The sequence below is a fragment of the uncultured Kordia sp. genome, assembly GCF_947496985.1.
Taxonomy (GTDB): domain Bacteria; phylum Bacteroidota; class Bacteroidia; order Flavobacteriales; family Flavobacteriaceae; genus Kordia.
Genome location: NZ_CANMEZ010000001.1, coordinates 346,029 through 576,714, shown reverse-complemented (window position 1 = coordinate 576,714; position 230,686 = coordinate 346,029). Strand labels below are relative to the sequence as shown.

At 32.8% G+C, this 230,686-nt stretch carries 190 protein-coding genes (2 of these 190 only partly in view); 88 read left to right on the top strand and 102 right to left on the bottom strand.

What is annotated here, in order from left to right; genetic code table 11:
• The 6 genes from Q0828_RS02695 to Q0828_RS02670 all read left to right on the top strand — a co-directional run.
• On the top strand, window positions 1-2,350 hold the 3' portion of the coding sequence (locus Q0828_RS02695) for a TonB-dependent receptor (RefSeq protein ID WP_298417449.1). Its footprint begins 71 nt before the window's first position; only the last 2,350 of its 2,421 coding nucleotides appear in the window; its start codon lies off the left edge, out of view; its stop codon occupies window positions 2,348-2,350.
• Between the two features lie 170 nt (window positions 2,351-2,520).
• Entirely contained in the window at window positions 2,521-7,416 is a 4,896-nt protein-coding gene (locus Q0828_RS02690; protein ID WP_298417448.1) for a GEVED domain-containing protein, read from the top strand.
• A 117-nt stretch (window positions 7,417-7,533) separates the two neighbouring features.
• On the top strand, window positions 7,534-11,154 hold the full coding sequence (ileS, locus tag Q0828_RS02685) for an isoleucine--tRNA ligase (RefSeq protein ID WP_298417446.1): 3,621 nt from the start codon (window positions 7,534-7,536) through the stop codon (window positions 11,152-11,154).
• 6 nt (window positions 11,155-11,160) lie between these two features.
• Window positions 11,161-11,541 (top strand): TraR/DksA C4-type zinc finger protein, encoded by a 381-nt coding sequence (locus Q0828_RS02680; RefSeq protein WP_298417444.1) that lies wholly within the window; start codon window positions 11,161-11,163, stop codon window positions 11,539-11,541.
• Between the two features lie 138 nt (window positions 11,542-11,679).
• Window positions 11,680-12,300 (top strand): hypothetical protein, encoded by a 621-nt coding sequence (locus Q0828_RS02675; protein WP_298417442.1) that lies wholly within the window; start codon window positions 11,680-11,682, stop codon window positions 12,298-12,300.
• A gap of 54 nt (window positions 12,301-12,354) precedes the next feature.
• Window positions 12,355-13,008, top strand: coding sequence for a lipoprotein signal peptidase (locus tag Q0828_RS02670; protein ID WP_298417440.1), 654 nt, complete (start codon window positions 12,355-12,357; stop codon window positions 13,006-13,008).
• Window positions 13,009-13,296: 288 nt separating this feature from the next.
• On the opposite strand, the gene Q0828_RS02665 is transcribed toward Q0828_RS02670, so the two are convergent.
• Window positions 13,297-13,860, bottom strand: a complete 564-nt coding sequence (locus Q0828_RS02665) for a 5-formyltetrahydrofolate cyclo-ligase (RefSeq protein WP_298417438.1) — start codon at window positions 13,858-13,860, stop codon at window positions 13,297-13,299.
• A gap of 163 nt (window positions 13,861-14,023) precedes the next feature.
• On the opposite strand from Q0828_RS02665, the gene uvrC reads away from it, so the two are divergent.
• Together uvrC and Q0828_RS02655 are read left to right on the top strand one after the other, a co-directional pair.
• Window positions 14,024-15,814 (top strand): excinuclease ABC subunit UvrC, encoded by a 1,791-nt coding sequence (gene uvrC, locus Q0828_RS02660; protein WP_298417437.1) that lies wholly within the window; start codon window positions 14,024-14,026, stop codon window positions 15,812-15,814.
• A gap of 11 nt (window positions 15,815-15,825) precedes the next feature.
• Window positions 15,826-18,051, top strand: coding sequence for a patatin-like phospholipase family protein (locus Q0828_RS02655; RefSeq protein WP_298417436.1), 2,226 nt, complete (start codon window positions 15,826-15,828; stop codon window positions 18,049-18,051).
• Between the two features lie 15 nt (window positions 18,052-18,066).
• On the opposite strand, the gene Q0828_RS02650 is transcribed toward Q0828_RS02655, so the two are convergent.
• Window positions 18,067-18,465 (bottom strand): hypothetical protein, encoded by a 399-nt coding sequence (locus Q0828_RS02650; protein ID WP_298417435.1) that lies wholly within the window; start codon window positions 18,463-18,465, stop codon window positions 18,067-18,069.
• Between the two features lie 719 nt (window positions 18,466-19,184).
• Here Q0828_RS02650 and Q0828_RS02645 point away from each other — a divergent pair.
• The 3 genes from Q0828_RS02645 (at window position 19,185) to Q0828_RS02635 (ending at window position 22,654) form a co-directional block, all read left to right on the top strand.
• A complete protein-coding gene (locus Q0828_RS02645) occupies window positions 19,185-20,342 on the top strand; it encodes a homogentisate 1,2-dioxygenase (protein ID WP_298417433.1) in 1,158 nt (385 codons plus the stop codon).
• Window positions 20,343-20,467: 125 nt separating this feature from the next.
• Complete coding sequence (gene hppD / locus Q0828_RS02640; protein ID WP_298417432.1) at window positions 20,468-21,631, top strand: 4-hydroxyphenylpyruvate dioxygenase; 1,164 nt, start codon at window positions 20,468-20,470, stop codon at window positions 21,629-21,631.
• A gap of 78 nt (window positions 21,632-21,709) precedes the next feature.
• The gene (locus Q0828_RS02635) at window positions 21,710-22,654 is read left to right on the top strand and encodes a tryptophan 2,3-dioxygenase family protein (protein WP_298417430.1); all 945 of its coding nucleotides are present in this window, start codon (window positions 21,710-21,712) and stop codon (window positions 22,652-22,654) included.
• A 1,153-nt stretch (window positions 22,655-23,807) separates the two neighbouring features.
• Here the strand turns inward: Q0828_RS02635 and Q0828_RS02630 are convergent.
• The 6 genes from Q0828_RS02630 to Q0828_RS02605 all read right to left on the bottom strand — a co-directional run bounded on the left by Q0828_RS02630 (window position 23,808) and on the right by Q0828_RS02605 (window position 29,117).
• A complete protein-coding gene (locus Q0828_RS02630) occupies window positions 23,808-24,065 on the bottom strand; it encodes a class I lanthipeptide (RefSeq protein WP_298417428.1) in 258 nt (85 codons plus the stop codon).
• 168 nt (window positions 24,066-24,233) lie between these two features.
• Window positions 24,234-24,458 carry a class I lanthipeptide gene (locus Q0828_RS02625; RefSeq protein ID WP_298417426.1) on the bottom strand — a complete coding sequence of 75 codons (225 nt, stop codon included), beginning with the start codon at window positions 24,456-24,458 and terminating at the stop codon, window positions 24,234-24,236.
• 175 nt (window positions 24,459-24,633) lie between these two features.
• Window positions 24,634-25,251 carry a hypothetical protein gene (locus Q0828_RS02620; RefSeq protein ID WP_298417424.1) on the bottom strand — a complete coding sequence of 206 codons (618 nt, stop codon included), beginning with the start codon at window positions 25,249-25,251 and terminating at the stop codon, window positions 24,634-24,636.
• Window positions 25,252-25,462: 211 nt separating this feature from the next.
• Window positions 25,463-26,332, bottom strand: a complete 870-nt coding sequence (locus Q0828_RS02615; protein WP_298417422.1) for a T9SS type A sorting domain-containing protein — start codon at window positions 26,330-26,332, stop codon at window positions 25,463-25,465.
• 74 nt (window positions 26,333-26,406) lie between these two features.
• Window positions 26,407-27,243 (bottom strand): T9SS type A sorting domain-containing protein, encoded by an 837-nt coding sequence (locus Q0828_RS02610; protein WP_298417420.1) that lies wholly within the window; start codon window positions 27,241-27,243, stop codon window positions 26,407-26,409.
• Window positions 27,244-27,344: 101 nt separating this feature from the next.
• Window positions 27,345-29,117: a tetratricopeptide repeat protein gene (locus Q0828_RS02605; RefSeq protein ID WP_298417418.1), complete on the bottom strand. Its 1,773-nt coding sequence runs from the start codon at window positions 29,115-29,117 to the stop codon at window positions 27,345-27,347.
• Window positions 29,118-29,404: 287 nt separating this feature from the next.
• Here Q0828_RS02605 and Q0828_RS02600 point away from each other — a divergent pair, with 287 nt between their 5' ends.
• The 6 genes from Q0828_RS02600 to Q0828_RS02575 all read left to right on the top strand — a co-directional run bounded on the left by Q0828_RS02600 (window position 29,405) and on the right by Q0828_RS02575 (window position 37,532).
• A complete protein-coding gene (locus tag Q0828_RS02600; protein ID WP_298417417.1) occupies window positions 29,405-30,181 on the top strand; it encodes a DUF3108 domain-containing protein in 777 nt (258 codons plus the stop codon).
• Window positions 30,182-30,188: 7 nt separating this feature from the next.
• Complete coding sequence (locus tag Q0828_RS02595) at window positions 30,189-31,154, top strand: tryptophan 2,3-dioxygenase family protein (RefSeq protein ID WP_298417415.1); 966 nt, start codon at window positions 30,189-30,191, stop codon at window positions 31,152-31,154.
• On the top strand, window positions 31,103-32,443 hold the full coding sequence (locus tag Q0828_RS02590) for a peptidoglycan DD-metalloendopeptidase family protein (RefSeq protein WP_366523559.1): 1,341 nt from the start codon (window positions 31,103-31,105) through the stop codon (window positions 32,441-32,443). Before Q0828_RS02595 ends, Q0828_RS02590 begins: the two co-directional genes overlap by 52 nt.
• A 5-nt stretch (window positions 32,444-32,448) precedes the next feature.
• A complete protein-coding gene (pgi, locus tag Q0828_RS02585) occupies window positions 32,449-34,092 on the top strand; it encodes a glucose-6-phosphate isomerase (protein ID WP_298417413.1) in 1,644 nt (547 codons plus the stop codon).
• Between the two features lie 156 nt (window positions 34,093-34,248).
• Window positions 34,249-36,987, top strand: coding sequence for a carboxypeptidase-like regulatory domain-containing protein (locus Q0828_RS02580; protein ID WP_298417411.1), 2,739 nt, complete (start codon window positions 34,249-34,251; stop codon window positions 36,985-36,987).
• A 104-nt stretch (window positions 36,988-37,091) separates the two neighbouring features.
• Entirely contained in the window at window positions 37,092-37,532 is a 441-nt protein-coding gene (locus Q0828_RS02575) for a hypothetical protein (RefSeq protein WP_298417410.1), read from the top strand.
• Between the two features lie 432 nt (window positions 37,533-37,964).
• On the opposite strand, the gene Q0828_RS02570 is transcribed toward Q0828_RS02575, so the two are convergent.
• Window positions 37,965-39,011 carry an endonuclease/exonuclease/phosphatase family protein gene (locus Q0828_RS02570; protein WP_298417409.1) on the bottom strand — a complete coding sequence of 349 codons (1,047 nt, stop codon included), beginning with the start codon at window positions 39,009-39,011 and terminating at the stop codon, window positions 37,965-37,967.
• Between the two features lie 138 nt (window positions 39,012-39,149).
• Here Q0828_RS02570 and Q0828_RS02565 point away from each other — a divergent pair, with 138 nt between their 5' ends.
• The gene (locus tag Q0828_RS02565; RefSeq protein WP_298417407.1) at window positions 39,150-41,987 is read left to right on the top strand and encodes a carboxypeptidase regulatory-like domain-containing protein; all 2,838 of its coding nucleotides are present in this window, start codon (window positions 39,150-39,152) and stop codon (window positions 41,985-41,987) included.
• A gap of 63 nt (window positions 41,988-42,050) precedes the next feature.
• Window positions 42,051-43,460, top strand: a complete 1,410-nt coding sequence (locus tag Q0828_RS02560; RefSeq protein ID WP_298417405.1) for a DUF5689 domain-containing protein — start codon at window positions 42,051-42,053, stop codon at window positions 43,458-43,460.
• A gap of 157 nt (window positions 43,461-43,617) precedes the next feature.
• Here the strand turns inward: Q0828_RS02560 and Q0828_RS02555 are convergent, their stop codons facing one another.
• The 4 genes from Q0828_RS02555 to Q0828_RS02540 form a co-directional block, all read right to left on the bottom strand.
• Entirely contained in the window at window positions 43,618-45,792 is a 2,175-nt protein-coding gene (locus Q0828_RS02555) for a prolyl oligopeptidase family serine peptidase (RefSeq protein WP_298417404.1), read from the bottom strand.
• Between the two features lie 100 nt (window positions 45,793-45,892).
• Window positions 45,893-46,084, bottom strand: coding sequence for a hypothetical protein (locus tag Q0828_RS02550; RefSeq protein WP_298417403.1), 192 nt, complete (start codon window positions 46,082-46,084; stop codon window positions 45,893-45,895).
• 398 nt (window positions 46,085-46,482) lie between these two features.
• A complete protein-coding gene (locus Q0828_RS02545) occupies window positions 46,483-46,983 on the bottom strand; it encodes a hypothetical protein (RefSeq protein ID WP_298417402.1) in 501 nt (166 codons plus the stop codon).
• Window positions 46,984-47,148: 165 nt separating this feature from the next.
• Entirely contained in the window at window positions 47,149-48,927 is a 1,779-nt protein-coding gene (locus Q0828_RS02540; protein ID WP_298417401.1) for a helix-turn-helix domain-containing protein, read from the bottom strand.
• Window positions 48,928-49,325: 398 nt separating this feature from the next.
• On the opposite strand from Q0828_RS02540, the gene Q0828_RS02535 reads away from it, so the two are divergent.
• From Q0828_RS02535 to Q0828_RS02480, 12 genes are all read left to right on the top strand, one after another.
• Window positions 49,326-49,526 (top strand): hypothetical protein, encoded by a 201-nt coding sequence (locus Q0828_RS02535; protein WP_298417400.1) that lies wholly within the window; start codon window positions 49,326-49,328, stop codon window positions 49,524-49,526.
• Between the two features lie 58 nt (window positions 49,527-49,584).
• Window positions 49,585-49,785, top strand: coding sequence for a hypothetical protein (locus tag Q0828_RS02530; RefSeq protein ID WP_298417399.1), 201 nt, complete (start codon window positions 49,585-49,587; stop codon window positions 49,783-49,785).
• Window positions 49,786-49,843: 58 nt separating this feature from the next.
• Entirely contained in the window at window positions 49,844-50,044 is a 201-nt protein-coding gene (locus Q0828_RS02525; RefSeq protein WP_298417398.1) for a hypothetical protein, read from the top strand.
• A gap of 93 nt (window positions 50,045-50,137) precedes the next feature.
• Window positions 50,138-50,731, top strand: coding sequence for a hypothetical protein (locus Q0828_RS02520; RefSeq protein ID WP_298417397.1), 594 nt, complete (start codon window positions 50,138-50,140; stop codon window positions 50,729-50,731).
• Window positions 50,732-50,736: 5 nt separating this feature from the next.
• The gene (locus tag Q0828_RS02515) at window positions 50,737-51,648 is read left to right on the top strand and encodes an HTTM domain-containing protein (protein ID WP_298417395.1); all 912 of its coding nucleotides are present in this window, start codon (window positions 50,737-50,739) and stop codon (window positions 51,646-51,648) included.
• A 53-nt stretch (window positions 51,649-51,701) separates the two neighbouring features.
• The gene (locus tag Q0828_RS02510) at window positions 51,702-52,037 is read left to right on the top strand and encodes a PadR family transcriptional regulator (protein ID WP_298417394.1); all 336 of its coding nucleotides are present in this window, start codon (window positions 51,702-51,704) and stop codon (window positions 52,035-52,037) included.
• 4 nt (window positions 52,038-52,041) lie between these two features.
• Window positions 52,042-52,629, top strand: a complete 588-nt coding sequence (locus Q0828_RS02505; RefSeq protein WP_298417392.1) for a DUF1700 domain-containing protein — start codon at window positions 52,042-52,044, stop codon at window positions 52,627-52,629.
• Between the two features lie 85 nt (window positions 52,630-52,714).
• Window positions 52,715-55,333 carry a carboxypeptidase-like regulatory domain-containing protein gene (locus tag Q0828_RS02500; RefSeq protein ID WP_298417390.1) on the top strand — a complete coding sequence of 873 codons (2,619 nt, stop codon included), beginning with the start codon at window positions 52,715-52,717 and terminating at the stop codon, window positions 55,331-55,333.
• Between the two features lie 26 nt (window positions 55,334-55,359).
• The gene (locus Q0828_RS02495) at window positions 55,360-56,088 is read left to right on the top strand and encodes a GLPGLI family protein (RefSeq protein WP_298417389.1); all 729 of its coding nucleotides are present in this window, start codon (window positions 55,360-55,362) and stop codon (window positions 56,086-56,088) included.
• Window positions 56,089-56,130: 42 nt separating this feature from the next.
• A complete protein-coding gene (locus Q0828_RS02490; RefSeq protein ID WP_298417388.1) occupies window positions 56,131-56,991 on the top strand; it encodes an ABC transporter ATP-binding protein in 861 nt (286 codons plus the stop codon).
• A 13-nt stretch (window positions 56,992-57,004) separates the two neighbouring features.
• Window positions 57,005-58,546, top strand: coding sequence for a hypothetical protein (locus Q0828_RS02485; RefSeq protein ID WP_298417387.1), 1,542 nt, complete (start codon window positions 57,005-57,007; stop codon window positions 58,544-58,546).
• Complete coding sequence (locus Q0828_RS02480; RefSeq protein WP_298417385.1) at window positions 58,536-58,961, top strand: thiol-disulfide oxidoreductase DCC family protein; 426 nt, start codon at window positions 58,536-58,538, stop codon at window positions 58,959-58,961. The genes Q0828_RS02485 and Q0828_RS02480 overlap by 11 nt, the downstream gene beginning before the upstream one ends.
• 123 nt (window positions 58,962-59,084) lie before the next feature.
• On the opposite strand, the gene msrA is transcribed toward Q0828_RS02480, so the two are convergent.
• The 9 genes from msrA to Q0828_RS02435 all read right to left on the bottom strand — a co-directional run bounded on the left by msrA (window position 59,085) and on the right by Q0828_RS02435 (window position 74,396).
• Window positions 59,085-59,624 carry a peptide-methionine (S)-S-oxide reductase MsrA gene (msrA, locus tag Q0828_RS02475; protein WP_298417384.1) on the bottom strand — a complete coding sequence of 180 codons (540 nt, stop codon included), beginning with the start codon at window positions 59,622-59,624 and terminating at the stop codon, window positions 59,085-59,087.
• Between the two features lie 892 nt (window positions 59,625-60,516).
• Entirely contained in the window at window positions 60,517-61,953 is a 1,437-nt protein-coding gene (locus Q0828_RS02470) for an alpha-amylase family glycosyl hydrolase (RefSeq protein ID WP_298417382.1), read from the bottom strand.
• A 39-nt stretch (window positions 61,954-61,992) separates the two neighbouring features.
• A complete protein-coding gene (locus Q0828_RS02465; protein WP_298417381.1) occupies window positions 61,993-64,383 on the bottom strand; it encodes a TIM-barrel domain-containing protein in 2,391 nt (796 codons plus the stop codon).
• 40 nt (window positions 64,384-64,423) lie between these two features.
• Window positions 64,424-66,496 (bottom strand): alpha/beta hydrolase-fold protein, encoded by a 2,073-nt coding sequence (locus Q0828_RS02460; protein WP_298417379.1) that lies wholly within the window; start codon window positions 66,494-66,496, stop codon window positions 64,424-64,426.
• Between the two features lie 27 nt (window positions 66,497-66,523).
• Window positions 66,524-68,479, bottom strand: coding sequence for a glycoside hydrolase family 13 protein (locus Q0828_RS02455; RefSeq protein ID WP_298417378.1), 1,956 nt, complete (start codon window positions 68,477-68,479; stop codon window positions 66,524-66,526).
• Between the two features lie 241 nt (window positions 68,480-68,720).
• On the bottom strand, window positions 68,721-71,030 hold the full coding sequence (locus Q0828_RS02450) for a glycoside hydrolase family 65 protein (protein ID WP_298417377.1): 2,310 nt from the start codon (window positions 71,028-71,030) through the stop codon (window positions 68,721-68,723).
• Between the two features lie 81 nt (window positions 71,031-71,111).
• A complete protein-coding gene (gene pgmB / locus Q0828_RS02445; RefSeq protein ID WP_298417375.1) occupies window positions 71,112-71,768 on the bottom strand; it encodes a beta-phosphoglucomutase in 657 nt (218 codons plus the stop codon).
• A gap of 8 nt (window positions 71,769-71,776) precedes the next feature.
• Window positions 71,777-73,153 (bottom strand): MFS transporter, encoded by a 1,377-nt coding sequence (locus Q0828_RS02440; protein WP_298417374.1) that lies wholly within the window; start codon window positions 73,151-73,153, stop codon window positions 71,777-71,779.
• Window positions 73,154-73,355: 202 nt separating this feature from the next.
• Window positions 73,356-74,396 carry a LacI family DNA-binding transcriptional regulator gene (locus Q0828_RS02435; RefSeq protein ID WP_298417373.1) on the bottom strand — a complete coding sequence of 347 codons (1,041 nt, stop codon included), beginning with the start codon at window positions 74,394-74,396 and terminating at the stop codon, window positions 73,356-73,358.
• Between the two features lie 305 nt (window positions 74,397-74,701).
• Between Q0828_RS02435 and Q0828_RS02430 the strand changes: the two genes are divergently transcribed.
• The 4 genes from Q0828_RS02430 to Q0828_RS02415 all read left to right on the top strand — a co-directional run bounded on the left by Q0828_RS02430 (window position 74,702) and on the right by Q0828_RS02415 (window position 83,478).
• Window positions 74,702-77,629, top strand: coding sequence for a SusC/RagA family TonB-linked outer membrane protein (locus Q0828_RS02430; protein ID WP_298417372.1), 2,928 nt, complete (start codon window positions 74,702-74,704; stop codon window positions 77,627-77,629).
• A 26-nt stretch (window positions 77,630-77,655) separates the two neighbouring features.
• Window positions 77,656-79,236 carry a RagB/SusD family nutrient uptake outer membrane protein gene (locus tag Q0828_RS02425; protein ID WP_298417370.1) on the top strand — a complete coding sequence of 527 codons (1,581 nt, stop codon included), beginning with the start codon at window positions 77,656-77,658 and terminating at the stop codon, window positions 79,234-79,236.
• Between the two features lie 11 nt (window positions 79,237-79,247).
• Window positions 79,248-80,309, top strand: a complete 1,062-nt coding sequence (locus Q0828_RS02420; RefSeq protein WP_298417369.1) for a SusE domain-containing protein — start codon at window positions 79,248-79,250, stop codon at window positions 80,307-80,309.
• Window positions 80,310-80,601: 292 nt separating this feature from the next.
• A complete protein-coding gene (locus Q0828_RS02415) occupies window positions 80,602-83,478 on the top strand; it encodes an alpha-amylase family glycosyl hydrolase (protein ID WP_298417368.1) in 2,877 nt (958 codons plus the stop codon).
• A 186-nt stretch (window positions 83,479-83,664) separates the two neighbouring features.
• Here the strand turns inward: Q0828_RS02415 and Q0828_RS02410 are convergent, their stop codons facing one another.
• The 6 genes from Q0828_RS02410 to Q0828_RS02385 all read right to left on the bottom strand — a co-directional run bounded on the left by Q0828_RS02410 (window position 83,665) and on the right by Q0828_RS02385 (window position 91,280).
• Window positions 83,665-85,059, bottom strand: a complete 1,395-nt coding sequence (locus Q0828_RS02410; RefSeq protein WP_298417367.1) for a hypothetical protein — start codon at window positions 85,057-85,059, stop codon at window positions 83,665-83,667.
• Window positions 85,060-85,134: 75 nt separating this feature from the next.
• Window positions 85,135-86,955 (bottom strand): hypothetical protein, encoded by a 1,821-nt coding sequence (locus Q0828_RS02405; RefSeq protein ID WP_298417366.1) that lies wholly within the window; start codon window positions 86,953-86,955, stop codon window positions 85,135-85,137.
• Between the two features lie 29 nt (window positions 86,956-86,984).
• Window positions 86,985-88,247, bottom strand: coding sequence for a phosphatidylserine decarboxylase family protein (locus Q0828_RS02400; RefSeq protein WP_298417365.1), 1,263 nt, complete (start codon window positions 88,245-88,247; stop codon window positions 86,985-86,987).
• 267 nt (window positions 88,248-88,514) lie between these two features.
• Window positions 88,515-88,814, bottom strand: coding sequence for a DUF1905 domain-containing protein (locus Q0828_RS02395; RefSeq protein ID WP_298417364.1), 300 nt, complete (start codon window positions 88,812-88,814; stop codon window positions 88,515-88,517).
• Window positions 88,815-88,844: 30 nt separating this feature from the next.
• Window positions 88,845-89,978, bottom strand: coding sequence for an FAD-dependent monooxygenase (locus Q0828_RS02390; protein WP_298417363.1), 1,134 nt, complete (start codon window positions 89,976-89,978; stop codon window positions 88,845-88,847).
• A 15-nt stretch (window positions 89,979-89,993) separates the two neighbouring features.
• Window positions 89,994-91,280 (bottom strand): ATP-binding protein, encoded by a 1,287-nt coding sequence (locus Q0828_RS02385; protein WP_298417362.1) that lies wholly within the window; start codon window positions 91,278-91,280, stop codon window positions 89,994-89,996.
• A 338-nt stretch (window positions 91,281-91,618) separates the two neighbouring features.
• Between Q0828_RS02385 and Q0828_RS02380 the strand changes: the two genes are divergently transcribed.
• Window positions 91,619-93,826 carry a peptidase domain-containing ABC transporter gene (locus Q0828_RS02380; protein ID WP_298417361.1) on the top strand — a complete coding sequence of 736 codons (2,208 nt, stop codon included), beginning with the start codon at window positions 91,619-91,621 and terminating at the stop codon, window positions 93,824-93,826.
• A gap of 1 nt (window position 93,827) precedes the next feature.
• Window positions 93,828-95,186: an HlyD family efflux transporter periplasmic adaptor subunit gene (locus tag Q0828_RS02375; protein ID WP_298417359.1), complete on the top strand. Its 1,359-nt coding sequence runs from the start codon at window positions 93,828-93,830 to the stop codon at window positions 95,184-95,186.
• 89 nt (window positions 95,187-95,275) lie between these two features.
• Here the strand turns inward: Q0828_RS02375 and Q0828_RS02370 are convergent, their stop codons facing one another.
• The 9 genes from Q0828_RS02370 to Q0828_RS02330 all read right to left on the bottom strand — a co-directional run bounded on the left by Q0828_RS02370 (window position 95,276) and on the right by Q0828_RS02330 (window position 104,152).
• Entirely contained in the window at window positions 95,276-95,533 is a 258-nt protein-coding gene (locus tag Q0828_RS02370) for a hypothetical protein (RefSeq protein ID WP_298417357.1), read from the bottom strand.
• Window positions 95,534-95,600: 67 nt separating this feature from the next.
• Complete coding sequence (locus Q0828_RS02365; RefSeq protein ID WP_298417356.1) at window positions 95,601-95,876, bottom strand: hypothetical protein; 276 nt, start codon at window positions 95,874-95,876, stop codon at window positions 95,601-95,603.
• A gap of 166 nt (window positions 95,877-96,042) precedes the next feature.
• The gene (locus Q0828_RS02360) at window positions 96,043-96,288 is read right to left on the bottom strand and encodes a hypothetical protein (RefSeq protein ID WP_298417354.1); all 246 of its coding nucleotides are present in this window, start codon (window positions 96,286-96,288) and stop codon (window positions 96,043-96,045) included.
• An 89-nt stretch (window positions 96,289-96,377) separates the two neighbouring features.
• Window positions 96,378-98,093 (bottom strand): helix-turn-helix domain-containing protein, encoded by a 1,716-nt coding sequence (locus Q0828_RS02355; RefSeq protein ID WP_298417352.1) that lies wholly within the window; start codon window positions 98,091-98,093, stop codon window positions 96,378-96,380.
• 161 nt (window positions 98,094-98,254) lie between these two features.
• Complete coding sequence (locus tag Q0828_RS02350) at window positions 98,255-99,181, bottom strand: thiopeptide-type bacteriocin biosynthesis protein (RefSeq protein WP_298417350.1); 927 nt, start codon at window positions 99,179-99,181, stop codon at window positions 98,255-98,257.
• Window positions 99,174-101,429 carry a lantibiotic dehydratase family protein gene (locus tag Q0828_RS02345; protein ID WP_298417349.1) on the bottom strand — a complete coding sequence of 752 codons (2,256 nt, stop codon included), beginning with the start codon at window positions 101,427-101,429 and terminating at the stop codon, window positions 99,174-99,176. Before Q0828_RS02345 ends, Q0828_RS02350 begins: the two co-directional genes overlap by 8 nt.
• A 6-nt stretch (window positions 101,430-101,435) precedes the next feature.
• Window positions 101,436-102,653: a lanthionine synthetase C family protein gene (locus tag Q0828_RS02340; RefSeq protein WP_298417347.1), complete on the bottom strand. Its 1,218-nt coding sequence runs from the start codon at window positions 102,651-102,653 to the stop codon at window positions 101,436-101,438.
• Window positions 102,654-102,791: 138 nt separating this feature from the next.
• The gene (locus Q0828_RS02335) at window positions 102,792-103,598 is read right to left on the bottom strand and encodes a tetratricopeptide repeat protein (RefSeq protein ID WP_298417346.1); all 807 of its coding nucleotides are present in this window, start codon (window positions 103,596-103,598) and stop codon (window positions 102,792-102,794) included.
• Window positions 103,595-104,152, bottom strand: a complete 558-nt coding sequence (locus tag Q0828_RS02330; protein ID WP_298417345.1) for an RNA polymerase sigma factor — start codon at window positions 104,150-104,152, stop codon at window positions 103,595-103,597. Before Q0828_RS02330 ends, Q0828_RS02335 begins: the two co-directional genes overlap by 4 nt.
• A gap of 166 nt (window positions 104,153-104,318) precedes the next feature.
• On the opposite strand from Q0828_RS02330, the gene Q0828_RS02325 reads away from it, so the two are divergent.
• The 3 genes from Q0828_RS02325 to Q0828_RS02315 all read left to right on the top strand — a co-directional run bounded on the left by Q0828_RS02325 (window position 104,319) and on the right by Q0828_RS02315 (window position 111,693).
• Window positions 104,319-107,201, top strand: a complete 2,883-nt coding sequence (locus Q0828_RS02325; RefSeq protein WP_298417343.1) for a T9SS type A sorting domain-containing protein — start codon at window positions 104,319-104,321, stop codon at window positions 107,199-107,201.
• Window positions 107,202-107,307: 106 nt separating this feature from the next.
• Complete coding sequence (locus Q0828_RS02320; RefSeq protein WP_298417341.1) at window positions 107,308-108,645, top strand: S8 family serine peptidase; 1,338 nt, start codon at window positions 107,308-107,310, stop codon at window positions 108,643-108,645.
• A gap of 285 nt (window positions 108,646-108,930) precedes the next feature.
• Window positions 108,931-111,693 (top strand): CHAT domain-containing protein, encoded by a 2,763-nt coding sequence (locus Q0828_RS02315; RefSeq protein WP_298417339.1) that lies wholly within the window; start codon window positions 108,931-108,933, stop codon window positions 111,691-111,693.
• Between the two features lie 16 nt (window positions 111,694-111,709).
• Here the strand turns inward: Q0828_RS02315 and Q0828_RS02310 are convergent, their stop codons facing one another.
• Window positions 111,710-112,660, bottom strand: a complete 951-nt coding sequence (locus Q0828_RS02310) for an NAD-dependent epimerase/dehydratase family protein (protein ID WP_298417337.1) — start codon at window positions 112,658-112,660, stop codon at window positions 111,710-111,712.
• A 201-nt stretch (window positions 112,661-112,861) separates the two neighbouring features.
• Between Q0828_RS02310 and Q0828_RS02305 the strand changes: the two genes are divergently transcribed.
• The 3 genes from Q0828_RS02305 to Q0828_RS02295 all read left to right on the top strand — a co-directional run bounded on the left by Q0828_RS02305 (window position 112,862) and on the right by Q0828_RS02295 (window position 116,280).
• The gene (locus Q0828_RS02305) at window positions 112,862-113,503 is read left to right on the top strand and encodes a hypothetical protein (RefSeq protein WP_298417335.1); all 642 of its coding nucleotides are present in this window, start codon (window positions 112,862-112,864) and stop codon (window positions 113,501-113,503) included.
• Between the two features lie 92 nt (window positions 113,504-113,595).
• Window positions 113,596-114,117 (top strand): nuclear transport factor 2 family protein, encoded by a 522-nt coding sequence (locus tag Q0828_RS02300; RefSeq protein ID WP_298417333.1) that lies wholly within the window; start codon window positions 113,596-113,598, stop codon window positions 114,115-114,117.
• 96 nt (window positions 114,118-114,213) lie between these two features.
• Window positions 114,214-116,280 (top strand): M13 family metallopeptidase, encoded by a 2,067-nt coding sequence (locus Q0828_RS02295; RefSeq protein ID WP_298417332.1) that lies wholly within the window; start codon window positions 114,214-114,216, stop codon window positions 116,278-116,280.
• A 104-nt stretch (window positions 116,281-116,384) separates the two neighbouring features.
• Here the strand turns inward: Q0828_RS02295 and Q0828_RS02290 are convergent, their stop codons facing one another.
• Window positions 116,385-118,667 carry a M28 family peptidase gene (locus Q0828_RS02290; RefSeq protein WP_298417331.1) on the bottom strand — a complete coding sequence of 761 codons (2,283 nt, stop codon included), beginning with the start codon at window positions 118,665-118,667 and terminating at the stop codon, window positions 116,385-116,387.
• 147 nt (window positions 118,668-118,814) lie between these two features.
• On the opposite strand from Q0828_RS02290, the gene Q0828_RS02285 reads away from it, so the two are divergent.
• Window positions 118,815-119,285: a CBS domain-containing protein gene (locus Q0828_RS02285; RefSeq protein ID WP_298417329.1), complete on the top strand. Its 471-nt coding sequence runs from the start codon at window positions 118,815-118,817 to the stop codon at window positions 119,283-119,285.
• Between the two features lies 1 nt (window position 119,286).
• Here the strand turns inward: Q0828_RS02285 and Q0828_RS02280 are convergent, their stop codons facing one another.
• From Q0828_RS02280 to Q0828_RS02265, 4 genes are read right to left on the bottom strand one after another with little or no spacing between them, the layout of a single operon-like run.
• Window positions 119,287-119,976 (bottom strand): hypothetical protein, encoded by a 690-nt coding sequence (locus Q0828_RS02280; protein WP_298417327.1) that lies wholly within the window; start codon window positions 119,974-119,976, stop codon window positions 119,287-119,289.
• Between the two features lie 5 nt (window positions 119,977-119,981).
• Window positions 119,982-120,287, bottom strand: a complete 306-nt coding sequence (locus Q0828_RS02275) for a hypothetical protein (protein WP_298417325.1) — start codon at window positions 120,285-120,287, stop codon at window positions 119,982-119,984.
• A gap of 1 nt (window position 120,288) precedes the next feature.
• Window positions 120,289-120,639: a hypothetical protein gene (locus Q0828_RS02270; RefSeq protein ID WP_298417323.1), complete on the bottom strand. Its 351-nt coding sequence runs from the start codon at window positions 120,637-120,639 to the stop codon at window positions 120,289-120,291.
• Between the two features lie 2 nt (window positions 120,640-120,641).
• Entirely contained in the window at window positions 120,642-121,175 is a 534-nt protein-coding gene (locus Q0828_RS02265) for a GNAT family N-acetyltransferase (RefSeq protein ID WP_298417321.1), read from the bottom strand.
• Between the two features lie 253 nt (window positions 121,176-121,428).
• Here Q0828_RS02265 and ssb point away from each other — a divergent pair, with 253 nt between their 5' ends.
• Window positions 121,429-121,761: a single-stranded DNA-binding protein gene (ssb, locus tag Q0828_RS02260; RefSeq protein ID WP_298417319.1), complete on the top strand. Its 333-nt coding sequence runs from the start codon at window positions 121,429-121,431 to the stop codon at window positions 121,759-121,761.
• 72 nt (window positions 121,762-121,833) lie between these two features.
• On the opposite strand, the gene Q0828_RS02255 is transcribed toward ssb, so the two are convergent.
• From Q0828_RS02255 to Q0828_RS02230, 6 genes are all read right to left on the bottom strand, one after another.
• Entirely contained in the window at window positions 121,834-122,961 is a 1,128-nt protein-coding gene (locus Q0828_RS02255) for a hypothetical protein (protein ID WP_298417318.1), read from the bottom strand.
• A gap of 1 nt (window position 122,962) precedes the next feature.
• Entirely contained in the window at window positions 122,963-124,591 is a 1,629-nt protein-coding gene (locus Q0828_RS02250) for a patatin-like phospholipase family protein (RefSeq protein ID WP_298417316.1), read from the bottom strand.
• Between the two features lie 10 nt (window positions 124,592-124,601).
• Window positions 124,602-128,168, bottom strand: coding sequence for a hypothetical protein (locus Q0828_RS02245; RefSeq protein ID WP_298417315.1), 3,567 nt, complete (start codon window positions 128,166-128,168; stop codon window positions 124,602-124,604).
• Window positions 128,169-128,620: 452 nt separating this feature from the next.
• Window positions 128,621-128,836, bottom strand: a complete 216-nt coding sequence (locus tag Q0828_RS02240) for a hypothetical protein (protein ID WP_298417314.1) — start codon at window positions 128,834-128,836, stop codon at window positions 128,621-128,623.
• 135 nt (window positions 128,837-128,971) lie between these two features.
• Entirely contained in the window at window positions 128,972-129,712 is a 741-nt protein-coding gene (locus tag Q0828_RS02235; RefSeq protein ID WP_298417313.1) for a hypothetical protein, read from the bottom strand.
• Window positions 129,713-130,247: 535 nt separating this feature from the next.
• The gene (locus Q0828_RS02230; RefSeq protein ID WP_298417312.1) at window positions 130,248-130,925 is read right to left on the bottom strand and encodes a Crp/Fnr family transcriptional regulator; all 678 of its coding nucleotides are present in this window, start codon (window positions 130,923-130,925) and stop codon (window positions 130,248-130,250) included.
• A gap of 103 nt (window positions 130,926-131,028) precedes the next feature.
• On the opposite strand from Q0828_RS02230, the gene Q0828_RS02225 reads away from it, so the two are divergent.
• The 8 genes from Q0828_RS02225 to Q0828_RS02190 all read left to right on the top strand — a co-directional run bounded on the left by Q0828_RS02225 (window position 131,029) and on the right by Q0828_RS02190 (window position 140,021).
• Window positions 131,029-133,404 (top strand): heavy metal translocating P-type ATPase metal-binding domain-containing protein, encoded by a 2,376-nt coding sequence (locus Q0828_RS02225; RefSeq protein WP_298417311.1) that lies wholly within the window; start codon window positions 131,029-131,031, stop codon window positions 133,402-133,404.
• Between the two features lie 306 nt (window positions 133,405-133,710).
• Window positions 133,711-133,884 (top strand): cbb3-type cytochrome oxidase assembly protein CcoS, encoded by a 174-nt coding sequence (gene ccoS / locus Q0828_RS02220; protein WP_298417310.1) that lies wholly within the window; start codon window positions 133,711-133,713, stop codon window positions 133,882-133,884.
• Window positions 133,885-133,908: 24 nt separating this feature from the next.
• Window positions 133,909-136,107 (top strand): cytochrome-c oxidase, cbb3-type subunit I, encoded by a 2,199-nt coding sequence (gene ccoN, locus Q0828_RS02215; RefSeq protein ID WP_298417308.1) that lies wholly within the window; start codon window positions 133,909-133,911, stop codon window positions 136,105-136,107.
• A gap of 5 nt (window positions 136,108-136,112) precedes the next feature.
• On the top strand, window positions 136,113-136,301 hold the full coding sequence (locus Q0828_RS02210) for a CcoQ/FixQ family Cbb3-type cytochrome c oxidase assembly chaperone (RefSeq protein ID WP_298417307.1): 189 nt from the start codon (window positions 136,113-136,115) through the stop codon (window positions 136,299-136,301).
• Window positions 136,298-137,242, top strand: a complete 945-nt coding sequence (locus tag Q0828_RS02205; protein ID WP_298417306.1) for a cbb3-type cytochrome c oxidase N-terminal domain-containing protein — start codon at window positions 136,298-136,300, stop codon at window positions 137,240-137,242. The genes Q0828_RS02210 and Q0828_RS02205 overlap by 4 nt, the downstream gene beginning before the upstream one ends.
• Before the next feature lie 12 nt (window positions 137,243-137,254).
• Entirely contained in the window at window positions 137,255-138,682 is a 1,428-nt protein-coding gene (gene ccoG, locus Q0828_RS02200; RefSeq protein WP_298417305.1) for a cytochrome c oxidase accessory protein CcoG, read from the top strand.
• 90 nt (window positions 138,683-138,772) lie between these two features.
• Complete coding sequence (locus Q0828_RS02195) at window positions 138,773-139,219, top strand: FixH family protein (protein ID WP_298417303.1); 447 nt, start codon at window positions 138,773-138,775, stop codon at window positions 139,217-139,219.
• Between the two features lie 100 nt (window positions 139,220-139,319).
• A complete protein-coding gene (locus tag Q0828_RS02190; RefSeq protein ID WP_298418204.1) occupies window positions 139,320-140,021 on the top strand; it encodes a sulfite exporter TauE/SafE family protein in 702 nt (233 codons plus the stop codon).
• A gap of 6 nt (window positions 140,022-140,027) precedes the next feature.
• On the opposite strand, the gene Q0828_RS02185 is transcribed toward Q0828_RS02190, so the two are convergent.
• The 5 genes from Q0828_RS02185 to Q0828_RS02165 all read right to left on the bottom strand — a co-directional run bounded on the left by Q0828_RS02185 (window position 140,028) and on the right by Q0828_RS02165 (window position 143,126).
• Window positions 140,028-140,633 (bottom strand): hypothetical protein, encoded by a 606-nt coding sequence (locus Q0828_RS02185; protein ID WP_298417301.1) that lies wholly within the window; start codon window positions 140,631-140,633, stop codon window positions 140,028-140,030.
• A 140-nt stretch (window positions 140,634-140,773) separates the two neighbouring features.
• On the bottom strand, window positions 140,774-141,310 hold the full coding sequence (locus Q0828_RS02180) for a hypothetical protein (protein WP_298417300.1): 537 nt from the start codon (window positions 141,308-141,310) through the stop codon (window positions 140,774-140,776).
• Between the two features lie 41 nt (window positions 141,311-141,351).
• Window positions 141,352-141,873: a hypothetical protein gene (locus Q0828_RS02175; RefSeq protein ID WP_298417299.1), complete on the bottom strand. Its 522-nt coding sequence runs from the start codon at window positions 141,871-141,873 to the stop codon at window positions 141,352-141,354.
• Complete coding sequence (locus Q0828_RS02170; protein ID WP_298417298.1) at window positions 141,860-142,597, bottom strand: hypothetical protein; 738 nt, start codon at window positions 142,595-142,597, stop codon at window positions 141,860-141,862. Before Q0828_RS02170 ends, Q0828_RS02175 begins: the two co-directional genes overlap by 14 nt.
• A 100-nt stretch (window positions 142,598-142,697) precedes the next feature.
• Window positions 142,698-143,126, bottom strand: a complete 429-nt coding sequence (locus Q0828_RS02165) for a lipoprotein (protein WP_298417297.1) — start codon at window positions 143,124-143,126, stop codon at window positions 142,698-142,700.
• A gap of 144 nt (window positions 143,127-143,270) precedes the next feature.
• Between Q0828_RS02165 and Q0828_RS02160 the strand changes: the two genes are divergently transcribed.
• Together Q0828_RS02160 and Q0828_RS02155 are read left to right on the top strand one after the other, a co-directional pair.
• Entirely contained in the window at window positions 143,271-143,690 is a 420-nt protein-coding gene (locus Q0828_RS02160; protein WP_298417295.1) for a CBS domain-containing protein, read from the top strand.
• A gap of 43 nt (window positions 143,691-143,733) precedes the next feature.
• The gene (locus Q0828_RS02155) at window positions 143,734-144,561 is read left to right on the top strand and encodes a universal stress protein (RefSeq protein ID WP_298417294.1); all 828 of its coding nucleotides are present in this window, start codon (window positions 143,734-143,736) and stop codon (window positions 144,559-144,561) included.
• Between the two features lie 31 nt (window positions 144,562-144,592).
• Here the strand turns inward: Q0828_RS02155 and Q0828_RS02150 are convergent, their stop codons facing one another.
• The 3 genes from Q0828_RS02150 to hemN form a co-directional block, all read right to left on the bottom strand.
• Window positions 144,593-145,270: a DUF6624 domain-containing protein gene (locus Q0828_RS02150; RefSeq protein WP_298417292.1), complete on the bottom strand. Its 678-nt coding sequence runs from the start codon at window positions 145,268-145,270 to the stop codon at window positions 144,593-144,595.
• Between the two features lie 151 nt (window positions 145,271-145,421).
• Window positions 145,422-146,255: a universal stress protein gene (locus Q0828_RS02145; RefSeq protein WP_298417291.1), complete on the bottom strand. Its 834-nt coding sequence runs from the start codon at window positions 146,253-146,255 to the stop codon at window positions 145,422-145,424.
• A 10-nt stretch (window positions 146,256-146,265) separates the two neighbouring features.
• Complete coding sequence (gene hemN, locus Q0828_RS02140; RefSeq protein ID WP_298417290.1) at window positions 146,266-147,627, bottom strand: oxygen-independent coproporphyrinogen III oxidase; 1,362 nt, start codon at window positions 147,625-147,627, stop codon at window positions 146,266-146,268.
• A 277-nt stretch (window positions 147,628-147,904) separates the two neighbouring features.
• On the opposite strand from hemN, the gene Q0828_RS02135 reads away from it, so the two are divergent.
• Together Q0828_RS02135 and ppk1 are read left to right on the top strand one after the other, a co-directional pair.
• Window positions 147,905-148,465 (top strand): ASCH domain-containing protein, encoded by a 561-nt coding sequence (locus Q0828_RS02135; RefSeq protein ID WP_298417289.1) that lies wholly within the window; start codon window positions 147,905-147,907, stop codon window positions 148,463-148,465.
• 267 nt (window positions 148,466-148,732) lie between these two features.
• Complete coding sequence (ppk1, locus tag Q0828_RS02130; protein WP_298417288.1) at window positions 148,733-150,754, top strand: polyphosphate kinase 1; 2,022 nt, start codon at window positions 148,733-148,735, stop codon at window positions 150,752-150,754.
• A gap of 28 nt (window positions 150,755-150,782) precedes the next feature.
• Here the strand turns inward: ppk1 and Q0828_RS02125 are convergent, their stop codons facing one another.
• Window positions 150,783-151,952, bottom strand: a complete 1,170-nt coding sequence (locus Q0828_RS02125; protein WP_298417287.1) for an alpha/beta hydrolase-fold protein — start codon at window positions 151,950-151,952, stop codon at window positions 150,783-150,785.
• A gap of 435 nt (window positions 151,953-152,387) precedes the next feature.
• Window positions 152,388-152,753 carry a hypothetical protein gene (locus tag Q0828_RS02120; protein ID WP_298417285.1) on the bottom strand — a complete coding sequence of 122 codons (366 nt, stop codon included), beginning with the start codon at window positions 152,751-152,753 and terminating at the stop codon, window positions 152,388-152,390.
• Between the two features lie 123 nt (window positions 152,754-152,876).
• On the opposite strand from Q0828_RS02120, the gene Q0828_RS02115 reads away from it, so the two are divergent.
• Together Q0828_RS02115 and Q0828_RS02110 are read left to right on the top strand one after the other, a co-directional pair.
• Window positions 152,877-153,887, top strand: a complete 1,011-nt coding sequence (locus Q0828_RS02115; protein ID WP_298417284.1) for an AraC family transcriptional regulator — start codon at window positions 152,877-152,879, stop codon at window positions 153,885-153,887.
• A gap of 53 nt (window positions 153,888-153,940) precedes the next feature.
• Entirely contained in the window at window positions 153,941-154,630 is a 690-nt protein-coding gene (locus Q0828_RS02110) for a peptidoglycan DD-metalloendopeptidase family protein (RefSeq protein WP_298417282.1), read from the top strand.
• Here the strand turns inward: Q0828_RS02110 and Q0828_RS02105 are convergent, their stop codons facing one another.
• From Q0828_RS02105 to Q0828_RS02095, 3 genes are all read right to left on the bottom strand, one after another.
• A complete protein-coding gene (locus Q0828_RS02105; RefSeq protein WP_298417280.1) occupies window positions 154,631-155,683 on the bottom strand; it encodes a DUF4241 domain-containing protein in 1,053 nt (350 codons plus the stop codon). It abuts the gene before it with no gap.
• 11 nt (window positions 155,684-155,694) lie between these two features.
• Entirely contained in the window at window positions 155,695-156,123 is a 429-nt protein-coding gene (locus Q0828_RS02100; protein WP_298417279.1) for a VOC family protein, read from the bottom strand.
• Between the two features lie 120 nt (window positions 156,124-156,243).
• The gene (locus Q0828_RS02095; protein ID WP_298417278.1) at window positions 156,244-157,296 is read right to left on the bottom strand and encodes a linear amide C-N hydrolase; all 1,053 of its coding nucleotides are present in this window, start codon (window positions 157,294-157,296) and stop codon (window positions 156,244-156,246) included.
• A 212-nt stretch (window positions 157,297-157,508) separates the two neighbouring features.
• On the opposite strand from Q0828_RS02095, the gene Q0828_RS02090 reads away from it, so the two are divergent.
• Complete coding sequence (locus tag Q0828_RS02090) at window positions 157,509-157,823, top strand: hypothetical protein (protein WP_298417277.1); 315 nt, start codon at window positions 157,509-157,511, stop codon at window positions 157,821-157,823.
• A gap of 124 nt (window positions 157,824-157,947) precedes the next feature.
• On the opposite strand, the gene Q0828_RS02085 is transcribed toward Q0828_RS02090, so the two are convergent.
• The 12 genes from Q0828_RS02085 to Q0828_RS02030 form a co-directional block, all read right to left on the bottom strand.
• Window positions 157,948-158,790, bottom strand: a complete 843-nt coding sequence (locus Q0828_RS02085) for an NAD(P)H-binding protein (protein ID WP_298417274.1) — start codon at window positions 158,788-158,790, stop codon at window positions 157,948-157,950.
• A 12-nt stretch (window positions 158,791-158,802) separates the two neighbouring features.
• Window positions 158,803-159,288 (bottom strand): anthrone oxygenase family protein, encoded by a 486-nt coding sequence (locus Q0828_RS02080; protein ID WP_298417273.1) that lies wholly within the window; start codon window positions 159,286-159,288, stop codon window positions 158,803-158,805.
• Complete coding sequence (locus Q0828_RS02075; protein ID WP_298417271.1) at window positions 159,285-159,677, bottom strand: DUF5367 family protein; 393 nt, start codon at window positions 159,675-159,677, stop codon at window positions 159,285-159,287. The genes Q0828_RS02080 and Q0828_RS02075 overlap by 4 nt, the downstream gene beginning before the upstream one ends.
• A 91-nt stretch (window positions 159,678-159,768) precedes the next feature.
• A complete protein-coding gene (locus Q0828_RS02070; RefSeq protein WP_298417269.1) occupies window positions 159,769-160,620 on the bottom strand; it encodes an AraC family transcriptional regulator in 852 nt (283 codons plus the stop codon).
• Between the two features lie 124 nt (window positions 160,621-160,744).
• Entirely contained in the window at window positions 160,745-161,128 is a 384-nt protein-coding gene (locus tag Q0828_RS02065) for a nuclear transport factor 2 family protein (protein ID WP_298417268.1), read from the bottom strand.
• Complete coding sequence (locus tag Q0828_RS02060; protein ID WP_298417266.1) at window positions 161,125-161,841, bottom strand: tetratricopeptide repeat protein; 717 nt, start codon at window positions 161,839-161,841, stop codon at window positions 161,125-161,127. The genes Q0828_RS02065 and Q0828_RS02060 overlap by 4 nt, the downstream gene beginning before the upstream one ends.
• Before the next feature lie 25 nt (window positions 161,842-161,866).
• Window positions 161,867-162,529, bottom strand: coding sequence for a hemolysin III family protein (locus Q0828_RS02055; RefSeq protein WP_298417265.1), 663 nt, complete (start codon window positions 162,527-162,529; stop codon window positions 161,867-161,869).
• Between the two features lie 98 nt (window positions 162,530-162,627).
• Window positions 162,628-164,520, bottom strand: coding sequence for a phosphoglycerate dehydrogenase (gene serA, locus Q0828_RS02050; RefSeq protein ID WP_298417264.1), 1,893 nt, complete (start codon window positions 164,518-164,520; stop codon window positions 162,628-162,630).
• A 277-nt stretch (window positions 164,521-164,797) separates the two neighbouring features.
• Window positions 164,798-165,913, bottom strand: coding sequence for a 3-isopropylmalate dehydrogenase (leuB, locus tag Q0828_RS02045; protein ID WP_298417263.1), 1,116 nt, complete (start codon window positions 165,911-165,913; stop codon window positions 164,798-164,800).
• A gap of 2 nt (window positions 165,914-165,915) precedes the next feature.
• Window positions 165,916-166,503: a 3-isopropylmalate dehydratase small subunit gene (gene leuD, locus Q0828_RS02040; RefSeq protein WP_298417262.1), complete on the bottom strand. Its 588-nt coding sequence runs from the start codon at window positions 166,501-166,503 to the stop codon at window positions 165,916-165,918.
• Window positions 166,504-166,513: 10 nt separating this feature from the next.
• Window positions 166,514-167,905, bottom strand: a complete 1,392-nt coding sequence (gene leuC / locus Q0828_RS02035; RefSeq protein ID WP_298417260.1) for a 3-isopropylmalate dehydratase large subunit — start codon at window positions 167,903-167,905, stop codon at window positions 166,514-166,516.
• 10 nt (window positions 167,906-167,915) lie between these two features.
• Entirely contained in the window at window positions 167,916-169,088 is a 1,173-nt protein-coding gene (locus Q0828_RS02030) for a 2-isopropylmalate synthase (RefSeq protein WP_298417258.1), read from the bottom strand.
• Window positions 169,089-169,247: 159 nt separating this feature from the next.
• Between Q0828_RS02030 and Q0828_RS02025 the strand changes: the two genes are divergently transcribed.
• Window positions 169,248-170,792 (top strand): hypothetical protein, encoded by a 1,545-nt coding sequence (locus Q0828_RS02025; protein WP_298417257.1) that lies wholly within the window; start codon window positions 169,248-169,250, stop codon window positions 170,790-170,792.
• A gap of 59 nt (window positions 170,793-170,851) precedes the next feature.
• Here Q0828_RS02025 and Q0828_RS02020 read toward each other — a convergent pair whose 3' ends face one another.
• The 5 genes from Q0828_RS02020 to metG all read right to left on the bottom strand — a co-directional run bounded on the left by Q0828_RS02020 (window position 170,852) and on the right by metG (window position 175,528).
• A complete protein-coding gene (locus Q0828_RS02020; protein WP_298417255.1) occupies window positions 170,852-171,529 on the bottom strand; it encodes a type 1 glutamine amidotransferase domain-containing protein in 678 nt (225 codons plus the stop codon).
• Between the two features lie 71 nt (window positions 171,530-171,600).
• Entirely contained in the window at window positions 171,601-172,017 is a 417-nt protein-coding gene (locus Q0828_RS02015) for a hypothetical protein (RefSeq protein ID WP_298417253.1), read from the bottom strand.
• A 98-nt stretch (window positions 172,018-172,115) separates the two neighbouring features.
• Complete coding sequence (locus tag Q0828_RS02010) at window positions 172,116-172,685, bottom strand: cyclic nucleotide-binding domain-containing protein (protein WP_298417251.1); 570 nt, start codon at window positions 172,683-172,685, stop codon at window positions 172,116-172,118.
• Window positions 172,686-172,871: 186 nt separating this feature from the next.
• Complete coding sequence (locus Q0828_RS02005; protein ID WP_298417250.1) at window positions 172,872-173,387, bottom strand: ferritin; 516 nt, start codon at window positions 173,385-173,387, stop codon at window positions 172,872-172,874.
• Window positions 173,388-173,479: 92 nt separating this feature from the next.
• Window positions 173,480-175,528, bottom strand: a complete 2,049-nt coding sequence (metG, locus tag Q0828_RS02000; protein ID WP_298417248.1) for a methionine--tRNA ligase — start codon at window positions 175,526-175,528, stop codon at window positions 173,480-173,482.
• A gap of 236 nt (window positions 175,529-175,764) precedes the next feature.
• On the opposite strand from metG, the gene Q0828_RS01995 reads away from it, so the two are divergent.
• The gene (locus Q0828_RS01995; RefSeq protein WP_298417246.1) at window positions 175,765-176,655 is read left to right on the top strand and encodes an LD-carboxypeptidase; all 891 of its coding nucleotides are present in this window, start codon (window positions 175,765-175,767) and stop codon (window positions 176,653-176,655) included.
• A gap of 88 nt (window positions 176,656-176,743) precedes the next feature.
• Here the strand turns inward: Q0828_RS01995 and Q0828_RS01990 are convergent, their stop codons facing one another.
• Complete coding sequence (locus tag Q0828_RS01990) at window positions 176,744-177,532, bottom strand: class I SAM-dependent methyltransferase (RefSeq protein WP_298417244.1); 789 nt, start codon at window positions 177,530-177,532, stop codon at window positions 176,744-176,746.
• 161 nt (window positions 177,533-177,693) lie between these two features.
• On the opposite strand from Q0828_RS01990, the gene Q0828_RS01985 reads away from it, so the two are divergent.
• Entirely contained in the window at window positions 177,694-178,053 is a 360-nt protein-coding gene (locus tag Q0828_RS01985; protein ID WP_298417243.1) for a YraN family protein, read from the top strand.
• A gap of 84 nt (window positions 178,054-178,137) precedes the next feature.
• Window positions 178,138-178,797, top strand: coding sequence for an aspartate kinase (locus Q0828_RS01980; protein WP_298417241.1), 660 nt, complete (start codon window positions 178,138-178,140; stop codon window positions 178,795-178,797).
• 659 nt (window positions 178,798-179,456) lie between these two features.
• Here Q0828_RS01980 and Q0828_RS01975 read toward each other — a convergent pair.
• Genes Q0828_RS01975 through Q0828_RS01955 form a run of 5 tightly spaced genes read right to left on the bottom strand, consistent with a single transcriptional unit; the run spans window position 179,457 to window position 181,296 of the window.
• Window positions 179,457-179,672: a hypothetical protein gene (locus Q0828_RS01975; RefSeq protein ID WP_298417240.1), complete on the bottom strand. Its 216-nt coding sequence runs from the start codon at window positions 179,670-179,672 to the stop codon at window positions 179,457-179,459.
• Window positions 179,673-179,711: 39 nt separating this feature from the next.
• Window positions 179,712-180,620, bottom strand: a complete 909-nt coding sequence (locus tag Q0828_RS01970) for a hypothetical protein (protein ID WP_298417239.1) — start codon at window positions 180,618-180,620, stop codon at window positions 179,712-179,714.
• Between the two features lie 17 nt (window positions 180,621-180,637).
• A complete protein-coding gene (locus tag Q0828_RS01965) occupies window positions 180,638-180,787 on the bottom strand; it encodes a hypothetical protein (RefSeq protein ID WP_298417238.1) in 150 nt (49 codons plus the stop codon).
• 25 nt (window positions 180,788-180,812) lie between these two features.
• On the bottom strand, window positions 180,813-181,073 hold the full coding sequence (locus Q0828_RS01960; RefSeq protein WP_298417237.1) for a hypothetical protein: 261 nt from the start codon (window positions 181,071-181,073) through the stop codon (window positions 180,813-180,815).
• Window positions 181,074-181,116: 43 nt separating this feature from the next.
• Entirely contained in the window at window positions 181,117-181,296 is a 180-nt protein-coding gene (locus tag Q0828_RS01955) for a hypothetical protein (RefSeq protein WP_298417236.1), read from the bottom strand.
• Window positions 181,297-181,497: 201 nt separating this feature from the next.
• Here Q0828_RS01955 and Q0828_RS01950 point away from each other — a divergent pair, with 201 nt between their 5' ends.
• The 5 genes from Q0828_RS01950 (at window position 181,498) to Q0828_RS01930 (ending at window position 188,584) form a co-directional block, all read left to right on the top strand.
• Window positions 181,498-183,189, top strand: a complete 1,692-nt coding sequence (locus Q0828_RS01950; RefSeq protein ID WP_298417235.1) for a helix-turn-helix domain-containing protein — start codon at window positions 181,498-181,500, stop codon at window positions 183,187-183,189.
• Window positions 183,190-183,286: 97 nt separating this feature from the next.
• Window positions 183,287-183,553, top strand: coding sequence for a hypothetical protein (locus Q0828_RS01945; RefSeq protein ID WP_298417233.1), 267 nt, complete (start codon window positions 183,287-183,289; stop codon window positions 183,551-183,553).
• Window positions 183,554-183,787: 234 nt separating this feature from the next.
• Window positions 183,788-185,479: an AraC family transcriptional regulator gene (locus Q0828_RS01940; RefSeq protein ID WP_298417231.1), complete on the top strand. Its 1,692-nt coding sequence runs from the start codon at window positions 183,788-183,790 to the stop codon at window positions 185,477-185,479.
• A 94-nt stretch (window positions 185,480-185,573) separates the two neighbouring features.
• Window positions 185,574-185,849 (top strand): hypothetical protein, encoded by a 276-nt coding sequence (locus tag Q0828_RS01935; RefSeq protein WP_298417229.1) that lies wholly within the window; start codon window positions 185,574-185,576, stop codon window positions 185,847-185,849.
• Between the two features lie 248 nt (window positions 185,850-186,097).
• Window positions 186,098-188,584 carry a T9SS type A sorting domain-containing protein gene (locus tag Q0828_RS01930; protein ID WP_298417228.1) on the top strand — a complete coding sequence of 829 codons (2,487 nt, stop codon included), beginning with the start codon at window positions 186,098-186,100 and terminating at the stop codon, window positions 188,582-188,584.
• Window positions 188,585-188,650: 66 nt separating this feature from the next.
• Here the strand turns inward: Q0828_RS01930 and Q0828_RS01925 are convergent, their stop codons facing one another.
• Window positions 188,651-189,979 carry a TlpA family protein disulfide reductase gene (locus Q0828_RS01925; protein WP_298417227.1) on the bottom strand — a complete coding sequence of 443 codons (1,329 nt, stop codon included), beginning with the start codon at window positions 189,977-189,979 and terminating at the stop codon, window positions 188,651-188,653.
• An 80-nt stretch (window positions 189,980-190,059) separates the two neighbouring features.
• A complete protein-coding gene (mfd, locus tag Q0828_RS01920; RefSeq protein WP_298417226.1) occupies window positions 190,060-193,401 on the bottom strand; it encodes a transcription-repair coupling factor in 3,342 nt (1,113 codons plus the stop codon).
• Between the two features lie 370 nt (window positions 193,402-193,771).
• Between mfd and Q0828_RS01915 the strand changes: the two genes are divergently transcribed.
• A complete protein-coding gene (locus tag Q0828_RS01915) occupies window positions 193,772-194,266 on the top strand; it encodes a hypothetical protein (RefSeq protein ID WP_298417224.1) in 495 nt (164 codons plus the stop codon).
• 123 nt (window positions 194,267-194,389) lie between these two features.
• Window positions 194,390-194,821, top strand: a complete 432-nt coding sequence (locus Q0828_RS01910) for a TerB family tellurite resistance protein (protein WP_298417223.1) — start codon at window positions 194,390-194,392, stop codon at window positions 194,819-194,821.
• A 97-nt stretch (window positions 194,822-194,918) separates the two neighbouring features.
• Here the strand turns inward: Q0828_RS01910 and Q0828_RS01905 are convergent, their stop codons facing one another.
• From Q0828_RS01905 to fbp, 5 genes are read right to left on the bottom strand one after another with little or no spacing between them, the layout of a single operon-like run.
• Window positions 194,919-196,451, bottom strand: coding sequence for an ATP-binding protein (locus tag Q0828_RS01905; protein WP_298417222.1), 1,533 nt, complete (start codon window positions 196,449-196,451; stop codon window positions 194,919-194,921).
• Between the two features lie 5 nt (window positions 196,452-196,456).
• A complete protein-coding gene (locus Q0828_RS01900; protein ID WP_298417221.1) occupies window positions 196,457-196,948 on the bottom strand; it encodes a Rab family GTPase in 492 nt (163 codons plus the stop codon).
• On the bottom strand, window positions 196,935-197,768 hold the full coding sequence (locus Q0828_RS01895; protein WP_298417219.1) for a cell envelope biogenesis protein OmpA: 834 nt from the start codon (window positions 197,766-197,768) through the stop codon (window positions 196,935-196,937). The genes Q0828_RS01900 and Q0828_RS01895 overlap by 14 nt, the downstream gene beginning before the upstream one ends.
• Window positions 197,769-197,796: 28 nt before the next feature.
• The gene (locus Q0828_RS01890; RefSeq protein ID WP_298417217.1) at window positions 197,797-198,165 is read right to left on the bottom strand and encodes a fructose 1,6-bisphosphatase; all 369 of its coding nucleotides are present in this window, start codon (window positions 198,163-198,165) and stop codon (window positions 197,797-197,799) included.
• Window positions 198,166-198,223: 58 nt separating this feature from the next.
• Entirely contained in the window at window positions 198,224-199,237 is a 1,014-nt protein-coding gene (gene fbp, locus Q0828_RS01885; RefSeq protein ID WP_298417215.1) for a class 1 fructose-bisphosphatase, read from the bottom strand.
• 113 nt (window positions 199,238-199,350) lie between these two features.
• On the opposite strand from fbp, the gene Q0828_RS01880 reads away from it, so the two are divergent.
• The 5 genes from Q0828_RS01880 (at window position 199,351) to Q0828_RS01860 (ending at window position 205,388) form a co-directional block, all read left to right on the top strand.
• Window positions 199,351-199,860 carry a GNAT family N-acetyltransferase gene (locus tag Q0828_RS01880; protein WP_298417213.1) on the top strand — a complete coding sequence of 170 codons (510 nt, stop codon included), beginning with the start codon at window positions 199,351-199,353 and terminating at the stop codon, window positions 199,858-199,860.
• Window positions 199,861-199,959: 99 nt separating this feature from the next.
• On the top strand, window positions 199,960-201,210 hold the full coding sequence (locus Q0828_RS01875; RefSeq protein ID WP_298417212.1) for an aspartate kinase: 1,251 nt from the start codon (window positions 199,960-199,962) through the stop codon (window positions 201,208-201,210).
• Window positions 201,211-201,265: 55 nt separating this feature from the next.
• Window positions 201,266-203,080 (top strand): GNAT family N-acyltransferase, encoded by a 1,815-nt coding sequence (locus tag Q0828_RS01870; RefSeq protein ID WP_298417211.1) that lies wholly within the window; start codon window positions 201,266-201,268, stop codon window positions 203,078-203,080.
• Between the two features lie 251 nt (window positions 203,081-203,331).
• The gene (locus Q0828_RS01865; RefSeq protein ID WP_298417210.1) at window positions 203,332-204,093 is read left to right on the top strand and encodes an exodeoxyribonuclease III; all 762 of its coding nucleotides are present in this window, start codon (window positions 203,332-203,334) and stop codon (window positions 204,091-204,093) included.
• A 260-nt stretch (window positions 204,094-204,353) separates the two neighbouring features.
• Window positions 204,354-205,388 (top strand): aldo/keto reductase, encoded by a 1,035-nt coding sequence (locus Q0828_RS01860; protein ID WP_298417208.1) that lies wholly within the window; start codon window positions 204,354-204,356, stop codon window positions 205,386-205,388.
• A gap of 302 nt (window positions 205,389-205,690) precedes the next feature.
• On the opposite strand, the gene radA is transcribed toward Q0828_RS01860, so the two are convergent.
• Genes radA through panC form a run of 5 tightly spaced genes read right to left on the bottom strand, consistent with a single transcriptional unit; the run spans window position 205,691 to window position 210,422 of the window.
• The gene (radA, locus tag Q0828_RS01855) at window positions 205,691-207,049 is read right to left on the bottom strand and encodes a DNA repair protein RadA (RefSeq protein WP_298417206.1); all 1,359 of its coding nucleotides are present in this window, start codon (window positions 207,047-207,049) and stop codon (window positions 205,691-205,693) included.
• Window position 207,050: 1 nt separating this feature from the next.
• On the bottom strand, window positions 207,051-208,199 hold the full coding sequence (locus Q0828_RS01850) for an alpha/beta hydrolase-fold protein (RefSeq protein ID WP_298417204.1): 1,149 nt from the start codon (window positions 208,197-208,199) through the stop codon (window positions 207,051-207,053).
• A 39-nt stretch (window positions 208,200-208,238) separates the two neighbouring features.
• Window positions 208,239-209,195 carry a lysylphosphatidylglycerol synthase transmembrane domain-containing protein gene (locus Q0828_RS01845; RefSeq protein ID WP_298417203.1) on the bottom strand — a complete coding sequence of 319 codons (957 nt, stop codon included), beginning with the start codon at window positions 209,193-209,195 and terminating at the stop codon, window positions 208,239-208,241.
• Entirely contained in the window at window positions 209,196-209,546 is a 351-nt protein-coding gene (panD, locus tag Q0828_RS01840) for an aspartate 1-decarboxylase (RefSeq protein ID WP_298417202.1), read from the bottom strand. It lies immediately after the preceding gene.
• 27 nt (window positions 209,547-209,573) lie between these two features.
• Window positions 209,574-210,422: a pantoate--beta-alanine ligase gene (gene panC / locus Q0828_RS01835; RefSeq protein ID WP_298417201.1), complete on the bottom strand. Its 849-nt coding sequence runs from the start codon at window positions 210,420-210,422 to the stop codon at window positions 209,574-209,576.
• 105 nt (window positions 210,423-210,527) lie between these two features.
• On the opposite strand from panC, the gene Q0828_RS01830 reads away from it, so the two are divergent.
• From Q0828_RS01830 to Q0828_RS01815, 4 genes are all read left to right on the top strand, one after another.
• On the top strand, window positions 210,528-211,337 hold the full coding sequence (locus tag Q0828_RS01830) for a glycogen/starch synthase (protein ID WP_298417200.1): 810 nt from the start codon (window positions 210,528-210,530) through the stop codon (window positions 211,335-211,337).
• Between the two features lie 26 nt (window positions 211,338-211,363).
• Complete coding sequence (locus Q0828_RS01825; protein ID WP_298417198.1) at window positions 211,364-212,971, top strand: DUF4270 domain-containing protein; 1,608 nt, start codon at window positions 211,364-211,366, stop codon at window positions 212,969-212,971.
• Window positions 212,972-212,993: 22 nt separating this feature from the next.
• Complete coding sequence (glmS, locus tag Q0828_RS01820; RefSeq protein WP_298417196.1) at window positions 212,994-214,841, top strand: glutamine--fructose-6-phosphate transaminase (isomerizing); 1,848 nt, start codon at window positions 212,994-212,996, stop codon at window positions 214,839-214,841.
• An 80-nt stretch (window positions 214,842-214,921) separates the two neighbouring features.
• Window positions 214,922-217,762: a TonB-dependent receptor gene (locus Q0828_RS01815; protein WP_298417194.1), complete on the top strand. Its 2,841-nt coding sequence runs from the start codon at window positions 214,922-214,924 to the stop codon at window positions 217,760-217,762.
• Between the two features lie 403 nt (window positions 217,763-218,165).
• Here Q0828_RS01815 and Q0828_RS01810 read toward each other — a convergent pair whose 3' ends face one another.
• From Q0828_RS01810 to Q0828_RS01795, 4 genes are all read right to left on the bottom strand, one after another.
• On the bottom strand, window positions 218,166-218,348 hold the full coding sequence (locus Q0828_RS01810; protein WP_298417192.1) for a hypothetical protein: 183 nt from the start codon (window positions 218,346-218,348) through the stop codon (window positions 218,166-218,168).
• Between the two features lie 398 nt (window positions 218,349-218,746).
• Window positions 218,747-221,845 carry a CHAT domain-containing tetratricopeptide repeat protein gene (locus Q0828_RS01805; RefSeq protein ID WP_298417191.1) on the bottom strand — a complete coding sequence of 1,033 codons (3,099 nt, stop codon included), beginning with the start codon at window positions 221,843-221,845 and terminating at the stop codon, window positions 218,747-218,749.
• On the bottom strand, window positions 221,846-222,634 hold the full coding sequence (locus tag Q0828_RS01800; RefSeq protein WP_298417190.1) for a hypothetical protein: 789 nt from the start codon (window positions 222,632-222,634) through the stop codon (window positions 221,846-221,848).
• Between the two features lie 2 nt (window positions 222,635-222,636).
• Window positions 222,637-223,203 carry a sigma-70 family RNA polymerase sigma factor gene (locus Q0828_RS01795; RefSeq protein ID WP_298417189.1) on the bottom strand — a complete coding sequence of 189 codons (567 nt, stop codon included), beginning with the start codon at window positions 223,201-223,203 and terminating at the stop codon, window positions 222,637-222,639.
• Window positions 223,204-223,623: 420 nt separating this feature from the next.
• Between Q0828_RS01795 and atpD the strand changes: the two genes are divergently transcribed.
• From atpD to bioA, 8 genes are all read left to right on the top strand, one after another.
• On the top strand, window positions 223,624-225,132 hold the full coding sequence (gene atpD / locus Q0828_RS01790; protein WP_298417188.1) for a F0F1 ATP synthase subunit beta: 1,509 nt from the start codon (window positions 223,624-223,626) through the stop codon (window positions 225,130-225,132).
• 88 nt (window positions 225,133-225,220) lie between these two features.
• The gene (locus Q0828_RS01785) at window positions 225,221-225,514 is read left to right on the top strand and encodes a F0F1 ATP synthase subunit epsilon (RefSeq protein WP_298417187.1); all 294 of its coding nucleotides are present in this window, start codon (window positions 225,221-225,223) and stop codon (window positions 225,512-225,514) included.
• Window positions 225,515-225,738: 224 nt separating this feature from the next.
• Complete coding sequence (locus tag Q0828_RS01780; RefSeq protein ID WP_298417185.1) at window positions 225,739-226,374, top strand: ElyC/SanA/YdcF family protein; 636 nt, start codon at window positions 225,739-225,741, stop codon at window positions 226,372-226,374.
• A gap of 57 nt (window positions 226,375-226,431) precedes the next feature.
• A complete protein-coding gene (locus Q0828_RS01775; RefSeq protein WP_298417183.1) occupies window positions 226,432-226,935 on the top strand; it encodes a hypothetical protein in 504 nt (167 codons plus the stop codon).
• On the top strand, window positions 226,932-228,074 hold the full coding sequence (locus Q0828_RS01770) for a pyridoxal phosphate-dependent aminotransferase family protein (protein WP_298417181.1): 1,143 nt from the start codon (window positions 226,932-226,934) through the stop codon (window positions 228,072-228,074). Before Q0828_RS01775 ends, Q0828_RS01770 begins: the two co-directional genes overlap by 4 nt.
• Window positions 228,075-228,078: 4 nt before the next feature.
• Complete coding sequence (locus Q0828_RS01765) at window positions 228,079-228,462, top strand: DUF2007 domain-containing protein (RefSeq protein ID WP_298417180.1); 384 nt, start codon at window positions 228,079-228,081, stop codon at window positions 228,460-228,462.
• Window positions 228,463-228,470: 8 nt separating this feature from the next.
• The gene (bioD, locus tag Q0828_RS01760) at window positions 228,471-229,082 is read left to right on the top strand and encodes a dethiobiotin synthase (RefSeq protein ID WP_298417179.1); all 612 of its coding nucleotides are present in this window, start codon (window positions 228,471-228,473) and stop codon (window positions 229,080-229,082) included.
• Window positions 229,082-230,347, top strand: a complete 1,266-nt coding sequence (bioA, locus tag Q0828_RS01755) for an adenosylmethionine--8-amino-7-oxononanoate transaminase (protein ID WP_298417178.1) — start codon at window positions 229,082-229,084, stop codon at window positions 230,345-230,347. The genes bioD and bioA overlap by 1 nt, the downstream gene beginning before the upstream one ends.
• Window positions 230,348-230,372: 25 nt before the next feature.
• Here the strand turns inward: bioA and Q0828_RS01750 are convergent, their stop codons facing one another.
• Window positions 230,373-230,686: the 3' portion of a cytochrome c oxidase assembly factor Coa1 family protein gene (locus Q0828_RS01750; protein WP_298417177.1), read on the bottom strand. It continues 121 nt past the right edge of the window; the window shows 314 of its 435 coding nt (coding positions 122-435); the start codon falls outside the window, past its right edge; its stop codon occupies window positions 230,373-230,375.

Below are 230,686 nucleotides of genomic sequence, written 5' to 3'. Positions count from 1 at the left end.
TCAAGAAATTCAAGTAAAAGATATTACCAACGATAGAAATATTTCTAGTGTTGAAGTATACAATGCAGGTAAATCTAAAGGCGGAATTACGAACGCTAGAGGAAAAATAGATATATCCTCTTTTGGAACCGATGAAAAAATTACGTTTCAGCATATCTCCTACCTTCCAGTTACGCTAACCAAAGCGACAATCATTCAAAACAAAAACATAGTATATCTCGATAAAAAAACAGAAGAACTGTCAAAAATTGTCCTTTCTGTGTCTAAATGGGAACAAGACAAAGAGGAAGTGCCTAAAAAAATTGTCAGTATAACGAATCAAGATATTGCATACACAGCTCCGCAAACGGCAGCAGACTTGCTTGAAAAAAGTGGTAAAATATATGTTCAAAAAAGCCAACTTGGTGGTGGAAGTCCAATGATTAGGGGATTTTCTACAAATCGATTATTACTTTCTGTTGATGGTGTACGAATGAACAATGCTATATTTAGAGGTGGAAACATTCAAAATGTAATAGCAATTGATCCTTTTAATGTAAGTAATACGGAAGTGATTCTTGGCCCAGGCTCTGTAATCTATGGAAGTGATGCTATTGGTGGTGTGATGAATTTCTATACAAAATCACCACAATTATCGTGGAATGAAAAAACAATCTTTTCTGGAAATGCTGGTGTGCGCTATGCGTCTGCTAATGAAGAAAAAACAGGTCATGCCGATTTTAACATAGGAATAAAAAAGTGGGGATTTCATACAAGTATCAGTTATTCTGATTTTGATGATTTGCGCATGGGGCGAAATGGAAATGATCGCTACCTAAGACCTGAATTAGTTACACAAGTGAATGGAGAAGATACCGTGATTCCAAATGAAAATCCTTTAATTCAGCGATTTACAGGGTATAGTCAATTAAATCTTTCTCAGAAAATAAAATTAGTGCCAGATGATATTTGGGAATTTGATCTAGGATTACATTATTCAGAAACATCAAACTATCCACGATACGACAGGCTTATTCAGTACAGGAACGGTACGTTGCGTTATGGTGATTGGTTCTATGGGCCGCAAAAATGGTTTATGGGGAATTTGCAAACGCAGAAAAAAGGAAATAATACATTCTATGACAATGTTAAGTTTGCCAATGCTTATCAACATTTTCAAGAAAGTAGAAACAATCGTTTATTTCAGGATGTAATTCTAAATACAACAGAAGAAAAAGTAGATGCAATTTCTTCAAATCTAGATTTTGAAAAACGATTCAACCCAAAAATAAAAGTATTCTATGGTTTAGAATATGTGTACAATAAAGTGCATTCTGACGGACATGATAGAAACATAGAAACTGGCGAAATTACAGATGCACCTTCACGTTATCCTGATGGTGCTACATGGCAATCCATGGCAGCATACATGAGTGCAGAATACAAACTTCATCCAGAATTTACTATTCAATCAGGGTTGAGGTACAATCACATACTTATAGATACTGATTTTGATACAACATTCTTCCCGTTTCCATTCACGGAAGCAACAACAAATACAGGCGCTTTTACAGGAAGTATAGGCTTTAGTTGGGTTCCAAATAATTGGCAAATAACCGCAAACTTAGGAACAGCATTTAGAGCGCCAAACATTGATGATATCGGAAAAGTATTCGACTCTGAGCCTGGTTCTGTAGTAGTGCCAAACCCAGATTTAATGCCCGAATATGCATACAATGCTGAAATAGGAATTCAAAAGCGTGTTGGGGATAAATTCGATTTTAGTTTTACAGCTTTTTATACTTTATTAGACGATGCTTTAATTCGTAAAGACTACAACTTAAACGGAGAAACAGAGATTGTTTACAATGGAGAATTAAGCAATGTGCAAGCCATTCAAAATGCTTCAAAAGTATTTACATATGGGTTTGAATTTGGTGTTAAAGCAAAAATGACTAAAAATATCAAATTAACTGCCGATTTAACTATTCCAAGAGGTGAAGAAGAACAAGCAGACGGTACAAAAGTTCCATTACGACATGTTTCGCCAATATTTGGAAACTTTCACTTAATATACAAAAATGAAAAATTAAAACTTGATGTATTTACCAATTACAATGGATCAATAACATTTGAAAATTTAGCCCCTTCAGAACGTAGCAAAGCATACTTATATGCAGTAGATGAAAGTGGAAACCCATATGCACCTTCTTGGCTTACTTTAAGTGCAAGATCTAGTATCGAAATTACCAAAAAAATTAATTTTACAGCATCTTTAGAAAATATTACAGATCAGCGCTACAGGTCTTATTCTTCGGGAATTACAGCGCCAGGACGTAACTTGATTTTAGGATTAAATTGTTCCTTCTAACAAAAAAACAGAAAGAAAAAGATTGTTAAATATGATGCCTTGTGAAATTTAGCACTACATTTATCGACTATTTATATGTTTTTATCTAAATTAACTTATTCTATTTAGGTTAACATTAGTTAATTTAAGCTAAAAAAAGTAAATTTATTGCGCCTTAATTACTTTTACACATGAAAAAAACTTACTTAATAATAGCATTAATGCTATCCTTCGCTTTTGTCAAAGCACAGTGTACCTCTTCAGGAAATAATGTTGGTGACGAATATATAAGTGAAGTTCAACTCAACGCAACATCATTAAATTTAGATACAACTTCACCCGGTGTAGGATATACTGATTTAACTGGGTTGGGTCCTTTTAATTTGACAGCTGGAGTATCAAGTTCTGTCTCAGTAACAAAATTTTGGACAGGAACTGTTTATGATGAAGGAGTTGCAGTTTGGATTGATTACAATCAAGACAATGTTTTTGATAATGCTACAGAACAGATTTTTTTAGATGGAGCTAGTCAAGTAACTACTGTAACAGGAAACTTTACAGTTCCACTAACAGCGTTAGCAGGAAATACACGCATGCGTGTTCGAATGCAATATTTTAATAATCCAGGTGATCTGATAACTACTGCTTGTGGAACATTTAACTTCGGAGAAGTAGAAGATTATACGGTAAACATTGTAATACCAGTAACGCCGCCAGATATTTTTGTAAGTGGTAACGGTCTAGAAATCACAGATGGTTCAACAACTACCTCAGTAGCCGATGATACAGACTTTGGAAGTGGTACTATCAGTACTGATATGATTACTAGAACATTCACTATTGAAAACACAGGTACGTCAGCAACAGATTTAACACTATCAAATCCAGCAATAAGTTTTGCTAGTGGAAGTAATGCAGCTTTTACCATTGCATCACAACCTGCAGACTTGATACTTTCCGCAGGAGAATCAACAACTTTTCAAATAACCTTCTCTCCCACAGCAGTTGGAGTTGCTTCGGCAGAAGTAGTTATTGCAAATAATGATCCTGATGTAGCTGAACAATCTTTTACATTTGATATTACAGGAACAGGAGCATTACCTTTTGTAAGTCCTGGAAGTGTGTCTTTAGACCTAGAATTATGGTTAAAAGCTGATGTAGGAACTTCGCTTACAGGAACCGATGTTGATAGTTGGGCAGATCAATCTGCAAACTCATTTACAGCAGCTTCAGAAGGAACGTCTGATGCGCAATTAGTAACAGATGGATTAAATTTTAATCCTGTGCTAAGATTTACAGGAAGCGAATTTTTGAATTTAGGTAATCAAACAGAACTAGATATAGATCCGCTAACAGAAGAAATGACACTTATTGCAGTGTTTGAATCTGGAGGAGGAAGTACAGGAACGGTAATATCGAAAGCTAACAATAACAGAAGAAATTATCAACTATGGTTGGGGCAAACAGATCGTGTGGTGCACTATACCTTAGGTAGAGATACTGGAAATACAGCAGAGCGTTTTGGAACTATATACGCTCTAAATGAACCTAAAATTACAACGGGAATTGTTTCTACAAATGCAGATCCATTTCTAAGACTAAACACCTTTGTAAATGGAGTTACTGATCCAGAGTTTTTAGATAACGGAGCAGACAACGGTTCAGCAAATGTTGATGTGTTAGTTGGTGCCCGAAGAAATGCAAATAATACTGACTCAGGATATTTATTTAGTGGAGATATTGCTGAAATAATAATGTTTGATAGGGCAATATCAGTATTAGAAAGACAAAAAATTGAATCGTACTTAGCAATCAAATATGGAACTACGTTAGGGTCTAATGATGAAAATTGGAATAGTACAACAAACACAGCATCTCCTTTTGGATATGCTGGTACAAGTGAAGACTACTTAGATTCAAGTGGAAATACAATTTGGGATGGTAGTGTAAATGCAGGATACGGATACAATGTATTTGGTGTTGCACGTGATGATAACTCTGCATTAATGCAAACGAGATCAAGAAGTGTCAACATAGCTCCTGCGGACATTTTAACAATGGAAGTGGAAAGCGGAAGTTTTTCTTCTAATCAAAGTTACCTAATTGTAGGGAATAATGGTCTTGGAGAAACAATTCAGACATCAACATTACCAGCAAGAACATTAGGAATGTTAAACAAAGTTTGGTTAGCACGTGAAAGTGTTTCCGATGTAGGTTCTATAAAGTTAGACTTTGACATGAGCTCTAGCGGACTTACTAATCTTGACGACTTAGAACTATATATTGCTGATGATGCAACTTTTAATAACTACGAAAACTATGCAGGAACTAATGTTGGAGGTGTGTTAACATTTACAGGTGTAAACCTTGCAAATGGTCAGTTTTTTACATTGGCAGAGCCGCAACAAGTAACAGGTTCAAATGCATTATTTTTTGATGGAGTAGATGATTATGTTGAAGATAAAACACCAGCAACAGAAGGATTAACAGATTATACAGTAATGGGATGGGTGAAAAATCCTGGACAAGTTGCAACAGTTACAAATAGAAGAATATTAGGAGTAACTGATCAATTTGAATTTTTCTTAGGATCTGATTTACTTTCAATTCAAGAAGGACAAACAGTATCTGTATCTTCGCCTACAAGTGCAACCACACGTGACTGGGTTCATTTTGCAGTAATTGTAGATACAGGGTCAGGTTTTGCAAGATTTTATCTGAATGGAGTATCTATTGGTGGAGGAAGTATTGATCCAATATCGCCAAATACGAATCCTTTCCGAATGGGAGTTGAAGGAAGTTCTGATTATTTTCAAGGTTCTATAGATGAAGTAAAAATCTTTAATGTAGCACTTACGGAAGATCAGATGCGACAAATGATTTATCAAGAGGTACAAATAAATGGCTCCAATGTTAGAGGAACTATAATTCCTAAAGATATTGAAGACTTTACAACAAATGCAAATGTACCTTGGTCATCATTAATAGCATACTATAATATGTCCGACATCAAAGGAAATCGTGTAGAAGATCAGTCAACAGGCAATAATGATGCCTTTATGAAAAATATAGCTTCATTAGAAGCACAAACTGCTCCATTGCCATATATCTCCACAGCAGACGGAAACTGGGAAGATGATGCTACATGGGTAAATGGTTCTATTTGGGATACGCCATCGGCTGGTTCTAGAAATTGGGCAATTGTAAGAGTGTCTGATAATGTAGTTGCAAATGCAAGTTATACAACACTTGGTTTATTTGTAGACTCAGGAAGTACACTTACATTAACTGGTACAAACCCAGTTATTACAAACCCTTCTCCATTTGCTTTTACAGCAGGATCAGGATTAGCACATACAAATACATGGTATGCCGAATTAGATGGTATCATGGATTTAAATGGTGAAAGTCAATTTGTACAACAAGAAAATAGTGATTTAGCGACCTCAAGTGCAGGTTATCTTGAAAGAGATCAACAAGGAACGGCGAGCAGATTTACATATAACTATTGGTCATCGCCAGTAAGTAATATAAATACTTCAGCAAATAATCAAGATTTTACATTAGGAGCTGTATTGCTTGATGGAACAACACCTGCCTCACCTGCTACAATTACATGGACAGCAGATGAAAATGGAACTGTTGGTCCGCCAATAACAATCAGTACGCGATGGATTTATAAGTTTGTAAACGGAGCAGATGAAGATTACAATGCTTGGCAATTTGTTCGTAACACAGGTGCTATATCTGCAGGAGAAGGCTATACAATGAAAGGAACATCTCCAATAGCAGCTGAAAGAGATGAACAAAACTACATATTTAGAGGAAAACCAAATAACGGTGATATTTCAGTAGGGCCTCTAGGTGATACAAACCTATACTTAGTAGGAAATCCATATCCAAGCGCACTAGATGCGAATGAATTTTTAGCAGATAACCCAAATATGGAAGGAACATTATACTTTTGGGAACATTGGGGTGGAGGAACACACGTATTTGTAGAATACCAAGGAGGATATGCAACATATACATCTATGGGTGGTGGAGTGCCAGGAATGTCACATCCATCAGTTAGTGCAGCAGGCTCAGCGACAAAAACACCAACACGATATATTCCTGTAGGACAAGGATTCTTCGTGCAAGGTGATAACAATGCGGGGAATGGAGTAACGACAACAATAGAATTTAATAACTCACAAAGATTATTCTTGCCAGAATACATCGGAACATTTGAATTCTCAACCTTTATGAGAGGAACAACTGAAGATTCAGGTTTTAATATCGGAGAAATTCCAAATCCTGCAAATAACAATGTAGTTGCAACGGATAATACCGAAACAAATACTCCAGAAGATGAACCATTAACATTGGATGATATCTATGAGCAATATGGTATTAGAAAAGATAACAGAGAAAGAATTCGCCTTGGGTATACAAATTCACAAGGATATCACAGACAAATATCATTAACTTCTGATAGAAGAGCTTCTGATGCTGTAGCAAGAGGTGAAGAAGGAGAATCAATTGGAGTTACTGAGAATGATATGTATTGGTCTTTAGAAGGAGGTAAATATGTAATTCAAACAGTATATAAATTCCATGAAGATAGAGAAGTTGCTATTGGTTTAGTTTCTCAAAATGGTGGAGTTGGTACAATTAATATTGATCAATTAGAAAATATTGACGATGGTTTAGGGATTTTCATAAAAGACCTAGTTACTGGACAAACACATGACCTTAGAGAAAGTGATTTCAGTGTAACGCTTCCGGCAGGAGAAACAAACGATCGTTATGTATTAGTTTTTGAACCAGAAGATCAATTAAGTATAGATGAGGAAGTTCTTGAAAATGGAATAGTTATGTATACAGACAACGAAACAAAAGAACTTGTGATTGCAAATAATACAGGTGTTCAGTTAAAAGGAATTGATATGCATACAATTCTTGGGCAACAAATAATGTCATTAAAAGAAGGAATAAGCAACAACACCATTCGAATTCCAATCAATGACAAAGCAAGCGGTATTTACATTATAAGTATCAGTTCTGAAAAAGGAAAAATTAGTAAAAAACTAGTCATCCAATAACACAGAAACGAACGTATAAAAAAAGACCACTTGAAAACCAAGTGGTCTTTTTTTGTTTAACACATTACAATTCAATGAAATTCATTAATTTCGCAAATCCAATATACAGCAGAAAAAATGGCTAATAAATTTAGAGAATACAAAGGACTAGACTTACCAGTAGTTGCAGACGAAATATTAAACTATTGGGAAGAAAATAACATCTTTGAAAAAAGTATAAGTTCAAGAGAAGGCGCTGAATCATTCGTATTTTTCGAAGGACCACCGTCAGCAAACGGATTACCAGGAATTCACCACGTATTAGCCAGAGCGATTAAAGATATTTTCTGTCGTTATAAAACGCAAAAAGGATATCAAGTAAAACGTAAGGCAGGTTGGGATACACATGGACTTCCAATAGAACTAGGTGTTGAAAAAGAATTGCAAATCACCAAAGAAGACATTGGGAAAAAAATATCTGTTGTTGAGTACAACGAAGCTTGTAAAAAAGCGGTCATGCGTTACACAGATATCTGGAACAACATGACACGCCGAACAGGATACTGGGTTAATATGGACGATCCGTATATCACGTACAAATCAAAATACATGGAAAGTGTTTGGTGGTTGTTAAAGGAAATCTATGACAAAGGATTAATGTACAAAGGATACACAATCCAACCCTATTCACCAAAAGCAGGAACAGGATTAAGTTCACACGAATTAAACCAACCTGGAACCTATCAAGATGTAACGGATACAACAGTTGTTGCACAATTCAAAACCATTAAAGAAACATTGCCAGAAGCGTTACAAAGCGTTGAAGGAGATGTACATTTCTTAGCATGGACAACAACACCTTGGACATTACCATCAAACACGGCATTAACGGTTGGGCCAAAAATCGATTATGTTGTTGTAAAAACGTTCAATCAATACACATTTGAGCCAATCAATGTAGTGTTAGCTAAAAACTTAGTTGGAAAACAATTTGCAGGTAAAAAATATTTTAAAGTTTTAAAAGGTTCTGACTTCAGTAACTTTAATGAATCTATCAAGGAAAAAGGAGGATTAGATGCAAACGAAAGACTTTCGCTTATTTTAGGAAAAAATGTGGCTCAACCTGATTGGGAAAATCTCTGGCATGTCTTTGTGGACAAAAATAAACTCTCTGACAATGAGAAGCTAGATTTTCTAAAAGGATTAGGATATGATTTGGATTTAGATGATATAACCTCTATTAAAAACTCTGATATTAAGACTATTAATGGGAAAATTCCTTTCAGAGTAATTTCTAATCACAAAGGAAGCGACTTAGTAGGCATCAAATATGAGCAATTGTTAGACTATGCATTGCCATATGAAAATCCTGAAAATGCTTTCAGAGTGATCTCTGGAGACTTTGTGACTACGGAAGATGGAACAGGAATCGTACATACAGCGCCTACTTTTGGGCAAGATGATGCGTTGGTTGCGAAACAAGCAACTCCAGAAGTTCCACCATTACTAGTAAAAGATGAAAACGATAACTTAGTTCCGTTAGTAGATTTACAAGGTAAATTTAGACCAGAAATGGGCGAATTTGCTGGAAAATATGTCAAAAACGAATACTATACTGAAAATGCTCCTGAAAAATCAGTTGATGTCGAATTAGCCATCAAACTAAAAACTGAGAATAAAGCATTCAAAGTAGAAAAATATGTCCATAGTTACCCAAATTGCTGGCGTACGGACAAACCAATCTTATACTATCCGTTAGATTCTTGGTTTATCAAAATCACGGATGTAAAAGATAACATGTATGCATTAAACCAAACCATCAACTGGAAACCAAAATCAACAGGGGAAGGGCGTTTTGGAAACTGGATTGCAGGAGCAAACGATTGGAATTTATCTCGTTCACGCTTCTGGGGAATTCCATTGCCAATATGGCGTACTGAAGACGGAAAAGAAGAATTGATGATTGGTTCGTTAGCCGAATTAAAATCAGAAATCCAAAAAGCCATCGATGCAGGTGTTGAAACAGAAGATGTATATGCTTCGTTTGAAGTAGGAAACATGTCTGAGGAAAACTATGATAAAGTAGATTTACACAAACATATTGTTGACGGAATTACATTAGTATCACCTTCTGGGAAACCTATGAAACGCGAAAGTGATTTAATTGATGTTTGGTTCGATTCTGGTTCTATGCCATATGCACAATGGCACTATCCGTTTGAAAACAAAGAACTCATCGACAATAACGAAAGCTATCCTGCAAACTTCATTGCCGAAGGTGTCGATCAAACTCGTGGTTGGTTCTATACGCTTCACGCGATAGGAAGTATGGTTTTTGATTCGGTTGCCTATAAAAATGTTGTATCAAATGGTTTAGTACTTGATAAAGACGGACAAAAAATGTCTAAACGTCTTGGAAATGCAGTCGATCCATTTGAAACATTAGACAAATACGGACCAGATGCAACGCGTTGGTACATGATTTCAAATGCCAATCCTTGGGACAACCTAAAATTTGATTTAGAAGGAATTGCAGAAGTACGTCGTAAATTCTTCGGAACACTATACAACACATATTCATTCTTTTGTTTATATGCGAATATTGACAACTTTACATATAGTGAAGCTGACATTCCATTAGCAGAGCGTCCAGAAATAGATCGTTGGATACTTTCTGAGTTACATACACTTATCAAAAAAGTAGATCAATTTTACGAAGAATACGAACCTACAAGGGCAGCCAGAGCAATCTCTGAATTTGTTCAAGAATACCTAAGTAACTGGTTTGTACGTTTAAGTAGAAGAAGATTTTGGAAAGGCGATTATCAACACGATAAAATATCTGCATACCAAACATTATACACATGTATGTTAAATGTTGCCAAGTTAGGAGCGCCAATTGCACCTTTCTATATGGACAGACTTTACAAAGACTTAACGAAAACGACAACTACAGAAAACTTTGAAAGTGTACATTTGGCTAAGTTTCCAAAATATGATGAAGCGTACATTGACAAATCATTAGAGCGTAAAATGGAAAACGCGCAAACAATATCTTCCTTAGTATTATCGTTAAGAGCTAAAGAAAAGATAAAAGTGCGTCAACCATTACAACGAATTATGATTCCTGTATTAGATGCGCAAACGAAAGAGGAAATTTTGGCTGTAGCCGAATTAATAAAATCTGAAGTAAATGTCAAAGAAATTGAATTGCTAGATGATGCTTCAGGAATATTAGTAAAGCAAATAAAGCCAAATTTTAAAGTTCTTGGACCAAAATTTGGGAAAGATATGAAAGCGGCAGCGGCTGTAATTATGCAGTTTGGACAAGAAGAAATAGCCGAAATTGAAAAAACAGGAAAAATCCCTGTAGAAATTAACGGAAAAAATAGTATTTTAGACATTACAGAAGTTGAAATAACTTCTCAAGATATCGAAGGTTGGTTAGTCGCCAATTCGGGAGGAATAACTGTAGCGCTAGATGTAACAATTACTGAAGAATTACGAAAAGAAGGAATCGCAAGAGAACTTGTAAATAGAATTCAAAACTTACGTAAAGATTCAGGATTTGAAGTCACAGACAAAATACATGTATCACTACAAAAAGATGAACATTTAGTAGATGCCATAAAAACTAATTTAACGTACATAAAAGTAGAAACGCTTACAGAAGAATTAGTATTTGTAGATAAACTAGAAAATGGAATAGAAATTGCTTTCGATGACGTAAACACCACATTATTTATTAAAAAAATGTAACACATCATGGAAGACACTAAAATAAGATACTCAGACAAGCAGCTTGAAGAATTCAAAATAATCATTCAAGACAAAATAGATCAGGCGAACAAAGACTTGGAATTATTAAAAAGCTCGTATATGAACGACCATAACAATGGTACGGACGATACGTCGCCAACATTCAAAGCATTTGAAGAAGGATCTGTGACAATGTCAAAGGAGAAAAACATGCAATTGGCTATTCGACAAGAAAAGTTTATCCGTGACCTTAAAAATGCACTCATCCGTATTGAAAACAAAACGTACGGAATTTGTAGAGTTACTGGAAAATTGATTAATCCTGAGCGTCTTAAATTAGTACCACATGCTACATTAAGTATTGAAGCAAAAAACATGCAAAAATAAAAAGCATACCATCATACAAAAAGCGCTCATTGAGCGCTTTTTTTGCTTTATATTCAAAAAAGTTCAATAGTATTGCGTCAGATTGAGTGAATTTGCACAACAAATTTGTATCGAAATTTAGCGTAAATGATATCGTAAATGTTTAAAATAAAGTATATCCTAACATTCTTCCTGCTGACAAGCATATCTTGTTTTGCCCAAAAAGTAACACAGCAAACCTTTTCTATTCATGAAATAGACGAAATTCGAATCAATACGGATAAAATATTTCAGCTCAATATTATCAGCACAAATGATAAAGTAATTAAGATTGAAACCAAAATGGAAGGCGAATACTTTCGCGATTTAAACATAATAACCGCAACGAAAAACAAACAAATACAACTTTCGTGTGAATTAGCGGAAAATTTCGAAATCCCAAACGATAAATTAAGTGCGCACAAGGTCTTTTCGGTAGTAATAGATATCTACATTCCAAAAAAACTAAAAATACAATTAGAAGGCGATGGAACGCAAGTGCATATCAAAGGACAGTACAAAAAAGTTCAGGCAATTCTAATTTCAGGAAACTTTACATTAACCAACTTTACAAGCGAGGCGGAAATTCAAACAAAAAAAGGGAACATTCATTACATTAATCGTAGAAAACCAACTTTGGAAGTAAATACGAATCAGCATGTAATCTTCTATAAAAAAGGAAGAAAAATAGAATTAAAAGCAGACAATGGAAAGATTACATATTCTGCTGATAAAGCGTAAAATATTCTTATTTTAGCCAACTATTAGAATTTTCAAACGGAAATTGTACGACATATGTCATTAAAAAAAGCTATTGGAATCATTGTTTTGGTCTTACTCATTGATCAAATCAGCAAAATATATATCAAAACAAACTTTGTACTAGGCGAATCAGTAGATGTTTTTGGCTGGTTTAAAATTCTCTTTGTTGAAAACAGAGGAATGGCTTGGGGAGTTGAATTGCCCGGTAGCTACGGAAAATTATTATTAACGTTATTCAGACTATTTGCAATCTCTGCAATAGGATATTGGCTGCATACAGAAGTAAAGAAAAACGCTTCTCGTGTACTCATAGTTGCCATCGCACTTATTTTTGCAGGCGCATTTGGAAACATCATTGACTCTGTATTTTATGGAGTTTTATTTAGTGAAAGTTCACAAGTTAGTGGAGTTGCTACATTTTTACCTGAAGCTGGTGGATACGCACCTGTATTTCACGGACATGTAGTAGATATGCTCTATTTTCCTATGATTGATACTACGTTGCCAGAATGGTTGCCTTGGTATGGAGGACAACGTTTTACCTTCTTTGATCCTGTATTCAACATTGCAGACTCTGCTATTACAGTTGGTGTTTTACTGTTGATTATCTTTAACAAACGAGCATTTCCGAAGAAGGAGAAAGAAGTAAAAGCCACTACTGAAGAAGAATACACCGGGATTTACTAAATCTTGCGTATTTGAATATATATAATCAGTAACGACAATTAAGGTATTTATTTAATAGCTGGTATGTTTTTAATTTAGTATTATGAATGATGGTTAGTTTATCTTGTTTTTCTGAAGTATAGAAAAGATTTTACGTTAAAAATTTTTGAAGCCTTGGAGAAAATTTAGTAAAATTTGTGCGGTTTTAGTTTTTCAACGAGAAAACTAAAAATATCTGCCAGAATAAAAGAGTTAAAAAGGTTACCGACTACATTTCGACTGCGCTCAATGTGACAATAAGAAATGGTATTAAAACTCAAAAACCTCTTCAGGCGTTGCACAAAAATCCAAACCAATATCATTAACATCAACTTCAAACAAAGTTGTTTCAGGAGGAAAAAATGACAAACCAATCTTAATCACATCAGAGTTGCAATTTGCTAAAAAACGATCGTAAAACCCTTTTCCGTAGCCAATTCGGTTACCTTTAGTATCATATGCTAACAAAGGCACAAAAACGACATCAATCTTGCTGGAAGGAACTTCAATGCCATCAATAGGTTCGGGAATATGATATGCGTTTTTCTTAATTACAGTGTTGTCTGTAAGCAGAAAATGTGTCAAGGAATTGTCTTCAAAATTACTTTTAGATAAGATGATATCTTTATCTTTTCCTGCCAAAATATTCAAAATAAACTCGGTATCTACTTCTTTCTGTTCAGTAATTGTCAAAAACAAATGATAATAACGTTTCTCCCAAATAGGAAGATTTAATAAACTATTAGCAATTGACATACTAAAATCATCTAACTGTTCAGGAGTTAGCGAATTTCGTAACGTTTTGTACTTCTTTCGTAAGGTAGATTTTGACATGAATACAGTTTTAACACAAAAATAAAAAATGTAGAAATGCTATTACTTTGTTTTTGGAATAAATGCTGCTAAATTTGTGAAAAGGTATTTTTCTTTTTTCCAAACCTCAAAAGCAAAGCGCAAAAAAACTCAATACTAACATCTCAGTACAGATACTAGATACATGACCGAAGCATTAGCACTACAACTTAAAATACTTCCAACCAATCCTGGTGTATATCAATACTATGATAAAGAAGGGAAAATTCTATATGTAGGGAAAGCAAAAAATCTGAAAAAGCGTGTGTTATCATACTTTACCAAAAACCATGAATATGGTAAGACAAAAGTATTGGTTAAAAAAATTGATTCTATCAAGCATATTGTGGTGGCAACGGAAACAGATGCGTTGTTATTAGAGAACAATCTTATCAAAAAATATAAGCCACGTTACAATGTATTGTTAAAAGATGACAAGTCGTATCCGTGGATTTGTATCAAAAATGAACGCTTTCCAAGAGTATTTCAAACCCGTAGAATGATCAAAGATGGTTCTGAATACTTTGGTCCGTATACAAGTGTGAAAACGGTTCGAACCTTATTAGATTTAATCAAAGGATTATATCCATTACGAACGTGTAACTACGACTTATCGCAAGAAAAAATAAACGCAGGCAAATACAAAGTCTGTTTAGAGTATCACTTAGGAAACTGTAAAGGTCCTTGCGAAGGCTATCAAACGATTCAAAGTTATGATGAAGAAATCAGAGCGATTCGTGAAATCTTAAAAGGAAACTTCAAAGATTCCTTGTTGCAGTTCAAAACGCAAATGAAAGAACATGCAGTAGCGATGGAATTTGAAGATGCACAAAAAGTAAAAGAAAAAATAGAAATCTTAGAAAACTACCAAGCAAAATCAACCATTGTAAATCCTAAAATCAGCAATGTAGATGTGTTTTCCATAGTGTCTGATGAAAGCTTTGGTTACATCAACTATTTACAACTATCGTTAGGTTCTATTGTGCGTTCACACACGATGGAAATTAAGAAAAAGCTAGACGAAACAGACAAGGACTTATTAGAATTGGCAATCACCGAAATTCATCAGCGTTTCAAAACCAATTCCAAAGAATTATATGTGCCTTTTGAAGTAGAACTAGGTGGAAAGTTTAAAATCACAATTCCAAAGCTTGGAGATAAAAAACGAATCTTAGATCTTTCATTACGAAATGCAAAATATTACCGTCAAGAACGTTTCAAGCAAATAAAGTTAACAGATCCTGATAAGCATGTAAATCGAATTATGTCACAAATGCAAAAAGATTTACGCCTGTCAGAAGAACCACGACATATAGAATGTTTTGATAACTCTAACATTCAAGGAACACATCCTGTAGCTGCTTGCGTTGTTTTCAAAAATGGAAAACCAAGTAAAAAAGAGTACAGGCATTTCAACATAAAAACAGTTGTAGGACCAGATGATTTTGCTTCTATGGAAGAAGTTGTTTATCGCAGATACAAAAGATTAGTTGAAGAAAAGCAACCTTTACCACAATTAATTGTCATTGATGGTGGAAAAGGACAGCTATCTTCTGCGTTAAAAAGTTTAGATGCTTTAAATTTACGTGGAAAAATTGCAATCATCGGAATTGCAAAACGCTTGGAAGAAATTTACTATCCAGGCGATTCAATTCCGTTATATTTAGATAAAAAAAGTGAATCACTCAAAATAATTCAGCATTTACGAAATGAAGCGCACCGATTTGGAATTACATTTCATAGAAATAAAAGAAGCAATAGTGCGTTAAATTCAGAGTTGGAAACTATTGCCGGAATTGGTGAAAAAACAATAGTAGAATTATTAAAGAAATTTAAATCTGTCAAACGAATTGCCACAGCATCACGTGAAGAAATTGCTGCAGTAATTGGTGACAGTAGAGCGAAAAAAATATACGAGAATTTTCATAAAAAATAAGTCGTTTACTCATGAGCAAGTGGATCTATATCTGCATACTAATACTAAATATTTCTTTTGTTTCTGCACAAAATGTAGAAAAAAAGAAGCAAGACTTCACCGTTGGTTTGGTCTTAAGTGGTGGTGGTGCAAAAGGATTAGCACATATTGGAACACTTAAAATTATTGATAGTCTAGGAGTTCGTGTAGATTATATTGGCGGAACAAGCATGGGTGCAATCATTGGTTCATTATATGCTTCTGGTTATTCAGGAAAACAAATAGACTCTATCTTTCGTAAAACAGATTTAGATGTATTAATTCAGGACGAATTGCCACGTTCTGCAAAAACATTCTATGAAAAAGAAGACGCAGAACGCTATGCAATCACTTTACCGTTTGACAATTTCAAAGTAGCCTTTCCTTCCTCTATTTCAAAAGGACAAAATGTATACAATAAGTTAGCACAATTATTATTACATGTAAAAGATGTAAATGATTTCAACAACTTACCAATTCCATTTCTATGTATAGCTTCAGACATTGAAAAAGGAGAGCAAGTTGTGTTGGATAAAGGATATTTGCCAGATGCAATTACAGCAAGTGGCGCGTTTCCATCACTATTTGAACCTATTGAAATGGGCGATCGATTATTGATTGATGGTGGTGTAACGAATAACTATCCAATAGATGAAATCAAAGCAAAAAATCCAGATATAATCATTGGTGTAGATGTGCAAGATGGTTTGGCTGGACGCGAAAAACTAAAGTCTGCGATGGGAATTTTGTCTCAAATCAACAACTTCCGTACGATCAATGACATGAAGCAAAAAAGTAAACAAACAGATGTATACATTCGTCCTAACATAAAAGGATTCAGTGTGATCTCTTTTGATAAAGGAAGTGAATTAATAGAACGAGGAGAAGCAGCTGGTAGAGACAATATAAAAGCATTACAAGAAATTGCTGCAAAGCAAACACAGAAGCCAAATAGAAAACCAATCATTCCGCAAGATTCAATTCGAATAAATTATGTACACTTGCGTGGAAATGATAAGTACACACGTTCATACGTGCGTGGAAAACTACGATTCAAAACGCCAGACACTATTCCGTTCAAAAAATTTACGGAAGGAATCAGTAACCTAGCTGCTACGGGAAACTTTACAGGAATTCGTTACAAGGCGTGGAAAAATGAAGATGGTACGGAAGACATTATTCTTAATCTAAGAGAGAGACCGAGTAACACGTTTTTGCGTTTGGCAGCACATTATGATGATGTTTATAAAACTGGTGGTTTAATCAATGTGACGAAGAAAAATGTATTATTTAACAACGACGTAGCTTCGCTCGATTTTATCATTGGAGATAACATACGATACAATTTTGAATACTATATTGACAAAGGATATTATTGGAGTATTGGGCTAAAATCGCGATTCAATACTTTTGAAAGAGGCGTTGACTTCGATCTAGTAAGTGATGATGAAACAAATCCTGATTTAAATAGAATTGATGTAGAAGTGTCAGACTTTACTAATCAATTATACATACAAACAGTAGTGCGAGAAGAATTTGTATTTGGAATTGGAGCTGAACACAAGCGCTTAAAAATTGCTTCAGAAACCATTAGCGGAGAAAATGAAGAAGAAACCATTTTTGAACGAAGTGACTTCGTAAGTACGTTTGGATTCCTAAAACTAGATACATACGATAACAAATATTTCCCGTCAAAAGGAGTGTTCTTCTCAGGAGATTTTCACTGGTATCTTTTCTCCTCAGACTATAATAAAAATTTTGACTTATTTTCATTGGCAAAAGCAAAATTAGGATATGCAACGCCGTTAATTAACAATATATCTTTAAACATATCAACGGAAGGCGGATTTAAATTAGGAGCGCCAGGGACAAACTCTTTAGATTTTGTGTTAGGCGGTTTTGGGAACAATTACATTAACAATTACACTCCGTTTTTAGGATATGATTTTCTGAGTTTTGCAGGTGATAGTTTTGTAAAAGCATCCTTTGTACTTGATTACAACTTTTATCCAAAACACCATCTAAACTTTAGTGCAAACTATGCCAACGCAGGCGAAAACATATTTGATAATGGAGAATGGTTAAGCAAGCCCGATTTCAATGGATATGCATTTGGATATGGTTTTGAAACCTTCTTTGGGCCATTGCAAGTAAAATACTCTTGGTCGCCAGATGTGGAGAAAGATCAATTGTATTTTAGTGTTGGTTTTTGGTTTTAAGGTGATGATAACAAATTACCAATTCCAACAACTTCGAATTTGAAAATAATACATCTTATATGCTTCTTCACTAACGATGGAATCTCCTTTTTTTAGTTGTATGAATTGTAATTGCTCTTTTTTAAGACTAGCAACTGGAATCCTTTTTTTGCTAAATCCTTTAAAAACTATTTCCAAATAACTAGTTGAAGTAATCTTGCTTTGATCAAAACTAAGTTGTGCTAAACCATCAAAATCTGAATACGTAATATAACAAGATGTACTATCGGCAATCAATTTGGATGCCACAGATGTTAATGAATTTCCTTGTTCATCGGAAACTTTAAAATATAAATAGCTTTTATTTTTAATAGATTTTCCTTCATCTTCAATGTGTGGAATATCTTTATAAACAATTACAGGTGACGACTTCAAAAATTGTTTTGTTTTACACGAAAAAAGAAGAATAATTAAGCAAAAGAAAGAGTATTTATTTGTCATAATCAATAAAAACAGTATCATTATTTCCTTCTATAAAAGAATATACTTCTGCTTCTCCATGTTGAATCCAGAATGTATATAAAGTGTCCTAAACGAGTTCAGAATCGGATAAAATAAAATATGATTCAATATCCTTTTGTGTGTTTTCAATTCTAAAATATCCCTTATCACCTGTATAATCAAACATTTCTTTATAGAACTCAGCTTTTACTTTTATAGCTAAAATGCGTTTGCGAGTTGCTTCATCATAAACATATCCATCAGAATATTTTGGAGTATTATCACAGGATATTAAAAATATAGTACTTGTAAGAATAATTAGATATCTATTTATAACAATGATAAAAGCACATCATTTGTCTAATAACAAGTTGTAATATATAGCATTAAATCATCAAAATAAAAGCCAAAGATGACTTCAATCATAAAAAATCTCCAAATAATTACGATATTTGTGTACAGATGAAAAATAACATCTACTTAAATTTATACAAGTGAAACCTTTTTGGAACGACTTACTAGCACATTTACACTATCTTATCAAGCGAAATCCTGAATAAGAGAGCGTTGTTTTTTTGCTAAATGTGAACACAATTCTTCACATTTTTCTATATCTTATCACATCATTTTTACGATTACAAAAAAATAACAATATGCCTTTCTATCATAAATTAGGAAACATTCCACCTAAAAGACACACGATATTTAGAAAACCAAATGGTGATTTATACTATGAACAACTTTTTGGAACCATCGGTTTTGACGGAATGTCCACAAATAGTTACCACGAACACAGACCAACACAAGTAAAAGAAATACGCAAACAATACAGTGTTGCACCAAAAATTGCAAAAGCAAACAATATACAGTCCTATCGCTTGCGCGGATTCCAAGTAGCGCCCGAGCAAGATTATCTAGACAGTAGAAAAGTAGTTTTAACAAACAGTGATTGTAATATCATTTTGGCAGCGCCCAAAGAATCTACACGTGAGTATTTCTACAAAAATACAGATGCAGACGAACTTATCTTCATTCACAAAGGAACAGGGAAACTGCGCACAATGCTAGGAAACCTCGATTTCAAATATGGAGATTACTTATTAGTGCCGCGCGGAATTATTTATAAATTAGATTTTGATACAGATGATAACAGATTATTCATTGTAGAATCGTATCGACCAATATACACTCCAAAACGTTATAGAAACTGGTTTGGGCAACTCTTAGAGCATTCACCATTCTGCGAACGCGATCTCAGAAGACCTGAAGAATTAGAAACTTATAACGAAAAAGGTGATTTCTTAATCAAGGTGAAAAAACAAGGAGATATCTTTGAAATGATCTATGCAACGCATCCTTTTGATGTTGTTGGATATGATGGTTACAACTATCCATATGCGTTTTCAATTCACGATTTTGAACCAATTACAGGACGAATTCATCAACCACCACCAGTACATCAAACATTTGAAACAGATGCGTTTGTCGTTTGTTCGTTTGTGCCAAGATTGTACGACTATCACCCAGAAAGTATTCCAGCACCTTACAATCATAGTAACATAGATAGTGATGAGGTGTTGTACTATGTTGATGGAGATTTTATGAGTAGAAATGACATTGAAGCAGGACATATTTCGTTGCATCCAGCAGGAATTCCACACGGACCACACCCTGGAGCTGCAGAAAGAAGTATTGGGAAAACAGAAACAGAAGAATTAGCTGTAATGGTAGATACATTCAAACCATTACAAGTGACGGAAGAAGCAATGAAAATTGCCGATGAAGATTATTTCAAATCTTGGTTAGAATAAAAATAGACTGATGACACAACACACAACCAACATTGCAACGCAAATAAGAGCTATGTGGTAATTACGCTTGATTAATTACACAAAAAACTTAAAACAAATTGCGAATGCACTAAAAAAATAAACAGATGGCAGCAGAAATAAAAAACTTAAAAGATTTACAAAATACAGAATACGGACTCAAAAAATTATTTGATGAAGCAGAAGATTTTCTTCCATTATTAGGAACTGACTATGTAGAGTTATATGTAGGGAATGCAAAGCAATCCGCGCATTTCTACAAAACAGCCTTTGGTTTTCAGTCAGAAGCCTATGCAGGTTTAGAAACAGGTTTAACAGACAGAGTTTCATATGTATTAAAGCAAGATAAAATTCGATTGGTTTTAACAACACCTTTAGGAAAAGGTGGAGAAATCAATGAGCATATTGATCTTCACGGAGATGGAGTAAAAGTAGTAGCTCTTTGGGTAGAAGATGCAACAAAAGCTTTTGAAGAAACTACCAAAAGAGGCGCAAAACCATACATGGAGCCTACAAAAGAAGAAGATGAAAATGGGTATGTAGTACGTTCAGGAATTTACACATATGGAGAAACAGTTCATATTTTTGTAGAGCGTAAAAACTACAACGGAATCTTTTTACCAGGCTATAAAAAATGGGAGTCGCACTATAATCCTGAACCAGTTGGATTAAAATTCATTGATCACATGGTAGGAAATGTAGGCTGGGGAGAAATGAAAGAATGGTGCGAATTCTATGCAAAAGTAATGGGCTTTGCGCAAATAATCTCGTTTACGGATGATGACATTTCTACAGACTTTACGGCGTTAATGAGTAAAGTGATGAGTAATGGAAATGGTAGAATTAAATTTCCAATTAACGAACCAGCAGAAGGGAAAAAGAAATCGCAAATTGAAGAATACTTAGATTTTTACAATGGTCCAGGTGTACAGCACATTGCGGTTGCTACAGATAATATTATTGAGACAGTTTCGCAAATGCGCGAAAGAGGCGTTGAGTTCTTATATGTTCCAGAAACATATTATGACGATTTACTTGAAAGAGTCGGAGACATTGATGAAGATGTAGATGAACTTAGAAAACACGGAATCTTAATTGATCGAGATGAAGAAGGGTATTTGCTGCAAATCTTTACAAAAACAATTGTAGATAGACCAACAATGTTCTTTGAAGTAATTCAGCGTAAAGGTGCGCAATCATTTGGAGTAGGAAACTTCAAAGCATTATTTGAAGCTATTGAAAGAGAACAAGCTGCTCGCGGAACTTTATAAAATATAACTATATAAGAATGTATACTGAGTTGAATCGGAGTGTACATTCTTTTTATTTTCTCTCCAAAAATACACAACATGACTAGAGAAGAATTACTAGCTGCCATAGACAAAAAATATTTGGATATGGGACAAGATCCTGATGTACATCTTTCAGGATTATTACATGCAGAGCCTATGAAATACTGGGACTTCATACAATTAGATGCACTCTTAGGATTACAAACGCAGCGTACACAATTGCCCGATGAAATGGTTTTCATCATGTATCATCAAATCAATGAATTGGTTTTTAAGATGATTTTATGGGAAATGCAGCAAATATCACATACGGAAAACATCGAACCTGAAAAATTTGTCATGCATTTAATGCGTATCAGTCGTTATTTTGATATGCTTTCAAATTCATTTGACATTATGGGAGATGGAATGGAAGTAGAGCAATACATGAAATTCCGCGATACATTAACGCCTGCAAGTGGTTTTCAATCAGGTCAATACCGTAAAATTGAAATCGCTTCTACAGAATTAATCAATCTAATTGATTACAGATTTAGAGCTACAATTGATCGCGAAACTCCTTATTTACATGCGTATAACAATATGTATTGGCAAGTTGCTGGAAATGATCATAAAACGGGAAAACGCAGTAAATTGATGGTCAACTTTGATCAGAAATACAAAAAAGAACTCATTGGTTGGATGAAAGAATACAATACAATCAACTTATGGACAAAATTCAAGCAATTACCTAGAGCGTATCAAAGTGATAAAAGTTTAATGAATGCAATGCGTCATTACGATCATACTGTAAACATAAGTTGGGTAATGCATCATTATAATGCTGCAGCGAAATATATAAATTCTGAAAAAGGAAATGCAGAAGCTACAGGTGGAAGCGATTGGCAAAAATATATGCATCCGAAATATCAAAAAAGAATCTTTTTTCCACAACTATGGAGTGAAGAAGAGTTGAAAAATTGGGGAATTACCAATTTAGAAGGCTATAAAACGATAGAATAACCAAAAAAGCAAAACTAAAAATTGCAAAAATGTTGAGTATTTCTTAGTATAATAAAGAAATTGTTGCGTATTTTATAAAAAACATCGATGAAATACCATTTTGAATATAAAAATACTGTTAAAGTAAAATACTGTGCTTGCACAATATGATTCTCATTCTATATTTGCAGTGCAAAAGCGAGTGGTTTCCTTTTGCAACTTTAAGAAGAGAAATTTTCATAATTTAAAGTTTTGGTTGGTTAATAAATAAAAGAAGCTCGATCTCATGATCGGGCTTTTTTTATGCAATACATTCAAATAGAAGGATAATGAATTTTGGGGCTGATATTCAGGTAATTACTGTGGCTTTTGTGATGAAAAATAGTGATTAATCACATAAAATGTTCTATATATATGATATTGTTATTGAGAATTTGTCAATAAAAGTATAAAATCATTGCAGATTCACTAAGGAACATTTTCAAACAACAGCTGTGTGTGTAAAAATACTGTTAAAGTAAAATGCTATGCTTGCATAGTAAATATCTCATTCTATATTTGCAGTGCAAAAGCGAGTGGTTTCCTTTTGCAACTTTAAGAAGAAAAAGTTTTCATAATTTAAAGTTTTGGTTGGTTAATAAATAAAAAAAGTTCGATCCCATGATCGGACTTTTTTTATGGAATATATTTAAGTAAGTAAGCTAAAATAGAATTTTAGTCTGAAATTCAGTTAGTTACTATGCTTTTTATGATACGAAATGGTAATTGATAAGAGAAAACCTTGCGTTTGCACCTTATTGTCATTAAAGACTTCGCAATAAAAAGAAGTAACCATTGAGAATCTACTAAGAAATGTATCTGAACTACAGTTGTGCGTGTAAAAATACTGTTAAAGTAAAATACTATGCTTGCATAACAAGTAACTCGTTCTATATTTGCAGTGCAAAAGCGAGTGGTTTCCTTTTGCGACTTTAAGAAAATAAATTTTTCATAATTTAAAGTTTTGGTTGGTTAATAAAAAAAAGAAGCTCGATCTACGGATCGAGTTTTTTTTGTCTTTTATTTAAATAACAGGAAAGTCCAAATATTCTATATTAAAAAAGGCCACCAAATACATTGATAGCCTTCTTTTCATCATTCAAATTGTTAGTAATAAAAATTAAATCAATGCAACTTATGGAAGTTGTATCGTAGGACAAATACATCTAGTTCGTCCTCCGCCAGTACAACCAGCTGTTGGGCCACAATCGTTTGTAACACCACAACCAGCTTGACATGTATTTGCGCACGTAGCTGCACATGTTGGTGCTTCTGTAGGACAACAAGAATGTCCGTGACATGTAAATGTTCCTCCACCGTTAAGTTGATCTTGTGTTAATTGAGAAATGGTAGACTTGTTGATTCCCAATTTTTGAAATTTTTGTTTTTTCATGATTGATAAAAATTTAAAATAATTCCTACTCTATAAGCTTTTCGGATTCCGCTATGTAAAAAAGAACTGTTCGTAATTTGATGTGTTTGATTGAAATAAAAAATTGACATAGTTAAAACTATGGAATAGTCTTAATTGCTTTTTTATCTTTAATAAATTGCCCAAATATTAAGCTGGGCAATATCTAGATTCTGGACAGATATCTGTTGGGGATATTGTTCCACATAAAACATGACATGTGTTGGCACAAGTATTAGCACAGGTAGCTGCTTCTGTAGGACAACAAGAATGTCCATGACATGTAAATGTTCCTCCACCATTAAGTTGATCTTGTGTTAATTGAGAAATGGTAGACTTGTTGATTCCTAATTTTTGAAATTTTTGTTTTTTCATGATTGATAAATGTTAAAATAATTCCTACTCTATAAGCTTTTCGGATTCCGCTATGTAAAAAAGTAACTGTTCGTAATTTTGATTGATGAGAAAAAAATTATAAATGTTATCTGATATTGTATAGCTATTTTTAGCTGCTGTTTTTTGATATTTTTACTGAATTAGTAAGCTGTTTTTAAAAAGGACACTGATTTGCTGCATTAGCACATTCTGTTGGAAATCCATTTCGTCGTCTATTAAACTCAGCAGAATTTCCAATACCATTGGCAACAGTAAGAATATTAGTTGCTCTTTCAATATTTGTCCAATAAATTCCGCCATTTACATCTGGTTCTCTAAGTAGCAAACCTCTATATGCGATGTATACTTTTTTACTTATTTGGGAACTATTAATATTGTTTCTGTTTAAAAACTGATGATATCTAGTGTTCCATCGTTGATTTGCTTCTGGTGATGTAATAAATCCTTTGGCTAATCCTCCAAAGTTTTCTCTGTTCAATACACCTATCCAATAACTTACAACACTAGCATTTTCAGGGCAACGTTCTAAATATGATAAATACGCAAGTCTTACAACACAATGTTCATCTATATTAGGGTTTGGTATTCTTGGTGGGCTAAAATCTGCAATATTAGGAATGCTTCGTTGGTTTTCTTCAAGATCTTTTGAAATTGCAGTTTCTTCTTGTTCAGAAGTAATTTCATCAGTTTGACAACTTGTAATGTATAATGCACCAACAATCATAGAGAGCACAAGTGCAAAATAGCGAGCTTTAAAAATGAGTTTCTTCATAACATTTAATTTTTTTTTGAATTAGTTCCTACTCTAGTAAGGTTTTTCGGAGACGACCTATCTCGATCAAGACAATTCAAAGTTATGTAGCACTACTAGTCAAAACAAACGAAGTATTTTCAGATTTATAAATTTGTGTATATGGACTATGTTTACACAAAAAAACCACCTACAAAAACTTGCAGATGGTTATTTATTTTAAATATTGTAGTTACTTTTTTATAATAGTTTTTACAGTTTTGCTTTTTCCATGTGTAATTTCAAAGAAATAGATGTCTTTGGGTAAATTTGTGGTAGCAATAGTGTATAAAGCATTCTTATTTTTAATTCCTGAACGCGTAATAGTATGACTGCTTACTTTACCACCATTTTTATTAAAAATAGCAAGTTGTATAGGTTGCTGTTGTGTAGAAATAGGGTTTGTGGTAATATTTGCAAGTTCAATAGTTATATAATCTGTACTTGGATTAGGATATGTAAGTAAGTTAACAGTGCCTGAACCTGTAGTAGAATCAATCGGTGAAGAAGTATAATCACTTGTTTTAAAAGTGAATTCAATCTCAGGTCCAAGTGTTTTAATTCCGGTATCATTTTGTTGATCTTGTTCCGTTTCATACTGAATTAAAGTAATATATACTTTATATTCTGCACCTGTTAGCGGGAAAGTAGAAGGAATTAAATACGGGTAACCAGCAACGATGCCTTGTTCAAATGAAAGTATTTTCTTTTTTACAGGAGGAATAATCACTGGAGCTGTAGTACCATGGCTTGGTGTTCCTACAATTCCATTAGCTGTAATTCCAATATTATATGCTAATCTAAAATAACTATCTCTGAATAAGCTAGATAGATATTCTAGGTTTATTCTTAATTTGAAATCACTAAATTGGTTTATTATTTGATCAGGTGAAGCATGCAAGCGAAACCCTTTTTTAGTTCCTATAGCTCTAGAGTTGTTATCTACGACAATAACTACATCTATGGCATTTTCATTAGTAGAAGCTGGATTAAAACCTTGTGCGTTTGTATATCCTATACATAATAGGAACATCATTGAAAGTGTGAAAATTTTTGAATTCATAACAATTGAGTTTTTAAAAAAAAGCTATCATTTGAAGGTAAAATAGATAGCTTTCTATTAGAGATTAAAAAGAATTATTTTTTTATAATAGTTTTGACTTGAGTTTTCCCTTCATAGGAAAGTTGAACGTAATAGGTGCCGTTTTGTAAATGTGAAGTATCTAAATTATATGAAGCTTTAGTTGCTTCTATGTCAGAATTAGTTACTGTATGCTGACTAACTTTAACACCTTTATCATTAAATATAATTACTTCCAAAGGTGAATTATTAGTAGTGTTAGTTGTATGTTCTATAATAAGATAATCTGTGCTAGGGTTTGGAAATGCTGTTGCCGAAAGCGCTCTTTGGCTTGGCATATCATGCGTTGCATTTAAATAAATTACTTTAGAACGCTCATTAACGGTATAATTTTCATTGCCTTCTAGGTAATCATCAATATTATCATACTTTAATAATTCTATAGTGACTCTGTAATTTTTAGGGTGTATACGGTATATAATTTCTGCTGCATACGGGTATATTCCTATAGGTCTGCGATTATCTCTTTTTTTCTTTTTTACAGGAGGAATAATTACAGGAGCTGTGGTGCCTCTGAATAGAAAACTAGCTGGAAGCCCAGGACTAGCATAAAATACTTCCTCAAATGTACATTTCAGTCTAAAATAAGTAGTGGTAGCTGCTGTTGACTGATATTTAAGATTAATCTTATACGTAATCATATCTTGTGCATGAAATACATTATGATAATCATCGGCAAGTAAACTAAATGTTTGTTCTTGAAGACCATCTTCAACCAAAAGAGTTAAGTCAATTTCATTATCAATACTCGAAACAGGGTCGATATTTTGCGCGTTTATTTTTAACAAAAAAAACAAACATAGTGTAGTAAGTGTGTAAGTTTTTAAATTCATAACAATAGAGTTTTAAGTTATACTCAGTAAAGTATGAATATTTAAATGTTCACTACAAAAGGTAACTGTTCATATTTATAAATTTAAACAAAAAACACGCGTCAATCCTCAATTTTTCGAATATAGTATGATGGGTTTAAGCCAGTTTTGTTTTTAAACTCTTTAATAAAAGTTGTAGCACTTTTGTATCCTATTTCTGTAGAAATTGCATGAATTGTATATGATCTGAATACGGCATCTTCTTTTAATTTTACCAAAACATAGTCAATTCTGAGTTTATTTAAATATTGACTAAAAGATTGCTTTTCGATTGCATTAAGTGCTTTTGATAAATAGGTAGTATTTGTATTGAGTAATTTTGCTGTTTTGTGTAAAGTAGCATCTTGCGCAAGAAAAAAATGTGTGTTTTCCAATTTGTGCAAATTTTCTAAAATTGTTTTTGCCTTTTCATCTTTTATTTTAGAAACCTGAGATACTTTTTTGGTAGTTTCGACGACTTTACTTTTTGAAATATCTTCAATAATTGCCAAAAACGTTTGTTCTTTCTGTTTGGTTTTTCTGTGATATGATAAGAAAATCAATAAGATAATGGAAAGTAAAATAATGGAAACTGTTAAAATGATACTTTTATCAACTTGAGTTTTGGCTTTCTCATCTGAGAGTTTTTCATTTTCAATGGTCATATCTTTTATATCATCCTTTAGCAATAATTCTCGAGCTAATAATTTTTTCTCGCTTATAGCATTAGAAACTTCGTCTCGCTTATCCCGATAAAATAGTTGTTTTTCTTTATTTTCTTGAATATCAGAAATAGCAATAGCCAGTTCATACATTTCTAGAATCTTATCCATATTTATTCTATCTCCAATACGCTCAAAAACGGTATCTAATAATGTAATAGCTTCATCGTATCTCTCTTGCTTAAAGTAGTTTTTTGCTATAAAAAAATCAGCAATGAATTTATTATTCTCCAAATCACTAAAATCATGCAACATTTTCTTTCCTTCTCTCAAAAAACCAAGTGATTTATGATGCTCTTCTTTTTCATAATAAATGTTTCCTAGATTGATATGAAAAAAACCTTCAAACTTTTTATTTTTGATAGAAACGCTAGAGGCAATTCCTTCTTTGCATACCTTTTCAGCTTCTTCCAATCGTCCTAATTCATAAAGACTCACTCCTTTGCCTAAAGTAGCACTCAAATATGTTTCCTTATATTGAAGAAAAACAGCACTGTCTTTCTTTCTTAAAATATCTAAAACCTCATTATAACTTTTCAAAGCCTCTTCAAATTGATATAGCTTTAAACGTGCATTGGCAATATTAGTTAAACATAAAATCTCATATGGCGAATCTTTTATCTGGTTTGACAATGCTTTTGCGTGTAAATATGATTTTAGTGCATCATCATAATTCCCTATTACATATAAAGTACTTCCTAATAAGGAATTACTGGTAATGCTCTTGGTCGTATCTTGTAATTTGTTAGCTAATTTTGTAGATAAATTTCCATAGCGTACAGCTTTAGTATAATCAGATAACAAATAATAAGTGTAAGACATTTGATAGCTAGAAAAATATTGAATATCATAATCTTCCTGTTTTTTCCCTCTTTCTAAAAAAATTCTACAATATGCCAACCCTAAAATGGTATCTTCTTTTTCGTCAAAAGTATCTTGAATGAATTTCTCTATTTTATCAATAGAATCAGATTCTGAAACAAACAATCGCATCTCTTCAGAAACGATAGAGTCATTATCTACTTTTGAGTCTTGTGCAATTGCTGCACTAGATGAAAGTGAAAACACACATAATATCCATAAAAACATTGCTTTAGGTTGAGTGATTTTTGGTGTTTGAATTCTTTTTATCATAGTAGGTTAGATTGTAAGAAGTCGGCTCATTAAGTGTTTAGAAATATACAATATATTATTGAATGTAATATTTGTCATACATTATTTTTTGTAGTTAAAAATACTTTTGCACGAGAAAAACTTAAGAATACTAAAACTATATAACAAGAAATAATAGTTAAAAGACAGCAAAAGTTCAACCCAAAAGGGATTTAATAGCTTTTTTTTGGAATAGTAATTGCGTTACAACAATAAATTAACAAAAAGTAACAAGGATTTTATTATTTTTACAAACCTTTACATCAAACATGAAACGTACATTTACTATACTATTCTTACTGTCATGCATCGCATTGCAAGCACAAAAAAAAGATACCGCATTTAAATCTGGCGAATGGTTCAAATTTAGAATCCATTACGGAATTATAAATGCGAGTTATGCCACACTAGAAGTTAAAGATGAATATCTTAATGGTAAAAGTGTATATCATGTAGTTGGAAAAGGAAAAACTACAGGATTTGCAAGTTGGTTTTTTAAAGTAGATGATAACTACGAAAGCTATTTTGATAAAAAAACAGGAAAACCATACAAATTTATTCGTAAAATTGATGAAGGTGGTCATACCAAAGACATTGAAATAGATTTCAACTACAATAAATCGAAAGCTTTAGTCAATAATAAAAAGCACAATACTAAGAAGGAATACGATATAGAAAAAAATGTGCAAGACATGGTTTCTGCGTTCTATTATTTACGTAATAACTATGATATTTCTGATATAAAAGTTGGAGATGAAATTGTATTGAATATGTTTTTTGACAAGGAAAATTTCAAATTCAAACTAAAATACTTAGGCGAAGAAGTAATACGAACAAAATTTGGAAAAGTTCCCTGTTTAATATTCAGACCTTATGTGCAAGCTGGACGTGTTTTTAAAGAAAACGAAAGTTTAACACTTTGGGTATCAAATGATGAAAACAAAATTCCAATTCGCATCAAAGCAAAGCTAATGGTAGGTTCGTTAAAAGCAGATTTAGATGCTTTTAAAGGATTGAAACACCCTTTCAAAATAAAAGTAGATTAAAAAAAGTATGGAAATCCCACCAGAAATTGCAGAACGAATTGCAAAATTAGACTCGAAATACACAAATTCTGGGCAAGACTTAGGCTCGTACCTCGATGGTTTATTACACCAAAGATATCTTACTTATTGGGATTACATTCACTTAGATACCTTACTTAGTTTACAAATACCACGCACGTTTTTTCCTGATGAAGAAATCTTCATCATGTATCATCAAATCACAGAATTATACTTTAAACTTATCATTCATGAGCAAAAGCAAATCATTGATGACAAAGGGCAAACAGCAGAATTTTTTACACAACGAATTCACAGAATAAACAATTACTTCAAAGCTCTAATATCTTCTTTTGAAATCATGATCAATGGTATGGAAAGAGAACAATTTTTAAATTACAGAATGTCTCTGTTGCCTGCAAGTGGTTTTCAATCGGCACAATACCGAATGATTGAATTATATTCCACGCCACTAGAAAACTTAGTGCATCATACAGTGCGTGATCAATTTTCAGTAGAAAATACCTTAGATGATTTATACGAAAATATCTATTGGAAAAAAGGAGCAACAGACAGTAAAACAGGAGAAAAAACACTTACACTCAAGCAATTTGAATACAGATACACGCCACGTTTTATGCGAATTGCCAACGAAGTGAAGCTAAGTACAATATATCACCGCTATTTAGCGTTGCCAGAAAAAGTAAAACAAAACGAAAACTTAATTTCTGCATTAAAAAGCTTAGATCTCAATGCAAATGTCAATTGGCCATTAATGCATATGGGTTCTGCATATCGCTATTTAAGACGTGAAAAAAAGACTATTGAAGCCACTGGAGGAACAAATTGGAGAGAATATTTACCTCCAAGTTTTCAGAAAGTGATCTTTTTTCCTGAAATTTGGAGCGAAAATGAAAAAAATGAATGGGGAAAAGAATGGGTAGACCACATCTTCAATACAGAAAGGAAACAATGAGAATAGGGAAAATATTACTGCTAACATTACTATTAATAGCGTTTAACGCTTGCAAGGAAAGCAAAGAAGAACCAAAAGAAACGGTGCAAATAGAAGCGCCTGCTCCAGATCCAATGGAATTCGGTTTTCACTTAAATGACTATGTAGTTGTAAAAGATACCGTAAGAGATGGTGATACTTTTGGGAAAATTCTTGAAAAAAATCATGTTGGATACGGAACAGTCTTCAATATTGTTGAAAAAACAAAAGACACATTTGATGTTAGTAAAATAGGAAAAGGAAAGCCATATACGTTACTATGTACAAAAGGTGATTCATTACAGCGACCAGAATGTTTTATCTATCAACCCAATAGTATTGACTATGTAGTGATCAAATTCAAGGATTCTATCAATGCATATACAGAAAGTAAACCTGTGAAAATTGTTGAAAAAGAAACCTCAGGTGTTATTACAAGCTCTTTATCTGGTGCTATTGATGAAGCTGGATTAAGTCAAAGATTAGTAGGTGACATGTCAGATATCTACGCGTGGACCATTGATTTCTTTCGTCTGCAAAAAGGTGATCAATACAAGCTTATTTATACTGAAAAATATATAAATGATACCACTTTCGTGGGAATAGACAAAATAAAAGCGGCATACTTCAAACATAATGATGAGCCATTTTATGCTTTTGAATTTGAGACGGATAGCGTGAAGCAAATTATAGATTACTATGATGAAAAAGCAAAAAACTTACGTAGAGCATTCCTAAAAGCACCTTTAATCTTTAAAAATATCCGTATCACATCACGATACAACTTAAGAAGAAGAATAAAACTATACGGTAACCGTATCCGAGCACACAAAGGAACGGACTTTGCTGCGCCACAAGGAACGCCAATTATTTCAACAGCCAATGGAGTTGTGATTGAATCTGCGCGTAGAGGAGGAAACGGAAACTACGTAAAAGTAAAACACAATAGTACCTACACTACACAATACTTACACATGAAAAAGCGTAAAGTAAAAGTAGGCGAATTTGTAAAACAAGGAGACGTTATCGGTTGGGTTGGAATGACAGGAAATACTTCTGGTCCACACGTATGTTATCGTTTCTGGAAAAATGGGCGACAAGTAGATCCATTCAAACAAAAACTACCGGATGCCGATCCAATAGATGCAAAACTCAAAGAATCGTACTTAGAGTTCATCAAACCGTTAAAAACACAAATTGACGGTATAGAAATACAACTTCCACAAGAAGAAGAAATTATAGAACAAGCACCAATAACTGCTATAAACTAAAACTCATGTTAACAAACATAAACCCTACAGAAACTGAAGTTTGGAATAAACTTCAGGAGCATTTCTATGCAACGAAATCGTTTGCGCTAAAAAAATATTTTAACACAGATAAAGAAAGAGCCAATCGTTTCTCTATCAAATGGAAAGATTTCTATGTTGACTATTCTAAAAACAAGATTTCTCAAGAAACCATGGATTTATTGTTAACCTTGGCAGAAGAAGTCAATCTAAAAGAGAACATTCAAAAATATTTTGACGGCGATATCATTAATGAAACGGAAGGAAGAGCTGTGTTGCATACCGCTTTGCGCGAAAAAGAAAGTGCGGCAATTCATGTAGATGGAGAAAACATCATTCCTGAAATATATGAAGTTAAAGAAAAAATAAAGCAATTCTCAGAAGCAATCATTTCTGGAAGTAAAAAAGGGCATACAGGAAAAGCCTTTACTGATATTGTAAACATTGGGATTGGTGGTTCTGATTTAGGTCCGGCAATGGTAACGGAAGCATTAGCGTATTACAAAAATCATTTAAATGTACAATTTGTATCTAATGTTGATGGTGATCATGTGCAAGAAGTAATCAAAAAAGTAAACCCTGAAACAACACTATTTGTCATAGTTTCAAAAACATTTACGACACAAGAAACCTTAACCAATGCAATGACAATTCGTAAATGGTTTCTATCACAAGCACCAGAAGACGCTGTAGCAAAACACTTTGTTGCAGTATCTACAAATCTTGAAAAAATAAGCGAATTCGGAATTGCTTCAGAAAACGTATTTCCTATGTGGAATTGGGTTGGTGGGCGTTTTTCATTATGGAGCGCAGTAGGTTTATCTATAAGTTTGGCTACAGGCTATGATAATTTTGACAAACTATTAGCAGGTGCGTATGATATGGACAAACATTTCAAAACGGCTTCGTTCGATCAAAATATTCCAGTCGTATTAGCTTTACTAAGTATATGGTACAACAATTTCCATGGAGCAGAAAGTGAAGCAATCATTCCATACACACAATACTTACATCGTTTTTCCGCATACTTGCAACAAGGAATTATGGAAAGTAATGGTAAAAGTATAGACAGAAAAGGAAATCGTGTCAGCTACGAAACGGGAACCTTAATTTGGGGAGAACCAGGAACAAACTCACAACATGCTTTTTTTCAGCTAATTCACCAAGGAACCAAGCTAATTCCTGCTGATTTCATAGGATACGTACATTCATTACATGAAAATGAAGATCATCATGAAAAACTAATGGCAAACTTCTTTGCACAAACGGAAGCATTATTAAACGGAAAAACAGAAGAAGAAGTTATTGCTGAACTTACAGCAAAAGGAATGGACGCTTCAGAAATAGAAAAACTACTTCCATACAAAATATTTGAAGGGAACAAACCTACAAATACTATATTAATAGACAAGCTTACGCCAGAAAGCGTAGGAAAACTAATAGCATTATACGAGCATAAGATATTTGTACAAGGTGTTATTTGGAATATTTTTAGTTATGATCAGTGGGGAGTTGAGCTTGGAAAACAACTTGCAACAAAAATTTTAACAGATATTAAGAGTCATGAAATTGTGGAACATGATAGCTCTACTGCGAATCTTTTAAAATTCTTTAAAGAAAAAAGGAAATAAGTGTTAATAATTTAGTTTATATCTTAATTTGCTGCAAAACAATCAAATAAGTTAAAAGTGTAATTTTGAGAAAATGTTAAAACATTTAACATTCGCTTAATATATGCATGCACAATAAATACGATTTTTGCGGCATTAAATAAACTAATAAAACTTATGAAAACAATTTACAATTTGTTTCTAGTAGTAGCGATGTTCTTAGTAACGTCAACTGCTTTTTCTCAAGGAACAATTACAGGTACAGTAGTAGACTCTGATTTAGGTCCATTACCAGGTGCAAGTGTAATTGTAAAGGGGACAAAAAATGGAACATCAACCGACTTTGATGGGAAATTTACTTTAAATGTAAAAAATGCTACAGGTACAATAGAAGTATCTTATGTAGGATTTGGAACGAAAACTGTTACATTCAACGTAACAGGAGGAAAAAAGGATTTAGGAACTATTACGTTAGTTTCAGACAATTCATTGGACGAGGTAGTAATTGTTGGTGTAGTTGACATCGCTAAAGAGCGTGAAACTCCTGTTGCAGTATCTACTATCAAAGCTGAAGAAATTGTTGAAAGATTAGGAAACCAAGAACTTCCTGAATTATTAAACGCTACACCATCTGTGTACGCTACAAAATCTGGAGGTGGTTTTGGAGATTCAAGAATTAATGTTCGTGGATTTGATCAAGTAAACACTGCTGTATTAGTAAATGGTGTTCCAGTAAACGATATGGAAAATGGTCGTGTATTCTGGAGTAACTGGACTGGTTTAGCTGATGTTGCTTCTGCAATTCAAATGCAAAGAGGTTTAGGTTCTTCTAAATTAGCAATCTCTTCTGTTGGAGGTACGTTAAACATTGTTACTAAAACTACTGAAAGAAATGAAGGTGGATTTGTAGGGTCTACATTAGGTAACGATAACTACCTTAAAACAATTGCTTCATATTCTACAGGAAGAATGGACAACGGATTTGCTTTCTCTGCATTATTAAGTAGAACTGCTGGAGACGGATATGTTACAGGAACAGCTTTTGAAGGATACAACTATTTCTTAGGATTTGGATGGACTGACGAAAACAGAAAGCATGATCTTCAATTTACAGTAACAGGTGCACCACAGGTTCACAACCAAAGAACAACAAGTTTCTTTAATGCTGCAACAATTGATCAATACTTACAATACGGAACAAAATATAACTTCAACCATGGTACATTAAATGGTGAAGAATTTAACTGGAGAAGAAACTTCTATCACAAACCAGTAATCTCTTTAAACTGGGATTGGAACATTACAGATGACACAAAATTATCTACTGTAGGATATGCTTCTTTCGGACGTGGTGGAGGAACTGGAGACATCGGAAGATTACCAGGATTTAACTTCGCTTCTAGTGATATCTTTAGAAATCAATCAAACGGTGAAGTATTATGGGATAAAATTGTTGACTATAACAGTGGACAAGCAACAACATTCTCTGATGGAAACGTTTACCAAAGAACAGACCAAGAAAATGGTTTATTCATTAACGATAGTAGAGATAATGGTATCTCTAGAAGAGCTTCTATCAACTCACACAACTGGTTTGGTTTATTAGCAAACTTAAACACAAAAATCAACGAAAACTTAACATTAGACGTTGGATTTGATGCAAGAACTTACAAAGGATTCCACTACAGAAGATTAGATAACTTATTAGGTGCTGATGCATACAGAGATAATGATGATGTAAACAATCCTAACAGAGTATTAACAAACACTTACTCTTCTAACTTTGGATCAATCGTTAATGTATTTAAAGATATTGATGATGAAGATAAAATTGACTACTACAACATCGGGTATGTACGCTGGTTAGGAGTATTCAGTCAGTTAGAGTATAAGAAAGATGATATCTCTGCATTTGTACAAGTATCTGGATCTAACCAAGGATTTAGTAGAGAAGACTTTTTTGCTCGTACTGTAGCTGAAGGACAACGTTCTGATTGGAAAAACATCGTTGGAGGAACTATAAAAGGAGGATTAAACTATAACATTGACGAAAACCACAACGTATTCGGTAATGCAGGTTACTACTCTAAACAACCTTTATTTGATTCAGTATTCTTAAACTTTGGAAACGATATCAACGAAGATGTTGTAAATGAAAAAGTATTTGGAGTTGAATTAGGATACGGATTCAAGTCTGAAAAGTTAAATGTAAATGTTAACTTATACAGAACTTCTTGGAAAGACAGATTCTTAAGAATCTCTAGTAGATTTGATGTAAACAATACACCTGGAGATACTTCTGATGATGAGCAAGGGAACACTAACTTACAAGGAATTGAGCAAATTCACATGGGAGTTGAATTAGAAACTACATACCGTCCAATAGACATCTTAACATTAAGAGGAATGTTATCTGTTGGAGATTGGGAATATGGAGGAGACGTTTCTGGTCCTGCATTTGATGATAACCAAAATGTTATTGGGCAAAATAACTTATTCTTAGACGGAGTAAAAGTTGGAAACGCTGCACAAACTACAATGCGTTTAGCTGCTACAGTTGAGCCAGTAGAGCGTTTAAAATTTGACCTTTCTTGGTTCAGAGCTGATAATTTATATGCAGATATCAACGCAGAAGACTTTGACGAAGCTGATCACCAAGGTTCATTACAATTACCTGCTTACAGTTTATTTGATGGAGGTATTTCTTATAAAATGTTAGTTGGAAAAGAAAAAAGTAACTCAATCAACTTAAGATTGAACATCAACAACTTATTCAACGAAACATACTTAGCAGAATCTCAAACAAACATCTTTGCTGACGCAGGAGATGCTACATACCAAGGAATCGACACAAGAAACAAAGCTTTCTTCGGATTCGGAAGAACTTGGAACTTTAGTGTACGTTACAACTTCTAAGAAGCATAAAATACACGAATACATAAATTAAAAACCCTGTCAATTGACAGGGTTTTTTGTTTCATAAAAATAAGTACCTTTGTGTATCAACTAAAAATAAACATATGTACAGTACTGTAAAAATGCTGCATTCTTATTGGGCATACTTTGTGCTTTTAATACTAATTGTAGCCGTAGCCAATGCAATAATAGGTTTTGCTTCTGGTAAGAAATTTGTTTCCAAAGATTTACGCATTTCACTATTTGCGCTCATCTTTACACATCTCCAACTATTAATAGGATTAATTCTCTATTTTGCTTCACCATTTGGTATGGACATGATTTCCAATCGTGGAATGGGAGGCATGAGTTCTGCAGAACGCTTACTCGCTTTAGAACATCCATTTGTGGGAATCTTAGCAATAATTTTAATCACAATAGGCTGGTCTAAACATAAAAAACAAGAAACAGATAAAGGCGCTTTTGGAAAAATTGCGCTCTTCTACGGATTAGGATTACTACTTGTACTTTCAAGATTACCTTGGAGTCAGTGGTTAGGGCTCTAATCAATACACTTACAAAACACAAAAATCCTTGTCACTACGACAAGGATTTTTTTTATCTCAATTCTATCAGCGAAGCGGTCTAACATTTTTTGAAGTTATTTCCTGCTTTCCGCTATATCTTTTTTTGCTATATAGCAAAGCAAAAAAAGGATGTCACTACAATCAGGACTAAAAAAAGTATTGAGTAGTGATAGAGTTCGTATTAAGATATCTTATAAAATAAGACAATTTGGAATGTTTCAAGCAATAAAAAATCCTTATCAATTACGATAAGGATTTATATATATATGTGTTTTGTCATTCCTGCACAATCACTGAGTTTGTCGAAGTGAAGTCAGGAATCTATTCAAGTTGAAGTAGGCTTCACACTTTTCAAATTGATAAACAAAACAAATCTAATATCTCAATTCTAATAGTGAAGTGGTCTAAAATCTACTTCACTTCCTTAATCAAATGAACATACACCGGGAAATGGTCACTATAACCACCTGTATAGCTTCCGCTAGAAAAACTTCTGAAAGGATATCCTTTATAGCGTCCACGCTTATTTGATAAATACGTTTTGTTATAAATTCCAGCTTTATAATAGCGATACTCTGAATAGTCTTTCTTTAACAATGGTGCTGTAAACACAATCTGATCAAACAAATTCCAACCATCTCTATATGCTAACGTTCCATTTCCACTTTTTGCCATTGCTTCCATTGGATTGAACAAATCCTTTCCTTTAACATTTTCACGCTTATCTTTTGTTTTCAGTACTTCTTTCATACTTGCGTTAAAAGGATCGTCATTTAAATCACCCATTGTAAAAATCTTAGCATGCTTGTCAACATTTTGTAATGAATCAATAATACGTTTGTTTAACTCAGCAGCTTTAACACGCTTTGGCCTACTTCTAGCTTCTCCTCCGCTACGCGATGGCCAGTGATTTACAATAATATGTATTTCTTCACCATCTAATACTCCAGAAACCAATAACTGATCTCTTGTATATACTCTCTTATCTCCATTATATATATATAAAGGATGTTTTGAAAAGCTATGTGGTTGAAAAATATCTTGTTTGTAAATAAGTCCTACATCAATTCCACGTTTATCAGGAGAATCAAAATGTATAATTCCGTAATCAGAATCTTTTAATTTTGGATGATTTATCAAATCTTCTAAAACTTTCTTATTTTCAATTTCGGCAACACCCAAAATAGCAGGAGTGGTTTTAGAAACGTCGTATCCAATATCAGAAATAACTCTGGCCAATTTAGCGATCTTATCTTCATAAACCTTGGCACGATTTCCTTGCATTTCCATTATTGGACTTTTCTCGTCATCTTTCAGTGGGTCATTAATCGTATCAAACAAATTTTCCACATTGTAAAAGGCAATAGTTTGTACTTTAAACTGCTTCTTTTTCTGTGCCCAAACTTGGTTAAACGCCAGTAAAACAGTTAGTATGACTAGGGATTTTAAATTTTTCATTCAGTCAATGTTATGTTATCTTAAATTATCTATGCAAAAGATAGACCAAAAGTAGTTATTAATTATAAATAATGTACATTTGCCCGTCGTTATTAAAGATTTTTTAAACTTAAATAATAATTAATTGCAAATTACAGTATGAAAAAATTTATTTTTTTATTTGGATTGCTATCGGTTTGGTTTGTCAGTGGACAAAACACAATTACAGGTAAAGTAGTTGATGCCAACACAGATGACGCAATTCAAAATGTTTTGGTTTCAGTTGCCGGTAACAATAAAACAGAAGTTGTTACAGATGCATCTGGAGTCTTCAAGCTAACAAATGTTACTGCTGGTGAAGTGGATGTCGTATTCACAAAAGATGGATATTCTATTTTGAGAATGCCAGTAACAGTTGCTAATGGTCAAATAGTTGATCTTGGTACAATTTTGTTAAAAAGATTCGTTCAGGAAGATGTTACCCTAATATCTTTAACTGATGACGAATTAAATGATGATTCAACAGCAGCAGACAACATCTCAGGATTATTACAATCTTCCAGAGATATCTACTTAAGAACTGCAGCTTTTGAATTTGGAGCTACCTTCTTTAGAGTTAGAGGATTAGATTCAGAGAACGGAACAGTACTTATTAATGGTATTGAAATGAACAAACAGTTCAACGGAAGACCACAATGGAGTAACTGGGGAGGATTGAATGATGTAGTAAGAAATCAAGAACTTACAAACGGACTAAGTGCTTCAGATTATACATTTGGAGGAATCTTAGGAACAACAAATATCAATACAAGAGCTTCTCAATACAGAGAAGGCGGTAGAGTAACATACTCTTCATCTGATAGAAGTTATACCAACAGAATTATGGCATCATATTCTTCTGGTTTACTTGAAAGTGGATGGGCGTATACGATTTCTGCAGGAAGAAGATGGGGAGATGAAGGTTTTAACGACGGTACTTTCTACGACGCAAATTCTTTATTAATTTCGGTTGAAAAGGTATTAAATGATAAGCATAGCATTAACTTTACTGGAATTTATGCGCCAAACAGAAGAGGACAATCTTCTGCTAACACGCAAGAAGTATTCGATCTAAAAGGAATTAGATACAACGATTTCTGGGGATACCAAGATGGAGAAAAACGTAACTCACGTGTACGTAGAGTAGTGGAACCTATCTTAATGTTAAACCATAACTGGGATATTTCTGAAAAAACAAGGTTAAATACAAATATTGCCTACCAATTTGGAGAGCAAGGAAGAAGTCGTTTAGACTTTGGAGGAACTGATTTAGATGCGAGCGGATTTCCAATTGGAAGCGGTTTAAATCCAAGTCCAACGTATTACCAAAAATTACCAAGTTACTTCGCTAGAAACTTTCCAGAAGATCCAGCATTAGAATTTGGAGCACAACAAGCATTTATAGAAGACGGACAAATTGACTGGGCAGCATTATACAGAGCAAATCAAAATAACTTAGTTGCTGGTGGAAATGCAGTAAACATTTTATACGAAGATAGAAGTGATGACAAGCAGTTAACGGCAAATACAATTTTCAACACTTCTATTAATGATAATATCACATTAAATGCTGGTGCAACATTTACATCATTAAAGTCAGAAAACTTTGCAGAAGTATTAGACTTACTAGGAGGAAGAGGGTTTTTAGATGTTGATGGTTTTGCAAGTGAATTTGTTACAGATCCTAACGGAGTACAAAACGATGTGAGAAACCCTAACAGAGTAGTAACAGAAGGAGATCGTTTCCGTTACAACTTTGAAATTCAATCAAACACAATTGGTGGATTTGCACAAGCACAATTCAAATACAAAAAAGTTGACTTTTTTGTAGCTGCTAGTGTAAAAAATACAACATACCAACGTAATGGTATATACCAAAATGGTGGTTTTGCTAATAATTCTTTCGGAGAAGGTGAAAAGTTATCATTCACTGGTATAGGAGCAAAAGCTGGATTTACATACAAATTAACAGGACGTCACGTATTTGACTTCAATGGTGGATACATTACAAAAGCACCATCAATTCGTAATACATACGCCAACTCAAGAGAAAACCATAATATTGTACCAAACATTACGGAAGAAAAAATTACGTCGTTTGATGCTAGTTATATTTTCAGATCTCCAATTGTAAAAGCACGTTTAACAGGGTATTATACTAAAATACAAGATGCTAACGAAATCTCTTTCTATTATGCAGATGGAATTTTTGCGAGTGTTGACGGTGAGACAGTAAACACAAATACTAATGGACAGGCTTTTATTCAAGAAATTTTACAAGGTGTTGACAAAAGACATATTGGTGGAGAATTGGGAATTGAAGCGCAAGTAACATCTACGATCAAGTTAAAAGGTGTAGCTTCTTTAGGGCAATATACCTACGATAACAATCCTGATTTATATATATCTTCTGAAAACTTCGGAGGGGTTAATCTTGGAGCAGGTGAAGGTGTTCTTCCTTTAGGAGAAACAAATTTAGAAAATTATAGAGTTGCTGGTGGACCGCAAAGAGCATTTTCAGCAGGGTTTGAATACAGAGATCCTGATTACTGGTGGTTTGGAGCTACAACAAATTTCTTCTCTAATGCTTACATTGATGTAAGTCCATTACAAAGAAGTAGTAATTTCTATACTGATTTTTCTGATGGTCAAGTTTTTAATGATTACGATCCAGAATTGGCACGTGAATTATTAAGACAAGAACAATTTGATGATTACATGCTTGTAAATCTTGTTGGTGGAAAATCTTGGAAATTAGGAGACTACTATGTTGGTTTCTTCGCAAGTATCAACAACGTATTTGATAAAGAATACAAAACTGGAGGATTTGAGCAAGGAAGAAATGCTAACTTCAGAGAATTAAGAGACGATTCGGCATTAGAAACACGTGTATTTGGTAACAGATACTGGTACGGTAGAGGAAGAACGTATTTCTTAAACCTATATTTTAGATTTTAACAAAACATAAATTAAAGATTGCGTAACTTTAAGTTGTGCACAAAACAATATAAATTCAAACAAATGAAAGCAAATAAAATTTTTAGTTTAATAGCTATCTTAGGAACTATGGGATTAGTTATTACTTCTTGTGTTCAAGACGATGAATTTGCAATTCCAAACGGAACAACTACAGTTGACCCAGGATTAACAGCAACTGCTACGTTTAATAATATGGTATCAAGATACCTGCAAGCTGTGGCAAGTGGAGATGAAATTGCTGAAATTGCACTTGATGAGGAAGAAATTATTCTTGAAGGATATGTAGTTTCTAGTGACAAAGCTGGGAACTTCTTTGAAGAATTAGTAATCCAAAACAAAACAGATGGTTCTTCATCTGACGCAGATCCAAGATTAGGATTCCGTGTGGATATCAACCAATCAGCTTTATTTAATACCTACGAATTTGGTAGAAAAGTATACATTAAAATGAACGGTTTAGCCATCGGAATTGAAAATGGAGTATATGCTATTGGAAAACCAAATGGAAATGACATTGATCAAATTCAACCATTTGAATTAAATGATTTCGTAGTTCGTGGAACTGAAGTAGCTCAAATGACACCAAAAGTAACAACAATTGGAGAATTAGAAGAAGCTGACGAAAATACATTAATCCAGTTAGAAGAAGTACAATTCAGTAGAAATGACATAGGAAAAACATATGCTGGTGAGTCTTCTGATAGCTTTGACGGATTCAGAAGTCTTGAAGAGTGTGTTCAAGGAGGAATTATCTCTTTACAAACAAGTACGTTTGCTGATTTTAAATCGTTACCACTTGATGAAAATAAAGGAACGATTCAAGGAATTTTCACTAGAGATTTTGGAGATGATGCAAATGTATTGGTAATTAACAGCTTAGCTGATGTTAACTTTACAGACACTGTACGTTGCGATCCTGATGTATTAGATTGTATGGGAGCAGTTTCTACAGCAACAACAATTTTTGAAGAAGATTTCCAAACAATCACTAACGAAGCTCAATTAGATGCTTTAGGATGGACAAACGTAAATGTTTCAGGAGGTTCTGAGCGTTTTGAAGACAGTTCATTTAGTGGAGACAGATACATGAAGATTTCTGCTTTCGGAACAGGAGAAAGTCCATTAGAAGCTTGGTTAGTAACGCCAGCAATCAACTTAGACGGAACTACGCAAGAAGAATTATCTTTTGAAATTTCGGCTAACTTCGAAACAGGAACAGTTTTAGAAGCATTTATCACTGAGAACTATACAGGTGACCCAACAACAACTGAGTGGACATTAATGGACGCTAACATTCCAGTTGGTGGAGGTGGATTTGGTAGTTTTGTATCATCAAACCTTAATATCTCTTGTTTAAATGGAGATGTACACGTTGCATTTAAATATTTAGGTGCTGACGGTGGAGCTGAAACACGTTACCACGTTGACGATATTAAAGTAACAGGAATGTAAGATTCCGAAAACTATATCATATAAAAAAAGAGCGCTAGGAATAGTGCTCTTTTTTTATTTTAGATTATTAGTGGACGGTTTGTTTGTCACTTTGAGCAGTAATTGAAATCCACAAAAAACGAACGAATAGCATTTTTACCCAAGATTTAATACCAATCTACCTAGCCTCAAACCCATCTGCGTCCGTTTGCCATAAGGCAAAAGAAATAATATCAGCAAGTTCATTGCGCTTGCTTTTTCCTGTACGATCAAATCCATGCCCTTCTGTAAAGTTTACAGCTAATAACACTGGATTATCTGTTGTTGTAGCTGCTTGTACACGTGCTGCAAACTTTGCAGGTTGCCAAGCTGCCACTCTAGAATCTCGTAGTCCAGCAGTTAATAACATTGCAGGATATGCAGTTTCTTTTTGTACGTGTTGGTATGCGTCCATTTCTAACAAGGCCTTAAATTCAGTAGCTTTTTTTACCGTTCCAAACTCCTTTACATTATTTTGCCCATTTGGCGCAATTTCTGAACGTAACGTATTCAATAAACCAACACGTATCACTACAGCAGCATACAAATCTGGTCGTTCAGTAACAGCGCGTCCAATATTAATTCCACCAGCACTTCCGCCCCAAACAGCAAATCGTTCGGGAGATGTATATTTTTCTGCAATCAAATATTCGGTACAGGCAATAAAATCTTTCCAAGTATTGGCTTTCGTATCTTTATAACCAGCTTTGTGCCAAACGGCACCTTTTTCACCACCGCCACGCACATGTGCTACTGCGTATACGCCGCCTTCACCTAGCCAATACAACAGATACGGATATAATTTTGGGGCATTTATCCAGTTGTATGAGCCATATCCATTCAATAACATACGATTTTTTCCATCTTTTTTCATGCCTTTTTTGTAAATGATAGATAAAGGAACCTTTGTTCCATCGTGAGAAGTGATTTCAATCTCTTCTATGACAATATCTTTTAATTCTTTATAATCTATCACAGGAGTTAGATTTTCTTCCTTAAAAGTGCTTATTTGATGATTGTATCGATATCTGTTTCTGTGTGTAACCCAACTTTCCGTTTCAATCCATAAATCAGCATAATTTGGGCTAATAGACGAAAGACGAATGTTTCCAGCAGCTTGTGGTAATGAAATCTGCTTTGTGATTTTATTTTTAACTTGATATAAGCTCGAAAGTACACCGTTTTTTGTTTTGGTATAAAACAATCCTTGATTGGTAATTGTAAAATCGTTGAGTGTTTGTGTAGAATCTTCTGATACAATAGTTGTTGGATTGTCAAAATTTAGCTCTTGTAAGTTGGTTTTGCAAATACGAAAGTTGGAAGCATGTTGTGCTGTTAAAAAATATACATCATCTCCTACAGGAATAAACTTTTCTACTTTGTGTTTTTTCTTAAAGAAAGGAATCCAATGTACATTTTCTTTGTCTAAATCGTCAATATGAGCATAGTAATAGTCTTTAAACCCAATACCACCAACACGACCGAATATGTATTTTTGATCTTGACTAAAGATGTGAATCATAGGAAAATCCGCAGCTTGTAACCCTAGTTGCGGATGTGATTCTTTTGAAAATAATGTCTTTATATTTTTCGGATTACTTCCTAAACGATACAAAACAGCAGATGTATTTAAAATATAATCGGGAGATTTGGTATCAATCACAGGAATATGTGTGTATATAAACCCTGAATCATTTGGAAGCCAGTTGATTCCACCTAACTCAGACGGCCAACAATGGTCAATAATTTCGTTGTGAAGTTGTTGTGTTTCAAGATCTAAAATGGCAATTTCTGAAATTTCTTCATCATTCTTTGTAAAACTGATGGCGATTTTTTTACCATTCCAACTCGACTGAAAATAATTGATAATATAGTTATGATTTGTATTTGGTTTGTAATTTTTAGAATTGAAAATTTCTACTTCTTTTCCCGTTATTCCGGCTTTAAAGCATAAAATATTAGCTAAATGATCAGGAGATGTTTTTAAGTAATAATACGCATCTGGAGCAATGGTTTTTAAGTCATAAATCGTTTCTGAACGCAATTTGTCATTGGCTTCTATCTTTTGAAGCAACTTTGCACGACCAGAAATTTTTTGAAGTACAGTATTTGTATACTCGTTCTGTTTTGCTAACCAATTGAGTACAGTTGTGTCAGAAAGATTTTCCATATACTGATATGGATCTGTAATTTTTTTAGAGAAATAAGTATTTGTGATGGTTTGCTCAGGTGCTAATGGAGGCTTTTGTGTATTTGGGTCAACACATTGTAAACATAAAATGCTAGTAAAAAGAAGAAGAAACTTGAGTTTCATGAAATAGTATTGGTTTCGTAGTTGAAATACAAAATGCTATATCGAAATTTTACACAGTTTTCGAGATAGCATTTTATAATTGAAAAAAAAGAATTGTAATTTATATTTGTGTATCTACAGTATCATTTCCACATAAAGCTGTAAATGTATTTGTTGGTCTACTTTGTGCTTTTTGTGCACATGCTCCAGTTAAAGGAATTAATCCTCCTTTTATTGTATGTGCGTTTGTAAGGTTTGCAATTTTAGAACTGTTAAGGTTAAGTTTTTGAGTAAAGTTTTTTAAAGTTTTCATGGTGTTTTTGTTTTGCGATTATGAAGTAAATGTATAGCAAAAACACTCCCGATTTTAATGGTTTTTCGTGGTATTTATAAATATCATTCTAAAAATAAGCTTGTAACTTGCTGGCAATCAATTAATTGTTTTTGATTGTTGATTTTCATGTTGTTCGAAGGCTTGTGAGCGATAAATGGCTGTTTTTTTGTAAAAAACGACTAAAAATTGACTTTTAGGAATGAAGTATAAAGTCAATTTAAAGCATAAAAAACATCTAAAATCTAAGGAGTTTTATATTCTTTCAATCCTGAATTTTTAAGAATCGATAATGTGAAAAGTTTAGATGTAAAAAAAGAAGATATATAAATATTAGATTGAAAGAAGCGCTCGTATGTAAAACTTATATTTATATATTTCTACGGCAACTTATTTTTAATTATGGTAAGATTGCCATGTTTTACTTCGCTATATGAATTATGAATATGATTGAAGTTTTTATTTATTTTCCATTCCTTAGTAAATATCAATGAAATGAAATCGCCAATATAAGGTCTTGATTTTCTATTTATTTCAGAAAGTTTATATTCCATACGTATCGTTAGTTTATCATTTTCCTTTGGTTGGTAAAAATCAAAAACTAAATTTGAGTTGAGGTAGTTGGCTATAAAATTTGCAGATAAGCCATTGTTTAATACTTCAGAAGGAGTAAGTGGGAAAAATTCTGTATTGAAAAGATTGTCGTTTAAAGGCTGTACATATTTAAACAAACACCACTTTATTAAAGTTTCTTCGTATTCTTCTTTACTGAGCTTTATTTTATTTTTCCTAGAGTTTTTATTGTGAATTACCTTTTGTTCAATAATAGAGGTTTCGTTTGCTTTAACTTCAAAAATGATTTTTAACTCAGGATTTAGCACGCTCTGCTTTTTTAGTTTTGTTCAAAGCTACTAACTTTTAGGGTTTTCACTCAATAATCGTGATTTAAAATGCTATGAAATAGCTTACTTAAAAAGGGAATAAAAGAACACAATCTTCTTCACTAAAAAATAGATTTCTGAATGAGTCATTATATATAAGGTATACTATGCTGATTCTTTTAACTCTTGATTTTCAAGTTGTTTTAAGAAATACGAAGGATGAATTCCTGTTTTTTTGTTAAAAGCTACCGAAAATGATTGTGCATTATTAAATCCAACCTCAATAGCAATTGCTTTTATAGTGTAAGATCTAAACAATCTATTTTCTTTTAATTGTGTAATGGCGTAATCAATTCTGATTTCATTCATATACTTAGCAAAGTTCATCCCTTTTGTCATATTAATGATTTTTGAAAGGTATGTACTATTTGTATCTAACTCTTTTGCAAGTTTGGTGAGTGTATAACTCTTTTTGGTAAACTTATGATTCTTTTCAAATTTATCTAACTTAACTAAAACGGAATCAATAATTTCTTGTGGAATTCCTACGGAAGCCTTCGTGATAACAGGGATTTTTTTAACAGGTTCCTCTTCTTTCTTCTTTTCCTTATTTTCATATTCCAACATCAATGCATCAAAACGTTTCTTGTAAACCACGTTTCTACGGAAAAAGTAAAAAATAGCTCCAGAAAGTAATACGGAAAGAATAATAAGCACTAAAATAGTTTTTTGCGATAAGAAGTTAGAATCTTCTAGTTTGGTGATCAACTCTTCTTTTTTGCTCAATAATGCTTCTTTCTCAGAAATTAATAAAGGAGTTTCATACTTGGTCACAATCTTTTTTCCAAGATTTTGATAATCTTTAGAAATAATATCATCGACAGCTAATAATTTTTCAATTGCAGACAAACGTGCAGCATCATCACCAGAAGTTTTATGTGCAGTATTTAAAAGTTCATAAGCTTCTCTAGCCTGAAACACAACTTTTGGGTGTTGCTGATAAATAGAATCTACTTTATACAAATATTGTAGCGATTCTTCGTTCTTCTCTTGTTTCTCCAAGCATCTATATATATAAAGGTATGTAGAAGACAATGCTTTTTCGTTGGTTTTGAAAAATGTAGCCGCTTTTTGTAAGCTGTCTTTTCCTTTGGTATAATCTTCTTGAAAGTATGAAGTAATTCCGTATGATAATAAAAACCAAGGATATAAATATTTATCAGGATGATCTAAACTGGCAACAATTCCACGTTGATGCACAATTTCTGCAGAATCTAAAAGTCTATTCTTATTATACGAATCTGCTAGCGCGAATAACGATTTCAAATATTGTTGCTTGTCTTTCTTTTGATAGTCATTCTTTGTAATGAAATCTAAGTTTTCCTGAAAAATAGTTAATGCTTCTTCTTTTTCATCACTTACATTTTTTAACAGTCCTATATAATGTTTAATAGAAATCTGTTGCGCAATATTTTTAGAAGCAATTGCTAAGTCGTTTGCTGTAGCAAAGTTATCTAGCGCTTCATTATATTTTGAATTATAGTATAATTGTGTTCCTTTTAATAAATACCCTTTTCCTAGATATCCGTCAAGTTTTGCATTTTTAGACAATAAAATAATACTATCAGAATAGGAAATAGCTGTTTTTGTATGACTATAATGTGTAACCAATAACTCGTATCCTTCTACTATTTTAAGTAAATCATTGTCTTTTTTGGCGTTTTCAAGGTATAATTTGGCAGTATTTAGGTTTTCTTCAGCACTTTTTGTTTCAGAAACAAAGTCTGTTTTCAATTTTTCGAAACTATTTTCTTGTGAAAAGCAGTCAGTAACTCCTAAAACAGTCGAAATAATTACAAATAATACAGATGTAATTGACACATTCTTACGAAAAGAAGATGAAAAACCTATTATATGTGGTTTGTTTTGGAAAATAATAGTCACTTTTTTTCAAAAATTTTCTTTCAGAGTTCAAAAAACACTCCCTCAAATGTTTTTATGTAAAAAATTAAAACTCTTAAAAGTAGGTTAAATAATACAGTTTTGGTTAAATATGTATAAAAATCAATATTCTGCCCTTAAATACATGATAAATATATCAAATTTTGAAAGAATAATGACATATCCATGTCATTCAAGTATTTACGTGTCTTCAGAAAAAATCTAACGAGATGATATTTATAAATCTCATGCTTGGATTTATAAATATCAAAACTAACTGTTTGAAAATGTGAAAATTACGTCATTATTTAGCACTGTCGATTTGTTGCAACAATCACAAAAGGCGAAATCCGAAAAGCCATTAACAGAGTAGGAAATCAAAACTTTTAAACTTTAGTATTATGAAAAAATTAATCAAATTAACAGGAGCATTAGCAGTAGTAGCATTATTCGCAGTATCTGCAATCAACACTTCAAACGCACAAGAAGTATCTATGGATGACGTAAACGTTACAACTGTAGAGAACTTAGACAACATGTTGAAAGATTCTTGGACATTTATCTCAAGAGATTTCGTATACACTGGAACTAGCGAGCGTTAGTCAACAGTCAATTAGTATTAATCACATTATTTAATCAAAATTTTAAAACCACATTATTATGAAAAAATTAGCAAAATTAACAGGAGCATTAGCAGTAGTAGCATTATTCGCAGTATCTGCAATCAACACTTCAAACGCACAAGAAGTATCTATGGATGACGTAAACGTTACAACTGTAGAGAACTTAGACAACATGTTGAAAGACGAATGGACATTTATCTCAAGAGACTTCGTATACACTGGAACTAGCGAGCGTTAGTCAACAGTCAATTAGTATTAATCACATTATTTAATCAAAATTTTAAAACCACATTATTATGAAAAAATTAGTAAAATTAACAGGAGCATTAGCAGTAGTAGCATTATTCGCAGTATCTGCAATCAACACTTCAAACGCACAAGAAGTATCTATGGATGACGTAAACGTTACAACTGTAGAGAACTTAGACAACATGTTGAAAGATTCATGGACATTTATTTCTAGAGATTTCGTTTATACTGGAACTTCAGAAAGATAGACCTTAGAATTGAAAAAGAAAAGACCACTTTTTCGGTCTTTTCTTTTCAATCTTTACTCAAGTATTCTTAATCCAATAAAAAAATATATAATCATGAAAACAACTAAAAAAATATTACTCGGGTATCTTACCGTTCACTTATTGTTTATGTTGATTATAGGATTTGCAAGTTTTACTTCGTTTCAAGATGAAGAATCGCAAGCTAAGTTAAATCCTGTTGGAAAATTCATAGCAAACAAAGCTTCACTGTTTGAAACTCCGAAACCGGTTACTGATTTTATATTCTTTTATGCAAAATACACAGGAACCAATAGAGGATATTCATTCTTTTCTCCAAATATATCACCCATAAAAGTAAGTATGCGATTTATGGCTGACGGCGAAGAAATTCAACTTCCATTTAAGTCACCAGAATCTTTCTTAAAATTTAGATCAGCAAACTTACACTTTAACTCAAACATCTTTGATGTGGAAGAACGAGAAGTCATATTGAAATCAATTTCATCTTCATTGTTCTCAGACCATCAAGATATAGACAAAATTGACATTTACTTAGATTTATATCGATTCAACACACTAGAAAGTGCAGCAGTTGATGGACATCAAGTTATGTATAAAGAAATCTTAGGATTTTCAACCACAAAAAATAAGGAAGTTGCTATGCAAACCAATTCCTTTAAAAAATAAGCATCATGAAAACTACTATAGACAATTTTATCTTCGGAAATTTTATCAGCGTTAAAAAAGAGCTTGTCATTAAAATGATTGCCGTATTTGCTGTTGTAAATGTGTTGGTAATTCTACCAGATTTATTTTACATCTTTGGAGAACAAAGCATTCTTCAAGAAGCCGTAAACGAACGTTATGTATTTTGGTATCAACCTGTTTTAGGATGGTTTACAGGTATCTTTGCATACATTGGATTTACAAAAAACATGACATTCTTATTCTTCTTATTTCTATATGGAATTAGCTTGGTATGTTTATGGAGAAATTACAAAAGACCACTTTTTGCTATCATAGTATGGTTTCTTCACTTTATGTTTGTAAACTCTACATACTTATTCTCATACGGAGCAGACTATTTCGTTTCATTTATGTTATTCGTAAACATATTAATCTGTGCAGGATATTTATTTAATGAAGAATCTCGCAAACCACTATATAGTTACGTAATTAGATTCTTACAATTACACTTATGTTTGGTATATTTCTTTGCAGGAATAGGAAAAGCAATAGGAACAGACTGGTTAGACGGAAACGCCATTTGGATGGTTATCAATACGTACACATCAAGTACAGTAGTAGAAGGTTCTATAGGATTGGTATCGTATCCAGTTATCTTTAAAATCTTAGCTTGGGGAACTGTAGCTTTAGAATTGTTTTATCCAATTTTAATGTATATGAAGAAAACTAGAAAAGTTACACTTGTATTAGTTATCATGTTACATGCTGGTATTGGAATATTCATGCAGTTTTACACATTTGCAGTCGTAATGATTCTATTAAACTTAATTGCTTTTGGACATTATTTCAACTGGAAATCAATACTTAGCAAAGAAGAAGAAATGCCCAATTTACAATTGGAAACAGGAGTTGCCTAAAAAAGTTTTCCAAAATACATTGCATTACTATGTATTTTGTTTATATTTGAAACATGAATTCTGAATTTGTTCAAAAATGGCAGTCCCAGGTTAAAAAAGGAACCTTAGCATTTATTCTATTGAATATCTTAAAAGACAATGAGTTTTACGGATATGAATTAATGGAGCAAGTTCGAAAGTTCACAACCATAGAAATAGCAGAAGGCACATTATATCCTTTAATGAATCGATTAAAAAAAGAAGGATTAGTAACGTCTAAATGGGTAGAGCAAGAGTCGGGAATCCCAAGGAAATATTATCAGCTCACTGAAACAGGTGTAGCAACATTGATAGAAATGCGTGTATACTGGCAAAATTTGGAAACATCAATTCAAAAGCTTATAAAATAAACAGATGAAAAATATTGAATTCAACGATAAATCAGCACAAAAAATATACGATAGTTACTTCAGAAGAATTCGTAGAACGATTTCTGTATTAGCTAAAAGTGATAAAGAAGATGTGTTGATGGAATTCAATAGCCACATATACGAAGGCTTGCAAAATGAAGCAGAAGGTGGAGAAGTAGAAAAACTACTTAAATTAACACAAGGTTTAGGCGATCCAGAAGAAGTGCTAAAACCTTTAGTAGCTGAAAAAAAATTACAACAAGCTACACGTACGTTCAACCCAATGCATATATTTCAGGCAATATTCCTGAATATTAAGAGCGGAATTGTATACTCAGTTTTTGCCATCTTATATATATGTTTATTTAGTTTTGGAATCTTAATGTTTTTAAAATTTACAAATCCTGATGAAACAGGATTGTTCCTAAAAAATGGCGAATTTGTAGCCTTAGGAGCTTTAAAAACATCAGACCCAGCAATTACTGAAGTATTAGGAAACTGGTTTGTGCCAGTAATGTTTTTTAGTGCTTTGGTACTTTATATAATTATTACATTAATTTTAAAATTGACACGAAAGAAAAAAGAAGAATAACTTTTTTTTACACCTATACATAGCAATGCAAGGTAGGTAGTATACAACATCACATTGTTAGTCACAATAAAAAGCAAAACAAAAAATGTTACCAATAAAAATTAAACATATTGCCCTCTTATTTCTCATGATGCTCTCAGGATTGTGCCTAGCACAATCCAAGAGTATCCAAGGTAAAGTGACCGATACACAAAACTTACCTATTGATGGAGCTGCGGTTGTATTGTACAATGCAAAAAAGAGCATTATTACATACACGGTAACAAATGAATTTGGAGCATATGCTTTAGAAGGTGAAGTAAAAGAAAACTATATTTTAGAAATTACACATATATCATACTTAAAACAATCAAAAACAATTACAGCAAACCAATTAACACAATCACCAATTGTAATTGATGTTGTATTAGAAGAAAACACAGCTTCTTTAGATGAAGTAATTATCATCTCAACAAATGAAGTAAAAGACACGGTTCGTTTAGACTTAGACAAATTAAAATTATACGAAGATGACAATTTGAGAGACATCTTAAATAAAATTCCAAACTTCAGATTAAGTGATGACGGAACAATTATTTATAAAGGAAAAAGCATTGACAAAATACTCGTAAACAAAAAGCCTTCTTTTGAATATCAAAATAGTATTGCTTTAGAAAGTATTGAAAAAAATATTATTGAAGGAATTAGTGTCATCAATAACTACAACGATGATTTCTCTTTAGATTTTGAAGAAAACGAAGAAAGTGTACTAAACATTGATACAAAAAACCAATCGCAAAGTATCATGAATGGTTCGCTGGAAGCAAGAGCAGGTTACCAAGATAAATACGAATTTAAAGGAAAAGGATTTTTATTTTCTAAAAACTTAAATGCTTTCCTAACGAACAATACAAACAACATTGGAAAAACAACGGTAACTGCAGGTGAAGTAAAGAAGTTATTTAGCGAAGGACAACCATTTTCAAGATACCAAGGTGAAACGTTAAGCGGATTGTTTGCTACCAATGAAAACTTACAAAAAGACTTTTATACAAGTACAAACCTAACGCTTCGTAATCAATCGCAGCGCTTAAAAACATCAGGTTTGTTTTACTTCATCGCGCCAGATAGAGTAAATAGTGTAGTACAAAACGCAAGTACATTAGACAATGTGTCTTTATTAAACACACTAAACGAAACTCAAGCAAAAACACAATCGTTTTTAGGAGCCTTATCTGTAGCGTATAAAATATCAAACAAAACAATTGCAACGTATACAGTAAATGCAAACTATATCAATAACAAAAACAATAGTAACATTCAAAATGAATTGTTTGACAATGGAATGACAAACGGAATGAATACTACGTTTTCAAACAATAGAAATAACATTTTCTCATCAAACCATGTATTATCTGTAAAAAGTAAATTACAAAAGAACCTGATTTTAGAAACGAAAGCTTCTTACTATCATGAAGGTACAAAGTTGCTAAACGATTACACAATCACAGCAAACAACAACATTTTTGATACAGCAACACAGCGTTATCGATTTGACAAAAATCAAGCTTTAGGAAGTGTTGGACTAAAATACAAAGCTTCAGATAAGTTCATTTCTTTAATTACTGCTGAGTATTACAAAGAAAATGAAGAAATCAAAGACAGAAACTTAAACAATACCATGTTGATCAAAAGATCACAAGATAATTATTTAGTAAACTTAGAGGTTACAGGTGAAAATATTGTAAAAGGAGTTGATTATGAAGTTGCTGTTGGATTGAATTCTTTCACAAACAACTTAACAGTGGACCAAATTGAAAATACAGATACATTTATTCCAGTTGATCTTTGGGTAGATTATGAAAACAGATTGAATCGTTATGCAGTAAGCTACACACGCACACGTACATTTAATGACATTATTTTGGGAATCAGTAGTATACAGCCTTTCAATAGTATTTGGAATGGAACAAATGTATTTGCTTTAGGATTCAATACATCAAACAACTTTCATGCAAGTTATGACTATGACAACTTATTTGATGGAGAAATATTCTCATTGTCAGTAACTTATAAAAATCAAAAAGACGTAGTACGTAGAAATTTTGTACAACAACAAAACGGAATTTCAGAGTTCAATTTCTTTATCGCTGACAAAGCAACCGATTTAGAGTTAAGCACATTCTATTCAAAAACAGTATTTCCGTTAAAATATCCAACAAAAATAGATATCTCAGCAAGTTACAATCAAGTAGATTATCCAGCAATTATAGCACAACAAGAAGTTGACGTTGTTACAAAAACCATTGCACCAGAATTGAGAGTAGAAACCATTACAGACAACTTTGTAAACTTCAGTTTATCATCAAAAGTATCATTTAGTAGTGATGAAATTCAAAACACAACCTATGATGCTACCTATACAAGAAACAGTTTTGCAGTATTGCTAAAAAACAAACAATGGAAAGGGAACATTACATTTTTATATGACAACAACCATATCAACAATGTAACCTATTCAAGAAAGAACTTAAATCTAGGTTTATCATACACAAAAAACAATATGGTTTTCAGTATGGAAGCTAGACATGTAGGAGAGTTGCTATCATTCTTTGAAAATGATGCATATAATTCTCAATTCATTATAAGTAATGGTATTACTAATACCATCGTAAACAACCAATCATTAAACTATATCATATTAGGAATCAAATTTAAACTTTAATATAACCATTTATAAAACTCAATATCATGAAAACTATCAAAATTTTAATCGCAGTATTCTTCGTAAGTATCACATTAAATGTTAACGCTCAAGAGAAAGACAAAAACATCTTAAAAGTAAACTACACAACAGGATGTGTATCTGATTTCCTAGTAGGAATGTTAAAAAACCAAATTAAAGATCCAGCGCAGTTATCAAAAATGTTAACAATGATGGAAGGATACCAAGTACACAGTAGCTTTTACCAAAATATTAAAACAAAAGAATCAATCTTCGTAATTGACTCCATTAGTGAAGTAGAAAAATTAAGCACTGCAGGATATACATACTACACATACAGAAATGCAGACGGAAATTTACAAGGAAAAGAAATTTTCATGGGGAAAAAGATCAACTTCCAAGGAAAAGTAAGCGAATTGAAGTGGAAAATCACTGATGAGCAAAAAGAAATTAACGGATACCAGTGTAAAAAAGCACACTTAGAAGGAAACCCAAAAGTATACGTTTGGTTCTCTCCAGAGATTCCAGTAAGCGGTGGACCATATGTATTTTACGGATTACCAGGATTGGTATTAGAATCGGACAACTACTTCGAATCTGTAAACGCAACTACAATTGGATATGAAAGCAAAGAAGTTTTCGAAAAGAAATTGGCACAAGTAAAAGATAAAATCAGCGATAAAAAAGCAGTTTCATTAGCAGAAGTATTTGCTAAAAAAGAGAACTTCCAACGCATGATTTTAAAAGGAAAATAAAAAATAGAACAACACTGAATATTCACTTTAATACAAAACAACATGGAATTAGCTATCAACAATTTAACAAAAAAGTACGGCTCAAAAAAGTTAGGATTGAGTGATTATTCAATCAATATTACTTCTGGAATCTTAGGTTTATTAGGTCCAAATGGAGCAGGGAAATCAACACTTATCAAAATGATTTCATCTATTAGTAAACCAACAAAAGGAAGTATCTCATTAAATGGAAATGATATCCTAAAATCGCCAAACTACATTCGTAAGATGTTAGGATATCTTCCACAAGATTTTGGTGTATATCCAAACCTAAACGCTTTTGAATTTCTGTCGTACATGGCAGCAATGAAAGGTGTTGGTGGGAAAGGATTGCATGAAAGAATAGAAAAATTATTAATGGAAGTGAATCTGATAGAATCGGCAAACAATCAACTGGGAACGTATTCTGGAGGAATGATTCAGCGTATTGGAATTGCACAAGCATTGCTAAACGATCCGAAAGTGATCATTTTTGATGAACCAACCGTTGGTTTAGATCCTGAAGAACGTTTACGATTCAGAGATTTAATTTCAGATTTGGCAAATGACAGAATCATCATCTTATCATCACACATCGTATCAGATATTGAAACTATTGCTGATGAGGTTGCCATTATGAAACAAGGAGAATTGATTGTAAAAGATTCACAAGAAGACATCATACAACTAGCCGATGGAAAAGTATATGAAACTACAGTGAGCAAATCAAACATCAATAATTTCAAAAGCTATCATACGGTAGTAAGTTCATACAGAATGCAGGATAATTTTAGAGTGCGTTACATCTCTGAAAACCCTAATGTTGGCGCAGATAATGTGACAGCAACCTTGGAAGATGCTTATATCTATTTAACCAAAAACTAATACCATTACTGCCATGTTTCAATTCAAAAATATCATCAAAGGAAATTATTTACAGTACGTACGAAGCTATTCGTTTCTTATCACTGTAGCGCTTAGTGTATACATTGCGTTTAGCTTTGTGCCTTCGCCAGAAGCAAATTACACAACCATTAGATTGGGTTCATTTACAGGAAATTACAATACAGCTTGGATAGGTTTTGTAACGGCAATCATGTCAAGTACAATCTTATCATTAGTTGGTTTTTTCTTAATCAATGGAAGTATCCGAAAAGATATTGAAACACGAATTGGGCATATAATTGGAACCACACGCATATCGAATACGGCATACATTATCACAAAATTATTGAGTAATTTTTTAATACTATTCTCCATATTGGTTATTGTGGGAATAGTAAGCGTTATATTATCATTCCTTTATGGGAATGGACAAAGTTTTCAGCTCTTAGATTTTGTATTGCCATATGCGATTATTACGATTCCAACATTATTTGTAGTGTCTAGTTTTTCATTACTATTAGAAATTATTTTACCTAAAAAAACACTCTTACAATACGGAATATTCTTAGTAGGATTCTTTATCATTCTTTTTGCTTCTTCTTCTGAAAAGCAAGGAATAGTAGATGTATTTGGAATGCAATATCCAACAGCCGTTGTAAGTGATCAAATTCAAGCATTACATACAGGAGAAGACACGCAACTTGCTATCGGATTTATTTCTGGAGGAAGAAACTTGGACAAAGTTGTAACCGTAGAAAGTATTTCATTTACACAGTCATACATACTAGGACGTTTATTTTGGATAGGATTTGCGTTTGTATTGGCAATGATAAGTTCATTATTCTTTCACCGATTTAATATTAAAGAACGTTTAACAACACAAATAAAACCACAAGAAGTACGTAACGGAAGAAGTGCTGATTTCCAATTGGGAAACATCACCTCAGTTCCTGAATTTTCTTCACAACTATCACCACTAATTGGTGCAGAAATGCTGATGCTAGTTCGAAAAAGCCCAAAATGGTTATGGGGAATATCATTCTGTTTAATGGTGGCTATGATATTTGTTCCATTAACATTTGCGCATCACTATATGTTACCATTACTATGGTTTTTACAAGTAGGAGTTTGGTCAGATTTGGTTACGAAAGATATTGCCTTTAGAACACACTATTTTACGGCTTCATCGTACCAACCTGTACAACGTTTATTCATCTCAAGAATCATTGCAGGTGCTTGTATTGCATTATTTATTGCTACGCCGTTATTAGTAAGATATATTGTAGAATTAGACTTTCACACATTGCTAAATATTACGCTTGGCGCACTATTTATTATTCTATTATCTGTATTCTTTGGAACATTGACAAAATCAAAAAAACTATTTGAAATTGTGTTTTTCTTCCTCATTTACAGTAATATCAACTTGGTTTCTATTACAGATTACTTTGGAGCAATTCATACTTCATTCAGTTACACAGGAATCATGGCAGTGTTAACCATAGGGTTATTTACAGGATCATATTTCTTAAAAAAATTGAGTTATGACTACTAAAAAATTAGATGAATTGATCGAAGCTCACAACATTATCATTTTCGATGGTGTTTGCGGATTTTGTGATGCTTCGATTCAATTCATCCTAAATCAAAAACCTTCAAACGAAGTCCGATTTGTGTCGTTTCAGTCTGAAACAGGACAACAAATCATGGAAAAAGTAGGGCTTGAAATCAATTTGGATACTATTATTTTTGTGGAAAAAGGAATCGTATATCAAAAAGCAAAAGCATTCCTAAGCATTCTAAAACATGTAGAAAGTTCATATCGATTTGCGGGTTATCTTAGTTTCATTCCATCTTTTATCAGTAATATATTATATGATATTATCGCAAAATACAGATACAAAATTATGGGGAAAGTAGAACAATGTAGATTGCTCACACCAATGGAAAGAGCTTTCTTTTTAGAGTAATAGAATTCTAAAATGTTAAATGTTTGTCAGTGCAGCGATCTTAAAAAATCACTCGAAATGATATTAATTGAATCTGAAAATCCGTCAGATTGAGTGAAATTCTGAAAGAATTTTGTGTCGAAATCACTTCAACTTATCCCCAAATAACTTACGCAACTTCGTTAACTTAGGCGTAATTACATAACTGCAATAGCCTTGTCGTGGATTTGATCTATAATAATCTTGATGCTCGGCTTCTGCTTCGTAAAACGTTTCTAATGGCGTAATCTCAGTAACAATTGGTTCATCATAATAATCTGCCATTTGTTTCAGTACAACTTCAGCAATTGTACGTTGTGCATTAGTATGATAAAAAATAGCCGAACGATATTGTGTTCCAACATCAGCTCCTTGTCGATTTAACGTTGTAGGATCGTGTGTAGCCATAAACATCACTAGAATTTCTTCAAACGAAACCACATCAGCGTTAAATGTTAATTGAATCACTTCGGCATGACCTGTTAAACCTGAACAAATTTCTCTATAAGTAGGTTTTCCAGGAACTGTTCCACCTGTATAACCAGAAACAACAGTTTCTACTCCTTTTACTTCTTGAAAAACGGCTTCAGTACACCAAAAACATCCACCACCAATAGTTGCTGTTTGTATATTTTTATCTTCCATAAACGTATAATTCTATTCTTTTTTATAGCATAACAAAGATACTCATAAAAGGTATCATTTTATAGCGTAAAAAAATATGCTTTTACATCCTTGTTAGTAGTAGAAAATAGGATACCTTAAAAGGTGCAATTTTATAATACTTAGTACATCGCAGACATTATTTTAACATATACATAAAAAAAACACTGTCAAAATTGTCACAAAATAATGTTGTTTTTTGTAGTCTAAGCCCAGCAAAATCAAGAGTTTTGACATAAGTCTGTCAGTGTTAATGACATTCATCTATAAAAAGCATTCATTCGTCGAAGCTTTGGTAGTTATTGTCTAATATATAGGGTTTTATATGCTAGAGAATAGTATATTTGGACTTAACTTTTTTTCATGGTTAAAGTAATTTATTGGTTATAAATTATTTCCCTTATTACCCTAAGACCCCAAATAAGAATAACCAATTTTGGTAAAAAAAAAGAGCTTCCGTAAGGAGGCTCTTTTTGATTCAATGAAATTCGGTTTTAAAAACTCATAGAGTGCATTTAAAATCGTCAGTTGAGTTGATTCCCCTGTGCAGTGAGAATCTCAATATATTTTCCAGTTAGTTTTTTCCTTTAACTATCTTTTATCTTGATACAATACTGAACCAAGTTCAGCACAGGCTTCAACAAAAAATCAATTCCGCCCGCAGGAAATTGCTGCGCATCATTCAGTCGCTAAACTACATGCGCTTTACTTCTGCCTGCTTTTTCATTATTTCTTTGGACAGACGTAAGATACCATTGTAGTTTTTTCTTTTTGACTTCGGTATCTGAACCTGTAAAAGCTATAACGTTTATGTTTCTCAATTATCACAAATAATCTAACTTTTAACAACGAAGCGGTTTAAAAATTAAATACTCTAATTAACCAAAATAAAATACTGCCAAGGTTGTAATGCTATCTCTTGTTCTTTTGTAAAAGTAACTGTACCGCCTTCCATATAGTTTGAAAAGTTTCCAACAAGATCAATTTTTGTGCTAATAGCATCTTTAGAAAGGTTTCCAATATAATACACAGACTTTCCGTCTTTTTCACGTTTAAAAGCCAGTACATTATCAGCTACGCTTGTAGAAATTTTTGTATAGGAAGCGGCATTTTTTCCACCATGTAATGCAATATGTGTGTTTTTTAAAGCTCCTAGTTTTTCCAAAACTGGCCATGTAGTTCCTTTTGTTTTTGGAATTTCGTCTTTTTCAAAAAACTTCAAACGATGTTTCATATCATACTCTTGTCCAGAATAAATCAATGGCATTCCTGGCGCAGTATAAATCAAAGCTGTAAATGCTTCTCCACCTTTACCCATACGTTCTTCAATAGTTCCATTCCATGAGTTTTCATCATGATTTGTTACGAAATTCATTAAAATATCATCATTTTCATATAATGAATCTATTTGTTGCATACGTTTATCCCAATCAGCAACTGTTTCTTTTCCTTGTGCAATATGATTCATACGGTGATGCGTATCCCAACCATATGCCATATCAAACAAACCATTTTTCAATAACTCAGGTTCCCAGGCTTCGGCAAGCATGAAAATATCTTTGGTAGCACGCAATTGCGGCACAGCTTCTTCCCAAAAATCAGTAGGTACAGAACCTGCTACATCACAACGAAAACCATCAACATCTTCTTCAGTTAACCAATATTTCATGTCTTTTACCATCGCTTTACGCAACTCTTTGTTGTCATAATTCAAATCGGCAACATCTGCCCAGCCCACAGGAATTCCATCTTCATTTAACGGATCGGTAATTTCTCCTTTATCATTTTTTGTATAAAATTCAGGATTTGTTTTCAACCATGTATGATCCCAACCTGTATGATTTGGAACCCAGTCCAAAATTACATAGATATCATTGTCATGTGCAGTTTTTACCAATTCTCTAAAATCTTCAATCGTTCCAAATTCAGGATTAATTTTTGTGAAATCTGAAACTGCATAATAGCTTCCTAAGTATTTCTTACGTTCCTCAGGGTCTTCAATTTCACTTGCAAACTCACTACCTGTTGCTTTACGTTTCGTTTCTGAAATAGGAAAAATTGGCATTAACCAAATAACTTTTACACCTAATTGTTTTAACTGCGGAATATCTTTTGTGAATGCATCAAATGAACCTTCTTTTGAATATTGACGAATATTAGCTTCATAAATCACTGCATTTTCCATCATATCATTGGAAATTGTGGCAATTTCCTTTTCTTCTGGTTTGGGTGTTTTTTTAGTTTCTTTTTTTTCCGTTTTACACGAAAAAAATAAGAATGTCGTAAGTATAAATAAAGTTAGGTTTTTCATTCTATGTTAGTTTATAAATGATGTTTAAATTGAATTTGATCAGTATAATTTTACGTACAACTCACGTTCCTTTTTTGTTTTCCAATTGATAGTGATCGTAACGGTTTTTTCTAATGGATTCCAGTAATAATCAACTCTTTTCCTTGCAAACTTTACCTTTTTTGGTTTTTTGTTGATATTGTGTAATACAACTTTAATTTCTTTGGTATTTGGAGGGAGTTTTTCTCCATTTTCTGAAGAAAAGTAAAAGTGAAAATGCGAGGTTCTAAAATCACTTCTAAAGGTTAATAATTCGTAGTTTCCTTTTTCATAAGCGCTTTTAGTTTCGCCGTCATCCGTATACATTTTGCTAATATGTTCACGTACGCTTTCATCATGATAATAATGTAAGTCAAATGTATTTGGATCATAATTAGCGGTCGTTTGTATTGGTTTTGCCATCGGGATAAACGCACCAGCACGCACATATGTTGGAATAGAGTTTTCTTTAGTAGAAACTTCTTTGGTTTGTCCGCCAACAATCTTTTCACCTGAATAAAAGTCGTACCAATTAGAGCTTTCTGGAAAGTATATTTTTTTAGTATCAACACTATCTTTTACAATAGGTGTTACCAAAAAGTCATTTCCCCATAAGTAGGTTTCTGAATTCGTATACAATTCTTTATTTGTAGGTTCATCAAAAAATAATGGACGCATTAATGGAGTTCCTTTTTGATTGTTTTCAAAGGCAATAGTGTAATTGTATGGTAATAATTGATAACGCAATTCAATTGCTTCTTTAGCTAGTTTTTTCGCTCTTGGCGATCGAAATACAGGTTCACTTGGTACTTCTTCTTGCGCATGTGGTCTGTAAATTGGTTGAAAAACGCCGTATTGCAACCAGCGGATGTATAAATTGTCATTTAAATTAGCGCCAGCAAAGCCGCCTAAATCAGAGTGCATATAACCCAAACCTTGCATTGCCATTTGTAGTGCAATTTCAGTTTGTGATTGCAATCCGCCCCAAGTTCTGTTTACGTCGCCCGACCAAGGAATAAGTCCGTAACGTTGTGATCCTGAATAACCAGCACGCATCAAAATAAACGGTCGGACATTTGGAAAATCTTTGGCATAACCTTCATATACTAATCGTGCCCAATCGTGTCCGTAAATATTATGTTTTTCGTTGGCTGTTCCTGTATGATGTAGTAATTTTTCTGGATGTACTTCGGGTTCTCCTAAATCGCCCCAAACACCTGCAACGCCCATTTCTGCGAGTTCTTTGTAAATTCCCCAAAACCATTTTTCTCCTTTAGGATTGTATATATCGATCAATCCAGTATTCCCAAAATAGAAGTCAAATTTATATGGATTTCCAACAGAATCTTTTGCTAAAATCCCCAAATTTGCTGCTTCATGCCAATGTTTGGAAGTTGTCAAAATAAACGGTTCGGTAATGAATACTGTTTTTACACCTTTATCATGTAAGTTCTTAATCATTTGTTTGGCATCAGGAAACGAGTCTTTATACACTTGCAAATTTCCCATCGTTCCTTTGATTTCTTTCCCAAACCAATACAAATCTAAAATGATTGCATCCACAGGAATTTTTTCATCTTTGAATGCTTTGATCGTTGCTTCAGTTTCTGCTTGCGAATGATAGCCAAATCGACTTGAAAAGTTCCCAAACGCCCAACGTGGTGGTAATGGTTGTTTTCCTGTTAAATCAGTATAATTATCTATAATGTCAACCCAAGAATCGCCAGCAATAACTTGATAGGTTTTACGTCCAGAAATGGTTTCATACGTAAGTGTATTGTCTTTTTTGCTATCTAAATCCAAATAACCAATCGGCGCATTGTCAAAATGAATCATGTATTTATTTGAAGACATTACAATTGGTAATGTAAAATTCATTAATTCTGAGCGAGTTTCGTACCCATAGTGCGCTCTGTTGTATAGTTTTAATCGATTTCCACGACGATTCATACCTAAAGCGCGTGCGCCACCGCCCATCAGGGTTTCATCTTTCGTCAAATTGAAATCAATCGCTTCGCCTTCTGTTACTTTTTGATATCCGTTTTTCTCAGAAATGACTAGTTTTCCTTTGTAACTGTATGCTATTTGAAAAGGATCTATGTTGATTGTCGCCGAAATTCCAGTAGTTTCAAATATGACTTCTTGTTTGCCTTCCCAAAAATTAATAGTTGGAAGCGTAGTTTCCATGACAACTGCATGTGAATCTTTTTGTGCTTTTTCTCCTTTTGGAATAAAAGTAGTTTCTATAATTTCCGTGTTATACGCTTGTAACAAATATTGTCCGTCGCTTACATTTATTGTCAATACAGATTTACCATCGAAAGAAGCTTTTTCAAATTTTCGAGTATCATTTTGCGCAAGCGAAAATTGCCAACATAAAAGTGATATAAATAATATTTTAAATAGTTTCATAAACTGATATAATCATTAATTTTTAATTGCAAAATGCCCATTATGGGCTTTTTAGTAGAAATGTCAATGGAATGTGCAATCGTTTTTGCCAAGCATTTTCCGAATGATTAGCTCCATCAAATTTTAAGTTTCTATAATTTGCTTTTGTATATCCTTTTTTCTTAAAAATGCTATCGACAATTTCCGCATATTGTGGATAATATTGATCAAGCGTTTCGGTTCCGTAATCAAAATAAAAACGATGTGTTTTAGGGGATGGAATATGATCGCTCATATATGCAAAAAATGTGTCAGGAATCGGATTATTTTCAGTGGTTGGAACAATACCTTCCCAATGTGTTGAAATACAAGCTGCTGCGCTAAAAACTTCTGGGTATTCACACATGGTATACATCGAAATTAATCCGCCCATGCTAGAACCTGCAACAAATGTGTGTTGACGATTCGTTTTTACAGCATAGGTTTTATCAATGTATGGCTTTAGTTCCTCTGTAAGGAATTTTAAATAGTTATCGGCACTAAAAATCATGTCGAAATTGTTCTTTTTGGCTTCCGCCAGAAGCGACTTTTTTGTTTCTTCATTCAAATAGCTAAACGCTTTTTCAGGGAAATAATCTTGCCAACGAATTTCAGCAATATTCCAAGGAGCAACAACTATAAAATCTTTTACTTTTCCTGCTGCCATCAATTTAGAAGCAACTTCATCTACTTTCCATTCTTGTTTGTTCCAAGTGGTGGATGCGTCAAATAACATTTGTCCGTCATGCATATACAATACACTGTATTTTTTATCTTTTGAATAGTTTTCAGGCAGCCAAACATCTACATTTCGTGGACGAATATAGTTTGATGGAAAATCAGAAACACGCATGAGTTTTCCACTTGCCAACTGTACTGTTTTCACTTCGGTTGCAATTGGATTTTTATCACTTGTTTTCGTTTTTATATGTTCAGAAAATAACCAAAGGATTGCTTTTTTGAATTCGCTTCGCCAGAACGATTCACTATGTGTTCCACTTGGCGTAATTTGTACATTCATATTGGTTTTTGGAAAACCGTTTTTTTGAATTGTAGTTACAATAGTTTCTAAATCTTTTACCATGTTTCCTCCTTCTTTTCCGCCCATAAGGTAGTAGAGTTTGGAGTTTTTGGCTTCCGCCAGATTGTTCTCAGTAAATGGAATAATTTGATCTGAAAACCAAAATGAAGGCGAGAAGATACCTGCTTTTCCAAATACATTTGGATACTCAAAAGCAGCATAATGAGAAATAAGGCCACCCATAGAACTTCCCATGATTCCTGTATTTTTGGCATCTGATTTTGTTCTGTATTTATTGTCAATAGCAGGTTTGAGTGTTTTTGCAATGAAATCTACATATTGTTTTCCTTGTGGTTCACCGTATTTTTCATGTTTCCAAGGAGTGTATTCTTGCATGCGTTTTTCACTATTATCAATAGCAACGACAATAATGTCTAAGCCATTTGTTTGATGCAGTCTATTTAAGATTTCGTCTACTTCCCATTCGCCTGAATACGATGTAGCTTTGTCAAAAACATTTTGTCCATCATGAATGTATAATACAGGATACGATTCGTTTGAATTTGTATAGTTTGGCGGTAGATATACTTGAATTTTTCGTGTGGTATTGAGTTGTGGAATTTCGAATGCTTCCGCAAAAGTTTCTACATTGGATTGTTTGGTAGAAACCGTTTCGTTTTTATTTCCAAATGCCCAAGCGCCAATAGCAATGTTGATGGTTTCAGGAGTTTCTTTAAAAGTGTAGCTTCTATTTTCAATATTTTGACGTTTTGCATCAAGTTCTACTCCTTCCCAAGTTCCTAATGTGAATTTGTAGTTGATAGTTTCTCTATGATTTGGAAGCGTAATTTGATAACTTTTATCTTTTCTTTCTAGTTTTAATTCGTTCCTTCCGCCAGACCAACCTTCAAAATCACCTGAAATGTAGATATCTTTTGAATAGTCATGATCACTTGGTAAATTGTTCACAATTATTGTGACTGCTTTTCTACCATCTGTATAGTCATCTTTTTGTTTGCCTTTACACGAAAAGAAGAAGATTGAAATTATTAGTATGACTAGTTTTGTTTTCATATGTTGGAGATTGAGCGGAGTCGAAATCTAATTTGTTGTTAGTATGATACTTCCTTTTTCTTTGAGTTCAATTTCATCGTTCCAGATGAATTTCTCACCTGTGATAACATTTCTCAACGTTTTCCCTGCCAAGTTCATTTCTGCATACCGTTTAAGATCAATTATGATTGGTTTTTCATTTTTATTGATGATATGCACAACCGTTTCATCATCCAAAGTTCTGAACAAGAAATATGTTCCCAAAAACGGTGCAAAATGAACGGTTTTTCCATCATGAATTGCTTTGCTCGTTTTACGATAGTTCAATAGTTTTTTGAGAAAGTTTTGCATGTCTTTTTGTTCTACAGATAAACCTTCACCTGTAAATGCATTCACTAAGTCGCCTTGCCAACCACCGGGGAAATCGGTTCTAATTAAACCATGATCACCAGGTTTTTCAAAGTCATTCATTAAAATTTCTGTTCCGTAATAGAGTTGTGGAATACGTGGTAATACTAATTGATAACTCAATGCCATTTTAGTATTTGCAATATCTCCATTGAGTTGTGTAAAGATGCGACTCATGTCATGATTGTCTGGAAATATCATGATGTCTTTTGGTGTTGTGTAATTGAAATCGTTTGCCAAACCTTCATATATTTTCACCAATCCTTTGTTCCATGATTCTTCTTCATTTAAGGCTTCTACTGTTTTTCGTTGCATCGCAAAATCCATGCTTGAACGAAGATTACTTTCGTAACCATCTTTGTTATTCGCTCCAGTTTGCCAGTAACCAATGAGTAATGGATTGTAACTCCATTCTTCACCAACAATAGAGAAATTAGGGTATTCAGTCATAATTGCACCAGCCCAATTGCTCATGAATTCTTTATCAGGATATGGATACGTATCTTGTCGAATTCCACCCAAACCTAAAGCTTCAATCCACCAAATACTGTTTTGAATAATATATGTTGCCATGTATGGATTGCGCTGATTTAGATCGGGCATTGAGCTAACAAACCATCCATTTGCCATGCCTTCTTTATCACTTTGAGAAGCATAAGTATCTTGATTTGATGTACGTCTGTGATTTGAATAAGTTGTTTCTTCACCATTTTCAAATGCTGTTTGATAGTTTACCCAATCATTAAAAGGTAAATCTTTCATCCACCAATGCTGTAACCCGCAATGGTTTGCCACTTGGTCCATAACGAGTTTGATACCTTTTTTTCTAGCTTCATCAGCTAATTCGAGGTATTCGTCAAAGGTCCCAAAACGAGGATCTACTTGGTAATAATCTGTGATGGCATATCCGTGATAGGAACTACGCGGCATGTCGTTTGTGAGTAACGGACATGACCAAATTGCCGTGAAACCTAAGTCATCTATATAATCTAAGTGATTTGTAATTCCTGTAATGTCGCCACCATGACGTGCGTAATCATCTTTTCGGTTGATGGTAGCTTCTTTTAGAAGTGTAATTTTTTCACCAGTTTCTGTAATTCCAGATTTTTTTAATGGAATATCGTTTGATGTGTCTCCATTGGCAAATCGGTCAGGAGTGATAAGGTATAAAACATCCGAACTGTCAAAACCAATATAGTCTTCTGCGGCTTTTTTACGTTGCTTGAGTTCGTAGGTTTGTGTGAGTGTTGAACCGTTTTCAAGTTTGAATTCAATATTGAACTTTCCTACTGTTGCTTTTCCAATATTTAGATCGATGAAAAGGTAGTTTGGACTTTCGCCTTTTTGTACTTTTTCAATATTGATATTTGTGCTCGCAATTGTTGGTGTTGCGCTTGCAATGTTTGGATGTTTGATTAAGAGTTGTAGTTTGGTGTTTTTGAAACCTGTCCACCAATACGGTGGTTCTATACGTTCAAGTTCGTTTTTTGTTTCTGTTATTTCTGAAGTAAAGCTTTCTGCATCAGATGGTTTGTTTGCTGTTTCTTTACAGGAGAACAAACATGTTAATAGTAAGAGTACGATTGCTTTTTTCATCTGATTTAATGTTTTAGCTTTGAGTTGTTAGTATTGAGAATTGAGATGAGTTTGTTTGCATTTTTGGATTCAAAGTGCATCTCGACTGCGCTCGATGTGACATTTTTACATACTCATATCTCACTTCTCAATACTATTTATTGCCTAGTCCTGATTGTAGTGGCATCCTTTTTTTGCTTTGCTATATGGCAAAAAAAGATACAACGGAAAGCAGGAAATAACTCTTTATACTTTTTATTGTTTATGATATAGTGACCAAATCGTTTGGTGAAACGGCTACTTTTTTACCATCGACTAGGATGATTAAATCGTTTCCTTTTTCAAGTTCAAACGAAGTTGCATCTTGTGTAACGTTTATTTTGAGTATGTGATTTCTAAAGTTTACTTTGAATGAATAGCCTTTCCATTGCCATGGAATACGTGGTTCAAACGAGAGTGTGTCATTTTTCATTCGCATACCGCCAAATCCTTCTACGATGCTCATCCAAGTTCCTGCCATAGACGTGATGTGCAAACCTTCTTCGACTTCTTTATTATAATCGTCTAAGTCTAAGCGTGACGTTCTGAGATAGAATGTATATGCCATGTCCATTTTGTCTAATGCTGCAGCTTGAATACTGTGTACGCAAGGTGATAGTGACGATTCATGTACAGTATATGGTTCGTAGAAATCGAAATGTTTTTCGAGTTTTTCTTTTGTGAAATGATCTTCAAAGAAGTAGAAACCTTGTAAGGTATCTGCTTGTTTGATGTATGGCGAACGTAGGATGCGATCCCAACTCCATTTTTGATTGATTGGTCGTTGTGATTTGTCTAAATCAGCAACACTAACCAAGTCTTTGTCTAAGAAACCATCTTGTTGTAAGTATATGTCATATTCCTCACTGTATGGAAAGTACATGTTTTCTGCAACTTCCATCCACGAAGAGATTTCTTGCTCAGATAAACGTACTTTTTGCATGATACGATTGTAATCGTCCGCGTATTCTTGTTTTACTTTTTCAATGTGTTCTTGTGCAAATTTGATACACCATTGTGCAATGTAGTTTGTGTACCAATTGTTGTTTACGTTGTTTTCGTATTCGTTTGGACCTGTAACACCTAGAATTACATATTTGTTTTTAGCCGTTGAGAACGTTGCTCTTTGATGCCAAAAACGTGCAATTCCGATCATGACTTCTAAGCCCATTTCTGGAATGTAGCTGTAATCGCCAGTGTAACGAATGTAGTTGTATATGGCAAAAGAGATGGCCCCATTTCGGTGAATTTCTTCAAAGGTGATTTCCCACTCATTGTGACATTCTTCACCATTCATTGTTACCATAGGGTAGAGTGCTGCACCGTTGTTAAACCCAAGTTTTTGAGCGTTTTCAATGGCTTTTTCCAAATGGTTGTAACGATATTGCAATAGGTTACGTGCTACTTGCTGATCTTTTGTGGTCATGTAAAAAGGAATGCAATACGCTTCCGTATCCCAATAGGTGCTTCCTCCATATTTTTCGCCTGTAAATCCTTTTGGACCAATGTTGAGACGTGAATCTTTTCCTAAGTAGGTTTGATTGAGTTGAAAGATATTGAAACGAATTCCTTGTTGTGCTTTTACATCACCTTCGATAGTAATGTCTGCCATTTCCCAAATTTTTGCCCAAGCTTCTTTTTGATTGTCTAGCAATGCTTCAAATCCTAAAGTAGTCGCATTTTGCAATGCTTTTTTAGCGGCTTCAATGAGGTTGTATTTATCATGATTTGTGCAAACCGTATATCCTCCATATTTATATATAGTAAAGGTTTGGTTTGCTTTTACTTCTTGTGTATAGTGAAACGAAATGTCTGTTGATTTTTCAGAGACATTCGTTGGTAAGTCTAACGTTTTATTGTCAAGCTTTAGTTCCGTTTGCATGAATGTACATGCGTAGAAATCTGTTTTTAGTGTTTTGGCAACAATAAATGCTTGATTGTTTTCTTCCTTTACTTGAATGGTTTCCCAGAATTTTTCTTCCCAATTGGCATCTTCATTTTTAATACCTGCATCCAAATATGGCGTATATTTTATAGTAGCATCACTATTTAGTGGTTTGATGCTATATGCGATGGCTCCAACTTCATCAATATCTAAACTTAGAAAACGTTTTGAAGTGACTTCAATTTCGATATCGTTTTGTAGTGTAGCTGTAAACGAACGTTCGTACCAACCTTCTTTCATGTTTAACTCACGACGGAAGTTTTCTATTTTTTTACATTTGAATAAATCAAGTGATTCATCATTGATACGTACATTAATTCCAATCCAATTTGGAGCATTTAGTACTTTTGCAAAGTATTCTGGATAACCGTTTTTCCACCATCCAACTTTAGTTTTGTCAGGATAGTATACTCCTGCAATATAACTTCCCTGAAATGTAGGACCAGAGTAGTATTCTTCAAAATTAGCTCGTTGTCCCATAGCGCCGTTTCCGATGCTGAAGAGACTTTCGGAGGATTTTACACTGTCGGCGTCAAATCCTTCCTCGATTATTGACCAGTTATCTGGTTGTATATAATTCTGATTCATTTTTTTATGGGTGTTTGGTTTTGGGTCTTGGGTCTTAGGTTATAGTTGACACTAATACCTAATACCTAACACCTAATACCATCATCTATTTATTAATTGTTGTATAAAACTGGTTTGTATTTCAGTAAAATCTTTGAAGACATAATCTGCATGACCGAGTGTTTCTTTGGAGCCTATTCCAATAGAAATCATGCCTGCGGTATTTGCGGCAGTTACGCCTGCAACAGAATCTTCAAATACAATACAATCCGTTGGGACTTTGTTTAATTGTTTTGCAGCAAGTAAGAATACTTCTGGATCGGGCTTTGCTTTGCTAACATCGTTTCCGTCAACAATAGCTTGAAAGTTTTCGAATAAACCTACTTTTTGTAGAATTTTACGCGCATTCTTACTAGCCGAACCTAAGGCAATTCCTTGCTGTGTTTCTTGTAAATAGTTTAGTGTTTTTGGAACATCAGGAAGAATTTCTTCTGCATCCATTTGTGCAATATGCGATAAATAATTATCGTTTTTCTCTGCCATGTATTTCATGAATTCCTCTTCGGAAAGTGTTTTATTTCCCCATCCTAAAATTATTTCTAGAGAACGTACTCTACTTACTCCTTTGAGTTGTTCATTTTGTTCTAGTGTGATGTCAAAACCGAGTTCATTGGCAAGAGATTTCCATGCCAGGTAATGATATTTTGCAGTATCAACAATGACACCATCTAAATCAAATATAAATCCTTTTTTATTCATTGTTACGTTTATGATTCTTCTGTTTGGTAACTAATAGCATTTTTATCTGTGATCAAAAAATTACAGAGTCCAGCAATAATTAAACTAAGTCCAGCAACTATCATTGCATTAATTGCTTTTTCACCTATAAGCCCTGAGACAAAATTAATACCTCCTAATGCAGCTATAATTTGAGGAATTACAATAAACATGTTGAATATTCCCATAATTATTCCCATCTTATTAGGGTCTACAGAACTAGAAAGCATTGCATAAGGCATAGACAAAATACTTCCCCACGAGAATCCTATTAAAGTAAATGATAGTATAAGGTATTCAGGAGAAGGTATAAAGTACATAGATATAAACCCAATACCACCTAGAATTAAAGAAAACATATGTACAAACTTTCTGTTAATTCTACGCTTAGAAGTATAAAACACTAAGGCTAATGCAAAAATCATTGAAGACAATCCGTATATTCCCATATAGGAACCTACCAAATTTGACGATTTTTGGAATGCTGTATTAGCAATATCAAAAGCTTCCTTTTGCGTACTTATTGACATGTCAAAATTTGCTTCTATTGGCGCAGGTGTAAGAAAAACATGTTCTGTTAATGCTGGATTTGCTAAACCCCACATTGTAAAAAAGGCAAACCAACTAAAGAATTGAACCAAGCCTAATTTTTTCATGATTAATGGCATATTCCCTATATTTTCTATTATATCTGGAATAAAACGATTCTTTCTTGCTTTCTCTTTTTCAAACTCCTCCATATCGGTTGGAGGGTATTCTTTTGTCGTAAAAACTGTATACAGAATACTAATTAAGAATACAAAAGCACCTATACAAAAAGCTACTTTGACGGACATAGGTATAATTCCAGGATCAGCTTTATCACTGACTCCAAGTGCAGAAACCATCCAAGGTAAACTACTAGCAACCCAAGTACCAACACCAATAATTAATGTTTGAATAACAAATCCATAAGAACGTTGAGAGTTTGGTAATTTATCAGCTACCAAAGCTCTAAAAGGTTCCATTGAAATGTTAATTGAAGCATCGAGAATCCATAAAAAGCCAGCTGCAATCCACAAACTTGGAGAATGTGGCATAATAAATAAAGCTATAGAACTTAGAACTGCTCCTATTAAAAAATAAGGTCTACGTCTTCCCCATCTTGGACTCCAAGTACGGTCGCTCATATATCCAATAATAGGTTGTACAATCAAACCTGTTAATGGTGCTGCTACCCATAGTATAGGTATTTCATCTATTTCGGCACCAAGAGTTTGAAATATTCTAGACATGAAACCACCTGTTAAGGCCATTCCAAATTGTATTCCTAGAAATCCGAAACTCATGTTCCAAATTTCCCAGAAACTTAACTTACGCTTTTCCATTATCGTAATGTATTAGTTAATAGCTATGTACGATAAGCGCTAAGACTTATCAAAACTTACTTTTAATTTGAGAGATAAAAATATAAGTCTTGATATTTATGCTGTAAATATAGTTGTTTTTTTGAAACAGCCACCATTAAATTTTTAATCCTGTAAAAAAAATCTTCAAAATTTAACAATTTTATTGCTGAATATCACCTGTTTATCGCGTGGTGTCACGTTCTATTAATGTTGTGTTGATGACTTCTGTATTGTACTTTTCCTCTTCAACGATTTCTTCTAATTTATCAATTAACATTGTTGCTGATCTTTCGCCCATTTCAACTGCATGTTGACTGATTGTACTTAGGGACGGAATCGCATGTTTTGACAATACACCATCTGTAAATGCAATGATAGAAATCTCTTCAGGAATTTTATATCCTTTATTAATTGCAACTTTCATAGCTGTAATTGCATATAATTCATTTACAGCAAAAATTCCATCAATTGACTTTTCCTTATCAAGTAAAGCTGAGATTTCTTTTTCTAAAGTTTCAATCTCTATTTCTTTATCTTTATTTTCTTCTACCTTAATAATAAGTGAAGATTTTGGCTCCACTTTGTGTTCTTCCAATGCTTGTAAATATCCTTGTGTTCTGAGTTTTCCAACATTTACATAATCTTTCGTAGTGATTAAAGCAATGTTTTTACAACCACTTTCTATTAATTTGGCAACAGCCTTTTTTGAACCCGATTTATCATCCACGACAACTTTATCGCAGGCAATCTCATTCACAACTCTATCAAACATTACAATAGGCATTCCTTGATTAATAGTTTCATAAAAATGATGATAATCCTGTAGAAGCAAGGTTTCTTTAGCAACCGAAAGTATAAAACCGTCAATACTTCCGTTGGCAAGCATTTCAATATTAATTACTTCTTTATCAAACGATTCATTGGATAATCCAATAATAACATTGTACCCTCTATTATTCGCTTCTTTTTCAATGCCGCTAATTACTTTCGAGAAAAAATGATGTACAATTTCAGGAATAATAACACCAATAGTTTTGGTACGTTTATTTTTTAAGCTTAACGCGATATTATTTGGACGATAATTATATAGTTTTGCAAAGGCTTGTACTTTACTTCTAGTGTCCAAACTTATCTCTTTACTATTTCTTAATGCTTTCGAAACAGTTGATACAGAAACATCTAATTCTTTGGCTATTTGTTTGAGAGTTACTTTTCGCTTCATAAGGGTGAATTATAAGATCAGTAATTAAAGCTACGATTTTTTATTTTTTTGTTAAAAATACGCTGTTTTAATTAGATAAATCCCAATGATTACAAAAGTTGTCAACACGAAAACGTTTGCGTAGCCCCAAAAAACATACCCGCATTTTTATTTACTCAAAATTTACATAGTTTTAACATCGAGAGGTAAAAATATAAAGTATTTAAACTAAAAAAATTACGTAAAGTAAGAACAATTTGTTCAGAAATGTTTATTAAAAAAACGTGATTGTTTTACGACAATTTTGAAAACAAAAAACTTAACAAATGAAGAAAATGCAAAAATTTATTTTGTTTTTGGCTTTTTTAATTCCAATAGGAATGTTTGCTCAAACAAAAGTGACGGGTGTTGTTACTGAAAAAGCGACCGGGACTCCATTATTAGGAGTAAACGTAATCGTGAAAGGAACAACAAACGGAACAACAACTAACTTTGATGGTGATTATCAAATAACAGTTAGTAATGGACAAACGCTTGTATTCACCTATGTAGGATTTAAAAACCAAGAAGTCTTATATACAGGACAAGCCACAGTAAACGTTGCACTAGAAGAAGATGCATCTAAGCTTGATGAGGTTGTCGTGGTAGGATATGGATCTGCGGTTAAAAAAGATGTTACAGGAGCTGTAGAGTCTGTAACTTCTGATGATTTTAACGGTGGAGCTATTGTATCGCCAGAACAATTAATAGCAGGTAAAACAGCCGGTGTACAAGTAACACCACCAAGTGGAGCACCAGGATCTGGTTCTGCAATTAAAATTAGAGGTGGAGTTTCATCGCTTTCGGCAAGTACAAATCCGTTGATAGTAGTGGATGGTGTTCCTTTAGACCAAGGAAGTAGTGGATTAAATTATATTAATGCTAATGATATTGAATCATTTACAGTATTAAAAGATGCTTCTGCAGCTTCTATCTACGGATCAAGAGCAACAGGTGGTGTCATTTTAATTACGACAAAAACTGGAAAATCTGGACAACCATTAAATGTAAATATCAATCATTATTCATCTATTGGTCAAAATGTAAACGAAGTTGATGTATTATCAGCAAGTGAGTTTAGATCATTAGTAGAAGCAAATGGAAATCCAAATCAAATTGCACAATTAGGAAACTCAAGTACAAATTGGCAAGATCAAATTTACAGAGGTTCATATACAAGTGATACAAACGTAACATTGTCAGGCGGTTTTGATAACTCTAACTATAGAGCTTCTATTGGATACTTAAACCAAAACGGAACATTAGATAATTCTAACGTTAAACGTTGGACAGGTTCTGTGAAGTTTGTTCAGCGATTATTAAATGACGATCTTAAAATTGAAGCAAATGTATTAGGCGCTTTATTAGATGATACTTTTGGAAACACAGGAGCAATTGGAGCAGCCGTTTCTTTTGATCCAACACAAACTGTTTTCGATTCAACAAGTCCTTTTGGAGGATATACGGAATATGTAAATAATGACGGATCAATCAATACGATTGCTGTACGTAACCCAGTTGGATTATTAGATTTATTTAGCAACACTGCTGATACAAAAAGAAGTACAGGAAATATCAAGTTTGATTATACGCTCCCTTTCTTTAGAGATGTAAAATTAACAGCAAATTTAGGGTACGATTATTTAGAGGTAGACGGAAACTTAGTAATTCCTGAGCAAGCTGCTTCAAACTTTAACGATCAAGGTTTAGTAGGAACGTACAATACATTAAATAGAACACGTTTAATGGATGTATATGCAAACTACAAGAAAGAAGTAGAAAGTATTAAAAGTACGTTTGATGTAACACTTGGTCATTCATTCCAACACTTTTACAGATTTAACACCTTCCAAAACACAACAGGTTTAGGAGAAGTTACTGGAAATACTACAATTGGAGAAAATGCACTTGAATCATATTTTGGTAGATTTAACTATGCATATGATAACAAATACTTACTAACGTTTAACTTAAGAAACGATAGCTCATCACGTTTAAACCCTGATGATCGTTCTGATTTTTTTGGAGGAGTTTCCTTAGGATGGAATATTATTGATGAAAACTTTATGAAGGATTCTAAAGTATTCTCTCAATTAAAACTTAGAGCTGGATACGGTGAAACTGGTCAGCAAGAATTTGGACAAGACTACGGATACATTCCACGTTATACAACAGGAGACGGACAAGTTCAGTATCAATTTGGATACAACGCAGACGGAACGCCTCGTTTTGTATCAACACTACGCCCAGAAGAATATGATGAAAACTTACGTTGGGAACGTTCTAAAACAATCAACATTGGTTTAGATTTCGGATTCTTCAACGATCGTTTAACAGGTTCTGTAGAAGTATACGAAGCAAAAGTTGAAGACTTAATTAACTTTATTCCTGTACCTGCCGGAACAAACTTATCTAACGCACTATTTACAAATGTAGGTAATTTAGAAAACAGAGGTTTAGAAATCAATTTAAACGCAGCAATTGTAGAAAATGATAAATTCTCATGGAATACTAACTTCAATGTTTCTTTCTTCGAGAATAAAATCACAAAACTGTTCTTAACAGATGATCCAACGTCAATAGGATCTCTTACGGGAGGAATTGCTGGTGGAGTTGGTAACACAATTCAAATTAACTCGGTAGGATATGAGGCAAATTCATTCTTCGTATTCAAGCAAATATATGATGCACAAGGAGCACCAATTGAAGGAGCTTATGTAGATGTTAATGCAGATGGAGTTATTGATATTAATGATAGATATAGATATAAAAGTCCAAATCCAGATGCAGTAATTGGTTTTTCATCAAATATGCAATATGGAAACATTGATTTCGGATTTACAATGAGAGCTAGTATTGGAAACTTTGCCTATAACAATGTAGCGTCTAACACTGGAAATGTACAAGCATTATTTGGTGCAAACTCTATCAACAACGTAAATTCATCAATATTAGATACAGGTTTCAGAAACCAACAATTATTCTCAGATTACTATGTGCAAGATGCTTCTTTCTTAAAATTAGACAACTTAACGGTAGGATATACTCTAGAGAAAGTATTCAAAGACGCAAGCATGAGATTATATGTAACAGGACAAAACTTATTCGTAATTACTGATTACGATGGATTAGATCCTGAAATTAGTGGAGGAATTGATAACAATTTCTATCCTAGATCAAGAAACATTTTGATGGGACTTAATTTGAACTTATAATAAAGTAATACCAAATACACACAATGATGAAAACACTAAAAAAACAATCAAATCGTATAGGTATTGTGCTATTACTTCTAATGGCTAGTATAGGATTTACATCTTGTCAAAGCGAGTTAGATTTAGAACCAGTAATAGAGCAGTCAGCAACGAACGTTTTTGACGATCCTGCGGCGTACGAACAATTCCTTGCTAGAATTTATGCAGGTTTTGTGGTGAGTGGACAACAAGGTCCAGCAGGAAATCCTGATATTTCAGGAATTGACGAAGGATTCTCAAACTATTTGAGACAATACTGGCAACACCAACAATTAACTACTGATGAAGCATTAATTGCTTGGAATGATGCTACAATTCATGACTTCAATTGGCAACAATGGACAGCTGAAGATTCTTTTATAACAGCAATGTATAACAGAATTTATTTTCAAATTTCAATCTCAAACGAATTTTTAAGAGAAACAGCAGATGTTCCAGAATCAGAATTTTTACCAGCAGCATACAAAGCTGAGGTACGTTTCTTAAGAGCATTAAGTTACTGGCATGCCATAGATATGTTTGGAAATGTTCCTTTCGTTACAGATGCAGATCCTATAGGGGCATTTTTACCAACGCAAGGAAGTAGACAAGAAGTATTCGACTTTATTATTTCTGAATTGACAGCAGTTGAACCAATCATGGTTGATGCACGTCAAAATGTATACGGAAGAGCTGACAAAGCTGCCATTTGGATGCTATTGGCAAAACTATACTTAAACGCAGAAGTATATACAGGAACAGATCAAAGTGCACTAGCAATTCCTTATTTAGAAAATATTATTGGAGCTGGATATTCACTTCATAATAACTATGACGAATTATTCTTAGCTGATAATGATACAAACGGGGCACAAAATGAATTCATCTTTTCATTTAATTCTGATGGTTTAAATACACAAGGATTTGGAGCGATGACTTTCTTAGTACACGCACCAGTTGGTGGAAATATGAGCGCAGCTGACTTCGGTATCAACGGAGGTTGGGGAGGAATCAGAACCACAAGTGCGTTTGTTGGTAGATTCTCAGCATCTGAACTAGTAACAGATCAAAGAGCTAACTTCTTTACTGATGGACAAACATTGGAAATTGCAGATGTATTTAACTTCAATGATGGATACGCTGTAGAAAAATTTAAAAACGTAACGAGTACAGGAGCTTCTGGGTCAGATAGTTCAGGTGACTTTATCGATACAGATTTCCCAGTATTTAGATTGGCAGATGCTTACTTGATGTATGCGGAAGCAGTAAAAAGAAGTGGATCGGGAGATCAAGGATTGGCTGTACAATACGTAAACTTAGTAAGACAACGTTCAAATGCAACACCAATTGGAGGTTTCTCAGACATAACAGATGAATTCTTATTAGCAGAACGCTCAAAAGAATTACACTGGGAAGGACACAGAAGAACTGACTTAATCCGTTTTGGACAATTCTCTGATCAAGGTATCTGGCCTTGGAAAGGAAATGTAGCAAACGGAACAACAACGGAATCATTTAGAGACTTATTCCCAATTCCGTCTACAGATATCACGGCAAACCCTAACTTAACTCAAAACCCAGGTTACTAAAAAAAATCAAAATGAAAAAATTAAATAAAATATCAGCAGGCTTTTTAGCAGTAGTTACATTCGTTGGATTCAACGCATGTAGTGATGATGATAACTTAATTATTGCGTCTCCAGAAGGAGGACCAGAACTAGTAACGCCAGCATCGGGATCCTCTATAGTATTAAGTGCTGCTAACGAGCAAAACTTAGCAACAACACTTGTTTGGAATGATGCAGACTATAATGCACAAACTTCAATTAACTATGATGTAGAAATTGCTTTATCAGGAACTGACTTTGCTGCACCAATTGCTGGAGGATCAACATCTGAACGTTTCATTTCATGGACAAATCAACAATTAAATGATGTATCTATTGCAGCAGGATTAAGTCCATTTGTTGCAGGAGATTTAGACATTCGTGTTACATCTTCAATTGGATCGCAAGATGCGCAACAACAAGTTTCAAACATCATTACATTAAACATTACTCCATACACAACATCTTTACCTAAAATCGGAGTGCCAGGAAACCACCAAGGATGGGATCCAGCAACAGCGCCAACATTAGCGTCTTCTGAATTTGGAGCTACAGATTATGAAGGATATGTTTGGTTAGATGGAGGTTTTAAATTCATTGCACCAGGTGATACAGGAGGTTTTGCTTGGGGAAATACTGATTGGGGAGATGACGGAAGCTTCTCAGGAATCTTAGTAGCAGATGGAGAAAGTGATTGTATGGCTTCTGCCGGATATTACTATGTACAAGTTGATACAGAAAACTTAACATACAGTACTGCAGAATATACTGAATGGGGATTAATCGGATCAGGAACACCAACAGGTTGGGACAGTGATAACGATATGACTTATGATGCAGCAACGCAAACATTTTCAATTACTATTGACTTAACTGCTGATGAAATCAAATTCAGAGCAAACAATGGTTGGGATTGGAATTATGGAGATACCGGAGCTGATGGAATGCTAGACAATGGAGGAGATAATATTGCAGTGCCAGAAGCTGGAAACTATACAGTTGTGTTAGATTTTAGTAATCCTAGAGCTTACACATACACACTAACACTTAACTAATTTAGTAAGATCGATTTTGAAAAGCTTGCGCCGAACTTGATTCAGTACCTAAGACACATTCAGAATCGTAACTTGAACTAATTTCGTTGAAAAACGGAATCGTAGGTTGATATTTTGATAACAATACATTATTATCATTATATGTAACGATCAATAAAAAGGCTGTAATTACAAATCATTACAGCCTTTTTTATCTTCAAGTATTAAAGAGTATACAAAGTAATCGCTATGAAATGAGTTATATAACCTATATGTTGTATAACGAGTTCAATCTGACAAAAACATACAACAGATGAAAAAAAAATTACACATACTATTGCTACTACTTACAGGTTTTGCATATGGTCAAGTGACCATAACACCAACGCCTTTTGAAGTAAGTCAAATGATTACAATTACAGTTGATATCAATAGTACAGCAACTGATTGTGATGGAATTTCGAATCCTAATAAAGTGTATATGCACTCAGGAGTTGGACCTAATAGTAATCCCTGGACATATGTTACAGGAAACTGGGGACAAGATGATGGCGTTGGAGAAATGACAGACATGGGTGGCGGATTATGGCAAATTCAAATAGTGCCAGAAACTCATTATGGATTAACTACAGCACAAGCAGCAACTATTACAAGGATGGGAATGGTTTTCAGAAACGAAAATGGAACTCAAGAATTAAAAGATAATGGTTGTAGTGACTTCTTTTTTGATGTAGGTGCATTTCAATCAACTTTAGTAACACCAACTGATGGAAGTACAACTATTTTAGCTTCAGGATCAAACCTAGCTATCACGGCAAACAATACTGGTGGAACAGCATCCTATGTGCTAAAAGCAAATGGAGCAACCATAAATTCCAATAGTGGTTCATCGTATTCATATACAGATATGAACATCACTTCGAATAAAAATTACGAATTGGATGTAACGCTAAGCGGGACAACAATTACAAAAAACTTTAGCGTCATCATCAATCCAGGAAGTTCCACGCAAGCAATGCCAGCAGGTATGGAAGACGGAATCAATTATGATGTTGATACTTCAAAAGCAACCTTGGTGCTAGATGCGCCAAACAAAGACTTTGTATATGTTGCAGGGAGTTTCAATAACTGGCAACCAGATGGAACGTATGCCATGAAAAAAGATGGTACAACAGGTAAATTTTGGTTAGAATTAAATGGATTAACAGCTGGTCAAAACTATAGTTATCAATATTGGGTTGTGGATGAAACGCCTATTGCAAATTCACCATCATTAGTAAAAACAGCAGATCCATATTCTACATTAGTTTTATCGCCTTTTGACGATCCTTTTATTCCTGCATCTACATATCCAAACCTTCCAACGTATCCAACAGGACAAGAACGCGAAGTAACGGTTTTACAAACAGGACAAACACCGTACAATTGGCAAGTGACGAATTTTACAAAACCACAAAAAGAAGATTTAATCGTATACGAAGTACTAATTCGTGATTTTGATGCTGATAGAAACTATCAAAACTTAATTGATCGTATTGATTATTTCAAAAATTTAAACGTAAATGCAATTCAGTTAATGCCAATCATGGAATTTGAAGGCAATGAAAGTTGGGGATACAATACAGCATACCATTTAGCATTAGACAAATACTATGGAACAGCTGATAAATTCAAAGAATTTGTTGACTTATGCCATCAAAATGGAATTGCAGTCATCTTAGATGTTGCCTTAAACCATGCATTTGGAAGAAACCCAATGGTGCGTATGTGGATGAATGATCCTGACAATGATGGTTGGGGAGAACCAAGTTCTGAAAACCCATACTTTAACCAAGTGGCAACACATAGTTACAGTGTAGGTTCTGACTTTAACCACCAACAAGCAAGAACGCAGTATTACACAGAACGTGTAGTAAAACATTGGATCGAAGAATACAATATTGATGGTTTCCGTTGGGATTTAACAAAAGGATTTACGCAAGAATGTACAGCGAGTGATGAAGGTTGTACCAATGGTTTCAGAAATGACCGTGTGGCAATCTTAAAACAATATGCCGACTATTCTTGGAGTATTGACGATAGCCATTATGTAATATTTGAGCATTTAGGTCAAGACAATGAAGAAAAAGAATGGGCAGATTACCGTTTAGGCGAAGGAAAAGGAATTATGATGTGGGGAAAAATGACCAATGAATACAACCAATTAACGATGGGATTTGCCTCTAATGCAAATATCAACCGAATGGGACATGCGAGTAGAGGTTTCAATGGTCCACGTTTAATGGGTTATGCAGAAAGTCATGATGAAGAACGCTTAATGTATAGAAATTTACAATTCGGAAACTCTGCGTTATCATCTCATAATGTACAAGATTTAAATACGTCATTATCTAGAATGTCTGCACTTGGAGCTGCATCTTTAACAATCCCTGGACCAAAAATGATTTGGCACTTTGGAGCATTGGGTATGGAAAATTCAATCTTTACCTGTGGAAATGGTACGGTAAACACTCCTAGTGATCCAACGCCTGGCGATTGTAAACTAGATACGAAACCACAACCACAATGGACAGATAACTGGTTAGGAGATCCAAACAGAGCAAAAATTTATAACGATTGGGCACGTATCATCAAATTAAAAGTAGGCGAACCTGTGTTTGAAGGAAACTATTCTATCAGTCCTTATATCAATGATATTCGTCAACGTATCTATGTTTGGGATGACAACATTCCTTCAACACAATTGAAAAATGTAGTGATTCTTTGTAACTTCTCTGTGGCAGATTTAACAATTGTTCCAGATTTCCCATACACAGGAACTTGGTACGATTTAATGGATGAAACAGGAATGACAAGCATTAACGTAACAAATACGGCTGATCCTATCTCTATTCCTGCAGGACAATTTAGAATCTTTGGAAATCAGCAAACAACATTAAGTACGGAAGAATTCCAAAATATAGAAAATACAATCTCGTTATATCCAAATCCTGCTTCTGACAGTTTTAAATTAAACAAAAACGTAGAAGAAGTATTAATTTACGATATCACAGGAAAACAAATCAAAACATTTGAAGGTGGATTCACTGCAGGAAAAACATTTGATGTTTCAGAATTATCGAGAGCGTTGTATTTAGTTAAAATCATTTCAAACGAAGGAACAGCAACAAAACGATTGCTTATTGAATAATATTTTTCTCTACAAAAGAATCGGCTATATCATCATTATTTGACTAAACTTGTTCGTAGCTAGTGTTATAATTGAAAATTACGAGAAAAATATCTAAAAAAAAGTCGCTATGAAAATAGCGACTTTTTTGCGTATTACAATTACCTAATGAATTGTAAAAGTTGGTTTAGGTGTATTACTTTATATCTATTTTGAAGTAAGTAAACTATCTGCTGCTGGTTTTGCCATTCCAAATACGAAACTATAATCAGATGCATATTCTGCAAAGCCTTTTTCATGTTTAATTCCTGCATTTACATGGCAACCCAAACAAGACATTCCTTGTACGTACGTTTCCATAGATACATTGGTTAATACCATTGGTGTTTGTCCTCCAAACTTTAAAGGTGTATGAGTGTTGTTATCTGCATCTGCCACAGCGCTTGAAGGCCATTGTGTATCAACTAATTCGTAATATTGAAACACACTTTCTGGATTTTTAGTTACAATTTGTTGTTTCATATATGCGTTTAATACCTTAGCATCTTTTCCGTGTAAAGCAATTGTTTCTTTAATGGTTTGAATAGGTGTATCTAATTGATTCTTTTTAGGATTTGGACTCACATTGGCTTTTTCATCGTACTTCTCTGGATTATAAAGTAACCAATCAATATCAGATTCTTTAATATTTGTATCGGGCGCTAAATCGACATGTTCAAAAGTCGCCCAATGAAATTGTGGCATTGAAGGTGTTTTTTGAATAATATGTAATCCTACCAACCCTAAAATTTCTTCTTTCGTTTCTTTAGAAATAATAATTTTCCCATCAACTATTTCAACAGATTTAGGAACTAATGCCGTAATCAGTTTATATCGTTTTTTTACTTTTTGTAAATCTTCTCTAGGAACAATTCGCCAAGAGGCTTTAATTTCTATAGAACCATTTGGCATCCAAATTCCACCATTTTTAGCAACTTGTTCTTGTTTTTTAGGAATGTATAAACTGTCTTTTGTGATAAAATTAAATTCAGTTTCATCTAATTTTATTTCATACCAAATTAAATTTCCATTCTGATCCGTTAACCAAGCTGTTTTTCCAGAAGCTTGAAACAACTCACTTATCACATCATCATCATCCGTATCATCATCAAACTTATTAAAATCTGAGAACGATCGAGCAGATTTCCCATCTGTAGAAACAGTATCCATTATTTTCTCAAGATTACTTCCCCATGGTTTTGGAACCTGTGTAGTAAATACATCTTCGACACTTTTATAAGTACCAAAAGTCATTGGTGTTAAATCACCAGGTTTTCCCCAATATTCAATACCTTTAGAACGATCAGGCTGTCCCGCTTTTGTTGGACTTGATGGCCATGTCATCGCAATAAACGATTGCCAAGCAAATGTATTGGCGCATTGTTGATTTAAGATTTTTACATCTTTTGGGTTATTAGGTTTAAATATAATTGTGTCACATCCAGCTCCACAAGCTTCTGAAGCAGTTATTTGTGGCATTTCCACATATTCTTTTTCTTTCTTTTGGCAACTAACGATAATGATCGTCATAATTGCTATGAGACTTATTATTTTGATTTTCATTGTAAAATATTTTAAAGTACGTTTACTCGATAATCGAGATTTAAAATCCTTCGCGGGTTACCTTGAAGTAGTTGATTATTGCGCAAGTGTTCCTTGTGAAACAACTTCTATCATATGCGGAACCGCTAGTCCTTTTCCTTTATTAGTGACCAATATATTATACTGACCCACAGGCGTATCTTTAGGAACTGTAATATCTATATAGAACGTATATTCCTGATTTTTTGTTAAGCTGGCATAAGCAGGATTTGATTTTCCAACATACGTTGCATTAACTTCAATATTAGTGTCTGGAAAGCTGATTTCTATAGCGGAAGGATTAAAGTCTTTTGGCTGAATTGAGACTCCTTTATCATCCTTAACATTGCTAATAACTACGGCAAGGTTTTCAACAGTAGAATTTTGTGCTACTAGCGTAATATTAGAAGTTACATTAGCCTTTATATTCAATTTGTTATAAATACTAGCTTCTAAAATATTTCCATCTGTAAAGTAATCAACGCCCACAATACTATTATCTGCTGTACAGTTTAGTTCTTTGGCTTTTGAGCTTGCTGTTGCTGGTTTTCCTGCTGCGGCTAATTGTACTTTGATGGTTTCCATCACTTGAGAACCATATTTTATGCTATCGCCTAATACTTTAAAATCTTCCAAAGTAATACTAGAATCCCAACTATTTGGAACTTCCATAATCATATGTAAAATCATATTATTTGGATATTCTAGTTGTCCTTCTTGATAATGAACTTCTCCACGAACAAAACGGAAACAATCTTCTATTTTTGCTCCTTTTGGTGCTTTTGCTGGTAACTGAAAATAATTATATGTTGGTTCTTGTAAATACAGTCCAACAGGATCTAATAAGGTTACTTCTAAACCTTCTTCCACAGCTTGATATACATTTTGTCCAATGTGTGGATCGCTATGACGGAATCGTCTTCCAAATTTACTACAACAGATAAGCGTATTAGAAACAGCCAACGAATCTGCATCACCATTTCTGAGTACAGCGCCACCACCAGCAAGTACAATTTCTGCACTTAATTCATTTGGCGGACTCGTTAAATGCATTGCTCCTCCAGTACTTTCTGTCATAGCTGTGCCTTTATTCCACTTATTAATTGGATCATAGGCAGCTCTTCCTGTACTTCTATCAGTTACGCTATCGCCTTCACTATTTCTTAGGTATAAATCTTCTAGCTTTATGTTGGTGTTACCTAATGTAGTTTTATAAATCTCTAGTACTTTATTCGGATCAACTTTCCACATAGTCCAGTAATATTCTGGATTTTCACAGGTGAAATGCAATCGTGTTATTTTTTTATCTGAATTTCGAACAATACCCATTTCGCAATACTCATCCAGCCAACCTCTTGGTCCTGACGGATCAAATATTTTTACTTCTTTAGGATTTGGGTTGCACGGGCTTTTAGGAATATATACAATACTGTCTTTGTAAATAGCTTGATATGCTTCTGGTCCAATATCAACCATTTCATACATTTTGTTCTTACCATCAACAAATCCATATTTTTTTATAAACTTTTCTTGTAAATAATGTAAAACTCTACCTGGAAATGCTTCCCAACGTACAGGAATTTGCGCTGCGCCGTCAAAGAAATCAGGATTGTCTTTTGGATTTACATATGTTTTTCCAGGAACAGTATAGTCGTAGCCACCACTTAAATTATAATTAGAAGAAGTAACGGTATATCTATTTACATACTTATCCCAAGCATCTTCAAAAGCGGCTCTTTTGTCAGAATCTTGGAAATCTTTTTTACCTTGATAGGCTGGTGTATGAAATATAAAAGTGTCTTTTTTTGAAGTCGTCATATTTACAAATAATGCAGTGAAAACGACCAAAAGAACAAGTGGGATGATATTTTTTTTCATTTGGTTAGTGATTAAGTTAGTTAAATTGTTTAATTCGCAATTGCGATTTCAGAATTTACAGGAACAATCTTAGAGCTTACTCCTTGTTCACCTTGCGGAATTGCAGGCAAAGAGAAGTTAGCGATAGCACCTTTTTGAAATAGTACACAATGCGTAGATCCTCCAAATTGGAAATAACCAATTTGTTCTCCCTTTTTAACTTTCTGACCTTTTTTCACGGTAACTAAGCACGAAGAAACTTCTGCCATTCCAATTGGCATTACACAAACCATTCCTAGTGTTGGATCGTTACTTTCTATAAAAATTAAGGCTCTTGCAGCAACTTGTGCTAAATACGCTTGTGAATTATTTGGTCCTGCAGGATCAAAACCTTCTGACGCCGCTTCGGAATAATAGGTTCCGTTAATATTTTTTATGCCAACAATCGTTCCGTCAATTGGAGCATGCCAACGATGGTAATTTTCGGCACTCAAATACGCTTGATATACAGTTCCACCAACATAATAATCAACATGATTTCCATCTAACATAAATTCCAATGAATACGGTTGTCCTTTAATCCAAAATTGACTTTTTCGTTGTACATTACTACTAATACGTAATGGCGCGGCTTCGCAAGCACTTACAATTACCTTTTTATCTTTTGGGGATGCTATGGGTCTTTTTCCTTTTTTAAATTGACGAATAAAGAAATCATTCCACGATTTAAATCCCCAAAATGGTTTTTTAGGATCATGAATAAAATCTTGCATGCTTAACGCTTTGTAAGCACTTTTACTCATCCAACCATTTGGAGAAGTGTTTAATACGTATAAAGAATCTGGAGAGTCTAAATACTTCTGCCATTTCTTTAAAATTCTCATCAATGCTTTATTCACTTTTGCATCAGCGAACGCTGCCAAACCTGCGGGTGTAATCATGGGAAAATCAAGAATAGCATTTATGGGAAAACCAACCATTCCGGTCGTATTATATTCAGGTGCAGTTTTCAGCACATGATTCATAATCAACAACATTTCTTGGTAATTATCAATTTTTACATCACCACTTCCTGCTGGCGGCGCAAACTTTGGTTGTTGTTGAAACATTTGTGTAAAATACATGTTGATGATAGGATCGGTTTCTATCAACTTTTTAAAACTTTTTATCGTAGGATCAATTTTTAGTTTTTTCTTTTTGGCTTCTTTCTTTGTTTTTTCAAGCCAAATAGCGGCATCTTTCTTTGTTGGAAGCCAATTTCCCATTCTATGAGTTATAGGCATGTAGGTTTCCTGCGGTTTCTTTTCTTTCATTATTTGCATTGGTTTAGGTTAATTTTAGGTATAGTTAGTACCATACCAAATATGAATTATTTAACCTATGTTTTTATGCGTGATATCACGATTATTTAAAAACGAGTACAAATACTTGGAAGAAAAAGGAGTATTTGTTTAGTTTGAAATAAGAAAGAAGTACATTAAAAATCGTGCTATGATTTATGACTTTAACAGCTCTCAATAGCTATAGTTTTTACTTAGAACTGTTCAACTATTTTTGTTAGCCTTGTCTATCCGTTTTAATTATATCAAAATGCTTACGGCAATTACATCATCTAATTTTAGTTTGGCTTTTTTTCTAATTTCAGCTTTTACAGGTAGTAAATAGGTGTTCGTTTTTGTGTCGAACCAAATTGCAGTATCCCATTGTACTTCTTTAATAATAGCAGAAGCTTTCATTCGTCCCCAACCTTCTTCTTGCCATTGAAGATTTTCTCTAATTTCTTTTGACATGTTTTTTGGAAGGGTAATAAAAACCCATCCTCCTGATGATGAATCTTTCCATAATTTGGAAGAAAACTCATATTTGATTTTGGCTTGCATTCTAAATTAATTTTTATGCTGATATTTTTTTCAGATTCTGTCTAGTTCAAATATTCTTTCAGATTGCTTTGCGCTAATACTTTCTGGCGTAAGCTTTAAAACGTGGTTTCGTAAACTTCTAATTATAGGGTTTTTCCAATGTGCCATTTTTCCAATAAGCCAGCTTGCTTTAACTACTTGATGCGCTTTGGGTAATCTTAATTTTTGATATTCCATAAATGCCTGGTCAACTTCGTATTTATCCAAGCATTCTGAAAGTACAAAGGCATCTTCAATTGCTTGACAAGCGCCTTGCCCCATATTTGGAGTTGTGGCATGCGCAGAATCACCAATTAGACAGATGTTATTTTTATACCAAGAATTAGTTAATTTTAAGTCTGAAATTTCAGCGGTATATATTTGTTCTTTTTGAGTCGATTTTATGATGTCTTTGATAACAGAATTATACTCACTAAAGTATTGTTCTAAATTATTGATGGAAAATTCATTCTTATCTTTTTTGAATGATTTTAGCGCATACCAATATACTTTGTTTTTAGCAATTTGGACAAAGCCAAAACGTTCAGATTTTCCCCAAGCTTCGTTTAATTCATTTCTGTATTTCACAGGTAAGTCGTAATCAGTAATTCCTCTCCAACAAATTTGATTGGCATTTCTGATGCTGTTACTTGGAAATATATGTTGCCTAACGATTGAATTTAATCCATCAGCTCCTAAAATGATTGAAGAATTGATTTGTTCTCCATTTTCAAACTTTAAATAACAATCATTTGCATTTTGCTGTATAGAAGTAAGCTTGTGATCTAATTTAATAGAAGTAGACCTTAATTTGTCAATTAATATTTGTTGCAACGTTCCTCTATGGATTGCAATATTTTTAGCATTGTATTTTTGTTCAAAACGAGTTAAGTCAATTTTAGAAAGTGGTTTTAAGTTTGCTTTGGTAATATTCATTGAAGAAATTGGATTTCCATTTTTCTCTATTACTTTTTGTAAACCTAGCTTTGCATATACTTGCATTGCATTATTGGCTAAAATGATTCCTGCGCCAACAGGTTTTAGTACTTCGGTTTGTTCAAAAATTCTTGTTTTAATTCCTTTTTGCTCAAGAGCAATAGCTGTCGTTAATCCTCCTATTCCAGCTCCGATAATATCAATGTTCATAATCATTTTCTCTAATTACTCATCAAACAGGCGAAAGTTATTATCAATCTTAATATCAGGAATTCCATTGTATTTTCCTTCTAAATAATCTTTTTCGAAAGAAGCATCTTTACGTACTTTTTTATCGTATAAAGATTCCATATTTGTAACTCCGTACGTATCTTTTTCTGTGATCATGATTTGATCTCTTCTAAAGAGCTTTCTTTTAGGATTGATTAATGCTGGATTGTGTGAAGCAAAAATTAATTGTGCGCCATTCGGATTGTTTTCTTTCGAATTGAACAATTCAATAATTGCTTTGCTTAAATGTGGATGCAATTGTGCGTCAAATTCATCTATAATCAACGTTTTCCCGTGTAATAAGGTGTCAATAATAGGTCCTGAAAGCGCTACATATTTACAAGTTCCTAACGATTCATTTGCAAAAAGATTGAAGTAAATATTATCTACTTCTTCATTATTTTCATCGTAAATAGGGTGTTTTGTACTAACAACCACATTTTCTTCATCGGATTCAAGAATCATTTTCCTAATTTCTTTCGGAACGTTTCCTTTTTCCAGAATTTCCTCTGTGAGTTTAAAACGTTCTACTTTCGTTTCAGTAAATCCTAAACTAGCACCTTTAATAAAATTGTCAATAAATTTCTTCTTAGCAGGATCGTCCATCATATCAATTGTAAAATTAATAGTATAGCGATCTTGCATTCCAGAAATGTATTGCACATTGCTCATGGCTTTCAAAATGGCAATTCCTGTTGGAATATTAAATTGTGCACATACAGAAAGAAATAATGCATTTTTACGTGTAATAGACGTTAGGTTAGTACTTGCTGCATCAAACTTTTTTGTAACCTTTATTTCTTGAAAATCTCTTTCAAATAATAATTGCTCTTTATTTTTAGTAGTAACGTACAACCATTCTTTGTGGATTTCTTCTTCATCTACCAGAAAACCATATCTATATTTAGCGGTATCATGAATAAAAACGAGTTCAAATAAACTAGGTTTTTCAATGGATTCTGTTGACAAACAAAATGGTTGAACTTCAATAGCTTCGTCTGCTTGAGAATCTTTAGAAGAATTCAAAATGAACTTTCGTGCAAAACTAATGGCTTTAAATAAATTACTCTTTCCATTTGCATTGGCTCCATAAATTACCATACTCTTTAACAAGGTTAAGTTTTTTAACGGTGTATCAAAGAGATTGCTATTTCGCAGTTCAGTCAAAGAAGTTGCGGTCAAATCAATAGTGGATCTATTTTTGAACGACAAATAGTTTTCTACTGTGAATTTTACGAGCATTTAGGGTAATTTTTCTTGTTTAACATGACAAATATATGAATTTGTACGATATTTTCGTGTAAAAAGCCAAATTTATTTTGGTTGTACAAAATAAAAATATATATTTGTACGTGTTTTTCTCATAAAGCATTCAATTTTTAGAGAGAAACCTTAAATATTTGAAGATATTTCGTAAATATCGTGTAAAGTAGTTAAAATAGCGTGTGAATCTCATAAACCAAGATATAAATCGCTGATAAACAAGAATAGATGTAACAATAGTGCATCATTGCTTTTTCAAATATATAGATAGATTAAAAAGTTATTTAAAAGAATAAGTTACACTAGAAAAAAAGTTAATGATAAAAAGAGAATTTCCTTTTTACCGACAGTTAGATCAAATGGATTGTGGACCAACATGTTTGCGCATGGTGGCAAAGCATTTTGGTCGCGCATACACAATTGATTTTCTAAGGAAGAAAGCAAATATCACTAGGGAAGGAGTTTCTTTAGGTGGAATTGCAGAAGCTGCCGAAGAAATTGGATTACATACATTGGCAGTAAGTGTCGATTTTAAAACTTTAGTTGATGAAGTTCCATATCCTTGTATTGCGCATTGGAGACAACGCCACTTTGTTGTTGTTTACAAAATAAAAAGAAACACAGTATATGTTGCAGATCCTGCACATGGTTTGGTAAAGTATTCAAAAGAAGACTTTATTAAAGGTTGGATGGGAAGCAACGCAGATCAGGAAAACTCAGAAGGATATTTGTTGTTGTTAGAGCCAACACCTGAGTTTTATGAACTGGAAAAAGAAGAAAAGAAAGAATACGGATTCAAATTCTTATTCTGGTACTTCAAACCATACAAAAAGTATATAGCGCAGTTAATTTTAGGCCTACTGGTCGGGAGTTTACTTCAGTTAATATTTCCCTTCCTGACACAATCCGTCGTCGATTATGGTATTAATTATCAGAATAAAAACTTTGTATTTCTGATATTAATTGCACAGCTAACGCTTTTTATATCGCAAACTACGGTAGAATTGATTCGAGGTTGGATACTACTCCATATGACGAGTCGGATTAACATCAACCTGATTTCCGATTTCTTAATCAAGTTGATGCGATTGCCAATTGCTTTTTTCGATTCTAAGAATACGGGAGATATTATTCAACGTATTTATGATCATAATAGAATTCAAAGTTTTTTATCGTCAACAACATTAAACACACTGTTTTCTGCCTTTAACATGATTATTTTTGGAGCCGTATTAGCCTATTATAACATGCAAATATTTACGGTATTCTTTATCGGTTCGGCATTGTATATTGGTTGGACATTATTGTTCATGAAAAAGAGAGCTGAACTTGATTATAAACGATTTGATCAATCTTCTGACAACCAAAGTAGTTTGTATCAGTTAATTTCTGGAATGCAAGAAATTAAATTGAATGGTTCAGAACGTAGAAGGCGTTGGGAATGGGAAGCAATTCAGGTTCGATTATTCAAAATTTCGATCAAAGGATTAGCACTTTCACAAACACAAAATACAGGTGGACGATTCATTAACGAATTAAAAAATATCATCATTACATTTATCGCGGCAACGTCTGTAATTGACGATCCGTTATTTACACTAGGTATGATGCTTTCAGTTCAATATATCATTGGACAATTAAACTTACCAATTAATAACTTTATCACATTTATTCAGTCTGGACAGGATGCGAAAATCAGTTTAGAACGTTTGTCTGAAATTCATAACAAAGATGATGAGGAAGATCGTTTTGAAGAAAATATCAAGATTCTTCCTGAAGATAAAACGATTAAGTTGACAAATGCAAGTTTCCGTTACGGAGGAAAAAGCTCGCCATTAATTCTTGATAATCTAAATGTTGACATTCCAGAAGGAAAAGTAACTGCAATTGTTGGAGCGAGTGGTAGTGGTAAAACTACGTTGATTAAATTATTATTGAAATTCTATGAATTTAACGAAGGCGCTCTGAATATTGGACCACACAAAATAGGTGATATCAGTACAAAAGTGTGGCGTAAATCCTGTGGATCAGTAATGCAAGATGGTTTCTTATTTGGAGATACAATTGCTAGAAATATTACAGAATCAGATTCAGAAGGAATTATTGATAAACAACGATTGATTCATGCCGTAAAAGTGGCAAACATTGAAGAATTCATTGAAGAGTTACCATCAGGATACAATACAAAAATTGGATCGAGTGGTGTAAATGTTTCTGGAGGACAAAAGCAACGTATTTTAATTGCACGTTCTGTATACAAAGATCCAAAGTACATTTTCTTTGATGAAGCAACAAGTGCATTAGATGCCAACAACGAGAAAGTAATTATGGAAAATCTTCAGGAATTCTATAAGGGAAAAACAGTAGTGGTTGTTGCACACCGTTTGAGTACGGTAAAAAATGCAGATCAGATTATTGTATTAGATAAAGGAAAGATCATTGAACTCGGAAATCATGAAGAGTTAACCGCAAAACGCGGAGCATATTATACATTAGTAAAGAATCAATTAGAGCTAGGAAACTAATATGGCTAAGAAAACAGGAGAAAATAAAAAGGAAGAAAAGAAGGAAGAAAGACGCAAAAAAATCAATGACCTAGATGAAAGATCAGATCAGGTTAAGGAAATATTGGGTCAGGCACCAAATTGGGTTATTCAATGGGGAATATCTGTAGTGTTTATTATTGTGATTATGTTTTTAGTAGGATCAGCATTAATAAGCTATAATGATATCATTCCTGCAAGAGTGACGATTACTTCTGAAAATCCACCAGCGCATTTAACTGCAAAAGCTTCAGGGAAATTGACAAATATATTTGTTGAAGCTGGGCAAAAAGTTGAAGCAGATCAAATATTAGCAGTTATTGAAAATACGGCTGATTTTAAGGATGTACAATTTATAAAAGAGAAAATAGAGAACTTTACACCTGATTTAAGCGACTTTGATTCGTTGAAGTATACATTTCCTTCAAAATTGAAGTTAGGGCAAATACAGGTAGCGTATAATTCGTTTAGAAGAGAGTATCTGTCGTATTTAAATTATAATATTCAAACGCCAGAGAAAAGTCAGGTAATTAATTTACGTTCACAAATCATTACAGCACAAAATCGTCTGAATAATAGAAAAACAGAATTGTTTATTTATGAAACAGAATTAGAAAATGCTAGAATTGATTTTGAATCACAAAAACGATTATACGAGAAAGATGTAATTACACGACAAAGATTCCAGCAAGAAGAAAATAAATATGCTGGAGCAAAACGAAATTACGAAGGATTACAATCGTCTATTAAAAGTGAAGAAAGTTCATTATTGGCGTTGCGAAACAATTTGAAACAAGCAAGTATTGGTGATAAGACTTCATTTTTATCTACAGATCAAAACTTAGAACAAGCGAAGCAAGATTTAGAAAATTTAATATTACAATGGGAACAACAATTTGTGTTAAAGTCACCCATAAAAGGAGAAGTAACCGTTTTTGATATTTGGTCAAAATACCAAAACGTAAATATTGGACAAGATTTGTTTACAGTAATACCAGATAATATTGATGGAATTATTGGACGTGTAACAGTTCCGGTTCAAAACTCAGGAAAAGTAAAAGTTGGGCAAAGTGTAATTATTAAGCTGGATAGTTACCCATACCAAGAAAGTGGAAGTTTATCAGGTGAAATCATAAGTATTTCTGGTGTGCCACAACTAAGCCCGCAAGGTGGTCCGGCTACATATGTTGCGTATTTAAAAGTAGCTTCGTTATTGAGTTCTTTTGAAAAACCAATTGATTTTAAACAAGAAATGGAAGGAACTGCAGAAATTGTAGTGGAAGAGCTAACCGTTATGCAACGAATCTTCTATCAATTAAGAGAAGTATTTAGTAGAAAATAAATTCATGATTATAGTATATATTTTAGTTAAAAAAGAAGCCTCAAACAGTTAGTGTTCGAGGCTTTTTTTATCTTCTAAAAAAATAATTCTTAGCAAGGAAATGCACAAGATAAAATAGCTTGTGTGTTACATGTAGGATCATTAGTTTGACAGTTGTTATTACAGCTTCCATTAGTTCCTCCACCAGGGCAGTTTTCAGATACAACACACCCTGTTAGTGGTCCTGTAAAAATACAGTTTGGAGCAGTAGATGTTCTGTTACCACCATTTACGCTATTAGTATTTAATTCAGCAATTCTTGATTTTGTTAAGCTTAATTTACTTAATCCTAATTTTTGTTTTTTCATGATTTAAATATTTTTTCAGTTAATAAAAAATACAATTAGAAAGACTTTTGGGGAAGACTATAGTTGTTTAACAATCTTCAAAACAAGAAATAAGCTCTAGTCGTGTTTGACAGTTGTTAGATCCACAATTATTGGTGCCGCAATTGTTAGTGCCACCACCACAATGGTTAGCGGTATTACAATTTTCGGTTACATTACAACCATCGTCATAATAACCAGTAGCAAGGCAAAATGGATTTGTGGAGGCGGTATTCCAACCACCAGTTGCATTCAATGTGTTGAGTTCTGCAATTCTTGACTTTGTCAAGTTTAGTTTGTTCAATCCTAATTTTTGTTTTTTCATAATCTAAATTTTTTTAGTTAATAAAAAATACATGATTAGGTATTTTGGAGAATACTATCCTATAAAGATAACGAACAAACTAAATAAATCATATGAAACAAATGTTAAATAACAGAAAAGCCTTCACAATATATGTAAAGGCCTTCAATGTGATTCTATGTTAAAATTAGTTACTAGCTATTTCGAAGGGGTTTTTTATATTACCTCTGGTTCTAACTAGTGTGCCTCCATCATTCGTATGGCTTTGACAAGTATCATCAAGTTTTGTGTCTAAAGTATAAGTAACGGGAAGTGTATCAGGAAGCGTTGGGTATGCTCCAGCTGCTTGTGCAGGCAAAGCTCCAGCTAAAATTTCATGAAGGTTTCCAACTTTAGAGATTTTTATTTTTTTGAGTTTTAAAGGCTTTCTCATGATTTAAATAGTGTTTAGTTAACTTTATAAATATGCAAAAACTTTATTGAAATACCATGATATTGTAGTGATATTTTATAAAACGTCACTTATGTATCTTTTTGATTTTGAAGGCTTTTAATGTAATATGATGGATACATGCCTGTTTGCGCTTTGAATGCTCTGGAGAAGGTTTCCGAACGTTTGAATCCAAATTCTTCAGCAATGGCTTTGATCGTATACGAACGTAATTTGTCATCATTTTTGAGTTTGATCAAGGCTGCATTAATTCGCAATTCAGAAAGGTATGATTTAAACGATTTTTCTTTGTATGTATTGATTACATTTGACAAATAAGATGTATTTGTTTTTACCTTTTTAGCTACATAAGCTAGTGTGCAGTCTTGTCGTAAATACAATTCTTTTTCTTCAAAAGCTTCTAAGGCTTTTAAAATTTGAACCGCATTTTCATCGGTTACTGGATTGGTAGTTTCTTTTACGATAACCGCTGGAATTATTTTTTCTTTAGGTTGTTCAAGCTTTTCAATGGTTAATAATAATTCTTGAAAACTTGTTTTATTTTGCTGCTGTTTTCTCTTAAACCATACAAAAAAGCCAATAAGTGAAAGTAATAATATAGCTGAAGCGCCATATAGATACTTGGTGTATTTTCCCAAGGAATCTATTTCTTCTTCTAATGAAGCAATATCATAATCTTCATGAATTTTATTGATCACTTTCATATTTACACTATCTACTTTTTTATTTAGTTTTGAAAAAAGATCGAAATTAATTTCCGCGTCTTTAGGTTTTCCAATTTTAGTGTAGCACTTGTATAATAATTCATAAGCTTCTATTTGATCAGGAAAAGCAATTTTTCTTTCTGAAACTATTTGATTTGCTTTATTCATAAACTCAATTGCGTCTGCGTATTTTTGCAACTGATAATAACTTTTTCCTAAATAAAAATATGGGGTTACCAATCGGTCTTTATTATTGATACTCAAGAAATACTTTTCAGCTTCTTTTGAAATTGAAATTGCTTTTTCATAATTTTTTAACTGATATTGTATAATAGCATCATTTAGTGTCAGAGTATGGTAAAAACTTGGAAATTCAACTTTAGAACATTTTTGAAGTGCTAAATTATTATAATCTTGTGCTTCTTTGGGTTTTTTAATTCTTAAATAAGTATCAGCAATATTGAATAAAATAATTCTTTCGTACGTATTTTTTTTAGGATTACTATTTTCAATTTGTTTTAATAATTCCCAATTTTCTTGAAATATGGTAATAGCCTGCGAATGATTTTTATTATTTTTTTTGATAAAAGCAATATTTACAGCTACAGTAATTTTATCTAGAATATTATTAGTCAAAAGCGCATATTCTTTTGCAATATCATATTGATTTATAGCTTCAATATCATTATCAGTTTCAGATAAAACATTTCCTTTTAAGTTATAGTTTTTAAAGAGTAGTTCGTTATCGTTTAAATTTTTAGCAATAAGAATAGATTTCTCGGCACCATCTAAAGCTTCATCGTATACAGGTATTAAGCTATTCGCATTAGCGATATAATATGTTGACCAACCTATTTCATTTTTATTGTTTTTTTCTTTAGCTAATTTATTAGCAGCAAGTGCATATTCTTTAGCTTTTTTGGAATCTTTGAATAACACATCATTGTAGAATTGTATCAACTCCTCATACGATTTCCCTTGTAATGAATCGGTTTGTGCATGTAATTGTACGGCAAAGCAAAACAGAATGATATAGATAGAGAAACGAATTCGGGGAAAAATAGATGTATAGGTCTGATACATAAATGGTGAATTTCTGTCTGTAAATTAATACAAGTATAACAGTTTTTCAGTCAGGAAAAAAATAAGTTCGTTAAAAGCTATTTTTACTTTGATTACAATGATTATCATAAAAAAAGTCTAGCATATGGCTAGACTTTTTTTAGTACGCTATGTCAAGAAAACTATTTACTCTTGTCTTTATTTTTGTTCTTGTTTTTATTCATGTGCTTTTTACGCGCAATCATAGATTTGTAGTAACGATATAGGAAATCGTAGCAAACCATTTCATGAATACGGTTTTTAGATTTGAATAATCTATTCATTAACATGTGTAAGTAACTTCCCATAAGGTCGTTAAGTGGCATCATCAATGTTTCATCATCTCTGTGTTTTAAAATAGCAGCTGCAATATCTTTGATACCTTCTTCTTTTTCTTTTAAAACATCAAGAATTGGTTCATAGTCTGGATTTTCTTCTGCGGTAAACACCATAAATTCCTCAATCTTTTTACGTTCGGCTCGGAATTTATCATCTAATTGCTTTTTTAATGGACGTCCCATTCCAAATTCGTTTCCGAATCCAGTTTTTAAACGATCCATTATTTCTAGCTTTTCATCATCATTGTAGCCATAGCTTGTTAAGTGCGAATCCATTGCTCGGATAGAGAATAACCAACGCAATTCTTCACCTTCATCGCCTTCAATCATATCTACGAAGTCAACAATCATTTTACTATCGTGGTAAAATAATTCTTCTCCTAACACCATGGTGTTCATTCCGTAACGTTCTATTTCTCGTTGATATGTATCAATTTGAATTTTATAAATTAAATCTTGATCTATAAATTCTTTAAACTTTGGATACAATCCATTAATAATCATTCCAACATGTTCCGGTTTTGTATAGTGAAAACGAACTCTTACATGATGCTTTGGATCGGCATATCGTATAAAAAACCATTTATCAATAATTCCGTGTTCAATTAGCTGTTCTGCTATAGGCTTTATGATCTCCGTTAGCACAGCATCTGAAGTTTTTGGTCCTGTATAAATTTTATAATACAGCCAACTATCTCCTAAAATAAAATTTCTTTGTATTTCGTTATTCATTGCTCTGCTTACTTTGAGTTAATTTTTTTTCGTTATAAAATGAAATTACTACTTGGTTTGTGTAGTATTCTTTACCTTCTTTTACGACTCCGCTTTCACTGAAAAGGAATTCGGTTAGTTTGAATGAACCTCGTTTGCTAACGGTATTCAATAACATGCGTACAGAAGTAAGATTTGCAAAGTTTACAAGCAATTCATTGTCTCCATCTGCCAACATTACGTATTGAGGAATTTTAAGACTTTCTCTCAATGTTTTAATTTCGGCAGTTAATTTATCATTGTCATTTTTACTTTTTAATAAAGGTTCAATATGACTTTTCTTTAAGTTCCATGTTGCATCATGAAGGATTAAATTTTTAAATTCTACACGTGGTAAAAAGTCAAAATCTCCTGAAAATGGTCCTAATCCGAAACCAACTCCACTTCTAATTCCTTGTGTTTGCATATCTGCTAAGAAGTGATAGATAGGAAGTGAGTTTGCAGAGTAGTTGTGTGCGTTTGTTAAATGCGGAACCACTTCTTTGTTATATTTTTTAGAACGTAATAATACTTTGCTATGATTTTTTACAGAAACCATTAAGTCATCAATAGGAAGTTGATCTTCTTCTTCTTTAATTGATTTTGCTAAGTATGGAATTTCATATTTACGTAAGTCTGGACGCATTAAAATGTTTCCAACACGCGATTCAGGTAAATGCACAATTTCGGCTAAGATTTTATCTTTATTCATCTCAGCTTCCATGTCTGCCATTTCTTGTGTGTAATCAAATAACTCTTGATCACCATGACAAAAACGTCCTAGTAAGTTTGCCGCACTGGATCCACCACCACCGCTAAACTTAATTTTATGTCCACCATCTTCTCCGTCTAAAATTTCAATCATGCATGACATTGTATCTGGAAGATCGTCCCAATTTAGATCGTAATCTTTAAAATCGTCTTCGGATAATGTAATTACATAATCATTATTTTTAAACGCGTCAATAAGTTTTTTTTGCATAAAACCATTAAGAGAAGACCAACGGACTTCCATCATAGGATGTTTGGCTTGTCTTCCAGGAATCATGATATTGTCTACTAACGGATTCACATCTCCAGCACCTTGATCTTGTTTGTATCCAATTCCGATTTCAACATCTAATGCTGTCGAAAGTGGAACTTCACGTTCTTCAAATCGTTCATGAAAAGCATCTCTAAACTTTGTAAGTGTAGTTGTATTTTGTGGAAATGTCATTCTGTTTAATAATGCATATCCTTTTTGAATATCATCAACAACAGATTGGCTCAGCGTATTTTTTGTGTTTTGTAAAACCATGTCTGTTTGGAACATGAATTTTAATTCAAAATCTGTTTCTAGTTGCTGTAAAAACTCACTTAACTCTAAGTATACTTTTGGATTATTTCCTATAGATTGATCAATTTGATTGATTCGTTTGTCAGCTTCTTTTAGTGCTTTTAAGATATCTTCTACACCTTGTAAGCGTTCTAATACAGAACAAATTTGATCTAAGAATTCTGGACCGGAAACCGAAGGTTCTAATTCACTAATTAGTAACTGACTTGATACTAGCTCTTCAATGAATTCCGTAGCTTCTTCAATGGTAATTTCATCATCAACTAAAAGTCCAGCAAGTTGAGATAGAGAAGCACCGTGTGAAGCTTTTTCTAATACAACTGCTAAGTATTCCGTATCATCAACGGCTACAATGTGGTGATGTCTTCTACTATTGAAATATTTGTATTCTATGTAACGTAATTGCGGTCCGGCTTTGTAAATACTTGAATTTGGAAAGAATAAAAGTTGTTCTCTAATTTTTTTATTCGTTACCAAATCTTGCGAAAGCGCTACCAAATAGTTCATATCTAGTCGTGTATGACGCTTATTTTGTGCAGAACCTTTTAGCTGAATGTCAGTTTCTTCGCCAAATTCTCCTACCGAACATCCTGCAAATAGTCCAAAAGGCGTACATCTTGACGACATTCTGGAGATATATTTTAGAATAGAATAACGTAGTTTTTCTTCTTTCTTTTGATCTTCCTTTTCTCCTCCAAGCCATCTGTTCATTTCTTCAAACAATGATGGTGAAGCTAAGAATAATGCTTCTCTAACCACAGGGTTTTCGCAAACGGTTCTGAAATCTTCCTCTGAAATTTCAGTATTCGCGGTCAATTCTTGATAGGAAGAGAATGAGAAAAGCGGTGTTCGTAATATATATTTTGAAAAATTCTTGTATGGATTTTTACTCATCTGTTTTTAGCTTATCATTAAACATTCATCCCAATTTGTATCGTAGTCTGCTAAGTAATCTAGGATTGAAAGTCCAATTCCAGCAATTCCTTCTAATAGTGAAGTTTCTGGCTCCCAGCTTTTATCAACACCTTTCCACTGTTTGTACCCAGCGTATCCGTCTTCGTGAATTCCTCTATCAATTCCATCTTGAATCCAGAATTCAAAGGCATCTTTAAATACTTGATCACCAGTTTCTTTGTGCATTCTTAAGAACATTTGCGCATTTCCATAAGAACCGTGACAAAGTCCAGCATCTCTCACCATGCTATCTTCTTGTGCGGTACGAGCAGCCGAATGTTTTAGTACTTCTAGTGCCGTTTCTCCAAGTTCTTTATCGTTTAGTGTTTTGGAAGCGTACCAAAAACGCATAGCAACTCCTAAATCACCGTAGCACCATGCCAAACGACTTTGTCCATTTTGATCTTCTTCTTTACCAGTTATCCAACTTGGGAATATTGAGAATGGATCTTCTTTTTTTGTTTTATGACTTAAGATGTATTTAACTGCCGCTTTTAGCATTGGCTCTGCTCTTTCTTTGAAAACGTCTTGTTCGTGTAATTTTGTTAAGATTCCAACAATACTTGACATTCCGTGCGATAAACTTAGGTTGTACCCTCGTTCTTTTGTCTCTATACTTAATTCAGATTCCCACTTCAGCATGTCATCACCTTCTTTTTCAGACAATCCTTCTAATAAATCTAAGAATTCATTAATAATCCCTTTGTATTTATTTTTCAGTTCATCCGATTTTGTATTTCGGTAACGATTTAAGAAGTAGAAAGCATACCCAATGGCACCATGAAGGAAATCGTAATTTCCATTTTTCATATCGGTTACCATGAACGTGTGAATGTATTGGTCTAATTCTGGAAGCAAATCATCATTGTCAGCATCCATGAATTCTTCTTGTTCCAAATGATCTAAAACCCAACCTGCTCCCGCAATACCTGTACAGAATGTAGGATAACTGTACCCTTCATTGATTTTGTCAATACAATCTGTAAGCATTTCTACACCTACATCTGCATGATCATCAATATCTAGATATTTTGAATAGTAAAACTGAAATAAAGAGATACCAGCAAGTCCAGCAAGTACTCCTATTTGTGTTTCTTCAGCACGTTTTGATTTAATAATTTGGTCAATTTCTTTTAACTTTTTTTCTAATAGCTCTTTATTCATAATTTTATAAGTAATTCGAGTTTTGGTCTACTTCAAATTAAAGGCTTTTTTTGGTGTATTACAAGTGTATCACGGACTATAAGTGCCAAAAACGCAAATAAGTCGTCGAAATTTATAAAAATGAGGAGAATTTTAGATTTATTTTAACTTTTTGAGCAGTTTTTGCGCTTTTTCGTAATTGTAATAATTGGGGTTTTGAACCAAAATTTCTAGTGTTTGTTTCGCGTTTTCAGTATCATTTTGTTTTAAATATAACAGCGTTGTATACCAATATGCTTTATGGTGATCAATAGCATCACTATTTTTTAAAAAGTCAAATGTTTGTATGGCTTCAGAATACTGTTGAAGTTCTAATTGCGATACACCAATATACAAAGCAACTTTAGGACTATATTCATGTTTGGTAGTGTATGATTTGAATACTGTAAGTGCTTCATTATATTTCTCTTCTTTAAACAAGGCTCGTGCTAAAGGTAATGAGTTGATACTGTCACTTTTAGTTTGGAATGTAGGTAATGTACTCCAATCATGATATTGTTCAAAAGCATCAGTTGCTGATAACGATTGCATAAATGTAAAATAAAACAACGTGAACATTGCTGCAATGGCAATTACTGAAGATATATAATAAAAATATGTTTTCTTTCTTGGAGATTTTTCTTTGCGGTTTTCTTGTTGAATAGCACGAATTTTTTTGGAAATATCGACTACATCGTCCGCTCTGAATTGCTGTGCAAGTTCCTTTACTTCTTCTATGGAAGCTGTAGTTTTTACAGCCCATTTTTCTTCATTGTAAACACCTTCTAGCGTTTTGTAAGTTTCTAAAAAAGAGGCTAGTTCGGCATCATTTTGCAGCAATGCTTCAAAGGCTTTTTTTTCTGCTTCATCCATTTGATTGTTCAAATATGACGCAATTTGGACATAAGTTTGATCGTCAAAACTCATAATTTCTTTATTTGGGAAAACTTAGTGTCTTCCTTAATTAGCTTGGTTAATTTTGCTTTGCATTTAAAAACACGTTGTCTGGCAACTACTTTTGATGCGTATGAAAATGTTTTTACGATTTCATCATACGGAGTACCATTAAACAATAGTGTTAGTACCTTTCTACAATTTTCTGAAAGCAATTGAAATTTTTCAATATAGAGCTCCCATTTTTCTTGCTCAAGCAATGCATAGGCATTTTCTGTTTCTTCGTTCTTCAGTTCAGCAACTTTGGTTTTTGTTACCCGTTTTTTATTTAATTCTCTTCTCCAAAGATTTTTGCAGGTAGTAAAAAGATAAGCTTCAAACGAAGATTTGATAACTAATTCCCTGTTTTTCAGGCGTACAAATAGTTGAATCAATGCATTGTGAAAAATATCTTCTGCATCTGTACTATTCCCCTTGTTTTGGATAACAAAGGTTCTAACTTTTGAAAAAAACTGATTATAAATCTCTTTTAATATTGTTTCGTCTCCAGAACGAAGTCCTTCAATAAAATAAGTATCATTTGACATAAAAAAAGGGTTCACGAAAATGCTGTTCTAAAATTAGTGAAATAAATCGGGTAACAAAATTTCTTACGCTGAACTATGTCATAAGTTGACTTATTTATTAGGTGGAATCCGAAAAACCTAGAACCAAAACAGAGTAGGAAATAACCAAACTAATTATATTTTAACTATGAAAAAAAGTATTTTACTTATTTTAATGTTGTTTGGAGTTATTGTCAATGTACAAGCACAATTCTGTGATAACTTCAATCAAAATCAACCTGGAGCTATTCAAATGAATGGTGTTCAGCCTGGCGGCACATCTAATACTGTTCCAAATTTATTGGACAATTGGGGTTCTCGTTGTGGAGATTTACAATATGATAACGTAGGAAGTCAAAATGGCGCTAATGATGTTTTCTTACGTGCCTTTGATAGAGGTTGTAGTGATGGCAGTAGCTGGATGTTTAACAGTACCGATTATAATGGTAACTGGATTCAGTTTATAAATGGTGGCGCAAATTGTTTCTGTTATGATTTTAGAATGTTTAATGGAGGTGGAGGAACCACTTCTACATCATTAAGAATCTACAATGGAGCTGATCCTTTTACATCTACGCTAAGAGCGCGATTTCAATTAAATCAATTAATAACAGTTCAAGACGGTTGGCAAACTATTTGTGCGCCAGTTGGACTTGTGGATGCCAATGGAAATCCACCAGCAAATGCTGTAGGAACATGGATCATGGAAATCGGTACTGACTGGGATGCATTAATACAAAATATAGGCGGAATAGCGTACGTATTAGACATAACAAGTTCTCCAACAGAAGTATATGGATTTGATAATATTTGTATTGGAGCCTGTACAGGAACAGGTTGTACACTAACAAGTCAAGTGTCAAATATTGTGTGCTATGATCAAGGAACTACTGATCCAAGTGATGATACATGGACTTTTGACCTCACAGTAAATAACCCAGATGGAACAGGTACTACTTGGAATGCTACAACTCCAAATGCAGATTCTGGAGGTTATGGAAATACAACGACCATTGACATGGGGAATATTTCTAATCTCTCAGGAACATTTAATTTCCTAGTAGCTGATGATGGAGATCCGAGTTGTTCTACACAAGTAGCTGTACAAGTACCCGAACCATGTTCGCCACCTTGTGATTTAGATTATACATTTACTATTGGTGAATGTGATGATAATGGAACACCATCCGATTATTCAGATGATTTCTATTATGTAACAGTAACCGTTACCGGAACTAATGGATTGTCATGGATGGCGAAACAAAAGTTAGAAAGCAATGGTGTAGAAAACGTACTAGACAATGTTACTGGAGACGTTACAGATTACCAACTTGGCCCAATTGATGTTAGTGATGGTGATTGGACACTATGGATTGGTCTTACAGATTATTCTGACTGTTTAAAAGATGAATTTATCAATGTTCCTAATTGCTGTAATGATGAACCATATATTATTCCTCATTGGAATCATCCTGATTGCCCAGAAGTAGTATGTATAGCTGATCAGTGGCCAGTACATGTGTTAAGTAGTGATGGATCTACAATAGAAAATGGATTTGGAGTTACGGTGGTTTGGGATAATTTAGATACACCAACAAACGAAAATGATATTCAAGATTTTATCTATGTATCAGCAGAAGAAAATTGGCAAGCTACGATTACCTATCCAAATGGATGTGAATACGTAGTTACCTATTACGAAGATTGTTGTGATGAAGATATTTATATAAAAGTAATAGAATGTCCTTCAACTAGTCAATTACAAGCATACCAAGCAGTACTTAAAACGGAAATGGAAGCTGCTATGGCAAATCGATCTGCCGCTACAAAAAGTGTGTCACAAGCTCAACAAGCTCAAATTCAAGGAGAATTAGATAAATTAAGTGCCTATATGGAAGCGCTTGCTAAAAGTGATGGCGACGGTTGTGATCCTTGTGAACTAGAATATATATTTATTCAATTGGTAGATGCTAACGGAGATCCAATAGATATAAATGATTATGATTCATTTAGTTGGGATCACAATGGTTCACAAGCAACGAATGTTCTCGTTGATTTACCTATGGAAAATGGACCAATTTGTTTCACAGCAACAAACACAGAATATGGAAAAGTATGTACATATCAAGATTGTTTCTTCTACGAATGTGAAGAAGAATGTTTATGTGATGACTTAGTTCTTGGAGATTTAAATGTAAATCAAGTAAGTGATTGTCTTTACTCTATTTCGGCTAGTTCAATTGTAAATTGTTCATCTGACCAAATTGCAGATGAAGAATATTCATTTACGATTAACGGAGGAGCACCAATAACATCTAGTGGTAACGGAATTTATCATACGTTTACAGCAAATGGAACTTATGATATTACAATGAGTTGGACAGTTACTGATATTGAAGGTTGTGAAACTACAGTATCTATTTCTGATACAGTAAAAATTGATTGTGTAGAAGATCCTTGTGAACCAGCAACTGATTTAGAATTCAATTGTAGAAGAGCTGGTATGAGTTGGACAGGGAATCCTGCGTTAACATATATTGTTGAAGTAACTTGGGATGATCCAGACTGCTGCCGTTCTAAATACCCGCCAACAGCAACACGTTGGGAAGTAACAGGAACATCAACGCAATTACCTTTTATCAAAAAATCTGATTGCTTTAGTTGGAAAGTAGGGATAAAATGTGAAGGAGAAATTCTATGGTCAAGATCACAATGTATTTATTGCTATGGAGATGGAAAACCTACAAAACCACATGAGGAACCATCGGATGTGAAAACTTCTGCGAAGATATCACCAAACCCGAATGACGGTAATATGAATATCGAAATTTCAGGAGAAGACAAAACAGATTTTACAATAAAAGTATATCGTTTTGATGGAATCCTAATTAAGTCTTTCGATACTAATCGTATTGAAAATCAAAATACTACCATATCTTGGAATGGAAAATCAGTATTAACACCAGGAATGTACTTCTTTGTGATTACTACCGATTCAGAAACCATTACGAAGAAAGTTATTATAGAATAAAAGTAAAATAATGCAAGAGAATTCCAGTCAATTTCGATTGGCTGGAATTTTTATTATACCTAAACCATTATTACACACTTAGTATTAATTTAAACTTTAAAAAATTATGAAAAAAGTATTAGTATGCTGTATTGCCCTATTATGTATCATCTTATATGGTTGTCAAACAGAAACACTACAAATTGACGAAACAGCAACAACAGAAAAAACAACAAAAGATTTAGAAACAGCACAAAAAGGATTTGGATATAATACTTCGGCCTCACAAGGTAATGAACTTGTTATATTATACCCAGAAGGAACAACAGAAGCAGATAAGCAGGCATTGAGAAATGATTTTAATGTTGAACAGTATAAAAGATGTGAATGTGCCGATCCATACTTAGAGCTCTGGATTTTTAGTAAAGGAGAAGCCGCTGGTGGAGGCTTAGAACAGAAAAAAGAATCAGCCGGAGCAAGAGAAGAAATAGAAGGAGCAGAATACAATACAAATATTAAAATTCAAGAAGATATATTTATAGATTTCGCAGGTATTGTTGGTACAGATGTAGGTTTAACAAAACGTGTAACTACAAATCAAGGTGTAACTATTGCTGTGTTAGATACAGGAATCATGTATGATTATCCTGGTTTTACAACACCATTTTTATACAACAGTGATCAAGATGCCTGTGTTAATAATGGTGAAAGTGAATTATTTGGCTGGAACTTTGTAGAAGATAATAACAACCCTTACGATAATCATTATGGACGACATGGAACTATTGTAACAGAGTTAATCAAGTCTAAAATGGATCCAACAAATGTAAACTATCAAATACTCCCTGTAAAAGTAGCTAACAGGTTTGGAGATATCCGAAACTTTGATGCCTTATGTGGTTTTAAATATGCGGCAAGTAAACCAGATGTCAGTATAATTAATATGAGTTTTGGTTGGTATAGTGAAGAACGTGAGCTATTGAAACAATTTATTGATGAAGTAGAAAATGAAATTCTTGTGGTAACTTCAGCCGGGAATAGTGGTGTAAATACAGATAATACTTCTCACTATCCATCTTCATATGACTCAGAAAACATTATAGCTGTAGCTGGTTTGGGATATGGTAATTCATCTTCAGGAAATAACCCTTATTCACCTTCATCAGTAGTAAGTGCTTTTAATCCTGCAAATGGTAACAATAATTCACTATTAGCAAGTTTTTCCAATAGAGGACAAGTAACCGTAGATATTGCAGCACCAGGAGAACATATTCCATTTGCATATAATAATGAAGTAATTTATATTGATGGAACTTCTTTTTCAGCAGCGTTTGTTACAGGATTTATGGGGTCACTATTTGAACCAGATATGACTGCGTCTACAATGAAAGCAACATTATTGTCAGATTGTATTTACAATCCAAACTTATACGAGATAAAGTATGCAAAGCATATTCCTCATTAGTATATAGTTTAAATTAGGTTTAGGTAATCTTGCATTTAGACTATTCAAAAGAGGAGTGTAACAACTCCTCTTTTACTTATTTTCATCCCAAGCCATCCTTTAATTTTACAGTAGTTTTGTTATTACTACCATTAATTTTAGCTGTGACTTATTGGAGTTACTTTAAATTATTTGAGCTGAGAAATACGTTGTAAGTTTTTCACAATAAATGTTTTATATATTAGTAACATAAGAAAAATATCAAATATTTCATAGATTTATACAGAAAGCTTAATTATAATCTTTATGACTACTTTTTATTCAAGAATTTATAAACTTCTGACAATACTATTTTTTTTATTAAACGGTTCTGCACTTCAAGCACAAAGCATAGAATTATCTAAATATTATCAAGAAAAAATTGCCGAAAAAGATTTTCCTACTTCTAAAAAAGAACAATTAATAGATAGCCTATTACGTCAAAAAAATATCAAAATAGATACATTAGAATTAGTAAATATTTATAGAGATTTTGTTAAGGAAATTGGTTTTTCAGATCTTAAAAAAGCGATAGACTATACTGAAAAAATCGAAAAAATTGCTCTCATTTTAAATGACTTTAATATTGAAAGTTTCAAAAAAAATCATAGAAATAGAATTATTTTCTTAGAAGAAGATCAACAGTTTTATAAAGGTTTAGAAGTAATCAAAAGCTATTTTAAACGGTATCCTGAAGAGAATACATATCAAGGAAAAGTATATCGAATAGCAGGAAATACATATAGAGAACTTGGAGATTTTCAAAAATCTATCGCTAACTATGACAAATCTATATCTATATATCGATCATTTGAAGATAATGATGAACTTACAAAAACATATGTCGAAAAATTAAAAACGTTAGTAGATTTAGAAGAAGACAGTTATTCAAAAGATATATTGGAATTAAAAAATGATATTGATTTACTAGAAAAAACAACATATACAATTTCAAACGAGAATAAAATTGCGATTAATTTAAATCTAGGCTTCTTTTACGAATTTCAAAAAGAATATGGAAAAGCAAGAAGTATTTTTTCAAAAGCTTTAGCTCAGGCAATGGAGGAGGAAGATACCGAGAATATCTATAAAAGCTACATAAACTTGGCTGTGATAAGCAAAAGAGAAAATAATATTCAACAATCAAAAGAATTCTTAATTAAAGCTGGTGAATATATATTAGATGATAATCTAAAAAAAGCTGCAATTTCAAATAACTTGGCAGATGTATATAAAATAGAAAATACTCATGAAAAAGCGCTAATTCAATATCAAAAAGCCATTACAAAAACATTGCAAATGAGTGATGTAACCTATCAAAAATTACCAACATTTCAAGATATTGAATTTTCTGCTAACAAAATAGATATATTAGGGTATTTAATAGATAAAGCGAACGGTTGGATAGCCTATTACGATGCGGCACAACAACCTGAATATCTTGAAAATGCATTGGAAACGTTCACACTAGCCGATCAGTTAATAGACATTATTTATGTAGAAAGTAGAGAAGACTTATCTAAACTTTTTTGGCGTAAAAAAGGCGCAACTTTTTATCCAAAAGCTGTTGAGGTTTGTGATCGTTTGAAACAACCTGAAAAAGCATTCTTTTTCATGGAAAAAAACAACGCAATCTTATTACTTGAAAATATGACCAATGCTACTGCAAAACGCCTGTCAAAACTCCCTGAAAATATCTTAGAACGCGAACAAGATTTAATAGAAGAAATAAAAATATTGGAATCTGAAATTCAGTCATATACTGGTGATAAAAATACACTTGTTGATTCGTTAAAAGATAGTGTGTTTAAGTACAAAAAAGAATATACAGCCTTTATCGATTCACTAGAAACGGAATTCCCAAAATACTACAACTACAAAAAAAACATTAACATAGTTACGCTTCAACAAGTACAAAAACAACTTGCAAAAGACGAGTTGATACTACAATATATTGTTGGAAAAGAAAAAGGATTTGTTACATTGGTATCTTCTTCAACAATTCAATTAAAAGAATTGCCAAATACTGAAAAACTCAACGAAACTGCTAAAGCCTACAAAGAAGCTGTTTCTAAACCTTTTATAAATAAAGAAGATAAAGATACGTACACAACAATTGCTAAAAAATTATATCAACAACTAATGCCATTTGAGAATGTTGAAACGCGTTTGGCGCAAAAAAGAATCACAATCATTGCTGATGGAATTTTGCAATACATTCCTTTTGAAGCTTTATTAAATTCTAAAAATGAATATTTAATTGAAAGTGCCGAAATTCACTATAACTATTCACTTTCTTCGGCAGCACAGTCAAAGCAAAACAATGCACATATTGCCAAAAATTTCATAGCAATAGCACCTACAAAATTTAAAAACGATCAATTTGGTGCGTTGGAAACAAGTTTAGAAGAATTAAATCGATTAACCAATATTTTTAATGCCAATCATTTTCAATACGAAGAAGCTACCAAAAAACGTTTCAAAGAAGCCTACGGAAACTATAAAATAGTTCATTTATCCACACATGGCGGAATAAACAATACAATTCCTTGGATGGCTTTTTATGACGAAAAAATGACGCTAGATGAACTCTACTTTACTAAAAATCAATCCGAACTAGTTGTGCTAAGCGCTTGTAAAACTTCAGATGGTGCGCTAAAAAAAGGCGAAGGAGTCATGAGTTTAGCGAGAGGTTTTTTTAATGCAGGGGCAAAAAGTGTGGTTTCTTCCTTATGGGATATCAATGAAAAAGCAAGTAATGACATCATTCAAGAATTTTATAAAAACATCGTAAATGGAGACTCTAAATCAGAAGCGTTGCAAAAAGCTAAATTAGCCTACATTCAACAAAACAAAAACACAAGTGAAGCATCTCCGTATTATTGGAGTGGGCTGACCATTACAGGAGACACAAGTCCTGTAAAAAACATACAAAATCAGAATTTTATATACTATGGCATTGCAAGTATATTTTTAATTGTACTCGGAATTTCTATTCGTAAAAAACGTCAAAAAAAGAAAGCTGCTTGATTTGAAAATAATTTCGTTACACTAACGTACTTTTCAAATTTGTAATCATTTCAGAAACAATGGCTTTTATGTCAAATGTTGCAGACCAATTCCAATCGTTTGCAGCAGTAGTATCATCAATACTTTCGGGCCAGCTATCAGCAATTGCTTGTCTAAAATCTGGTTCGTAATTGATAGTGAAATTTGGTAATAATTCCTGAATTTCTACGGTCAACTCTTTTGGCGTAAAACTGGTTGCAGCAATATTATAAGACGATCGTACTTTCACTTCCGTAGATTCAGCATTCATAATATCAATAGTAGCACGAACAGCATCATCCATAAACATCATGGGAAGCATGGTGTTTTCCTTTAAAAAACATGTATATGAGTCATTTTTAATAGCTTCATGAAATATCTCTACTGCATAATCTGTAGTTCCTCCGCCAGGCTGTGCTTTCCAACTAATAATACCAGGATAACGAATACTGCGTACATCTACACCGTAATTCTCATAATAATACTCACACCAACGCTCCCCCGAAAGTTTACTAATTCCGTAAACAGTTGATGGATCCATAATAGTATGTTGCGGAGTCTGTTTCTTAGGAGAATTTTTACCAAAAACAGCAATCGAACTTGGCCAAAACACTTTTTCAATAAGCTTATCTTTTGCTAAATTGAGTACATGTAGCAATGAATTCATATTCAATTCCCATGCAAACTCAGGGTTTTTCTCAGCGGTAGCAGAAAGTAAAGCAGCCATTAAATATACATCTGTAATTTGATGCTTTTCCACACAGGTTTTAATACCTAATTTATCTGTAGCATCAAGTATTTCAAATGGACTTTCACTAAATACCTTGTCATCACTTTTTCGGATATCCGAAGCAATAACATTGGCAGCACCATACCTAGTTTGTAAAGCAGCTGTTAATTCTGTACCTATCTGTCCGCAGGCACCAATAATTAGAATTTTTGTACTCATCAAAAACGATAAAAAATGATTACAAATATATATAAATCTATTTCTCATTAATGTGAAAAATTAAATTAAATCGGCTTTTTTTTGATAAATTCATAAAATACAATGCCTTACACTGGTAAACTTTGTTAAAAACATAGTCAAACATAAAAAACTAGCTATATTTGTTTTTGGTTGATTAACAGATCAGATAGTAAAGAATTAATGAAGAAAGTTATTACATATTTATTAGTCATTTGTACTTTTTTTGCGTGTAAAGAAGGACAGCAAAAAACAAATGAAGAAGCTACACAAAACAAAGAAGAAGTTTTAGCGAAAAGTAAATTGAATATTCCCAAAAAAGGAAAACTCAGAGGACTCAATGGTGTACAGAAAAATTTAGTAAAAGATTGGATAGAATTTAATACCATTAATGAAAGTATGAAACTTGTAAACACAAGTACACGCTTTTCTATTATTGAAGATTTAGGGCAATTGGCAGAAAATATAGCAGCTATTGAAGAAAAAAATCTTCCACAAGGTTTAGACGTAATGCAAATTCGCAGTCGATTTTTAGTATTAAAAACCAAAGCACTAAAACTTCAGGATGATGCCGGAGATGAAGGCGTAACAAATGACGATATTGCAAAGGAAATTGTAGAAATGAACCGTGTTTTTCATGCGGTATGCAATCAAATCCAACAAGTCACAGAACAAAATATAGATCCAAATGAAATATTAGGTGATTTATTAAACAAAGATTCTATTAAGGTTAAAAAAACACCAGAAGTTTATAAATCTTCTATAAGTGAAAAGCCAGTTCTAAAACCCGCAGGTAAAGATCCTAAAAAGACATTACAACAATAAAATGAGTCTATGAAATTTGTTGCAATAAGTAGTTCTTACCAATCTATATGATTATGCACGAATTTCCCCTAGTTAACCTAAATAACCAAAAAATGAAAAAGATACTATTAGTACTCGCTATCTTAACTATTACAATTTCTTGTGATACTGAAAAAGCCAGAAAACAAGTAGATAGTTTTCGTGCAGAAAAAAGTAAAACAGCAATCAATGAAGTTTTAGACGCTTGGCATAAAGCTGCCGCAGATGCAAATTTTGATGAGTATTTCTCAAAAATGACAGATGATGCTATTTTCATTGGAACAGATGCTACCGAAAATTGGAAAAATGAGGCATTCAAAACATTTTCAAAACCATATTTTGACAAAGGAAAAGCATGGAGTTTTACAGCATTAGAAAGAAATGTATTCCTCTCAGAATATGGAGACATTGCTTGGTTTGATGAACTTTTAGATACACAAATGGAATTATGTAGAGGATCTGGAGTGCTCAAAAAAGTTGGAGATACTTGGAAAATTTCACATTATGTACTGTCAATTGCAATTCCAAATGATAACGTTCCTGAAGTCATAAAACTCAAAAAAGAGAACGATTCTATCTTAAAATCAGCCTATTAAAAAATCTTAAATAAATGTTAATATCCCAAAAAAGGGTAACATAACATGTATTTTTCAGTCTAAATTGCGTAGAACTAACTTAAATACAATCAAAAAATGAAGACAACTAATTTAAAATTGGCACTGTGTATCACTGCTGGTGCTTTTCTTTTTTCTTGTGAAGGAGAGAAAAAAGAGGCTAAAACAGCCGAAGTAGCCAAAGTTCCTGGAATTAATCTAGAATATATGGACACATCAGTAAGTCCAAAAGATGATTTCTATACCTATGTAAATGGAAAATGGATGGAAACTACAGAGATTCCTGAAGATAGAACATCTTGGGGAGGATTTGGAGTGTTACGTAAAAAAACAGATGATGATGTATTAGCAATTCTTGATGAAGCTGGAAAAAGTGGGAAATACGCATCAGATACAGATCAAGCGAAAGCATTAATGATCTACAATACAATGCTAGATACCGTAGCAAGAAACAAAGCTGGAATTACACCACTAAAATCAGCACTTGATGCTATCGCAGGAATTAAAAATATTACAGATATGCAAACTGTATTGGCTACAATGCCAGTTGAGGTTGCTGCACCTTTTATGGGATTTTCTGTATTTCCAAATTTATCGGATAGTAGTATGAATGCTCCATATCTTGGTGCTGGTTCATTAGGATTGCCAGAAAGAGATTACTATTTAGAAGAAGATGAAAAAGCAAAAGAAATCAGAGCAAAATATGTTGCTCATGTTTCACGTATGTTACAATTCTTAGGTGATGATGCGGTAAAAGCTCAAAAAGATGCTGAAACAATTTTAGCATTAGAAACAAAATTAGCAGCACCAAGATTAGATAAAGTACAAAGTAGAGACATGCGTAACTTGAATAATCCAAAATCAATTGCTGAATTAAGTGAAATGGTATCAGCAATCGATTGGAAGAAGCTATTCACAGACTTTGGAACAAAAAAGTTTGAAACAATCATTGTAACGCAACCAAAATACATGGAAGCTTTACAAGAAATTTTTACAAATACTAGTATTGAAGACATTAAAACGTTAATGCGTTGGTCTACACTTAACAGTGCTACAGGTCAGTTAACAACTGAAATTGATAAAGCAAACTGGGAATTTTATTCAAAAGAATTAAACGGAGCCGTAAAACAACGTGATGCAAAAGAAAGAGCATTAGCAACCGTAAATGGAACAGTAGGAGAAGCAATTGGTCAATTATATGTTGATGCAAAATTTCCACCAGAAGCAAAAGCAAAAGCTGAAAAAATGATTGCAAATGTAATCGAAGCATATAAAGGACGAATCCAAAACTTAGATTGGATGAGTGCAGATACAAAATTAAAAGCAATTGAAAAATTAGATAAGTTTACTGTAAAAATTGGATATCCTGACAAATGGGAAGATTATTCAACAATGGCTGTAAAAGAAGGAAACTCTTATTACCAAAACATGGCAGCCGTTGGAGATTGGAACTTAAAGAAGAATTTTGCTGATATCAACGAGCCAGTTGATAAATCTCAATGGGGAATGTCGCCACAAACTGTAAATGCATATTTCAACCCATTAAACAATGAAATCGTTTTCCCAGCAGCTATTTTACAACCACCTTTCTATAACTATCAAGCAGATGACGCTGTAAATTACGGAGGAATTGGAGCTGTAATTGGACATGAAATTTCACATGCATTTGATGATTCTGGAGCACGTTTTGATGCGGATGGAAACCTTAAAAACTGGTGGTCAGATGCTGACTTAGAGCAATTCACAAAAAGAGGAGATGCCCTAGCTGCACAATACAGTGCTATTGAAGTATTAGATAGCTTATATATTAATGGTAAATTTACATTAGGTGAAAACATAGGAGATTTAGGAGGCGTTTTAGGTGCATATGATGGATTACAACGTCATATCAAAGAAAACGGAAGACCTGATAAAATTGATGGATTCACAGCAGAACAACGTTTCTTCCTTTCTTGGGCAACTGTATGGAGAACAAAAATGAGAGAAGAAGCATTGCGTACACGTATCAAAACAGATACACATTCACCAGGAGAATACAGAGCATATGTTCCTTTACAAAATATTGACGCTTTTTACGAAGCATTCGATATTAAAAAAGGAGATAAAATGTACATTGCTCCTGAAGACAGAGTTCGTATTTGGTAAACACCAAAAACAGATTATAAATGAAAGCCTGAATGAAAATTCAGGCTTTTTTTATTTCTATTCTTCATTCGAACAGGAAAGTGATTTTATATTGAATAGATCTACTAAAACTTAATTGTTTTCTTCACTAAAACAGCGTCATTTAGTACAAACGGTCTTGGCATCATGTTTTTAGCACGTTCAGGAACTGAAAACAATGGATTCGTCATTAAATCAAAAGAAGCTTCATATAAAATCAATTCTGGTTTTGTGTTTGGAGTTACGGTAAACGACATTTCTAACGGTTCATTATCTGAAACATAATAACTAGCTAAACGTCTCCAGCGATTATTAAGTTTTTCAACAGTAAGCCCATTAATCGACAATGATAAAAACTTAGTTTCATTGCTAAAAACTTCCATGCGATTCACGTTTCGTTGTGGACTAATTTTTATATCAATATGTCTTAAATTATTGTAAATAGTATCTTTTGTGGTTTCTACATTGGGCATAGAAACTGGTTTTACTTGTGCTTTTTGTGTAAATGTAAATCCAGCTTTGTATTTACTATCCATGACGTCTTTTGACTCAGAAATACTTGTTTCATCTTTAATATAATTCTTTGTCCAATTGTCCAATGTTAAATCATATGTATTCCAAGTAGCTGTATTTGTATCTGCATCTAAAATATATACCAAGCTATTAGGACGTTGTTGCGTGTCTGAAAATCCAGATTGTAAATGTGCTATAAAAAACGTAACAAGTGTTGCCAAAAAGAATACATATGCGGACCATTTTTTACGTTTGTATAAACCGAAAACTGGCATTAATAAACCAATAATTAAAGTAACAAGTAAAGCGACAACAACAATAATATCTAAGCCCAATCCGACAGGAAATAATTTAATAAAAGGAACTAAAATAAATATAGCTGGAACTCCTAAAAGCGTCAGGAGTAGTATATATGGAGGTTGTTTATCTTTAAAAATTAAATATGTTAAGGATACTAACGTTAAGATGATAGGAATACTTATAAAGCTTGCGCCATCTAAATATAGTGCTGCAAGTGTGGCAATAACAATCCAAAAGAATATGGGTGCAATACTTAAGTTAGCAGCGGTATTATTTTTTCCAAGTCTATGATAACTATAAAAAGCAATTCCTACTGCTAGAAACGCAAACATATAAATATAGGTATAACCGTTATAGGTAAATCCATGTTGAATTTCTGCATAATGTGGATACAACCAATTAATAAACATCCAACTAACAATAGTTACTGTACAACTAATAACAAGTGTTGCTAAAAAAGGTAAAAATCCTAGCATTATTCCTTTTAAAGAGAGCATTTTTTTCTTTAAACCATAGGCAACTATAGCAATAAAAGAGAGTACAATTAAAAATAACATAGGAAAAATCCAAGAAAAAGGATAGGTGTGAAATCCGAGAGGTGTATTAAAATAAATCAAATCATCGGAAGTTGTCATTTGTGTCAAATCTTGCTTTGAAAAATAGTCAAGTAAAGGCATCAAATATGTTCCTTGGTGTGATAATGTATTGAAGTCTAAATTTTCAACAGTATCGTTTTCTGTATGATAATCGTAATGATCGTCAATAAAGGCAAAGTTGAATCCTTGAATATTTCCATCTTCTCTAAAAACAGTTAAATCAGTATCATTCGGAAGCATTTTGTAAATACTGTATGCTAATGAATTTCCAACAGGATATTGTGGATTTGCGTCTTTAAAGGCTTTGATAAGTTTTGCATTTCCATCATTAGTTTCCAATAGCATAATGCTAGGTCCACCACTTCCACGCGCTTCAAAATTTAGGACTAAACCAACATCTTTTGCCCACGGATGTTTATTTACAAACAATTCAGCACCATTCAAACCTAGTTCTTCACCATCAGAAAGTAGCAAGATAATATCATTTTCAGGCTGTTCATTCTTGGCTAAAAATGCTCTAATTCCTTCCAAAATAGTTGCAACTCCACTTGCAGCGTCACTTGCGCCAACTGCAGAATGTGGATCACTATCGTAGTGTGACAATACTAAAAGCGCTTTATTGCTACTCTTTCCTTTGATTCTAGCTAAAACATTTTTAGGTTTGGAAATATTTCCCCAATCATCAAGTGTAAAACCTTCTTGAACTTCTGGTTGTAAACCTAGTTTTGTAAGTTCCGTAACTATATAATTTCTGACGGTAGCATGTGCTTTTGAACCTACATAATGCGGTTCTTTAGCAAGTTCATTTACATGAGCAAATGCACGAACTGTAGAAAATTCGGTCTTTGCTACTTTTCCTTCTACGGTTGCTTGTGGCATTATCATTTTGAAACTAAAATAAATTGCCAAAGCAACTATTAAAAAGGATAAAAGTGTATAGCGAGGTTTTAAATTATTCATAAGGTTGCTAGTTAAGTTTTCTAAAAATAAGAAAAACTACAGAGTAAATGATATTAAATATTTGTAAGCTATGAATAATTTTAAAATAGATTTATGTTAACTGATTAAAAATGAGTAACTTTAGTAATCACCAAATCGTTTAAAGTTATGGGAATCAAAAGTTTTCAAGGAGCTCGAAAAGAACAAGCCAATAGTACAAACAAAATTGAAGCACTAAAAGTGAGTGATTATATGACAACAAATTTAATCACTTTTAAACCAGAACAAACTGTTGAAGAGGTGATTCAAAAATTGATTCAACATAAAATTTCTGGAGGACCAGTTGTCAATGAAAAAAATGAATTAATCGGAATTATTTCGGAAGGAGATTGCATCAAGCAAATTTCGGACAGTCGTTACTATAACATGCCTTTTGAGCATAATACTATTGAAGCGCATATGGCAAAAGATGTAGAAACAATTGATGGTAACTTGGACATTTTTGATGCCGCAAATAAGTTTATTCAATCTAAAAGAAGACGTTTCCCAATTGTTGAAAATGGAAAATTAGTTGGACAAATAAGTCAAAAAGATATTTTAAAAGCTGCAATTAATTTGAAAGGACAAAACTGGAAATAACTTATAACTGTCTTTTTACACGTTTCATTGCTTTTGGTTCATCAGTCACAAGTAGTTTTTGTTCTTTTGAACCTGTAAGTGTTAAAACTCTTGAGTCAGAATAACCGTCAATTGGTGTGTCTATTGTTTTCCATTTGCCAATTCCCATGACAGCAATTTCTTCATCAAGTTCAATGATACTTTCTTTATAACGAAGAGTTTTATTCATACCTAAAAAACCAGTGCTTTTATTCCCTTTTAGCGCTAAGTAATTTTCTATTTCGGGTGTAGCGTTTTTGAATGTACCTGAATTTAATGAGTGATCCGTAACTAAATGAATACGTTTACTATTTGTTGCTTGTGCTTGTATGTTTACAATTGCATTTTCGGTTCCCGTATTGATAAAAAAGTCATTAAAAAGAACATCATTAACCATTGTACGCCAACTTTTACCTCTTTTTTCTTCAATTTCCACTTTGTAGTATACACATTCACGTTTGCTTAGCGGAGCAATTAAAGGTGCGCCGGCATGTTTTGCTTTTCCAACAATCTTTACATATTCATTTTCACGAACACTCTGAATTCGTTTTCTGCGTACCTTTTTTAGTTGACGTAAAATACGATATTTATCACTAAAATAAATACCAACAATAATTAAAACGGCAACGCCTAGAATAAAAAGTCCTGGAATAATAAATTCAGAAATGTCCATATGTATTAGTTAGTTTGTGATTTCTTTTTTTCTTCTTCTTGAAGTTTTTTTACGTTTTCACGCATCTGCTTTATTTGTTCATCTTGCTCTTTTTTTCGTGCTTCAAAAGCAGAATCACGTTTCTTTTGAGCTAATTCTTGCTGTGCTTTATAAGCTGCTTCTCTTTGTTGTTTTTGAGCAGCTTTTATAAACTCCATGTTTTGCTCTGTAGTTGTATTTTGTTGCTGTTGCTTGTCATACTTACGATAAAATCGGAATGCAGCAATTGCCAGAATGATTACAAATATTAAAATACGTCCGCCTTTTTTCATACTAAGCCCCTTTTTTAACTAACAAATAATAATCATTTTCCAACACTAAATATCCTTGATCGTACACATAATAATAAGTAGCGCCAGCTTTTGTGGTATAGATTGAAGTAAAGTAACTAAAATCAAATCCTTTTTCCAAAAGTTTTGCTTTGATCGTTTTTGTTTTTTGATGCACATTCAGATTTTCTAAAATGCGCCAATTTTTTCGAAGACGATTATTTATATTTCTGATTAGATTTTTCCCGTCTTTATTCAATCGGTTGTTGTAGGCGTTTCTACAATAATCACTACAAAACTTCTTATCGACTCTTCCTTTAAAATCATCACTACATTCCAAGCATTTTTGTTCCATGATTATTTAGGTTTTGAGATAGCATACCAACGTAACATCATATCTTCTGGCTCATAGTAGAAGTCTTCTAAATATGTCAAGCCAATTTTCAATAACACCTTGTGCGAGGCTTCATTTCCCATTTCTGTAATTCCGTATACTTTGTCGAGTTTTAGTACATTCCAAGCATAGTTTAAACATGCTTTGGAAGCTTCTGTAGCGTATCCTTTTCCCCAAAATTTAGGTTGTAAACGATAGCCAATATCATAAAAATTTGTATGATTATTAAAAGTATAATCTGTGTACAGACGCAATCCAACCCAACCGATAAACTCACCAGTTTCCTTGATTTCAACTGCCCAACGACCAATGCCGCGTTTAGCATATTGTTTACGGATGTCTTTAATATATTTTAATGCTTCGTCTGTATGTGTAATGGGTTTATTGCCTAAATATCTATGTACTTCCGGATCGGAGTCGAGTGTAAACATACCGTCCAAATCACTTTCTTCTAGTGCGCGAATATGGAGTCGTTCAGTTTCTATATGTATATCCATGAGTTTTTTAAAATTCTGTTGATTTTGACTACAAAATATTAAATAAGAATGATTTAACGAAAAAAAATATATAAGTGTAGAGAAATAGCAATAAACGTTGATTTATTCGTTTACAAACGCTTACAAATATTTGTAAACGAAAGCAAATGCTTCAAAACCGAATAAAACTTGTGAGTCGATTCATATTTGCATTGTCGAACTACAAAAACAATTCGATCACTAAAAATACTAGTAATATTTAAAAATAGAAATTATGAATACGCTTAGAAACAAAGTACAGTTAATTGGAAACTTAGGAAACGATCCAGAAATCATGACTTTAGAAGATGGAAAGAAGCTTGCAAAATTTTCAATAGCAACGAATGAAACTTATAAAAATGCACAAGGTGAGAAAATTGAAAATGTCTTTTGGCATAATCTAATTGCGTGGAATAAAGTTGCCGAAATCGTTGAAGAATACTTAGTCAAAGGCAAAGAAATTGCTATTGAAGGAAAGTTAACCAATCGTTCGTACGAAACGAAAGAAGGTGAAAAACGATACGTAACAGAAGTTGTTGTGAATGAGTTATTAATGCTGGGGAAATAGATTCTTGGAATCTAATGCGGGTCTGTAAAGCAGTTGATTTTTTCGGAATCAACTGCTATTTATAGTTTATTCTTAAATATCAATAATCGTAAAAGCAGTATCCCTTTTGAGTTGAAGTAGATTTTTTTGTTCTTCTTCGTTTAAACGTTGTAATTTTTCTTCAAATGAAAAAGATAGCCATTCTTTATTACGCATCTCATCTCGTCCAAATTTTAGGTAAATAGCAATATCTTTTAATGTTTGCGAGTTTTGAGTTTCTTTACAATTAGCATAATCTAAAGAAATTTGTTGATGTTGGGAATATTCACCATAATGATTGAAGTTTTCAGAGGTTACCCAATGTAATCTATTTATTTCATGAAAAATCTCAGATTCTTGATAAAAATAGTTAGCCCCATCAGCTTTATAATTTTTTTTAATGTACTCTGTTTCTCTAGATTCGATTGTTGCTGTTAAAAAATTAAGTCGTTTAAAAGGTTTCTTTTTTTTATATCCATGATATTCTTCATAACGAAAAGCATGTTTTTTCATTTCTTTAGATAGATATTCCTTAGCTTCTAACTGATTGTATAGACTCATATAGGCTCCAATATATGAGTAGATAGAAAATTCTCTCTTATATTTTGAATAGTCTAAGTATGGGGTATCATTATATGGGAAATTAGTGTCTAAATGCTGATCGGTTTCATAAATTTTAAAAAAATACTTGCTAAACATTTTATACGAACCTTTACTAGATTTTTCACCGTTTTTTAACTCAATATTAATAACATTATTATATGTTGAATATATAATTATATGCTTAAAAGGCATATTTTTAGTAAGAGGTCTCTGAAAAATCACATATTGATCAGGACGTATAATTTTCTTTAAATTTAACCAATTAGAATATGAGTTTTTAGAAAAGTCTCCATAGTTAAAATTATTACTTCTCGTATACGGATAACAGGTAACGAATATATCAACAAGTTCTTTTGCTGTTAGTTTTATTTCTAATGCTCCAAGTGATTGTTCAAATTGCCGTATTTCATGCATAGAATAACAATCATTACATACTTTCAAATCAATATCTAGCTTAGGTACTTTTTTCTCTAGGAATTTTTGATAAAGTTCCTCTATTTCTTTTTTACTTGTTTCTTTATGTCTACAAGCGGTTTGTAGACATAAAGAAACAAGTATCAAGTATATAATTCTATTCATTTTATAAAAAGTCTTCTATATGATCAGAGGTTTTTTTCTCTGCTTCTTCGATTCTTTTTTTCTTTAATAAAGACATTTTTTCTTTACGATCAACAATTTTATATCGAATATTTCCAGATTCATCTCTATATTCTTCTTTTTCTCTGTATTCTGCCATATTATTTCTTACATCATTCAGATTTGCTGAAGCAAAATCTGTAAGGTGTAAACCAGTAATATTAAGTTCAATTTTTCGAGTTATCCTCTCTTCTTTATCAAACTGTCCACTCGAACCTCTAAAGAAGAATGCATTGTATAAGTTAAAAGCGTCATCTTTTATTCTAAATTTAAGCTCATTTGTGAAAATTCTTTCTTGATCAATCTCCTTAGGAGATTGATCTATAAGTATAAAACCTAGAGTCCATTTTCTTTCAGAATATTTAGTGTTAAAACGATCTTCGTAATCAAAAGCACAGACAGGAATTTCCTTTACAACTTCTCTTTTGACTCCAGCTTGTGTTTTTGAAATACTAATGTTTTTAAGTGTGTAAAAAACACGAAACGGTAAATTCGTAATAATTCCACCATCTGAATACAATCCTCTATAAGATAAATTATAATCAGGATCTTTATAGAACTTTACTGGACCGTTTATATAAACAGGCCTAAAAATGAAAGGAAGATTCATTGAAATACTTACAGCTTCTATGACAGGAAAATCAGGTGTGTGATAGATAGAAAATAGTTTAGGTTCTTGTGTGGAAAGATTTGTGCCAGTAACTACTAAATCAACACCTGTCATTAAAAAGAAGTCTTCAAAAGTTACTTTTTTCGGATCTTTATTTCTTACCCCTATTTTCTCAAAAAGAAATTTTCGCATTAAGGATGAAAAAATAACTTCTCGAGCAGCTGCACCAGAAAATATTCCTCTTCCATGGAGTAATCCATAAATATGTTTTCCAGCATTGATATCAAAAATTTTCCGTGTGATAGGATCATTTTTTTTATCAATTAAAAAGTTCTCTATAAGACCTCCAAGTTGGAGATATGAACTACCTAAATTAGCGGAGTAATCTTTATGCTTAACATAAGATAACTTTCCTTCTAATCTATCATCTTTTAAAGCTGTTTGCCACATTCGAGTAACAGGATAATCTTTATATTCCTCAAATAATTGCTCAAAAAAACTGATAGGAATAGTATCAGAAGATAAACTCGAATCAATTGTATAAGGAGGAGTTAGAATTGTGGGTATCGGTGTTGGAAGAGGAGGTATTGTAAACGGTTTTTTTATCTTCATATAAAACTGCTTATTAAATACTTTATCAGGAGTATTAAAGACTGCATACATTTCATTATAACTCATTCCCATAGCTAACATAAAAGCCGTAATGGCCCCAGCAGATGTCCCTGAGACACCTACTAGGTTTTTTTTAGTTTGATCTTCAGGAGCAATGTATGTTTCTACTCTCCTTTTGAGCTCTTTATCATTTTTTTTATATAAAGTTCTTTGTAAGAGATTAAACAAGGGTAATTTACCTCCGTTAAATTTTTTCTCTAATCCTCGGACAGCTCCTAAATATGCAACTCCTTTACCACCACCACCTTCAAATGATAGATATTTTATTTTTTTAAGGTTTTCTTCTGCCATTACTTATTTTTTAAGATATTATAAAATTCCCTACTCCGTCATTAGCATTTCCACTAAGGGTACTTCCGCCAGTTCCGTCGCCAGTGTAATCATCGCAATTACATGGTAATCCGTCACCATCAATGGCTCCTGCATCTTTTTGTAAGATATTAAGCGAAGTTGGTACACGTGTTTCCCAAGCATCTCCAACAGGTGTAGGTTCTTGATCTTCTAAACTTGTAAGTACAGATTCATATAATGGATCTCCCGGTACCGGAACTTCTCCGCCGTTCCATACTTCTCCAGTTTCTATGTAGTACATTACTGCCGCTTCGTAATTCGGTTTTACAGGAACTACAACACGTGCCATTCCTGCTTGCAAAAAGCCTCTGAATATATGGTCGTTGTCATCTAACTTGTAAATTTCTTTCCAGTTGCATTTTTGTCCCCAGAAATACGGATAGAATAAATAGGTCATAATATCCCAATCAAATGCTTGTTCAAAGAATTTTGCTTTTTGAGCATAACAAGCAAGATTTTCAGTAGTTTGCATTTGTGGCATGTCAGTTACATCTTCACATGGACTTGTAGTTCCATAATGACCATTACCAATACTAACTTCTAACCAATTTAAACAGCTCTTCTTGAGCTCTTCTTTTTCAGTCATTCTGTTATATAATGGATTGTTTCCTTGAATTTGAATTCCTAATGAAGCTTGTGCTTTTGCCTCCGCAATTGCATTTTCATACGCAGCTTTCTTTTGCTGATAAGCTTCCATGATTTTTGCGAACGTATCAATTTTCCATTGGTCTAATAGTGCTGACTTTCTGGTAAGTTTTGCCGTTACATTGAAGAAGTAAGTTGATATGAAACTTGCATGTAAAGAAATTGGTAAACTTTTTTGTTTATAACCAGTAATTGATTTAAATCCAGATGTTGTTGAGAAAAACTCATCAGCAACTGCCATAGAAATAAACTTTTTACTAGCATGATCTGTGTTCCATGCATGACTACCATCAAGTTCAATACTTTCTAAAATATAATCTTCGGGTAATTGAAGTGAATTGTATGATTTACTAAATGAACCTAAAGAATCTGGGGTTTCGGCATATCCTTCCATAACTTCTATATATTTTGCAGGAGGAGGACTCACCTTAGTATCGTATGCGGATGCCCATTGTGCATAGTTTTCTTCAGTAATTGATTCATGATTAGGAAGCCCGTGCTCTCTTGGATCTTCAGGTGCTTCAAAATCGTTGGCTACATCACCATTTGCCATTGCCCATAAGTGGAATTTTGCGGGTTCAGGAATCATAAATTCATAGGTCATACGCTTTCCGTAATTAACAACCTGATTTTTATAGATTTTATCAACCCAACGATAAATTCCTGTTACGTGCCCTTCAGAATTACTTCTATTGTCTAATCCGTGAAGATTGTTTTCTTCAAACTCTTCAATGACTTTTGTAATTCGTTCTTCACGAACTCTATTGACAACTCTGTCTAACGCTCTACTACTAACTTCTTTTGCATATGAAACTGCTTGAGAATTTGAATCTGTCGTAGAAGTTGATGTTGCAAAGCCTGAATCTACCGTAAGGTTTACAGGACCTAATTTAGAAGTAGCTGTTACTCCTACATCAAAAGCAGTATCTTCTTGTATAACAGAAGCAGATTCTTGCTCCATTTCATAACGATCAGTTGTGGTAGTATCACGAAGTTTTTCTGTCGTATTTTCAGATTCAAAAGTAGTGGTAGTTTCTTGTCTTCTTAATCTTCTTGTAGACCGTTCTTTGTATTCTCCTTGAAGAATGTTTTCAATATGTGAAACTTCTCCAGGAGTGTAACAACAAATTTCTTGTTCAACACGCATATAATCAGAAATCCCTAAGTTTTTTACTCCTGAGCATTGTGCATCAGTACTACCTGGTTCTCCATCACCGTCGCCAGAGCCGCTAGAACCTCCACAAGGATCAAAGTAGATAGAATGAAATATTTGATCTGCACTAGTAAAAGCAAAATCTAATAATAAAGGTTCTAAGTCAGTTGTTGGTGAAAGGTCATCTGCTTTGTGAATCAATGATAGTAAACCTGTAGAAGGGCGATAACGACTGAAGACAATTTTTGTTCCTTCAATTGTGTCAACTCTAGCAATTTTTAATTGGTCGCCACTTTTTACTTTAATGAAATCTCCTGTTGAAACTCCATTAATGTATGCTCTGGCAATTGTAGTTGATGCTGAAGTTGTACTATCAAATCGCGAATTAACTCGGATTGCGTATTTTATACTATTAATATTAGCATCTGTGTTTTGAGCAGATAACCCTACATAATAACCTCTGCCAGAAGGAACTTTGCTTATAGAAAAACTTAATGAACCATAATCTGCCATTACTTCTTCTGAAGCACCACCAGCATTCCCAATTCCAGAAACAGTAGAACGAATAAAATTACTCGCAAGAGTTGGGTCAACAGTACTTGAAATAGTGCCAGCAAAGATACCTACTTGATCAACAATTGTTGGAAAACAACCTTCTTGAAACGTACTTGAACTTGATGAATTTTCTTTGTATTCAATAATACTACCGCCAACTATTTTTTGCTTTTTAGTTAATGATTTATTTGAAAAAGCATTGGCACTCAAACGAATCATTTCTTCTTCAATAATACTAATTGCTTTTACGGGATCATTGAATCTTGAAAGTTGTAGCTCTTTTGCAATAGCAAATGTATCTGCTGAAACTTTACTTTGTAATTCATTTTCTGCTAAAGGATTTCCAACACTAGCAATAATGTCTTGTTTTGAAACGCTTGCGTATGCCATAACATCATCACCATCAGTATTTGGTTCAACAGTTTTTTCAAGTGAGCTAATATCAACTTTACTTAACTCGTCAATATAGAGTCTATTAACCTCTTGTAACTCTGTTATAGCAATTTCATACTTTTTTAAATTGTCATTGATTTCATCTTCATCAATTGTATTATAAGAAAGCGACTTTTCAATAGTATTAGCATTTTCTTGAACTACTTTTTGAGGTTTTGAAAGAATCAACTTAGGAATAACAATGCTTGCACTTGCCAACATTTTAGCGTCAGTGTCAGTTTTGACTAATGCAGAAAGTTTTTTTACAAAATTATCAGCGATTAGAAGCATTAATAAAGATTCTCTAATATAAGGAGATTCGTTTTTGATTACATAATAAAATAAATTATCCCATACAGTAATTCTTTGGGCTTGTGTTAAAATATCTAACGACTTTATTTTATCAGAAGCTGTTGCGTCAACAGTATTTCTGTTTCTAAATAGCCAATCAGCAAAACTGTATAGATCTTGGTTAATAGCTTTTACATTTTCAACAGAATCAATAGGTATAAAAGTAGCTGCTACTTTTGATAAACTGCTGTAGCTTCCTTTTTTTTGCGCATCGGCTCCGTCAGGAACAAAAGCACTTACACTGATGTCTGGATGATAAATTAATTGTTTACTTGCCTCCTCAGGATTTACTGATTCGGGATTTCTAAGTGTTACAAACTTAAATATGTTCGATTTTCCTTTAGCTTTTTTATCTAAAGGGACAAAACTTGTTTCTGCCATGTGATAAATTTTTAAAATTAAATAATAGTTGCCCTGATCAAATGATGATTTGATCTGTGATTTGTACCCATATGTTGGGTAGAAGATTTTAGATTAGAAGGAATAGATTATTCATGGAACCTGAAAAAACTAACCAATGAAAAATGTAGTGTCCGTAGAGTCGACTCTTTTGTGTAAACGCTTATTATATGTGTAGAAACGATTACTTTTTTACAATACATCCATTTTCAAATAGTAATATCTAACTATTAATCAGATCAAAGATGCGAAAAAATGATAGTAAATAAGGTGAATTTATCCAAGACTCCTGTCTTTGCAGCAAGTCTTAAAACAAAAAGAAATTGAAGTATATGTATAAGGAATTTTAGTAGTGTTTAACTGCTTGTAAGAATATAAAAGCATAGTTAAAAGGAAAAATGGTTGACTCTTAAGAATCAACCATTTTTAATATATCAGGTATAAACGAACTCTCCGTCTATTCTATAAATAGTCACTTTTGGTGGAGGTGGATCTGTATGCGTAGTTGCTGGTGGAATAGGATCTGATACAGGTTCTTCACTAGTACTTGAAGAAGTGGTTTCAGTTCCTCCTGAAATTGTATGCAATTTGTGTTGAGGAATTGCATGCTTTCCTGTTTGCTTAAAAGCTGCTAAGGAAGATATTTTCATTGTGAATTGAATTTGGTTGTGTCTACTCTAAAAGCTTTTCGACATCCGCTACACAAGAATAAATTAACCTACTCATTAAATTGTAAATTATTTGCTGAAATGACGTTTTAAGCTTCTGAATATTTTTCTACAGAACTATTCTTCACCAGCCTTCTCTTTTTCTTTTTTCTTCTTTTCTTTATTAGTAGAATCTAAACTGAAGGTATTAGCCATATCAACACTTTCAGTGTCAAACTCTAAATAAAAACCATGCAAACCTTTGGCTTCATTCATAATTTGAGAATGTAATTTATCAAAAGAGATTGAATCTCCTTCGATAGTCATTGAAGTTGCACAGAAGTTTCTTAATTTCTTTTGTAAATTATCATAATCAATATAAGCATTTCCATTTTGATGAATACTTACTTTTTGTTCAAAAGTACTTAACGATAAGCCAAAGAAAGACGCCATCGCTGTACATACAAGAAACAATGTTTTAATAAAGTGAGAAGTGTTTTTCCAACCTTCTTGAGTCACTAAAAATAATGCCAATGCTGATAAAATAGAAAATACTAAAAATAAGGTGGAGGAAGTAAAATGGTACTCATACAATTTCAAAAAAGTAATTTCGTGCTGTTCTTTATACTTCTGCAAAGCATTGTTCAAAATAATCAATCGTTGTGATTGTTCATCATCAATCAGAACACAGTTTTTAATGCCTTCATTAATGTGTAACTCGCTCACTTCATCCATAGGTTGCATTAATTCTCTTCCTTCATCTTCAGCATGACTTCGTAAAAAGAAAATTGCAATAGCAGTTAAAGCTACAATGACAGCAATGGTAATAATCGTTTCTTTAAGTTGTTTCTTTTTTAACGTGTGCGTATCTATTTCCATAAGATAGTGTTAGTTTTGTGCTTTTAAAGTTAGGAAAAAGATTGGAAAATATTTTAAATATACTGGGAAGTGACTTTAAATAACAAAATACAAAGCGAACTTTGGCTCGCTTTGTATTAAGATTAATTTTTAGCAATAACATACAGATCTTAATCTTGTGTCTAAGCAATCATTACGTCGAGTAAAATTAACACAAACATGGTCAAAAGTATAACCACAGGCGTTATTTGTAACTAAAACAGTAGGAACACAATCTCTAGAAATATCATTACAAGCATGATTAATTGTAAGCGGTCCTTTTCCTGTTACTGTTGTAACAGATAAATTGGAAATGGATTTTTTGTTAAGTTGTAATGAGGTTAGTTTTTTTTTCATTGTTAATGATTTAAAATGAATTCCTAAATTTTTAAATACGTATTAGGAATGTTGACGTTTTTCCATCAAGAGTCATTTTTAAATATTTGTTACGAAAAAATAGTAACTTTTTATTTTTCTAAAAAAAGTAAAACAGAAGTATTTATTGAAGATATGGGAGTTAAGAAACACGCTTCAATGCTTCCAATTTTTCAATTTTAATTTGCTTGCCTTTGGTAGAAATCAAGCCGTTTTTTTTAAACTGAGATAAAATTCGAATGGCAGATTCTGTAGCAGTTCCCACAATATTAGCATAATCTTCTCTTGAAAGCACAATAGTTAACATACCGTTTTCTGTAGTTCCGAAAACTGTGTAAATATAAAGTAAGGTTTCTGCAAGTCGTTGTTTTACAGATTTTTGCGCCATGTTTACAATCACATTGTCAGCTTCTTTTAAATCTTTTGCCATGGTTTTTAATACATCCATAGAAAAGTTAGTGTTTTCATGTAAATCGCGCATAATTTCTTTCTTCGGAATAAAACAAACTTGCATATCATTTAGCGCAGTAGCGCTCAAATTTGTAGCTTCTTCACTTATTAAAGAGCGCTGTCCAAGTAAATCGCCTTTTACTACTAATTTTACAATCTGATCTTTCCCATTGGCACTCAACTTAGTCAACTTACAAATTCCTTCACGCACACAAAATACGCCATTAATAGTGTCTCCTTCATTAAAAATCAAATGCCCTTTTTTGATGACTTTGGACGTTTTGCAATCTGAAACGCGAATCAATTCATCTTTGGTTAAAGATTTCAAAGAATTAAACTGTCTTACAATACATTGTTCACATCTGCTCATAGCCACGAAGTAAAGAATTATTAAATAATAAAAGCATGACAAATATCATATTTTAAAATCGATTCATTTGTAACCTTTGTTACAGGTATAAATGAGCAATAAAATGAATAACGAAACTACATGTTTTCATTGTGGAGATACGTGTCAGGAAAAAGTCATACAACTAGAAGAGAAATCATTTTGTTGTTATGGCTGTAAAACCGTGTATGAATTATTTTCTGAAAACGATCTGTCTAGTTACTACGATTTACAAGATGCGCCAGGCGCCATTCCCACAGAAATAAAAGGGAAATACGATTTTCTGTCTGAGCAAAATATCATTGATAAATTAATAGAATTTAATGATGAAACTACGCAAATAGTCACCTTGTACATTCCACATATTCATTGTAGTTCATGTATCTGGATTCTTGAAAATTTACACAAACTCAAACCCGAAATTACGGCTTCGCAAGTAAATTTTGGAAAAAAAACAGTCCGAATTACATACAATGCAACCACTTTTTCATTGAAAAAAGTGGTTTTACTATTAAGTCAAATTGGGTATGAACCATATATTAGTTTGGAAGATTATTCAGCCGGACAAAACAAAGTAAATCGAACACTAATTTACAAACTTGGAATTGCAGGATTTGCCTTCGGGAATGTTATGTTTTTATCATTTCCAGAGTATTTTCAAGTCAGTGGTTTTTGGATAGAACAATACAAACCTGTCTTTCGTTGGTTAATGTTTGTCTTTTCACTTCCTGTAGTTTTTTATGCTGCGCAAGATTATTTTATCTCAGCCTTTAAAGGCTTACGAGCCAAATTGCTCAATATTGATGTGCCAATTGCATTGGGTATTTTAGTCTTATTTGTGAGAAGTTCTACAGAAATTATGTTCGATTTTGGTTCAGGATTCTTTGATAGTCTTACAGGATTAGTCTTTTTTCTATTACTAGGTAAATTCTTTCAACAAAAAACATATTCATTCCTATCATTTGAACGCGATTATAAATCGTACTTTCCAATTGCAGTTACTAAGATCGAAAATGGAATTGAAACACCGATACAAGTCTATGATATTGAAAAGGGCGATCGTTTAGTAATTAGAAATGAAGAATTGATTCCTGTAGATGGAATTTTGTTGAATGGAAATGCACAAATAGATTACAGTTTTGTTACTGGCGAATCTGAAACGGTGCAAAAACAATCAGGCGACAAACTATTTGCAGGTGGAAAACAAACTTCAGGAGTCATAGAAATGGAAGCGATCAAATCGGTAGAGCAAAGTTATCTAACACAACTTTGGAGCAATGCAGTATTTGATAAAAATAAAGAAGAAGGTTTTACAACCTTAACAAATACAATCAGTAAGCACTTTACAATCACGGTGCTTTCTATTGCGTTTATTGCAACTACTTTTTGGTTATTTTACAATCCAAGCAAAGCAATGAATGTCTTTACAGCAGTATTAATCATTGCGTGTCCGTGTGCAATTGCGTTGGCGGCACCATTTACATTTGGAAACCTATTACGCATCTTTGGGAAGTTAAAATTCTATGTGAAAAATGCCAGTGTTTTAGAACAACTTTCATCTATAAACACTATCATATTTGACAAAACAGGTACCATTACATCCAATCAAAAAAGCACAGCAAGTTACGATGGAGAAGCATTATCAACTGTAGAAACTACATTGTTAAAAAATACGTTGCGAAGCTCCAATCATCCGTTAAGCAGAACATTATATAGTATTTTAGCCGAACACAATATTGTAACGCTCGATCATTTTGAAGAACACTTAGGAAAAGGAATGACGGCAAGTTATCACGATACAAACATCAAAGTTGGTGCAGCAAAATTTGTAGGTCATACCGAAGAATCAGGTGTGCTAAATACAACAGTTCACATTAGTACAAATGATAGTTATAAGGGGAAATATACTTTCTATAACTCGTATCGAAAAGGCTTATCAAAACTGTTTAATAATTTAAAGAAAACCTACGATTTAGCAATCCTTTCGGGAGATAACGAAGGTGAACGTGAAAACTTGAAAAAGCTATTACCAGCAAAAACAAAACTCATTTTCAATCAAAAACCAGGTGACAAGTTAGAATACATCAAATACCATCAAAATGAAGGTGCAAAAGTACTCATGATTGGCGATGGTTTAAATGATGCTGGAGCCTTGGCGCAAAGTGATGTCGGAATAGCCTTGTCGGAAAACGTAAATGTATTTTCTCCAGCATGTGATGCAATACTAGATGCTTCTAAGTTCAATCAATTAGATCGGTATATTAAGGCTTCAAAATCGGCAATAAAAATCATCAAATGGAGTTTTGTGCTTTCATTTATCTATAATACTATCGGACTCTACTTTGCAATTACGGGACAATTAGCCCCTGTTATTGCAGCAATACTAATGCCGTTAAGTTCTATTAGTATCGTAGTATTCACAACCATTTGCACCTCTTTTCTTGGAAGAAAACTAAGATAATATGAATGCAATATAATTTTTCATGTGTGAAATGTTGCTTTTTTCCAAAGTGCAGCAATCATGTTTCGTTAAGAATTTTTGAAGCCAGTGCTGAACTTGATTCAGTATCTTTTTGGAAAGTAAAGAAAAAGAAAATTAAAGCTCAAAAATAAGCTATTTAAAGAGTAATGAATAGGAGCTATATCACATCCTCTTATCAAGAATCATCCTAAACTAAATCAAACAAAGAATAATATCCAAAACATGATAAATGTCATTTTTTAGCAAACTGTACGCACGTACTTTTGAACCATAACTTCAATAGGTATGAGTGTTATATATGTTTTACTAACAATAAGTATTGTAGTCGCAATCTTCTTTTTCGTCGCCTTTATCATAGCGGTTCGAAGCGGACAATTTGACGACAGTTATACGCCATCAGTTCGGATGCTTTTTGAAGATGAATTGGTAAAAGAGAAAACAACAACAAAACAAAACTAACTACAATAATAAATACGTATAATTATGGAACTCCAACAGTTTTATTACGATAATAAAATCGTTAAAAAATTCATCTACGCAACCATAGTTTGGGGAATCGTTGGAATGTTGATAGGTTTACTATTGGCATTCTTATTTTTATTTCCAACTTGGTTTGAAGGTTTCTCTTGGCTGAGTTTTGGACGTTTACGTCCATTACATACAAATGCAGTAATTTTTGCCTTTGTCGGGAATGCCATTTTTGCGGGTGTCTATTACTCGCTACAACGATTATTAAAAGCCCGAATGGCAAGTGATTTACTCAGTAATATTAACTTTTGGGGATGGCAATTAATCATTGTTGGAGCCGCCATAACACTTCCTTTAGGGTATACAACTTCTAAAGAATATGCCGAACTCGAATGGCCCTTTGATATTGCCATCGCAATTATTTGGGTTGCCTTTGGTGCTAATATGATTTGGACAATCTTAAAAAGAAGACAACGTCACTTATACGTAGCGGTTTGGTTTTACCTAGCAACATTTGTAACGGTTGCAGTATTACACATATTTAACAGTTTAGAATTGCCAGTAAGTGCTATGAAAAGTTACTCTGTATACGCAGGTGTACAAGATGCCTTAGTACAATGGTGGTATGGACACAATGCAGTAGCATTCTTTCTAACTACACCATTTTTAGGATTGATGTATTATTTCATTCCAAAAGCGGCAAACCGACCAATTTATTCGTACAGATTATCTATTGTGCATTTTTGGTCGTTAATTTTCATATACATCTGGGCAGGACCGCATCACTTGTTATATACAGCGTTGCCAGAATGGGCACAAAACTTAGGAGTTGCCTTTTCAGTAATGTTACTAATGCCTTCTTGGGGAGGAATGATCAACGGATTACTAACACTTCGTGGAGCTTGGGATAAAGTACGAACAGACCCAGTATTAAAATTCATGGTAGTAGCGATTACAGGATATGGAATGGCAACCTTTGAAGGCCCAATGTTATCCTTGAAAAATGTAAATGCAATTGCTCACTTTACCGATTGGATTATTGCTCACGTACACGTTGGCGCATTGGCTTGGAACGGATTCCTAACCTTTGGTATGGTATATTGGTTAATACCACGATTGTTCAAAACGAAATTATATTCTAAAGGGTTGGCAAATGCACATTTCTGGATTGGAACTTTAGGGATCATTATGTATGCGTTACCAATGTATGTAGCAGGATTTACACAAGCATTTATGTGGAAACAATTCGGAGATGATGGACGATTAGTGTATGGAAACTTCTTAGAAACGGTTACGGAGATTATTCCAATGTATTGGATGCGTGCCATAGGAGGTTCATTATTCATCTTCGGTATGTTCATCTTAGCATATAATGTTGTGATGACAATTGTGAAATCGAAACATAAAGTAACAGACGAATTAGCAGAAGCGCCAGCATTGCAACGTGTTTCTAAAAAACGTACCAAAGGAGAAGGATGGCACACTTGGTTAGAGCGTAAGCCTATCAAACTAACAATTTATGCTACGATTGCAATTTTAATTGGAGGAATTGTACAAATTGTGCCAACCATCATGATTGATTCTAATATTCCAACAATAGCGGAAGTAAAACCATATACGCCATTAGAACTAGAAGGTAGAGATATCTACATAAGGGAAGGTTGTGTAGGTTGTCACTCGCAAATGATTAGACCATTTAGAAGTGAAGTAGAACGTTATGGTGAATACTCAAAAGCAGGAGAATTTGTATACGATCATCCATTCCTATGGGGAAGTAAACGTACTGGACCTGATTTACATCGTGAAGGTGGATTGAAATCTGACTCTTGGCATTATAAACACATGTACGATCCACGCGGAATAGAAGAAAAATCTATTATGCCTTCCTATCCATGGTTGATACGGAATGCCTTAGACAAATCAATGACGCAAGATAAAATGGAAGCGATGGTAACCTTAGGTGTTCCGTATTCGCAAGAAGAAATTGCAGAAGCAATGAAATCGATGGACGAACAAGCTTTAGGTATTGTACGAAACCTATATGAAGATCCTGATTTAAAAGCGTCGTTTGAAGAAGCTAAAAAATCAGCAGCAGAAACTGGAGAAACCTTCATTCCTATTAAAGATCGTGAAATTACGGCATTAATTGCCTACTTACAACGCTTAGGAACAGACATTAAAGTAAAAGACGAATTACAAACCACACAAAAATAAGTAGCATGCTAAAATTTGTAAAAAATCATATGGAGAGCATTACAGGAATAGAAATCTATCCGCTCATCTCCTTACTCATCTTCTTTACCTTTTTCGTAATACTATTTTGGTGGGTAATCACAGCAAAAAAAGAATACATCACAAAAGTGAGCAATATTCCATTAGATAATCAACATAACAACCAGAAACTATGAGAAATCTAATTCCATCTTGGGTTCGCGTCCTTGTCATATTCTTCCTAATATTTGGAGGTATTGAATATTTTATTGACTCTGGAGATCGACCAGCTTTTATGGCAGAGCCAATGGTGATGCTCTTCTTAGTATTAGTTATTTTAATATTAATAGCGATAGAAGGTATTGTAGCTGCGTTAGAACGAATTTTACTAAATAGCTTAACAGAAACACAGAAAGAAGCCTATTTAGCGAAGAAAAATAAAGTTCCAGAATTTAAATGGTTTAAGGAAACCTATAAAAAACTACTCGGTTCGAAACCAATTGAAGAAGAAGCCGAAATCATCTTAGATCATAATTATGATGGCATTAAAGAATTAGATAATAACTTGCCACCATGGTGGTTGTACAGTTTCTATATTTCAATATTTTTTGCAGTTATCTATATGTTCAAATATCATGTGTTCAATGGAGAGAATCAATATGATGAATTGGCTGTAGAATATGTAGAAGCAGACAAAGCATATCAAGAATATCTAAAAACAGCAAAAGATTTAGTAGACTACAAAACAGTAGTTGTACTAACAGAACCAGGAGACATTAGTGCAGGGAAAGCAATTTTCACAGAAAAATGTATAGCCTGTCATAAAATCGATGGAGGAGGAGGAATTGGTCCAAATCTAACAGATAAACATTGGATTTTAGGTGGTGGTATCAACAATGTCTTCAGAACAATTTCAGAAGGTGGACGAAGTGGAAAAGGAATGGAAGCTTGGAAAAAAGAATTGAAACCATCTCAAATTGCGCAAGTAGCAAGTTATGTATTGAACTTTCAAGGAACTACTCCAGCAGAACCTAAAGCTCCTGAAGGAGAAATTTGGACTCCAGAAATTACTGAAGGAGAAGAAAGTATCAAAGTAAACGATTCAACAAAAATAGCAACGGAAACACCAACAAACTAACAACTAGTTATTGTGGAAACGCCAGAAAACGAAACATTCAGAGATTCCATTGGAACCATTAATGAAGAAGGAAAACGCGCTTGGATATTTCCAAAGAAACCAAGTGGAAAATACTACGAATGGCGAAAAATTGTCAGCTACGTATTACTAACATTTTTACTAGCTGCACCATTTATAAAAATAAATGGAAACCAATTTTTACTGTTCAATGTATTGGAAAGACGTTTCAATATCTTTGGATTTCCGTTTTGGCCACAAGATTTTCACTTAGTGGTAATCTCCATGATTATAGGAGTCATATTTATCACATTGTTTACCGTTGCTTTTGGACGTATTTTTTGCGGTTGGATTTGTCCACAAACTATCTTTTTAGAAATGGTTTTCAGACGTATTGAATACTGGATTGAAGGTGATAGAGGAAAACAAACACGACTTGCGAAACAAGCTTGGAATGCAGAAAAAGTTAAGAAGCGACTTTTAAAATGGTTTTTATTTTTAGTGATTTCATTTGTGATTGCGAATGTGTTTTTAGCCTATCTCATAGGAAGTGATCAGTTGATACAAGATATTACAGATGGTCCTTTTAAGCATTTAGGAACCTTATTTCCACTGTTGATATTTACGGCAGTATTCTACTTTGTATTTGCATGGTTTCGTGAGCAAGTATGTATTATAGCATGTCCTTACGGAAGATTACAAGGTGTATTATTAGATGATAAATCAATATTGGTAGCGTACGATCATAAACGTGGAGAAGGAGATAACGGACGAAAGAAGTTTCGTAAAAATGAAGATAGAGTAGAACTTGGTCATGGTGATTGTATTGATTGTTTTCAATGTGTAAATGTTTGTCCAACAGGAATCGATATTAGAAATGGAACACAGTTAGAATGTGTCAATTGTACAGCCTGTATTGACGAGTGTGATACCATAATGGAAAAGGTAGATTTGCCAAAAGGGTTGATTCGATATACAAGTGAATCTGAAATTGAAAAGAAGGAAAAATTCAAATTTACACCACGATTAAAAGGATACACAGCGGTTTTAGTCATTTTAATTGGTGTGTTGATTGGAATGTTAATGATTAGAAATGATGTAGAAGCAAATATTTTACGATTATCAGGTCAATTATATGAAACAAAAGCGGACAACAGAATCAGTAATGTATTTACCTATAAATTGATAAATAAAACCACAGATTCTATTGAACAGGTACATTTTAAAATTAGAAAGTACAAAGGTGGAACTATAAAACCTGTAACAAACACGGAACATTTTGTTATTCCAAGACAGGGAATTGCAGAAGGAACACTGTTTATAGAAATTCCGAAAAGTCAACTGAAAAGCGGAAAAAATAAAATAACCGTTGAAGTATATAGTGATGACAAGTTGATAGAAACTACCACAGTAAGCTTTATAGGACCATCAACGTATAATTAATATTTCGACAAGTTCAATAACCGTTATTGTGATACTTAAAAAAGCAAAGCTTGCTGAGGCACTCGAAGCAAGCCATAAAAAATAGAAACCATGAAAATAAATTGGGGAACAGGAATCGTATTAGCATTTATAGGCTTTATCAGCTTCATCATGTACTTTGTAATTAATATGAATATAAAGCAAGAATATGACCATGATTTGGTAACGGAATCGTATTACGAAGCCGAATTGGCATATCAAAGTGATATAGATAAGTTGAAAAACGCGCAAAAACTCTCCGAAAATATTTCTTGGGAACGTATCAGTTCAGGAATTGTATTGAAGTTTCCAAAATCGTTAACTGAAGAAAGTATAAAAGGAAAAGTGTTCCTATATAGACCATCGAGTAAACAACACGATTTCGAAATGCACATTTCGTTATCGGACCACACATTGCTCATACCTGACAATCGTTTGCTAGATGGTCGCTGGGACATTAAGGTTGATTGGAGCTATGAAGATGAAACGTATATGTATAAGGAAGTATTGGTGTATTAATCGGTTTAGAGTTTTATGCTTATAGTTTTATGTTTTTTTGAATTGAAAAAAATGTCAAATCGAGCGCAGTTGAGATTTAATTAAAAAATAAGTTTTTTTGATGTTAGTATCAGGTTTTATATTAGGGTTATTAGGAAGTTTCCACTGCGTTGGTATGTGTGGGCCAATTGCTTTTATGTTGCCTGTAGATCGTACAAATAGTTATAAAAAAATAGCACAAGTGCTTTTATATCACATGGGTAGATTAATATCTTATGCAACCATAGGGCTTATTTTTGGAATGCTTGGAAAAAGTATTTACATTTTTGGGATGCAACAAAAACTATCAATTGTGATTGGTGTTTTGATGATTGTAGCCATTAGTATTCCTTATAAAATTTTCAGTAAGTATAATTTTTCAAAACCTATTTTTAATGTAATTTCAAAGTTAAAATCGAGTTTGGGCGCACAGTTCAAAAAGAAAAGTCTAGATACGTTTTTTACCATTGGTTTTCTAAATGGGTTTTTACCATGCGGATTGGTGTATATGGCAATTTTTGGAGCCATTGCAACAGGAAGTATTTATCAAGGAAGCTTGTATATGATTCTATTTGGATTGGGAACAATTCCGTTAATGACAACAGCTATTTATTTAGGTAAATTTTTAAACACTTCGGTAAAACAACGCATTCAAAAAGCAATTCCTGTATTGGTAGTTTTAATTGGTATATTATTTATTTTGCGTGGATTAGGTTTAGGAATTCCTTATATTTCCCCAGCACCAAATGCTGGCTTGGTAACCAATACAATGAATTGTCATTAAAGAAAATTAGTTTTCCAATAATGCATAAAAATTATAAGCTTTTAGAATACTAAAGAAATTGTTATAATCAATTTTTGGGATGATAATTCTATCATTTTCATCAAATTTATAATCAGGGAAACTTTCGCCAAAAGTAAATGTATACGCTAATTCTTCAATGTAAACGGAATATGAATCAAAACCATGTTCGTTAACATGTTTTTTTACCGTTGATACGGATTGGAATGCTTTTACAACTTTGTCTTTACCATGTTTAAGAAACAGTGTTTCAATTTTTAAAGAATCACGTTTGTTGCAATCTGCTCCTAAAGGGCATCCATTCATAGCCTCCAAAAGTTGTAAGGCTTCATCATGTTTCTTTTTTTTATTTAATATTTCTGCTTGTATAAGTGTAATAGCTCCTTTTGCACCTGCCCAAGAGTTTCCACAGAAACCATAATCGCTTTTACTAGCTTTGTCTAGGTATGATTCTGCTAGTGCAAGATCATTTTGTTGTATTGCTTCTTGAGCATTTTTAATAAAGGCACGTCCATCTGTAGCGTCAAATTTTTTCCCACAAGAAAAGAGCGCTAAACAAAAAACAGTTAGTAGTAAGTATTTGTATTTGAACATCGTACTTTTTTGGTAAACGATAATAATCGTTATTAATGTATGCTTAAAGATAGCAATTCTTAATAAAAAGTAGTGTTAATGTTAATGGTTTATTGTGGTTTATACTCGTTGTAAAGCTTGTTTATTTTTGGTTGAATTATTCAGATTCCAATAATATAAAACCATAACAAAAAGAACTCTTCTGAGAACTCACTAAATTTTACTTCTCTTTGTAATTTTGCAGTTTTGATGGTTTTAGCAACAAAGTATAGGGCATAAAAAACACAAAACATAGAAAATATATGTAATGCTGGTATTAATGAAAGAAGCAATTTAAAACCTTCTGATTGTCCTGTAATTATTCCATCTTGCTGAAGTATAAAAAATACAGTATATACAAAAGCAATACTTATAAAGACATTGAACCTAGTTCTTTTCATTTTTATAGCTGGAGGAATATGTTGTTGTAATCCAACAGCTATTGTCCAAAGCCAACCAAGAAATCCTATTACAAAAATGATTGATATAAACGGGAATATTTTGAAAAAAATAGCCAAACTACTATCAAAAGGAGTTGAAGTATTATTAAAGATTGTGAAAATATCAGATATTATATAAAAAAATATAAAGAGAAAAGGTAGTCCATATAGTGTCAAAAAAAGTTGCCAATGTTTTGCTTTTAAAAAAGTGTGTATCATGAATGTAATTGTTTGTGAAGCTTAATTTTTAAGGAATTACTTTAAAAATTAAGCATTTCTATATTTTGTGTTTCACCTTCTTTGAGTTGTACATATTGCATAATGCCGCCACCAGTTTTATCCCAAAGCATAAAAGCTATAATGTAATAATCTCCAGCAGGAAGATTTGTAAATTCAAATTCACCTTTTTCATTACACATGGTTTTCTTAGTATCGTGATATTCTTTAGGATCTGGTGTAAACGTCGGAATTCCGTTTTCTACATGCACATACCCAGCATTAGTATTTTTATAAATATGATGTAATCGTTCTTGCGTGTATAAACAATCTGGCATTAATTCTATTCTAAACTTTTCCCCAAAACGCGTTTCTCCATTTTTCGACTTAAATTTTGCAACGCCTTTGATTGTTCCATTTCCTGGAGTTTTGAACCATTTTACAGCTTCAACATCAAATGTGTTTTCGATTTTTATAGGTTGTTTTTCTTTTGCTTTTTGTGGTCTAGCACAATTAATACATAGAAATCCAATGAAGAGTAGGCATAATTTTTTAATGATGGCCATGTGTTTTTTGTTTTAATAAATTGTCGAAAGCATTTTTTAATATCGTTGCTAATACTGGATTTTCTTTTTCAATTAAAGGATGTATACTTTTATATATTTTATGATTTTCCTCATGATCAGGATGCGGTCCATCAAAAATAAACCTAAAAACACTGTAAATGTCTTTCTTATTCCTTTTGGAAAGTACTTTACAGATAGCTTTTGTGTCATTTTGAAATCGTTTATAAATATCAAAACCTTCTCTAATTTTATCTGCTTCCCAAATTCCATTTACACAAATATTTATGTATTTATCATAAAAATCCTTAGAAGGAATTGAATTGAGATTTGCAAAATATGAAATAATAGGATTTGATAGTAAATTATCTGAATACATATAAAGTGCTGCGCTTTTCCCTGTTTCAGAATCAAACCCAAAAATGTTTTCCATGTTTTCAAATGAATTTGGAAATGCGCAAAAGAACATTTTTTCTAATTCAATTTTTTGATTGCCAGTTGCTATTTTGGCTTTTTCAAAAAAATAAACAATCGTATCAGCTTGATTTTTATTTGTTTTGAAATAAAAATCAGGACAAGTAAACGTTTTCAAGGTTACTTTTTCATTGACAGTTACATTGTCGCGTATATAAGATTTTTTATGAGAATTTTCTGTGTGTTGTTTTTGCTGTTTTGAACAGCTAAGAAGACTCAAAGAAGTAATGAAAAGTATACAAATGTATTTCATACGTTATTAGCAATAACAATAATTGTTATTGCTAATACTACAATATCTTATTTGAAGATCAAAAATGATAATAAGATTTTATGTGTTAGCTAGAAGCACTTTAGAATTGATTCGTTTTTTTATACGTTAAACCTGCACCATCGCAGATTTCCCATGTACTATTAAATGAACTTTCAGACTGAAAAACCATGTATTCTACTAAGTAACTGCAACTTGCGATGATATCATTGTCAGTATCAAAAGTCAATGTTAAGGTACGACCATCTTGCGTTATTGATATCACAAAGGTTCCTGTAGCTTCGGTTGTAACTCCATCACGTTGTCTAACTTTTACAAAAGATCCATCCGTATTTAATAAATATGACTCTTGCCATTCCATAGCCGCTCCGGTGACTAATGAATTTGGAATGCTACCATGCATAGAAGTAAGAATCCAATTTCCAAAAACTTCGTTGCTAATTGTATCATCGTCACTATTACATGAAGATACTAGTACAATTGTCAATAAAAGTAAAATTATTTTTTTCATAATGTTGTCGGTTTAATACTTAGATACATTTTATAGCAATTGGTTGCGTGTAATGACTTAAAAATCTATTTGAGTATGATAAATGTCATAGTTATTCTAATGATTCTAGGATACTTTTAATATAGAAATTAAAACTAAATCAAGATGAAAAAAAGAACACCAGTTTCAACAATCATGACAGTAAATGTAATTACATTAAATCATACAGATAACTTAGATACAGCGGAACGTTTATTTAAATCAAAAAATATAAGACATATTCCTGTTGTAAGTGGCGATTCCATCATTGGAATGTTAAGTTATACAGATTTACTACGTATTAGCTTTGCCGATGGAGCGTATGAAGAAGAATCTAATGTAGAAACAGTTGTATATAATATGTTTACGATAGAGCAAGTAATGGCAAAAAACTTGGTAAGCGTAAGTTCGAATACAACAATTAAAGAAGCTGCTGAAATATTAGCTAAAAAAGAATTTCATGCGTTACCTGTAGTTGACGACGGAAAATTAGCTGGAATTTTAACAACGACTGATTTAATCAATTATTTACTAGATCAATTTTAATATGCCAAAAACGCAGTAGCGAAATTCATTAAATCCAACTCTTATGAAAAATGTTTTAATATTGACCGATTTCTCAACCTGTGCACAAAATGCAATACATTATGCACTACATTTTCTAAAGGACGAAGCATGTTGCTTTTATATCATGCATGTACACAAATCGGGAAGTTTTACCATGGATGATTTAATGGCTTCCGCTACTGCTAATGTTTATGAAAGTGTTTTTAAAGCCGAAAACGATCGTTTGGAAAAGCTTATAGATTCATTAGAACAAACGTCGGAAAACGATGCACACAAATTTTATTCTATCTTAGATTACGATAGTTTTTTACAAGCAATATATCGTATTATTGAAGAGAAGAAAATAGATATATTAGTTGCAGGATATAATGGTGTTTCTAATGTAGAAGAAATTGTTTTTGGAAGTCATACGTTGAGCATTGTCAGAAAAATTAACTGTAAAACATTGGTAGTGCCAGAAAATGCAACATTTCACAACCCAAAAACAATGTTATTGCTGTTAGATGCGAAAGATGATATTCAAGGCAAAGCGTTTGAAAATTTAATACATACAGCTAAAAATCATGATATGCACGTTCATGTACTTCGTGTATATGAAAAAGGTTATAAAGGCGATCGTTATGACGAATCGTACTTAATGAAGCATTGTAAAGATGTTAATTATACATATCATGTCATAGAAAATGTGCCATTAGATTATGTAAAATCGTGTTACATGCAATTATATGATATAGATATGATTGGTTTGATTGTTCAGAAAGAATCTGTTTTCGAACGTTTATTTAAGCATTCAACGACCACAACTATTAGTAAAACATTGAAGAAGCCTTTATTGGTAACGCATCCGTGATTTGAAATTTATTTGAATAAAATCTGTTAGGCTATTCTGTATCTTTTTTTGCTTTTAAAAACGCTTCTGATCGTGCAATTTGTTCTTCAAGATTCCATTCAAAATCAAACCTATTTTTTAGAAATTTAGCAATAGAATCTAGTCCTATTTCAGTTCTTCTTTTATCAATATTTGCAGGATCATATACAGGCCAAAGATTAAAACTTTTGGTTTCAGGATAATACTTCATTTGTCCTCCATAAACTTGTAAATCACCTCGTTCTGTAGCAATTCTATCTTCAGCCCTTACCAAAAATCGAGGTTCTAATTTCTTGTCTTTTACAGCTTGTTGCATCATTGGAAGGTATTTTATGCGAATTTCATTACCGGAATGTTGAATTACATTACATATAGTGAAATTTCCTTGTTCACCAATCATTTCTTTTGTTGGCCAACCATTAGCGTCTAAAATTGCTCTTACTTTCTTCTCATTAATCATATGATTTGCTTCATAGATTTTTTGATACTTTTTGTACTGTTCTGAATCTGCACCGTAAATCCGTTGTAAAGAATCTCGTTTTCGTATAGGAACTTGTTCTTTTTGCCAAATAGTATCTAAAACAGCAATGAAATTTTTAGGCTGCTTATCATTCTTTATAGGTTCTTTTGACTTGTTTTTGTCGGAGCAAGAAATGAAAAGGAAAAAAAAGAATATCAATATAAATCTCATACAATAGGTTTAATATTTGTGTAAAAAGTTAAAGCTATATGAAACTACATAAAAATCAAAAAAAGAACATAACATTAAGAGCTAAAAAAGCAGGAAAATGTTGAATTTTTCCTGCTTCTTGGACAATTAATAAGATTAATAACTAACAATCTTAAATTTTGAATGTCATTACGGGTAATGTAGAATGATTTGCAATATCTTCTGAAATACTTCCTTCAAAAAAGTGAGCTAAACCTTTGCGACCGTGTGTTGCCACGGCAATCAAATCAGCGCCTTTGGTACTAGCAAAGTTTAAAATTCCAGCTTCAATTGAATAATCACTAACGTAATGTACATTTTCCATATGATCCGTATGTCCGTCGGCAATCTTTAAAAAATCTGCCACACGCACTTCCATTTCTGTACTACTCTTAAAACCTGAGCCAGGTAAGTTTACATATACCAAATGCAACGTAGCACCAAGTTTTGAAAACAAAGCATTTGCATTGATATATGGTTTAATGGCTTCCTTTGAAAAATCGCAAGCAAGAACTACATTTTCAAAGTCCATCAAAATTGGGTTATATTTTACAACCAACACAGGAATATCTGAATGACGCACTACTTTTTCAGTGTTCGATCCTATGAATACTTCTTTTATTCCACTTGATCCGTGTGATCCCATCACAATTAAATCTGCATTGTGTTCTTTGGCAACATCATTTACTTCGCTAAATACTTTAAAATGTTTTACAATAGGAGTTACCTTAACATCCTTTAAATAGGGTTTATCTAGAAAGTCTGTAAATTTTTGTTCGGCTAATTTTAAGAAGAAAACCGCTTCCGCTTGTCTGTTCCCATCTGAATCAGAAATAAGCGCATTTGACAGTTCTAACATGTGCAACGCCAACACTTCGGAATCGTATTTTTTTGCTAAAATAGACGCTGCTTCTAATGCATATTCTGAATGTTTTGAGAAATCTACGGGTACAATAATTTTTTTCATTTTAGTTTTTTTAAATAGTCATTGAGAATAATTGTGTGGCTGGCTTTTTTCGTTGTAATAATACGTCAAAAGCCATGCAAATGTTACGTACAAAAGGTTTTCCTTTTTTAGTAATGTATAGTGTGTTGTTATTAATCTGAATTAATTCGTCAGCTTCAAACTCTTGCAGTTTCCAACGAATTTCTGTTAGCTCAGGAATTGCTGCAATTTCATCATTCAAAGAAGTTTTAAAGTGACACATTAAGTTCAAAATATGTTTTCTAATGATGAGGTCTTCTTCCGTAAGGATATGTCCTCTAAATACAGGAATAATATCTTTATTTACCAATTCATAATACGTTTCAATATCTTTAACATTCTGCGAAAAACCATACCAACTATCGCTAATGGAAGAAACGCCCAAGCCAATCATAGCTTGTGTTTTATTAGCAGTATAGCCCATAAAATTTCGATGCAAACGTTTTTCAATCATAGAAGTATACAAGGCATCAGTTGGCAATGCAAAATGATCCATGCCAATGTCTACATAACCAGCTTCTTTTAGTAGAAATTTACCCAAATTGTATTGCGCTGTTTTTTCAGTTGCTGTTGGTAAATCTTCATCTTTAAAACCACGTTGTCCGTTTCCTTTAATCCACGGCACATGTGCATAACTGTAAAAAGCAATACTATCTGGTGCCAATTCTCTAGTTTTAGCAATAGTTTCTGTAACATGTGCTGTTGTCTGAAATGGTAATCCGAAAATAATATCGTGTCCCACAGATGTATAACCAATATTTCTGGCAAGCTCCGTAACGCGTTTTACATTTTCAAAAGGTTGTATACGATGAATGGCTTTTTGAACCTTTTTATTATAATCTTGTACACCAAAACTCACACGTCTAAACCCTAGATTATATAAGGTTTTCAAATGTGTTTCAGTTGTGTTATTTGGATGTCCTTCAAAGCTAAATTCGTATGCTTCGGCAAGTGTAGCACGTGATAGAATTCCCTCGATTAATTCTTGAAGATGTTTTGGTGAAAAAAAAGTGGGCGTTCCACCGCCAAGATGAAGTTCTTTAATCGTTGGTGTATTTTCCAACAGATCACAGTACAAAGCCCACTCTTTCAAAACTGTATTCATATAAGGAATTTCTACATCGTGCCTTTTTGTTATTCGCTTGTTACAACCGCAAAACGTACATAGGCTTTCGCAAAAAGGCAGATGGATGTAGATACTTATTCCTTCTTTACTATTACTTTCTTGAAACGATTTTCGTAATGAAACTTTCCATTGTTCCAATGAAAATGTATCTAAATTCCAATAAGGAACGGTCGGATAACTTGTATATCGCGGACCTGCCACATTATATTTGTTCACTAAATTGCACATACCTGATAATTATGATTCAAAAGTAAGGAGCAGTTTGCGGCTGTCATATGATAAATATCATGTTTGGAGAATTGTGCCGTTTTTTTGGTAATGACTTCTTTGTCTGAAGAATAGAAATCTTAAAGTTTTGTGAGTAATTTTGTTTCCGAATAGGATTATTGTAGTTTAAACAAAACATACTAAAATCGTCTTATTTTGTTTAATGTTTGTCACATTGAATGTAGTCGAGATCTTATATAAAATAAAAACTTATCTATAAATTTAAAACGCTTTGTAAATGATGAAAAATATAGCAATAATCTTGTTTTTATTATTGGTAAGTTGCAAAAGTGAACCAAAAAAAGGAATGGAATCTGACAATACAATTGACAAAACAGTTGTTGAAATGTGGACTAATTATACCAAAGTAAATTCTGGATTAAAAAAAGAAACCTTACCAGATTCTTGGTATTTTCATAATAATGAACAAGATGCAAATCGGTTAGGGAAGTTAGTGTTAGAAGGTAAAAAACAAGCTTCATCAGGTTTATATGTTTGGTATGAGGAAGCAAATGCAGCATTGCCAAAAGTAGGTGTAAAGCATATTATCACAGATTTTGATGGGAAAGCTTTAGCGATTATTGAAATTACAAAGGTGGATACAATTCCATTTAATACAATTTCTAAAACTTATGCAGAAAAGGACATGGGAACAAAAAAAGAAGCACTCAAAAAATGGAAAAAAGCACATTGGGACTTTTTTGCGAGCGCTATGAATGAAAGTGATAAAAAAATGACAGAAGAAATGCTAGTTGTTTGTGAGCAGTTTAAAACAATTTGGACAAAGCAGTCAAAGTGATGTACTTCAATATGTAAAATCATATTTTACCATATTGTTAAGCCTAATTGAAAAATACGTCTAATGACTGAATATTAACTACTTTCGTTTGTAGTTTCATTAAGTAGAATCAGTTACATATGAAACTTTAAGAGTAGTTTTATCTTTTCCAAAAAAGAAAAATAAAAAACACCTCTGGAAAAGCGCCATTTCTTTTGTTTCTTTTCTTTGGGCAAACAAAGAAAAGAAAACACAAGAATTTTAGTATTTTAAAAGGAACAGTAAAAAATGTCTTTAATTACAAAAGAATATTATCACAGAGATCTATCATGGTTACGTTTCAATCATCGTGTGTTGCAGGAAGCTGCTGACCAACGAAATCCATTGTATGAACGCATTAAGTTTTTAGCAATTTTTTCTTCTAACCTAGATGAATTCTTCAAAGTACGCGTTTCTGCGATTCGTCAAATTAAAAAGTTAGACAAAAGCTTACGTAAAAAACTTATTACCAAGCCAAACAAGTTACTGCGTAAGATTAAAAAAGAAGTAAATATTCAGCAAGAAGAATTTGGACGTATTTTTCAACATCAAATTATTCCTGAGCTAGAAAAAGAAGGAATATCACTAATCAATTGGACACAATTTACAACAGCACAACAACAATTCGCGGAAGCATATTACAAAAAAGAGTTACAACAAAAACTAACCTTAGAAAGAACAATTGTAGAAGAGGAAATTTTTATTGAAAACGAACAACTATATTTAGCTTCTGTACAGGAAGGACGTTTAATTGTCTTCAAAATCCCATCAGATATTTCACGATTTGTAGTACTTCCAACCGAAAAGAATACACATTATATTACGTTTGTTGATGATGTTTTAAAATATGAGTTATCTAAAATATATCCTGACAATACATTTTATGCTGTAAAGGTTTCCCGCGATGCCGAATTGTATATTGATAATGAATATTCTGGAAACTTGTTAGAGAAAATAAAGGATTCGTTAAGTAATAGAAATACGGGTCAGGTAACACGAATGTTGATTGATCAAAAAGCACCTGAAACTTTACTAAATGAACTCAAAAAAGAGCTCAATGTTAATGAAACAGATATTGTGTTAGGTGGGACATATCATAACTTTAAAGACTTTTTTAGCTTTCCAAATCCGACAGAAAAAGTATTGTCATTACCAAAAGTTTTACCTGTTCGAAACAAAGAATTAGATCAGTATGAAAGTGTATTTACTGCAATTTCAGAAAAAGACAGATTGTTGTACTTTCCATACGAATCATTTGATCATGTTTCTGAATTATTAGAAGAAGCTGCGACAGACGAACATGTAACGCATATCAAGATTACTTTATATCGTGTTGCCAAAGAATCTCGGTTGACAACAGCGTTAATCAATGCTTGTAAAAATGGTAAAAAAGTTACGGTATTCATGGAAACCAAAGCACGATTTGATGAACAAAACAACATCAAATGGGGGAAAATATTGGAAAATTATGGAGCCAATGTCATATATAGTTATCCAGGTATCAAAGTGCATTCAAAAATTTTATGTATTGAACGCATAGAAAACGAATTGCTAAAACGATATGGTTATATCGGAACAGGAAATTTCAATGAAAAAACAGCAACTTTATATACAGATTTCTGTTTGATGACAACCAACGAAAGAATTACTTCTGAATTGAAGCAAGTATTTCAAGTATTGGAACGCGAAATCATTATTCCGAAAAGTAAAAAACTACTTATTTCTCCATTTACGACACGAAGTACGTTTTTAGAATTAATTGACAATGAAATCAAAAATGCAAGAGCTGGAAAAGAGGCTTATATTGTGCTAAAATTGAACAGTCTTCAAGACAAACGTATGATTGATGCCTTGTATGAAGCAAGTAATGCCGGTGTGAAAATTGAGCTGGTTATCCGTGGAATTTGTTGTGTTGTGCCAGGTATTGAAGGGCAAAGCGAGCATATTACAATCAAAAGTGTATTAGGACAATTTTTAGAACATGCACGTGTGTATATTTTTGGAAATGATGGAAATGAAAAAATGTACATCGGTTCGGCTGATTGGATGACACGAAACTTAGATCATCGTATTGAAGTCATTGCACCAATTTTAGATGCAGATATTCATGCACGTGTAAAATCGTATGTACAATGGCAATTGGATGACACAGTAAAAGCGAGAATCATTGATGCAAAGCAAAAAAACAAATATGTAAAGCTTGATGCGAACGCCATTCACTCACAGAAAAAGGCATATGCAGAACTTGCTTCGAGAGTCTCAGCAAACTAATTTCTAAACGTTTTTGTGAATCGAAATGTTACTCATAAGTCGCCAATCGTTCATTAATCCACTCCATGTTGTTTTTATAGTAATTATCGCTAAAGTCTGCTTTCTGTGCTTCTAACAATTCCTTTGTCTTTGTGAAAGTTACTTTTGCCAAGGCGGTTTCATTTATCTTATCATATAAATTAGAAAGACTCATGTTTACTCGTACATCATTTGGTTTTTTATCTAAAGCCATTTTGTAAATCTCAATAGCAATTTCATACTTCTTTTGACCTTTAAAATCGTTTCCAACAAAGTTTAAATATCCAACACTTGCTTCATGCACATATCCGAAAATTTCTTTTCGTTGTTTGTTAAATTGATCAATCTGTGTTTTTAAGTTTCCTTTTTTCGCAAAATCTTCCAATACTTTTTGATCTGCAAAATAGTTTCTACTCATACTAATCAAACCATCGCAAATAGAAGGACCAACAATTTGCCAATGCCCAACACCTTCAATAGGTCTTGGTTGCCAAGCAATGGTTTTATTTGGATACTTTTTAAGCAAAGAATCAATACTATTTACATAGCCAGCAAACTCCGTTTCTCGTCTTCCAACATCGCCATGACTGAAGTATAAATACTTTCCGAATGTTGTGTTATTTTTTAATAAAGAATCAGCGTGTTTTACAATCACATTGTCTTTATCTCCAAAAGAAGGACTAATACCAATATACGCATCAAACATATCACGTTTGTCACTAAATATGGTATTTCCGACAAAAGCGCCGCCCCAAGAATGACCAACAATAGTTCTAAAATCATCAGTTCTGTAAGTCTTAGCTATCAATGGAAATACCTCGTTTTGAAGATGTTCCTGTAATTTAGTGGATTTTGGGTTAAATTCAGCGCCACGACTATCAGAAACCACACCAACAACAATCATAGGGATTACTGAATAATTATGAACCATATAGCCAATGTTACCTTTGGCTGCATCCCAAAAAACCTGATGTTGTGCATCTAAAACATAGGTTACTGCATATTTAGAAATAGAATCTCTGTGGTATCTAGTGGGCAAAAAGACCTTTACTTTTCGTTCTTTTCCAAAAACTTTGGAATTAATAGTATGTTCAATTTCCGATGCAGCTTTGTTTTGTGCGAAACTGATACATAAAAACAATAAAATATAAATACTACAGAAGGTTTTAAAGAATTTCATGATGGTTGGTTTTTAATGATAAAGTTTTTAGACTCTATCATTAAAGAATACTTTATTTTCCAATTGTTACAGTTTTGAAAAAAATAGTAACATAGATTTTTAAATATGTGCTTTTGATATAAAAACTATTCATGAACTCAATTTCATTTTTGAAATTATTGACCGATTTTGGAACACAATCGTTATCTGTGCTAGATCAAAATATTTAAAAGTAAGATTATGTTGCGTTAGATTTGTATGTGACGGATGAAATGTTAAAAACTGCTTTTTAATTTTTTTAAAATGAAAGTTTTATGGGTAATAACTATAAGCAGCTATAACTCATTGTTATTTTTTAGTACACCATTACCTTTTTATAAACTCATTAATGTTTTCTCACTATTAATAAAGCCATATAAACAAAATACACAATTAAGTTATAGCCAATTCTTATAGTTACAATCTGTATTTATATTGTTGTTTTGCAAACAAGCCAACAATACAACCAATGATTCCAATCAGCCAATATCCTTTTGTAGAGAGTGTAAAAAGTTGTAAAATAATTAAGATACAACTTCCAATGACCCACAGAATATCAAGCAATGTAATTAGGAAGAGGAGTTTTTTATGTTTTAGATGATATGATGTAATAACTAAGATGCAACAAGCAAATACAATTAAATTGATTCCAATACTCGGAAGTACAATAACATTTTGAAATCCTAAATATGTTTGTAGAAATTCATTAGCGAAAAGCAAAGACAATCCACTTATCATAGAAAATATAGCGTTACAGTATAGCCAAAACTTTAAGTTTTCCATTTGCTTTATGTTTTATGCAAATAAACTATTGAAATTTATCAAAATTATAATGTTTTACGACAATCAATTGCGATAACACGACACATACTTTATTCTTGAAAATACTTTGTGTACTTTTAGAGTATGAATGAAAAAGTAATAGCAAAAACTATCTTTATTAGTTACCTAAGTTATGCTACACAATTGAAGATAGATACAACAATGTTGTTTCAGAATGAAGTTGATACTAAGGATAACGATTTTGTTTCGTTTGAACAGTTTGCTAGTTTACTTCACTTGATTGTTGAAAAAACAGAAAATCAAAATGTAGGACTTTATTTTGGTGAACAGTCCAACATTGCGGCTCTTGGTATTGTAGGTCAGTTGATACAAACAAGTAAGACTATTGGAAATGGATTAGCGCAAGCATTGTCGTCTTTTAATTTGATTAGTAATGTGATTGCATTGCGATTAAAAAAAGAAAATACACGCTTTAAACTATATTTTGAAATTGACGAATCCGTTAAAGAAAAGTATCCTGTTGTGTGTAAACAATTGATTATAAGTTCGATGGTTTTTGTATGCAAGGAGATTTATTTTTTGACTTTAAAAAAACATCATCCTACGTATGTAGCCTTTGAATTTGAAATTGACTCCATTTCATTGTATGAACGAATATTTCACGCTACAATTGTTTCAAATAAAGAGCAAAACTGTATAGAATTTCCTTCTGAGATCTTAGATGAAGAAATTGTTTATGCTGATTACGAATTGTTTGTACACTTAGAAAAACTAGTCTGTAAACGTTTATCTGCACAAGTAGGAAAATCAGAAAAAATTACGGATGTTGTTAAACAGGTCATTTGTAAATTGTTAGATCCTGATTTTCCGAAATTGAATATTGTAGCAAATCATTTACATGTATCCGAACGTGCTTTGCAACGCAAACTTAAAAAAGAAAATACAACATATAGTCAATTGTTAAATGAACTAAAACAAAGTATGGCTGTAGAGTATTTAGCATCAACAAATAGTATTAAAGAAATTAGTTATTTACTTGGTTATTCTAACCCGAGTGCTTTTGTGAATGCTTTTAAAAGTTGGTATAAAATTTCTCCATCTGCATATAGAGAAGAACAAATATTTATAAACTAAAATCTACTTTACAATATCTGGTATTTAATGTATTTTTGATGTAAAAACTATTCATGACCTCAACTTCATTTGTGAAATTATTGACCGACTTAGGAGCACAATCTTTATCTGTATTAGATCAAAATATTTCAAAATCAGATTATGTTGTATTAGATTTATCTGTGACGAATGAAATGTTGAAAACTGTTAATATGTCTTCCTCTGAAAAGTTAGGAATTTATATTGATAGTCATATTGCGATAAATAAAGCAAGAGTAGTATTTGGTGGTTATTTGGAAACGCGTGGTATTTATAATAGAAGTGATTATTTTAATGATCAAAATCCAGAAACGGAACGCAATATCCATTTGGGTTTAGATTTATGGATTGAAGCTGAAACACCAATTTATACTCCGCTAGATGCTGAAGTACATAGTTTTCAAAATAACACCAATTTTGGCGATTATGGCCCAACAATTATTCTAAAGCATATTATTGAAAGTGTTGAATTTTATACCTTATATGGACATTTAAGCCTGACTTCAATAGAAGATATACAAGTTGGGCAGCAATTTAAAAAAGGTGATCAAATTGCAACACTAGGAGATGCTACTGTTAATGGGGATTATCCACCACATTTACATTTTCAAATCATAAAAGATATGCAACATTACAAAGGTGATTATCCTGGTGTTTCTTCTCAAAAAGACTTAGAATTTTATAGACAAAATTGCCCTGATCCGAATTTGTTGTTAGGTTTGTAATTAGCTAAAATTAATTTCAATATCATCATCTAAATCAAGTAAATACACTTCTGTAAAGATTTCTGAAACCAATGAAGCTGCACGTTTGATGTCTTTTCCAAAAACCTTGTTATAGATTTGATGTTCGTAAGTGCAATTTTCTTTTGTTACAATGGGTTGTAAATATTCCTTTTCTTCATCAGAAAGACTATGTGTTGGCAAATCGAATAGTAAATCTTTATTTTGCGTTAACGCGAATTGTACAAACTTTTCCGTACGTCTACATTGAAATATAATAAAACCATCGGAAGGCATTTTCAATAGTTTTTTTAATGCAGTTTCAAATCGTTTTTCGGTAAGGATTGCTTGTTCTTGTTCACTTACCACAAAGAAATCCATTGCCAATTCTACGATTTCATTTTTGTTGTTTAATCCCCAATAAACTGGGTAATAACCATCTCCCCAACCTGAAGAATGAATAATCATGTTCCCTTTAAAGGTAGCATCTGGTGTATGATTTGCCCAATCGCCATCTTTTGAGCCGTAGATACTTCCCGCAGAAGCAGCAACCATTTCATCATATAACACATCGTCATAATAATTGAAAAGTTCTTCACCAGCATACAATTCATCCGATTTTTTTAAATAAACTTTGTGTGTTTCGTTATCGGCAAAAAATGCCAAACCAGCATCAACAGGAAAACCTAAGATTTCATCAGGTTTTAAGTTTTGTACGGTTTCAATTTTATCTCTTTCGGTCAAAGCTAAAATCCAACGTGTTGCTTTTTCTTGTTTGAATTTAATTTTAGAAAATGCAATTCGGTAATGATCTTCACCTTGTTTTTTTAAATATAAATTAACAGGATACGTGCCAGGTTTTACTGTTTTTACAAAAGGTTTTGTATGATCAGATATAAATGGATCTGCCGATACAATTTTTCCGCTAGGTAAATAAATATCACCTACAAAATGTTCTATTAATTCATCAGAATTCATTAGAAACGCAACGTCGCAATCAATTTCTATATCTTCTAATCGTGTTTGTTTCTTTTTAAAAAAATCAAATAATCCCATACTGTATTTATTTATGCTTCTTCTATTGTGTTTCCTACTTCGTCTAGTCCTAAAAATGGATTGAAAGCAATTTCCCAAAGATTTTCATCCGGATCGGCAATATAACCACTATAACCGCCCCAAAATACTTCTTCGGGTTGTTTTACGATTTTTACACCTTTACTTTCTAAATCAGTAAAAATTTCATCTACTTCTTCTTTGGTGCGTGTATTATGTGCTAAAGAGAATGCTTTAAATCCTGATCCTGTAGGATCAATCTGTGCATCTTCAGCCAGTTTGTCTTTTGGATATAAAGAAAGTAATATTCCATTTAATTGAAAAAATGAAATAGACTCGTTACTGGCTTTGGTGAGTTTCCAGCCAAATATTTCTTTGTAAAAAGCTGTTGAAACTTGTAGATTATTTACTCCTAAACCGATGATGGTAACACGTGGTTGCATAGTTTTGTTTATAATAAATAGTTCATGTCAATAAATAACTAATATATAAATAAACAAGAAAACCGCTTATAATAAGCGGTTTTTTTTAATATAGAAGCGAGCATTTATAATGTGATAAAATTATTTTGAAGCACTATATGGATCTTTTGTAGGTTCTAAATTACTATTGACACATCCTACGAAATTTAAGTTTGTAAATGCTCCATCATGTTCTGTTACAAGGTCTAGCATTGCAACTTTAGCTTCGGGCATTTTTGCATTCATATCTACCCAAACCACATTTGGAGTTCGTGCATTACAGAAATAATATTTTAATTCCTTATGATCTGAAAGTGTAGACCAAAGTGTTGGCGCAATATTAGGATGTCCTTCAAAACCTAACATTCCAATTGGTACGGAAGCATTTGCTACTACAGATTTTGCCTGTGACAATGAATCAAGTGCGCTTTTAGGTTTTTCTAAATGATTATAATAATAAGTTGCCCTCTCAAAACGATCGGATGCAAAAGGACCTCCAGGAATGGTGCGACTAGGAAAATCATTATTATCATTCCATTGCCACAACCAATACTTATTTATTTCAAGTTGGATAGTATAGTTTGGTTCGTTAGTCATTACACTATATTCTTTACCGTAATGAATATGATACTTTCCACCATATACCTCAACAATTGTTGTATACCCTTTTTTATCTGATACAGAAAGGTGTAATGCCGCAGGTGATTCACTTCCTGGAACTTTGGTTTCAACAAGCTCTATTTCGCTTTTTTCAAATGCATCATGTACTTCCTTGGAAGTTTTAAAATTGTCCAAAACATACTGTACCCATCGTAATATATTGAGTGGTTTGTATTCTTTTTTCCCTGTAAGCTCATAGTCCGTACCTTTTGCATAAAGCACATTGGCAACCAACCCTTGTGAATTTATTCCGTCTGAAGCTGCGTAACCATGTTCTTCATTTCCAACCATAGTTACAACGCTACTATATTGAGAAGTCCATTCCCAATTTTTGTCTTTAAATTTCTTTTTTTTCGCTTGCTTTTTATCTAATGCAGATTTTACCAATCCGCTTTTAAATGAAAATAGACTTGTAGGAAGTTGAGTTTTCCAGTCCATGTTTCTAGCGGTTGTTAAGAACGCTTTGTTTCTGTTGTTAAATACTCGTGTGCACATAATATATATAGGTTAAATGTTTTGTGATAAAACTTTTGGGACTATAATATTAGTAATATCAAGTTGATAAATATAGCGTATTAGTACTTGATTTTATTTTTACGAGAAGCACACCACTACTAGGCGTTGAGGTATAAAAAGTGTTGTTAGATATACAATTCCAAAGATCTAACCGATATATAAAAAAGTATAACAAATAATATAATTTTAGTATGTCAAATTTAGTTCATATTTATGGGAATATAAACGCTGATGGAACAATACATTCATCTTCAGGAGATTTTAAGGTTGTTAATGAAGGAGGAGGATTTTACAAAGTAACTTTTGATGATTCATTCAAAACAATTCCTACGGCTGTTGCAGCACAAAACTTTAGAGAATGGGATGATTTTCGATATGAGAGTGGTTCTCCTCTTGATAATACAGTTTTAGTGGCTTTAGATAAGTCTAAGTTTAAAGTGTTAACTGGAGGAAATAACAATCGTGCTTCACGAAACTTTACGTTTATTGCTATAGGAATGCGTTAGATCTAATTAAGTATAGGTTCAAAAAAGCCATCTAAAAATATTTTAGACGGCTTTTTTACTGTAATTATAACGCTGCTGAGTTTTTTGATGATGGTTACTTTATTTATAGAATTTTGATGAATTACTATAATTCTTCAACTTTTACTTGATTCCAAATTCCAGTTTTAGCTGTTTCTTCTGCGTATGCTAAAAAAGTTTTTGCAGGTCTGCCCAATACTTTTTCAATATCATTGGTGATTTTTTGATTTTCTGGATTGGTCAAAACATGACTGAATAAGTACTCAATTAACCAAATAACATCCGCAGGTATTTGCATTTGTTTCATTCCTTCTACATACTGTTCTAAAGTAATACTGTGAAAATGTAAGCTTCTGTTACTAGCTTTTGCTATGGTATTAATGACATCTTTAAATGTGACTAATTCAGGACCTGTAACCTCTATAATTGTATTGTTATAATTATCATCTAGCAAAGCAACTGTTGCAACTTCAGCGATATCATCTGCATCTACAAATGGAATTAAAACATCAGGCATTGGTAATGCAACTTCACCCGAAAGAATAGGTTCTAAAAAGAAACTTTCACTCCAATTTTGGTTAAACCAAGAAGCTCTTACAATAGTATAATTTATACCAGAATTCATTACAATTTTTTCACAGGCTTCCGCTTCAACTTCACCTTTTCCGGAAAGTAAAACAATCTTTTTTACTCCAAGTTCTTTGGCTAAATACGTTAAGCTTTCGATGGCTTTTTTTGCTCCAAGAACTGCCAAGTCTGGATAATAGGTTACGTACATTTTTTTGATGCCTTCTAAAGCTTTTACCCACGTATCTTTATTGTCCCAGTCGAAACTTGGTGTTGCACTTCTTGAACCAATTTTTGGCTCAATTCCTTTGTCTTGTAATTGTTTCACTACGCGGCGACCCGTTTTTCCGGTTCCTCCGATGACTAATATGTTTGTGTTCATAATATGTTGTTTTTAAATTGTTTTTTGAATTAATGTTGAAATGAGTACTAGGATGAATGAAATCATTCCTGAAATTGTTCTAATGGTATGATATTGATTCCAGTTGCTTTCATAATAGATTCTGAAATTTTTTAATTCGGTTAAATTCATTTGCTTGATGTTCAATACTTCCAATTCATTGTTTAAAGGAACATTTCCAAATGCTGTGAAGCCAACAGTACCAACCAGATAAATTAGTGCAGATACTAAGATGAACCAAAACACAGGTTTGTTATTGTTGTGTAAACATGCATTTAAGATCAGCATAAACAAACTTCCAAAGAATACCGTGAAAAATACAGGATTTAAGATCTCTTTGTTAATGTGTTGCATGGTTTCTAAGTATGTGAAATCTCCAACTTTTTTTGTTCCCAAAATAACCGAAACCGACCAAGCAAAGAAAAAACCAACAGAAAGTGCATTCAGTAACATTGTGATAAAAAAGACACTAGTTTTCATTTTTTAGCTTTTTGCGTTAGATGCGTTCCGAAATAGAATACAATGAAGTAAAACTCAACTACGATAATGTAAAACATAGGATCTGCAAAAAATGTTGAATGACTTCCGCCAGCAGGAATTACAAATACTGGAACGGTTATGAATGCATCCAATACGGTTGCAATAATTATAAATGTAAGTGCCAACGAAGAAGGTTTCATGTGTCCCTTTTTGTAAAACAAATATGTTCCTAAACAAGCACTAGGAATAATGCCTAATACGAGCGCAATATTGGCTTGTTGTGCTGAGTTTTCTAAAATTGGAATGTAAGATGATATAAGGTAAAAAGTAACACCTAAAATCCAGACTAAAATGCCGTATGCTATACTAAGTGATCGATTGATAATCATAATTTTTAGTTTTTTAATTATGATACAAATCTATTGCAGCTTACTCTCAGCAGCTTATTCGAAAAGAATTATGATTTATTCGAAAAGAATTTTACACTTGACTAGGTCTGTAGCCAAACTTTTTTTCAAAAGCGTTAGAAAAAGAACCCAAACTATCATAACCTACAGCCCAAGCAGCTTCTTGAATGGTTTTTTGTTCGTTCTTAATTAGGTTGTACGCTTTTTTTAATCGTTCATTGTGTAAGTATTTAAAAACGGGAACACCAAATTGTGCTTTGAATCCTTTTTTTAATTTGTTGGTATTGGTTCCTATTTGGTGCGCAAGTTCGGTAAGTGAAGGAGGATTTTCTAAATCAGACAATAAAATTTCTTGAGCTCTATTGAATTTTTCAAGTTGTGAAGTATCAATCTTGTTTGATTGTTGACGTGCCAATTGTCCAAAATAGTGAGAAAGTAATGCCGACATATGACTTTTATAGAACATCATTTTAAGTTCACCTTCATAAGCATTACTAAAAAATTGATCTACTAATAGAAACATTTCCGGATTCATATTAAATACAGGACCTTCTACATAATGATCTTTTGGATGCACGAGCTGATGTAAAAACTGTTCTAAAAATTGTCCTTCACCATTGGGCATTTTGTCTAAGTTTTTAATAGTGGTTGCAATCACTAAACATTGCAATGGTTTTTCAACTGAAACATGATGTTCAAATTCAACCTTCTCATCAGCATAAAAAGAAAGCACCATGCCTTTGGTATGATGAAACTCTTTTGTTTTTCCATCATATTTAACCTTTAGTCCAACATTTCCTGCACCGTAAAAAGCAATTGCAATAACTGGTTCGTCAAAAAGACACGAATCAACTAGCGTTTTGTCGGTAGCAGCTTCTTCCAATAAAATAGTACAATCGTTTATGTCTATTATTTCACGGTTCATTTATTTTTGATGTATAATAAGTTTGATTATTATGAATGTTAGTAGTAGGAATAAAAATACTGATTTTTTAATTGAGTAATTGTATTCAATAATTTTTAAACTATTATAATTGATTCTGTGCTTTTTATATCATGATATTACTACTTCCTGCAATTACTTTCCATGCAGTAGAACATAATTTCCAAACTCTTATGACTTTATATTTACCATCAAGTAGATGCTCAAAATAGGTGCCTTTCATTTCAATAATAACCGATACAACAGCAGTCGTATCAATAAATTGTATTTCTTGTGCTGAAGCGGAAATTTCAGTGATTTTCATATTTCCAGAACGATACGTTTCTAAATCTTGCGCTTTTGTGATGGTTTGTCCATTAGGAATTGTAAAAAGTAATTGTTCATGTACTAATTCATCCAATTTTTGAACATCACAATTTTTCATCGCTAGTAAAATTTCTTGTTCACTTTTAATGATTGCGTTTTTTGTTAATAGTGCTGTTGTGTTCATTTTATTTTTATGGCTTCGTTTTGACAGTATTTTGCTAGCTTCTCTGGAGCATCGACGTCTCCTAAATTTGCAGCAAGTGTAAAATATTCGCAGGCTTTTTGTATGTTTTCTTCCTTTACGTAAATCTCACCCAAATAATAATAACTAGTATCAGTATTATAATTTTGTGTAATAGATTTTTGAAAGTCAATGATTGCTGATTTGTAATCTTTGTTCTCGTAATAACTTAAACCACGCCAATAATAAAGTTCGCATTCTTCAATTTCATAACCAGTTTCATCTGAATCATCAAAAGGAGAAATTAGTTTCAAATTAATTCCTTCAGGTGCAGCCGAACAAGCAATTACATATTTTGATTGCAATGCTTTGGAATAGTATTTAATTCCTTCTTCGTAGTTTTCTAGTTCATTGTAGTTTCCTGCAAGATTAAAAAGCGTAAGCGTGTTATTGGGTTCTAATTTTAGTGCTTTTTTATAATCAATTGTACTTTCTTTTATCTGCCCAAGCATTGATTTACAATATCCTCTGTAAATAAGAGCATCTTTAAAATCAGGTTTTCTAGCAATAGCTTTATCTAATAATACAATAGCATTTAGATAATCTCCGCTATCGGCATAGTTGGAAGCATTAATATAATAGTCTTCTTCTGTGAGAAAACCACAAGAATTAAGTAGCATTAAAAGTAATAATACATATAGTGATGTCTGTTTCATAGGAAATATGAAGATACGTAGAAATTTAATTTCTAGGCAACACATAAAAATACACCGAAATAAAATGGCAAATACTTCCTGCTAGTACGAAAATATGAAAGATAGCATGATTAAACGGAAGTTTCCGAATGCTGTATAAAATGGCACCAACTGTATAGGCAACTCCACCAGCAAACAGCCAAAATAAACCATCACTTGATAAGTTTTCCATTAGCGGATTGATAGCAAACACAATAATCCAACCCATAAATACATACATTAAAGTAGAAAGTTTATCAAATTGTCCTGTGAAGAAAAGCTTTAATGTAATTCCAACTACAGCAAATGCCCAAACAGTTCCGAAAATGATCCAACCAGTAGTGCCTTCTAACGTAATAAGTGCAAAAGGTGTATACGTTCCGGCAATCAATAAATAGATAGCCGCATGATCAAACACACGCAATCGATTCCGTAATTTAGGAGTTGTGGTTTTATGATATAAAGTTGAAGCCAAATACAATACAATAATACTCAATCCGTAAATAGTACAACTTACCAAGTGTATTGTTTCACCGTATTGAATGGCTTGTTTTACTAAAAATAGAAGTGCAATAATTCCTAAGATAACACCCAAACCATGTGAAAGGATGTTGAGTTTTTCTTCTAACGGTGAATAGTATACAGCTTCTTTTTCTTTCTTTGGTTTCAAAAAAATAGTATTTAAAAGTTAGGATCGTCTCTTCGAGTGATTCGCCAAGGCGAATTGTATCAAGAAGTAAAAGTAGTCTATTTTTGTGTCCTTAAATTTTAATACAAAATACGAAACTTAATTGTATTTTCTACTTTCTTCAATGCTGCCGTTACTTTTTTGTTGTACTCTTTGTCAACATCCACAATTACATAACCAACTTTATTATCAGTAGATAAATATTGTCCTGTAACATTCAATTCGTATTTAGCTAAGACCTTGTTCACCTTTGCCATAATACCAGGAACGTTTTTGTGAATGTGCAAGAAACGATGTGCATTGGTTTGGCGTGGTAAACGAATATTTGGGAAATTTACAGCATCAACTGTATTTCCAGAATTTACATATGCCATAATTTTATTGGGAACAAAATCAGCAATATCACGTTGTGCTTCTTCCGTACTTCCTCCAACATGTGGTGTTAGTATAACGTTGTTCAATCCTTTTAATGGAGTTTCAAAAGCGCCATTTGCTCTAGGTTCTTGTGGATACACATCTATTGCTGCACCTGCAATTTTTTTAGTTTCAATCGCTTCTTTTAATGCTTCAATATTTACGACAAAACCTCTGGCTAAATTAATTAAGATAGCGCCATCTTTCATTTGGTCAAATTGTGCTTTGCCATAGAAATCACGGTTTGCAGCATTGTCATCTACATGTAAAGAAACCACATCCGAAATAGAAAGTAATTCTTTTAAAGAGCTGCATCTTTGTGCGTTACCAAGTGCTAATCGATCTTCAATATCATAGTAAAATACGTTCATTCCCATAGCTTCGGCTAATACCGATAGTTGCTTTCCGATGTTTCCGTAGCCAACAATTCCAAGCTTTTTTCCACGAACTTCACGCGAACCTTTTGCGGTTTTATTCCATTGCCCGTTGTGCAATTCGGTACTTCTAGGAAATACACTTCGCATCAACATAATAATTTCACCAATTGCCAATTCAACTACCGAACGTGTGTTACTATACGGTGCATTAAAAACAACGATTCCGTTTTCTTTACAAGTTTCTAAGTCAATTTGTTTAGTTCCTATACAAAAAGCACCAATGGCTAATAGTTTTTTAGCAGCTTTAATCACTTTTGGTGTAACATGTGTTTTGGAACGAATTCCTAAAACATGAATGTCTTTTATTTTTTCGATTAAATCGTCCTCAGATAAACTATGCGATAATATTTCTACACTAAAACCATCTTCTGACAATCTATTAAACGCATCCGAGTGAATGTTTTCAAGGAGTAATATTTTGATTCTATTTTTTGGGTATGATATGTTTCTTGGCAAATCATTCACAAATAAAAACTCATCTAAATTTGGCGTAACATGATCCGCTTTTTTTACGGCTTTATCACGCGCCACATTTTCAGTAAATGCAAAAAACTTATCGGCAACACCAGCTTCTCGCATAACGTAATCACTATAACCATCACCAATTACTTGAATTTCTCCTTCCAAATTCATGTCTTTCAAACATTGAATTTTTCCATTGTGATGTGATAATACATTTTCAGCATCAAAACCTATGATGTATCCTTCTGCATCAAATGTAAATGTATTGGCATACACACGATCAGAAGGAATATTGTAATCTTTTACGATCGGATCAATAAATTCTTTAAATCCGCATGAAATTACGTAAATATCACTAGAGAAATCTGTAAAAAACTCTTTGTTACTTTCAATAGAAGCGGAAAGTTGTAGGCGTAATCTAGAAATTAATTCATCCAAATTAGATTTGTGTGCATGCAACAATTTAATACGTCGCTCTAAGGATTCAGTAAAGGAAATTTCACCATCAATTCCTAAGTTCGTAATTTCTTGAATTTCTTCAATAATTTCATCTTTTTTAGGATTGTTTGCGAGTGTAATTTCTGCTAAAACATCTAGTGCTTCTACACTAGTTAATGTACTGTCGAAATCGAATACGTAATTCTTTTGAGCGATTTTCATGAGCTATTAAAATAAGCGATAAAAGTATTAAAATCATTTTATAGGAACGATGCTTAGGGCAAGATTCAATTAACAATTCTAATAGTTTTGTTGATAAGAAGGTTTTGTACTTTCAGATTGAAAGTTTTGTGTATTGTTTTGTTAAATTTTTAGTTTTGACAAGAGCTATTTTGAAAATAAAAATCGTCAAACTGAACTTGATTCAGATTGACGTTTTAGATAAAGCTAAAATATTCCCTTTCGGGCAAATCGAAAGGGAATATAAGCACTCTAATTACTAAATTATGGTAGATTGACCAACTCTTATGTTTCCTGAATTTATGTGTAATGTATCTACATTTTCGATAAACTCTTCAATAAATGTTCCGACGTTTTCTGTAGAATAACCACCATTTGCATTTAAATCTGGTGTGCAAATTTCTAAATCAATAGCGCGTTCTACAGCATCTCTAACAGTTTCTGCTTCTTCGGCTAATCCAAAATGATCCAACAACATTGCTGCGGATAGGATAGAAGCAATCGGATTGGCAATACCTTTTCCTGTAGCTTGTGGGTACGAACCATGAATAGGTTCAAATAGTGCATAGGTATTTCCAATAGAAGCTGAGGCCAATAACCCAATAGATCCGCCAATGACACTGGCTTCGTCCGAAATGATATCACCAAACATATTCTCGGTTAAGATGACATCAAACTGACTTGGATTGAGTACCATTTGCATGGCAGCATTGTCTACAAATAGAAAATCGAGTTCAACTTCTGGATATTGTGTAGCCATCGCCGTGACTACTTTTCTCCATAAGCGAGACGTTTCTAATACGTTTGCTTTGTCAACTAGCGTTAATTTTTTATTTCTAGTTTGCGCCGATTTGAATGCCAAATGTGCAACACGTTCTATTTCTTCTTTTGAGTATTCACATAAGTCGGAAGCACTGTTTCCGTCTTTGCTTAAAGTTTTCTTTCCGAAGTAAATTCCGCCCGTCAATTCGCGATAAATCATTACATCTGTATCTTTGATGATGTCTTCCTTTAAAGGAGATTTATCTAACAATGTATCATACGCTTTTACAGGACGAATATTTGCATATAAACCTAATGATTTACGCAATGCAAGTAAACCTTGTTCTGGACGTACTTTGGCTGAAGGATTGTTGTCATATTTTGGATCGCCAATGGCTCCAAATAAAACGGCATCTGCATCTAAACAGAGATTTAATGTTTTTTCGGGTAATGGATCACCAGTTTTATCAATAGCAATAGCGCCAACTAAAGCTTCTTCAAAAGTGAAAACATGCTGATACTTTTCGGCAATAGCCGATAATACTTTTATAGATTGGTGGGTAACTTCAGGACCAATTCCGTCGCCCGAAAGTACTGCAATGTGTAGGTTCATAGTTAAAATATATGTTGTTGTTCAAATGCTTCAATTTTATTGAGATTACTGACTAAAAAGTCAATGTCATCGTAGCCTTTTAGGAGACACATTTTTTTGTAGGGATCAATTTCAAATGCTGTTTTAAAATCGTTTCCAACAGAAAGTATTTGTGCTTCCAAATTTACTTTTATAGGTGTTGAAGGATTGTTTTGTACGGTTTCTAATAAGGTTTCTAAAAATGATGGAATTACCTGAATTGGCAATACGTGATTGTTTAAGGCGTTTCCTTTAAAAATGTCTGCAAAAAAACTGGAAACGATTACATTAAACCCAAAGTCTTTTAATGCCCAAGCGGCGTGTTCTCTACTAGAGCCACAGCCAAAATTATGCCCAGCAACCAAAATTGAACCTGAAAATTTCTCTTGATTCAATACAAAATCAGGAGTAGCGCTTCCATCTTTTTGGAAACGCCAATCTCTGAATAAGTTTTCTCCGAAACCAGCTCGGTTTGTTGCTTTTAAAAAACGTGCAGGAATAATTTGATCGGTATCTATATTTTCTACAGGTAATGGATACGCAGTAGATGTAAATGTGTTAAATGTACTCATAGCTTATTTTTTATACTTCTTCTAATACAGGAATAGTTACGTCTACAATTTCACCCGCAATTGCTGTTGCGGCAGCTACTAACGGACTAGCTAAGAGCGTTCGTGCACCTTGCCCTTGTCGTCCTTCAAAGTTTCTGTTGGAGGTAGAAACACAATATTCTCCCGCTGGAATTTTGTCATCGTTCATTGCCAAACAAGCGGAACATCCTGGTTGACGTAGTTTGAAACCAGCTGTTTCAAATATTTTATCTAGTCCTTCTTCTTGTATTTGTTTTACAACTAATTGTGAACCTGGTACTAACCAAGCATTTATATTAGTTGCTTTTTGTTTTCCTTTTACATAAGCAGCAGCAACTCTAAAATCTTCAATTCGTGAGTTGGTACAACTTCCAATAAATACGTAATTTACTTTTTGACCTACTAAAGAAGCGCCTTTTTTGAAATCCATATAATTCAATGATTTTTCCAAATTGCTATCATTAGCTTCTGGAATACTTTCTGTGAGTTTCATTCCCATGCCTGGATTCGTGCCAAACGTAATCATAGGCGTAATGTCGGAAGCATCAAATGTATATTCAGTGTCGAATCTCGCGGAAGCATCCGTTTTCAATGTTTTCCAATACGCAATTTTTGTATCAAAATCAGCTCCTTTAGGCGCAAACTTTTTTCCTTGTACGTATGCAAACGTTGTTTCATCTGGAGCAATCATACCACCACGTGCGCCCATTTCAATACTCATGTTACAAACCGTCATACGTCCTTCCATTGACATATTTTCAAATACATCGCCAGCAAATTCTATGAAATGCTCGGTGCCACTATCAGTTCCAAGTTTTGAAATAATATAGAGGATGACATCTTTGGGTAATACATTTTGATGTAAATCACCATTTACGGTAATTCGCATTTTTTTTGGTTTTTTTAGTAATAGTGACTGACTTGCAAATACTTGTGCAACTTGACTTGTTCCAATTCCGAATGCAATAGCTCCAAAAGCACCATGCGTTGAGGTATGACTGTCACCACAAACCATCGTCATTCCGGGTTGCGTAATACCAAGTTCAGGTGCCATTACATGCACAATTCCATTGTATTTGTGACCTAACGCATATAATTCAATGCCATGTGCATCACAATTTTGTTGTAATTGTTGCAATTGATTTCGTGATAACTCGTCTTTTACAGGTAAATGTTGATCTACCGTTGGTGTGTTATGATCGGCAGTTGCTACAATTTGTTTTGGTCTAAAAACGGAAATGTTTCTGTTTTTCAATTCATTAAACGCTTGCGGGCTTGTTACTTCGTGAATTAAATGTTTGTCTATGTATAATATTTGCGGTCCACCAGGAATGCTATTTACAACATGCGCATCCCATACTTTATCAAACAGTGTTTTTTTCATCATCATGGGTTTAGGCATACATTCTTTTTGAAACTGTACTTGTTTTTATAATGTGATGAATATCGGTATCGGTCACTTCTTTGTGCTTGTCAGCAAAATGTAGAAAGTCAGCGTATATCGTATCTAATTCTCTTTTTGTTAAATCATACCCTACGTTTTTTGCTCTGTACGCTAAGGCAGCACGTCCGCTTCGTGCAGTTAAAACAATAGCAGAAGTGGCAGCACCAACATCTTTTGGATCCATAATTTCGTAGGTTTCTCTATGTTTTATCACACCATCCTGATGAATGCCTGAACTATGTGCAAACGCATTGGTTCCTACAATTGCTTTGTTGGGTTGTACTGGCATTCCCATCGTGTCAGAAACTAATTGACTAATTTCTGTCAACATTGTTGTGTTGATATTTGTGTTTAAATCTAAATACGGATGCTGTTTTAAAATCATAGTTACTTCTTCTAAAGAAGTATTTCCTGCACGTTCACCAATTCCATTAATAGTACATTCTACTTGTCGTGCACCATTTAAAACTCCTGCAATGGAGTTTGCTGTTGCTAAGCCTAAATCGTTGTGACAATGGCAAGAAAGGATTGCTTTGTGAATTCCTGTTACGTTTTCTTTTAGGTACTTTATTTTGGCTCCATATTCTTCTGGCAAGCAATACCCTGTTGTATCTGGAATGTTTAGTACTGTTGCACCAGCTTTTACAACAGCTTCGCATACTCTAGCTAAAAATTCATTGTCGCTTCTTCCTGCATCTTCTGCGTAGAATTCTACATCTTCAACAAAGGTTTTAGCATAACTTACCGCAGCAACAGCACGTTCAATAATTTGATCAGGCGTTGCTTTAAATTTATATTTCATGTGTGATTCAGAAGTGCCAATACCTGTATGAATTCTAGGTCTCTTGGCATATGTAAGTGCTTCTGCAGCTACTTTTATATCGTTTTTTACGGCTCTAGTGAGTCCGCAAACTGTGGCATTTTTTACCAGTTTAGCAATTTCTTGCACTGATTGGAAATCTCCTGGACTGGATACAGGAAATCCAGCTTCAATAACATCAACCCCTAATGTGTCTAATTGACGAGCAATCATCAACTTTTCAGCAGTGTTTAGTTTACAACCAGGAACCTGTTCACCATCTCTTAATGTAGTATCAAAAATATGGACTCGATTTGAACTCATGTACTAAAATTTTTAGCGTTTATTTCTTTTTATCCATACGAATGTATACTTTGTGTTTTCGAAAGTGCATGATCTATTGTTCAATTTTACATTAGCTAAAACACTAGGAAGGTGATTTAAATAATTGATTATTAGTATTTTAAAAAATAATTTTTTACAATGTCAAACCAACAAAAGGAATCATTATTTATTTTGATTAAATCGTTGTCCAAATCTGAGAAACGACAGTTTAAACTGTATGTTGGGCGATTTGACGGAAATACGAATGCAAAATTTTTAGCATTGTTTACTTTTTTAGATAAGAGTACCTTATACGATGAACAAGCTATTTTGAAGAAGAATATTGTCACTAAGCAACAATTGTCAAATCTTAAGGCAAACTTGTACAAACAAATTCTACGAAGTCTTCGCTTAAATCCTGCACAGCATAATATTCGAATTACGATTCGCGAACAACTTGATTATGCAACCATTTTATATAATAAAGGTTTGTACCCACAGAGTTTAAAGTTACTCGATAAAGCCAAAGTACTTGCGTTAGAACATGAAGAAAAAAATATTGCCTATGAGATTGTTGAGCTTGAGAAAATTATTGAAACACAGTATATTACGCGAAGTATTGCAACACGAGCAGAAGAGTTAACAGCGCAAGCAGCATCACTTAGTATTCAAAATACATTAACGAGTAAGCTGTCTAATTTATCATTACAACTTTATGGAATTTTACTAAAAGTTGGCTATGTAAAGAATGAGGAAGATCATGAAGAAGTAACTAATTATTTCCATAATCGTTTGCCAAAGTTAGATTTGAAGACACTCGGATTTAGGGAACGTTTATGGCTGTATAAAGCACATTTGTGGTATAGTTTTTTGACACAAGATTTTTTGTCGTGCTATAAGTATGCAAATAAATGGGTGGATTTGTTCAAGAAGTATCCAAAGATGATTGAAATTAACCCTGTGTTTTATTTAAAAGGAAATCATTACTTATTGGAATCGTTGTTTTATATAAGACACGAAGTAAAATTTAAAGAAGTGTTGTTGCAATTAGAACACGATATTGCTCATAATGTTATTCCTCAAAATGACAATACAAGTGTGCTGAGTTTTTTGTATGTATATATGAATAAACTCAACTATCATTTTTTAACAGGTACATTTAGTGAAGGTTTGTATTTGGTAGAAGAAGTGAATGAAAAGATTGCTGCTTTTGAAAATAGAATTGATCAGCATCATGTTATGATTTTCTATTATAAGATTGCTTCTTTGTATTTTGGAACAGGCGATAATAAGAATTGTATTCTGTATTTACAGAAGATTATCACGAATAAGTCCTTGAAAGTACGAGAAGATTTATTGTGTTTTTCAAGGATTTTGAATTTGGTAGCGCATTATGAATTAGGTTTAGATTATCATTTGGAAACACAGTTAAAAAGTACGTATAAGTATTTATTGAAGATGGATGATTTGCATGAAGTCCAAAAGGAAATGATTAAATTTTTAAAAGGTTTAGGCGATATTTATCCACATCAAATTAAGAATGCTTTTAAAGAATTACATGCCAAGTTGAAACTCTTTGAAGACGATCCGTATGAACGTAGAGCCTTTTTGTATTTAGATATTTTATCGTGGTTGGAAAGTAATATTGAAAATAAACCTGTTGCAGAGATCATTCAAGCGAAAGCGAAAAAATTGATACGATGAGTTCTATAATTTCTATAAGAACAATAGCAAATAGTTTTACTATTGTTCTCATGTATTTACTAAGTATTTAGCAATAAATCGATCATTTTAAGAGCAACGCCAGAAGCAGATGCTGGATTTTGACCTGTAACTAAATTTTGATCATTTATAACATATGACTCAAATGGATTAGTGCATGAAAAGATAGCTCCTTGCTTTATAAGTTCTTCATCAAGCATAAAAGGTATGATGTCTATAAGAGTGTGTTTGTCAAGTTTTTCCTCGGCTTTTGTAAATGAGTTGATTTTTTTTCCGTCTAATAAATTACTTCCGTCTGACAAAATAACATTAAGTAAAGCGCTAGGTCCATGGCAAACAGCGCCAATAACTTTACCTTCTTCATATACATCTTTGACAATATTTTTCACTAATGGATTATTTACCATATCTGTCATTAAACCTAGACCACCTGGGAAGAAAATTGCATCATAAGAAGTTATATCAACATTACTTAATTTGTGACTAAAATTGAGTCTTTTAAAGCCATTACTTTTTATGAAATCAAGACTATTTTTTTTTGTTGAATCATAACCTACATAAGGAGGAATACCTCCAAGAATACTTGCAAAATCTATTGTAAAACCTTTTTTGATGAATTCAAAATATGGATCAGCTACTTCCGAAAATTCGTATCCGGCATCATATTTACCTGTTCCTGTTTTGTTGGTACTTGTTACTATAAATAATATATGTTTCATTTTTTTATTTTAGAGAAGCAACAACCTTAACAAATTATAGTTAAGGTTGTTGTTGGTTGATTTTGAAAAAGTTATCCTTTGGCAATTTCAGCGCCTAATTCTTCATTAGTCATTGCGATACCATCCATATTCCAAGTGCCATCTATAGTGTGTAATGCATTTGTCCAAATGTGTTTCTTTGGTAATTTGCCTCCTGAATGTTTGTGAATGCTGTTGGTTACTTCTGCAAAGAATTTTTTCTGTATTTCTCTATCTGCTAATGCAAACGATGGTGATTTTATTTCAACCCAAGCTCCTTCAATTGGTATTCCGCCAGAAAAGGTTTCATTTTTTGGTTGTATATGTAATTGTGCTGTGACATTTGGTGTCATTACGCTGTTTCCTTTTAAACCGTGATGATCTAGAAAGGCGTCTGTAATTTCTTTTACTACTTTTTCAAGTTCCTCTGAAGGAATAATTCCATTGGTAAGTGTTACTGTAATAGGCATAATTTTGTGCTGTTTTTTTAAGTTTCTAGCTTAGTTGCTAAATAACAGTGCAAAATTGGTGAGTATTAAGAAGGAAAAAGTTGTCTTATGACAACAGTTTAAAGTTTTGCTCTTAATTTGCTTAATGTAGAATTGGTCATTCCTAAATAAGAAGCAACTGCTTTACTAGAAATTCGAGAGAGTAATTTAGGCTCATGTTCCATCACCCATTTTAACTTGTCAATACCTTCCATGCCTAAAAAACTATAGATGCGCATTTGTGAATGGATAAATGCAAATTCTATAAATTGATGATATACACTTGCAAAAGAAGGAATTGTATTCACTAATTGATAAAAATCATTTCGTCCAATTGCTAGTAATTCTGAAGGTTCTAATGATACTAGGCAATCTCTAGAAGGCTTTTGAAGAATAAAACTTGTATTTGCAGAAATGATACTATTTTCTAAAGCAAAATAACCTGTTATATCATTTCCTTTATCATCTATTTCATAGAGTCTTAAACATCCTTTTTTAATAAAATAAAAGTGGTTACATACCTGACCAATATTACATAACATTTCATTTCTAGTTGTTTTTAAAGGTTTAAAAAAAGAAGTTATTTTTTCTAATTCTTTATCTTCAACTGCTACACAATTTTTTATATAATTCTCTAATTCGGTATACATTTTAGTCCATTTATAGAATAATGATCAAAGGTGCTATTCTTTGGTATGAAAATAATTGTCTTATGACATTGTTTTTATGATTAAGAGTTGTGTGTCATAGATTCTACATTCAAAATATGAAAAGATAAAATACAAAAAAAGCGATTGAAATTTCAATCGCTTTTGTTTTTTAAAAACTAGTATGTTTTATGCTGCAGGACCGGTAGAAGGTTGTACTGTAATTGCTTGAACATCTCTGTCAAATAAGTACAATCCACCTTTGTCGTCTCCAATTAAGTTGATTTTGTCTAAAATTGTACGTGCTAACGCTTCTTCTTCAATTTGCTCTGCTACATACCATTGTAAGAAGTTATGTGTTGCATAATCTTGTTCTTGTAAACTGATATGAACTAAGTCATTGATACTTTTTGAAACTTTTACTTCATGATCAAACAATTGTTGAAACATTTCTTTTAATGAACCATATTCTAATGGTGGCTTCGCTAATTCTGAAACAACTGCATGTCCTCCACGCTCGTTTACATATCGTACAAATTTCAACATGTGTTGGCGTTCTTCATCTGAATGCATGTACATGAATGAAGCAACTCCTTCGAAACCTTGCGTTTCTGCAAAACTTGCCATTGCTAAATATACTTGTGAAGATTCTGCTTCTATTTTGATTTGCGCATTTAACGCATTTTCCATTTGCTTTGATAACATAGCTTGTATTTTTGAGATATGTAAAAATACGCATAAACAGTGAGTTTTACTTACGCGTACTATAATTTTAATTTATTCTAACTAAAGGAAAACTAATTAATCGTTTCGCCATTATTTACACCATCTTCATCAGGGTTTACAAACACTAATTTGCCTTCTGGCGTTTCCGTCATTAAAATCATTCCTTGACTTTCTACTTTGGCAATTGTTCTTGGTGCTAAGTTGGCTAAAACCGTTACTTTTTTTCCAATGATTTCTTCAGGTGTAAAGCTTTCTGCAATTCCTGAAACAATCGTGCGTTGGTCTAAACCTGTATCTACAATAAGCTTTAATAATTTTTTCGTTTTACGAACTTTTTCAGCTTCAATAATAGTTCCGACACGTAAATCTAACTTTGTAAAATCGTCAAAAGTAGCTGTTTCTTTTTGTGGAACGACTTCTTTATTAGCTGCTTCATTTGCTTTTTTAGTCGCTTCAAGCTTATCTAATTGTGCTTGAATTTCCTTATCGTCAATCTTAGCAAATAATAATTCGCCTGGATTGATTTTATGTCCAGCAGGAATCAATACTTCTTTTGTTGAAATATCATTCCAGCTTAAATCTGCGTCAAGCGCTAAAATACCTTTTAATTTGTTTGATGTAAATGGTAAAAACGGTTCAGATAACACAGCAATAGCTGAAGCAATTTGAAGTGCCACGTACATGATACCTTTTACCGTTTCAGGATCTTCCTTGATTTTCTTCCAAGGTTCATTTGCTTGTAAAAATTGATTTCCTAATCTGGCTAAGTTCATTAGTTCTTGGCTTGCTTCTCTAAAACGGTAGCGCTCTATTGAACTTGAAATGATTGCTGGAAAGTGTTTTACTTGCGTTAATTCTTCATATTCGCCGGTATATTCAGGAATAATTCCATCGTAATATTTATGTGTCAATACCACAACACGATTGATGAAGTTTCCTAAAATGGCAACTAATTCATTGTTATTTCTCGCTTGAAAATCTTTCCAGGTGAAATCGTTGTCTTTACTTTCAGGGGCATTCGCGGTAAGTGTATAACGTAATACGTCTTCTTTTCCTGGGAAATCTTCTAAATATTCGTGCAACCAAACTGCCCAGTTTTTAGACGTAGATAGCTTGTTTCCTTCTAAATTTAAGAATTCATTTGCAGGAACATTATCAGGCAAAATATAATCGCCATGTGCTTTTAACATAGATGGGAAAATAATACAGTGAAATACAATATTATCTTTTCCTATAAAGTGAACTAACTTCGTATCTTCATCTTTCCAGTATGGTTCCCAATCTTTTCCTTCACGTGTTGCCCATTCTTTCGTTGCCGAAATGTAACCGATTGGTGCATCAAACCAAACATATAATACTTTTCCTTCTGCACCTTCTACCGGAACAGGAATTCCCCAATCTAAATCGCGTGTTACGGCGCGTGGTTTTAATCCATCATCTACCCACGATTTTACTTGTCCGTACACATTTGGTTTCCAGTCTTTTTTGTGTCCTTCTACAATCCATTCTGTTAAGAAATCACTATACTTGTCTAAAGGTAAAAACCAATGTTTTGTTTGTTTTAATGTTGGAACATTTCCTGTAATTGCCGATTTCGGATTAATTAGTTCTGTTCCACTTAATGAACTTCCACAATTTTCACATTGATCACCATAGGCTTCTTCATAACTACATTTTGGACAGGTTCCAACTACAAAACGATCTGCCAAAAACTGATCTGCTTCAGCATCGTATAATTGTTCTGTAACTTCTTCAATAAACTCTCCATCTTTATATAACTTCTTGAAAAAGTCAGAAGCTGTTTCATGATGAATTTCTGCAGAAGTACGTGAATAGTTATCAAATGAAATTCCAAAATCATTAAATGATTTTTTAATAATTCCGTGATACTTGTCAATGATATCTTGTGGAGATACACCTTCTTTTTTAGCACGCATAGGAATGGCAACACCATGTTCGTCACTTCCGCACATAAAAGCAACATCATTACCAGTTAGGCGTAAGTAACGCGCATAAATATCAGCAGGAACATACACACCAGCCAAGTGTCCAATATGGATAGGTCCATTGGTATAAGGCAAAGCGGCAGTTATTGTATAACGTTTTGGATTTTGAGTCATTTCGTTTTGTTTCTATTCAATAAGATTAGATTTTCTATTTGTATATATCTAGAAAATCGTATAATTAACGTGCAAAAATAAGGATTCCTACGTGATTTATGTATTTAAACCAGTATGAAATCGTATAAAATAAAGCTTAGAAAGTCAGAAAAACGATATTTTTTGCCGATCGTCTAAAAATGATTTTTGTTTGAATGGAAAAAAAGAATCTATATATTTTCTTATACTTTTAGTATATGAACCAACCGAAACCACTACACAAAGGAGCAACTGTCGGCATTTTATCGACGGCTCGAAAGATTTCCATAACGGAAATTCAAGCAGCTATTGAGCTATTGCACAGTTGGGATTTAAAAGTTGTTTTAGGAACAACAATTGATCTAGAAAAAAACCAGTTTGCTGGTGATGATATGACGAGAACGTTGAATTTTCAACAGTTTTTAGACGATGAGAATATTGATGCTATTTGGTGTGCTCGCGGCGGCTATGGAACGATTCGTATGATTGATCAACTTGATTTTTCACGATTTATAAAAAGCCCAAAATGGATTATTGGCTATTCTGATGTTACTGTGTTACACTCAAAAGGACAGCAATTAGGTTTTGAAACCTTACACGCAACGATGCCAATTAATGTGGCTAAAAACTCCTCTGAATCACTCGAAAGTTTACGAAAAGTACTATTTGGTGAAGCCTTAAACTATACCATTTCTAGTAGTTCCTACAATAGGAATGGAACAACAAAAGGAACACTCATTGGAGGAAATTTGAGTATGTTGTATAGTATGACAGGAGCCGATTTGAATTTGAATACCAAAGGGAAAATTCTGTTTTTGGAAGATTTAGATGAATATCTGTATCATATTGATCGTATGTTGATGAACTTGAAACAAAATGGGTATTTCAATGAGCTAGCAGGATTGATCATTGGAGGAATGACAGATATGCACGATAATACAATTCCGTTTGGAAAAACGGTACATGAAATTATTTTAGATATTACTTCTGAATATGATTTTCCTATCTGCTTTAATTTTCCGGCAGGACATTTAGATGACAATCGTGCATTAATTTTTGGTAAAGAAGCAACGTTAAAAGTTGAAGAAAATGTCGAGCTTACTTTTTAAGTATAGAATCTCGATAGTTTCACAAGGTATTTTCAATTAAAATATATTTTAATTTTAGTAATGCTCTATTTTGATAAATTTTTAAGGTTTAATTTTCCTTTTGACTAAGGATGAAAAGATAATCTCCATCACGGTTTTTATAGCTATTCATAATGCTATTTATTTCACCAGAATTGATATCTTTTTCAAGTAATTTGAGTCCTTTTTCAACTTCTTCTTTATTGGCTAACAATGAAAATGAAGAAATTCCATTTCGGATATTTTGATCTAGATAAAGTGTTGGATTTTCTTTTCCAACATATAAAAATTGATCTTGTAAATTAGGCTGAACGTTATATTTTTCTGTGTAAATGTTTTCAAAACCAGCAGCATGCATGGCACTCGTGATTTGTTCCAATGAAGGCATTTGTATCATAGAATCGGCTAGCATTTTTGGAAAGTAATGATTGAGCCAATAGCCTTTCATTTGTAAAGGTGTTGATGTAAAAAACACCAAATTCGCATAGGACTTCATAACGCGGTATAGTTCCGAAAACCCTTTTTCTAAACTGTCCCAATGATGCAGTGTTAGCGTTCCAATAATGCCTTCAATACTTGTGTCTTCTAGTGGTAATTGTTCAACTTTTCCTTGTTTCCATATAACATCTGAATGTGCTTTTCTGGCATTTGTTAACATTTTTTCAGAAGGATCAATGCCAATAAATTGAGTGTCTCTTTGATGGAGTTTTGTGGTGTAATTTCCTGTACCACAACCAATATCTAAATATAAACCTTCATTGATGGCGTTTAAATGATATTGAAGTCTTTCAAGTATATAAGGATCTGCTTTTCGGGTATTGTTGTATCCGTTTCCAATATGATCGTATGTTGCTTTCATATCGTGTGGTTTTTAGATTAATTTAAAGATAGTGGCTATAAAAAAAGAAATCAATTATTCTTTATCATAAAAACTAATAGTGTTATGTATATTATTTTGGATAAACTATTGATTCAGAATAATAAGATACGTATTTTATTCGAAAATAAAGAATACGGTACATGGCAACACATAATGATTTAGGAAATGAAGGTGAGCAATTGGCTGTCAATTATTTACAGAAAAATGGATATCGCATTTTAGAAAGAAATTATCGTTTCCAAAAAGCAGAAGTGGATATTATTGCACAAAAAGAAAATACGTTGGCAGTTGTTGAGGTAAAAACCAGAACTACAGCAGATTTTGGAAACCCTGAAGACTTTGTAAATCCAAAGAAGATTAAATTATTAGTCAAAGCTGTAGATGAATATGTTGTTTCTAATGATTTAGATATAGAAGTAAGATTTGATATTATCGCAATATTACATGGAAATAATAATGTCACAATAAAACACCTAGAAGATGCTTTTTATCATTTTTAAAAATCACTGTTATAATTATAACAATTTGTTTTGAAACTTCTTTTTATGTTTGTATTTTTGCAGCCTACTAAAATAATAGACTAAATGAAGACCATTTCCTCAATTGTAGAAGAGTACATAAAAACAAAGCCATTTTTATCGAGTGCATTATCACAAGGAATTATCAATTTGACCTCATTGTCACGATTGATAAAACCAGAAATTGAGCATCAATTAGGGAAAGAAGTAAAAAACGGCGCTATTGTGATGGCTTTAAAACGATTGTCATCAGAATTGGAGTTTAGAGTAACACATAGAGTGTTGAAATTTGTTCGAAATATCGGAGAAATCACGGTTCGATCCTCTTTAAACGATTACACATTTAAAGTTTCAGAAACTCTTTTGAAAAGTCAGGCAGCATTTATGTCAGAAATAGAAGGATTGAATACGGTATTTTATACATCTTCTCGTGGTGTAAACGAATCTAACATTGTGGTAAGTAATGAAGTTGCTGAATTAGTAGGAAAGATTTTTAAACATGAAATCTTATTAGAAAAACAAGAAAATTTATCTTCAATTACGGTTAAATTACCAAAAGATAATGTGAATGTTCCTGGTATATATTATTTCATTTTCCAACGCTTATCTTGGGAAGGAGTTAATATATATGAAGTAATTTCAACTACGAATGAGTTTACAATTTTAGTAAATGACGAACAAGTAGATAAAGCTTTTACCGTAATTAAAAACTTGAAATCACTTTAATATTATATATCGAAAATTCCGCGCGTATTTTTGCTATTTCTAAAAAATAGGTATTTATACGCTATTAAGGTTGCATATAAATTCGGTTATTTGTTTTGTAAATAGATAACATTTGAGTAAATTTAAAAAGAGTTGAAAATTGTTATTAGCCAAATAATTTCAAAAATTACTCAAAATATTTATTTTCAAGTATATAGCGTTACCCCTAACGACTACCTTTTTGCAGGTTTTGAAAAAAACCAATCATAGACATTAATTACATTTTTGATTTTTACACAGGTTTGTAAGAAGTAATAGACGCTACATTGTATTGTCTGTTGTTTTTATTAATAAAGAAAGTAAGAAAACAATATATCTATTGCAAAACAATATGTTTTGTATAGCATGAAGACTCGCGTGGAAGATTATGATTTCTGTTTAGTAGATACGATAAATCGAAAGGGTATTTTTCTTTTTTGAGAAATTGATTTATCAGATTCTGAAATTTAAAACTCCAAAGCGTAATTTAGTTTTACGAGAAATCTCGCTCAGCAATGAGCGGGATTTTATTTTAGTGAAACTTGCTAATGAGAAATATTTTCATAAAAAAAGCGGACTTCAAATTGAAGCCCACTTTCTAACTACAGTTATAATCTAAAAATATTCAACTGTACACTATTTTATCCTCTACAGTGGTTAATGATAGAACCGCAACCTAAGTTAAAATTCGATCCACAATTACAATCTGTATGTGGTAAAGACGGAGGACATCCATCTGTGATTCCAATTGGATCAGATGGTGAACTATTTCCTGGCGCTCTTCCTCCAAATGTAGCATTCAAATTTGAAACATTGTTTTTATTTAACTGTAAACTATTCACATTTCTTTTTTTCATAATAAAATTCTTTAAAATTGTGTTTGTATAATACTTAAATTAATTTCCAGAAAATCTAACAGAAGATACTTTTCCATCTAAATTTCCACCATAACGATAAACTTGTGAGTAATCTGATGATGAAAAATTTCTTTCAAAAGTAGATGCTTGCTCTACAGTATCTACGCCAGATAAAAAAGTAAAAACAGTATAGTCATCACTTGTTCCTCCGTCTGATCTGTCGTATACAGTAACTACTTGACCTGGTGAGAAATGCCAAAACTTAATACTACGTGCTTCATCATTATCATATGCATTATATTGAGTAAAGTCTACACGTCTATTTGCACCAGCACTAAGTGTAAATAATATATCACCAGTGTAGTTGTTGCCTTCATAAAATACGACTCTATTGGTAGTACATGCATATGTTGTTGAATAAATAGGCATAGATACTCCACGCCAGTAATTATAGTAATAACCTATAATGATTGATGTATATGAACAACTTTCTGGTTGTGAATAATTCGAAATATTTAAGTCATTAACTCTACTTTCAATAAGTTCTGCTTTTACAGAAGTTATCGTTTCCTCTATCTTAGTTGAAAAAGTTCCATCAGAGATCGCAACTTTATTTTTTCTTACCAAAGCAAAATAATCACGTAAATCTTTAGCTTTTACAAGTAAGTCATATGGTAAGTTGTTCAATAATTGAACCTTATCTTCATGATTAGATAAATCAAATCCTTCTTTAATTAAAGGTTTGAATTGGTCAAAAATGACTACGTCTATTTTATTTGCTTCTAAGGCAGAGTTATTTGCTTCTACAGCTAAGTAATTTTTTATCGATTCTAGCCCAGAATCATCTAAAGTTACTTCCTGAATATCTCCATCTTTAGAGCAATTAAACAATGATAAATTAATAAGTAACAAGAGTGTTAAATAGGTGATTGATTTTATTTTTTTCATGATTTTATTTTTTTAAATTATTGACAATAGCAATTAGAAATGTTACATCTAGTGATCCAGCTTGCACCACATTTGTATGTTCTTCCTCCTTTTATTTCTGTATCATTATTAATGATAGAAATAGACTTTTTGTTTAGCTTTAAACTTTTAAGATTTTGTTTTTTCATACTATTTGAGTTTAAGGTTTGCATATTAACAAGGACTTGCCAAATTTGAAGTTCCAACGGTATCAGGGTCTACACAACCGCAAGTATCCTGTAATCGCGTATCACAACCAACAGTACAGTTATTAAAAGTAGCACTTCCTCCACCATTTGTTGTCGTATCTCTTACAGGACAAATTCTTACAGATTCAAACCTGCAAGCGCCACTTCCTCCATGAATAGTTGAAGAATTAAAATTTGATATTGATTTCTTATTCAATCGTAAACTTTTGTTTTTTTGTTTTTTCATAATTATAAGTTTTAATGTTTATTAAGTTCTTAAGCTTACCTTATTAACAAAGAGCATCATAACTAGCTGCAGTACAACCTGCAAGACAATGTGTTAATTGAGATGGGCTACATGTACATTCTGTTTGACGAAATGATATTGGCGGTCTGCCACCAAGAGTATTTTCAAAGTTTGAAACTGATTTTTTATTCAATTTTAGAATGTTGACATTTCTTTTTTTCATTTTTTTGAGATTTAAATTAATAGTTTCTATGATGTGATCACTCTAGCAAAACAATGAATAAATTGATTGTCAGTCAATTAAAGGGAAGTACAATTCCTTGAATTGCACCTTTAATTCGCGGAATTGTCATAAAGCTTGAGAGAAAAACAACCAACTTTACATAACTTTTCAGTTATATTTGTTTTGAAATACTACCTGTTTATGAAGAACTTGATATTGTATACATGCCTTATTTTGATAGGAACTACTGTTTTTGCACAAAATGAAAATGACTTATTAAAAGAATATAATAAGCTTAAGAAGCAATTTCGAGATACGAGCGTTAGTAGTGAAGATGCCAAAATACTTGGTCGCAGTTATTTAGTTAAAGCTCAAAAAACAGGTGAGAATCGATTTATTGGTCGTGGGTATTACTTATTAGCTATAAAAAACTTCGAATTCAAAGAAAGGATACAGTATTTAGATAGTTCTATTTACTATACAAAAGACATAAAAGGAGATCAAAAATTTCCTTTATTTCCATATATAACAAAAGGACTCACATTATATTATAACAAGGATTATCCGGAAGCATTAAATAGCTATCTTTTAGCGGTGGATGCAGCCCAGTCTAGTGGAAATGCAACAGCTGAATACGACATGAAGAATAACATAGCGATTCTAAAACGTGTCTCCCAAGAGTATGATGAAGCTGAAAAACTTTTGATAGAATGTATGTTGTATGAGGAATCTAAAGATAAAATGTATGTGAATAACTATTTATATACATTGCTTCAACTATCGTCAGTGTATTATGAAACGGCACAAACTGAAAAAGCAACAGCACTCAATACTAAAGGAATCAAACTAGCACAAGCGAATAAAAATGACTTTTTTTATTACGCTTTTACAATTAATGAAGGTATAAATTCATATGTAAAAGGGAATTATGAGGTTTCTATTGATGCTATTTTAAAATCAATTCCTCATTTAAAAGCAGATGATGTACTTGTTGCGGAGTTTTATTTGGGTAAAAACTATCATGCTTTAGGAAAAAAACAAAAAGCAATTGACTATTTCAAAAAAGTAGATACATTTTATAATAAAAATAAAGACCTTTTCCCTCCATTACGAGAATCATATGTATATCTAATTAATAATGCAAAAGCTAAAAAAGATGAACGAAAGGAGTTATATTATACAAGGCAATTATTGAAAATTGATAGTACTATTCATGCAGATTATAGGTATTTATCTAAAAATATTTCTAAAAAATATGACATACCAGCATATGTAGCAAGTAAAGATCGTTTAATTGAAAAATTAGAAGGAAAAAATAGGCGTATCACAAAAGAGAAAAATTGGATTGTTATTCTTGGAAGTATTTTAGGAATATTAATTATTAGTTTGCTTGGGTATTACTATAACCTGAAAAAACGCTACGAAAAACGCTATAATGATATCATACAACAATCAAATGCAATTATTGAAGAGGAAATTGTAGTGAAAAGCACCAAATTACAAGCAGTTCCTTTAGGAATTGATCAGCATATTGTTGAAGAAGTTTTACAAACACTAGATACATTTGAAAAAGGAGAAGCGTATTTAATCAATCAAATTTCACTGAAAGATGTCGCCAAAATAGTCAACACAAACTCTAAGTATTTATCAAAGATTATCAATTCTCATAAAAACAAAAACTTTGCAACCTATATCAATGATTTACGAGTTGATTATTTAGTAAACCATATACAAATAGATACAAAATATCAAAAATATACGATTCGTGCTATTGCAGAAGAAATAGGATTCTCAAATCCAGAAGGGTTTTCTAGAGCTTTTCAAAAAAAGACAGGGCTAAAACCTTCTTATTTCATTAAAAAAGTTAGGGAAAACGAGCAAAAAAAACAATAATTCACGGAATTGTAGTTTGCAAGAGGCAAATTCTCATCTAATATTACTAAATGAATTCATAGATTTGAGCATATTCAAATTTTAAAAAATCATTGAAATGAACAAAAAAAAGAGAGTATTACAATTTAAAAAATTTAAAATTGCAAACTTAAAAATTCTTAGTGTCAGTGGAGGAACAGATAGTTTCCCTTGTCATAATACAAACCCTAATGACCAAACACAAGGAAACTCTTGTTACTGTAATCAGGCTCAATCTTATCCTTACGAATGTACAGTATTTGCAGGAAGAACAGACATTCGAAACGGTTGTACTAAAGAAGATCAAACAGACACTACACAAAATGGTTCGCAAGTTTCAGGATAAGTAGTTATTAAAATATTCTAAAACTCATAAAATAAAAACAGAAAAGCGCCTTACTTTTCTGCTTTTCTTTTTTAAATTCCAACGAAGAATATAGTGACTGTTATTGTATTAGTTATTATATAAAATTGAGATAAACCTCGTGACATTTTAAATCTTGATTATTAGGTGAATACCTATTATAAATATACGTCGACATCGTTTTCAACTATATTTGTTACAAATACAACAGTTTTTATGAAGAAACCCATACTGTTTACAATTTTGTTTTTTGTAGGAATGATCACGGTTGCACAAGATAAAAATGCAATGCTTGAGGAGTTTGCATCGTTGCGAAAGCAATTTCGAAACAAAGAAATAAAACCTGAGCAAAAAGAAATACTTGCTACTAAATATTTAGAGAAGGCAAAAAACACTAAAGATAACAGGCTTATTGGAGGAGGTTTCTATTTACTTGCAATACAAAGTTTAGATGTAGCAAAAAAACATCAATACTTGGATAGTGCAATTTCATATACGCAACACATAAAAGGAGATGAGATATTTCCTATGCAAGGTTATATGAATAAAGCGCATCAATTTTTTAAGGCTAAAAAATACCAACCAGCTTTAGATAATTACTTTCTTGCCGCTGCCGCAGAAAAATTGAATCCCAATATCAAATATAAATTTGCAATAAAGTTTAATATAGGTTTGCTAAAACGGTTTTTAGGAGAATATGAAGAAGCAGAAAAACTTTTTCTAGAATATAAGGCATATGAGGAAAATGCAGAAAAAATGTTTGTTAGTAGATATATTCAGGTCTTATTTCAATTATCATCTATTTACTATGAAACCCAACAGGTTTCAAAGAGTACTGAGATGAATAAAAAAGGAATTGAGTTGTCAAAAAGCAGCAGTAATACATTCATGTACTACTCTTTTATAACTAATGAAGGAATCAACCTAAATTTGAAAGGTGAATATAAAGCTTCCATAGACAGTTTAAAAAAAGGATATCCTTACACTAATGATGTTAACAGACCTGTGTTAGACTTTTATCTAGGGAAAAGTTATTATTCATCTAACAAAAAAGAAAAAGGGTTACTTTATTTTAAAAAAATTGACTCTGTTTTCAATGCAACCAACAATCTATTTCCTCCTTTACGCGATTCCTATGTATATTTAATAGATGATGCAAAGCAAAAAAATGATAAAGAACAACAGTTATATTATACTAACCAGCTCATAAAAATAGACAGTATTATTCATTCGGAATACAAGTATATATATAAGAATATCTCAAAAAAATATGATATTCCTTCACTTATGTCTAACAAAGAACGTTTAATTAATGAGCTTCAAGAAGAAAATGAACTGATTGGGCGAGAGAAGAAAATAATTCTTATGCTAAGTATTCTACTTATCTCGATAATAGTAGGAATATTGTTTTACTATCGAGCATTAAAAAAGAAATATGAAAAACGGTACAATGAAATTATACAAAAATCTAAGGCAATCATAGAAGAAGATAAAATTGTTATAAAAGATACAAAAGCACAAGTGGTATCATTAGAAATAGATGAAGAGATAGTCGCAGAGGTTCTCCGAAAATTAGAAATTTTTGAGCGAGAAGAAACATATCTAATACATCAAATCTCTCTTAAAGAAGTCGCAAAAAATGCGGAAACAAACTCAAAATACTTGTCAAAAATTATAAACTCTCATAAACATAAAAACTTTTCAACATATATAAACGATTTACGAATTGATTATTTCATACATCATATTCAAGAAGATACCAAATATCAAAAATATACTATTCGAGCCATTGCTGAAGAAATAGGCTTTTCGAATCCAGAAGGTTTTTCGAGAGCATTTCAAAAAAAGACAGGTTTAAAACCTTCTTATTTTATTAGAAAAATATTAGAAGATCAAAAAAATAAATGACAATTCACGGAATTACCGTTTCTCATACCCTGTTTTGCGTGTTCCTTACGTTTTTGATATGTAGTTTTGAGTAATCTAAAAATTATTTAACATAATGAAAACGAAAAAGATTAAACTCGATTTAAGAAAAGTAAGTATTGCAAACTTGAAATTAAATTCTATAAAAGGAGGAACTGTTCCTGTGGAAATGAGCGCAATAAATACTTGTCAAAATTCTAGAGGACCAGAATGCGGACCTACTTATGAAACATGTGACGATTCATGTGATGGTCATTGTAATAATAATTCAGGATTTCCCTTATGTACTATTGGTGGTGATATCAGTGATGAAGGTAATCACTTGTGTGACACAAATAAAACGAATCCTTAATAATTTAAGAGATTAATTATAACTATTAAAAAAAGGTTGGAACTAATTAGTTTCAACCTTTTTTTTGAAAATTATTAAGATCAATACTATAAAAACAAACATCTTCCCAATCCATCAAGAATTAAAAAAAACAGAAACCGACCTAAAAACAACTGACAATTCACGGAATCATAGATTATACAAGGGGTTTTGAAGCTTTTTGTTGCAAATGAATAGCTAGTTTTGAAACTCAATTTAAAACAAAGCTCATGAAAAATAGTTACTTCCTCACAATTGTATTTGCAATATTTAGTGTGCAATTTTCCTCAGCACAAGTCACTTTTGAAGATGAAGTGGTTATGGATAATACAATGAGACCCGCAAGAATGACCTCTTTTTTGCCAATGGATTTTGATAATGATGGAGACGTTGATTTACTATTTGCGTCAGAAGATAATTCGAACATTGTTTGGTTTGAAAACATTGATGGAAATATTAATCACAGTGAACAAAAAGTTTTAGTAACAACTTCAAATACACCACTAGTACTTCGTATTGCAGATATAGATAATGATGGAGATAATGACATTATCTGTAGAGTCCTTGGAGGAAATAGCAAAATAGTATGGTTTGAAAACTTAGGAGATAATGAAAGCTTTAATGCGCCACAAACAATTCTGACAGGGATTAATGGTTTATTTCAGTTTTATATTGGTGATGTAGATAATGATGGCGATTTAGACATTATTTCAAACTCCAGGCAGTATGATAATAGTATTTATTGGCTTGAAAATATTGATGGACAAGCTAACTTTGGAGCACGGCAAATCATCACAACGAATACATATGACTCTACAATACATCCAGTAGATATTGATAATGACGGAGACTTAGATGTTTTGTCAATAACAAACAGTTTTCTTTTATTATATGAAAACTTAGACGGACAAGGATCCTTTAGCAACTATGAAATAATTTCTAATGAAATAGAAGATGGAAGCTTTGTAAAAACTGCTGATCTAGATAATGACGGCGATTTAGATATCATTTCTTCTTCCAAAGACGATAAAAAAATAGGCTTGTTTGAACACCTTGACGGACAGGGAAACTTTGGGGCACAACAAACAATTGCAATTACAGAAGAAATCAATGCTGATTTGTCAATAGCTGATATGGATGGTGATGGCGATTTAGATATTTTATCTGTAGAATGGATTCAGAATAGAATAACTTGGTATGAAAATACAGATGGACAAGGGGATTTTAGTCTTGCACAATTTGTAAATACAGATAATACCAGTGGAATGGCAATAGCAGCAGTAGACTTTGATAACGATAATGATTTAGATATTTTGGCAGCTTCCTCTACAGATGATAGTGTTGCTTGGTATGAAAATACCGATGGACAAGGAGGTTTTGGATCACAAAACATATTAATAGCAGGAACTCGATCTATAGGAGCAATTCAAGTAGCAGATTTAGACAATGACAATGATTTGGAAATCCTATTTGTGTCTTCTTGGTCAGATAAAGTTGCTTGGTATGAAAATTTAGACAATCAAGGAGGTTTTGCAAATCAAAAAATTATAACAACCTATGCCGACAATGCGGAAGCTCTTAAAATTGCAGATATAGATGGTGATGGTGATATGGATGCGATATCTGCTTCAAGATTTGATAACAAAATTGCCTGGTACGAAAACTTGGATGGACAAGGAAATTTTGGGCCAGAACAAGTAATTTCAACAACCGTTAATCAAGTATTCTTTTTAGATGTAGGAGATATTGACGGCGATGGCGATATAGACATTGTTACGGTTTCAAATAGTATGGGAACAGGCACATTAATGTGGTTTAAAAACTTAGACGGACAAGGAAACTTTAGTTCAGAACAAATAATACCTACAAATTCAACTAGCTATATACTGCATGTAGGTCTTAATGATGTTGATAATGATGGTGATATCGATTTAATGGCTTCTATGTCGCAAGCTAATCGTGTTTTTTTGTTTAAAAACACAGATGGTCTAGGAACATTTGCATCTTCAGAAGTGGCTACGCATACTACTGAACTCAGACCAAATAATACACACATGGGAGATATTGATGGAGATGGAGATAAAGATTTAGTCGTTTCTGTGTCATCAGCCAATAGAATTGTCAGTTACAAAAATATAGACGGACAAGGAACATTTTCAGAACGACAAATAGTTACTACGAGTACCAACCAACCTGGGCAAGTACACACGGCAGATGTAGACAATGATGGTGATATGGATATTATATCTTCTTCTTTTTTAGATAGTAAGATAGCTTGGTATGAAAACTTAGATGGATTAGGGGATTTTGGGCCACAACAAATAATTTCACAAAATGTGCTGAATGTGAATAGTATGTGTGTGGTTGATTTTGATAGTGATGGTGATATGGATATACTTTCTACTTCGGCGGAAAGTGGAAAAATAACATGGCATAGAAATGATTTGATAAATCCATTAAGTATAGATGAATTCAATAATAGTACGAATGCAATTAAAGTATTTCCAAACCCCGTAGTAAATGAATTGTTTTTTGAAACTAATAAAAACATAGAAAAAATTACGGTATACAATCTATCAGGAAAAATGGTAAAGCAATTTACAGCAGAATCTCAATCGTTAGATAAAATACAAATGAAAGGGTTGTCTAAAGGACTCTACTTTGTGAAAATTCAAACGGCAAATGGAACGCAAACACAGAAAGTGATTAAACTGTAATTAAAAAAGAAGGTCGTTTAAAAATTAATTTTTAAACGACCTTCTTTTTTAATTTTATTGTGAAAACTATTCTTCTGTTGTAAAAAACTCTTCCAACTCTTTTACACCATACGGTTTTCCTATAATACGTTTGTCTTTATCTAACACAAAAAATGTTGGCGTAGAAGTTACGTCATACATATTTCCAATTTCATTGTCCCACTTTCCTAAACCTAATATATGTGTAAAACCTGGATAAAAAGACGTTTCATTTGCCCAACTTGCACGTTCGTCTTCCAAACCAACAGCAATAACTTGAAACTTGCCTTTTTCCTGACCTTCTACAAAAGCTTTTAATTTTGGAAACTCTTTCAAACAGTGTGAACAAGTACTACTCCAAAAAACGATGATATAGTTTTCGGCACCTTCTTGTTCGCTTAATTTATGTGTTTTAGTATCTTTTTTCCATGTAATTTCTGGAGCCACTTCACCAAAAGCCAAACGCTTATGTGTTTCTAACTTTTTAACTAACTCAGCATCGTTTAGCTGTTTTGCTAATGAAATCAAATATTTGTCAGCTACATAAATAGCAATAGCATCATTTTCCAATACAACCATTTGTTCCCACAATACAGTAAACAATGTTTTCTGATAAGCAACAGGAACAGTTGCTATCTTTTTTGAAACAACATCAATATTTGTTTTATAGGCTTCAATTAATTCCTCTCCAGTATATTCTTTCAATGGCAATGCGGTAAAAACATAATTCGAAATCTTATCAGCAATAAAATCTGAGTTTTGCAATTGTAGATTTGAAAAATCAACATGGTCGAAATAATGCTTTCTAATATTTTCAACCATTTCTGCAGGTTCTTCATATTTCATTGGAATATATGCTCTACTTGCTTTTATAAACTCGTACGCGATAGTTCCTGCAGCTTCTTTTTCAAAAATATCTTGTGTGTCCTGTAGTGTTTTAAAAATTGCTAAAAACGCTTCTTTGTTGGTTTGGCCACTTTGGTAGAACTCGTTAATTTCTCTTTTAACCAAATTCACACTTGAAAAATAAGAAGTGTTTAGTTTATTTTCTTTCGAAGTAGTAAACTCTGAACCTTTTTCATCAAAAACGAAGATTATATCTTCCGTTCCGCTATAAATAAAATCGAAATTTTCAGACTCTTGTGGCATTCCATACACTAAACGATACATACCTGTTGGTGCATCTTCTTTAAAGGTGTACTGTAGTTTTCCATCTACAATCTTCCCATTGTCAATATATTCTTGATGTGTGGTTTTTAACTTATACACAATAAACCATTTATAATCTTCAGCAGGTGAAAATGTACCCGAAATGCTTTTCTGTGCTTGTAAGCATAACGGAATCATACAGAGAATAAAAAGTAATTTTCTAATCATAATATTCTTTTTTTAGAATCTATTGAAGAACTCATTTTAATTATTAAAATTAAATGAATTCAATAATTAAGCCAAAACAATTAAATTGCTTTCTGTAATACTTGCAATGCTTTTTTTACAGACGTAATACGATCAAAAGTAAGCAATAAACGCAAGCCGTTTCGGGTTTGTTTTTCTTTCATTGTGCAAATCGATGGATTTTGCTGTACAAACTGTAATATTTGTGTGAAAATAGGACTTTGGTAGAAATCAGATTGTTGATCGGAAATAAAATAACCAACCATCTTTCCTTTTTTCATAATAATTTTTTCCAAACCTAGTTTTGAGGCAATCCATTTCATACGAACCGAATCTAACAAAGCGATAGCAGGTTTTGGTAATGGGCCAAATCTGTCAATAAGTTCATTTTCATAAACTTGCAATTCTTCTTCGGTTTTTAAAACACTTAATTTATTATATAAAACCAAACGTTCTGTTACCGTATTTATGTATGCGTCAGGAAACAACAATTCAAAATCGGTGTCAATTTGCGTTTCTTTTAAAAATACTTTTTCTTTTTTGCTTTCTTGATCTTCATACAAATCTTTAAACTCGTTTTCTTTGAGTTCTTCAATAGTTTCGTTTAATATTTTTTGATAGGTTTCGAATCCGATTTCATTAATAAATCCACTTTGTTCACCACCTAATAAATCTCCTGCACCACGAATTTCTAAATCTTTCATGGCAATATTGAAACCACTTCCTAAAGTTGAAAACTGTACCAATGCATTAATTCGTTTTCGGGCATCTTGTGTCATTACAGAATCTGGAGGCGTAATAAAATAACAAAATGCTTTTTTATTGCTTCGCCCAACACGTCCACGCATCTGATGTAAATCACTTAAGCCAAAATTATTAGCATTATTAATAAAAATTGTATTTGCATTCGGAACATCCAAACCACTTTCAATAATAGTAGTAGAAACCAATACATCAAATTCACCATTCATAAAAGCAAGCATGAGTTTTTCAAGCTTTTTTCCGTCCATTTGTCCGTGTCCGATTCCAATTTTAGCATCTGGAACCAAACGCTGAATCATACCAGCAACTTCTTTAATATTTTCAATTCTGTTATGAATAAAAAATACTTGTCCACCACGCTGAATTTCATAACTCACGGCATCACGAATGGTTTCCTCTTGAAAACGAATTACGTTGGTTTCAATTGGATAACGATTTGGTGGCGGTGTATTAATAACTGATAAATCACGCGCAGCCATCAAGCTAAATTGTAGCGTTCTCGGTATCGGTGTTGCAGTTAAGGTAAGTGTGTCTACATTTTCCTTAATAGTTTTGAGTTTATCTTTTACGGCAACACCAAACTTTTGTTCTTCATCAATAATTAATAAACCAAGGTCTTTAAATTTTACAGCCTTGTTCACCAATTGATGTGTTCCAATAACAATATCAACATTTCCTTTTTCAAGCCCAGAAATTACTTCATTGCGTTGTTTTGTGCTTCTGAAACGGTTTAAATAATCTACTGTAATTGGCATATCAACTAAACGTTCGCTAAATGTTTTAAAATGTTGAAACGCTAAAATAGTTGTCGGAACCAAAATAGCAACTTGCTTTCCATTGTCAACAGCTTTAAATGCAGCTCTGATAGCTACTTCCGTTTTTCCAAAACCAACATCTCCACAAACCAATCTGTCCATCGGACGTTCGCTTTCCATGTCTGCTTTTACATCTTCTGTAGCTTTAGATTGATCGGGTGTATCTTCATAAATAAAAGAAGCTTCTAATTCGTGTTGTAAATGTGTATCAGGGCCGTATTGGATTCCCTTTTTCATGCGTCGTTTTGCATATAATTCAATTAAGTTATATGCAATGTGTTTTACGCGCGCTTTGGTTTTTTGCTTGAGTTTTTTCCAAGCACCTGAACCTAATTTATATATTTTTGGAGCTTTTCCGTCTTTCCCGTTAAACTTTGTAATCTTGTGTAATGAATGAATGCTGAGGTATAAAATATCGCGTTCACCATAAATCAATTTGATGGCTTCTTGTTTCTTTCCTTCGACATCAATCTTTTTTAAACCACCAAATTTCCCAATTCCATGATCAATATGTGTTACATAATCGCCAATTTCTAAATTGGTCAATTCTTTCAGCGTAATGGCTTGTTTTTTAGCATACCCATTTTTTAAGTGAAACTTATGGTAACGTTCAAAAACTTGATGATCTGTGTAGCAAACTACTTTTTGATTGTGATCGATGAATCCTTGATACAACGGAAGTACAATGGTTTCATAATGTACTTTTTGTTCAACATCATCAAAAATATCATGAAAACGCTTGGCTTGTTGCTCACTTACACACGTAATATAATTGGTATATCCTTTTTCGTGATTTTCGTCTAAATTTTCAATTAATAAATCAAATTGACGATTGAATGAAGGTTGTGGCGTTGTATTAAAAGCAATAAAAGTATCTGCTTTTAACAATGGATTTGCTGTTAATTCTACAATAGTGTACTCTAAAAACTGACGTTGCAATAATGTTTTTGTACAGAATAATTCTTCAGGAGTATTGTGTTTGATATCTTCCGATAATTCAGTGAAAGCGGTAGTGGCTTTTCCAAATAATTTATCAATTCGACCTAAAAGTAATTCTGTATTTTTTGCAAAAACGATTGTTTTTCCAGGAATATATTTTAAAAAGCTTTCGCGAGATTCTTGCAAAGCTTTATTTTCAACATTAGGAATAATGCTGATCTTCTTTACCTTTTCTGTAGACAATTGTGTTTCTACATCAAACGTTCGCATGCTATCCACTTCATCGCCAAAAAACTCAATTCGGTACGGTTCATCATTTGAAAACGAATATACATCTACAATTCCACCACGAACCGAAAATTCGCCAGGTTCCGTGACAAAATCTACTCTGTTGAAATTGTATTCAAACAAGGTTTCATTAACAAAATCAATTGATAACTTATCATTCAACGAAATCTTAAGGGTATTTTTTTCTAACTCTTTTCGTGTGACTACCTTTTCAAACAACGCATCTGGATACGTAACAATTAATGAAGGTTTTTTACGTGAATTGATTCTGTTCAAAACTTCTGCACGTAGTAATACATTGGCGTTATCTGTTTCTTCAATTTGATACGGTCTGCGATAGCTTCCAGGATAAAAAAGAACATCTTTATCATTTAACAAATGTTCCAAGTCATTCAGGTAATACGCAGCTTCTTCTTTATCATTCAAAATAAACAAAAATGGCATTTCACTTTGCTTAAAAACTTCGGCAACAGCAAACGACAAACTTGATCCTGTAAGGTCTTTTACATGTACTTTTTCTTGATTTTTGGCAATAGCTTGCCCCAATTTCCTAAGTTCAGGAGATTGTAAAAAATGTTGCGAGATTTTAGCTATACTCACGGTTGAAAAAATTTAGATACAAATATACTATGCTGATATCATAAATTATAAAAAATGTTGTGCAAATTTACTTGCTTAAGTTTTATTTAAAATGGGTTTAATTTTTCACCTTAGAAGTGATTAAAATAAAGTCTTTTAAAACTTGAGAAAAACATATAGATTAAATAATACACTTCTAAAAACTGTTTTAAAGAACAACTTATTTTATAGTATTGTTTTAATTATTTTTTTCTTTATTCTTTGGACTATTAATGGTCTTGAAGAAGTTGAATATTACTTTTTTTTACTTATGATTCTTCCAGGAATCATACTTTTTTTAAACTTTCCAGTTATTTTTCTTTGGACAGATTATTATTATCACAACAAAAAAATGACTGTAGAAATAGATTCTTCATCTAATTTTATAAAAATCAAGGAAAAAAAATGTTCTAAGACATATAAATTTTCAGAAATAGAAACATCAACATATCATTTAGGCAATTATTACGAAAATTTACTTGACAATTTTGGAAAAGAACTAATGTTTCATTCTGATTTTGGATATTGGGACTTGAAATTTAAGAATGGTGATAGATATTATATTTCAAATTTGATTGTTGACTTTTTGCATGAGCATGCTTTTGTAAAAAATACAACGTATCAGTTTAGGGCCTTTCCGTATATAAAAACGTCTAATTCAAAGAAAGCTATTAAATTAAAAAGACAAATAGAAAAAAATGATATTGATAGAATTATAAAAAAGTTTGCCTCTAAAAGTGAAAAAGAGCTTTGTGTAATTTTAAATAATAAAAGTAAATATCAAGAAAATGCTGTAAAAGCAGCAGAAATTGTGTTGAAGAATAAAGGAGTTGATACTAATTGCTAATCAATGATACTAATACTACATTTTTTCAATAATTTAAGAATCTAATTTCACAATAAAAATTATAAAGCAACAGACTATAAAAGACGATAGATTATTTATATTTGCAAGACTAAAAATTAAGAAATGTCTATATCAGATTTATATTCAAGTGGATTTCGTGAAAGAAATCAAGATCATTTTGCAGCAATTGTACGTGTTGCTATGAGTGATGATGTTATTACAGATGAGGAGAAAGCGTTTTTAGATAGAATGGCGAGAAATTTAGATATCTCTGAAAGTAATTACAAAGAAATTTTAAAAGATTACAGATCACATCCAATCAATCCGCCAACAATGTACAACGAGCGTTTGGATCGTTTATATGATTTAACGCGTATGGTATATGCTGATCATGAATTAGGTCCAAAACAAACTGTTATTTTAGAACGTTTAGGAATTGGATTAGGATTTTCTCCTGAAAATGTTTCATATGTTGTGCACAAGGCATTAATGTTAGTAGGTAAAGGAGTTGATTCAGAAGATTTTAAAGACGAAATCAAGAACATGAATCGTTAATCTATAACGACCTACATAAAAACAAAAAAACCGAACTTGAATGAGTTCGGTTTTTTGTTTCTATGCTATTTATAATTCCTGCATAAGCAGGAATCTACTATTTTAAATACTTGTATATTTTCTTCAATAAAGTAGTTTCATCAAATGGTTTTTCAATGATATCATTCATCCCCATTTTCTTATAACGTTTTTTGTCGTCATCAAATAAATTAGCAGTTATTGCTAAGATTGGAATGGTTTTACAGTTTTGAACTGGAAGTGAACGAATCATTTTTGTAAGTTCGTCACCATTAGTTCCTGGCATACGAATGTCCATCAAAATTAAATCGTATTCATTGTGAATAACACTTTCAATCACATCTTCACCATTACTAATAATATCTAAAAAGAAATGTCCTTCTTGTGCTAAAATTTTCAAAACAGCCATTTGTGCTAATTCTGAATCTTCAGCCAACAATATATTGTATTTTTGTTTTGATAAGAAGTTTTTACTTTCAATATCGGACTTGTTTTCTAGCGATGTACTTTCTTGATTGATTGGATATTTAAAATTAATATTCATTTTAAAAGTAGAACCAACACCTTCTTCACTTTCTACAGTGATTTTTCCGTCCATCAAATCAACTAACCCTTTTACAATTGATAATCCGAGTCCTGTACCTGAATATTTTTGAGAATTATTAAGTTGAGTAAAGCTATTAAAAATTAACTCTAATTTTTCAGTAGGAATTCCAATCCCTGTATCTTGTACACTAATGTTTAAGTTTACTTTTCGAGCTCTTCGCTGATTTTGCTGAATAGATAATGTAACTTTTCCTGTGGATGTAAATTTAAATGCGTTTTCTAATAAGTTTTCAAAAACTTGCTTAATGCGCGTTTTATCTCCTTCAAAAAAGCGTGGAATATTTTCATCAAAATCTAACTCAAACTCAATGTTTTTTTGTTTTGCTTTTACGCTATACGTAAACTCTAACATTTCAATGAGCTCATGAAAACTGAATAATTCTTCTTCAATAGTTAGTTTTCCAACTTCAATTTTAGACATTTGTAAAATGTCTCCAATCATATTTTTTAAATGATCTGCAGAAGATTTAATCACTTCTACATAATCTTGTTGTTCTGTAGACATGTTTGTTTTTTGTAATACAGAACAAAACGCTGTAACTCCTGTTAATGGATTGCGTAATTCATGACTGAAGTTAGCGATGAATGTATTTTTAAAGTCTTCTTTTTCTTTGAGATATTTGTTTTGAAGTTCTAATACTTGCGAATTGATTACAGATTCGTTTCTGCTTTGCGCAACTTCTTGATAGTATTTATAATGATCAGAAAAGTCATGTATAATAATCAACGTTGGTTGTTCATTAGCAAACGTTTTAAATTCAATGTCACAGGTAAACTCTTGCTTGTCTCTATTTTCTAAATGAATACAAGTGAATTTAATATCATTGTCCTCGGCAACATCAAAATAGGCTGCAAGTCCTTCGAAAAAAGCACTTAATGTGCCAATGGCATCTCCTTTTTTTAATGAAAATAAAACATTATCACTTTCTAATACGTTTCCTTCTGCATCAATAGTTATAAACTGCGTTCTAGGATGAAAATAGGTTCCTCTATACGTTTCTAACATAGTAATTATTTCACAAGTTCTTTTGCCAATGTTGTAAATAAGTCATCTACTTTATCGCCTGTTTTTGCACTAGTAAAATAGTCAGGTTTTATACCAAATGTATCTTTGTTTTCTTTCAAGTACGTTTTAGTTACTAAATCTGCTTTGTTACCGACAACCTTTAAAGGCGTATTGGTATATTGATTTGTTAAATATTCAATATCGTTTTCTAAATTTTCAAAGGTTGCAGGTCGAGTGATATCAAATACATAAATAAAACCGTGCGTACCAAGTAAATAGGATGCGCGTGTTTTTTTAATATCATCATATCCTTCCAAATCCCAGATAATTAGAGAAACTGTTTCGTCAGGAGCAATTTCGACTTCTTTTTTTAGGATGTGAACTCCAATAGTCACTTTGTAATCAGAAGTAAACGTGTTTTCAACAAATTGTCGAATCAACGAAGACTTTCCTACACCAAAGTGCCCGAGTAAGATTATTTTTTTAGAGGCTTTCATTCGTACTAAAGTAGAATTCTAATTCGTTAGTAATATCTTGTTCTTTAATTTCGCTTAAATCATTGAATAAGTTCAGGAAATTATCGGTAAAATTAAAGATTATATCTTGTATTTTATTTTTAAAGATAAGATTATATTCTCCAGAAATTGCAACTGCAACGTAAAAAGATACAAAGCTCTGAATATGAATGTGATATAATTCATACTCAATAAGCTCTAAATTTTGACTTTTTTCATTAAATGCATCTTCCACAAAGCTTTTAATTGCGGTTAACATTCCAGAAATCATATCTTTGTCAATTGTCTCTGTCTTAGCATATTGACCAATTAATAGACCAGAGTTTTTTTCAATAACTAATACTTGTTCAACTTGCGAAATGGCAGATAATTGGCTTAATAATAATTCTTCTTCCTTTACACCACCAAACCACGATTTAAATTTTCGTTTCCAGCTATTTGCAGAGAAACTGTCTTCCAATTGTTTATTGATGCGCTCCGTAAGTAGACTAATTTCTTGTGAAATATACTTCTTTATCATCTTACCCATAATTGGGTACAATGCTTCTACAACTTGGTCTTTTGAATTTTTAATTTGTTCAGCAAGTGCTTCTGTAATTGTAGGTCCAAGTGTTTCAGGAATTTGCTCTGTAAATTCTTCTAACTTTTCGTCAATAATAGGATTTACCTTGCTTGAAAGCTTTTGTTGCTTGTGAATTAAATCTTCAAGTTGCTTGATTTTATTGTGTATAGATTCAGCATACGCACGATCATCCGTGAGTAATAAATCTTTCAATAACGCTAATTTATCAGCTTCCGTCATAAATACACAGTAAGATTTATGTTGGATTTTATTCTTTTCCTATCTTTTCTCCAAGGCTTACAAGTAATTGTCCTAATTGTCTTCGATCTACTTTTTTCTCGTCTAAATCGTCTAACTTATTTTCCATATTAGCTTCCAATTCTGTAATGCGAATATTTAAGTCAGTACTAAGATTATCAATATTTTGAATCAATTCTGAACGAACTTCTTCAATAAGATTTTCCAATGCTTTCTTTTTGGCAAGAATGTCATTTTTGATATTATCAAACTCAGAATTATACTCTTGAATATTTTCTCCAAAAATTAAATTCTTTATTGCTTCAATCTTAGTTGATGGATCAGAAATGCTTGGATTTTTTTGATCAGCATCGTTGGTATTTTCACCTTTTGTTGCCATTTAGAAGTATTTTATTGTACTAGGGTTTACACAAAAATAGTAATTTTTAGGAAAGTTATTACTTTTCTTGCGAGTTCTTCATAAACTCCTTGGCTTTTTCTACCATTTTACGACTTCCACAAAAGATAGGAACACGTTGATGGAGCTCTGTTGGCTTTATATCCATAATACGTTGAAATCCATCTGTAGCTAGTCCGTTTGCTTGCTCGGCTAAGTACGCCATAGGATTGCATTCATACAATAGACGCAGTTTTCCATTAGGAGCTTTGGAAGTTTGTGGATAAATGTAAATTCCACCTTTAATCAAATTTCTATGGAAATCAGAAACCAATGAACCTATATAACGAGACGTATAGGGTCTGTCTTCTTTCTCTTCTTGGCAATACTTAATGTAATCTTTTACACCTTGTGGGAAATGCGCGTAATTTCCTTCGTTAATAGAATAAATTCGTCCAACTTCTGGAAATTGCATATTTGGATGCGATAAATAGAAAGTTCCAATTGCAGGGTTTAATGTAAAACCATTTACACCATGTCCTGTAGTGTAAACTAACATCGTAGACGTTCCATAAATTACATAACCTGCAGCAACTTGTTGATCTCCTTTTTGTAGAAAATCATCGATAGTTACTGGAGTTCCAACTGGTGTAACTCTTCGGTAAATAGAAAAAATAGTTCCTACAGAAACATTCACATCAATATTAGAAGAACCATCTAACGGATCAATTAAAACCACATATTTATTCTGGTTTTTATCGTCCGAACTATTAATAGCAATAAAATCATCGTTTTCTTCGGAACCAATTCCACAAACAATATTTCTATTCGTTAAGGTTTGAATAAATTTGTCATTTGCATATACATCAAGTTTTTGCTGATCTTCTCCTTGAATATTCGTTTCACCAGCTGCTCCAATAATGTCTACCAAGCCAGCTTTGTTTACTTCGTGGTTTACAACTTTTGCCGCAAGTCTTATAGAATTGATCAATCGGGATAATTCTCCTGAAGAATATTTAAATTCCGTTTGATTTTCAATAATAAATTCTCCTAACGTTTGATTTTTTTTAGCCATTTTGTCTACTTTGTTTCTCAGATCACAAATATCGATAATTTTGTAAAACTATAACGTTTTCGTAAAAATTATAATTTTAGCCTTGTTACCTTTGTGTAAACATTTGTAAAATTATGAACTATACAATCCGAAAAGCAACTGGAAATGATGTAGATGCTATTTTTCGTTTAATTCAAGAATTAGCCATTTTTGAAAAAGAAGAAGATGCTGTTTTAATAACACCAAACGATTTACTGAAAGACGGTTTTGGAACTTCACCAAAGTTTCACTGTTTTGTTGCTGAAACGACAGAAAATACTGAATCAAGTTCAATAAAGCAGATTTTAGGAATAGCATTAGTGTACATGCGCTATTCCACATGGAAAGGAGAAGTATTGCATTTAGAAGACTTAATTGTAAGTGAAAAAGCACGTGGAGAAGGAATTGGCGGTGCATTATTAACCGAAGTTATAAAATTTGGAAATAATTTAGGTGTCAAACGAATTGGTTGGGAAGTATTGGATTGGAATACGCCAGCGATTGAATTTTATGAGCATATTGGCGCAGATGTAAAACGCGATTGGCATGTAGTACAACTAGATGAACGAGGAATTGAACAATATTTGACAAGTAAGAAATTATAAATATAAAATCAGTTATGAGATCTTATTAATTGAAAAACGAGATGCTCTAAAAACATCTCAATTCTCAGTACTAACATCTCTACACTAAAAAAAAGTACAATGAAAATATTCAAATTTGGTGGCGCATCAGTAAAAGATGCAAATGGCGTTAAAAATCTTGTAAAAGTATTACAAGAAGTAGGATACGATAATACACTTATTGTGACTTCTGCTATGGGAAAAACGACCAACGCTATTGAAGTTGTGATTAAAAATTACTTTGATAAAAGTAAGGAATTGCAAGCTTCAATTCAGGAAATTGCCAAATATCATAATGAAATTTTGCTGGAATTATTTCCTAATGAAAATCATCAAATCTTTGCAAAAGTGAAGCAGTTTTTTGAAGAAATGCAAGGTTTTTTAGGAAGAAATAAATCGCCTGATTACAACTATGTATATGATCAATTAGTATCGTTTGGAGAATTAATTTCGACTACAATAGTAAGTGCATATTTAAATAGTGTATCTATTGAAACTACATGGTTAGATGTTCGTGAAATGATCAAAACAGATACGAACTACCGTGATGCAAAAGTGAATTGGGTAATTACACAGGAAAATATTAAACAAAAAATAAACACAAGTAAACTAAATATTACACAAGGTTTTATTGGGAGCGATCCAAATAATTTTACAACAACTTTAGGAAGAGAAGGTTCCGATTATACGGCGGCTATTTTTGCTTATTGTTTAAATGCCGAAAGTGTAACTATTTGGAAAGATGTGCCAGGTGTTTTAAATGCTGATCCACGTTATTTTGAAAATGCACAATTATTGCATAATATATCCTATCGTGAAGCTATTGAGTTAGCTTTTTACGGTGCTTCAGTTATTCATCCAAAAACATTACAACCGCTACAGCGTAAGGAAATTCCATTATATGTAAAGTCATTTTTAAATCCGAAAGGAGAAGGAACCGCGGTAGCAAAAGGAGTTGGGATTACACCAAACATTCCATGTTTTATCGTAAAAAAGAATCAAGTGTTAATTTCATTATCTTCCCTAGATTTCTCGTTTATAGTTGAAGAGAATATCAGTGAAATATTTAAGTTGTTGCATGATTGTAAAATGAAAGTAGATGTTATTCAAAATTCTGCCATTAGTTTTTCGGTTTGTATAGATAATAAGTTTAACAACTTAGAAAAATTACTCAATACCTTACGTTCAAAATTCAAAGTAACACACTATGAAAACGTGTCTTTATATACTATAAGACACTTTACGGAATTGGCAATCAAAGGATTGCAAAAAGATAAAGAAATACTATTAGAACAACGTGCAGAACAAACGATTCAGCTAGTTGTGAAATAAATCACACAAATTAAGGTTGTTTTCCTATATTTGTAATTCGCCTTAAAGTAAATATATGGGATTGGTAACTGCAAAAGAAGTTGCAAAAGCGATCAAATTAGACAAGTACGGCTTCATTGGAACCTTCATAGGTTGGATTTTAATGAAGGTGTTACGTATATCTAATTTGAATAAAATTTATGATAAACATAAGCATCTCAGTGATTTAGAATTTCTAAATGCATTGTTGGATGAGTTTCAGATTAAATTTGAAATTCCAGAGGAAGATTTAAAACGTCTTCCTAAAGATGGCGCGTACATTACAATCTCGAATCATCCACTTGGTGGAATTGACGGAATCTTGTTGCTCAAATTGATGATAGAGCAGCGTCCAGACTATAAAATCATTGCAAATTTCTTATTACACAGAATTGATCCATTGAAACCGTATGTAATGCCTGTAAATCCTTTTGAAGAACACAAAGGAGTGAAATCAAGCTTGGCAGGTTTCAAACAATCAATTATGCACTTACGTGAAGGAAAACCATTAGGGATATTTCCAGCAGGAGAAGTTTCCACCTATAAAGATGGGCGTTTAATTGTAGATAAACCTTGGGAAGAAGCAGCAATGAAGTTGGTGCAAAAAGCAAAAGTGCCAGTAGTCCCAATTTATTTTCATGCAAAAAACAGTCGCATCTTTTACAGACTATCAAAAATTAATGATACGTTCCGAACAGCAAAACTACCTTCAGAATTACTCACACAGAAAAATAGAGTCATAAAAGTACGTATTGGGAAACCGATTTCGTTAAAAGCACAAAATGAATACGATAATCTCCCTGATTTTACAGAGTTTTTACGTAAAAAAACATACATGTTGTCTAATACATATGAGAAGGAAAATCTTCTTAGTAAAGTGCCAACATCATTAAAAATACCAAAAATACCGAAAGCTCCTAAGGAAATTATTACGCCAGTTTCTGCTGAACTCATTCAGGAAGAAGTGGAAGGCTTGTCAAAAAAACATCACTTACTTACAAGTAAAAATTACCAAGTGTTTTTGGCGGAAGCTTCTGAAATTCCAAGTGTATTACGAGAAATTGGACGATTACGTGAAATTACATTCCGAGAAATTGGAGAAGGAACCAATCAAGCAATAGATTTAGATAATTTTGATTATTACTATCACCATATGTTTTTATGGGATAGCGAAGCAAAAGAACTCGCAGGCGCGTATCGAATGGGACTTGGAAGTCAAATTTATGCAAACTACGGAATTGATGGTTTCTATTTGCAAGACTTATTTCGCTTTGAGCCAGAATTACACAAAATGATGAGCGAATCCATTGAAATGGGAAGAGCTTTTATCATCAAAGAATATCAGCAAAAACCAATGCCATTATTCTTACTTTGGAAAGGAATTGTGCATACAACATTACGTCATCCTGAACATAAATACTTAATTGGTGGTGTGAGTATCAGTAATCAGTTTTCAAATTTTTCAAAATCACTGATGATTGAGTTTATGAAATCACACTATTACGATCCATACATTGCACAATATATACATCCTAAAAAAGAATTTAAAGTAAAGCTGAAAGATGCCGATAAAGACTTTATTTTTGATGAAACGGAGGCAGATTTAAACAAGTTTGATAAAATCATTGACGAACTCGAGCCAGGAAGTTTGCGTTTGCCAGTACTTATTAAAAAGTACGTAAAACAAAATGCAAAAGTAATCGCTTTCAATGTAGATCCATTATTCAATAATGCGGTTGATGGATTAATGTATATTCGTATTGCTGATCTTCCAGAAAGTACGGTGAAACCTGTTATGGAAGAATTTCAAGCAGAATTAGAACGTAGGCTAAACGATAACGAAGAAGAGTAAAAGTAGCAATAATCACGCTTTTATAATTTAAGTTCTTTTGAAAACTGAAGCAAAAATTCTTTTCCTTAGTATAGCAGGAATTTATCGTTAAAAATTTTCAAAGCTTTAGAGAAAATTTAGAAAAATACCTCTGGAAAAGTGACCTTTCTTTTGTTTCTTTTCTTTGGATGAAAATAAAAACAATAAATGAGATCTTTATCATAAAAACAATTCGAGATGTTTCAAGTCTTGAATGATAAAAATAAAAATACATGAAAATAATATCGTACAACGTAAACGGAATTCGCGCAGCTATCAAAAAAGGTTTCATGGAATGGTTGCAACAAGCAAATCCAGATGTGATTTGTTTACAGGAAATCAAAGCACTCAAAGAACAACTCGATTTAGAAATTTTTGAACAAGCCGGTTATAAATATAATTATTGGTTTAGTGCGCAAAAAAAAGGCTATAGTGGCGTTGCAATTCTCTGTAAAGAAGAGCCAAATCATGTGGAATACGGAACGGGAATTGAAACCATGGACTTTGAAGGGCGTAACTTGCGTGTAGATTACGATAACATTTCTATCATGAGCATGTATTTGCCATCAGGAACCAATGATGCACGACTTAGCTTTAAGTTTCAATACATGGATGAAATCAAAGAATATTTGACAAAATTACGTGCCGAATTACCAAATTTGGTGGTTTGTGGCGACTACAATATTTGTCATGAAGCAATAGATATTCATAACCCAAAAATGAAAGGTGTTTCTGGATTTTTGCCAGAAGAACGCGCTTGGATTGGAAGTTTTATTGATAGTGGATTTATTGATTCGTTTCGTCACTTAAACAAAGAGCCAGATCATTACAGTTGGTGGAGTTATCGCGCCAATGCGCGTGCTAACAACAAAGGTTGGCGTATTGATTACAACATGGTTAGTGAACCATTGAAGGATAATATTGCCAGAGCAACTATTTTGCCTGAAGCCAAGCATTCCGATCATTGCCCGATTTTAGTAGAGATCAGTATGTAGCTTTTACATTCTTGAGTAGCAGGAATCTATAATTAGTAATTTATCTAAAATAAAAATGATAGTTTGGGCATTTCCTCCGACAAATCGGAGGTCGGGCTTTCACTAGTCGCTTTTTGGAATATTATTTAATTTGTCATATCGAGCGCAGTCGAGATACAGCATCTCACAAAGAGCTCCAACAATAGCTCTATCCTTAATGCAAAATCGAAGAACAACGAAAATTTGCTAAAAAATAAAAACCGAAAAAGAAAAATTAGCATATGAAATACACCACATTACAAAATACAGATATAAAAGTTAGTAAAATTTGCCTAGGAACAATGACTTGGGGAAATCAAAACACAGAAGCTGAAGGTCATGAGCAAATGGATTTTGCTTTTGATAAAGGAGTTAACTTTTTTGATACTGCAGAATTATACCCTGTGCCAGCAACTGCAGAGACATATGCTGAAACTGAACGTGTCATTGGAACTTGGTTCAAAAAAACAGGAAACCGAGATAAAGTAGTTTTAGCTTCCAAAATTGCAGGTCCAGGCGATTATACAGCACATATTAGAACCAGCGGATTTAGCCCAGAAGCGATCAAAGATGCTGTGGAAAACAGTTTAAAACGTTTACAAACAGATTACCTTGATTTATACCAATTGCACTGGCCAGAACGTCAAGCAAACTTCTTTGGACAACGTGATTATGTGCACAATCCAAACGATCCTTGGGAAGATAATTTTCATAAAAGTTTAGCTACCTTAGATGAACTGATTAAAGAAGGGAAAATTCGTCAAGTTGGAATTTCCAATGAAACACCTTGGGGAGCAATGCGCTATATAGAAGAGTCTAAAAAAGGATTGCCACGTATGGTTACCATTCAAAATGCGTACTCTTTATTGTGTAGAAGTTTTGAAACTGGTTTGGCAGAAGTTGCCATGCGTGAAAACATAGGTTTATTAGCGTATTCACCATTAGGTTTTGGAGTGTTGTCTGGGAAATATTTAGGTGGAAAAATGCCTGAAAATGCTCGTTTAACCTTGTTTCCGCGTTTTACACGTTACAGTGGAGAGGAAGCGACAAAAGCAACGGAAAAATATCTTGAATTGGCGCAAAAGCACGGTTTAAGTTTGCCACAAATGGCATTAGCATTTGTAAATCAACGACCATTTTTAACAAGTAATATTATTGGGGCAACTAATATTACACAATTAGAAGAAAACATAGGAAGTGTCAATATAGAATTGTCCGATGAAATTGTTGGAGAAATCAATGCAATTCATAATAGTATTCCAAATCCGGCACCTTAAAAATAGATTGCCTCGCTTTTAGACTCGTTCTTGCGTAGGTGGGAATCTATAGTTTTATAGTTGGATTCTGTATCAAGTGCAGAATGATAAAATAAATAGAAACTAAAAAAGGGAATAGACAGTACGCCATATTCCCTTTCTTGGTTTTTTAGGTAATCTTACAGATAATTAACTCTGCATGATACGTGAATATTGTTTATTAAGAATACTTTAAGGTTTATTTTCGATAAAACGAATACTTTAAAGGATAATATCGAATCCCTTAATCTTTGAATTCTTTATTTTTCAATTTTTTAATAATGTCAAAACAAGTATGATACAAGATCTTCAATTCTGGATACTAATATAATTTCTATGTTTGTATTTTGAAGTGATATTTTGTTGTGTTTTGAAGTAAAGAAACGCTTGAATCCAAGTTTTTCAGCTTCTAAAATGCGTTGATCAATTCTATTTACAGGACGAATTTCGCCAGCCAATCCAATTTCGGCGGCAAAACAATCAGCTTTTGAAATTTCTTCATCTTCATTGCTTGATAAAATTGCAGCAATAACAGCTAAGTCAATTGCAGTATCATCAATACTAATTCCACCAGTAATATTTAAAAACACATCTTTTGCAGCTAGTTTAAAACCTGCACGTTTTTCCAATACCGCCAATAGCATATTTAGGCGTTTTGCATTGTAGCCTGTGGTACTTCGTTGTGGAGTTCCATAAACTGCGGTGCTTACCAACGCTTGAATTTCTATCATTAACGGACGCGCACCTTCTAAAGTTGCTGCAATGGCAGTTCCGCTAAGTTCGTCCGCGTTTTTCGAAATTAGTATTTCTGACGGATTGCTCACTTCGCGTAAGCCATCAGATAACATTTCATAAATTCCTAATTCAGAAGTAGAACCAAAACGATTTTTTAAGGAACGCAAAATACGATACACATGATTTCGATCACCTTCAAACTGTAAAACTGTGTCTACCATGTGTTCTAAAATCTTTGGGCCAGCAATATGTCCATCTTTGGTAATGTGTCCAATTAATAACACGGGAGTTCCGCTTTCTTTGGCAAATTTTATCAACTCTGTTGTGCATTCTCTAATCTGAGAAATGCTTCCTGCAGATGATTCTATATAATCAGAATGTAAGGTTTGGATGGAATCAATGATGACAATATCAGGTTCAATTTCGCCAATTTGTTTGAAAATATTTTGCGTTTTTGTTTCCGTCAACACAAAACAATTGGAGTTTTTTTGACTGATACGTTCGGCGCGCATTTTAATTTGTTTCTGGCTTTCTTCTCCAGAAACATATAATGTTTTGTATGGTAACTTGAGTGAAATTTGTAATAGCAACGTACTTTTTCCAATACCAGGTTCGCCACCTAAAAGTATGAGTGAGCCAGGTACAATACCGCCTCCTAATACTCTATCTAATTCTTGGTCGGAAGTTGGTAAGCGTTTTTCTGTGGTAGAACTTATTTCGTGAATCAATGTAGGTTTTGAAACTCTAGAAGTGCTTTTTTCTTTACTTTGCCAATTGGCTTTTACTTCTTTTTGAATCACTTCTTCTACAATGGAATTCCATTGTTTGCATGAAGTACATTGTCCTTGCCATTTTGCAAATTGAGATCCACAATTTTGACAGAAAAAGGTTGTTTTTACTTTTGCCATATTACCAACCGAAGTCTTGTTTTAGTTTTTCAGCCTTATCAAGCATTAAATCTTTTGTAATAAAATCAATAGCATTCATGCTGAATCCATTTTGATACATGCGTAATGCTTTTTTAGGCTTCTCATCTTTTTCGTAGAATTCTCCCATAAAAAAGTGAAATAATGCAGTGTCTGGATATTCTTTCTTGCCAAGCTTTGCTAATAATTTTAAGTCTTCTAGATTATCTTTTTTGCGAACAGCAGAGTAGATTGCCATAAAATCATTTACCGAAACACGTTTTTCAAACCCAAAAAGATCTTTGATTGTTTTGTATTTATCTGTTAAATATAAAAACGGAGATGTATTTAGTTTTGAAATGGTTTCTTTGTATTCTTTTACGCTAATTGGTCGATACATAGAAAATATTTGACTCATTGCTCTTGGAATAGCTTGTACAGCTAATGAGTTGTGATTTGCTTCTGTGAAATCGTCGTAATAGTAAAAAATATTGTCTTTTTTTAATTCCTTTAAAGAAGCATTTAATGCGCGAATTCTTTGAGCGTCTTTTTTATTGTCTTCTTCCGCTGTAGCGAGATAGAAAAACTTTTTAGTTTCAAATTCGTTCAAACGTGTTACAATTCTGTCTTCCATTTTAGGCGCAAATGAAGGACTTAAGTTAATGTATGCATCAAACAATGGAACTTCTTTAAATAAGAAGTAATTGATGAAATTTGCAGTATGATCGTGTCCAACAATCATTTTGAAGTTTGCTGTATTGTAATTTTTTTCTATATACGGAATCAATTCCATGCCTATGAATTCAAAAAACTTGTTTCCTTTTTCGGTTGGTAATCCGCTTGCATCTTCGTACATGCAATCGCGTTGACGGTCATCTGCTTTGCTTTGATTGATTCCAACAACAATAGATTCTGGCATTTCATCCCAATAGCTATAAAATCGTGTATTTGCTACAACGCTTTCAAAGAGATAATTCGCGTCAAGCACAACAATAATAGGATATACTTTTTCATCTGAATACCCTTGCGGTATATACAGTTGAATATCTCTAGTTTCATTAAGTTTTTTAGATTTAAATTGTTCAGCTTTTGTTTGTGCATTTGTGTAGGTAATGCATGCAAATGCAATAAGTAGTACGATGTACTTTTTCATGATATAGAAATAGGTTGGTTTACGATAGCAAGGTAAAGATTATTTTTTGCTATTAAAAATAGGTAAATAAAGAAATGATAATCCGCCAATAATTATAATCATTAAGGTTTGTGATGCCCACATAATCCAACCGAAAGCTTCACCAAGTGTTTCTGGAATGTTGAATAAAGAAAATGCAGCGGCAATTGCTATTGGATACGCGCCAATTCCTCCATTGGTAACGGCAATGCTAAAACTTCCTGCAATAAATGCAATTACAATAGCGCCAAGCGGAACATTTCCTTGTAAGTCTACTACAGATAACATGGTAATGTAAAACATGAGTATATACATTGCCCAAATGAAAAAAGTGTGGAATATAAACGCCCATTTGTGCTTCATTTTTAGAATGCTGGTAGCTCCTTCATACACACCAATAATAAAGTTTTTAATTTTGAGTGGAATGCCTTTTTTTGCTTTTTTAATGAATATGATGAGTGCGATTCCGCCAATGATTCCTGTTGAGAGTATAATAATAATTAAGGTAAGGTCGAACTTTTTCATGAGTAAGCTCCAAATGAAATCAAACTGCATAAATAATGTAATAGTAATGACTAAAAGCATCACTATTAAATCGGCAACACGTTCAGCAACAATAGTTCCAAAGCCTTTTTCAAAAGGAATACCTTCGTAGTTTGTTAATGTCAATGCGCGTAGAGCTTCTCCTGATCTTGGAACTCCTAAGTTAGCTAAGTATGCAACAAAAACAGCCATCACGCTATTAGGGTATTTAGGCTTGTAGCCCATAGGTTCTAACATGTAGCGCCAACGATACGCGCGCGATAGGTGACTTATAATTCCGCAAAAAACACCAAGAGCTACCCAAGTATAATCTGCTTTTTCAAAATGATTGATCAGCTCATCAAGTGGAGTTTTGGACAGTGAGTACCAAACTAAAAAAACTCCCAAAAAAATCGGGAGTACTATTTTTAATAATTTTGATATTGATTTTTTCAACTATGTGAGTGTGTTATCTGCTTCGTTAGGGAAAACCAATGCAGGTTTAAATACTTTTGCTTCTTCAATATGCATCATAGCATATGTGATTAGAATAAGTACATCACCTTTCGCAACTTTTCGAGCAGCAGCACCATTTAAGGTAATTTCTCCACTTCCTCTTGGACCTGGAATGGCATATGTTTCTAACCGTTCACCATTGTTGTTGTTTACAATTTGAACCTTTTCTCCTTGAATAATATTAGCGGCATTCATAAGGTCTTCATCAATTGTGATACTTCCAATATAGTTTAAATCGGCTCCTGTTACTTTTACTCTGTGTATCTTAGATTTTACTACGTGTATTTGCATGGGGTAAAGTTAATGATTTTAAAGTTTTTAATTCAGTGCAATGTTGTCAATTAAGCGAATGTTTTCAATAAAAGCAGCAATGAATATGCGATACGTTTCGTTTTTGGATTTTCGTTGTACAGTTTTTAAGTTTTTAATGTTTGCAATTTCAACGTATTCCAATGTTAACAACGGATGTTTTTCAAATTGTTGCTGAACCCATTCCTTTACTTTGTTTGCACTTTTTGTGCCAAACTTTTCCTTGGCTTGTAATAGTGTTTTGTAAATAAAAGCACTTTCTTTTTTTGCATGTTCAGATAAGCGTTGATTTCTAGAACTCATAGCTAGGCCTGATGCTTCTCTAAATATATCACAACCTACCACATTAACAGGTAATTTGTATTTGGAAGCTAATTTTTTAACAATCATCAATTGCTGAAAATCTTTTTCTCCAAAATAGGCACTATCAGGTGTAATAATTTCAAAAAAGCGTTTTACAATAGTGCCGACTCCGTCAAAATGCCCTGTTCTAAATTTTCCTTCCATTTCAAATTCGAGCCCATCAAAACTGAATTTTTCAGAATTTACACCGGAATTATAGATATCTTCAACACTAGGAGCATACACAAACACATTATTTTCTAAAGTTTTTAATAACGAAACATCAGCGTCTAAAGTTCTTGGATATTTTTGTAAATCAGTAGCGTTGTCAAACTGAGTTGGGTTTACAAAAATACTAACAAAAACAATGTCGTTGCCAGTCATAGCGTTCTTTACAAGCGATAAGTGTCCTTCATGAAGTGCACCCATTGTAGGCACGAAACCAATCTTTTTTCCTTGAGATTTTTGTTCTTCTATGAATGGTTTTAAGGTGTTTTGTGTATAGTGTATAGTCATTTTGCAAAAAATTAACAGCTTGCAAATTTAATATATTACTGTTAATCTGCATAATTTTTGTAATTTTGCATGTTTTACGCTTAATATTAAAGGAAAAGTATTTTTATGAATAATAAAAGAGTCTTATACGTTTCATCTGAGGTAGTGCCATATTTGCCAGAAACAGAAATTTCGTCAATGTCGTTTGAAGCACCAAAAATGGTAAACAGTAAAGGTGGGCAAATTAGGATATTTATGCCACGTTTTGGAAATATCAATGAAAGAAGACATCAGTTGCATGAAGTAATTCGCTTATCAGGAATGAACTTAGTCATTAATGATATGGATATGCCATTAATTATTAAAGTAGCTTCTATTCCAAAAGAAAGAATTCAGGTGTATTTTATTGATAATGAAGAATACTTCAAGCGTAAAGCTACATTTACAGATGAGGAAGGGAATTTGTTTCCAGATAATGATGAACGCGCTATTTTCTTTGCAAAAGGTGTGATTGAAACTGTGAAAAAATTAAATTGGGCTCCAGATATCATTCACGTTCATGGTTGGATGGCTTCTTTATTGCCTTTATATTTAAGAAAATATTATAAAGATGAACCATTGTTTACAGACAGTAAAATTGTAACTTCGGTTTATAAACAAGAATTTGATGGAACTTTAGATAAAGAAATGCTAAATAAAATCAAGTTTGATAATATCGGTGATGGTAATGTGGAAATATTAGCTGAGCCAAACTACTCTAACCTTCTAAAAGTTGCTGTGGATCATTCGGATGCCGTGGTAATTGCATCTGAGGAAATTCCTGCTGATGTTCAAGACTATCTCACAGGCATTGAAAAGCCAGTCCTTGAATATAAAAACAGTGAAGAATTTGCCGATGCGTACACAGATTTTTACAATACAAAAGTTTTAAATTAGGTTAATTAAATTACACTATGAACAAATTGAAGAAGACACTCACTAGTGCCTCAGTAGTATTATTAATACTTGTAGGCTTTATTGCGTGCGACGATGAATTTAGTACAGTTGGAGGTGAGATTATTGAAAATAATAATTTTACTACGAATCTTTATGATGAAACAGTGCTAGATGTTTCTAACAGACGTATGTCGCCAGTACAAACAAATGGTTTGCCTGTGTATCAACTAGGTAAAAACATCAATGGTATTTATGGCGATATAATGACTAGCCTTACAGTACAAGCAAACCTAGTTTCGGGAAATGAAAATCCTGAATTTGGAGAAAAGACCCAAGAAGAAGAGGATGCGGATGCTACAGATCTAGAAGAAGAGGAAGAGGTTACCAAAGTATACTTAAATATTCCTTATTTCAGTAACAGTACAGTAGAAAGTGATGGAAGTATTACAACAGCTGTTGATTCTGTTTATGGAGATAGAACAGTTCCTTTTTTACTTACGGTAAAAGAATTTACATACTTCCTTAGAAGTGTAGATGAAGATGGAAATCAGCAAGCATACTATTCTGATGAAGATTTTTCATCTTTTACAGGGCAAACGTTGTTTCAGGGAGATGTTTTACTTAGTGAAGATCAAGTAGAAGTTACAGAAATTGACAATGAAACTGGAGAAGAAGTAGTTGTTGAAACTTTATCACCACGATTAAGAGTAGAGCTTGATACACAATTCTTTCAAGAGCGAATTATAGATAACGAAGGAAGTATAAAACTTTCGAATAACAACGTATTTAGAGCAGAAGACTTGTTTAGAGGTTTGCATATCTCAATAGGGCAAGATTCAAACTTGTTAATGTTACTCGATTTCCAAAATGCTGACATTGTTATTGAATATCAATATAAAAAGTTGGAAACACAAGGAAATGATGATCCAGATGATGATGATATCATAGTTCAAACTGGTTCATACGCATTGAGCTTATCTTCAGGAAATATTGTAAATACATTTACACCATTAGGAACGTTTCCAGATGTTGAAGCATCAAATGATAATATTTACCTGAAAGGTGGACAAGGTTCTATGGCTGTTTTAGATCTTTTCGGACCTGATAATGATAACAATGGTATTGCCGATCAGTTAGAAGAGATAAGAGAAGAAAATTGGATAATCAATGATGCAAACTTGGTATTTCATATAAATGAAAGTGAGCAAGGTAGTGAGCAAGATCCGCAACGAATCTATTTATATAATATGGATGATAACATTCCATTAGAAGATTACGATGCTGATTTAACGGTAAGTGCTACATCTCCAGGGCTTTCTAAAATTTTACATGGTGGAATTTTAGAACGTGATGAAAGTGGAGAAGGTGTTCGATACAAAATTAGACTTACAGAGCATATTAACAATCTTGTTAGAAAAGATTCAACCAACAAAAGACTTGGATTGGTTTCTTCTTCTGATATTCGTATTGTTACAAGTGGTCGTGAAAATACTGGAAGTTCAGAACAAGAATTTATCCCAACAGTATCAAACATGAATCCATTTGGAACTGTATTATATGGAAATACTGCTGCTTCACCAGCAGACAAACGACTAACTTTAGAAATATTTTATACAATCCCAGAAACTAATTAATATCAATAATTAAGAAAAAATTATGTGCGGAATCGTAGGTTATATAGGTCATAGAGAAGCGTATCCTGTAGTGTTAAAAGGACTAAAAAGACTTGAATACAGAGGGTATGATAGTGCAGGTGTTGCTATTTATGATGGTAAAAACATTAAACTATCTAAAACAAAAGGAAAAGTTGTTGACTTAGAAGCTCGTGTAAAAAAGGAGATTTCTGAAGACGGAACATTGGCTATCGGACATACACGTTGGGCAACTCATGGAGAGCCTAATGATGTAAATTCGCATCCACACTATTCTAATTCTGGCGAATTGGTAATCATTCATAATGGAATCATTGAAAACTATGATCCATTAAGACAAGAATTAATCAAAAGAGGTTACAAATTTCATTCGGATACAGATACAGAAGTATTGGTAAATCTAATTGAAGATGTAAAGAAGAACGAAGGTGTAAAACTTGGGAAAGCAGTTCAAGTTGCTTTAAATCAAGTGGTAGGGGCATATGCGATTGCAGTGTTTGATAAAAACAAACCAGACGAAATTGTTGTAGCGCGTTTGGGAAGTCCATTAGTAATTGGAGTTGGAGAAGAAGAATTCTTTATTGCATCTGATGCGTCTCCATTTATTGAATATACAAACAATGCTATTTATCTTGAAGATGAAGAAATGGCAATTGTACGTAGAGGTAAAAAAGTAAAAGTTCGTAAAATTAAAGATGATTCTTTAGTTGATCCTTACGTTCAGGAATTACAATTAAACTTAGAGCAGATTGAAAAAGGTGGTTACGATCACTTTATGTTGAAAGAAATATATGAGCAGCCAAGAGCAATTTTGGACACGTTCAGAGGAAGAATGTTGGCAAATGAAGGCATCATTCGTATGGCTGGAATTGACGATCATATCGAAAAATTCTTAAATGCAAATAGAATTTTAATAGTTGCTTGTGGAACGTCATGGCATGCAGGTTTAGTAGCTGAATATGTGTTTGAAAACTTAACAAGAACTCCTGTTGAGGTAGAATATGCATCTGAATTCAGATATAGAAACCCTGTTATTACTGAAAATGATGTTGTGATTGCAATTTCTCAATCTGGAGAAACAGCAGATACTATGGCGGCTATTAAACTAGCAAAAAGTAAAGGAGCATTTGTATTTGGAGTATGTAATGTAGTAGGTTCTTCTATTTCAAGAGAAACACATGCTGGAGCGTATACACATGCCGGTCCAGAAATTGGAGTTGCTTCAACAAAAGCTTTTACAACACAAATCACAGTATTAACGTTGATTGCTTTAAAAATAGCGAAGAAAAAAGGAACGATTTCTACATCAGAATTCCATTCGTATCTGTCGGAAATGGATGCAATTCCTGCTAAAGTTGAAAAAACATTAACGTCTGATAATCATGTAAAAACGATAGCAAACATATATAAAGATGCCACAAACTTCTTATACTTAGGAAGAGGTTATAACTTCCCGGTAGCATTAGAAGGTGCATTAAAATTAAAAGAGATTTCATATATCCATGCAGAAGGATATCCTGCTGCAGAAATGAAGCATGGGCCTATTGCATTAATTGATGAGCAAATGCCAGTAGTGGTAATTGCGACACGTAAAGGTCACTATGACAAAGTGGTAAGTAATATTCAGGAAATTAAATCTAGAAAAGGAAAAATTATAGCAGTAGTTATGCAGGGCGATAAAGCAATTAAGAAAATTGCAGATTACGTAATTGAAATTCCTGAAACTTTAGAATTGCTAACTCCTTTATTAACAACAATTCCATTGCAATTATTATCATATTACATAGCAGTAATGCGTGATTGTAATGTAGATCAACCGAGAAATTTAGCAAAATCGGTAACGGTAGAATAACTTTAAAATATTAACACTTTCTTTAGGAATATCCTAAAAAAGTGTATATTGTTCTCATAATAACTAAACCAAAAAGACTTATGAGAGCATATCTATCAATCTTAGCTATGTTGGTTTGTGTAAGCGTATTTGCACAAACCAATGTTAGCGGAAAAGTACTCAGTGATGGTCTTCCTATTCCTGGCGCTAATGTAGTCGTCGAAGGAACTTCTACAGGAACTGTTACTGATTTCGATGGTAAATTTAAATTAAAAGTAAACCAGCCATTGCCTTTTACACTGAAGGTTAGTAGTGTAGGTTTTGATTCTGCTACAGTAACAATTACAAAAGACAATCAAGAGGTAACAATTGAATTAAAACAAGGAACTGAGTTAGATGAAATTGTATTATCTGCTTCAAGAACCCCAGAAAGAATTCGTGAATCTCCTGTGACTGTAGAAAGAATGGATGCAAGAGCTATAAAAAATTCTTCTGCTCCAAGTTATTATGATGCACTAGAAAACTTAAAAGGTGTAGATGTTAATACAAACAGTTTAACATTCAAATCTGTAAATACTAGAGGTTTTGCTACGTTTGCTAATACTCGATTTATGCAATTGGTAGACGGAATGGACAACTCTTCTCCAGCCTTAAACTTTGCTTTAGGAAATTTACTGGGAATGTCTGAGTTAGATGTGCAAACCGTAGAATTACTTCCAGGAGCTTCTTCGGCACTATACGGAGCAAATGCTTTTAATGGTATTATGTTTATGCGAAGCAAAGATCCATTTGAAAAACAAGGAATTAGTTTTTATGCAAAAACAGGAATGACTTCTTCTGAAAATGCTGGAGATAATAACTTCATTGATTTTGGAATAAGAGGAGCGCATGCATTTAGTGATAAATTAGCGATAAAGGCTTCGTTTTCTTTCCTGAATGGTACAGAGTGGTTTGCAACAGATTACACAAACTATGACGCTGCTACAGGCGATGCAATAGCTGGAAACAGACAAACAGATACAAACTATAATGGATTAAATATTTATGGAGATGAGGTTTCAACAACATTAAATTTTGATGCATTATCTGGTGCGCCAGCAGGAACTTTTGGTTCTGCAGACGTTTCAAGAACAGGATATGAAGAGCGTGATTTAATGGATTATGATGCGGAAAGTGTTAAAATGGATTTAGCATTGCATTACAAACCTTGGGCAAATGACTTCACAATTATATGGAATTCTAAAATTGGTAGAGGAAACACTATCTATCAAGGAGCAAATAGATATTCTATAAAAGATTTCTTCATGCAACAGCATAAATTAGAGATCCGTAACAAAAACTTCTTTATTAGAGGATATGTAACAGCAGAAAAAGCAGGTAACTCTTATGATACTCGTTTTGCAGCTATCAACGTAAATAGAAGATGGAAATCAGACCAACAATGGTTTACACAGTATGCTACAGGATATCTAGGAGCAATTACGGGAGCAATTCCAGGAGTAACGCCAGGAAATCCTGATATTGCACATGCATTTGCAAGAGGATTAGCGGATACAGGTCGTCTTCAACCAGGAACTCCAGGATTCCGTTCAGCATTAAACTCAGTAACTGCTGATGGGGATTTATTAACAGGAGCAAAGTTTATTGATAATACAAAACTATATCATTCCGATGTAAATTATAACTTTTCACACTTAATCGACTTTGCAGATATTCAAGTAGGTGGATCGTACCGTGAATATGTATTAAACTCTGAAGGAACCATCTTTACAGATTACGATGGGCCAATTAGATACGATGAATATGGTGCATATGTACAGGTTCAGAAAAAATTTATGGAAGATAAAATGAAATTCACAGGATCTATTCGTTATGACAAAGCGCAAAACTTTGATGGAAACGTTTCGCCAAGATTATCATTAGTATTCTCTCCAGATGAAGCAAAAAAACACAACTTTAGAGCTTCTTTTCAAACAGGATTCCGTAATCCTACAACGCAAGATCAATATATTGGTTTAGATGTTGGAAACGCAATTTTGGTAGGTTCGGCACCAGACAATTTAGATCGTTATACAACACGACCAATTACAAATAATTTCCCAGCAGGGTTAGAAGCATTCGGATTAGACAGAACGGTAACACTTTCTGGAAACGATGCGTACAATAATTCATATACATTATCATCATTTCAAGCATTTGGAGCAAGTGCAGCAGCAGGAGCGCCAAATCCAGCATTATTACAACGAGCTAATGTAGAATTTGTAAAGCCAGAACAAGTATCTGCTTTTGAAGTTGGATATCGTGGAATTGTGTTTGACAACATTTCTGTAGATGTAAGTGCATACTACAATGCATACAAAGATTTCATTGCTAACAGAACCGTAATTGTTCCAAACTATGGTAATGTAGATTTGTCTGACATTACAGATTTAACACCAGTTGGAGGAGCACCTACACCAAATGCATTAATTGCAGCAAGTAATGGTGATTTTACACCTTTCCAATTATACTCTAACTCTAATGCAGATATCAATTCTTATGGTGCAGCTATAGGAGTAAGCACGAAAGTATTAGGAGATTATGATTTCAGTGTAAATTATACCTATGCAAAACTTGATTTTGATCAAGCAAGCGATCCAGATTTTGAAACGAATTTTAATACACCAGAACATAAAGTAAAAGCTTCTTTTGGAAACAGAAATATTTTCAAAAACGTTGGATTCAATGTGAACTGGAGGTGGAATGATTCATTCTTATGGGAATCAACATTTGCAGACGGAATGGTAACTGCACGTTCATTAGTAGATGTTCAAGTAAACTACCGTTACAAAAAATCAACGTTCAAATTAGGAGCAGCTAACATTTTAGGACACGAATATGTAAGTGCGCCAGGAGTTGGAACCATCGGTTCTCAATACTATATTTCTTGGGTAATTAACTAAATAAAATATTTTATATAAACTAAAACGGGCTACCAATTTGGTAGCCCGTTTTTTTATGAATAAAGCATATTGAATTGTCTTAGCATATTGCTGATGGACAGTTACAAAATGAATAATCTGATGGACGTGAAAAACAATGAGGTTTTACTAATATAGATGGACATTCAAAAACATTAGTAATATTAGTTCCTCCGATGATTTCATTATTATCAAAAGATGAAATTGAATTTTTGTTAAGCTTTAATGATTTAAGATTTCTTTTTTTCATAATTAAATAATTTTAAGATTAATACTATGCAAAACAAGAAATAGATTTTCTACTTAAAGGAAAATCTGATAATGATTTGCTTATTTAATAGAAGTTTGTTTATTGAGTTTAGCTCAATTTTACAAATACTTATAATTAGTTTGGTGGTAATGTGCAAATACGTGGATCACTTTCTCTGATGAAACAAATTGGTTTTACAATAGCAGAAGGACATACAAAAATGTTTGTAACATTTGTTCCACCAACTAATCCGTTATTGTCAAAGTTTGAAATTGATTTTTTGTTAAGCTTTAATGATTTAAGATTTCTTTTTTTCATAATATAAATTGTAAAATTTAACTTTAAAAGTGAACATTTAAAGACACTCACTCATGTGTCAATTCTTCGCGAAAGAATATTGTTTTGAAAATATTGCTGTGTAGTGGTTGGCAATACTTTGTTTGGTTTTAATGTAGGGAAGGGGATATAATAGAATTGTTCGGTTTCTGTATTGAAATAATGTAGAGGAATACTTTTTTTAATTAAATAGAAAAGAAAGAAAAACGTATTAAAATTTGTAATATGTGTGTTTCTATTTTTCGATATAAAGCAAAAGATCCCCATATCTTATAGTTCAAAAAAAATGGATTTGTTACCCAGTTTTTTTGAACTATTTTTTAAAATCTTGTATTTTTTTTACAAAAATCTGATTGTTAGCAGTTTGTGTAAATAAATTTTTACTGTTTTCTTTTAAAAATAAATATAAAAAGGAGTGTAAAAAGTAAAATACCTATAATCCAATTTGTGTAATTGAATGTGGTAAATGAAATGGCTTCTGTGTTTCCTAGTATATAAAAACTTCCCCAATAAAAAGGAGCTGCATTAAAAGTATCTGCTTTTAGTAGAAAATCAATTTTTGCTTGTTGTAATGCTTTATGCTTTGGTAATCCGGCTTTGATGTGTTTGTAGAAATAACGCATAAAATCAGGTGTTGTCTTATCTGATATTTCCCATCTACTCAATAGCAAACTTTTTGCGCCTGCATATTGAAAAGCATTTCCTAAACTTTGAATACCTTCGGCTTTATTAATCTGGCCGTTTCCAGTATTACAGGCACTCAAAACAACTAAACTTGCTGGAATATGTAAATTGTACAGCTCGTGTCCAAACAATTTATCATCTTCGTTTGTGCTTCCTTCCGAGAAGTAAATCTTTAAATTATTAGAGTTTTGATTGTCAATATCTCCATGAAGTGCCAAATGTATAATTTTGAATTTATCAGCTTGTTTTTTAAAATTGGTTTCATTAGCATTATTTCCATAAAAGTAAGAACCTTCCAAAATCTTAGAAATTTCTTTGATTTCCTTTCGTGTGCCAGGTAAATCAATATTCGCATTTCGTAAATCTGACAATCTCATTACTTCTTTATCTTCTTGAATACTATCTTTGCTAGTGTATGAAAATGCAATACAATCATTTTGTAACGTAGTTGAGGTTTTCTTTTCAGTTTCTTCAAATAACAAACTTGCAGAATTCGCGTAGCTGATTGCATAATCATATAATAAATAGGCTGGTTTTTCCTTATTTTCTGAATCTTTAGTTAGTAATAAATCAAATTGTAAATGCCAAAGCGATTCATCAGGAATAATAATTAATTCGTTCCCTACAAAATGCTTTTCAATTGGTGTAACTAGCTGTTTATATAAATACAATGCATTTTGTGTAAACTTTTCTTGGTCTTTGGAAACAATTGCAGTATTAAATTTTTCAATTTTTGCATCTAAACTGTCAATCTTTAATTCTTTCACATGAAATGCGTTTTTAGAAATAATAAAAGTATATAGGAGGTTTTTACTTTTAAAAAATTCTAAAAGAGTAGTGTTGTCGTTTAACTTTTTTTGAAGTGTTTCAAGTTGAATTATGCTGTCTTTATATTTCAATGCATAGTATTTTGGAAACTCAACTTCAATTGCTTTTTCAAGCGAATCTTTTCGTTTTGAAACGTCGAAAAAATCACCTTCTAAAGCATATAATTTTATGGAATCTGTTTCCTTTTGAGTAGCTTCTATTAAAATTTTAGATTGTAAAGCAGCAAGTTTATCATTGATAGATTTTTCCAATGTTAGAATTGCTGGATGGAGATTGGAGTTCCGTTTTGCTTCAGCATTTTTCAATAATTCTCGAAGTACATGTGCTTTGCTTTTTTCGGAACTGTAAAACGAATGTTCTAAAGAAACAGAAGTGTTTTCTAACGCTAAAAGCATTTCTGTAGTTTGTATATTTTTAGCATATATTGTTTTTACAATCTCAGAAAACACAATCTTATCTTGACGATTTTGTTTCGATTTTCGAACCAAATTGATATATGAAATGGCTTCCTTGTATAGCGTATTGCTTTCAATTAAATATGCTGGTTTTTCAGTTTGTTCAAAAAGTAATAGTAAAATATCAGCCTTTGTTTTTGCGGTTTCAAATGGCAAATCGCTGTCTACATAACTCGTGGTTAAAAAACGATTGTCTTCATTAAATTTAGGAAGTCGGTTATTTACAATTGCTTTCTCGTTAAACAACAATGCATTTTCAAAATCCTTCATTTTTGTATATACTTTAGCAATGTTGATATACGTGCGAATCGTACTTGTATTTTGTAATCCGTTAATTTTATGTCGAATTGCTAGTGACTTTTTGAAGAACTTTATCGCTTCTTCATACTTGCCAATTTTCTGATAAAGATTTGCGTGATATTCATATTGATAAGATAAAATTACATAATTCACTTTTGGCGCACTCAAGCATATTTGTAGTGCTTTTTCTAGGTATGGAATACCTCTTTCATCCTCATAAATATTACCAAGTTGACTATATGGAAAATACATTTTAGGATGATTAACGCCGTAAAACTTAGTTCCTAATTCTAATGTTTTGTGTGTGTGAAATAAAGCTTTTTCCTTATTGCCTTTTTTATTATACACAGTGCCAATATTAAAATGAATACGCACTTGTTCATCATGATTGTCTATGCCATGATTTTGAATACTAACACTGAGTGCTTTGTTGTAATATTCAAGACTTTCATTAAACTCTTCTTTAATGGAGTAAATCAAACCTAAATCATTATAAACTTTTCCGAAATATGGATGATCGTTTTTGTAGGTTTTTTGTGCTAAATCATTTGTTTTTTGAAAAAAGGAAAACGCTTTGTCAATCCGTCCTAAGTCGTATTGTAAATATCCTTTAGATTCGTATATATCAGCATGCAAAATATTCTTTTGTGGAGTTTCCTCTAATCCAATAGCTAAAGCCTTATCAAATTGCTGAGAAGCTTCTTGTAATTTTCTGTTTTTGTGAAAAGCAACACCAACATTAAAATACGAACGTGCTAATTGAAGTTTATCATCTTTAAAGTAATCCAAGCGAATCTGTAACGCCTCTCTGTGATTCTTAAGAGTTTCTTCGGTATTATTCATTTTCCCTTGAACAATAGCTAAATTGTCCAATGCATTTGCTCTAGATTGTTTGCCTAGCGCTTTATCTTTTTCACTGAAAAAAAAGGCTTCTTTTGCGTATTGAAATGCCTCTTCAAGTTGAGAATTATAATTACATACTTTCGAAAGTCCATTATAAGAAGCTGCTATATATGTATAGTTATTAGCGCTTTTTGATAATTTTAGTGCTTCTTGAAACGTTAAAGTAGCTTCATTATACTTTCCGTAAAATAACAATTGTTCGCCTTTTGCTAAATAGCCTTTTATGGTTGTATCTTTTTCTTGTGCATAAACCGATGTAAGCGTTCCCAATAATAAGAATGCGTAAACAAAATAAATAATCTTCTTCATCTATTTTTTTAATTTAATTTCTTGATCAGGTTCAGAAGGTATTACTAAGTATAATGCTGCTTTTTCATGGTTTTGTTGTGATAAATAAATTAAACCTTTATACCAATTAGCAACATCGGGAGAATATGTTTGTAGGCTGTCTAAGGTAGAAAATGTAGTCTCTATTCTTTGTAATTTGTAATTTGCGAGCGCACGCATGAGTAAAACATCTTTATATTGATTGCTGGAAATAGGATACTTTTCAAGAACAATCAAGGTGCTGTCGTATTTTTTATGAGTGTAAAAATGTAATGCTTTTTCCAAAGACATTTTAATAGAATCGGAAGAATTACTGCGCAGTGTAAAATCTAATCCAACTTGTTTATTCCATGCTTTTGTTGTTAAAGAAGCATAATCTATTTTTTCATCTTTAGAGAAATACCAAAATATTGAGAAGAAAATCACAAACAATGCGGCAATTTTAAGGATGAATCGCAATTTGAAAATATGACTAGGTTTTTGAGTTGTAACTTCTCTATTTTTATAGAGTGTAATAGCTGCCGAAATAGTTTTTTTCAATTGCTTAGTTTCGGCACTTCCAAGCACTTTTTTATAAGCTTGTACTCTTTTGTGCGTGTCATTTGTGGCAAAACTCCAATAGGTGTCACCCAAAGTATGTAGCAATTGTTCTTCTAATCGAACTTGCTCTTTAAAAGAAGCATCTGATTCCATTCTTGCCAAAAAAGAAGTGTGTTCTTCATCAGAAAGTGTATTTCGTAAAAACTGCTCAATCAATATATCATCTTCCATCTTTACAAATCTTTTAAATTAGTATAGCGACTATCTTTCTTAATTAGTGTTGTCAATCGTTTTTTACACTTAAAAATACGTTGTCTCACGACATTTTCAGAAGTATACCCAAATTTTTCCATGATAACAGTATAGGCTGTCTTTGCAAAAAAGAGTTTTAATATGTGTTTACAATTGTCAGAAAGCGAAGCTAGTTTTTCAGTAAACAATTCATAACGTTCCTGCTCAACAATTGAAAAAGCGGTATTTGTATCTTCGCTAACGTTTTTAATAATATCAAGGTTATTAGTTGTAAGCTTTGATGTATTGAGTTCACGTCTCCATAAATTTTTGCACACCATAAAAAAATAACTTTCAAAAGTAGCGTTAATCTCAAAAGCTTCTTTTCTATAACGTACAATAAGCTGTAACAAGGCTTTCTGAAAAATGTCGTCCGCATCACCTGTTCGCCCATTATTATGCAAGACAAATTGTTCTATTTTTGGGAAAACTTCTTGATATAACAAAATAATATCTTCTTGTTTTCCTTCTGAAAGTTTTTTAAAAAAAGAGTTTGATTGGTTAGTCATCTGTAACTAAACTTTTTTCATTTTTAAATCTGTAATTATTATATCTATTATATTCATAGGTAATAGGGGAAGTAAACTATATGAAATAGCATATCTTTCCTGTTGAAATAATAAAATAGAATATTAGGATTTTAGGTTGTACTTGAATTTAGGTGTGTGAAATATAGAAATAAATTTGGATATGTAGCCAAATTGGACTTCAAATAAAAATCATTTTTTCTATTTCCTTTAACTTATTGAAGTCAATAAAAACACACATAAATAAAGGTTTTTTTATAATTCTGAAAAAACATAGTCAAAAGACTACTTATTTTAATTAATAAAATATATCTTTGCACCGCGAAAAAAGGTCATGTTTTAGCATAAAAGATGAAATCCATTTTTCAGTATTTAATAACCTAAACATTAAACACTTAAGTAATGTCAAAAGTTACAGGTAAAGTTGCACAAATTATAGGTCCTGTTGTTGATGTAGAATTCAGCGCTGGGAACGAACTTCCAAAAATTTACGATTCATTAGAAATTGCGAATGCTGATGGTACAAAATTAGTACTTGAAGTACAGTCTCACGTTGGTGAAAACACTGTTCGTACAATCTCTATGGATTCTACAGATGGTCTAAGTAGAGGTACAGACGTACTAACTACTGGTGACTCAATAAAAATGCCTATTGGCGATGATGTGTATGGACGATTATTTAACGTTATCGGAGATGCAATCGATGGATTAGGAGAATTACCAAAAGATGGTGGGAATGGATTATCTATCCACAGAGAAGCACCAAAATTCGAAGACTTATCAACTTCTACAGAAGTTTTATTTACTGGTATTAAAGTAATTGATTTAATTGAACCATACGCAAAAGGTGGTAAAATTGGATTATTTGGTGGTGCCGGAGTAGGTAAAACAGTTTTGATTCAGGAGTTAATTAATAATATTGCAAAAGGTCACGGTGGACTTTCAGTATTCGCAGGAGTAGGAGAAAGAACTCGTGAAGGAAATGACCTTTTACGTGAGATGTTAGAATCAGGAATTATCAAGTATGGTGATGATTTTATGAACTCAATGGAAGAAGGTGGATGGGATTTATCTAAAGTAGATAAAGAAGCAATGAAAGAGTCGAAAGCAACTTTCGTTTTTGGACAAATGAACGAACCACCTGGAGCACGTGCGCGTGTTGCCTTATCAGGATTAACAATTGCAGAATATTTCCGTGATGGAGCTGGAGACGGACAAGGGAAAGACGTACTTTTCTTCGTAGATAACATCTTCCGTTTTACACAAGCAGGTTCTGAGGTATCAGCACTTCTTGGACGTATGCCATCAGCGGTAGGATACCAACCAACATTAGCAACAGAAATGGGTGCGATGCAGGAACGTATTACTTCAACTAAAAAAGGATCTATTACATCTGTACAGGCGGTTTACGTACCTGCGGATGATTTAACGGATCCTGCACCAGCAACAACGTTTGCTCACTTGGATGCAACAACAGTATTATCTCGTAAAATTGCTGAACTTGGTATTTACCCAGCGGTAGATCCATTAGATTCTACATCAAGAATTTTAACAGCAGATATTTTAGGAAATGAGCACTATGATTGTGCACAAAGAGTAAAAGAGTTATTGCAACGTTACAAAGAATTACAAGATATTATTGCAATTCTAGGTATGGAAGAATTATCTGAAGAAGATAAAATGGCAGTAGGACGTGCACGTCGTGTACAACGTTTCTTATCTCAGCCTTTCCACGTAGCAGAGCAATTTACAGGAATTCCAGGAGTATTAGTAGATATCAAAGAAACGATCAAAGGATTCAACATGATTATGGATGGAGAATTAGATCACTTACCAGAAGCTGCTTTTAACTTAAAAGGAACAATTGAAGAAGCAATTGAAGCTGGAGAGAAAATGAAAGCTGAAGCTTAATAAGTACAGAGAAATGAATGCTTAGTGGTGACAAATAAACTTGCTAAAAACTCATAACTCAATACTCATAACTCAATACTAGAAGAATATGTATTTAGAAATAGTATCACCAGAAGCGACTTTATTTAGTTCAGAAGTAGATTCTGTAGCGGTTCCAGGAATTAATGGAGAATTTCAAATGTTAAATGGTCACGCGCCAATTGTATCTCTATTAAAAGAAGGAATTGTTAAAATTCATACACATACGCAAAGTCATTTAGAATTAGATGATTTACATGGACGTGTAGTTCCTCATAATGATGATGATAAAATCTTAACGGTAAGTATCAACTCTGGAACTATTGAAATGAAAGATAACAAAGTAATTGTACTTGCAGATTAAGTATAATTTCAAATCTTAACATATACAAAAGCATCAAACTGTAAAGTTTGGTGCTTTTTTTATACTATAAAAAGTATCTTTATATATGAAACGAACATTAATAAATTTTAGACATTTTTTATAAAAGGATATGTTTGAATTTTTTAATGTGAGAGCGTAGCGGTTGCACACGTTCTCAATTTTATAATTAACATAAAATCAAATAATTACTAAAATTTAAACGTGTGAAAAAATGGTTAAAACGAATTGGATTCACGATTCTAGGTGTATTGCTAGTGATAATTTGTTGCAATACATATGTAGAAATGAGTACAAAAGGTAAAACATTCAATACAACTACTGATATTCCTGAGAATAAAGTAGGTTTGCTATTAGGAACAGGAAAGTATTTAATGAACGGAAACGTGAATCTATTTTATAAATACAGAATTAATGCAGCTGTCAAACTTTACAAGGCAAAAAAGATTCGTTATATATTGGTAAGTGGCGATAATGGAAGTGAAAATTATGATGAGCCTACAACTTTTAAAGAAGATTTAATAGGAGCAGGAATTCCTGAATCGCGGATCATTCTAGACTATGCTGGATTTCGAACCTTAGATTCTGTTGTTAGAAGTAAAGAAATATTTCAACAAGAAAGTATAACTATTATTTCACAACAATTTCACAATGAGCGCGCCATCGCAATCGCGAAAGCCAAAGGAGTCAACGCGGTTGGTTTCAATGCAAAAAATGTTGGCGGACGTAATGGATTCAAAGTAAAAGTGAGAGAAATGTTAGCACGCGTTGCGATGTGTTTGGATTTGATAACAGGGAAACAGCCTAAATTTTTAGGCGATACAATTACAATTCCGAAATAGTTCCATATCCACGTCAAAACGTAAACACTTTCCGTAGATAATCAGTATTTTTGCTACATGAAAGATGAAGTCATCATATCACAAGGAAATAGACCATTTTGGCATAACATTATTGCTGCATTTCTATATACGGTTGCAGTTGCGTGTATCTTACTTTTTTTTTATGGGTTAGAATTTTCTTTTGAAAGACAATATGTAGAAAGAGAAATGGGATACATAAAGGTAGCAGGACTTGCATTGGCAGGTGCTTTTTACTATTCTGTAATCCAAACCGATTATTTCGATTTTAAAAAAAACGTGTACAAACATGAACGCGCATTTTTATGGTTCAAACTAGGAAAATGGAATCCGTTGCCAGAACTTCAATACATTTCGGTATTTCAAAAAGAAGAAGGCATCTTTGAAATTAACTTATGGTATATCGGAAACAAGCATTTCAATATATATAGTATGTATGACGAAGCAGCAGCAATGGAAACTGGGAAACAATTGGCGAAATCTTTACAAATAGACTTACTAGACGCTACAATTGCAAACGATTCAAAATGGGTTGAACTATGAAAGCGCCTCAGAAAATGCAAGCTAAAATACAGGAACGTATCCAATATGGAGCGTTGCGTACACTTTCTATTCAAAAACAAACAATTGACTTTTCATCGAATGATTACTTAGGTTTTGCAAAATCTGAAACTATCTTTAATAAAGCACATCAATTTTTAATAGATAGAAATTTAAAACAAAATGGTGCAACAGGTTCACGTTTGCTTTCTGGAAATTCTGAATTGTATGAAGAAGTAGAAACGCAAATAAGCGCATTTCACAATGGTGAAGCCGCACTACTATTCAATTCGGGATACGATGCCAATATTGGCTTCTTTTCATCTGTTCCACAGCGTGGAGATATTATTTTATATGATGAGTACATTCACGCGTCCATTCGTGATGGAATTGGAATGAGTAATGCTAAATCATTTAAGTTCAAGCATAATGATTTAGAAGATCTTGCAAAAAAAGTCATTAACATTTCTCAAAAACTAGATACATCAAATCAAGAAGTATACATTGTGACGGAATCTGTATTTTCCATGGATGGAGATTCGCCAAACTTACTTAAATTGGTGCAATTTTGTAATAAAAATAATTGTCATTTGGTTGTAGATGAAGCGCATGCCTTAGGTGTTTTTGGAAATCAAGGAGAAGGATTATTACAAGAATTAGGTTTAGAAAAAAAAGTTTTTGCCAGAATTTATACATTTGGAAAAGCATTAGGTTGTCATGGTGCTGTAGTTATAGGAAGTAAAGAATTAAAAACATACTTAACCAACTTTGCCAGAAGTTTTATTTACACCACAGGATTGTCGCCTCATGCCATCGCAACCATAAAAGTTGCATATGATCAATTATCAAAAACGAGCGCGATTCAACAGTTAAAAAAACGAATTGTCACCTTTAGAGAAATGACAACGTCATTACCGTTTATTGTTAGTGAATCGGCAATTCATTGTTATATCATAGCTGGAAATGAAAAAGTGAAAAAAGTAGCAAATACATTACAATCGAAAGATTTTGATGTGAAACCAATTATGTCACCAACGGTTTCCAAAGGACAAGAACGCTTACGATTTTGCTTACATGCATACAATTCAACAGAAGAAATCAAAAAAATGATTCACATACTCACAAATTTAGAAGACAAATAATCTTATGAAGAACGATTTTTACACAATAGCAGCTTTTGACTATACGGCGGAAGCACAAGTGATGAAAGGAAAATTTGAATCGCAAGGGATTGAAGTATTTCTAAAAGATGAACACACATTGGATGCTGACCCGTTAATAAGTCATGCTATTGGAGGTGTAAAATTGCAAGTGCATATAAATGACAAAGAAGCCGCAATGGAGTTGTATAATGAACTTCGTGAGTATGAAGTTGATAGAAGAGGAAGCAGAATTATGTGTCCAAACTGTCAAAAAAATAGAATTTTAATTGCGCCACCGCGAAAAAAATTACTCTATCTATTATTTCCATTTTTTGAACCAACACGATATTTGTGTGATGATTGTGGAGAAATTTTCAATAAGAAATAAGCATAAAAATGCAGAAAAAAATATTTGTCACAGGAATATCTACAGAAGTAGGAAAAACAGTTGCTTCAGCAATTTTAGTAGAAGCCTTAGAAGCTGATTACTGGAAACCAATTCAAGCAGGTGATTTAGAGAATTCGGATAGTCATAAAATAGAACGATATATTTCAAACAGCACAACTACAATTCATAAAAATAGTTATGCGCTCAACACACCAATGAGTCCACACGCTTCTGCTGAAATTGACAATATGACAATCGATTTAAACGAAATAAAAGAACCAATTACAGAAAATCACTTGGTAATTGAAGGAGCTGGCGGAATTTTAGTGCCTTTAAATGATCAACACACAATTTTAGATGTTATCAAGCCTGAATATCATGTAATTGTGGTTTCACGACATTATCTGGGAAGTATTAATCATACGTTGATGACAGTTAATTTGTTAAAAGAAAAAGGGTTTCAAGTGTCTATAATTTTTAGTGGAAACGAACATTCAACAACGGAAGCAATCATTAAAAAAATGACAAATGTTCCTGTAATTGGACGCATAGAAGAAGAACCGTATTTTGATCAAAATGTAATTCGTGAATACGCAGAATTATTCAAATCAACGTTATGATGAGTTTACAAGAAAGAGATAAAAAACACCTTTGGCATCCGCTAACACAACACAAGTCACATCCAAACCATATTGCGATTACCAAAGCAAAAGGAGCAGTTTTGTATGATGAAAATGGAAATGAATATATTGACGGAATAGCTTCTTGGTATACCTGTGTTTACGGACATTGTAACTCGTATATAATTGATAAAGTACGCCAGCAAATGGAAACCCTAGATCATGTAGTTTTTACAGGGTTTACACATAAACCAGCGGTAGAACTTTCAGAAAAACTGATTGAAATTCTTCCAGAAAATCAAGAAAAGCTATTCTTTTCAGACAATGGTTCCACGGCAATTGATGTCGGAATTAAAATGGCGTTGCAATATCATTTCAATCAAAATGAAAAACGTACAAAAATCATAGCGTTGGAAAATGGTTTTCATGGTGATACCTTTGGAGCAATGTCTGTTTCTGGATTATCTGTGTATAATGGACCATTTGAAGAATTCTTTATTGATGTAGCTCGAATTCCTGTTCCGAATGCTGAAAATATAGAGGAAGTAAAAGCACTCTTTACAAAGCTCATTACTGAACACAAAGTTGCCGGTTTTGTATATGAACCTCTAGTCCAAGGCGCGGCGGCAATGCAAATGCATGAAGCAACGCATATAAATGAAATTCTGAAAATTGCTCAAGAAAATAATGTAGTGACCATTGCGGATGAAGTGATGACGGGTTTTGGGAAAACAGGAAAAAACTTTGCTTCAGAATACATAGAAACCAAACCAGATATCATTTGTCTTTCCAAAGCATTATCTGCAGGAATGGTTCCGATGGCGATTACCAGTTGTAGTCAAAAAATATACGATGCTTTTTATGCAGATGATATGAAAAAAGGCTTCTTTCATGGACATACCTATTCGGGTAATCCTGTTGCTTGTACTGCCGCTATAGCGGGAATTGACTTGTTATTATCTGAAGAGATTCAAAACAGTTTAAAACGTATTGAAGTATCTCATAAAGCTTTTGATGTGATCATAAAAAATCATCCGAAAGTTGGAAATACACGTCAGCAAGGGCAAATTTATGCGTTAGATTTAAACATAGAAATGGAACGTTATGGAAACTTACGTGATAAATTGTTCAATTCATTTATGAGTAAAGGTGTTTGTTTGCGCCCGTTAGGAAATACGATCTATATTTTAGCGCCATACGTTACTACAGATGAACAATTACAAAAAATATATCAAGCTATTCTAGAAACATTGGACATGTTATAATGTTCAATGTTTAAGATTCAAAAGTTTACTCCAATTCTTGTAATAAATTCAATGAATCTTTACTGGCGGTAAAATACACTTTCATTGTGCTATAACTCCATATTTTGTTACTTTTTGTACCAATAACATGTAGCATAGCTTCGCCTTTTGGACCTTTAAGAGGAACGCGAATATTGGCATCTCCTTCAGTTTCTGAAACAGAAATATTTCCTTGAATCAGTGCAGATTGTTCAATAGGTTCTCCTAATTGTTCAATAACATAACTATTATTTGTCGCTTTTTCAAACGCATCAACATACGGAGTTGATCCTTTCAACATTGCAGTCACCGTAAAAAACA

What these genes read in the sequence shown, in the direction of transcription:
- Q0828_RS02690 (WP_298417448.1), top strand. Translation starts at nt 2,521, where the DNA reads ATGAAAAAAACTTACTTAATAATAGCATTAATGCTATCCTTCGCTTTT.
- ileS (WP_298417446.1), top strand. Translation starts at nt 7,534, where the DNA reads ATGGCTAATAAATTTAGAGAATACAAAGGACTAGACTTACCAGTAGTT.
- Q0828_RS02680 (WP_298417444.1), top strand. Translation starts at nt 11,161, where the DNA reads ATGGAAGACACTAAAATAAGATACTCAGACAAGCAGCTTGAAGAATTC.
- Q0828_RS02675 (WP_298417442.1), top strand. Translation starts at nt 11,680, where the DNA reads ATGTTTAAAATAAAGTATATCCTAACATTCTTCCTGCTGACAAGCATA.
- Q0828_RS02670 (WP_298417440.1), top strand. Translation starts at nt 12,355, where the DNA reads ATGTCATTAAAAAAAGCTATTGGAATCATTGTTTTGGTCTTACTCATT.
- Q0828_RS02665 (WP_298417438.1), bottom strand. Translation starts at nt 13,860, where the DNA reads ATGTCAAAATCTACCTTACGAAAGAAGTACAAAACGTTACGAAATTCG.
- uvrC (WP_298417437.1), top strand. Translation starts at nt 14,024, where the DNA reads ATGACCGAAGCATTAGCACTACAACTTAAAATACTTCCAACCAATCCT.
- Q0828_RS02655 (WP_298417436.1), top strand. Translation starts at nt 15,826, where the DNA reads ATGAGCAAGTGGATCTATATCTGCATACTAATACTAAATATTTCTTTT.
- Q0828_RS02645 (WP_298417433.1), top strand. Translation starts at nt 19,185, where the DNA reads ATGCCTTTCTATCATAAATTAGGAAACATTCCACCTAAAAGACACACG.
- hppD (WP_298417432.1), top strand. Translation starts at nt 20,468, where the DNA reads ATGGCAGCAGAAATAAAAAACTTAAAAGATTTACAAAATACAGAATAC.
- Q0828_RS02635 (WP_298417430.1), top strand. Translation starts at nt 21,710, where the DNA reads ATGACTAGAGAAGAATTACTAGCTGCCATAGACAAAAAATATTTGGAT.
- Q0828_RS02630 (WP_298417428.1), bottom strand. Translation starts at nt 24,065, where the DNA reads ATGAAAAAACAAAAATTTCAAAAATTGGGAATCAACAAGTCTACCATT.
- Q0828_RS02625 (WP_298417426.1), bottom strand. Translation starts at nt 24,458, where the DNA reads ATGAAAAAACAAAAATTTCAAAAATTAGGAATCAACAAGTCTACCATT.
- Q0828_RS02620 (WP_298417424.1), bottom strand. Translation starts at nt 25,251, where the DNA reads ATGAAGAAACTCATTTTTAAAGCTCGCTATTTTGCACTTGTGCTCTCT.
- Q0828_RS02615 (WP_298417422.1), bottom strand. Translation starts at nt 26,332, where the DNA reads ATGAATTCAAAAATTTTCACACTTTCAATGATGTTCCTATTATGTATA.
- Q0828_RS02610 (WP_298417420.1), bottom strand. Translation starts at nt 27,243, where the DNA reads ATGAATTTAAAAACTTACACACTTACTACACTATGTTTGTTTTTTTTG.
- Q0828_RS02605 (WP_298417418.1), bottom strand. Translation starts at nt 29,117, where the DNA reads ATGATAAAAAGAATTCAAACACCAAAAATCACTCAACCTAAAGCAATG.
- Q0828_RS02600 (WP_298417417.1), top strand. Translation starts at nt 29,405, where the DNA reads ATGAAACGTACATTTACTATACTATTCTTACTGTCATGCATCGCATTG.
- Q0828_RS02595 (WP_298417415.1), top strand. Translation starts at nt 30,189, where the DNA reads ATGGAAATCCCACCAGAAATTGCAGAACGAATTGCAAAATTAGACTCG.
- Q0828_RS02590 (WP_366523559.1), top strand. Translation starts at nt 31,103, where the DNA reads ATGGGGAAAAGAATGGGTAGACCACATCTTCAATACAGAAAGGAAACA.
- pgi (WP_298417413.1), top strand. Translation starts at nt 32,449, where the DNA reads ATGTTAACAAACATAAACCCTACAGAAACTGAAGTTTGGAATAAACTT.
- Q0828_RS02580 (WP_298417411.1), top strand. Translation starts at nt 34,249, where the DNA reads ATGAAAACAATTTACAATTTGTTTCTAGTAGTAGCGATGTTCTTAGTA.
- Q0828_RS02575 (WP_298417410.1), top strand. Translation starts at nt 37,092, where the DNA reads ATGTACAGTACTGTAAAAATGCTGCATTCTTATTGGGCATACTTTGTG.
- Q0828_RS02570 (WP_298417409.1), bottom strand. Translation starts at nt 39,011, where the DNA reads ATGAAAAATTTAAAATCCCTAGTCATACTAACTGTTTTACTGGCGTTT.
- Q0828_RS02565 (WP_298417407.1), top strand. Translation starts at nt 39,150, where the DNA reads ATGAAAAAATTTATTTTTTTATTTGGATTGCTATCGGTTTGGTTTGTC.
- Q0828_RS02560 (WP_298417405.1), top strand. Translation starts at nt 42,051, where the DNA reads ATGAAAGCAAATAAAATTTTTAGTTTAATAGCTATCTTAGGAACTATG.
- Q0828_RS02555 (WP_298417404.1), bottom strand. Translation starts at nt 45,792, where the DNA reads ATGAAACTCAAGTTTCTTCTTCTTTTTACTAGCATTTTATGTTTACAA.
- Q0828_RS02550 (WP_298417403.1), bottom strand. Translation starts at nt 46,084, where the DNA reads ATGAAAACTTTAAAAAACTTTACTCAAAAACTTAACCTTAACAGTTCT.
- Q0828_RS02535 (WP_298417400.1), top strand. Translation starts at nt 49,326, where the DNA reads ATGAAAAAATTAATCAAATTAACAGGAGCATTAGCAGTAGTAGCATTA.
- Q0828_RS02530 (WP_298417399.1), top strand. Translation starts at nt 49,585, where the DNA reads ATGAAAAAATTAGCAAAATTAACAGGAGCATTAGCAGTAGTAGCATTA.
- Q0828_RS02525 (WP_298417398.1), top strand. Translation starts at nt 49,844, where the DNA reads ATGAAAAAATTAGTAAAATTAACAGGAGCATTAGCAGTAGTAGCATTA.
- Q0828_RS02520 (WP_298417397.1), top strand. Translation starts at nt 50,138, where the DNA reads ATGAAAACAACTAAAAAAATATTACTCGGGTATCTTACCGTTCACTTA.
- Q0828_RS02515 (WP_298417395.1), top strand. Translation starts at nt 50,737, where the DNA reads ATGAAAACTACTATAGACAATTTTATCTTCGGAAATTTTATCAGCGTT.
- Q0828_RS02510 (WP_298417394.1), top strand. Translation starts at nt 51,702, where the DNA reads ATGAATTCTGAATTTGTTCAAAAATGGCAGTCCCAGGTTAAAAAAGGA.
- Q0828_RS02505 (WP_298417392.1), top strand. Translation starts at nt 52,042, where the DNA reads ATGAAAAATATTGAATTCAACGATAAATCAGCACAAAAAATATACGAT.
- Q0828_RS02500 (WP_298417390.1), top strand. Translation starts at nt 52,715, where the DNA reads ATGTTACCAATAAAAATTAAACATATTGCCCTCTTATTTCTCATGATG.
- Q0828_RS02495 (WP_298417389.1), top strand. Translation starts at nt 55,360, where the DNA reads ATGAAAACTATCAAAATTTTAATCGCAGTATTCTTCGTAAGTATCACA.
- Q0828_RS02490 (WP_298417388.1), top strand. Translation starts at nt 56,131, where the DNA reads ATGGAATTAGCTATCAACAATTTAACAAAAAAGTACGGCTCAAAAAAG.
- Q0828_RS02485 (WP_298417387.1), top strand. Translation starts at nt 57,005, where the DNA reads ATGTTTCAATTCAAAAATATCATCAAAGGAAATTATTTACAGTACGTA.
- Q0828_RS02480 (WP_298417385.1), top strand. Translation starts at nt 58,536, where the DNA reads ATGACTACTAAAAAATTAGATGAATTGATCGAAGCTCACAACATTATC.
- msrA (WP_298417384.1), bottom strand. Translation starts at nt 59,624, where the DNA reads ATGGAAGATAAAAATATACAAACAGCAACTATTGGTGGTGGATGTTTT.
- Q0828_RS02470 (WP_298417382.1), bottom strand. Translation starts at nt 61,953, where the DNA reads ATGAAAAACCTAACTTTATTTATACTTACGACATTCTTATTTTTTTCG.
- Q0828_RS02465 (WP_298417381.1), bottom strand. Translation starts at nt 64,383, where the DNA reads ATGAAACTATTTAAAATATTATTTATATCACTTTTATGTTGGCAATTT.
- Q0828_RS02460 (WP_298417379.1), bottom strand. Translation starts at nt 66,496, where the DNA reads ATGAAAACAAAACTAGTCATACTAATAATTTCAATCTTCTTCTTTTCG.
- Q0828_RS02455 (WP_298417378.1), bottom strand. Translation starts at nt 68,479, where the DNA reads ATGAAAAAAGCAATCGTACTCTTACTATTAACATGTTTGTTCTCCTGT.
- Q0828_RS02450 (WP_298417377.1), bottom strand. Translation starts at nt 71,030, where the DNA reads ATGAATCAGAATTATATACAACCAGATAACTGGTCAATAATCGAGGAA.
- pgmB (WP_298417375.1), bottom strand. Translation starts at nt 71,768, where the DNA reads ATGAATAAAAAAGGATTTATATTTGATTTAGATGGTGTCATTGTTGAT.
- Q0828_RS02440 (WP_298417374.1), bottom strand. Translation starts at nt 73,153, where the DNA reads ATGGAAAAGCGTAAGTTAAGTTTCTGGGAAATTTGGAACATGAGTTTC.
- Q0828_RS02435 (WP_298417373.1), bottom strand. Translation starts at nt 74,396, where the DNA reads ATGAAGCGAAAAGTAACTCTCAAACAAATAGCCAAAGAATTAGATGTT.
- Q0828_RS02430 (WP_298417372.1), top strand. Translation starts at nt 74,702, where the DNA reads ATGAAGAAAATGCAAAAATTTATTTTGTTTTTGGCTTTTTTAATTCCA.
- Q0828_RS02425 (WP_298417370.1), top strand. Translation starts at nt 77,656, where the DNA reads ATGAAAACACTAAAAAAACAATCAAATCGTATAGGTATTGTGCTATTA.
- Q0828_RS02420 (WP_298417369.1), top strand. Translation starts at nt 79,248, where the DNA reads ATGAAAAAATTAAATAAAATATCAGCAGGCTTTTTAGCAGTAGTTACA.
- Q0828_RS02415 (WP_298417368.1), top strand. Translation starts at nt 80,602, where the DNA reads ATGAAAAAAAAATTACACATACTATTGCTACTACTTACAGGTTTTGCA.
- Q0828_RS02410 (WP_298417367.1), bottom strand. Translation starts at nt 85,059, where the DNA reads ATGAAAATCAAAATAATAAGTCTCATAGCAATTATGACGATCATTATC.
- Q0828_RS02405 (WP_298417366.1), bottom strand. Translation starts at nt 86,955, where the DNA reads ATGAAAAAAAATATCATCCCACTTGTTCTTTTGGTCGTTTTCACTGCA.
- Q0828_RS02400 (WP_298417365.1), bottom strand. Translation starts at nt 88,247, where the DNA reads ATGAAAGAAAAGAAACCGCAGGAAACCTACATGCCTATAACTCATAGA.
- Q0828_RS02395 (WP_298417364.1), bottom strand. Translation starts at nt 88,814, where the DNA reads ATGCAAGCCAAAATCAAATATGAGTTTTCTTCCAAATTATGGAAAGAT.
- Q0828_RS02390 (WP_298417363.1), bottom strand. Translation starts at nt 89,978, where the DNA reads ATGAACATTGATATTATCGGAGCTGGAATAGGAGGATTAACGACAGCT.
- Q0828_RS02385 (WP_298417362.1), bottom strand. Translation starts at nt 91,280, where the DNA reads ATGCTCGTAAAATTCACAGTAGAAAACTATTTGTCGTTCAAAAATAGA.
- Q0828_RS02380 (WP_298417361.1), top strand. Translation starts at nt 91,619, where the DNA reads ATGATAAAAAGAGAATTTCCTTTTTACCGACAGTTAGATCAAATGGAT.
- Q0828_RS02375 (WP_298417359.1), top strand. Translation starts at nt 93,828, where the DNA reads ATGGCTAAGAAAACAGGAGAAAATAAAAAGGAAGAAAAGAAGGAAGAA.
- Q0828_RS02370 (WP_298417357.1), bottom strand. Translation starts at nt 95,533, where the DNA reads ATGAAAAAACAAAAATTAGGATTAAGTAAATTAAGCTTAACAAAATCA.
- Q0828_RS02365 (WP_298417356.1), bottom strand. Translation starts at nt 95,876, where the DNA reads ATGAAAAAACAAAAATTAGGATTGAACAAACTAAACTTGACAAAGTCA.
- Q0828_RS02360 (WP_298417354.1), bottom strand. Translation starts at nt 96,288, where the DNA reads ATGAGAAAGCCTTTAAAACTCAAAAAAATAAAAATCTCTAAAGTTGGA.
- Q0828_RS02355 (WP_298417352.1), bottom strand. Translation starts at nt 98,093, where the DNA reads ATGTATCAGACCTATACATCTATTTTTCCCCGAATTCGTTTCTCTATC.
- Q0828_RS02350 (WP_298417350.1), bottom strand. Translation starts at nt 99,181, where the DNA reads ATGAATAACGAAATACAAAGAAATTTTATTTTAGGAGATAGTTGGCTG.
- Q0828_RS02345 (WP_298417349.1), bottom strand. Translation starts at nt 101,429, where the DNA reads ATGAGTAAAAATCCATACAAGAATTTTTCAAAATATATATTACGAACA.
- Q0828_RS02340 (WP_298417347.1), bottom strand. Translation starts at nt 102,653, where the DNA reads ATGAATAAAGAGCTATTAGAAAAAAAGTTAAAAGAAATTGACCAAATT.
- Q0828_RS02335 (WP_298417346.1), bottom strand. Translation starts at nt 103,598, where the DNA reads ATGAGTTTTGACGATCAAACTTATGTCCAAATTGCGTCATATTTGAAC.
- Q0828_RS02330 (WP_298417345.1), bottom strand. Translation starts at nt 104,152, where the DNA reads ATGTCAAATGATACTTATTTTATTGAAGGACTTCGTTCTGGAGACGAA.
- Q0828_RS02325 (WP_298417343.1), top strand. Translation starts at nt 104,319, where the DNA reads ATGAAAAAAAGTATTTTACTTATTTTAATGTTGTTTGGAGTTATTGTC.
- Q0828_RS02320 (WP_298417341.1), top strand. Translation starts at nt 107,308, where the DNA reads ATGAAAAAAGTATTAGTATGCTGTATTGCCCTATTATGTATCATCTTA.
- Q0828_RS02315 (WP_298417339.1), top strand. Translation starts at nt 108,931, where the DNA reads ATGACTACTTTTTATTCAAGAATTTATAAACTTCTGACAATACTATTT.
- Q0828_RS02310 (WP_298417337.1), bottom strand. Translation starts at nt 112,660, where the DNA reads ATGAGTACAAAAATTCTAATTATTGGTGCCTGCGGACAGATAGGTACA.
- Q0828_RS02305 (WP_298417335.1), top strand. Translation starts at nt 112,862, where the DNA reads ATGAAGAAAGTTATTACATATTTATTAGTCATTTGTACTTTTTTTGCG.
- Q0828_RS02300 (WP_298417333.1), top strand. Translation starts at nt 113,596, where the DNA reads ATGAAAAAGATACTATTAGTACTCGCTATCTTAACTATTACAATTTCT.
- Q0828_RS02295 (WP_298417332.1), top strand. Translation starts at nt 114,214, where the DNA reads ATGAAGACAACTAATTTAAAATTGGCACTGTGTATCACTGCTGGTGCT.
- Q0828_RS02290 (WP_298417331.1), bottom strand. Translation starts at nt 118,667, where the DNA reads ATGAATAATTTAAAACCTCGCTATACACTTTTATCCTTTTTAATAGTT.
- Q0828_RS02285 (WP_298417329.1), top strand. Translation starts at nt 118,815, where the DNA reads ATGGGAATCAAAAGTTTTCAAGGAGCTCGAAAAGAACAAGCCAATAGT.
- Q0828_RS02280 (WP_298417327.1), bottom strand. Translation starts at nt 119,976, where the DNA reads ATGGACATTTCTGAATTTATTATTCCAGGACTTTTTATTCTAGGCGTT.
- Q0828_RS02275 (WP_298417325.1), bottom strand. Translation starts at nt 120,287, where the DNA reads ATGAAAAAAGGCGGACGTATTTTAATATTTGTAATCATTCTGGCAATT.
- Q0828_RS02270 (WP_298417323.1), bottom strand. Translation starts at nt 120,639, where the DNA reads ATGGAACAAAAATGCTTGGAATGTAGTGATGATTTTAAAGGAAGAGTC.
- Q0828_RS02265 (WP_298417321.1), bottom strand. Translation starts at nt 121,175, where the DNA reads ATGGATATACATATAGAAACTGAACGACTCCATATTCGCGCACTAGAA.
- ssb (WP_298417319.1), top strand. Translation starts at nt 121,429, where the DNA reads ATGAATACGCTTAGAAACAAAGTACAGTTAATTGGAAACTTAGGAAAC.
- Q0828_RS02255 (WP_298417318.1), bottom strand. Translation starts at nt 122,961, where the DNA reads ATGAATAGAATTATATACTTGATACTTGTTTCTTTATGTCTACAAACC.
- Q0828_RS02250 (WP_298417316.1), bottom strand. Translation starts at nt 124,591, where the DNA reads ATGGCAGAAGAAAACCTTAAAAAAATAAAATATCTATCATTTGAAGGT.
- Q0828_RS02245 (WP_298417315.1), bottom strand. Translation starts at nt 128,168, where the DNA reads ATGGCAGAAACAAGTTTTGTCCCTTTAGATAAAAAAGCTAAAGGAAAA.
- Q0828_RS02240 (WP_298417314.1), bottom strand. Translation starts at nt 128,836, where the DNA reads ATGAAAATATCTTCCTTAGCAGCTTTTAAGCAAACAGGAAAGCATGCA.
- Q0828_RS02235 (WP_298417313.1), bottom strand. Translation starts at nt 129,712, where the DNA reads ATGGAAATAGATACGCACACGTTAAAAAAGAAACAACTTAAAGAAACG.
- Q0828_RS02230 (WP_298417312.1), bottom strand. Translation starts at nt 130,925, where the DNA reads ATGAGCAGATGTGAACAATGTATTGTAAGACAGTTTAATTCTTTGAAA.
- Q0828_RS02225 (WP_298417311.1), top strand. Translation starts at nt 131,029, where the DNA reads ATGAATAACGAAACTACATGTTTTCATTGTGGAGATACGTGTCAGGAA.
- ccoS (WP_298417310.1), top strand. Translation starts at nt 133,711, where the DNA reads ATGAGTGTTATATATGTTTTACTAACAATAAGTATTGTAGTCGCAATC.
- ccoN (WP_298417308.1), top strand. Translation starts at nt 133,909, where the DNA reads ATGGAACTCCAACAGTTTTATTACGATAATAAAATCGTTAAAAAATTC.
- Q0828_RS02210 (WP_298417307.1), top strand. Translation starts at nt 136,113, where the DNA reads ATGCTAAAATTTGTAAAAAATCATATGGAGAGCATTACAGGAATAGAA.
- Q0828_RS02205 (WP_298417306.1), top strand. Translation starts at nt 136,298, where the DNA reads ATGAGAAATCTAATTCCATCTTGGGTTCGCGTCCTTGTCATATTCTTC.
- Q0828_RS02195 (WP_298417303.1), top strand. Translation starts at nt 138,773, where the DNA reads ATGAAAATAAATTGGGGAACAGGAATCGTATTAGCATTTATAGGCTTT.
- Q0828_RS02190 (WP_298418204.1), top strand. Translation starts at nt 139,320, where the DNA reads ATGTTAGTATCAGGTTTTATATTAGGGTTATTAGGAAGTTTCCACTGC.
- Q0828_RS02185 (WP_298417301.1), bottom strand. Translation starts at nt 140,633, where the DNA reads ATGTTCAAATACAAATACTTACTACTAACTGTTTTTTGTTTAGCGCTC.
- Q0828_RS02180 (WP_298417300.1), bottom strand. Translation starts at nt 141,310, where the DNA reads ATGATACACACTTTTTTAAAAGCAAAACATTGGCAACTTTTTTTGACA.
- Q0828_RS02175 (WP_298417299.1), bottom strand. Translation starts at nt 141,873, where the DNA reads ATGGCCATCATTAAAAAATTATGCCTACTCTTCATTGGATTTCTATGT.
- Q0828_RS02170 (WP_298417298.1), bottom strand. Translation starts at nt 142,597, where the DNA reads ATGAAATACATTTGTATACTTTTCATTACTTCTTTGAGTCTTCTTAGC.
- Q0828_RS02165 (WP_298417297.1), bottom strand. Translation starts at nt 143,126, where the DNA reads ATGAAAAAAATAATTTTACTTTTATTGACAATTGTACTAGTATCTTCA.
- Q0828_RS02160 (WP_298417295.1), top strand. Translation starts at nt 143,271, where the DNA reads ATGAAAAAAAGAACACCAGTTTCAACAATCATGACAGTAAATGTAATT.
- Q0828_RS02155 (WP_298417294.1), top strand. Translation starts at nt 143,734, where the DNA reads ATGAAAAATGTTTTAATATTGACCGATTTCTCAACCTGTGCACAAAAT.
- Q0828_RS02150 (WP_298417292.1), bottom strand. Translation starts at nt 145,270, where the DNA reads ATGAGATTTATATTGATATTCTTTTTTTTCCTTTTCATTTCTTGCTCC.
- Q0828_RS02145 (WP_298417291.1), bottom strand. Translation starts at nt 146,255, where the DNA reads ATGAAAAAAATTATTGTACCCGTAGATTTCTCAAAACATTCAGAATAT.
- hemN (WP_298417290.1), bottom strand. Translation starts at nt 147,627, where the DNA reads ATGTGCAATTTAGTGAACAAATATAATGTGGCAGGTCCGCGATATACA.
- Q0828_RS02135 (WP_298417289.1), top strand. Translation starts at nt 147,905, where the DNA reads ATGATGAAAAATATAGCAATAATCTTGTTTTTATTATTGGTAAGTTGC.
- ppk1 (WP_298417288.1), top strand. Translation starts at nt 148,733, where the DNA reads ATGTCTTTAATTACAAAAGAATATTATCACAGAGATCTATCATGGTTA.
- Q0828_RS02125 (WP_298417287.1), bottom strand. Translation starts at nt 151,952, where the DNA reads ATGAAATTCTTTAAAACCTTCTGTAGTATTTATATTTTATTGTTTTTA.
- Q0828_RS02120 (WP_298417285.1), bottom strand. Translation starts at nt 152,753, where the DNA reads ATGGAAAACTTAAAGTTTTGGCTATACTGTAACGCTATATTTTCTATG.
- Q0828_RS02115 (WP_298417284.1), top strand. Translation starts at nt 152,877, where the DNA reads ATGAATGAAAAAGTAATAGCAAAAACTATCTTTATTAGTTACCTAAGT.
- Q0828_RS02110 (WP_298417282.1), top strand. Translation starts at nt 153,941, where the DNA reads ATGACCTCAACTTCATTTGTGAAATTATTGACCGACTTAGGAGCACAA.
- Q0828_RS02105 (WP_298417280.1), bottom strand. Translation starts at nt 155,683, where the DNA reads ATGGGATTATTTGATTTTTTTAAAAAGAAACAAACACGATTAGAAGAT.
- Q0828_RS02100 (WP_298417279.1), bottom strand. Translation starts at nt 156,123, where the DNA reads ATGCAACCACGTGTTACCATCATCGGTTTAGGAGTAAATAATCTACAA.
- Q0828_RS02095 (WP_298417278.1), bottom strand. Translation starts at nt 157,296, where the DNA reads ATGTGCACACGAGTATTTAACAACAGAAACAAAGCGTTCTTAACAACC.
- Q0828_RS02090 (WP_298417277.1), top strand. Translation starts at nt 157,509, where the DNA reads ATGTCAAATTTAGTTCATATTTATGGGAATATAAACGCTGATGGAACA.
- Q0828_RS02085 (WP_298417274.1), bottom strand. Translation starts at nt 158,790, where the DNA reads ATGAACACAAACATATTAGTCATCGGAGGAACCGGAAAAACGGGTCGC.
- Q0828_RS02080 (WP_298417273.1), bottom strand. Translation starts at nt 159,288, where the DNA reads ATGAAAACTAGTGTCTTTTTTATCACAATGTTACTGAATGCACTTTCT.
- Q0828_RS02075 (WP_298417271.1), bottom strand. Translation starts at nt 159,677, where the DNA reads ATGATTATCAATCGATCACTTAGTATAGCATACGGCATTTTAGTCTGG.
- Q0828_RS02070 (WP_298417269.1), bottom strand. Translation starts at nt 160,620, where the DNA reads ATGAACCGTGAAATAATAGACATAAACGATTGTACTATTTTATTGGAA.
- Q0828_RS02065 (WP_298417268.1), bottom strand. Translation starts at nt 161,128, where the DNA reads ATGAACACAACAGCACTATTAACAAAAAACGCAATCATTAAAAGTGAA.
- Q0828_RS02060 (WP_298417266.1), bottom strand. Translation starts at nt 161,841, where the DNA reads ATGAAACAGACATCACTATATGTATTATTACTTTTAATGCTACTTAAT.
- serA (WP_298417264.1), bottom strand. Translation starts at nt 164,520, where the DNA reads ATGAAAATCGCTCAAAAGAATTACGTATTCGATTTCGACAGTACATTA.
- leuB (WP_298417263.1), bottom strand. Translation starts at nt 165,913, where the DNA reads ATGAACCTACACATTGCAGTACTTTCGGGCGACGGAATTGGTCCTGAA.
- leuD (WP_298417262.1), bottom strand. Translation starts at nt 166,503, where the DNA reads ATGAGTACATTTAACACATTTACATCTACTGCGTATCCATTACCTGTA.
- leuC (WP_298417260.1), bottom strand. Translation starts at nt 167,905, where the DNA reads ATGAAAAAAACACTGTTTGATAAAGTATGGGATGCGCATGTTGTAAAT.
- Q0828_RS02030 (WP_298417258.1), bottom strand. Translation starts at nt 169,088, where the DNA reads ATGAGTTCAAATCGAGTCCATATTTTTGATACTACATTAAGAGATGGT.
- Q0828_RS02025 (WP_298417257.1), top strand. Translation starts at nt 169,248, where the DNA reads ATGTCAAACCAACAAAAGGAATCATTATTTATTTTGATTAAATCGTTG.
- Q0828_RS02020 (WP_298417255.1), bottom strand. Translation starts at nt 171,529, where the DNA reads ATGAAACATATATTATTTATAGTAACAAGTACCAACAAAACAGGAACA.
- Q0828_RS02015 (WP_298417253.1), bottom strand. Translation starts at nt 172,017, where the DNA reads ATGCCTATTACAGTAACACTTACCAATGGAATTATTCCTTCAGAGGAA.
- Q0828_RS02010 (WP_298417251.1), bottom strand. Translation starts at nt 172,685, where the DNA reads ATGTATACCGAATTAGAGAATTATATAAAAAATTGTGTAGCAGTTGAA.
- Q0828_RS02005 (WP_298417250.1), bottom strand. Translation starts at nt 173,387, where the DNA reads ATGTTATCAAAGCAAATGGAAAATGCGTTAAATGCGCAAATCAAAATA.
- metG (WP_298417248.1), bottom strand. Translation starts at nt 175,528, where the DNA reads ATGACTCAAAATCCAAAACGTTATACAATAACTGCCGCTTTGCCTTAT.
- Q0828_RS01995 (WP_298417246.1), top strand. Translation starts at nt 175,765, where the DNA reads ATGAACCAACCGAAACCACTACACAAAGGAGCAACTGTCGGCATTTTA.
- Q0828_RS01990 (WP_298417244.1), bottom strand. Translation starts at nt 177,532, where the DNA reads ATGAAAGCAACATACGATCATATTGGAAACGGATACAACAATACCCGA.
- Q0828_RS01985 (WP_298417243.1), top strand. Translation starts at nt 177,694, where the DNA reads ATGGCAACACATAATGATTTAGGAAATGAAGGTGAGCAATTGGCTGTC.
- Q0828_RS01980 (WP_298417241.1), top strand. Translation starts at nt 178,138, where the DNA reads ATGAAGACCATTTCCTCAATTGTAGAAGAGTACATAAAAACAAAGCCA.
- Q0828_RS01975 (WP_298417240.1), bottom strand. Translation starts at nt 179,672, where the DNA reads ATGAAAAAAAGAAATGTGAATAGTTTACAGTTAAATAAAAACAATGTT.
- Q0828_RS01970 (WP_298417239.1), bottom strand. Translation starts at nt 180,620, where the DNA reads ATGAAAAAAATAAAATCAATCACCTATTTAACACTCTTGTTACTTATT.
- Q0828_RS01965 (WP_298417238.1), bottom strand. Translation starts at nt 180,787, where the DNA reads ATGAAAAAACAAAATCTTAAAAGTTTAAAGCTAAACAAAAAGTCTATT.
- Q0828_RS01960 (WP_298417237.1), bottom strand. Translation starts at nt 181,073, where the DNA reads ATGAAAAAACAAAAAAACAAAAGTTTACGATTGAATAAGAAATCAATA.
- Q0828_RS01955 (WP_298417236.1), bottom strand. Translation starts at nt 181,296, where the DNA reads ATGAAAAAAAGAAATGTCAACATTCTAAAATTGAATAAAAAATCAGTT.
- Q0828_RS01950 (WP_298417235.1), top strand. Translation starts at nt 181,498, where the DNA reads ATGAAGAACTTGATATTGTATACATGCCTTATTTTGATAGGAACTACT.
- Q0828_RS01945 (WP_298417233.1), top strand. Translation starts at nt 183,287, where the DNA reads ATGAACAAAAAAAAGAGAGTATTACAATTTAAAAAATTTAAAATTGCA.
- Q0828_RS01940 (WP_298417231.1), top strand. Translation starts at nt 183,788, where the DNA reads ATGAAGAAACCCATACTGTTTACAATTTTGTTTTTTGTAGGAATGATC.
- Q0828_RS01935 (WP_298417229.1), top strand. Translation starts at nt 185,574, where the DNA reads ATGAAAACGAAAAAGATTAAACTCGATTTAAGAAAAGTAAGTATTGCA.
- Q0828_RS01930 (WP_298417228.1), top strand. Translation starts at nt 186,098, where the DNA reads ATGAAAAATAGTTACTTCCTCACAATTGTATTTGCAATATTTAGTGTG.
- Q0828_RS01925 (WP_298417227.1), bottom strand. Translation starts at nt 189,979, where the DNA reads ATGATTAGAAAATTACTTTTTATTCTCTGTATGATTCCGTTATGCTTA.
- Q0828_RS01915 (WP_298417224.1), top strand. Translation starts at nt 193,772, where the DNA reads ATGACTGTAGAAATAGATTCTTCATCTAATTTTATAAAAATCAAGGAA.
- Q0828_RS01910 (WP_298417223.1), top strand. Translation starts at nt 194,390, where the DNA reads ATGTCTATATCAGATTTATATTCAAGTGGATTTCGTGAAAGAAATCAA.
- Q0828_RS01905 (WP_298417222.1), bottom strand. Translation starts at nt 196,451, where the DNA reads ATGTTAGAAACGTATAGAGGAACCTATTTTCATCCTAGAACGCAGTTT.
- Q0828_RS01900 (WP_298417221.1), bottom strand. Translation starts at nt 196,948, where the DNA reads ATGAAAGCCTCTAAAAAAATAATCTTACTCGGGCACTTTGGTGTAGGA.
- Q0828_RS01895 (WP_298417219.1), bottom strand. Translation starts at nt 197,768, where the DNA reads ATGACGGAAGCTGATAAATTAGCGTTATTGAAAGATTTATTACTCACG.
- Q0828_RS01890 (WP_298417217.1), bottom strand. Translation starts at nt 198,165, where the DNA reads ATGGCAACAAAAGGTGAAAATACCAACGATGCTGATCAAAAAAATCCA.
- fbp (WP_298417215.1), bottom strand. Translation starts at nt 199,237, where the DNA reads ATGGCTAAAAAAAATCAAACGTTAGGAGAATTTATTATTGAAAATCAA.
- Q0828_RS01880 (WP_298417213.1), top strand. Translation starts at nt 199,351, where the DNA reads ATGAACTATACAATCCGAAAAGCAACTGGAAATGATGTAGATGCTATT.
- Q0828_RS01875 (WP_298417212.1), top strand. Translation starts at nt 199,960, where the DNA reads ATGAAAATATTCAAATTTGGTGGCGCATCAGTAAAAGATGCAAATGGC.
- Q0828_RS01870 (WP_298417211.1), top strand. Translation starts at nt 201,266, where the DNA reads ATGGGATTGGTAACTGCAAAAGAAGTTGCAAAAGCGATCAAATTAGAC.
- Q0828_RS01865 (WP_298417210.1), top strand. Translation starts at nt 203,332, where the DNA reads ATGAAAATAATATCGTACAACGTAAACGGAATTCGCGCAGCTATCAAA.
- Q0828_RS01860 (WP_298417208.1), top strand. Translation starts at nt 204,354, where the DNA reads ATGAAATACACCACATTACAAAATACAGATATAAAAGTTAGTAAAATT.
- radA (WP_298417206.1), bottom strand. Translation starts at nt 207,049, where the DNA reads ATGGCAAAAGTAAAAACAACCTTTTTCTGTCAAAATTGTGGATCTCAA.
- Q0828_RS01850 (WP_298417204.1), bottom strand. Translation starts at nt 208,199, where the DNA reads ATGAAAAAGTACATCGTACTACTTATTGCATTTGCATGCATTACCTAC.
- panD (WP_298417202.1), bottom strand. Translation starts at nt 209,546, where the DNA reads ATGCAAATACACGTAGTAAAATCTAAGATACACAGAGTAAAAGTAACA.
- panC (WP_298417201.1), bottom strand. Translation starts at nt 210,422, where the DNA reads ATGACTATACACTATACACAAAACACCTTAAAACCATTCATAGAAGAA.
- Q0828_RS01830 (WP_298417200.1), top strand. Translation starts at nt 210,528, where the DNA reads ATGAATAATAAAAGAGTCTTATACGTTTCATCTGAGGTAGTGCCATAT.
- glmS (WP_298417196.1), top strand. Translation starts at nt 212,994, where the DNA reads ATGTGCGGAATCGTAGGTTATATAGGTCATAGAGAAGCGTATCCTGTA.
- Q0828_RS01815 (WP_298417194.1), top strand. Translation starts at nt 214,922, where the DNA reads ATGAGAGCATATCTATCAATCTTAGCTATGTTGGTTTGTGTAAGCGTA.
- Q0828_RS01810 (WP_298417192.1), bottom strand. Translation starts at nt 218,348, where the DNA reads ATGAAAAAAAGAAATCTTAAATCATTAAAGCTTAACAAAAAATCAATT.
- Q0828_RS01805 (WP_298417191.1), bottom strand. Translation starts at nt 221,845, where the DNA reads ATGAAGAAGATTATTTATTTTGTTTACGCATTCTTATTATTGGGAACG.
- Q0828_RS01800 (WP_298417190.1), bottom strand. Translation starts at nt 222,634, where the DNA reads ATGGAAGATGATATATTGATTGAGCAGTTTTTACGAAATACACTTTCT.
- Q0828_RS01795 (WP_298417189.1), bottom strand. Translation starts at nt 223,203, where the DNA reads ATGACTAACCAATCAAACTCTTTTTTTAAAAAACTTTCAGAAGGAAAA.
- atpD (WP_298417188.1), top strand. Translation starts at nt 223,624, where the DNA reads ATGTCAAAAGTTACAGGTAAAGTTGCACAAATTATAGGTCCTGTTGTT.
- Q0828_RS01785 (WP_298417187.1), top strand. Translation starts at nt 225,221, where the DNA reads ATGTATTTAGAAATAGTATCACCAGAAGCGACTTTATTTAGTTCAGAA.
- Q0828_RS01775 (WP_298417183.1), top strand. Translation starts at nt 226,432, where the DNA reads ATGAAAGATGAAGTCATCATATCACAAGGAAATAGACCATTTTGGCAT.
- Q0828_RS01770 (WP_298417181.1), top strand. Translation starts at nt 226,932, where the DNA reads ATGAAAGCGCCTCAGAAAATGCAAGCTAAAATACAGGAACGTATCCAA.
- Q0828_RS01765 (WP_298417180.1), top strand. Translation starts at nt 228,079, where the DNA reads ATGAAGAACGATTTTTACACAATAGCAGCTTTTGACTATACGGCGGAA.
- bioD (WP_298417179.1), top strand. Translation starts at nt 228,471, where the DNA reads ATGCAGAAAAAAATATTTGTCACAGGAATATCTACAGAAGTAGGAAAA.
- bioA (WP_298417178.1), top strand. Translation starts at nt 229,082, where the DNA reads ATGAGTTTACAAGAAAGAGATAAAAAACACCTTTGGCATCCGCTAACA.